This window comes from Gardnerella sp. DNF01189 (genome assembly GCF_049244195.1).
Taxonomy (GTDB): domain Bacteria; phylum Actinomycetota; class Actinomycetes; order Actinomycetales; family Bifidobacteriaceae; genus Bifidobacterium; species Bifidobacterium swidsinskii.
The window spans coordinates 749,730-980,415 of sequence record NZ_CP058385.1; the positions used below are offsets into that span (position 1 = coordinate 749,730).

The 230,686-nt window shown below is 43.9% G+C and carries 140 protein-coding genes, 5 tRNA genes, 3 rRNA genes, 1 pseudogene and 1 riboswitch (1 of these 150 running past the window's edge); of the genes and pseudogenes, 16 read left to right on the plus strand and 133 right to left on the minus strand.

Annotated elements, in window-relative coordinates:
* The 18 genes from murC to HXT41_RS03215 all read right to left on the minus strand — a co-directional run.
* Nucleotides 1-1,215 carry the 5' portion of a UDP-N-acetylmuramate--L-alanine ligase gene (gene murC, locus HXT41_RS03130; RefSeq protein WP_421788813.1) on the minus strand. The gene continues 348 nt to the left of window position 1, outside the view, so only the first 1,215 of its 1,563 coding nucleotides appear in the window; the start codon lies at nucleotides 1,213-1,215; the stop codon falls past the left edge of the window.
* Nucleotides 1,215-2,414: a UDP-N-acetylglucosamine--N-acetylmuramyl-(pentapeptide) pyrophosphoryl-undecaprenol N-acetylglucosamine transferase gene (locus HXT41_RS03135; RefSeq protein ID WP_076003024.1), complete on the minus strand. Its 1,200-nt coding sequence runs from the start codon at nucleotides 2,412-2,414 to the stop codon at nucleotides 1,215-1,217. Before HXT41_RS03135 ends, murC begins: the two co-directional genes overlap by 1 nt.
* Nucleotides 2,415-2,464: 50 nt before the next feature.
* A complete protein-coding gene (locus HXT41_RS03140) occupies nucleotides 2,465-3,676 on the minus strand; it encodes a peptidoglycan glycosyltransferase FtsW (protein ID WP_415691713.1) in 1,212 nt (403 codons plus the stop codon).
* A gap of 433 nt (nucleotides 3,677-4,109) precedes the next feature.
* Nucleotides 4,110-5,711, minus strand: a complete 1,602-nt coding sequence (gene murD / locus HXT41_RS03145; protein WP_116994639.1) for a UDP-N-acetylmuramoyl-L-alanine--D-glutamate ligase — start codon at nucleotides 5,709-5,711, stop codon at nucleotides 4,110-4,112.
* A gap of 24 nt (nucleotides 5,712-5,735) precedes the next feature.
* A complete protein-coding gene (mraY, locus tag HXT41_RS03150) occupies nucleotides 5,736-6,839 on the minus strand; it encodes a phospho-N-acetylmuramoyl-pentapeptide-transferase (protein WP_004108513.1) in 1,104 nt (367 codons plus the stop codon).
* A gap of 78 nt (nucleotides 6,840-6,917) precedes the next feature.
* Nucleotides 6,918-8,507, minus strand: a complete 1,590-nt coding sequence (locus HXT41_RS03155; RefSeq protein WP_033888465.1) for a UDP-N-acetylmuramoyl-tripeptide--D-alanyl-D-alanine ligase — start codon at nucleotides 8,505-8,507, stop codon at nucleotides 6,918-6,920.
* A gap of 91 nt (nucleotides 8,508-8,598) precedes the next feature.
* Nucleotides 8,599-9,624, minus strand: coding sequence for a hypothetical protein (locus HXT41_RS03160; RefSeq protein ID WP_004108517.1), 1,026 nt, complete (start codon nucleotides 9,622-9,624; stop codon nucleotides 8,599-8,601).
* A gap of 42 nt (nucleotides 9,625-9,666) precedes the next feature.
* Entirely contained in the window at nucleotides 9,667-11,508 is a 1,842-nt protein-coding gene (locus HXT41_RS03165; RefSeq protein WP_421788814.1) for a peptidoglycan D,D-transpeptidase FtsI family protein, read from the minus strand.
* On the minus strand, nucleotides 11,508-12,134 hold the full coding sequence (locus tag HXT41_RS03170; protein WP_421788815.1) for a hypothetical protein: 627 nt from the start codon (nucleotides 12,132-12,134) through the stop codon (nucleotides 11,508-11,510). The genes HXT41_RS03165 and HXT41_RS03170 overlap by 1 nt, the downstream gene beginning before the upstream one ends.
* Nucleotide 12,135: 1 nt before the next feature.
* Entirely contained in the window at nucleotides 12,136-13,161 is a 1,026-nt protein-coding gene (gene rsmH / locus HXT41_RS03175; RefSeq protein ID WP_421788816.1) for a 16S rRNA (cytosine(1402)-N(4))-methyltransferase RsmH, read from the minus strand.
* Entirely contained in the window at nucleotides 13,161-13,973 is an 813-nt protein-coding gene (gene mraZ / locus HXT41_RS03180; protein WP_421788817.1) for a division/cell wall cluster transcriptional repressor MraZ, read from the minus strand. Before mraZ ends, rsmH begins: the two co-directional genes overlap by 1 nt.
* 600 nt (nucleotides 13,974-14,573) lie before the next feature.
* Entirely contained in the window at nucleotides 14,574-15,911 is a 1,338-nt protein-coding gene (gene glnA / locus HXT41_RS03185) for a type I glutamate--ammonia ligase (RefSeq protein ID WP_421788818.1), read from the minus strand.
* Nucleotides 15,912-16,109: 198 nt separating this feature from the next.
* Complete coding sequence (locus tag HXT41_RS03190) at nucleotides 16,110-16,832, minus strand: hypothetical protein (protein ID WP_004108527.1); 723 nt, start codon at nucleotides 16,830-16,832, stop codon at nucleotides 16,110-16,112.
* Nucleotides 16,833-16,913: 81 nt separating this feature from the next.
* A complete protein-coding gene (dnaE, locus tag HXT41_RS03195; protein ID WP_012914404.1) occupies nucleotides 16,914-20,480 on the minus strand; it encodes a DNA polymerase III subunit alpha in 3,567 nt (1,188 codons plus the stop codon).
* Between the two features lie 46 nt (nucleotides 20,481-20,526).
* A complete protein-coding gene (locus HXT41_RS03200) occupies nucleotides 20,527-21,465 on the minus strand; it encodes an RluA family pseudouridine synthase (protein ID WP_033888466.1) in 939 nt (312 codons plus the stop codon).
* Entirely contained in the window at nucleotides 21,458-21,952 is a 495-nt protein-coding gene (locus tag HXT41_RS03205; protein WP_033888518.1) for a signal peptidase II, read from the minus strand. Before HXT41_RS03205 ends, HXT41_RS03200 begins: the two co-directional genes overlap by 8 nt.
* 96 nt (nucleotides 21,953-22,048) lie before the next feature.
* Nucleotides 22,049-23,377, minus strand: coding sequence for a DivIVA domain-containing protein (locus tag HXT41_RS03210; RefSeq protein WP_012914407.1), 1,329 nt, complete (start codon nucleotides 23,375-23,377; stop codon nucleotides 22,049-22,051).
* A gap of 152 nt (nucleotides 23,378-23,529) precedes the next feature.
* Nucleotides 23,530-23,808 carry a YggT family protein gene (locus tag HXT41_RS03215; RefSeq protein WP_012914408.1) on the minus strand — a complete coding sequence of 93 codons (279 nt, stop codon included), beginning with the start codon at nucleotides 23,806-23,808 and terminating at the stop codon, nucleotides 23,530-23,532.
* Nucleotides 23,809-23,982: 174 nt separating this feature from the next.
* Between HXT41_RS03215 and galE the strand changes: the two genes are divergently transcribed.
* On the plus strand, nucleotides 23,983-24,993 hold the full coding sequence (gene galE, locus HXT41_RS03220) for a UDP-glucose 4-epimerase GalE (RefSeq protein ID WP_004108540.1): 1,011 nt from the start codon (nucleotides 23,983-23,985) through the stop codon (nucleotides 24,991-24,993).
* A 48-nt stretch (nucleotides 24,994-25,041) separates the two neighbouring features.
* Here galE and HXT41_RS03225 read toward each other — a convergent pair.
* The 6 genes from HXT41_RS03225 to nrdD form a co-directional block, all read right to left on the minus strand.
* Nucleotides 25,042-25,114 (minus strand) — tRNA-Phe (locus tag HXT41_RS03225).
* A 43-nt stretch (nucleotides 25,115-25,157) separates the two neighbouring features.
* Nucleotides 25,158-25,231 (minus strand) — tRNA-Asp (locus HXT41_RS03230).
* A gap of 102 nt (nucleotides 25,232-25,333) precedes the next feature.
* A complete protein-coding gene (locus HXT41_RS03235; protein WP_116440513.1) occupies nucleotides 25,334-27,385 on the minus strand; it encodes an ABC transporter ATP-binding protein in 2,052 nt (683 codons plus the stop codon).
* A gap of 2 nt (nucleotides 27,386-27,387) precedes the next feature.
* Nucleotides 27,388-29,238: an ABC transporter ATP-binding protein gene (locus tag HXT41_RS03240; protein ID WP_116440514.1), complete on the minus strand. Its 1,851-nt coding sequence runs from the start codon at nucleotides 29,236-29,238 to the stop codon at nucleotides 27,388-27,390.
* 859 nt (nucleotides 29,239-30,097) lie between these two features.
* Nucleotides 30,098-30,805 carry an anaerobic ribonucleoside-triphosphate reductase activating protein gene (nrdG, locus tag HXT41_RS03245; protein ID WP_004108545.1) on the minus strand — a complete coding sequence of 236 codons (708 nt, stop codon included), beginning with the start codon at nucleotides 30,803-30,805 and terminating at the stop codon, nucleotides 30,098-30,100.
* A 220-nt stretch (nucleotides 30,806-31,025) separates the two neighbouring features.
* On the minus strand, nucleotides 31,026-33,443 hold the full coding sequence (nrdD, locus tag HXT41_RS03250) for an anaerobic ribonucleoside-triphosphate reductase (RefSeq protein WP_012914410.1): 2,418 nt from the start codon (nucleotides 33,441-33,443) through the stop codon (nucleotides 31,026-31,028).
* 269 nt (nucleotides 33,444-33,712) lie between these two features.
* Between nrdD and HXT41_RS03255 the strand changes: the two genes are divergently transcribed.
* Nucleotides 33,713-34,135 carry a DUF3052 domain-containing protein gene (locus tag HXT41_RS03255; RefSeq protein WP_004108549.1) on the plus strand — a complete coding sequence of 141 codons (423 nt, stop codon included), beginning with the start codon at nucleotides 33,713-33,715 and terminating at the stop codon, nucleotides 34,133-34,135.
* 545 nt (nucleotides 34,136-34,680) lie between these two features.
* Here the strand turns inward: HXT41_RS03255 and HXT41_RS03260 are convergent.
* The 12 genes from HXT41_RS03260 to HXT41_RS03315 form a co-directional block, all read right to left on the minus strand.
* On the minus strand, nucleotides 34,681-36,444 hold the full coding sequence (locus HXT41_RS03260; protein WP_116994632.1) for a DEAD/DEAH box helicase: 1,764 nt from the start codon (nucleotides 36,442-36,444) through the stop codon (nucleotides 34,681-34,683).
* A 294-nt stretch (nucleotides 36,445-36,738) separates the two neighbouring features.
* Nucleotides 36,739-38,415, minus strand: coding sequence for an energy-dependent translational throttle protein EttA (gene ettA / locus HXT41_RS03265; protein ID WP_421788523.1), 1,677 nt, complete (start codon nucleotides 38,413-38,415; stop codon nucleotides 36,739-36,741).
* Between the two features lie 138 nt (nucleotides 38,416-38,553).
* A complete protein-coding gene (locus HXT41_RS03270) occupies nucleotides 38,554-39,054 on the minus strand; it encodes a DUF3180 domain-containing protein (protein WP_033888467.1) in 501 nt (166 codons plus the stop codon).
* Nucleotides 39,054-40,289 (minus strand): dihydroneopterin aldolase, encoded by a 1,236-nt coding sequence (locus HXT41_RS03275; protein ID WP_102703220.1) that lies wholly within the window; start codon nucleotides 40,287-40,289, stop codon nucleotides 39,054-39,056. The genes HXT41_RS03270 and HXT41_RS03275 overlap by 1 nt, the downstream gene beginning before the upstream one ends.
* A 271-nt stretch (nucleotides 40,290-40,560) precedes the next feature.
* A complete protein-coding gene (gene ftsH / locus HXT41_RS03280; RefSeq protein WP_004108568.1) occupies nucleotides 40,561-42,870 on the minus strand; it encodes an ATP-dependent zinc metalloprotease FtsH in 2,310 nt (769 codons plus the stop codon).
* 61 nt (nucleotides 42,871-42,931) lie between these two features.
* Nucleotides 42,932-43,486, minus strand: coding sequence for a hypoxanthine phosphoribosyltransferase (gene hpt / locus HXT41_RS03285; protein ID WP_033888468.1), 555 nt, complete (start codon nucleotides 43,484-43,486; stop codon nucleotides 42,932-42,934).
* Nucleotides 43,461-44,579: a tRNA lysidine(34) synthetase TilS gene (gene tilS / locus HXT41_RS03290; protein ID WP_004108574.1), complete on the minus strand. Its 1,119-nt coding sequence runs from the start codon at nucleotides 44,577-44,579 to the stop codon at nucleotides 43,461-43,463. Before tilS ends, hpt begins: the two co-directional genes overlap by 26 nt.
* Before the next feature lie 46 nt (nucleotides 44,580-44,625).
* Complete coding sequence (locus HXT41_RS03295) at nucleotides 44,626-46,416, minus strand: D-alanyl-D-alanine carboxypeptidase (RefSeq protein ID WP_116994629.1); 1,791 nt, start codon at nucleotides 46,414-46,416, stop codon at nucleotides 44,626-44,628.
* Nucleotides 46,417-46,490: 74 nt separating this feature from the next.
* Entirely contained in the window at nucleotides 46,491-48,143 is a 1,653-nt protein-coding gene (locus tag HXT41_RS03300) for a hypothetical protein (RefSeq protein ID WP_415693076.1), read from the minus strand.
* A 14-nt stretch (nucleotides 48,144-48,157) separates the two neighbouring features.
* A complete protein-coding gene (locus tag HXT41_RS03305) occupies nucleotides 48,158-49,063 on the minus strand; it encodes an ABC transporter ATP-binding protein (protein ID WP_116994628.1) in 906 nt (301 codons plus the stop codon).
* Between the two features lie 301 nt (nucleotides 49,064-49,364).
* Nucleotides 49,365-50,591: a glycosyltransferase family 2 protein gene (locus HXT41_RS03310; RefSeq protein ID WP_033888470.1), complete on the minus strand. Its 1,227-nt coding sequence runs from the start codon at nucleotides 50,589-50,591 to the stop codon at nucleotides 49,365-49,367.
* Nucleotides 50,588-52,168, minus strand: coding sequence for an AI-2E family transporter (locus HXT41_RS03315; protein ID WP_102703225.1), 1,581 nt, complete (start codon nucleotides 52,166-52,168; stop codon nucleotides 50,588-50,590). Before HXT41_RS03315 ends, HXT41_RS03310 begins: the two co-directional genes overlap by 4 nt.
* A 271-nt stretch (nucleotides 52,169-52,439) precedes the next feature.
* Between HXT41_RS03315 and glnA (HXT41_RS03320) the strand changes: the two genes are divergently transcribed.
* Nucleotides 52,440-53,876, plus strand: coding sequence for a type I glutamate--ammonia ligase (gene glnA, locus HXT41_RS03320; RefSeq protein ID WP_004109385.1), 1,437 nt, complete (start codon nucleotides 52,440-52,442; stop codon nucleotides 53,874-53,876).
* A gap of 500 nt (nucleotides 53,877-54,376) precedes the next feature.
* Here the strand turns inward: glnA (HXT41_RS03320) and HXT41_RS03325 are convergent, their stop codons facing one another.
* From HXT41_RS03325 to HXT41_RS03405, 17 genes are all read right to left on the minus strand, one after another.
* Complete coding sequence (locus HXT41_RS03325; protein WP_116994626.1) at nucleotides 54,377-55,018, minus strand: ABC transporter ATP-binding protein; 642 nt, start codon at nucleotides 55,016-55,018, stop codon at nucleotides 54,377-54,379.
* Nucleotides 55,019-55,138: 120 nt separating this feature from the next.
* Nucleotides 55,139-56,458, minus strand: a complete 1,320-nt coding sequence (locus HXT41_RS03330; RefSeq protein ID WP_119504512.1) for an ABC transporter permease — start codon at nucleotides 56,456-56,458, stop codon at nucleotides 55,139-55,141.
* A 74-nt stretch (nucleotides 56,459-56,532) separates the two neighbouring features.
* The gene (locus HXT41_RS03335) at nucleotides 56,533-57,903 is read right to left on the minus strand and encodes an ABC transporter permease (RefSeq protein WP_415693077.1); all 1,371 of its coding nucleotides are present in this window, start codon (nucleotides 57,901-57,903) and stop codon (nucleotides 56,533-56,535) included.
* A 209-nt stretch (nucleotides 57,904-58,112) separates the two neighbouring features.
* On the minus strand, nucleotides 58,113-58,403 hold the full coding sequence (locus HXT41_RS03340; RefSeq protein ID WP_004109367.1) for a hypothetical protein: 291 nt from the start codon (nucleotides 58,401-58,403) through the stop codon (nucleotides 58,113-58,115).
* A 167-nt stretch (nucleotides 58,404-58,570) separates the two neighbouring features.
* Entirely contained in the window at nucleotides 58,571-58,921 is a 351-nt protein-coding gene (locus HXT41_RS03345; protein WP_415693079.1) for a hypothetical protein, read from the minus strand.
* 29 nt (nucleotides 58,922-58,950) lie between these two features.
* Complete coding sequence (locus HXT41_RS03350; protein ID WP_004109342.1) at nucleotides 58,951-59,211, minus strand: zinc-ribbon domain-containing protein; 261 nt, start codon at nucleotides 59,209-59,211, stop codon at nucleotides 58,951-58,953.
* Between the two features lie 183 nt (nucleotides 59,212-59,394).
* Entirely contained in the window at nucleotides 59,395-60,153 is a 759-nt protein-coding gene (locus HXT41_RS03355) for a DUF6574 domain-containing protein (protein WP_421788526.1), read from the minus strand.
* 9 nt (nucleotides 60,154-60,162) lie between these two features.
* A complete protein-coding gene (locus HXT41_RS03360; protein WP_421788528.1) occupies nucleotides 60,163-60,465 on the minus strand; it encodes a hypothetical protein in 303 nt (100 codons plus the stop codon).
* A gap of 130 nt (nucleotides 60,466-60,595) precedes the next feature.
* Nucleotides 60,596-61,249, minus strand: coding sequence for a peptide deformylase (locus tag HXT41_RS03365; RefSeq protein WP_004107289.1), 654 nt, complete (start codon nucleotides 61,247-61,249; stop codon nucleotides 60,596-60,598).
* Between the two features lie 177 nt (nucleotides 61,250-61,426).
* Nucleotides 61,427-62,839 (minus strand): phosphoglucosamine mutase, encoded by a 1,413-nt coding sequence (glmM, locus tag HXT41_RS03370; RefSeq protein ID WP_012914425.1) that lies wholly within the window; start codon nucleotides 62,837-62,839, stop codon nucleotides 61,427-61,429.
* Nucleotides 62,840-63,180: 341 nt separating this feature from the next.
* The gene (pepN, locus tag HXT41_RS03375) at nucleotides 63,181-65,796 is read right to left on the minus strand and encodes an aminopeptidase N (protein WP_116994623.1); all 2,616 of its coding nucleotides are present in this window, start codon (nucleotides 65,794-65,796) and stop codon (nucleotides 63,181-63,183) included.
* A 96-nt stretch (nucleotides 65,797-65,892) separates the two neighbouring features.
* Nucleotides 65,893-67,920: a ribonuclease J gene (locus HXT41_RS03380; protein WP_102703229.1), complete on the minus strand. Its 2,028-nt coding sequence runs from the start codon at nucleotides 67,918-67,920 to the stop codon at nucleotides 65,893-65,895.
* A 154-nt stretch (nucleotides 67,921-68,074) separates the two neighbouring features.
* Nucleotides 68,075-69,469 carry an MFS transporter gene (locus tag HXT41_RS03385; RefSeq protein WP_102703230.1) on the minus strand — a complete coding sequence of 465 codons (1,395 nt, stop codon included), beginning with the start codon at nucleotides 69,467-69,469 and terminating at the stop codon, nucleotides 68,075-68,077.
* A 61-nt stretch (nucleotides 69,470-69,530) separates the two neighbouring features.
* Nucleotides 69,531-70,217: a GNAT family N-acetyltransferase gene (locus tag HXT41_RS03390; RefSeq protein WP_102703231.1), complete on the minus strand. Its 687-nt coding sequence runs from the start codon at nucleotides 70,215-70,217 to the stop codon at nucleotides 69,531-69,533.
* A 181-nt stretch (nucleotides 70,218-70,398) separates the two neighbouring features.
* Nucleotides 70,399-74,592 (minus strand): ATP-dependent DNA helicase, encoded by a 4,194-nt coding sequence (locus HXT41_RS03395; RefSeq protein WP_421788531.1) that lies wholly within the window; start codon nucleotides 74,590-74,592, stop codon nucleotides 70,399-70,401.
* A 2-nt stretch (nucleotides 74,593-74,594) separates the two neighbouring features.
* Nucleotides 74,595-79,202, minus strand: coding sequence for a PD-(D/E)XK nuclease family protein (locus HXT41_RS03400; RefSeq protein ID WP_103013818.1), 4,608 nt, complete (start codon nucleotides 79,200-79,202; stop codon nucleotides 74,595-74,597).
* A gap of 43 nt (nucleotides 79,203-79,245) precedes the next feature.
* Nucleotides 79,246-80,043 (minus strand): hypothetical protein, encoded by a 798-nt coding sequence (locus HXT41_RS03405; protein WP_102703235.1) that lies wholly within the window; start codon nucleotides 80,041-80,043, stop codon nucleotides 79,246-79,248.
* A gap of 296 nt (nucleotides 80,044-80,339) precedes the next feature.
* Nucleotides 80,340-80,449, plus strand: a riboswitch (TPP riboswitch).
* Here HXT41_RS03405 and thiM point away from each other — a divergent pair.
* Nucleotides 80,439-82,016: a hydroxyethylthiazole kinase gene (gene thiM / locus HXT41_RS03410; RefSeq protein ID WP_421788533.1), complete on the plus strand. Its 1,578-nt coding sequence runs from the start codon at nucleotides 80,439-80,441 to the stop codon at nucleotides 82,014-82,016. (Overlaps the previous riboswitch by 11 nt.)
* A gap of 94 nt (nucleotides 82,017-82,110) precedes the next feature.
* Here the strand turns inward: thiM and thiD are convergent, their stop codons facing one another.
* From thiD to HXT41_RS03435, 5 genes are all read right to left on the minus strand, one after another.
* Entirely contained in the window at nucleotides 82,111-83,031 is a 921-nt protein-coding gene (gene thiD / locus HXT41_RS03415) for a bifunctional hydroxymethylpyrimidine kinase/phosphomethylpyrimidine kinase (RefSeq protein WP_421788535.1), read from the minus strand.
* 487 nt (nucleotides 83,032-83,518) lie between these two features.
* Complete coding sequence (locus HXT41_RS03420; RefSeq protein ID WP_421788537.1) at nucleotides 83,519-93,154, minus strand: hypothetical protein; 9,636 nt, start codon at nucleotides 93,152-93,154, stop codon at nucleotides 83,519-83,521.
* Between the two features lie 111 nt (nucleotides 93,155-93,265).
* Nucleotides 93,266-94,438: a class C sortase gene (locus tag HXT41_RS03425; protein ID WP_421788820.1), complete on the minus strand. Its 1,173-nt coding sequence runs from the start codon at nucleotides 94,436-94,438 to the stop codon at nucleotides 93,266-93,268.
* 458 nt (nucleotides 94,439-94,896) lie between these two features.
* The gene (locus HXT41_RS03430; RefSeq protein ID WP_116994622.1) at nucleotides 94,897-95,091 is read right to left on the minus strand and encodes a hypothetical protein; all 195 of its coding nucleotides are present in this window, start codon (nucleotides 95,089-95,091) and stop codon (nucleotides 94,897-94,899) included.
* A gap of 152 nt (nucleotides 95,092-95,243) precedes the next feature.
* The gene (locus tag HXT41_RS03435; protein ID WP_421788539.1) at nucleotides 95,244-97,037 is read right to left on the minus strand and encodes a SpaH/EbpB family LPXTG-anchored major pilin; all 1,794 of its coding nucleotides are present in this window, start codon (nucleotides 97,035-97,037) and stop codon (nucleotides 95,244-95,246) included.
* A 364-nt stretch (nucleotides 97,038-97,401) separates the two neighbouring features.
* On the opposite strand from HXT41_RS03435, the gene HXT41_RS03440 reads away from it, so the two are divergent.
* Nucleotides 97,402-97,539, plus strand: a complete 138-nt coding sequence (locus tag HXT41_RS03440; protein WP_196768816.1) for a hypothetical protein — start codon at nucleotides 97,402-97,404, stop codon at nucleotides 97,537-97,539.
* 331 nt (nucleotides 97,540-97,870) lie between these two features.
* Here the strand turns inward: HXT41_RS03440 and HXT41_RS03445 are convergent, their stop codons facing one another.
* The 5 genes from HXT41_RS03445 to rpoB all read right to left on the minus strand — a co-directional run bounded on the left by HXT41_RS03445 (nucleotide 97,871) and on the right by rpoB (nucleotide 108,325).
* The gene (locus HXT41_RS03445; protein WP_205411954.1) at nucleotides 97,871-98,197 is read right to left on the minus strand and encodes a helix-turn-helix domain-containing protein; all 327 of its coding nucleotides are present in this window, start codon (nucleotides 98,195-98,197) and stop codon (nucleotides 97,871-97,873) included.
* A 149-nt stretch (nucleotides 98,198-98,346) separates the two neighbouring features.
* Nucleotides 98,347-98,703 carry a type II toxin-antitoxin system RelE/ParE family toxin gene (locus tag HXT41_RS03450; RefSeq protein WP_004109288.1) on the minus strand — a complete coding sequence of 119 codons (357 nt, stop codon included), beginning with the start codon at nucleotides 98,701-98,703 and terminating at the stop codon, nucleotides 98,347-98,349.
* Between the two features lie 232 nt (nucleotides 98,704-98,935).
* Nucleotides 98,936-100,018: an ORF6N domain-containing protein gene (locus HXT41_RS03455; protein ID WP_033888475.1), complete on the minus strand. Its 1,083-nt coding sequence runs from the start codon at nucleotides 100,016-100,018 to the stop codon at nucleotides 98,936-98,938.
* Between the two features lie 668 nt (nucleotides 100,019-100,686).
* On the minus strand, nucleotides 100,687-104,706 hold the full coding sequence (locus HXT41_RS03460; protein ID WP_103013812.1) for a DNA-directed RNA polymerase subunit beta': 4,020 nt from the start codon (nucleotides 104,704-104,706) through the stop codon (nucleotides 100,687-100,689).
* A 70-nt stretch (nucleotides 104,707-104,776) separates the two neighbouring features.
* Nucleotides 104,777-108,325 (minus strand): DNA-directed RNA polymerase subunit beta, encoded by a 3,549-nt coding sequence (rpoB, locus tag HXT41_RS03465; RefSeq protein ID WP_033888523.1) that lies wholly within the window; start codon nucleotides 108,323-108,325, stop codon nucleotides 104,777-104,779.
* Between the two features lie 871 nt (nucleotides 108,326-109,196).
* Here rpoB and HXT41_RS03470 point away from each other — a divergent pair.
* The 3 genes from HXT41_RS03470 to HXT41_RS03480 all read left to right on the plus strand — a co-directional run bounded on the left by HXT41_RS03470 (nucleotide 109,197) and on the right by HXT41_RS03480 (nucleotide 111,851).
* Entirely contained in the window at nucleotides 109,197-109,898 is a 702-nt protein-coding gene (locus HXT41_RS03470) for a tRNA (cytidine(34)-2'-O)-methyltransferase (RefSeq protein WP_004109264.1), read from the plus strand.
* A gap of 33 nt (nucleotides 109,899-109,931) precedes the next feature.
* Nucleotides 109,932-110,927 (plus strand): A/G-specific adenine glycosylase, encoded by a 996-nt coding sequence (locus HXT41_RS03475; protein ID WP_103013911.1) that lies wholly within the window; start codon nucleotides 109,932-109,934, stop codon nucleotides 110,925-110,927.
* Between the two features lie 114 nt (nucleotides 110,928-111,041).
* Entirely contained in the window at nucleotides 111,042-111,851 is an 810-nt protein-coding gene (locus tag HXT41_RS03480) for a hypothetical protein (RefSeq protein WP_219705480.1), read from the plus strand.
* A gap of 259 nt (nucleotides 111,852-112,110) precedes the next feature.
* On the opposite strand, the gene HXT41_RS03485 is transcribed toward HXT41_RS03480, so the two are convergent.
* From HXT41_RS03485 to HXT41_RS03500, 4 genes are all read right to left on the minus strand, one after another.
* The gene (locus HXT41_RS03485) at nucleotides 112,111-113,475 is read right to left on the minus strand and encodes a PFL family protein (protein ID WP_103013910.1); all 1,365 of its coding nucleotides are present in this window, start codon (nucleotides 113,473-113,475) and stop codon (nucleotides 112,111-112,113) included.
* A gap of 38 nt (nucleotides 113,476-113,513) precedes the next feature.
* Nucleotides 113,514-113,852: an ACT domain-containing protein gene (locus tag HXT41_RS03490; protein WP_102155642.1), complete on the minus strand. Its 339-nt coding sequence runs from the start codon at nucleotides 113,850-113,852 to the stop codon at nucleotides 113,514-113,516.
* A gap of 131 nt (nucleotides 113,853-113,983) precedes the next feature.
* Nucleotides 113,984-114,997 (minus strand): ribose-phosphate diphosphokinase, encoded by a 1,014-nt coding sequence (locus HXT41_RS03495; protein ID WP_012914450.1) that lies wholly within the window; start codon nucleotides 114,995-114,997, stop codon nucleotides 113,984-113,986.
* A gap of 117 nt (nucleotides 114,998-115,114) precedes the next feature.
* Entirely contained in the window at nucleotides 115,115-116,191 is a 1,077-nt protein-coding gene (locus HXT41_RS03500; RefSeq protein ID WP_012914451.1) for a DMT family transporter, read from the minus strand.
* A 248-nt stretch (nucleotides 116,192-116,439) separates the two neighbouring features.
* On the opposite strand from HXT41_RS03500, the gene rfbB reads away from it, so the two are divergent.
* On the plus strand, nucleotides 116,440-117,531 hold the full coding sequence (rfbB, locus tag HXT41_RS03505; RefSeq protein WP_102155639.1) for a dTDP-glucose 4,6-dehydratase: 1,092 nt from the start codon (nucleotides 116,440-116,442) through the stop codon (nucleotides 117,529-117,531).
* Between the two features lie 133 nt (nucleotides 117,532-117,664).
* Here the strand turns inward: rfbB and HXT41_RS03510 are convergent.
* The 11 genes from HXT41_RS03510 to HXT41_RS03560 form a co-directional block, all read right to left on the minus strand.
* Nucleotides 117,665-117,749, minus strand: a tRNA-Ser gene (locus HXT41_RS03510).
* A 278-nt stretch (nucleotides 117,750-118,027) separates the two neighbouring features.
* On the minus strand, nucleotides 118,028-119,257 hold the full coding sequence (gene glf / locus HXT41_RS03515) for a UDP-galactopyranose mutase (RefSeq protein WP_103013909.1): 1,230 nt from the start codon (nucleotides 119,255-119,257) through the stop codon (nucleotides 118,028-118,030).
* A gap of 98 nt (nucleotides 119,258-119,355) precedes the next feature.
* Nucleotides 119,356-120,324, minus strand: a complete 969-nt coding sequence (locus tag HXT41_RS03520; protein WP_248893508.1) for a glycosyltransferase family 2 protein — start codon at nucleotides 120,322-120,324, stop codon at nucleotides 119,356-119,358.
* On the minus strand, nucleotides 120,324-122,063 hold the full coding sequence (locus tag HXT41_RS03525; RefSeq protein WP_415705366.1) for a glycosyltransferase: 1,740 nt from the start codon (nucleotides 122,061-122,063) through the stop codon (nucleotides 120,324-120,326). Before HXT41_RS03525 ends, HXT41_RS03520 begins: the two co-directional genes overlap by 1 nt.
* Before the next feature lie 57 nt (nucleotides 122,064-122,120).
* Nucleotides 122,121-123,377, minus strand: coding sequence for an ABC transporter ATP-binding protein (locus tag HXT41_RS03530; protein WP_064621480.1), 1,257 nt, complete (start codon nucleotides 123,375-123,377; stop codon nucleotides 122,121-122,123).
* Entirely contained in the window at nucleotides 123,377-124,222 is an 846-nt protein-coding gene (locus HXT41_RS03535) for an ABC transporter permease (protein WP_004109231.1), read from the minus strand. Before HXT41_RS03535 ends, HXT41_RS03530 begins: the two co-directional genes overlap by 1 nt.
* 23 nt (nucleotides 124,223-124,245) lie before the next feature.
* Entirely contained in the window at nucleotides 124,246-125,496 is a 1,251-nt protein-coding gene (locus tag HXT41_RS03540; RefSeq protein WP_004109228.1) for an acyltransferase family protein, read from the minus strand.
* A gap of 82 nt (nucleotides 125,497-125,578) precedes the next feature.
* Nucleotides 125,579-127,882, minus strand: a complete 2,304-nt coding sequence (locus tag HXT41_RS03545) for a hypothetical protein (RefSeq protein WP_421788544.1) — start codon at nucleotides 127,880-127,882, stop codon at nucleotides 125,579-125,581.
* An 84-nt stretch (nucleotides 127,883-127,966) separates the two neighbouring features.
* On the minus strand, nucleotides 127,967-129,121 hold the full coding sequence (locus HXT41_RS03550) for a LicD family protein (RefSeq protein ID WP_116440669.1): 1,155 nt from the start codon (nucleotides 129,119-129,121) through the stop codon (nucleotides 127,967-127,969).
* A 100-nt stretch (nucleotides 129,122-129,221) separates the two neighbouring features.
* On the minus strand, nucleotides 129,222-130,160 hold the full coding sequence (locus tag HXT41_RS03555) for a DMT family transporter (protein ID WP_102155630.1): 939 nt from the start codon (nucleotides 130,158-130,160) through the stop codon (nucleotides 129,222-129,224).
* A gap of 4 nt (nucleotides 130,161-130,164) precedes the next feature.
* A complete protein-coding gene (locus HXT41_RS03560; protein ID WP_421788546.1) occupies nucleotides 130,165-132,024 on the minus strand; it encodes a phosphotransferase in 1,860 nt (619 codons plus the stop codon).
* 405 nt (nucleotides 132,025-132,429) lie between these two features.
* On the opposite strand from HXT41_RS03560, the gene HXT41_RS03565 reads away from it, so the two are divergent.
* Together HXT41_RS03565 and HXT41_RS03570 are read left to right on the plus strand one after the other, a co-directional pair.
* Nucleotides 132,430-133,362, plus strand: a complete 933-nt coding sequence (locus HXT41_RS03565) for a glycosyltransferase family 2 protein (protein ID WP_012914461.1) — start codon at nucleotides 132,430-132,432, stop codon at nucleotides 133,360-133,362.
* Between the two features lie 93 nt (nucleotides 133,363-133,455).
* A complete protein-coding gene (locus HXT41_RS03570; protein WP_231130953.1) occupies nucleotides 133,456-135,552 on the plus strand; it encodes a hypothetical protein in 2,097 nt (698 codons plus the stop codon).
* Here HXT41_RS03570 and HXT41_RS03575 read toward each other — a convergent pair.
* The 3 genes from HXT41_RS03575 to HXT41_RS03585 form a co-directional block, all read right to left on the minus strand.
* Nucleotides 135,538-137,556, minus strand: coding sequence for a GH25 family lysozyme (locus HXT41_RS03575; protein WP_415705361.1), 2,019 nt, complete (start codon nucleotides 137,554-137,556; stop codon nucleotides 135,538-135,540). The genes HXT41_RS03570 and HXT41_RS03575 overlap by 15 nt on opposite strands.
* 137 nt (nucleotides 137,557-137,693) lie before the next feature.
* Nucleotides 137,694-137,767 (minus strand) — tRNA-Gly (locus HXT41_RS03580).
* A 120-nt stretch (nucleotides 137,768-137,887) separates the two neighbouring features.
* Nucleotides 137,888-138,370, minus strand: coding sequence for a holo-ACP synthase (locus HXT41_RS03585; RefSeq protein WP_076003061.1), 483 nt, complete (start codon nucleotides 138,368-138,370; stop codon nucleotides 137,888-137,890).
* A gap of 570 nt (nucleotides 138,371-138,940) precedes the next feature.
* Here HXT41_RS03585 and HXT41_RS03590 point away from each other — a divergent pair.
* Nucleotides 138,941-148,135 (plus strand): Rib/alpha-like domain-containing protein, encoded by a 9,195-nt coding sequence (locus tag HXT41_RS03590; protein ID WP_421788549.1) that lies wholly within the window; start codon nucleotides 138,941-138,943, stop codon nucleotides 148,133-148,135.
* Nucleotides 148,136-148,625: 490 nt separating this feature from the next.
* On the opposite strand, the gene HXT41_RS03595 is transcribed toward HXT41_RS03590, so the two are convergent.
* The 3 genes from HXT41_RS03595 to HXT41_RS03605 all read right to left on the minus strand — a co-directional run bounded on the left by HXT41_RS03595 (nucleotide 148,626) and on the right by HXT41_RS03605 (nucleotide 161,885).
* Nucleotides 148,626-158,192, minus strand: coding sequence for a fatty acid synthase subunit beta domain-containing protein (locus tag HXT41_RS03595; RefSeq protein ID WP_421788551.1), 9,567 nt, complete (start codon nucleotides 158,190-158,192; stop codon nucleotides 148,626-148,628).
* Nucleotides 158,193-158,319: 127 nt separating this feature from the next.
* Nucleotides 158,320-159,966, minus strand: a complete 1,647-nt coding sequence (locus HXT41_RS03600) for an acyl-CoA carboxylase subunit beta (RefSeq protein WP_102703251.1) — start codon at nucleotides 159,964-159,966, stop codon at nucleotides 158,320-158,322.
* Nucleotides 159,963-161,885, minus strand: coding sequence for a biotin carboxylase N-terminal domain-containing protein (locus HXT41_RS03605; protein WP_116994973.1), 1,923 nt, complete (start codon nucleotides 161,883-161,885; stop codon nucleotides 159,963-159,965). Before HXT41_RS03605 ends, HXT41_RS03600 begins: the two co-directional genes overlap by 4 nt.
* 205 nt (nucleotides 161,886-162,090) lie before the next feature.
* Between HXT41_RS03605 and HXT41_RS03610 the strand changes: the two genes are divergently transcribed.
* Nucleotides 162,091-162,741 (plus strand): biotin transporter BioY, encoded by a 651-nt coding sequence (locus HXT41_RS03610; RefSeq protein WP_410309316.1) that lies wholly within the window; start codon nucleotides 162,091-162,093, stop codon nucleotides 162,739-162,741.
* Nucleotides 162,742-162,965: 224 nt separating this feature from the next.
* Here HXT41_RS03610 and HXT41_RS03615 read toward each other — a convergent pair whose 3' ends face one another.
* A complete protein-coding gene (locus HXT41_RS03615; RefSeq protein ID WP_116431538.1) occupies nucleotides 162,966-163,868 on the minus strand; it encodes a biotin--[acetyl-CoA-carboxylase] ligase in 903 nt (300 codons plus the stop codon).
* 102 nt (nucleotides 163,869-163,970) lie between these two features.
* Here HXT41_RS03615 and HXT41_RS03620 point away from each other — a divergent pair, with 102 nt between their 5' ends.
* Both HXT41_RS03620 and HXT41_RS03625 read left to right on the plus strand, forming a co-directional pair.
* Entirely contained in the window at nucleotides 163,971-166,001 is a 2,031-nt protein-coding gene (locus tag HXT41_RS03620) for a DUF6020 family protein (RefSeq protein WP_116994975.1), read from the plus strand.
* A gap of 15 nt (nucleotides 166,002-166,016) precedes the next feature.
* Entirely contained in the window at nucleotides 166,017-167,378 is a 1,362-nt protein-coding gene (locus HXT41_RS03625; RefSeq protein WP_004109186.1) for a PucR family transcriptional regulator, read from the plus strand.
* Between the two features lie 192 nt (nucleotides 167,379-167,570).
* Here the strand turns inward: HXT41_RS03625 and HXT41_RS03630 are convergent, their stop codons facing one another.
* The 21 genes from HXT41_RS03630 to HXT41_RS03730 form a co-directional block, all read right to left on the minus strand.
* Nucleotides 167,571-168,032, minus strand: a complete 462-nt coding sequence (locus HXT41_RS03630) for a Panacea domain-containing protein (RefSeq protein ID WP_421777268.1) — start codon at nucleotides 168,030-168,032, stop codon at nucleotides 167,571-167,573.
* A 116-nt stretch (nucleotides 168,033-168,148) separates the two neighbouring features.
* Entirely contained in the window at nucleotides 168,149-169,039 is an 891-nt protein-coding gene (locus HXT41_RS03635) for an Abi family protein (protein WP_421788553.1), read from the minus strand.
* Nucleotides 169,040-169,664: 625 nt separating this feature from the next.
* A complete protein-coding gene (locus HXT41_RS03640) occupies nucleotides 169,665-170,240 on the minus strand; it encodes a peptidase (protein WP_421788555.1) in 576 nt (191 codons plus the stop codon).
* Between the two features lie 601 nt (nucleotides 170,241-170,841).
* Complete coding sequence (gene rplA / locus HXT41_RS03645; RefSeq protein ID WP_004106273.1) at nucleotides 170,842-171,537, minus strand: 50S ribosomal protein L1; 696 nt, start codon at nucleotides 171,535-171,537, stop codon at nucleotides 170,842-170,844.
* Nucleotides 171,538-171,551: 14 nt separating this feature from the next.
* Nucleotides 171,552-171,983, minus strand: a complete 432-nt coding sequence (gene rplK, locus HXT41_RS03650) for a 50S ribosomal protein L11 (RefSeq protein ID WP_004118588.1) — start codon at nucleotides 171,981-171,983, stop codon at nucleotides 171,552-171,554.
* Nucleotides 171,984-172,398: 415 nt separating this feature from the next.
* Entirely contained in the window at nucleotides 172,399-172,527 is a 129-nt protein-coding gene (locus HXT41_RS03655; RefSeq protein ID WP_004109178.1) for a hypothetical protein, read from the minus strand.
* A gap of 182 nt (nucleotides 172,528-172,709) precedes the next feature.
* On the minus strand, nucleotides 172,710-173,171 hold the full coding sequence (locus tag HXT41_RS03660) for a Panacea domain-containing protein (RefSeq protein WP_421788557.1): 462 nt from the start codon (nucleotides 173,169-173,171) through the stop codon (nucleotides 172,710-172,712).
* Nucleotides 173,172-173,265: 94 nt separating this feature from the next.
* Nucleotides 173,266-174,285 (minus strand): ORF6N domain-containing protein, encoded by a 1,020-nt coding sequence (locus tag HXT41_RS03665; RefSeq protein ID WP_012914476.1) that lies wholly within the window; start codon nucleotides 174,283-174,285, stop codon nucleotides 173,266-173,268.
* 346 nt (nucleotides 174,286-174,631) lie between these two features.
* Entirely contained in the window at nucleotides 174,632-175,999 is a 1,368-nt protein-coding gene (locus HXT41_RS03670) for an ATP-binding protein (RefSeq protein ID WP_033888488.1), read from the minus strand.
* Between the two features lie 186 nt (nucleotides 176,000-176,185).
* The gene (locus tag HXT41_RS03675) at nucleotides 176,186-177,205 is read right to left on the minus strand and encodes a class C sortase (protein ID WP_102703256.1); all 1,020 of its coding nucleotides are present in this window, start codon (nucleotides 177,203-177,205) and stop codon (nucleotides 176,186-176,188) included.
* A 152-nt stretch (nucleotides 177,206-177,357) separates the two neighbouring features.
* Nucleotides 177,358-179,199 (minus strand): SpaH/EbpB family LPXTG-anchored major pilin, encoded by a 1,842-nt coding sequence (locus tag HXT41_RS03680; protein WP_248893522.1) that lies wholly within the window; start codon nucleotides 179,197-179,199, stop codon nucleotides 177,358-177,360.
* A 246-nt stretch (nucleotides 179,200-179,445) separates the two neighbouring features.
* On the minus strand, nucleotides 179,446-181,773 hold the full coding sequence (locus HXT41_RS03685) for a hypothetical protein (protein WP_116994981.1): 2,328 nt from the start codon (nucleotides 181,771-181,773) through the stop codon (nucleotides 179,446-179,448).
* Between the two features lie 382 nt (nucleotides 181,774-182,155).
* On the minus strand, nucleotides 182,156-183,052 hold the full coding sequence (gene nusG / locus HXT41_RS03690; RefSeq protein WP_004109157.1) for a transcription termination/antitermination protein NusG: 897 nt from the start codon (nucleotides 183,050-183,052) through the stop codon (nucleotides 182,156-182,158).
* Between the two features lie 41 nt (nucleotides 183,053-183,093).
* On the minus strand, nucleotides 183,094-183,321 hold the full coding sequence (gene secE / locus HXT41_RS03695) for a preprotein translocase subunit SecE (RefSeq protein WP_004106254.1): 228 nt from the start codon (nucleotides 183,319-183,321) through the stop codon (nucleotides 183,094-183,096).
* A 36-nt stretch (nucleotides 183,322-183,357) separates the two neighbouring features.
* Nucleotides 183,358-183,433: transfer RNA gene (locus HXT41_RS03700), tRNA-Trp, on the minus strand.
* A 158-nt stretch (nucleotides 183,434-183,591) separates the two neighbouring features.
* A complete protein-coding gene (locus HXT41_RS03705) occupies nucleotides 183,592-184,830 on the minus strand; it encodes a pyridoxal phosphate-dependent aminotransferase (protein ID WP_116994982.1) in 1,239 nt (412 codons plus the stop codon).
* Between the two features lie 102 nt (nucleotides 184,831-184,932).
* A complete protein-coding gene (gene proB, locus HXT41_RS03710; RefSeq protein WP_004109151.1) occupies nucleotides 184,933-186,078 on the minus strand; it encodes a glutamate 5-kinase in 1,146 nt (381 codons plus the stop codon).
* A 25-nt stretch (nucleotides 186,079-186,103) separates the two neighbouring features.
* Complete coding sequence (gene obgE, locus HXT41_RS03715; RefSeq protein ID WP_116994983.1) at nucleotides 186,104-187,786, minus strand: GTPase ObgE; 1,683 nt, start codon at nucleotides 187,784-187,786, stop codon at nucleotides 186,104-186,106.
* Between the two features lie 135 nt (nucleotides 187,787-187,921).
* The gene (gene rpmA / locus HXT41_RS03720; protein ID WP_004106248.1) at nucleotides 187,922-188,173 is read right to left on the minus strand and encodes a 50S ribosomal protein L27; all 252 of its coding nucleotides are present in this window, start codon (nucleotides 188,171-188,173) and stop codon (nucleotides 187,922-187,924) included.
* Between the two features lie 33 nt (nucleotides 188,174-188,206).
* Complete coding sequence (rplU, locus tag HXT41_RS03725; protein ID WP_004111933.1) at nucleotides 188,207-188,515, minus strand: 50S ribosomal protein L21; 309 nt, start codon at nucleotides 188,513-188,515, stop codon at nucleotides 188,207-188,209.
* 186 nt (nucleotides 188,516-188,701) lie between these two features.
* Complete coding sequence (locus tag HXT41_RS03730; RefSeq protein WP_116994984.1) at nucleotides 188,702-191,968, minus strand: Rne/Rng family ribonuclease; 3,267 nt, start codon at nucleotides 191,966-191,968, stop codon at nucleotides 188,702-188,704.
* 393 nt (nucleotides 191,969-192,361) lie between these two features.
* Between HXT41_RS03730 and HXT41_RS03735 the strand changes: the two genes are divergently transcribed.
* On the plus strand, nucleotides 192,362-193,303 hold the full coding sequence (locus tag HXT41_RS03735; protein ID WP_421788561.1) for an AEC family transporter: 942 nt from the start codon (nucleotides 192,362-192,364) through the stop codon (nucleotides 193,301-193,303).
* A 47-nt stretch (nucleotides 193,304-193,350) separates the two neighbouring features.
* Here HXT41_RS03735 and HXT41_RS03740 read toward each other — a convergent pair whose 3' ends face one another.
* From HXT41_RS03740 to HXT41_RS03870, 27 genes and pseudogenes are all read right to left on the minus strand, one after another.
* A complete protein-coding gene (locus tag HXT41_RS03740) occupies nucleotides 193,351-193,638 on the minus strand; it encodes a hypothetical protein (RefSeq protein WP_004109139.1) in 288 nt (95 codons plus the stop codon).
* A 12-nt stretch (nucleotides 193,639-193,650) separates the two neighbouring features.
* Nucleotides 193,651-193,944 carry a hypothetical protein gene (locus tag HXT41_RS03745; protein ID WP_041160532.1) on the minus strand — a complete coding sequence of 98 codons (294 nt, stop codon included), beginning with the start codon at nucleotides 193,942-193,944 and terminating at the stop codon, nucleotides 193,651-193,653.
* Between the two features lie 330 nt (nucleotides 193,945-194,274).
* Nucleotides 194,275-195,135: a KilA-N domain-containing protein gene (locus tag HXT41_RS03750; protein WP_102703264.1), complete on the minus strand. Its 861-nt coding sequence runs from the start codon at nucleotides 195,133-195,135 to the stop codon at nucleotides 194,275-194,277.
* A 409-nt stretch (nucleotides 195,136-195,544) separates the two neighbouring features.
* A complete protein-coding gene (locus HXT41_RS03755; RefSeq protein ID WP_421788563.1) occupies nucleotides 195,545-196,972 on the minus strand; it encodes a Maf family nucleotide pyrophosphatase in 1,428 nt (475 codons plus the stop codon).
* A 33-nt stretch (nucleotides 196,973-197,005) separates the two neighbouring features.
* Nucleotides 197,006-198,082: a homoserine kinase gene (thrB, locus tag HXT41_RS03760; RefSeq protein WP_064621517.1), complete on the minus strand. Its 1,077-nt coding sequence runs from the start codon at nucleotides 198,080-198,082 to the stop codon at nucleotides 197,006-197,008.
* Nucleotides 198,083-198,101: 19 nt separating this feature from the next.
* Nucleotides 198,102-199,484, minus strand: a complete 1,383-nt coding sequence (locus HXT41_RS03765) for a homoserine dehydrogenase (protein ID WP_116994986.1) — start codon at nucleotides 199,482-199,484, stop codon at nucleotides 198,102-198,104.
* 65 nt (nucleotides 199,485-199,549) lie between these two features.
* Nucleotides 199,550-200,553: pseudogene (locus HXT41_RS03770) on the minus strand (CPBP family intramembrane glutamic endopeptidase).
* Nucleotides 200,554-200,627: 74 nt separating this feature from the next.
* Nucleotides 200,628-201,770: a D-alanine--D-alanine ligase family protein gene (locus HXT41_RS03775; protein WP_116773625.1), complete on the minus strand. Its 1,143-nt coding sequence runs from the start codon at nucleotides 201,768-201,770 to the stop codon at nucleotides 200,628-200,630.
* Between the two features lie 71 nt (nucleotides 201,771-201,841).
* Nucleotides 201,842-202,837 carry an NAD(P)H-dependent glycerol-3-phosphate dehydrogenase gene (locus HXT41_RS03780; protein WP_116440650.1) on the minus strand — a complete coding sequence of 332 codons (996 nt, stop codon included), beginning with the start codon at nucleotides 202,835-202,837 and terminating at the stop codon, nucleotides 201,842-201,844.
* Nucleotides 202,838-202,978: 141 nt separating this feature from the next.
* Nucleotides 202,979-203,863 carry a lysophospholipid acyltransferase family protein gene (locus tag HXT41_RS03785; RefSeq protein WP_116431517.1) on the minus strand — a complete coding sequence of 295 codons (885 nt, stop codon included), beginning with the start codon at nucleotides 203,861-203,863 and terminating at the stop codon, nucleotides 202,979-202,981.
* Between the two features lie 19 nt (nucleotides 203,864-203,882).
* Nucleotides 203,883-204,746, minus strand: coding sequence for an anchored repeat-type ABC transporter permease subunit (locus HXT41_RS03790; RefSeq protein WP_102703271.1), 864 nt, complete (start codon nucleotides 204,744-204,746; stop codon nucleotides 203,883-203,885).
* Nucleotides 204,746-205,534 (minus strand): anchored repeat-type ABC transporter ATP-binding subunit, encoded by a 789-nt coding sequence (locus HXT41_RS03795; RefSeq protein ID WP_162863108.1) that lies wholly within the window; start codon nucleotides 205,532-205,534, stop codon nucleotides 204,746-204,748. Before HXT41_RS03795 ends, HXT41_RS03790 begins: the two co-directional genes overlap by 1 nt.
* A 20-nt stretch (nucleotides 205,535-205,554) precedes the next feature.
* Entirely contained in the window at nucleotides 205,555-207,270 is a 1,716-nt protein-coding gene (locus tag HXT41_RS03800; protein ID WP_421779470.1) for an anchored repeat ABC transporter, substrate-binding protein, read from the minus strand.
* A 51-nt stretch (nucleotides 207,271-207,321) separates the two neighbouring features.
* Nucleotides 207,322-209,475: a choice-of-anchor M domain-containing protein gene (locus tag HXT41_RS03805; protein ID WP_421788821.1), complete on the minus strand. Its 2,154-nt coding sequence runs from the start codon at nucleotides 209,473-209,475 to the stop codon at nucleotides 207,322-207,324.
* A 13-nt stretch (nucleotides 209,476-209,488) separates the two neighbouring features.
* Nucleotides 209,489-210,688, minus strand: a complete 1,200-nt coding sequence (locus tag HXT41_RS03810) for a choice-of-anchor M domain-containing protein (protein WP_004109103.1) — start codon at nucleotides 210,686-210,688, stop codon at nucleotides 209,489-209,491.
* A gap of 34 nt (nucleotides 210,689-210,722) precedes the next feature.
* Nucleotides 210,723-213,041 carry a choice-of-anchor M domain-containing protein gene (locus HXT41_RS03815; protein WP_116994988.1) on the minus strand — a complete coding sequence of 773 codons (2,319 nt, stop codon included), beginning with the start codon at nucleotides 213,039-213,041 and terminating at the stop codon, nucleotides 210,723-210,725.
* 227 nt (nucleotides 213,042-213,268) lie between these two features.
* Nucleotides 213,269-213,823, minus strand: coding sequence for a cysteine hydrolase family protein (locus HXT41_RS03820; RefSeq protein WP_116994989.1), 555 nt, complete (start codon nucleotides 213,821-213,823; stop codon nucleotides 213,269-213,271).
* A 594-nt stretch (nucleotides 213,824-214,417) separates the two neighbouring features.
* Nucleotides 214,418-214,534 (minus strand): 5S ribosomal RNA (rrf, locus tag HXT41_RS03825).
* Nucleotides 214,535-214,713: 179 nt separating this feature from the next.
* Nucleotides 214,714-217,772 (minus strand): 23S ribosomal RNA (locus HXT41_RS03830).
* A gap of 376 nt (nucleotides 217,773-218,148) precedes the next feature.
* A 16S ribosomal RNA gene (locus tag HXT41_RS03835) occupies nucleotides 218,149-219,675 on the minus strand.
* The 16S, 23S and 5S rRNA genes sit together here, the layout of an rRNA operon.
* Before the next feature lie 192 nt (nucleotides 219,676-219,867).
* Nucleotides 219,868-220,014, minus strand: a complete 147-nt coding sequence (locus tag HXT41_RS03840) for a hypothetical protein (RefSeq protein WP_162861153.1) — start codon at nucleotides 220,012-220,014, stop codon at nucleotides 219,868-219,870.
* Between the two features lie 145 nt (nucleotides 220,015-220,159).
* The gene (locus HXT41_RS03845) at nucleotides 220,160-220,975 is read right to left on the minus strand and encodes an HD domain-containing protein (protein ID WP_004107986.1); all 816 of its coding nucleotides are present in this window, start codon (nucleotides 220,973-220,975) and stop codon (nucleotides 220,160-220,162) included.
* Nucleotides 220,976-220,998: 23 nt separating this feature from the next.
* Nucleotides 220,999-223,632, minus strand: coding sequence for a KUP/HAK/KT family potassium transporter (locus HXT41_RS03850; RefSeq protein ID WP_102155833.1), 2,634 nt, complete (start codon nucleotides 223,630-223,632; stop codon nucleotides 220,999-221,001).
* 164 nt (nucleotides 223,633-223,796) lie between these two features.
* Nucleotides 223,797-224,777 carry a TatD family hydrolase gene (locus tag HXT41_RS03855; protein ID WP_116432088.1) on the minus strand — a complete coding sequence of 327 codons (981 nt, stop codon included), beginning with the start codon at nucleotides 224,775-224,777 and terminating at the stop codon, nucleotides 223,797-223,799.
* Between the two features lie 54 nt (nucleotides 224,778-224,831).
* Complete coding sequence (locus HXT41_RS03860) at nucleotides 224,832-226,628, minus strand: ABC transporter ATP-binding protein (protein ID WP_116432087.1); 1,797 nt, start codon at nucleotides 226,626-226,628, stop codon at nucleotides 224,832-224,834.
* Between the two features lie 2 nt (nucleotides 226,629-226,630).
* A complete protein-coding gene (locus HXT41_RS03865) occupies nucleotides 226,631-228,445 on the minus strand; it encodes an ABC transporter ATP-binding protein (protein ID WP_421788568.1) in 1,815 nt (604 codons plus the stop codon).
* A gap of 179 nt (nucleotides 228,446-228,624) precedes the next feature.
* Nucleotides 228,625-230,367, minus strand: a complete 1,743-nt coding sequence (locus HXT41_RS03870; protein ID WP_165845956.1) for an ABC transporter family substrate-binding protein — start codon at nucleotides 230,365-230,367, stop codon at nucleotides 228,625-228,627.
* Nucleotides 230,368-230,686: the final 319 nt, after the last annotated feature.

Consider the following 230,686-nt stretch of genomic DNA (forward strand, 5'->3'; position numbering starts at 1 on the left):
TCGAGCAGCGCGCAATAATGCAGCTATTTCAGTTGGATGGTGAGCATAATCGTCCACAACTGTCACACCATCAACACATCCACGAATATCAAAACGACGAGACGCACCTCGGAAGCTTTCTGCACTACGAGCCGCATCTTCTGGATTCATACCGAGCAATACTGCAGCAACAATAGCTGCAGAAGCATTAAGCGCATTATGCAAACCTGGTATTAACAAGCTAACTTGCACCTTATTCGAACATTTAGCATGTTCATCCAAAATTTTTTCTGGCAATACAAGCGTAAACATTTCTCGACCACTTACAGCTTGCTCATTTTCATGCTCAATACTTGCGAACACAGCTAATTTTTGTACGCGCGAGCTGACTTTCATGCTCCAAGTATCCAAATTACCGTAAGCAATTGTTTTGTTTAAAATATTATCCGGCATAGCTTCAAGTACTTTTCTAGCACCTTCGTCTTCTGCACAAATTATTACGTTATTAATAGCATGACTTACGTGCTCAACAAATGCTTCTCTGTATCGTTCACTAGAGCCGTAATGATCCAAGTGATCTGCTTCAGCATTTGTTACGATTGCAATACTTGGGCTGTATTTTTCAAAACTTCCGTCAGATTCGTCAGCTTCAGCAACCATAACAATTCCATTGCCAGCATGACCACCGTCTAAAACTGTTCCGTCTGCGGCTTGAATAGATCCGCCGATTGCGTAGCTTGGATCAGCCAAATCGCCTGCTGCAGCCACAGTTAATATATGAGAAAGAAGTGAGCTAGTAGTTGTTTTACCATGCGCTCCAGCAACAGTCACGCCAGTTTTTGCAGATAATAATAACGCAAGAATATCGCTGCGATGAACAAGCTTTATGCCGCGCTCATGTGCTGCCATAATCTCCGGATTGCTCGGTTTAATAGCGCTTGAATACACGAGTACATCTGCATGCTCAACGTGTGAAGCACTTTGTCCAATTTCTACTTCAATACCTAATTCTTCCAAGCGTTGAGTGTGATCATTTGCTTCGCGATCACATCCACTTACGCTTACCCCCTCTTCATGCAACATTTCTGCCAGAACACTCATTCCAGCTCCACCAATACCAATAAAATGCACTCGACCTAATTTTGAAATTGTTTGCGAATCATCAAATGCTGATTTTACTGGGTTTAAATCAATATTATTATGAAATGAAGTTGTATTGCTATTAAGATTAGTCATTACTTTCTGCCTTCTTTTGCGATTTCAAGAATATGCTTCGCCATAACGTCTGCAGCATCACGAATACCATAATTCCAAGATTTAGTACGCATAGCTTGTAATTGCTTTTTGTTTTGCAATAAAGCTAATCCTTCATCTATAAACCACTTTGCATTGAAATCAGCATCATTTACCATTACTGCTCCCCCTGCATTTACTACAGGCTCAGCATTGAAACGCTGCTCGCCGTTGCCAATAGGCAATGGCACGTATACAGCAGGTAAGCCAAGTGCAGAAATTTCTGCAACCGTTCCAGCTCCTGCACGACATATAACTAAATCTGCACAAGCAAAAGCCCAATCAATACGCTCTAGATATTCTGCAATATGATAATCGCCACAGCCAGCATGCTCTGGTTTAATATCGTTTATTTGCGATTCGCCTACTTGCTTTGCAACTATATTTCGCACTTCTTCCGCTTTTGCGCGACCAGTTAAGTGAATTACTTGCGCATGTTTTAAAATATCTCCTGCTGCTGCAGCAACAGCTTGATTTATGCTTTTTGCACCCAAAGATCCGCCAGTAACAAGAATAATTGGACGTTTAGGGTCAACGCCAAGTTTTTGCGCACCTTCAACGCGAGCGGAATCATAATCTTTTTCTAATCTTTCACACAATTGAGAAATAGCAGGTCTAAGAGGTAAACCAACTCTTTCAACTTTGACACCTTTTCGTGTGCGCAAATCAGTATTCCCATAAACTGTTCCAACAGCATCAGCCCAACTTGCGCCCAAGCGATTTGCCATTCCAGATTTAGCATTCTGCTCGTGAATCACAATAGGAATATGCTGCGCATGAGCTTGAGAATATACTGGAGCAGAAGCATAGCCACCGAAGCCCACTACTATATCTGCTTTTCTAGCGGCTAGTATATTTCGCACTTTGCGTTTTTCGCGCATCCATCGAATTGGAAACTTAATTGCATCTAGATTTGGCTTACGCGGGAACGGCACTTTTTCTATAGTGTCAAGTTCGTACCCTGCATTCGGAACAAGACTTTTTTCCAAACCAACTTCTGTGCCAATTACACTAATTAACGCTTCAGGATTGAGCTTTTTAATAGCGTTTGCGACAGAAAGCAAAGGATTGACATGACCTGCAGTGCCCCCGCCTGCAAGAACAATATGCACTTCATGCTCAATAGCATTATCAAATTTCATTTCACTACCCTTGTTATAACTTTCATATTATAAAAAGTTGTAAATACTTACTACTTCGATATAGTAAGTTGCGGATTGGAACGCATAAGACCATCAGCTACGCCAATTGCGACCAAACACATAACAAGCGAAGAACCACCTGCGGACACAAACGGCATAGGCACTCCCATAACCGGAAGTATTTGCACAACAACAAGAATATTAACTAATCCTTGGCCTACAATCCACGTTGCAATACACATTAATGTGATTGAAATAAATTGCGATTTCGCTTTTAATGCTGAAGATAGTATGCACCAACCAATAATTACGTATAGCAAAATCACTGCTGCTGCAACCAAAAAGCCCATCTCTTCGCCAATAATAGCGAAAATAAAGTCATTGTGAGCGTAAGGCAAATAATTCCATTTTTCACGAGAGTTTCCGATGCCAACGCCTAATAGTCCACCAGAAGCCATTGCATATTGAGCGTGAATTGCTTGGAAACAAACGCCTTTAGCTGATTTTGCATCACATCCGTGCAAAGTAGCAAGAATACGTCGCATACGATTTTGGCTTGTTAAAACCAAAAGAGCAACCATTATGCAAGCAATAAATATGCTTCCAACAAGCCATTTTGTTGGGAATCCACCTAAGTAGAAAGCTATAAGTGCAATAAGAATAATAATTAAAGCAGTACCAAGATCCTTACCTGCAATAACAAGCAACAACGATACGCCAAGTCCTGCTGCTACAGGAATATACGCGCGCATTCGCACACGCTCATATGCTTGTTTTGCAGCAATCAAAGCTACTGGAAGCCAAATACATAATGCAAGTTTTGTAATTTCTGCAGGCTGCAAAGTCATAGGGCCGAAAGCAATCCAACCAGCATTACCATTAACTTCACGTCGTAAACCTGGAACAAATGTTAAGAACTGTGCAATAACAGAAATAATGTAAATAACAGCAACGTATCGTCTATAAACTGTAACTGGAAGTCGAGAAGCGAAAATATAGCCAATTAAGCCTAAAACGCAATACATTGTTTGGTTTACGCCTTGACCCCAAGGTGCAATTCCGTAGGTGATCATAGTTACTGAAGAACTAGAAAACACCATAAATAAGCCGAAAATCGACAGTATAACCACTGATACTCTCATGCCGTATAAGCACCACAGTGGGTTAGTTAAACTGCGCAAGCCAACGTATTTCTTTAATTCTGAATCTTGAGTTTTGCGCTCTAACGAGTTTTTTGAGTAGTCTTTTTTCGAGGAAAATATTCCAGATACAGTATGCGCTAATTTTGCGTATTTGATTGACTTTGCCGGCTTTGCTGTATTTGCTGGTTTCGCTAGCTTTGCTGGTTTCGCTGGTTTCGCAGCTTTCGACTTCTTTACATCTTTTACAAATTTTACAGATTCATTTAAAGAAGAACCTACAGATTTGCCAACTTTAGTAACAGAACTACTTACGGACTTACTTACAGACTTTCCTACAGATTTGCCTAATTCCTTACCCGCTTTGCTTGCATACGCTCCTGCTTTGCTTACGGACTCGCCTACTTTACTTGCTGAAGTTCTAATAGATTTTTTAAAAGATTCAAATTTTTGCTTTTGGGAAGAATGAGAAGAATCTGAATCTGTTTCAATATGATCTTCCATAATAACTTCTGAGACTTTGCACGCTAATGAACGCAAAAACTTTTTAGGCTTATTACTGTTGAATACCATGATTATGCACCCATCGTTGAGATTCTTTAGCAAAACGATTGCCGCGATCGGCGTACGAAACAAATTGATCCATAGAGGCACAAGCAGGAGCAAGCAGAACAACATCACCAGGCTTAACATAACGCCCAGCAGCTTCTACAGTTTGACGCATAACAGCCTCACCGAATGAAGAATCAGGATTTACAAGCGAAGTATTCTCAATATACTCACAAACTAAGTCATCAACGCAATCATATGATTTAGCGCAAGAACCATCTTGTGAAACAATAGTTACTGGAATGTGAGGAGCTGAACTGTGAAGAGCTTCAACAATTGGACGTTGATCTATTCCAATAACAACAACTGCTTTAATCACATGAAGTTGGTTTGCAATTAAATCTTCAAAATGACCACCTTTAGCTAAACCGCCAGCAATCCAAACAACCGAATTATTAGCAAAACTAGCTAAAGATGCACAAGCAGCATGAGCATTAGTTGCTTTAGAATCATCTACAAATCTAATACAATGCGAAGGATTTTCATCTTCAGACATCAAAGTCGCAACTGTTTGAATGCGATGACCTCCAGGAGCAAACTCGCGTAAAGCACGAACTGAAGAATCTACGTCACCAGTTAAACCTAAAGCTAACGCTAACGCAGTAAGAGCATCAGCTAATAAATGCGGATACACACTGCCATCAGGCTCGCACAGATGTTTTAGCTCACGCAATTCGACAATAGGTTTTAGAGTGCCTTTAGTTCCTCCAGCAACACCGCTGTTATCTACAATCCAACCATCTTTTACGCCAATTTCACCATCTTTAGGCTCTTCTAACGTAAAACCAATCTTTTTACAGCCATCAGCAACTTGTGCACAATCTGCCAATTTGCTTACACGCTCATCTTGAGCATTGTAAACCAAAGCTTTTTGCACATTATTAAATACTTTTGACTTGTCACGAGCGTACGCTTCCATGCCACCATGCCAATCTAAATGATCAGCAGCAATATTAGTAATAGCAGCACAATCAAGAGCTAAAGAATCAGTGAAATGCAATTGGAAAGAGCTTAATTCAACACATAAGGCATCATGCTCACATTCCAAAGCAGCATGTGACACAGACTTTCCAATATTTCCCACAGCTGGAGCATTTAATCCGCAAGCGGTTAGCATTGCAGAAGTCATTTCTGTAGTAGAAGTCTTACCATTTGTGCCAGTAACGCCAATCCAATAAGCAGGTTTATTCGTGCGCTGAGAAGGTACGCGCAAGCGCCATGCTAATTCAACTTCGCTCATTATTGGAATATTGCGCGATGCAGCTTCTTGCAAAAATGGCGTGCGAGGGTTAAATACTGGAGATGTAACAACAGCATCGATTTTAGACCAGTCTATTGCTGAAAAATCATGTATATCGGCATCAGGCTTATTTTCGTCTGCAGTCACAGGCTCAGATCCAACAGCGCACAAAACCTCAGCTGCGCCACGACCAGAAACTCCAAGACCTGCAACTAATACACGCTTAAAAGCAAATGCTTTATCGCTTGTGCACGACTTACAAGTAGATTCAGACGAAACAGATACGTCATTGCCATCGACAATATTCATATTGAAGCCTTCCAATTTTTGAAATTAAATAAGCAAGCCAGAATGTCCTGCCCAATCGGCGTAGAACATCATAAGTGCAGAAAGCACAAACATAAGCTCAATCATCCAGAATCGCACAACAACCTTAGTTTCCGTCCAGCCGAGCAATTCAAAATGATGATGAATAGGAGCCATTTTGAACACACGCTTATGCGTAGCTTTAAAGAATCCAACTTGAATAACGTCACTTGCAGCTTCCATTACAAATAATCCACCCAAAATCACAGCCAAAAACTCTGTGTGAGTTGCAATAGAAAGAGCTGCAAATAATCCGCCTAAAGCCAACGAACCAGTATCTCCCATAAATACTTGAGCAGGATTCGAATTAAACCACAAGAATCCAAAGCAAGCAACAGCAGCACAAACAGCAATAATAGTTAAATCGAGAGGATCAGAAACAGCGTAAGAGAATCCGAAATGACCGCCTCCGCGCACATGGTAGCTTTCCCAGAAAGCAATCAAAGCGTAACCAGCAAAAGCAATCATAGAAGATCCAGAAGCTAAACCATCAAGTCCATCAGTCAAGTTTACAGCGTTAGACCAAGCAGCAATAAGGAAATTAACCCAAACAATAAATACTACAATTCCTACACCGTTGCCGAGTATAGAAAAATCAAAAAATGGTTTTTCAATAAAACTCATTCCAGGTTGAGCGCTAGCAATACCAGATTGAGTTGGCAATAGCAATGACAAAAGCGCGTAAATACTTGCAAAAATAATTTGACCAGTAAACTTCGCATGTACAGAAAGACCAAGATTCTGCTTTTTACGAACCTTAGCAAAATCATCAATAAAGCCAAGCAAACCCATTGAAAGCATTGCAAACAGCACCAAAACAGCAGACCATGAAGGCGAGCGACCAACAGAAACATATCTATAAAGAGCAGAAGCAGCCCAACCTGCTACTACAGCAAAGTTAATAACAACACCGCCCATAGTTGGCGTGCCGCGCTTTACTAAATGAGATTGTGGTCCATCTTGGCGAATGTACTGACCGTAGTGCAAACGATGCACTAAACGAATAAGCAAAGGCGTGCCAACAATCGTAACTACGAGCGACACCACAATTCCTACAATAAGCGCAATCACCGCTTAACCTCCGTTTACTGTTCCGTTTGCTATAATACTTAATTTATTAATTTCACACTTATATTGAGCATCGAGCAGTTAAATATTTGCCCAATGTTCAGCAAGCACACTCAAGCCTGAAGCATGAGAGCCTTTCAATAACACAACACTACTCGGATGCTCGGCCACAATTTTCCAAACAATATCATCAGCCTCATCCGCACTGTGCACAAAGTAGACTGCATCGTGAGAAGAAAGTAGTTTATTATTCCAAGAAGAACGTGCACCTTGAGCAATACAGTGAGCTAATTTATCTAAGTCAGAGTCCGTTTTTGAACCAACAGCAACAACTGCATCGACACTCGAATTTGCCACATATTCTCCAATATTTGTGTGCAATTCATCTTCGTTGCTGCCAAGCTCCAACATAGAACCAAGAACCGCTATACGGAAAGGTTTCGAAGATGCACTACAAGAATCATTTTCATAGGCGCACAAACCATCGATTCCTGCTTTCATAGAATCAGGATTTGCATTAAAGGAATCATCAATAAGTGTAAATTTCTCGTCATTCTTAGAAACTGTACTCAATTGCATGCGATGCGGGCTAATATGCGAAACTTTAGACAGCACAGAAGCAATATCATCTAAAGTCATTCCCAAATATCTAGCAACATTTGCTGCTGCAAGCGCATTCATAACATTATGCTCGCCTTGTATAGCAAGATGCACTTCAATATGATTCATTAGATCAGAAGAATTACTACGTTCAGTGGTAGTAAAAACTGCTTTACCAAAAGAATCTAACTTTATATTACTAGCTGAAAGTTGGTAGTCATCTTTACTAGCTGATTCCAGCAATCCGTTTTTAACATTTCTACCGAACCAGCGCACATGCTTATTTTCTACAAGACAAGACATTGCAGAAACTCGCTTATCGTCGGAATTTAATACTGCTATGCCATGTGGCAAAAGCCCACGCACAATCTCACTTTTTGCTTGCGCAATGCGCTCAACTGAGCCAAATTCACCTAAATGAGCCACACCAACTTTAAGCACTATTGCGAGATCCGGAGGAGCAATATGAGTTAAATTGGCAATTTCGCCAACATGATTAGCTCCCATTTCTGCTATTAAAAATCGAGTATTACTGCCAACTTGCAAAGCAGTAAGAGGCAAACCAATATTATTATTAAAAGATCCAACAGGAGCAACTGTTTCGCCTAGCGTGCTCAACAAAGCCTTCAACATATCTTTCGTTGTTGTTTTGCCAACGGAACCAGTAATACCAATAATAGTGAAAGGTTTGTTAAGATTGCGGCGAAGTTCCAAATTATGTTTAGCTAGCAAGCCCAGCGCTTCTATAGAATTATTCACAACTATTTGATTGAGATTAGTGCCTTCGACAACATGTTCAACAATAGCTACAACAGCTCCAGATTTTTCAGCATTCTTTACATAATCATGACCGTCAACATGTTCACCAACTATAGCTACGAACACAGAACCGTTACGGATTTGACGAGAATCACTAAAAACGGAATTTGCAACTAAATCTGTGTCACAACTATTAAACTCGTGTATTTCCCCATGAACAGCTTTAGCAATTTCGCTTATGCTCATAGGCATCATATCGGCATGATCTAAACTCTCAGCATTGCTGGCACACGAAGTTTCAACACAACTCATAACATCCTCCAAATTAGCCACATAATTAAAAGCTCTTAAACAAAACTCACGCAATTAATTTATTTGAAAACTCGAATGAAATCAGCATAATTCAGTGCAGTTCATGCGAAACTCGCAGCGCACTTTTAATAGTCCCACGACGAACACCAGCAGCTAACACCATTGCAATAGATAATGAAAGATGCCGCTGCACATCATTGCCACCAATTTGATCCGCTAATTCAGCTAATTCGTCAGACTCAGCCGATCTAGTAACACAATAAGCGTGCTCTCTTCCAGAAAAACCATAACGTTGACGCAACGCATAAAAACTCATGCCGGTTGCATATGCCGGGTAAAGCGGTGAAGAAGATGCCTTTGCACTAACTTTCACATTTGAGGCTGCATCTTTAGATTCAGAATTAGTATCAGAACTATCTTTAGACTTAGCATCAGATTGAGAATCAGACCCTGCGCCAGAATTGCTTTCATTCTGAGTTTGCTCAACGCCAAGAACATCAATACTGACGGATTGTAACGCGTTCTTAGCTAAAGTTGCAGAATTAAGTGCAATAACAACAGCTGCAGCACCATCTTCTGCACACACAGATAAAGCATGCTGTACATCTGCAATATTTAAAGGATATTGCAAAGACAATTCGCGCTGCAATGAAGTAGATCCAGCATCACTAATAACACCAACAGGATTACCTAACATATGCAAAAAATCAGCTAATCGCAAAACATTAGCATGGATCTCATCATCATCGTCACCAGCAATCGCAAATATTGCAACGCATGAAGAAGGATCTGCATTAATATCACAAGCAAGCTTGCCCAAAGCAACTGGATTAGCAGAAGAAACAAGCAAAGGCAGACCTAAATCTGCAGCCTCACCACGAAATTCTGGTGAAACTAATGCAGCATATGCCCCAGCATCACGTGCAGCTTCAAGCTGACGACGATCGATATGACCAATTGGCACAAATAATCCACCAGGACGCACATGACGCACATCATGAGCAATAGAAGTAATAGTTACCTCTGAAGCAAACGCAGGAACAACTTCAAAACCATAATTTTTTGCAGCAAAACCTAGCGTCACTCTAATTCTAGAGTATTCATCAACCGCACTCATTGCACACCCTACTTTATAGATAACAACATTGTAATGCGTACACTACCAATTCACAGGAACAGGATTTGTGCGTGGAGAAGAAGCTGGAACATCGTACTTTTGCATAAGGAATTCGCCGATTGTCTTGAACAATGGGCCTGAAGTCATACCACCGTAAACGCCTTGCGGATCTTTTAGCACAACGGTTACGATGAATCGAGGATTATCCGCCGGAATAGCACCAGACCAGTCGCTAATTGTGGAGCTAAGACGGCCATCAGGTCCCGCAACTTCTGCAGTACCACTCTTTGCAGCAACACGGTAACCATCAACACCTGCGAAACTGTGATAATGCTCACCTGAGTTTTCAAGAGCGTTCATCATTTGAGCTGCAACATTCTCATCAATAACTCGCGTTCCTTGAGCACGCCCAGCTTTAGTTACATGACCATTAGAATCAATAACAGACTTAATCAAAGTTTGACGCAGTTTCACGCCTTTATTCGCAATAGTTGCCATAGCATTAGTAAGCTGCAAAGCGTTCACAGCATAACCTTGGCCGAAGAGAACAGTATCTTTCTTACGACCATCCCAAGATTGCATGCTAGGAAGCAAACCGCGAGATTCACCCTGCAAATTCAATCCCGAGTACTGACCAAGACCAAATTTATAAAGATACTCATAGCGTTTATCTAACGGATACCTTTCGCCAGCCATAACCATACCAATGTTTGAAGATTCAGCAAGAATACCAGCCAAAGTCCAATGTTCAACACCATGATCAACAGCATCATGATATGTTTGACCATTCTTATTAATGCTGTTAGGAACCGCAAACTGATCGCTAAGCTTGTGAGCGCCGGTTTGCAACATACCAGCCATTGCAAAAGCCTTACCAATAGAACCTGGTTCAAAGGTTTGACTTACTGCACGAGACACGTTTACTTTGGATTGTGTGCTACCAGCTTTAATATCGTCAGTATCTTCCAAAGCAAGAATTTCGCCAGTTCGAACATCCTGAACTACTGCAACACCCCATGCTGCACGATATTGTTTCTTTCCGTCAAGAAGAACCTTCTTAACATACCAATCAACATCGCTATCAATCGTAAGCTTAATATCACTGCCGTTTACAGCAGGTTTAGATTCTGTTACAGTTCCTGGAATCTTCTCATTTCCAACATTATTACCTTGATAACGCTGGTAGCCGTCTACACCGTTTAAGGTGGAGTCATGAGTTAGCTCAAGTCCAGAAACACCAACTTCGCCCTTGCGATTCTTTAAGTCTTTACGATTAACTTCATCTGCATTTGAAACTGCGCCAATTACAGAACCAAGAATTGGACCGCTAGAATACACGCGCTCACTACTATTTTCTGCATAAATGCATCCGGAAAGATTAAGATTGTCAATAGCGCGCTTAACTGCAGGAGTTACGTTACGCTTCAACAAAACGTAACGACCAACGCCAGCTAATTTTCCGCCAAGCTCTACAGAACTCATGTGAAGAATCGGAGCTAGCAAACGAGCAACAGCCACAGCGCCCGTGCCCTCTACCGGTTTACCATTTAGCATATGGCAATTATTTTCAGTCTGCTTAGTGCATGGCGTAGGCTTAAAAGCCTGAGCGTTAAGAGGGTCTCCAATAATATTGAATCTCTCAACGCTTTGTGCAAGAACAGCACCATTGGAATCCAAAATTTTGCCACGACGAGCAAGAATTGGGCGCACTCTACTGCGTTCTGCTTGAGCTGCCTGTGCAGTAGAACGTGCGTTAATTAGCTGAATATAGCTAAGCTTTACAACGGCACAAATGCCTATGAAAGCGAAAACTATAGCAATAACAGCGCATTTACGAACAAAGTTTTGTTCTTTGGCGAAACGTTGTTTAAAAATGTGGCGCATCAATGTTTCTCCTGTTTTGTTTGTTGTGACTGTTGTTTTTGTTGCTGTTCTTTAGTTTTGTTTTTAGGTTTATTTTTAGGCTTATTTTTAGGCTTATTTTTAGGCTTATTTTGCGAATTATTATTGTTTGGAACTTCTTTTTTGTTCTTGTGATTATGTTTTCGTTTAGCCGCGTAATCACTTAAATCAATCGCAATAGAACCTTGCTGCGGAATCATACCCATGCGTTGCGCTTTCGAAGGAAGCTCAGCATCCAAAGTATCGAGCTTTGCTTGCTTAGCTTCAACATCTTGATGCAAGCGTGAAATACGAGATTGCGTAGCAGTCTGCTCAAAAGAAAGCTCAGCCATTTGCGTACGAAGCATAAGCGAAGTAGACAAAGTCACAACCATGAAAATCACAATAATCATGAAATTTATGATTGGAACTTTGCGCGCATTACTCCAGTTCATAACTTTCTGCAAGCGATTAAAAACCACGGAAGTTTGACGCTTAGCAGCACCAAATACTGCTGTGGAAGAATTTCGCGAATAATCTTTACGAGTTGACGAATCCTTAACACGACCTGCAGGAGCGGAAGTAGAAGAGGTCGAACGCAATACGCGATTTTTAGTATTCAATACCATTTTATCTACCTCCTTTACGATGCTCTAAGCCATAAGCTTCATCTTGAAGCCTATTAAGCCAACGATTAGGAATAGGACGGCACAATTCAACAGCGCGCAAACGAACTGAAGAAGAGCGAGTATTATGCTCAATCTCCTCTTTAGATGCTTTCATTGCGCCTCTTGTAAGAGACTTAAAGAAAGGCTGAGCATCTTCAGGAATAACAGGCATATTTGCTGGAACGTCAACAGTTAAGCCTTTATTCATAAAGCGCTTAACAGTTGTGTCTTCCAAAGAATGGTAAGACTCAACTACAAGACGGCCATGTTCACGAAGATGCAAAGCAATCTTTGGAAGCGTACGCTGAAGCTTATCTAACTCACCATTTACTTCAATACGCAAAGCCTGGAAAACGCGCTTAGCTGGATTTCCAGTAGCGCGATGAGCCTTAGGAATCACGTCGTCAACTAAACGAACAAGCTGTAAAGAAGTTAAAAGAGGATGGTCTTCGCGAATTTCAACAATTCGACGCGCAATAAGAGACGCAAAACGCTCTTCGCCGTACTCGCGGAAAATTTTAGTTAATGCGCGAGCATCATATGTTGCTAAAATCGTTGCCGCAGTAGTCGATTGCGTAGTATCCATGCGCATATCAAGAGCAGTGTTGCAAGAGTAGGAGAAGCCGCGATCTGCTTCGTCAATTTGCAGACTAGAAAGACCCAAATCCATGAAAGCTGCGTCAATTGAGTCAATATTATGCGCGTTTAAGACTGAGTCAATTTCATCAAAAGCTGCGTGAGCAGGAATAAAACGATTTTCCAAACCTTCGTTACGCATGCGTTCTGTAGCTAAAGACAGCGCCTCAGAATCTCGATCAATTCCAATAAGAGTTGCAAAAGGAGCTGCTTTAAGAAATGCTGTAGCGTGACCTGCAAGACCTAGTGTGCAATCTACTACAACCGCGTCTTTATGCTGCAAAGCTGGAGTTACTAAATCGACGCAATCTTGCAATAAAACCGGAGCGTGTATGGCTGTAATATCTTGCATCACATCACCGCCGGAAGTACATCGTCAGCAATATCGGCATAACCTTGCTCACGATCAGCAAGATAAGTTTCCCAAGCCGACTTATTCCAAATCTCTGCACGCGTACCAACACCAATAACAACAATTTGATCGCCCAAATTGGCGTAATCTCTTAACATTGGCGGCACAACAATGCGTCCCTGCTTATCTGGCTCTTCATCAACAGCACCAGAAAGGAACACACGAAGATAATCGCGAGCTGACTTATTGCTCATAGATGTGCGCTGAATTTGCGTTGCCATACGCTGGAACTCAACCATAGGTAGCACGTAAACACAATGCTCCTGACCGCGAGCCATAACAAAACCAGTTCCGAGCTGAGAACGGAATTTTGCAGGAAGTGCAACACGACCTTTATCGTCAATTTTTGGAGTATAAGTGCCTAACAAAATAGGTGTTGCTGGATGAGTTGACACAGCTTCTTGATATTGAGAAGCATAAAAAGGTGCAACTGGCATAGCTGCAGCTTGTGCAGACGAATCAGCAGCGCCGGACGGAGTGGAGGTGAAAACCGGTGCTGGCATATATTGCTGCATTGCTGGCATAACAGTTGAAGGCATACCATAATAACCCTGAATTGACTGCTTAGACTGTACAGGTTGAACAGGCTGAACGTATTGCTGCTGAGACACTTGTGAATCTTGCATTTGCAGTGGCATCTGCGATTGCTGAGAAACATTTGAATCAGCAGCTTGTTGAGCCTGATTTATGGAATGCGAAGAGGAAGAATTGGCGTTATTGCGCGGTTGCTTATCAGCAGCACGACGTGCCATACTCCACCTCCTTAACTCAACATGTACTATGCCATTTACACGTTGTTCACCATTTTACCCCATTCCTCCCCAAAAATCCCCACTTTTTTACAAAATTTTTGATTTTTTTGAAGCAAACCACCAATAGAAAACAAAAGACCCTAAAGCAGTATGCAATCTGCAGCAATGTCCCAAAACAACAAACAAAAGACCCTCACGCAGCGCGACGACCTGCTTGAGCGCTGCGATTTAGCGCGCGAAGGCAACTCGGAGCGCCGAGCTTGCTCAGAGTTGAAAGCACAGTGTGCTTTCACCGCAAGCGAGGTCTGCCTTCGTCTCGATTGACGAAGGCAGGGCAGAGTTGCGTGGTTGCGCTTTAAAAACTAGGTTGTGGTTAGTGTGCGCTGACGACCTGCCTGAGCGCTGACATTTAGCGCGAAGGCAACTCGGAGCGGAAACTCGCTAAAGTTGGAAGTCCAGTGGACTTCCAACGCGAGTTTCGTAAGCGAGCGCGTAATCCGCGCGAGCGCAATCTGCAGCAGTGTCCCAAAACATCAAACAAAAGACCCTAACGCAGTACAGTTTCTGCGTTAAGGCCTCTAAAGTACAAAGTCGCTCGCGTTACAAACGCGGCAAATACTTCTCAAGCTCAAAAGGCGTAACCTGACGACGGTACTCTTCCCACTCTTGATGCTTATTGCGCAAGAAGTACTCAAAAGCGTGTTCACCTAATACGCTTGCAACGAAGTCCGAGCGCTCCATAATCTTTAGTGCTTCATCCAAGGATTCCGGCAATGGCTGAATACCCATTGCTTGACGCTCAGCATCAGTAAGCTCCCAAACATCGTCGCTAGTTGGATCACACAAAGTCATTTGCTTTTCAATACCATCCAAACCAGCAGCAAGAAGCACAGAGTAAGCAAGATACGGATTCGCCACAGGATCTAGCGCACGGAATTCCATTCGGCAAGAATTGCCTTTACCAGGCTTGTATTGCGGCACACGCAGAAGTGCAGAACGGTTGCTATGACCCCAGCAAACGTAGCTAGGAGCTTCCGCACCACCCCACAAACGCTTGTAAGAGTTCACATATTGATCAGTTACAGCACAAATTTCTGAAGCATGATGCAAAATACCAGCCGCAAATTGACGCGCAATAAGAGACATATTAAATTCTTGACCCGCCTCATAAAAAGCGTTCGTGTCACCTTCGAACAAACTCAAATGCGTATGCATACCCGATCCAGGCTGATCAGTTAGCGGCTTTGGCATAAAGCTTGCATACATTCCGCGCTCAAGAGAAATTTCCTTAACTACAGTGCGGAAAGTCATAATATTGTCCGCGGTAGTAAGAGCATCTGCATAACGCAAGTCAATTTCGTTTTGACCAGGACCGCCCTCGTGATGCGAGTATTCTACAGAAATACCCATTTGCTCAAGCATACTAACTGCACTACGACGGAAATCCATAGCCGAACTTCTAGGAACGTGGTCAAAATAGCCACCCTCATCAATCGGCACAGGAGCTTTGGACCAATCATCTTGAGCTTCAAACAAATAAAACTCAATTTCCGGATGAACGTAGAAAGTAAATCCTTTTTCTTTCGCTTTTGCGAGCGCAGTCTTCAAAACGCGACGAGGGTCTCCCAGTGAAGGCTCTCCGTCTGGAGTTAGCACATCGCAGAACATGCGCGCTGTGCCTTCCGGACCTCCATGCCATGGAAGAATTTGGAACGTCGACGGATCCGGCTTCACAATCATATCGTCTTCTAGGACGCGAGTCATGCCTTCTATTGCTGAGCCGTCGAACCCTATTCCCTCTTCAAAAGCTGCTTCTAATTCAGCAGGGGCAATAGCAACGGATTTAAGCGTGCCTAAGACGTCCGTAAACCAGAGTCGAATAAAACGCACGTCTCGCTCTTCAACAGTACGTAGAGCAAACTCTTGTTGTCGATCCATAATAAACCCCTTGGGTATCATCCGGTTGTATGCATAGCCACGCACATATGCATATTCACGTGCAATTGTAGTGTATTATTTCGTATTGCGCTTCATATGTTGAGCTTATCTGCAATGAATTTACGTAATTGTAATGAAATTTCTACTTTCTAACGCAACTTCTTCAATTTAATATGCCAATTAATTGCTTAATTATTTTTACTTTCTTTTGCCATATTTTTGGAATAGCTCGTACGCGTTCGCATCGCTCAAATCGTCACTATTGAACATTTCTATATTTTGTTTCGAAATAGTTTCAACTGTTTCCATGCCAATAGCTAAATCTTCTACTGTACGCGACCACACAGCTAATGCCATAGGCGCAACTATTTCTTGCGGTTCGCAATTATATTCGTAAACTTTTGCAGTTAATTTATCAGCTCTATTTGTAATGAGCATAACATCCATTCCACGGAAGAAATCAACAAATTTTTGCACTGCTTCTTCCGGCTCATTGCCGTCCAAATTTTTTAATACTGCAACAGCACCTTGCTCTTCATCGAAGCATCGTGCTGAAACACTAGCCATTTTGCAAAAAGCAGCTAGTAACTGAGCAGGCTGCACATACGTAATCATTAACGCAACTTTTGCTTTATTTCCAAGCAAACCTTGCAAATCTTCTTCAAAATTAGCTTCTTCAATATTGCGCATAGCTTGATCAAGAAAATCATTTTCTTGATTATCGTCGCTTTTTTGGTTATTTTCTAAATTTTCGCTATTTAAATTTTCTTGCGACTCTTCTTTAAATTCACGTTCAAATCCAGCGAGCGCATTATCTAATTCCGCATCAGTAAAAGAAGTGCGCACAGAATCGTCATTGTTACGCTCACCATCATTTTTACGCTTATCGTCACTGTTACGCTCGTCACCGTTGTTTAACATATTCGTTATTTCCTCCTCTTTCAATGTAATTCTTAAAGCATACCTAGTTTTATATTTTATCAAACCAGTAGTGCATATTTTCTACGCGCTAGGCAAACAACTAGATCCAAAAACAATTTTCATTTCAGCAAACAAAGAAGTATCTCGTTTTACGCGGAAACGATCTCCAAAAGTAAGAACTTGCGCCTTGCCTGTATCGTCGACAAGAGCCAAGCGCACTTCACAGCAGCCTGGATGTCGGCTCAAAATATTACTTAATTGCGCAACACGACCTTTATCTAGAACTTTACGAGGAATAACAACTGTTAAAGGTCTCTCATCCACTGATTCAAGAGTTGGTATTTCAAACTCTGTAGCACGCATGGAAACAGTTTCATCACGCACTTCAACTTGTCCACGAATACGCACAACTTGATCAATTGCAAGTTCTTGCGCTGAAGCTTCGTACACTTTGCCAAAGAACATGCATTGTATTGAACTTTCCATGTCTTCAACTGTGACAATCGCCCAAGCATTACCTTTTCGAGACACTCGCCTATCTACGCTCGTAACTAGGCCTGCAATAGTTACTTGCTGACCATCGCTCATAGTTCTTGCTCTGTCGATCAGTTGAGCGATTGACATCTCACGTAAATCTGCCAAAACTGCAGACAATCCGCTTAGTGGATGATCAGAAACGTACAATCCAAGCATTTCTCGCTCAAAATTAAGCTTTGTCTTTTTATCCCACTCTTCAACATCAGGTACAGTAATTTGCATATCTCCCATACCGTTGTCGTCATCCGAGTCAGAAGACGAATCAAGATCAGCAAATAAATCAAACTGACCCTCTGCCTGCTTGCGCTTAAGCGCAATCACAGAATCAATTGCAGGATCACAAATTTGAAACAGCGCACGACGATTTGAATCAATAGAATCAAAAGCTCCAGCTTTAATAAGCGACTCTACTAAACGTCGATTAAGTGCACTAATAGGAACACGTTGTACGAAATCCATAAAGTTTACGAAACGTCCGCGCTCACCTTCACGCTCAGTAATAATATCGTTTACTGCTTTGTCTCCAACGTTACGAATAGCACCCAAACCAAAGCGCACAACATCTCCAACTGCAGAATACTCAAGAACAGACTCGTTTACATCAGGTTGCAAAACTTGAATACCCATGCGCCTTGCCTCGCCCAAGTACAGTGCAGTTTTGTCTTTATTCGTACGTTCGTTTTGAAGCAAAGCTGCCATAAATTCCACAGGATAATGCGTTTTTAGGTATGCAGTCCAGTAAGAAATCAAGCCATAAGCTGCAGAGTGAGCTTTATTAAACGCGTAACCAGAGAACGGAACCAAAACATCCCACACAGCTTGTGCAGCTTCTTCAGAATATCCGTGAGCTTTCATACCTTCAAAGAATGGCACCTGTTCTTTTGCCAGCACTTCCGGCTTTTTCTTGCCCATTGCTCGACGTAACACATCTGCTTTACCAAGACTGTATCCTGCTAAAATACGCGCTGCAGACTGCACCTGCTCCTGGTAAACAATTAAACCGTAAGTTTCGTCCAAAACTTCCTTTAACGGCTCAGCAACTTCTGGATGAATAGGGATAATATCTTGCAAACCATTCTTGCGCTTAGCATAATTCGTATGCGAATCCATATCCATAGGACCAGGCCTGTAAAGTGCAATCAAAGCCGAAATATCGTTGAAATTATCCGGTTTCAAAGTACGTAGAAGCGCACGCATACCGTCGGAATCAAGCTGGAAAACGCCTAAAGTATCACCCCTAGAAAGCAGTTGATAAGTAGCTTTATCGTCTAACGGAATCTTAGTATAATCAATCGGATCCTTCCCATTATTTTCGATATTTCGCAAAGTATCGCGAATAACTGTCAAGTTGGAAAGACCCAAAAAGTCCATTTTTACAAGACCGAGCGTTTCACAAGTGTGATACTCAAAAGTTGTAGTAATAGTACCGTCAGTGCGCTCTAAAAGTGGCGAAGTGTTTGTGATTGGCTCCGAGCCCATGATTGTTGCACAAGCATGCACACCTGTTTGACGAATCAAACCTTCAATGCCCTTAGCTTCTTCCGTAATGCGATGAGTATCTGGATCCGTGTCGTACATTTCGCGAAACTCGCGCGCTTCAGCGTAACGCTTTGATTTTTCGTCGAAAATATCGTGCAAGCTCATATCTTTGCCGTTTTTAGCAGGAGGAAGAACTTTCGTAATTTTTTCGCCTACTGAAAACTCGTAGCCCATAATACGCGCAGAATCTTTAAGAGCTTGCTTCGTTTTAATAGTTCCGTAAATAACGCACTGAGCAACTTTATCTCTACCGTATTTTTCGCCCACGTATTCAAGAACTTTGGCCCTGCCATCCGGGTCAAAATCAACATCAATATCAGGCAAGGATACGCGCTCCGGGTTTAAGAAGCGTTCAAAAATCAGACCATGCTTCATAGGATCAAGCTCTGTGATGCCCATTGCGTACGCAACCATAGCGCCTGCAGCAGAACCACGACCAGGACCTACCATTACACCATGCGCTTTAGCCCAATTAATATAATCTGCAACAACTAAAAAGTATCCGCAGAATTGCATTTGGCAAATCACACCGCACTCGTAATCAGCCTGCTTTAAAACTTCCATTGGAATGTTGTTATTGTAACGACGCTCCAAACCTTCCTCGACTTTTTTAAGGAATAGCGAAGTCTCATCCCAACCTTCCGGGCAGTCAAATTGCGGCATAAAAGCGCCATCTTCGCCGTCGTCGAACATAACATTGCATCGACGAGCAATCTCAAGCGTGTTATCGCAAGCTTCTGGAAATTCTTTAAAAAGCTCACGCATTTGCTCAGCGGACTTCAAATAGTATCCTGAACCGTCAAACTTAAAACGGTCAGGATCGTCCAAGCGCGAGCCGGAATTAATGCAAAGCATAGCATCTTGCGCTTCACGATCTTCTTCATGAACGTAATGCAAATCGTTTGTTGCAAGAAGAGGTGCGTTAAGTTTTTTTGCAATTTCAAGCAAGTCTTTAGTTACGCGCGTTTCAATAGAAAGCCCGTGATTCATAAGCTCGATAAAGAAATTGTCACGCCCGAAAATATCTTGAAACTCACCAGCTGCTCGTAAAGCCTCTTTGAACTGACCTAAGCGAAGACGCGTCTGGATAATTCCAGAAGGGCATCCTGAAGACGCAATTACACCTTTTGAGTAGGTTGAAAGCACGTCTTTATCCATACGTGGGTAGCGCATAACTCTACCCTCAAGATTCGCCACAGACGAAGCTTTAAGAAGATTTGTTAAGCCAGTATCGTTTTCCGCCCACAAAGTCATATGCGTAATTAAACCGCCGCCAGAAACGTCATCTGCACGCTGATCTTCCGTGCCCCAATGCACGCGACTTTTGTCTTGTCTTGCTGTTTCAGGAGTAACATACGCTTCTATGCCAATAATTGGCTTAATCCCAGCTTTTACAGCCGTACTCCACATTTCGTACGCGCCGTGCATGTTGCCATGATCCGTAATAGCTACAGCCGGCATACCTAATTCTTTAGCGCGCGCTACTAAATCAGGTATTTTTGACGCACCATCTAGAAGTGAATAATGCGTGTGATTGTGCAAATGTACGAAGTTGGTTTCCGGCTGAGTCATAAAAGATATTCTATAAGCGAAAGTTGACTGAAAAAATGCAAAAACGTTACTTTAATAATGCTCGCATAGCTTCTAACGCGTGTTGCAAATCAAGAGGATAATGCGACTTAACCGTCACTGATTTACCCGTGCGAGGATGTGTAAAAGTAAGTTCCATAGAATGCAACCATTGACGTTGCAACCCAAGTTTTTGAGCCAAAACTGGGTTCGCTCCATACATTGAATCCCCAACCAAAGGGTGACCTATAGACGAAAAATGGACGCGTATTTGATGTGTACGACCAGTTTCCAAATTAACGCTTACTAACGTTGCTTGACTAAAACGCTCAAGCACATCCCAGTGCGTAACAGCAGGCTTGCCGTCAGAAGTAATAGTAAAACGAAAATCAGATACTTTTGCGCGACCTATAGGAGCATCAATAGTAGCTTTATCTTGCGCTAAATCTCCTTGAACAAGCGCATGATACGTTTTTTTAACGATATGCTTTGCAAACTGATTTTTCATTACTTCATAAGCAAAATCTGTTTTACAAACTAGCATTAATCCGCTTGTTCCAACGTCTAATCTGCTTACGATTCCTTTGCGCGATTCGTCGCACAGCGTTGTTTTTATATCTATTCCAACAGCTTCTAGGCATTCTGGAACTGTCGGCCCACTCCATCCCTTTGCTGCGTGAGAGGCAACTCCAACAGGCTTATCTATTACAACAACATCGTCGTCGTTGTAAATAATTGGAATATTACATACAGAAGATTCATTATTTTGCTCTTCTTTTTGTTCTGCACTTTCTTTTTGATCGACAACAATCGTATCGCCATCTTGCAAAATGGAGGATTTTTGCGATTTTCTACCTAAGATTTTCGCTTGGTTACGCTCAATAAGAGATATCGCACTTGCACGCGAAACTCCCATTAGTTTTGATAAGCAAACATCAAATCTGCAGCCGGAAAATTGGCTTGTAACTTTAAAGCAAATATCACTCATCGGCATGCCCGAAAAGAGGAATCCCAATCAAAATAAGGCATACAACTGCGATTCCTGCAAACATAAGCTCAATATCTGCAACGTTCCCAACAGACCAACCGTAGTTTATAAAATCTACGACTTTGCCATTCAAAAAACCTTGAGCATATTGCGCTCTATCAATGAGGTTTCCGAAAGCTCCAGCAAACGCTAGAGCAAACGCAATAGTCCAATACAAAGATTTTGTGTGCTTAATAGCCGCTATCATGGCACCACAAGCAGCACAAGCTAATACGCTAATAACCCATGTAAAAGAAGAACCTAAGCCAAATGATGCTCCAGGATTTCGTACAAGAGTTAAAGAAAGCAAGTGCGGCACAAGCTCAATGTTTTTCCCGTCACTAAGCGTCGCCAAAGCCCAAAGTTTTGTTATGCGATCTAGCACAACACCAATAAAAACAATTAGTGCAAAAACGGCTACGCGAGTACGTAGCCGTTTCACACGCACATCTCTATGCGTCAATATTTATCCGATCTTTAGTAATTCAAATAGTATCGGTGCAGTGCGCAACATTTTAAAATATCAGTCACGCACTGCTAAAAACTACTCTTGCTTACCAGATTCTTCACCCTGCTTGTTGCCTAATGCAGCATAGGTATTTTCATCAGAAACTTGAGCAACCAACTGACCAAGGAAATCAGTCAAGCGAGTACGATATTCAGTCTCAAATTGCTTGAGGCTCTGAATATTTCCTTCAATAACTTGAGTTTGCTTCTCAAGATTCTCACGTACCTGACGAGCATATGCATCAGCAGCTGTACGAGTTGTAGAATCATAGTCTGCAGCACGATGCTGTACTTCAGCTTCATACTGGTCAGCTTGATCATGCGTCTGCTTAGAGTAATCATCAGCAGCTTGACGAACCTTACCAGAGTAAGCATCAGCCTCATTGTGAGCACGAGCAGCATAAGAATCAGCATCGCCGCGAGTACGAGTAGAGTAATCGTCAGCATCAGCATGAGTCTGCTTGCTGTATTCTTCAGCTTCAGAACGAGTGCGTGCAGAATATTCATCTGCCTTAGCAACAGTTTCGTTATAACGAGCTTGGCTTTCTTCAACAATTTGTTGAGCCTTAGCCTTGCCTTTATCTACATATTGATCATGCAATTGCATAGCAAGAGTCAACATTGCAGTTGCACGCTCTGGCTCAGAACCTTGTGCTTCTGCACCAGCACCAGCAATCTTTTGCAAGCTACCAGTTTCAGTATTTGGTTCCATCTTAGCAACCTGCTTTCGAAGCTGCTCTTCACGCTGACGAGACTCTTCCAACTGCTTGGAAAGTTCCTCAATCTTAGTGTTTTCTTGCTGAGTGACAACAAGCTGCTGGCGAACAGTTTCAAGCTCGCGACCCAAGTTTTCGCTGCTTGCACGGAAGTCGTCACGCTCGCGAGTAACAGTTTCAAGCTCTTTTTGAACCTGCTTAGCATTGTCTGCTTGAGCAGTTTGAGCAGTTAACTGATCTACCTGCGCACCCAAACCATCTAACTGTTCCTTCAACTGCTGGTTTTGAGCAGTCAAAGCACGATTACTTTCTTCAGCTTCACGCAACTTAGTTGCAGTAGCTTCAAGTTGAGAAGCAGCTTCATTTGATTCACCCTGCTTCTTAGAAGCATCACGCAATGCCTCATTTTCTTTAGTTAAGGATTCTACCTTAGAAGTTAACTCAGCAATCTTCGTATTCAAACCCGCAACATCACGGCCAAGAGATTGCGTGGAAGCCCCTAGGCCCTGCACTGCCTGCTGACCGAGTGCTTCTATTGTTTCTGTAACCTGATCGAGAAACTCGTCGACCTCGTCAACGTCATAACCTCCCTTAAAACGTACAATTTGGAAGGTATGCTCTCGAATGTCCTTAGGCGTCAACAGAGTCATATGCTTTACACCTCGCTTTTTGGGCATAGCCCTTTGATATATATCTATTCGATGCTATCACGTCCGCAGAAAATTAGTGCGGTTAATACAAAAATTTATGCAACAAAACGCCGCTTTTATAAAAATTACGCGTTAAAAAACCATAAACTCATCTATAACCAAATTTGAAGAACGTATAGAGCAAAATATAAAAGCATATAACTTACGTCAATACTAATATTTCCACAACGAGTTGGCGGAATAAACTTGCGCAATACGCGTAATGGCGGTTCTGTTATGAAATAAATAATCCGTATTAGAAAATTAAAAGCACCTCTAGGACGCATACGAGGAACAAGCACAAATAACCAATCTGCAACCATTCGAATAATCATTATTATCAAATAAGCGCGTATAATCACACGTAATATAGATAACGCAACAAATATCATTCGAACATCACCTTACAAAATAATACAACTAACACATTCAAGTTAAGCATACGCTGCAGAATCAAAATGCGAGAATAACAGATGTTATGGCAACAGATGCATATCATTAAACTTCAGTTTTACGAGATATAATCTCACTGATTGTATTGATATTATTCAAAAGGAAGGTCGACAATGACTGTTCTTGTTACAGGTGGATGCGGATACATTGGAGCACATGTAGTTCACGCTTTACATGAAACAAAGCAAAATGTCGTCGTCGTTGACGATTTAAGCTACGGAAAGCCTACAAGAATTGAAGGCGCACGTCTTTATGGTATGGATATCTCTTCTCCTGATGCAGGAAAGCGACTTGCGCAAATTATGAAAGATGAGCACGTCGATGCTGTAATTCACTTTGCTGCTAGAAAGCAAGTTGGAGAGTCCGTAGAAAAGCCACTTTGGTATTATCAACAGAATATTAACGGCATGCTTAATGTGCTTGAAGGCATGAAAGATAGCGGAGTTAAGAAGCTCGTATTTTCTTCTTCTGCAGCAACTTATGGAGTGCCTCCTGTTGAAGTTGTACCAGAAGATGTTGTGCCAATGTTGCCAATTAACCCTTATGGTCAAACCAAGCTTTTTGGCGAGTGGATGGCACGTGCTTGCGAGCACACATACGGAATTCGCTTCTGCGCACTGCGTTACTTCAACGTAGCTGGATGCGGTCCGGTGGAATTGGAAGATCCTGCGATTTTGAACTTAATTCCTATGCTTCTTGACAGACTACAGCGAGGAAAAGCACCTGCTATTTTTGGCGACGACTATCCTACTGCTGATGGCACTTGCATTCGCGACTATATTCACGTTTCTGATTTAGCAGACGCGCATATTGCGGCACTCACGTATTTGGATCGCGACGAGCGCAAGTACGATGCTTTTAACGTAGGAACTGGTAAGGGCACGTCTGTGCGCGAAATTGTTGACGAAGTGCGCAGAGTTACCGGTTTACCATTTAAAGAAACTGTTCTTGATCGCAGAGCTGGAGATCCTCCACAGCTTATTGGCAGCACGAAGCGAATTAACGAAGAAATGGGATGGCATGCTCGCTACGACGTTAAGGATATCGTAGAATCTGCTTGGGCAGCTTGGCAGGCAAATCCTGAGCATCATATTGATGTTGATTCGTGGAAGCAGCTTGACTAGCGAATAAAACAAAACGCGCGGCACAAATCGTGTCGCGCGTTTTTGTTGTGGCTCCGAGCGGGATCGATCCGCTGACCTAACGATTTTCAGTCGTTCGCTCTACCAACTGAGCTACAGAGCCATGACGAATAAAAAACCCGGCGAACCGGGTATTCTATTAATCGCGACCCCGGCCGGACTTGAACCGGTGACCTCCGCCGTGACAGGGCGGCGCTCTAACCAACTGAGCTACGGGGCCGTGGCTTTGTTCTCTCGAACAGCCGAGTCACTATCTTACAGAATCCTTAGCAAAATGCAAGTGCCGCGCGTGTTCGGCGTGTTGCCGCACAAAATCAAGCTATTATTCAAGCTCAACAGCTCCAGTGCAAAGCTGATAATACTCCCCACGTTTTGCCAATAATTCCTCATGTGAACCGCGCTCAATAATGCGACCGTGATCCAGCACCATAATCACATCAGCATTGCGCACTGTAGACAGTCTGTGAGCGATTACAAACACAGTACGCCTTTCCATCAAAGAATCCATTCCATGCTGAACTAACTCTTCAGTATGCGTGTCAATCGATGAAGTTGCTTCATCGAGAATCAACACAGGCGGATTTTCTACTGCAGCACGAGCAATAGAAATAAGCTGCTTCTGACCTTGAGAAAGCCCTTCACCACCATTGTTAAGCTGCGTATTGTATCCGTCAGGAAGATGAGAAATAAACGCGTCAGCATGAGCTAATTTTGCAGCTTGAATACAATCTTCGTCGCTAGCATCAAGATTTCCATAACGAATATTGTCCATTATTGTGCCTGTAAATAAATTCACATCTTGCAAAACAGTGCCAATAGCGTGGCGCAAATCCGTTTTGCAAATATCGCGCACGTCAATGCCATCATACAAAATTTGCCCATCATCGATGTCGTAAAAACGCGTAAGAAGGTTAGCAATAGTAGTTTTTCCAGCACCTGTAGCTCCAACAAGAGCAACTTTTTGACCAGGTTTTGCAAACCACGTAATATCGTGTAAAACAGGATGATTTTCTTTGTAACCAAACACAACATCCGTAAAACGCACGTCGCCTCGAAGCAAAGTATAGCGGCCATCCTTAGAAGTGCGAGCATCTCGCTTTGCATGGCACACAATCTCTTGAGCCATTTCACTTAAGTTTTGAGCGCGCTTTTTAGCTTTAGTACCATTATCTTGCTTTGATCTTTTCCAAGCCCAATAAATATTGCTTCCTTCAGATTGTTCATCTACTTCTTCAAGCACATCAAATGCTGATTTTTCTCCAAGATCTTCATCAGACTGAAGTACACGCACTTTAACTAATTGCACACTGCCAGAATCAAGTTCTGGCTTTTCATCAAGTAACTCAAAAATACGAGAAGCTCCTGCAAGAGCCATCATAAGTGCGTTAGCTTGCATTGTAATTTCGCCAATAGGGTTAATAAATGCGCGCGAAAGTGCCAGCAAAGATATAAGTGTACCCAATGTAAGAGTACTAGATCCAGCTAATCCCAGCGTTGGCAGACCTGCTGAAGCAGCCCACGCACCGAGTAAAGCAATTAATACATAAAGCAAATAGCTTGCATTACTAATAACAGGCATTACATTATTTGCATAAGAATTTGCACTTGCAGAAATTTTTTGCACTTTTTCTATGCAATTATCTAATTTTTCAATAGAATCTGCCTCATGATTAAAAATTTTAATCACTTTGCTGCCTGTTGCAGATTCTTCAACAAACTCATTTAGCTCACCTAATGCATGCTGGAATTGCTCAAATAGACTGCCAGATTTCTTTAGCATAAAACGCACTAAATAAAGCAATATTGCAGTAAATATAGCTACAAAAACTGCAACCGGAAGCGATAGGCACATAATAGATATAAACGCTGCCAAAATTGACATTAGTGCAGAAAAAGAGTCCGGAAATGCCCACGAAATTGCCTCACGAAGAACCTCAGTATCGTTTGTGTAACGACTCATAATATCGCCGTAACCTTGAGAATCTAAGTAACGCAATGAAAGCTTCTGCTGATGCTTAAACATAGAATCTCGCAAATCACGCATAACACTTTCAGATATATTCGCAACAAGTCTGCTCCAAAGCCAAGAACAAAACACACCAACAGCGTAAACACTTGCCATCAGAATAATCATGCGAACAAGAGGCGTCCAATCCTGATTATGCTTACCAACAAGCGGAAGAATATACGAGTCCACAAGAGATTGCAAAAACACTGCACTTGCAGCTTGCACAATTGCGCTAACTATTATTGATGCAATAATTACGTAAATTTTAACTCGATACACCAGCACATAAGAGGCAAGTCTGCTAAGAGTTTCCCAACTAATAGCTGAATCATTTTTAGAAGAGTGAGCCGTTTTATTCTTAGCCATTGTTATTTAGCTCCTTCTTCTTTAGTTGCGCCAGTTATGCTACTTTTTTCTTGAGAAATCGCCATATTTCTGTAAAATTCACAAGACTTAAATAATTCATCATGCGAACCGTTAGCAACAACACGACCATCTTTAAGAACAACAATAATATCTGCATGTTCGATTGAAGATATGCGCTGAGCAACGATAATTTGCGTAGAATCAGGCATAAACTTTTTCAAGCCATCGCGAATTTTACTATCAGTTTTCATATCAACTGCACTCATCGAGTCGTCAAGGATTAAAATTTTCGGCTTCCTCAAAAGTGCGCGCGCGATACACAAACGCTGTCGTTGACCACCGGAAACATTCTTACCGCCCTGATCAATATGCGTATTGTAGCCATCTGGTAAATCTTTAATAAACTCATCAGCACAAGCAATTTCGCAAGCTTGACGCAAATCATCATCGCTTGCTTCCGCTCTACCCCAGCGAAGATTTTCTGCAATTGTGCCACTAAACAAAATATTTTTTTGTAGGACAACGCCAACTTCTCCACGCAAACTAGAAGAATCATAATCGCGAATATCTTTTCCACCTACAAAAAGAGTGCCAGAAGTTACGTCATAAAGTCTTGCAATTAATTGCACTAAACTTGATTTTCCAGATCCCGTTGCACCAACAACACCAACAGTTGCTCCAGAAGGAATAGATATATTTATATCATGTAAAATTTCCTGTTCTGCTGGAGCAGATTCATCTGTATTATCTGATTGAGGATAGCGTAACGAAACATTTTCAAAACGCACAGAAGCGTCAGAAAGCTTTGTCAGCGGATGCTTGGAAACAACTTCAGTATTTCGAGATTGCAAAACATGTGAAATACGATGCATCGAAGCTCGAGCTGTTAACGACATTACAAAAACTGCAACTAAATTCGCTAAAGCAAACAAAATTTGCAAAGCATACACTACTAATGCAGCAAGATTTCCCGTTGTTAAACCAAAAGCAGGATTATTTCCCGAAGCCACAATTTCGTGCGAAGCCAACCACGCAATAAGTAGCATTCCAGAATAAAAACACAAGTTAAACAAAGGAATACTGCAATTTAACACATACTCAGCTTTAATAAAATAATCATAGATTTTATGTGAAATACGCGTAAAACGACTTATTTCATAATCAGAACGCACATAAGACTTTACGACGCGAATATTATGCAAATTCTCGCCAACTCTATTATTCATCTCGTCAATCATTCGATAAATTCGAGAAAATGCTGGAGCAACTATACTCGCACCAAAAGCGCCAATTGCACCAACAATAGGCACGAATGAAAGAAAAACCCACGAGATAGCAGGGCTAATTGAAAAAGTAAACCACCAAGCAGTGATGATAATCATAACGCTGCGAACACCAGAGCGAATAATCATTTGGTAAGCAAATTGCACATTTGACACATCGCTAGTCATACGCGTAACAACAGTGCCACTAGAGAACTTATCTAAATCAGAAAAACTTAAACCTTGCAAGCGTGAAAACATGTTGTGGCGCAAATTTTTACCAAAACCAGCACTAGAATGCGCGCAACAAATACCAGAAATAATGCCTGTAATCATTGCAATTGCAGCAAAAATGAGCAATTGCAAACCATAATATTGCACAGCTTCTTGAGAACGTGACATAATGCCAAAATCAATAAGATTTGACATTACTGTAGGGATCTCAATTTGCATAGCAGCTTCAACGAGAATAGTAACAACTGTTAAAACGCCAAGAAAACGGTACTTTTTTAAAGATAACAGAATCGTACGCAATGCGCGAGGAGAATTATTGCTAATTTTTCGTGAATTGTTCTTCGGCTTTTCTGCCATTGCATCCCTTCCCCTACATAACGTCATGTGTAGGTTTAATAATATCACTTCTTCAAATACATATTTGAATTATTGCGCATGGCGCATTTCCGTATTGAGTTACTTCATTACCAAATGCATAAATAGATGAATCTTTGACATAGTAGTATACAGACAAATCACATACGAAAAAGTGCTTCTACACATTCAAATTATAAACAACGATTGATTTCATCTTATAAAAAATTATATAATGAAAAAGTGTATATTCGCATGTATAAAGAGGTACTGTCATGAATATAAAAAAGCTATTAATAGAATACTTACTTGCTCAGTAGCATTATCCATGTCTTTTTTACTATCATTGCAAGTTCAAGCCAACACCCAAGAAGAAACTTATGAGTAACACAAAGATAGTTGGCGCTGTAGCACAGCAGAAAGGCATTCGTGTCGACTTGCAGTGAGAATTTCCACATTAATATCAACAATTATGTGAGGAACAATATGAACAGCAAACACATAGTTCTACTGCCAATAACGCTGCTTTGTTATATTTCGTCAGCTATTTATTTCTTTAAACAATTGAAGGACTTAAAAGACGATAACACTTGTATTAATACTGTTAGTCTCACCATTCAAGCATTCGTCCTATTAATATTACTAATCTATCTTTTATATTTATGCAAAGAAAAAACATACCCAACTGTATATCGTTTAGTTACAGTATTTATGAGCATAGTTAGCATAATTCTTTTGACAGTTTGCAATACAGATGTTACTAGGTTAATTATATTTAGCTTAACATGTGTATATGTATGCATTCTTATAATCGTCCACAAACATTGTTAAATATATCGTATGAGTGGCGCATTCAATAGGATTACGAAGCGTCGCCTTCGCCTTGCGCGCGGTCTTTTCCGTAAATCGACGGAATAAAACGCTCCTGATCGTGAAGCTTTTCCCAGATTACAGGAGGATTTTGCGGATTTTCCAGAGACTTTGGCACATCGATAATTCGTTGATTACTAGAGCCACGAAATTGCAAAAGCGAATCGTGCAAATCTTTCATATAACGGCCGTCAACAAGAATATCAATGTAACGCAAAAGCTCAAGCTTATCAGGCGTCTCCCCTGGGCGCATAAGCTCTTCCCAAGTGTATCCAGTCCAACTCCAAATGTCTTTTGTATTGCCAAACTCTTTCCTAATACGCTTGCAAAGAGGCAGCAAAATGCCCGTATTAAGCAACGGCTCGCCGCCAAGAAGCGTTAAACCTTGCACATAAGGCTGCGCTAAATCTTCCATGATTTGATCTTCAAGCTTTTGAGTATAAGGATGCCCAGCGCGAAAATCCCAAATCGACTCGTTATAGCACTCAACGCAATGGAACGGGCAGCCGGAAACGTAAAGCGAGCAACGAATTCCTTCGCCGTCTGTCATCAAAAAACGCTTATAATCGGCGATCATCCCCTGGCTCATGCGCTCACTAGACCACTGTCCTGCGCGAGGATTATTGGAAAGAGAGGTAGGAATCCACGGTCCACGATTCACATCTGCAGGCGCAAAATCGTGCAAACTCATGCGAGCCATATCCAACCCCCTTCCAAACCGAATAAACAACTAAAAAATAAACAACCAAATTTGCGAAAATAAAATAAATCCAGCCGTTAGAAAGTGCAATCACAAAATGCAATACATTTCTAACGGCCAGATTATCACCAAACAACAAACACAAGAAAAGCTATTGATTTAGCTAAATTATCTAGTCATACTTATTTTACTAAGTTTCAACATAGTAAATTAGCTAAGTTTATTTTGTTTCCTCATACCATTCACGAGACTCACCGTTGTTAAGAGTCACATGGCCAGTTTCGCCAGACATGTGCTTTACGCGGTGAGCGATTTCTTCGTGACGACCGTGAACCATTGGACGCTGAACAGGATTGCCCAAGTAACCGCAAGTACGCTTAGTCACATTGCACTTATCTGGGTCGCTGTTGCCGCACTCCGGGCAACGGAAGCCTTCTTTAGTCGGCTCAAAATCACCCTGGAATCCACAAACGAAGCAGTGATCGATTGGCGTATTCGTACCCAAGTAGCCGATGCCAATCTTGTAAGCGTAATCCCAAACAGCTTCCAAAGCCTTAGGATTTGCCTGCAAGCATGGGAACTCGCAGTAGTTAATAAAACCGCCGGAAGCAAGATACGGGAAGTCAACCTCGTAGCGAAGCTTCTCCATAGGAGTTGGCTGCAACCAAACCGGGTAATGGAAGGAATTAGTGTAGAAGTCGTGATCAGTTACGCCTTCAATGCGACCGAACTTCTGGCGATCCATGCGGTTAAAGCGGTCAGTCAAAGACTCAGCAGGAGTTGAGTAAACGGAATAATGGTAGCCTTCCGCCTTTGACCACTGCTGGCAAAGCTTATTCATGCGGCGAACCAAAGAAAGCGCAAATTCCTTGCCTTCCTCATTCCAGCTGTGATCTTGCATCCAATCCTTGCCGAAGAACACGGCCGTAGTTTCGTACAAACCAATGTAGCCAAGAGAAACAGTTGCGCGCTCATTACGGAACAACTGATCCACGCTTTCGTTAGCTTCCAAACGACCAAAAGCACCGTAACGGAACAGCGTTGGAGCATTTACAGGAGTTGCCTGCTTGCAACGCATAATACGGAATCGCAAAGCTTGGTGAGCTACTTCCATACGCTCGTCGAAAAGCTTCCAGAAGCGAGTCACATCGCCGTGAGATTCAAGAGCAATACGTGGCATGTTAACAGTTACAACGCCAAGATTCATACGGCCATCTTCAACGTCCTTGCCGGTCTTTGGATCAATCCAACCCTGAAGGAACGAACGGCAACCCATAGGAGCCTTGAAGGAGCCAGTAATCTTAACAATATTCTCGTAGAACACAACGTCTGGGTACATGCGCTTTGTAGAGCATTCAAGCGCAAGCTGCTTCAAATCGTAGTTCGGGTCGCCAGCGTCTGCGTTTACACCGTGCTTAATAGTAAACACAAGCTTAGGGAAGATTGCAGTATGACGATCTTTGCCGAGACCGCGAATACGGTTAAGCAAAATAGCGCGCTGAATTTCACGAGCAAACCAAGAAGTACCCAAGCCAAATCCAACAGTTACGAACGGAGTCTGACCGTTAGAAACGCGGTTGGAATTAATTTGATATTCCATAGTTTGCATAGCGTCGTAAATAGCCTTACGCGTCATAATCTTTGCGTAAACTTCACGAAGCTGATCAAGCTCGCTCAAATTTTCATCAAAAGGAGTATCAGCAGGCAGTGGATCCCTGTCCAAGCAGTGGAGATTCTTAGGCTCCTGAGCCTTCAAGCCGTCAATCATATCTTTTGCGACTTGAATTGGTGTGGAATCAGGAATCATTGCGTGTGCCATAGCAAGATTCTTGTCGTAATCGCACTTAGCGTAAGGCTCAAGCATTTCGTCAGCGCGATTAACAGTCTGACCACCGTATTGCGCGCCAGCAATATCCTTAATAATTTGCGTAACCTGAGTTGCAGCAGTACCAATAGACTTTGGACTATCCATCATTGCATTACCAAGAGCAAATCCCTTAGCAAGCATATCGCCAAAATCAGGAAGCGAGCAGTTGCTCATGCAAGTAAATGGCGAATAATCAGCGTCATGGAAGTGAATATCACCCTTCATATGAGCGTTAGAAACTGCGTGAGGAAGCATAGAGAACGCAGAAGCTTTAGAAACAGCACCTGCAAGAAGATCACGCTGAGTTGCATAAACATTAGAATCCTTATTTGCGTTTTCACGAACAAGAGACTCATCACGATTTACAAGACGGTTAACAGCCTCGTTGATATCAGTAGCCCTAGCGCGGTCTATATCTCGGTTCAGTCGGTAGCTCGTGTAGCAACGAGCAACCTCATAAAGGTGATTTTCAATAAGACTATGCTCAACCAAGGTCTGAATATCTTCAATCTTCGCCGGACCATTGTAACGATCTTGAATTTCAGCCTCAATATGATCAGAAATATTACGAATCAACTGCTCTTCTTGCGGACCGATTTCCTTGCCCAAATCCTTAAAAGCAGCCTTGATTGCCATAATGATATTCAGCGGATCAAAATCAACTACGCGACCATCGCGCTTTTCGACCTGCACGCGAGAAACTGGAACTTCAACTACATCATCCGTACAATTTTCTGCGCTTGTGACAGCAGTTTCTTCCAAAACCTGCATCGGTACAGACCTTTCTCAAACACTGTTCCTTCTAGCAAAATCTCTCGTTGCAAACATGGGAACTATTTCTAACAACTCGCTCTACTATAACCCAACTCATGCACAATATCTAGGGCAAGACGCAAAGATAACCACCTATATATAGTGATTTATGTCACAATCGCGATTTTTGCGGCGTGTCCTGGTGTGTCGTAATTGATAAACGATAAATTACTGAATACACGCCGTTAAATGTGCGCACTTCGTGACGCTTTGATATATTAAATCACGTGGAACAGATAGCTTTTCAGCATGCACAGGAATTCGGATTCCAACCAGGAGACGTTGTCCAACAATGGCTCTGGGATGACGATGTTGACGAAACAATTTGCGAAAGCATCGAGAAACTTACCGGCGAAGAGTTGGTAGATGAGGATTACGACGCTGCTGTTGATGGTGTGATTATTTGGTGGCGCGACGGCGACGACGAAGATGAGCTCGCAGACACTATTATGGATGCCACAAATATGCTTGACAATGACGCTCCTATGTGGGTTCTTACTCCAAAACCAGGTCGCGAAGGTTCCCCAAGTTCTAGTACCGTTCAATCTGCAGCAAAAACAGCTGGCATGAACGCAGCCACTCCGTTAACCGTAAGCACTGACTGGAACGGCGTTCAACTGCGCGCATTTGGTAAAGGTCAATCTAAATAAGTATTTGCTAATTGGCTTAACTAGTTTAACCGACTGTTGACTTGCTTAACAGGCTGATTAACTGATTACTAAGTTGCTTATTGCTTGCCAACTTGCTACTTACTTTTGTAGTATTGCTGCTGTTTTGTCGAAAACACCAAACCAGTTGATGTTATGTATAAAACATAGGGCAATTCTGTCGAAAACACATAATCATTCGGCGAAATAGACAAAAATACAAGAATAACGTAAATAAAAAGCGCGAGGAGAAAAATATCACAGCCTCGCACCACAACAGACAAGAAAACTAAAGCGAAAACAAAAGCCGGAAAATCACTGGCGAATGTTATCAAAAGTAGTGAAAACGAAAACAAATGCTGTAAAACACACAGCATTTGTTTCTAAAACTCACGACCGAAGCGATGAACACGACTACCACGTTCGCCACGTTTACCGTGCCAACGACGTTCACCACGTTCACCACGTTCACCACGTTCACCACGTTCACCACGTTCACTGCGCTCACCACGTTGCCCACGTACGCGCCCGCGCCCTTTGTTACCGGCTTAAAAGATAGGATTCTTGGGACGTTGCCCACGTACGCGCCCGCGCCCACCGCGTCCACGACCGCGACCTTTACGCTTCTGCTGCTCCGGCTCCGGCATACTCCAGCCTTCTTGAAGCTCGGCAGCTTCACCAACAATCTCATCTAGAACTGATGAAGAAGGACTCACATCCTCAGCTTTCGCATGAATTCCAGCCTTACGAAGCATCATATGAGCAGCGCGCTTCTGATTAGGAAGCACAAGCGTTACGACATCGCCTTCTTCACCAGCTCGAGCAGTGCGACCCGAACGATGCAAGAAAGACTTAGGATCCTCAGGAGGCTCAGTTTGCACAACTAATGCAACGTCGCTAATATCAATACCTCGCGCAGCAACGTCCGTAGCAACCAGCACGCGCACCAAGCCTTCAGCAAACACAGCCAAATGACGATCTCGCTGATTCTGCGACAAATTACCTTGCAAATCAACTGCAGGAATACCTTGCTGCACAAATTTTTTCGCCATATTCTTCGCTTGATATTTTGTGCGCGTAAAGAATATAGAACGTTTCCTTCCGGAAGCAAGCTTTCGCAAAACTTCGTATTTATCCCCTGCAGACACAGCAAAAATATGATGCGTCATAGTGTCAACTTGGCAATCAGCATCATCCACAGCATGGACGACAGCATTTGGAAGGAAACGCTCAACTAATGTAGAAACTTGCTTATCAAGCGTTGCAGAAAACAGCATGCGTTGACCATCTGGCGCAACTTGCTCAAGAAGTCTAGTAACAGCAGGAAGGAATCCCATATCCGCCATTTCATCTGCTTCATCAAGCACGCTAACCATTACTTTTTCAAGCGTAAGTGCTCCTTGACGCAGCAAATCTTCCAAACGTCCAGGGCAAGCAAGCACAATCTGCGCACCCTGCTTAAGTTGCGATACCTGACGCTGGTATCTCACACCTCCATACACTGTCACAGTACGCATGCCATAAGCTGCAGCAAGCGGCGCTATTACGTCATCAATTTGATGCACAAGCTCGCGAGTTGGAGCAAGAATTATTGCTCTAGGAGCAGGAATTTCACTAGACTCGCGTGACTTACGATTTTTATCAGAATGAATTAAATCAACAAAATTCTCAGCTAAACGCGCAACAAGTGGAATAGAAAATGCTAATGTTTTACCACTTCCTGTGCGACCTCGCCCTAGAATATTCGCACCTTGTAATGAATCAGGAAGCGTTGCTTGCTGAATTGGGAATGCAGTAGTTTTCCCATCAGCACGCAACACTTCTACCAAGGGCTCTGGGACTCCAAGTTGCGCAAAAGTGACATCGTCACGGTAATTTTCACAAGATTCAATAGCAGAGTCTGGAATAATTGTTGCGTTATGAGAATCTTGATTTTGCTTTTTTGAAGTAGGACGCAAAGATATTGCAGAATTTTGTTTTGTATTATGAGATTTTGCAATATCATTTTTAACAACATTATTTTTATCAATATTATGCTTAGCAAAATTATTTTTAGCAAAATCTTGTTCAGCATCCGCAATAGCTACTTCTTCATAGCGCAAGGCTTTTTCGCGCGCTTTTTGACGAGCTTTTTCTGCTTTGCGATTTCGCTCCCTGCGCGAATTGAACTCGTGATTAGAACCGTAATTTTTATGACTACCCTGATATTCAAAAGGATTGCGTTTTTCAGCTGATTTCCTAGTATTTTTGACGTTCTTGGTATTCTTCGCGCCTCGCTTTTGGGCGAACGCAGCATGATGAGTATGCGGCACAATAGCCTTTCGTAAAATATGTGTATTCAAAACTTAAATTTCAAAACGTGAACTAATCGAGCCTAGCACACGCCTGGCACAATCACGGCAAATGTTGTCAAAAAGCGCCGAGACGCTCGCACTATAAGCGCTCGCTTCTGAGCTTGCATGGAAAAAGTCCACTGAACTTTCCATGCAAGCTCACGCTCCGAGTTACTTTCGTACACTACGCTCCAAGCGCGAAAGCAGGTCGTCGCGCAAACGCCGGAAAATCACCAGCAAATGTTTCCACCAAGAAATGAAAACAAAACTCAACTAGCGAGTGAGCTTACGGTGCAAGCGATGCGGACGAGCAGCTTCCTCACCCAAGCGCGCAATCTTATTTTCTTCGTAAGCTTGGAAGTTACCTTCGAACCAGTACCAATTTGCAGGATTCTCGTCGTCGCCTTCCCAAGCAAGAATATGCGTTGCAACTCGGTCGAGGAACCAGCGATCGTGCGAAACCACAACAGCGCAGCCTGGGAAATCAAGTAAAGCGTTTTCCAAGCTTTCCAAAGTCTCAACATCCAAATCGTTAGTAGGCTCATCGAGAAGAAGCAAGTTTCCACCCTGCTTAAGAGTCAAAGCCAAGTTCAAACGGTTACGCTCACCGCCGGAAAGCACACCAGTAAGCTTCTGCTGATCCGAACCTTTAAATCCAAAGCTTGCAACATATGCGCGAGTAGGAATCTCAACGCCTGCAACCTCAATAAAATCAAGTCCGCCGGAAACAGCTTCCCACAAGTTCTTATTAGGATCCAATCCTGCACGATTCTGATCCACGTAAGAAATCTTCACAGTATCGCCAACAATAAGCTCTCCGCCAGAAAGAGACTCCAAGCCCACAATCGTCTTGAACAGCGTAGACTTACCAACACCGTTTGGACCAATCACACCAACAATACCATTACGAGGCAGCGTAAACGACAAGTCGTCGATAAGTACACGGTCGCCAAAAGCCTTGTGAATATGCTTTGCTTCCAAAACTTGCGAGCCCAAACGTGGACCTGCTGGAATTTGAATTTCAGAGAAGTCAAGCTTCTTGGAATTACGTGCCTCTTGCTCCATTTGGTCGTAGCGTTCCAAACGAGCCTTGTTCTTAGCTTGGCGAGCTTTCGGCGAGCTACGCACCCAATCAAGCTCATTCTTCAAACGCTTAGCAAGCTTGGCATCCTTGGCACCCTGGATTTCCATACGCTTTGCTTTAGTTTCCAAATACGTTGAGTAATTTCCCTTATATGGATAAAGCTGACCACGGTCAACTTCGCAAATCCACTCTGCTACGTTATCCATAAAGTAGCGGTCGTGCGTAACAGCAATAACAGCACCCTCGTACTTGTGCAAGAACTGTTCAAGCCACAAAATAGATTCCGCATCCAAATGGTTAGTAGGCTCATCCAAAAGCAGCAAATCTGGAGCTTCAAGAAGAAGCTTACACAATGCAACTCGACGCCTTTCACCACCAGAGCACACAGAAACAGGCGAATCCGGATCTGGGCATTGCAAAGCATCCATAGCCTGCTCAAGCTGCGAATCCAAATCCCAACCGTTTGCAGCGTCAATTTCAGTCTGAAGCTTACCCATTTCTTCCATTAACGCATCAAAATCAGCGTCTGGATTAGCCATTTCTTCGCCGATTTGGTTAAAACGCGCCACTTTTTGCGCAATCTCACCAAAAGCCATCTTAATGTTTTCGCCAACCGTCTTAGTGTCATCAAGAGGTGGTTCCTGCTGCAAAATACCTACCGTATAGCCAGGAGTCAAAGAAGCTTCACCGTTGGTCACATTTTCCAAACCGGCCATAATTTTCAGCAGCGTCGACTTACCCATGCCGTTCGGACCCACAACACCAATTTTTGCGCCCGGAAGGAAGCTTAAAGTAACATCGTCGAGAATTACACGATCTCCGTACGATTTACGCGCCTTAATCATCTGATAGATAAATTCAGTCAAAGTAATATACCATCCTTACAAACGTTGAAATTCCAGCGTTTGTTGCAACTTGCGTAAAAAGCGTTTAATACTTTTACCTACTTAATTCAAGCAAGATGCAACTTACATAAAACTACGCAAACTAATAGCTAGCAAATACTAGCACGTTGCTGGCGTACGATTTGACTTATTGACAGACTCAGAATCATCTTCAGGCGGAATCTGGCAGAGCCACTCGCCCAAAATCCCAACGACCATATCAATAAAGCACACCAAGCCAGCAATAGAGCATTCACGCACAACAGAGTTATACAGAATTATTTCACTGTGTGGCAGACTCATTAACAACTGCCCAACGTACCAGCCAGACAAAATAGCACCTGCCATTCCCAATGCCTTAGACAGCATAAGAGCTGCAACAGCAAATTGAGAACTTACACGCTTCTTATTTTTATCTTTGTTAGCAACACTTTGATGAGTTTGCAACGCCATAACAAAAGTTATTAAGCCAGCAATCACCATAATTGCAACAACAACCCACGGAGCTCCTGCTAACGACATAGCACTAGACTCTGTTGACGACACTAGAAATGCGCCCAGCACAAAGCCAAACAGTAACCCTAGTACCAGATACCACCAAGGTGTGCGATACGCTTTCATTAACAACCATCCCCTATAAGCCATTGCTCTGAGTATACCCCAACAGTTTGAGCATCAAAAGCAAACGCTAATGAGTACGAAACTGAGTTGTCATCCAAAGCAGCATCCGACTCTATCTGCAGCCACGGCATAAGTTCAGGCGACTTAGGGTCAACCATCACCATTTCCGCTAGTTGTTGCGGCAATTTTTCTGCATCAACAGTTCTTGTATCAGCAGCAGAAGCACCATATGAACGCGTACCCAACACTCGCACAGTCACCTTATCTTTATACAAAGTAGCAACAGCGCGAAGCAAGCGAAGCAGTTCATACTCGTCACCGCCCGAAGACAGAATAAATACAGCCGCGTAATAATCACCTTCAAGCATATTGGCAACATATAGTGCCGATACGCCATCTACGCGAGATTCTCTATCCTGCTCAAGCATTGCAACTATTCTCAGCATAGCAGAACGCGTGTCTTGTTTCGCGACACCCTTCATAGAAATTACTGCAGTTGTCTGTAACGGAGTCGGACATATACGGAACAAAGGAGACTTAGTTTCTCTTTTAACAAGCTCACTGCCATAATTGACACTTTTAGATTCATCGACACAAGAGCACTCTGAATCTCCATTATTTTCATAATCATCCGCGAAAGAATTTGCGATATCAACGGCAGCTTTAGCAGCTGCAGCAGCGTCCTCGTCTTCTTTGCGCTGCTTTTCTTTTCTATCTTCCTCAATAAGAGAACGATAGTAATCTGCTATTTCGCCTTCCTCAAGATCGTCAACTGATACGCTTCCACTACGAACAGCAACATGCGCAAGAGAATCAGGAATTACACGCCGTTCCGAATAATTTAACTCTTCTCTAGAAACACTATTCAAAGTAACACAAATATCGTCAACAGTGCTTTTCATGCCGTAATATTCGCTTCTTAAAGCAGCATGAACAGTAATATCAGCCTCACTAATTTGCCAAGTGTGCATAGCAGAATTTAAAACAGATTTAGCAATAAGTTCTAAAGCTATAGCAGGATGCTCCTCAATTTCGCTATCTTTTTCGCAACGTTTAAGCATAAAAGCAAGACGCTCAGCAATTTGAGGAATATCTATTGCGTTAGTCTCATCTCCGTCTAATGCATTACTCAAATTAACTTTTAAAACAGCATCTATGTAAATAGAAGAATATAATCCAATGACTATTGAGTCACCGCTTGGGCGAATACCCTTCAAACTTATGGTTGTATTCATAATTTCATCTTCTACTCTCTAATAAAAACAATTTAAAATTCCAATTATTCGTTTATTTATCTTTTACTCTTACCTATAATACGCAAAACTAATATTTCGATACATTGTACTCGATATAAATCAACATGCGTAATTTTTTGCATATAACACTAATTTTTATTATTAAATTCTTAGAAAAATAAAAATAAACGCTGACAGCAATAAATTATATTGTTATCAGCGTTTATTAATGATTGTATTTTATCTGCTTTTTAGCACTGTATTTACACTATTAAGCACCAAATTGAGTGCCGTCATTTTGATTAGTAGACGGATTAACTGGTGGCTTAACAGTTCCAATAACAGTTCGAGGAGCAGGTGCAGTAGTCTGAATAGACGTATCAACAGACATCTGATCAGACTGCTGGTTTTGTGAAGTTGCGTTATTGGAAGATTCAGAAAGTTCAGAAGCTTCACTCTGCTCATTCTTACCTTCAACGTTGCGCTTTAAACTTTCTGGAATTTCAACAGGAGGAAGATCAGAATCTGGTCTTCTATCGTCCGAAAGCCAAAGAGTACGCTCAGGAGCCTTACGAATCTTACTGAAGATTTCCTTAAGTTCCTTCTCGTTAAGAGTTTCCTTAGCGAGCAACTGACGAACCAGCTCATCTAATACGTCACGATTATTGTTAATAATCTCCCACGCTTCAGTATGAGCAGTTTCGATAAGCTTATGAACTTCTTCATCGATTACTTCAGCAGTACGATTCGAGAACTTACGAGGTTGCAAAGAATCGAGTGAACCGGAAGAATCTTCGTCAGTATCCATCCACTTAACAGCTCCAAGCTTCGCTGAGAAACCATATTCAACAACCATCTTACGAGCAATAGCAGTAGCTTTCTCAATGTCGTTAGAAGCACCAGTTGTTGGATCATGGAACACAACTTCCTCTGCTGTGCGTCCGCCCATAGCATATGCCATTTGATCCAGCAATTCGTTGCGAGACTGCGAGTAACGGTCGCTTGTTGGCATCACAGCAGTGTAGCCAAGTGCGTGACCTCGCGGCAAAATCGTTACTTTAGTAACAGGATCCGTGTGGTGCAACGCAGCAGCAACAAGCGCATGACCACCCTCATGGTAAGCAGTGTTACGCAATTCATCCAAAGCCATACCCTTAGACTTACGTCGAGGTCCTGCTTGAACACGATCAATTGCCTCATCAATAGCGCGATTATCGATATATTGAGCACCAGAGCGAGCGCAAAGCAACGCAGCTTCGTTAAGCACGTTAGCTAAGTCTGCACCAGTAAAACCAGGAGTGCGCACAGCAACCATATGAAGATCAACATCCGGCACAAAAGGCTTACCCTTAGCGTGAACCTTCAAAATTGCCTCGCGACCTTCCAAATCAGGAGCCTCAACAGCCACCTGACGGTCAAAACGACCAGGACGAAGAAGTGCGGAATCAAGCACATCTGGACGGTTTGTTGCGGCAATAATAATCAAATTAGTGTCGTTGTCGAAGCCGTCCATCTCAACAAGCAGCTGATTAAGTGTCTGCTCGCGCTCATCATGACCGCCAGTCATGCCACTTCCGCGGCGACGACCAACAGCATCAATCTCATCGATAAAGATGATGGCAGGAGCATTCTTCTTAGCTTCGTCAAAAAGTTCACGAACACGAGACGCGCCCAAGCCTACGAACATTTCCACGAAGTCAGAGCCAGCCATTGCATAGAACGGCACACCAGCTTCGCCTGCAATAGCACGAGCCAACAAAGTCTTACCAGTTCCTGGAGGACCATAAAGCAGCACACCGCGCGGAATGCGAGCACCCAAAGCCTTGTAGCGCGAAGGATCCTTCAAGAAGTCTTTAATCTCTTCAACTTCTTCAACAGCAGCTTGTTCGCCAGCAACGTCAGCAAACTTAGTTTTAGGAGTCTGACCTTCAAGCAGCTTGCCACGGCCACGTCCGCCACCCATGCCAAGCATACTTCCACCGGCACCGCCTATTCTGCTAAACATGAACCAAATCATGCCAAGGAAGAACAATATCGGAGCAAGCGAAGTAATCAAATACGAAATAATGCTAGATGACTGTAAGCTAGCAGTCCAGCCGTTAGAAGGCTTCGCCTTTTCGACTTCTTGTACAATTGACCTACCTTGTGCATACGCGTAGTAGAATTGCACATCCTTGCCAAAGTCACGCTTTTGCTTACTTCGTTTATCGAACTTCTTAAACGGACTATCAAGCGTAAGCTTAACTAACTGTTTATTGTCAATAATTTCCACATAACTTGCTTTATGAGATCGCACTAACTCAATACCATCCTGAGTATCGATAGTTTGCGATCCGTTATGAACAAACATTTGGAATCCGACAACTGAAAGCAACACAAGAAGCACAATCCACGTCCATGGCGACTGCCAGAAGGAACGACGATTGTTATGGTTGTTCTCGTTATTTTTATTATTCTTGCCCTGTTGACCGTTGTTTCGCTGATTCCTAGGGTTGCGTGGATTTAAAAACGGATTATTCCCGTTATTTCCACGCCCAGGACCGCCCATTGGGCCTTGCGGTGTCATAGGAGAAGCGCCCATGTAATAAGGCTCCTTTCAAACTCCTCAATTTATATAAAAATTCTGAATAGAATCTATAAAATCAAGCACCATACACTGATGGCTTTAATACCGCAATACTATTGAGATTGCGGTAGCGTTCGTCGTAGTCCATTCCGAAACCAACGACAAATGCATCAGGAATTTCAAAGCCCGAGTAGTCGATTTGTACGTCTACTTCGCGACGTGCAGGCTTACTGAGCAATGCAAAAACTTTTACACTTGCAGCACCACGACCTTTTAGCTCATCTACAAGCCAAGCTAGCGTGCGACCGGAATCAACAATGTCTTCTACAATAAGCACATCTCGACCACGCACATCAGTACTTAAATCTTCGCGAACAGTGATTTGTCCGCTAGTTTGAGTGCCACTGCCGTAACTAGACAAGCTCATAAAGTCCATTGATGCGTTAATGCTTAATTCTTGCGAAAATACAGCAAGAGTATTTACAGCACCTTTGAGAACTGCAACAAGCAAAACATTACTGTTTTTGTAATCTTCACTTACTTGTTTAGCGACTTCACGAATACGCTTCATAAGGTCTTCGTGGCTAATTAATTCATAGTCGATGTCATCTCGTATATCTGCAATTTGCATGTTCACTATCTTTGCATAAGCGAATGACGATATTGCGCGAGAGCCGAGTCGCTTCGTAATAATTTGGCAGCGAAAAAGGCTTCTGACCATGCCATTTTGTACATAGTTCGTCCACTGCCGATATGTGACTTGACGAGAAACGCAGACCAAGCTCGCTTAACGCACGCACTATAATTCGTTTACGAATTGATGGATGATATTGCGCTAACTTCTCAGCTTTTAACCTAACAGTTTTCGCATTTTTATCAAATTCCATCACTTGTGAACTAGCTTCGTCAACTTGAGAATTAATATAGTCAAGATCGTCTCTAGCTATTTCAGCTCCACGAGAAAGCAAAGTAACCATATTTGCATTAAAAAATCGCGAAATATAAGGCATTAACGTGTGTCTAACTCGAGATCTCAATGGATAATTTTCTGAAAGTTCCTCATTTTTCGAAATATCGTCACCATTTGTAGGATCATCCCACCATGAAATGCCTAAATCCTCGCAAATACCAGTAGTATCTTCTCTACTAAGCTTAATAAGAGGCCTTGCAAAAAGCACGTTTTGACGCAATGTCACTGCTTTCATGCCAGCAACTGCTTCTAAACCTGCAGAATCTTTTAGCCCCATCATTACAGTTTCTGCTTGATCATTTGCAGTATGAGCTAGAAGCACGGCTGCAGCTTGCTGCTTTTTAGCAACCTCAATAATTGCTTGATACCTAGCATTTCTAGCAGCAGACTCTTCGCCTTCTCCCGAATCTTCAACGTTCACAGATTGAATATACACGTACTTTTCATCTATTCCAGATTGCAAACAATGCTTAGCCGCAATATTAGCAATTTCAGTTGAGTGCGGCTGCAAATGGTGATCTACTATTACGACACCGCAACGAATACCCCTACTTGCGCACACAATCACGCTCAATGCTGTAAGTGCAAGAGAATCTCTACCTCCAGAGCACGCAATAAGAACCAAAGGAGCATCAACATCTGTCGCGTGATTGCCATGTTCGGAAAAACGCGCGTCTTGTGCGCATAATGAAAGTTCGTCAAAACAATGCTTGATTGCGCCAATTCCTGCGCGTATGCGAGAAGAATACACCATAACTTCTAGTGTAGCGCGCCAATAACGCTAAATTGCAACTCATAAATCATAGTTTTGGCAATTCTGCCATAAACTTATTAATCGCTACGAACGCTCCCCAAATATCAGCTGGCTGGTTCGCAACAACAGCGAAAGTTAGCACTCCACCATTTTTCCTAGATACATTACCAACCATAGAAGTAACTTCACTTAAAGAACCAGTCTTTACGCGAAGCATGCCGGCAGAAGATTCATCCGCTAAACGCTTTCTTGCTGTTCCAACTAAACCAGGAAGAGACAATCCTTCAGCAGCTGCAGCACCTCCAGAATCGGCTTTAATATTAAGCACTTGTACTTGAGCTAGCATTGTTGCGCGCAACCTTGATTTTGGAGACAAGCCTGAGCAATCAGACATGTGCAAACCACGTATATCGATATTGAGCTTGCGCAATCCCTCTTTTACTGCCTGAACTGCACCCTCCGGAGAGTTGGATTTGTGAGTTGCAAGCGCAGTCAAACGACCAAACTCTTCCGCCAATGTGTTGTCTGAAATACGAAGCGTATATGCCATTATTTCGTTTAATGGTGCAGAAGAAACTTGTGCAATTAAACGCGAATTAGATGATATTAACGATTGAGTTTCGCTTACTGGTATGACAAGATTTTCAGACTGTGCAGATTTATTTTCATTTTCAGAATCTTTATTGTTTTCAGAAGGATCATCTGCAGACGAGCCTGAACCGGATTTTTTTTCATCAGAAGCGGTTTTATTAGAATAATTACTTATAACTATTCCTTGTTTGCTTAATAATTTAGCAAAAACATGACCGACACTTAAAGCAGGATGAGGATCAGAAAGCGGAAAATCTGTCATAGCGTCAGCGTCAACACCTTGCACTGAAAGGTCACGCTGACGAGCATCATCTATAGCCAAAGATGACGTTTGAGCATAAAAGCGACGTTCAACATCTGTTTCATAAATCAAATCAGGAGCACGTTTTGCGCCAAACAATGAGTCATCAACAGCTAAAGAAACTGTGTGAATATTTTCAAGCTTCAACGCGTTGGCTGTTCTTCTCGCTAATGTCGTTAAACCTGCTCTGCCATTAACATGGTGCCAATCGTTTTCTCCAACACCAAGAAGCATGTCACCATTGCCGCGAAGCACAAGCTTTCTAGCATTCGTACTAGAAGCTCGTTCTGGTATACCGCCTGTTTTAGGCAACAAAAATACTTGAGTATCAAGAGTTGAACCCATGTCAAGAGTGCGAGAAGCTACGCTAGCAGTTAAAGTTTTAAGCGTTGACGCTGGCTCTCTTAAAGCATTTGGCTCATGCGAAGCAACTACTCGCCCATTAGCATCCATAATTACTGCTGAAGTGCTGCTACTCATAGAAGCATCGGAAACCAACTCGTTAATAAGTTTTTGAGCTTGCGAATGATTTATTTCTTTACCATAAGTCACGCCTTTAGCTAGTGATTTAACTCGCAAAAGTGATTTAGGAGAAGAAACAGTTACAGCATAATGTTGTTTTCGCAACGTCAAAGGACCAGGAAGAATATCGTATACGTCAAGCAAAAAATAAGTAAAAATAATTGCTGCACTAACTATAACTGCTATAAATGCAATAAGCAATCGCCAACGAGAAGGATATTGGCTTCTTAAAACCATAGCAGCGTATTTACTTTTCTTCTGTGCGCTACTTGGTTTAATCTCACTGCTTGATTTAGATTCACTACTTAGTTTTTGTTCACTGCTTGGTTTAGGCTCGATACTTTTGTTGGGTTCGCCGCTTTGCGCTGGCGTGCTCGCATTAGGAATATTTAAGGCATCGTTTAAGCCTTTATTACTTTCCATGCGAGCACACCTTTAAATCGATTGCAAATACCGCGCTTAACTATACATTGCGCTTGCAACAAAGCGTGCGTAAGTTACGCAGTAATAGACGCGAATCTGCGCAAGTTTTCTACAATGCGAATCATGCGCTTATCCATTACTTTGCCACCAAGAATCACGCCAACAACCAGCACAATCAAGCCGTTTACTATGAACAGAATGCTTGCAATCCACAAAAGATTCGGGTTAAGAATCATAAACGCAATCGCAGCCGCAAACGAAGGAATCATGCAAACTACAGAAAGAAGCATAAAGCCTATAGCTGCAAAACTTCGCCCGCCAGCACTTCCTTGCGGCCTAGAAAATGGCTTTTCGATTGATGCCACAGGGTACATTGCAATGCACGAAGAAATTAAGCCAATGCCTATGGAAGCAAAAGCTATTCCAATTGGCGAAAGAATCTGGAACATAACTGCATTCACATTTTGCTTAACATTTGCTACAAAGAAAAGGAAAACGTAAACCCCTACTCCAATAATCGCAAAATAAACAGCGCAAATCACTGACCAAACTATTGCGTTCGCTAAGCGATCGTGCAAACCTTTTACTCCAATAATCACATGCATAGTAAAAGCTGTGCCATCGTAAGCAATATTGTTTCCAACAACCATGCCCATAAGCAAAGCAGCATACATCATCCATCCAGAAACACCTAAGTTATCTGTTAGAGAATCAAATCCTTTAGCCTTAAAACTACTTCCTCCTGCAACTACCAGCATAAAAAGCGGCGCAATAAGCAAAAATAGCTGACGCATATCTCTTCTCATAACGCTAATAATTCGCGCAATAATCGCACCAACTGTGTTGTCTGGAACTGCTGCAAACAAGCCGATTCCCTTAGTTTTAACAACTGTTTTTTGCTCACCACGAAGCAACTTCGGCTCTAATTTTGCGCAAAATACAGAGATTGCAAAGCAAGCAGCAATCGTTACAACGCAAATAAGGAAGCGAATAGCAAGAGCAAGCCAATTGCCATTAATAGCATCGAGCGGCAAAGCCATAGCTGCACTTAATGGTGTAAAAGCGGACGCAGCACAGAAACTTGTGCCTAGCGCAATTCCATTTGGCGAAGGGCTATGCGTATTCATTGATGAAACAAAAATCATGTACGCTATAAAAATGGCAAAGTAAAAAATGTTTCTTGAACGCTTGTTTATTAAAATAGTATCTAAAAGCTCAATAAGCATTTTGCTTAAAGACACGATTGTTGCAACGTAAAGCGGAGCTGCAATTACGCTGACTAAAACCGGCACAATTCCAAAGCTTCTGTACGCTAAAGACCACAAAGCAAGCGCGATTGTGCAGCTTACTGAAAGCGCTCCAAAAAGAGAGCCAAGAAGCATGCCAGCTTGCTGCTTTACGTAAGGAATGCCGTAAAGCGCAAAACTACGCGATTTTAGTGTTGTGTCGCTGCCAAACATAAACACGTTTATAAACAGCGTAAAAATTGACACAATCGACGCAACCATTATTGGAGCCAATTGGAATTCCTGCCAATTTTTAGTATCTGCAAGCATTCCTGGATTAATGTACTTGCCAGTTTCCCAGCCAGCAAAACCAAGAGCGCATATAAGCGCAAGTCCAAAAACAATTGCTATAGCAAAGCCAATTTTTTGCCAAATTGACTTTCGCATAACAGAAAAAGTAAGCGCCCAGCGAAGGCGAACCATGGTAAAAATCATAGACATTACGGTTTTCCCTTTTAAGCGTTGAGATTGGTGGAAGATGCAGGAGCGTTATCAGATTTGCCGCCGTTAAGCCAGTCGATGCGCGCAGCTGCGTGACGTCCGCCAACAAGCTCCATAAAGCGATCTTCAAGATCTTTGCCCTGAGCCACCTCTTCAAGAGTGCCAGCAGCCGCAACATGACCTTCGTTAATAATCGCCACGTGCGAGCACATTTTTTCAACCAATTCCATAACGTGCGAAGAAATAATCACCGTGCCGCCAGTAGAAACATACTCGGCAAGAATATCCTTCAAATTTGCGCTAGAAACAGGATCCACTGCCTCAAAAGGCTCGTCCAACACAAGTACGCGAGGGCTGTGAATCATAGCTGTTGCAAGGCAAATCTTCTTAGTCATACCAGTTGAATAGTCCGAAACCATAGTGTTTGCAGCTTCTGTTAAGTCGAATGCAGAAAGCAAATCGTTCGCGCGACGAACAGCCTCAGCGCGGCTCATCTCGCGAAGCATGCCAGCGTAAGTTAAAAGCTGAAGGCCAGTAATCGTCTTAAAAATCTCGTCGGCCTGAGGCATTAAACCGATTGCGCGCTTAGCGCGATTTACGTCACTCCAAACATCGTTGCCAAAAATCGAAGCCGAGCCAGCATCTGGCATAAGCAAGCCCGTAAGCATTTTAATCGTAGTAGTTTTGCCAGCACCATTCGGGCCGACTAATCCATAGAAAGAGCCTGCTGGAATGCTCAACGAAAGATTATCTACAGCAACTTTCTTGCCAAAAGTCTTAACAAATCCGCTAATAGAAACCGCTGGAACATCTTCGTTAGTAGCGTCGTAAGTGTTTGCGCCAAAAACTGGAACGCTGCTAGCAAAAGTATTTCCGGACGGATACTCGGACGGATATTCAGACGGAATAGAATCTACCATAGAAACCTCGCAGTATACAGATAAACGCACACATTGCACTACATTAATTGCGCAATCACACGCTTATATCAAGGCTTCTATTATCTCATACCCGCAATTTTTGCGCAATCGCAACGCCAGCAGCAGCCGCACACACCGCCCCAAACGCGAGACAACCATCCCACATTCGGAGCAAAAACCCACCAAAACCCTCCAAACACGAGAAACCTACCCCACATTTGGAGCAAAATGACACAGACAACACTCCAAACGCGAAACAAGTTACCCATACTTGGAGCAATGCACCATATTAAACGAGAGCTTAACGACCGGTATGCTGAATCGGCTTCCACTCGCTCTTTGAGAAAATAGCTTGGAACGCAATAGGCACGTACGAAAGCATAAAAATCGGGAAGCTAAGAGCGTACGCAAATAGTTCCTTATTCGTTGCACCAAGCTTATCGTGTTCAACTAAAATAGTGAGCGACACAAATATCATCATGCCTAAAACACTTGTAACAGTAGTTGTAATGAAGTTAATCATTGAATAGATTTGACTCATCCATGTTACAAATCCAAATGCAGCAAAAATAAACCCAAGTATTATTCTTGCAACAGCCAAAACCATAAATGGGAAAAGCATAAGCGTAAAATCAACCGACGAAAAATCTCTTTCGCGAATACCATGTCGAATAAGAGCTGCTCCATAGTAACGAAATACCTGCAAGAATCCCTTGCTCCAACGAAGACGCTGCCTCCAGCTCTGCCTAAACGACACAGGTTGTTCATCATACAACACTGCAGAACCGCAATATCCAACTTTGTCTCCGTGAAGAATAGCATCCATAGTAAATTCAAGATCCTCAGTAAGAAGATGGAATTTCCATCCGCTATTTCTGTGCATAATCTCACGCGAGAACATGAATCCAGTTCCACCAGCATGGCAACTCGAACCGAATAGCATTCGAGAGTTGTTAGTAAATCGCGATTCTCGAATAAACCAAAGTGCAGAGCCAGACGAAACCCAATTATCTGAAAGATTCACGGAATTACGATAGCTGGTTAAAATTTGATATCCTGCGTGGAAACCTTTATTCATTTCCTCAAAATAATGCGGATCAAGTTTATTGTCTGCATCGAAAACAAAGTACGCGTCATAAACTTTATCCGCACCAATTTTCATAATATGATCGAGAAGATAGCTGAGCGCATAACCTTTACCAATATGCTCTTTATCAAAACGTTCAATTACGTTGCATCCGCAATTGCGGCCAACTTGCGCAGTAGAATCAGTGCAATTATCTGCAACAAGCCAAATATCAATAAAATCTTGTCTATATGTTTGAGTTTGAATGCAATGAATAAGATTACCTATAACAGCTTCCTCATTGCGCGCAGAAATAAGCACAGCATAATGCTTATCCATTGGTGCTTCAGGAAAAACAATAGGCTTAGCGAATAAAGATGCAACAGCACAAACACCTTGATACACAACACCGCTTATGCCAATAAGTATTACTAGTACATCAAATATTGATAGAAGAATCATCGCTTCCATCCGCTCCGTGGATTATTTTTTACGTTACTTTTATTATTTTTTGTATTTTTTACTATTTTAGACTCGCCTACTTGCAATTTTGCTTTAGAAGAATCCTTATTTTCAGAATCTACTTTACGCTTTGCAATATCTTTATTTACGGCATCTAATATTTCGCGCGAAATTGGCATTGTTGCCAATACGTCAGTTTGATCAGAATCGTTAGAAGAAACTTTGCTACCATTCGCATCGTCAGAGTCTGACACATAAGCTTGCTTATACCAATATAGAATATCCTCGTTCAGAGAAATGCGAGAGCTTGTGCCTTTCATTACACGATGAACACTTTCACTCATTGGATTCATGAACTTACGGCCAATCGCTTCAACGCAACGAACAATAATAGAAGTATGATCAGGGTGAGGATCGTTCATAAGCGGAGAAGAAACTAAACTATATTGCTTCGTGCATACTCTAAAAATTGCTTGCAAACTTGCAGTCACAGGCAAAGCCAAAAATGCTCCAAGAGCACCAAATACAGCGCCCATTACAAGAACTGAAATAAAAGCTACTGCAGGATTCAGATCCATAGTCTTCTCGGAAATCTTCGGCGAAATAACCATGTTCTCAATTTGCTGATAAATCGTAATAAAAATTAATGTTGCAACAGCCGCACCAAAACCATTGGAACCCCATGCAACCAAGATAGGCAAAGCTCCACCCAAATAGCCACCAATTGTAGGCACAAACTGCGAAACAATTCCGCAGAATAAGGATAGCGGAAGCCAATACGGTATATTCATTACAATAAGAAAAATTGCGGTACCCACTGCGTTAATCGCTGCCAAAATAATTCGCGAAAATAAGAAGCTCGAAATCTGCTCTTGAACAACTGACCAAATAAATAGGAAACGACGCTGAGATTGCGGATTCATCCAACGGCACATGCTACGACGCATAGCCGGACCTGCTGCAGAAATGTAATACGTAACCATAATAATGGTAAGTAAATCAAGCAGAACAGTCATCAATCCCCATGTTGTGTTAAGTGCTTGGCCAGCAAAATCAACAACCCAAGATGTTTGCACATGCTTCAAAATTTCCATGCCAAGCTGCTCAATATTAGGCATTTTAAAACCGGTATAGTGAAGCACAAAATTTGCAAATTGATTGTATAAATCAGGCAAGCCCATAACCATTGAAACAACCTGCTGAGCAAATAAATTACCAAACAAAGCAAGTAGCAAGCTAATTACAACAAGCAAGCCCGTTAGCGTAAAGCCAGAAGCAACTCCTCGCCTCCAACCATGCTTAATTAACCGAACAACAAGCGGTTCCATTGCGAGCGCAATAAAAATAGAAATCACAACATCGAAAACAATGAATGAAATGCTATTCCAAGCGAACCATAGGAAGATAGACACAAAAGTAATAATTGCAACGTAAATAAGTGCACGACCTAGCCAATCTGGCGGCCTTCTGTCATCGCCTTTAGCTGGGAAAAGTGAAGCTAAATCTAGCTTATTTTCACTTTCCTTAATATGCTCATGCATCTTATATTCATGCATTTCTTGCTCTTGGTAATTCATAGGTACTATTGTAACTGCGCGAACTGATGAATGCGAATTAGCGGCATGTAATGGTAACTATTTTTGTAATACTTAATAGTTACGCTATTTATTACTATTTATTACAATTTTCTACTATTTCCTACTAAACGATTGCAATTATGCGCATCTACGCAACTACACGTAACATTATGTAACACAAACGTAACGAGATATTCGAGTCGCTGAAATCCAAAATGGCATTCATAGTCATAAACTCATTACTGGGTTTTTTAAGAAAGGAATGGTGACCATGACCACTTTGCAAACTAAAGAAGATGCCGCAGCCCTTATTGAAAAGGAAGGCATTGAGTACGTATCCGTACGATTTACTGATTTAATTGGCGTTCAGCAGCACTTTACTGTTCCTGCTGACGAGTTCTTACACAGCGCTTTCACTGATGGAATGGCGTTCGATGGTTCTTCAATGCAAGGCTTCCAGGCTATTAACGAATCAGATATGAAGCTTATTCCAGATGTTGACACTGCTTATATTGACCCATTCCGTAAGCATAAGACTCTGAATGTTGCTTTCTCTATTGTTGACCCTGTAACAGATGAGCCATATTCTAGGGATCCTCGTCAGGTCGCTATTAAAGCAGAATCCTATTTGAAATCAACTGGCATTGCTGACACTGCAAGCTTTGCCCCTGAAGCTGAGTTCTTCATCTTTGACAAGGTGCGTTTTGCTAACGACATGCAGCGCTCCTTCTATGAGGTTGATTCTAACGAAGCTCCTTGGAATTCTGGCATCGACACTGAAGATGACGGTAGCAACAATATTGGTTTTAAGAATCGCGTAAAGCACGGCTACTTCCCTGTGCCACCAGTAGATCACAATCAGGATTTGCGCGATGACATGGTTTACAACTTGCAAAAAGTTGGTTTGATTCTTGAGCGTTCTCACCACGAAGTCGGCGGCGCAGGTCAGCAGGAAATCAACTACCGTTACAATACGCTTGTTCATGCTGGCGATGATTTGATGAAATACAAGTATGTGGTTCATGAAACTGCTGCTTTAGCTGGTAAGGCTGCAACATTTATGCCAAAGCCAATTGCTGGAGATAACGGCACTGGCATGCACTGCCATCAGTCGCTTTGGAAAGATGGCAAGCCATTGTTCTATGCGGAAACTGGCTACGCTCAACTTTCTGATATTGCACGTTGGTACATTGGCGGCTTGATTAAGCACGCTTCTTCTGTGCTTGCATTTACGAATCCTTCGCTTAACTCTTACCATCGCTTGGTTCCAGGATACGAAGCTCCAGTCAACTTGGTTTACTCTGCTCGTAACCGTTCTGCAGCTATTCGTATCCCTCTTGCTGGTACAGAACCTGCTGCTAAGCGTATTGAGTTCCGTGCACCGGATCCTTCATGCAACCCATTCTTAGCATTCTCCGCTCAGCTTATGGCAGGTTTGGATGGTGTTATTAACCATATTGAGCCTCCTGCCCCTGTTGATAAAGATTTGTACGAGCTTCCTCCAGAGGAGCATGACGGCATTAAGCAAGTTCCTTCTTCGCTTGGTGAAGCTTTGCAATCTTTGGAAGAGGATCACGACTTCCTTATGCAAGGCGACGTATTTACTAGCGACTTGATTGAAACTTGGCTGAATTTGAAGCATGAGGAAATGGATATGGCTCGCTTGGCTCCAACTCCACTCGAGTATGAGCTTTACTTCCACATCTGATTTGTAGTTAAGTTATTCTAGCAATAAGCCGGCTCTACGATTTCGCAGAGTCGGCTTTTTGTTTTGCGCGACGACCTGCTTGAGCGCTTATTCCTCACGGCATAGCCGTTCGGCTGATTTGGCATGTGAAGCACACCGTGCTTCACAATTGAGCCAAATCACGCTTTGAAGGAGCTTGAAATCCTGTTGAGTTCAAGCTCCTTCAAAGCGCGCGCGAAAGCAACTCGGAGCGGAAACTCGCTCGCGTTGGAAGTCCAGTGGACTTCCAACGCGAGTTTCGTAAGCGAGCGCTTATAGCGCGAGCGCAATCTGCACGAGTGTCCCATAACGACAGTTTTCAGACACTAACGCAGTAAGCGCGCTGCACGAGTGTCCCAAAACAAGCGAAATCGGACACGCGCGCAGTAACTCAACTGCACTAGTGTCCCAAAATCACCAAACAGAGACACTCGCGCAGTAAGCGTACTGCACTAGTGTCCCAAAATCGCCTGTTTTGGCGCTCAAGCAGATTGTCGCGTTAGCTGTTTATTTTTCAGCACGTATTTTACATCAGCTTGAGAGGCGACCTTCGAATCATGAGTAACAACAATCACACATTTGCCATGCTCTCTAGCAGCATTTTTTAATATTGCAATAACTTCTTTAGTAGTAGCAGGGTCAAGACTTCCAGTAGGCTCATCAGCTAAAATTACCGGAGCAGAAGATACTAAAGCTCGTCCAATTGCAACACGCTGCTGTTGACCACCAGAAAGTTTAGTGACGTTACGATTTGCTTCTTCTTCAGTTAATCCAAGATCTATTAGCACTTGAACATCAGCATGTGAATTTACTAATCGCAAATTTTCTAATGGCGTCAAATAGTCAATAAGATTAAAATTCTGGAAAACAAGTGAAATATGTTTTTTGCGATGCTCAACATATCCTGTTTTTGCAATATTTTCACCATTAAAAAGCACTTCGCCACTATACGGAGTATCTAATCCAGCTAAAAGTGAGAGCATAGTAGACTTTCCGGCTCCAGAAGCTCCCATGATACTGTACATAGTGCCAGCTTCAAACTCAGCATTCACGTCATTTAGTACCGCAATATTTGCAGGTCCGTAAGTGTACTTCACATTTTTTAATTGCAATAAAGCCGACATAATAAGCTCCTTATTTTTACATAATTTAAATATGATTTATAAGATTTGTTTCATTTATACGATTGCGCTGTTTGTGATTGTGTTTTTAGTAGAAAATTCACATACGCAACTACATTTCTGCTAACTCATAGCACTTAGTATTTGCCGAGGCTTCTTTATTAATATTGGCAGCACTGCAACAATCAACGCAACTATTGAAATAAGCAAACCAATAACAAAAGCAGCAAGAGTTTGCAACAATGGCAATACTGGCATACCATCCGCAATAAATGACGAATCAGCACTATGCAAAATCGCAGAACCAATAACGCCAGAAAAAGCAGCACCGAAGCCTAGCGAAATGACGAATGACACAATGTTGAGTATCGTTATTTCAACAAGCAATTGACTAACTATTATTGCTCTAGATAATCCAATAGACATAAGTACGCCAATCTCGTGCATACGTCCTCTAACCCAGAACACTAATACAAGTCCAAGCACTAAAATACCGACAAAACTTAGTGCCACAAAAATCATTCGCACAAGTTGTTGCACAGAGTTAACCGAGCTTATTACATCAGACAATTGCGAAGCATTCTGCTCTACATCCGCCCACTTGCCAGCAATAGTTTTAGCCTGCCGTATTGCATTAGCTAATAAATCAGAACGCTCAACAACACAACGCAAAACACCTCGCTTAGAAGAACCAGCCAAAGACAACGCCGAACTTAAGTCAGTAAATATGCGATTTTCTGACGCATCCGAAGGAAGTGCTCCTTTAGTTTGCAATTTGCCGGCAAAGATGCCAACAACACGAACTTTTACATTAAACCCCTGCTTAAGAATTATAGTAGAACCAATATTAAGATTATTCTTCTTAGCAAAATCACGATGCACTATTGCTCTACCAGAAGAACGATTAGTAATATGCTCACCCTGCTCTAAACGGTATAATCCCTCTTGAAAACCCTGAGACAATCGAGAATCTGTTGTGCCAGTAATTCCAGCAGCATGAGCCAAAACATCATCGTCTAGTCTTGGACCCTGCGCAGGAAGCACAAGTTGCTTTCCAACAGGCGTAGCTAAAACATCGCGCTCTTCCACTACAGTTTTTACGCCCGAAATCGCAGCAAATTTACGAATTTGACTAGAGTCAATTCCTTCATTCGCGGCCAAATCTTGTGGAATTGGAGAATTAGACGTAGCAACAGAATTAGAATTTGTATTACTTTGCTCTGGAAGAGTTTCACCTCGAGTTTTTGCTCGTACAGTAAAACCTAAACCAATACTGGATTGAATACGATCCCTAACACCCTCAACAGAAGCACTGATACCAGCTTGTGAAACTAGCGCACTTAAAACAAGAGTCATAATCAGCACAATTATTGCGTTACGTCGAGGTTTGCGCAATATTGCAAGTTTCGCTCGAGCACATAAAGAAATTACTTCACCATTCATAATGTTACTCACTAACTTTTCAAATAACTTTCATACGACGAATTATGAAAACTATGCCGCCAAACAGCATAGTTTTACTTTTGCAATCCGAGGAGCTCACGAGGAGATTTGCATATAATTGGCAAATAAGACAACACAACTGCAATAACGATTACTGCACCAACAATTGTAGAAACTCCGACAAAACACTGAGCGTCTACTTGTACGCTAAGTGTTTCCAAAGTTTTTGTTGCCAAAGTTGATTCAAGATTTCCACCAGCTTGACCCATATTACTCAATTCACGAGCGGCTGATGATTGCACAGAGCCAAGAGCAACATTAGCCATCAACGGAGCTATAACTTTTGCAAAAAGGTAACCCACAATTAACGAAGGTATTGCAATAAGCACAATCTCAGCAAGATATTGACCAACTATAGATAATTTGCCAGTGCCAATTGCAACAAACACACCAATTTCATTACGTCGCTCATTCATCCACAGCAAAAGCACTAATGCCAAAGCAATAATAGCAAATGATACAACAGCAATTGTTGTAACAGTCATTATTGAGCGCACTCCCTTTGCTGCTTTCAACAAACCAGAAACGAACTGATCGTCACGAGTTAGTTGATAGTTTTGCAAATCAATAGGCAATTTGGCAGCTTGCGCCATAATATTATCCGCATCCTCACCGCGCTTTATTCTAAAACTTGCATCCTGATATATTTCTTTTCCAGGCTCATATTTGTATAATTCGCGAGTAGTTTGCAAATCCGTATACACGGTATTAGCTGTCAATTCCGCCCTAGTTGCGACTTGACGCTTATTTGCTCCGGCATAAATTCCAACAATACGAGTTTTTACTGTTGCTGTTGATTGTTGAATATTGTCAGCATCGTAAGGATTAGCGCGAAGCGTAAGAGTATCTCCTACATGTAATCCGTTAGCTTTAGCGAGATCTTCATGAATCAGTGATGCATGAACGTTATTAGCAATAAGATGCTTGCCTTTAGACATAGTTATTGCTTTTGTTTTAAAAGTATTTAAACCAGTAGAGTCATTCGTCCCTTCAATATTAACGGCATTTCCAAACTGCTGCTCGCGCTTTTGATCATAATCCTGAACGCCTGGAATTCTTGCCGCTTTAGCATTAACTAAATCCGCTGTTACATTTTGTCGAACAACGTAGGAAGCAATTCCATTTAATTTTGCAATTGCCTGTACATCTTTAGGTTTTACAGTTCCAGCTCCTCTAGGAGTTCCAGGGTTTATTTGAGGGTTATTTGCGAGCACAAAACTAGACTCTGCTTGCGCTTCAACTTTTTCTCCTTCTCTACCTGCAGCACTTGAAACTGCAGAAGTAGAAAATAACAATGTCGAAATAAGAAATACAATAATGAAAACTATCGCTGTTTTTATTCGTTTCCTCAGAATGTAGCGTATTGCACGAGAGATAAACGTCATCGACTACCTTTCTTCATTGAAAAATAACTTTATATAGTATGCGAACATACGATATGCCAGTATAGCATATACGCACTTATAATCGACATACGAAAAGCCGACCCTACGATTTTGCGGGGTCGGCTTTTTGTTACTAACACAGCATTCAGGCAGGTCGGAGTGCTGCACGAGTGTCCAAAGCGGCAACGAGTTTTATTTAATACTTATCCTTAGTAATATTGTTCTTGATATGTATTGTTCTCAAACTTAATATTTACGTCGTTGCCTTTGATTTTAAATGATCTGTTGATGTAGAATCTGCTTACAGAATTACCATCATGCCATTCGTCTTCGTTACTAGCCTGACGACGGAACTCTACAGTTTCTTCAAATCCTTCTGTAGAGAAACTTCCACTTTCTGGATCAATGGATGTAAGTTTAGGATATCCGTTAACACTTCTCTTAACATCTGAATATGAATAGTCGTAGGATGTAAAGAATCCTAAGTTCTTCTTACGCAAGGAGGTGCCAAAAACACAAATCTTTGCAGGGACTGCTGATCCATTTGATGCACTAATGCACTGCTTAATTTGCTTTTAACAGCACTGGTAATTTTCTTCTCTAGCTTCTTGCTAGCACGTTAACTTTGATTTTTTAATCCTGTTTGGAATATCTAAATACATAATGTTTACACGAGGATACAGCTTATATGACTTAAATATAAGCCACTCAGTTTTAGGATAAGAGACTTGAAGCGACATTTTATTCTCTTTCCCATAATTCTGTAGGAGACTACACTGGAATCAAAGCTAATGTTGGTAATTACTGGATTTTCAATACGATTTTTAGTTTTGCTGCTAACTTCATTAGTCAAAAGGATGCGAGAACCTTCTTGAATATCGCTAGGAGACCAGTCAACAAGTTTGCTTGCTTCTGTAAAGTTTCCGCTTTCCAAAGCGTTCACGTATTGTTTAATTGTAGCTTCTGGAGAATAAACATAGTTTTGAATTGCATAATATGCAGCACCAAGAGCTACCATTAAAAACTCCAATTATGATAAGGATGATTTTATTCTTTTTTGCTCATCTTTACTGAAGCTATATTAGAGTTATTTGAAAAATTCGCGTTATTTACGTTATTTACGTTATTTGGCAAAACGGTGTTATTAGTTTGCGTCTGATACGTATTTACAGCAAACTGCTGCGCTTGAGATTCATACTGATTAAACTGCGCCATTGGCTGCTGTGCATTATCCTCTACTTTTGCGCCACAATTTGAGCACCACGTTGAGCCACTATCTATAGGGCTTCCACATTGAGTGCAATTCATATTAACTCCTAATATTTCACAAAAGTGCTTAGCATATTATTCATACGCTAAGCACTTTTGAAATAAAATTTTTCCAAGTTATTTTTATTTTTAAGTTATTTTGCTAAACTGACGCAAATTTTACGAAAAACACTCTATTAAAAAGCTTTTATAGAATTATTTAATTAGATTAGCAAAATTCTTTTAGTGCAATAAAGCTCCGTATATTGCGGAAGAAATAGCACTTGTTACGATTCCCATAGTGACGCAGAATACGATAATAAGAATTATCGCAGCTACTAACACGTAAATAACCCACAACCATTCGCGATCTATCTTACGCGTGCATTCAGCGTGAGATACGAAGGAGAATGGAAGAAGCAATGTCAAGAATCCTGCAAAGATTTGCAAGAACACAGACGGAGTCGAAAGAGTAAGAATGCCAAGCAATGCTGCGCAAATCTGAATTGTTACAATCGGAACCATCTTCTGAGCGAACTGAACATGCAACTGGCTGGCAGACATTGGGTCACCAAACATCTTTGCACCAATCAAAGCCACAACGAATGTCATGTAAACGCTAATCATTGCTGCGAAGAAAGCGGCAATGAATACGGAAATAGGCACGGAAACTCGTGGAGCAGAAATAGAACGCTCCCACATTGACGAAAGTAAGTTAGTGCCAACCTTAGTAAAAGAGTTGAAAATGTTGGCACCAGATTGAACCGTGGAATAAGTTTGGATTGCAGATACAAGAGCACTAATTACAAACACAAGCACAGCGTACAAGCTAGATACATGGTAACTCTGAGAAGGCTTCTTAATTGCGCTAAGAAGCCAATGGAAGAAGTCCACCATCTGTTCAGAATTAATCTGATTCATTGGCTGAGTATAGTGAGGAGCACCTTGCATTGCTGGAGCCTGCTGCATCATCGGTTGAGCCGGTTGAGTTGGGTGAGTCATTTGCGGATTCTACTGAACAAACATTGGCTGAGCTGGCTGCTGGTACGCAGGTTGCATTGGCTGAGTTGGCTGCGGTTGAGCCGGTTGAGACGCAAACTGCTGAGCCGGCTGAGAATTTGCAAACATAGGCTGAGCCATATGAACAGGCTGCTGCTGCATTGGTTGAGCCATTGGCTGAGCCTGAGACACAGGTTGTACAGGCTGAGCTACTGGTTGAGCTACTGGTTGAGCGGATTCAACATTATTACCGCAACCCTTACAGAACTTTGCGGAATCGTTGTTTGCTGTACCGCATTGAGAACAAACCTTCATTTGTCTCTCCTTTATTCAATGTAGTAAATACTCGCGTTCAAGTAGTAAATTACAAAAACACACATGAGTATTCTATTACTACTATTGAAATGCACAAAACGACACTGCAATAATTTTTAAAACTTTAAAATCATATTGCAAAACCGAGAGTGCGAGCAGCAGCTACAGGAACTGCTTCATCTGCCCAATAATCTTCAAGATTTTCGTCGGTAGAAAGTGAACGCATTTCCGCACGATCAATATAAAGTTCGCCGCGAAGATGATCAGTTTCGTGCTGGAAAATACGCGCAGGCCAACCATGCAAACGCTCGGAATGTTGTTTGCCGTCCTCATCCTGCCAAGTAGCCTGAATATCAAGCCAACGCTGACGTACAGCCTGATAGCCGGAAACACTTAAGCAACCTTCATAAAAACTACGAGTTTGCGTACCAATAGGCTCATAATGAGGATTAATAATAGCTCTAAACGGAAGCTCTGCAATGTCACGAGGATCATCCTCATCGTCACGAACATGATCTTCAATAACAGCAATCGCAAGACCTAAACCAATCTGTGGAGCAGCCAAACCTACGCCTGGAGCCTCCAGCATTGTGCTGTGCATAAGAGAAATAAGTTTTGTGAGAGTAGCACGTGTAAGCTGGCCGTCATATGCCACAGTGCGCTGGCGAAGAACAGGCTCACCTGCTTGCACAATCGGCAAAATGCCGTCTTCTGTAGCGGAATCAAGCAAGCGCTCAACAGCGCGACTGAGCTTAGTATCAACACTTGCGTGATGCGTAAACATAGGACTCCTTTTCACCGTTTTAAGTAACGCGCACAGTAACGCGAAAACATACAAAATCTACATGCTGCGAGCAGAATTTGAAAGCCGCACTAAAGATATAAGTGTATCAAAATTATTTGCGCACTGCTAGAGCCGACTGAAATGTAAGCAAATAGCAGGCGCAAAAAATAAGTAAGCTTATAGCTTCAGATTATCGACCACAACTTGAGCAAGACGAGCACAAACCTCATCTGCCTGAGTTTGAGTTGCAGCCTCGCACATAACGCGCACAAGCGGCTCTGTGCCACTAGGACGCAAAAGCACGCGACCTGTATCTCTAAGAAGCTTCGATTCTTTCTCAACAGCTGCAAGCACAGCTGCGTTAGTTTTCGAAGCCATTTTATCTACATTTGGCACATTTACAAGAGCTTGCGGAAGCTGCGGGAAGTCTGCAGCCATTTGCGAAAGTTTCTTGCCTGAACGAACAACTTCACGGCACAAAGTCAAAGCAGTAAGCGTACCGTCACCGGTTGTTGCAAATTCGCGATTAATAACGTGACCAGACTGCTCGCCGCCGAGTGAATAATCATGCTTAAGCATTTCTTCAAGAACGTAGCGATCGCCGACGTTTGTTTGCACTGTTGAAATGCCCATATCTTTGAGCGCAAGCTTTAAGCCAAGATTGCTCATTACAGTTACAACGAGCGTATCGTGATTCAGCTTACCTTCAGCCTGCTTTGCGCGAGCAAGAATACCCATAATTTGATCGCCATTAACCATATTGCCGTTCTCGTCAACAGCTAAGCAGCGGTCGGCGTCACCGTCAAAAGCCACGCCTAAATCAGCCTTAGAAGCTTTAACCATGGCTTGCAGCTGCTCAGGATGAGTCGAGCCTGCGTGATCGTTAATATTGTAGCCGTCAGGAGAAGCGTTAATTACGATTACTTCCGCACCAGCGCGACGAAGAGCTTCAGGAGCAACAACAGAAGTAGCACCATTCGCGCAATCTGCTACAACACGCAAGCCTGCAAGAGGCTTTGGACGCGTAGTAGAACCATTGCTTAAAGGCGCAACAGCAGAAACTAAATGATCAATATACAAGTTAGTAGCTGTAGTAGTATCATGGCTGACTCGACCTACACCAGCACCAGTTGGACGCTCCCAATCTTGACCAAGCACAGTCTCAATCTCATCTTCCTTGCTATCTGGAAGCTTAAAACCTCCGCGCGCAAAGAATTTAATACCGTTATCTGGCATAGGATTATGCGACGCAGAAATAACAGCACCCATTTCAACGTTAAGCACGGAAGTGAGGAAAGCAACGCCAGGAGTTGGGATAATTCCAGCATCAATAACATCAAAACCGCCAGCACTCATGCCAGCAGCGAGAGCAGAAGCTAGAAAATCACCAGAAACACGCGTATCTCTGCCAATAAGCGCGCGACGGCGAGCGTGAGAGGAAGTCTCGCTTTCATTAGAGCTAGATGCAACCGGCGCGTGCTTATCCCCTAAAACGCGCACTGCAGCATCACCCAAATCTAACGCAAGTTGCGCTGTTAAATCTCGGTTCGCCAATCCACGCACACCGTCAGTACCAAACATTCTTGGCATAATAAAGCCTCTTTCGCAAAAATCACTTCATCCTGCGCGCAAGCAAACAACATCGCATACTAGCGCGTCACACACTGTTTGCCATCTTACTCGTAACATTACATAACGCGCTATAAAAAATTTCTCCGCACATGGTTGTGGTACAAAAGCCGGAAAAACTCCGGAAAATGTTCCACAAATTGGCCAACGCTCGCGCGGTTAACGCTCTCGCTGCTGAGCTTGCGTGGAAAGTCCACTGGACTTTCCACCTGAGCAAGCTCACGCTCCGAGTTGCTTTCGCGCGCACAATGCTGCGCGAAAGCAGGTCGTCGCGCAAAACTCGCGCCACATTAATTAAGGCACTAGCACAAGGAAGCGTTGTAATGCTGTACCTTAAGCGTGCGGCGAGAAGAATCAAGGCTGCCGAGCACCATGCGACGCAAAGCCTGATCTGCATCAGCATGAGCCTCAAGCCACTTTTCACCGTGCTTAACCAGCTCCTCAACCGGCGCATACACAGGATACAAGCCTTCGATCAAAGCTTCAGCCATGTGGAAGGTGCGGTTCTTCCAAATCCACTCAACTTCAGCAAAGTAGCGATCAACGTAAGGCTTAACCAAATCGCCTTTAGCAGTGCTTGCAAAGCCAGCAACCACAGCGCCCATTTGCATATTCGTCAAATCGAGATTACGCAAAGCCTGTTCAAAAGCCCAATCCTTAGCTTCTGCAGTTGAGCGAGCTGCACGAGCCTGGTAAGCGTATTCGCGATTCTCAGTCGTGTCGCGCTTTTGAAGTTCCGCGTCAATTCCAGCTTCGTCCAAAGCATTCACGCCTGCGAGTGCAATAAGAATGCTCCAGCGCAAGTCGTTGTCGATTCCCAAGCCTTCCAGATTCACGGAACCGTCAAGTAATCCGTTAGCTACGCGCAAGAACTCGGCATCTCCAACTTCGCCGTATCCAAGATAAGCCTTAACGAGCTGGAATTGTTCATCGGAACCAGCCGAAGCTGCCAAAGCCAACTGCCACAATTCGTGAGCAACATGTTTTGCAACTTCTGCTTGACGCTCTGGAACAACGTAGTGGCTTGCAGTTACTTTCACTTGACCAAGAGCATAGCGGAAAGTAGTTGATTCTCGCTCAGTTGCCAAAGCTTTAAGGCTGAGTTCCACAAAGCGTTCTGCTGGGAATTCTGCGTCGCGAGTCATATCCCACAATGCGAGCCAAATAAGCGAGCGAGTCAAAGAATCCTTGAAACGATACAAGTTTTCGGCAGCAAATTCAAGCGACTTTGCGTCAAAACGTAGCTTCGTATAAGTTAAATCGTCGTCGTTTACAAGAATAAGCGCAGGCATTTTCTCGCCGCGCACCTCAACAACTTCCGTCACTTCGCCGTCAACGTCAAGTTCGATTCGCTTTGTGCGCTTAATTTCACCAGTTGCTTCGTCTACATTGTAGAATCCAACAGCCAAACGGTGCGCGCGAAGAACAGGATGCTCAGCTGGCGCGCTCTGATGCAAACGCAAGGAAGCAATAGTGCCGTCACCTGCTTCTTCGACTTCAGTAGAAATCGTATTAATTCCAGCCTTTTCAAGCCATTGAGCACTCCAAGCCTTCAAATCGCGTCCGCTTGTAAGCTCTAACTCGTGCAACAAATCAGCCAAAGTTGCGTTGCTGTATGCATGCTTGCTCAAATAGTTGTGGATTCCTTCAAAGAACTTTTCGCGACCAACATACGCTACGAGTTGCTTCAATACAGAAGCACCCTTTGCATAAGTGATGCCGTCGAAGTTGACGGAAGTGTCATTCAAATCGTTGATTGGAGCCACGATTGGGTGCGTTGTTGGAAGCTGATCTTGATTAAGTGCCCAGCTTTTTTCGCCGGAATTGAAAGTGCTCCAAGCGTCATGCCATTCGGTTGCTTCAGCAGTTGCAAGAGTAGAAGTGAATTCTGCGAAGGATTCGTTAAGCCACAAATCATTCCACCACTTCATGGTCACGTAGTCGCCGAACCACATGTGTGCAAGCTCATGCAAAACTGTTACAACGCGGCGCTCAGCATAAGCGTCCGTGACTTTGGATTCAAACACGTACTGGTCGCGAATCGTGACCATACCAATGTTTTCCATAGCTCCAGCGTTATATTCTGGAACGTAAATCTGATCGTACTTTGCGTACGGATACGGCACTCCCCAAGTCTTAGCGTAGAAAGCAAAACCTTTCTTCGTAATATCGAACAAGTAGTCAACGTCTTTTGCAAAAGCGTCTTTAAGTGCCTGACGGCAGTACATTGCCATTGGAACTACGCGACCGTCTTCATTGTTGTAAGTTGTGTGCCATTCGGCGTAAGAACCTGCGCAAATAGCAGTTAAGTAGGAGCTCATCTTTGGAGTTGACTCGAATACCCAACGCTTCATGCCTTCTACAGCGCCATTTTCCAAAGTGCCTGCTTCAGTTTCGCGGCCTTCCAACGCGGTTTCGCTTTTAACTGGCATATTGGAAGTCACAATCCAACTTTCTGGAGCGTCCACCGTAAAGTCAAAAACAGCCTTTAAATCCGGCTGATCAAACACAGCATAAACGCGGCGAGCATCCGGCACTTCGAACTGAGTATACAAATAAACGTTTCCGTCGGAAGGATCCACGCTTCTGTGCAAACCTTCGCCCGTGTTGGAATACTGGCAGTTTGCTACAACTTCTACGGTATTATGCTCAAGCAAATTTGCAAGCTCAATTCGACTGTCTGCAAAAACTTTAGAAACGTCAAGAGCGGTACCGTTTAACACCACAGATTCTACGCTGTTTGCAATTAAATCGAGGAAGCTTGCGCTACCAGCTTTAGCATCGAACTCAATCTTCGTGCGCGAAGTAAAATCGCGTCCGCCTTTTCCTAAATCGAGCGCAACATCGTAGTGAATTGGCATTTGGATAGCGTCGAAACGCTCTTGAGCTTCTACGCGAGTCAGATTTGCTCCTGGCATATTTTGTACCTTCCTTATATTTTTCTTATTTTTGATTATATTTACGATTATTTTTAGCTATTTACAAATAATTGCGAATATTTTCTTTATTTTTGATTATTCTTGATTATTTTTTGCAATATCCGCAACTACCGGCACGAGCATAGGCTTCCTGCGCAAAGCGCGAGCAACCCAACTACCCAAAGTTCGTCGCATAATCTGCTGCAACTTATGAGTATCGTGCTCACCGCGCATCATCGCATCCTGCAACTGTTCAACAATTTGATGACGAACCTTCTCAAAATCAGCCTCGTCTTCAGCAACAGCATTCAAGAAAATCTTTGGACCAGAAACAACGTCAGCGTGCTCTGTATCAACTACAACAAAGCTCGATACGAAACCTTCCGTGCCCAAAATTCTGCGCTTTTCAAGCTCTTCATCTGTAAGCTCACCAACAGAATCACCATCAACATACACGTAACCGCATGGTACAGAACCAACAACTGCAGCATTGCCATGATACAAATCCACAACATCGCCGTCTTCAGCAAGCACAACGTTATTTGGTTCAACGCCAGTTTTTACTGCAATCAATCCGTTTGCAACCAAGTGACGATGCTCACCATGAATTGGCATGGCGCACTTTGGCTTCACAATGTTGTACAAGTACAGCAACTCGCCTTCATTGCAATGACCAGACACGTGAATTGCAGCGTTATCTTTGTTGATTACACGCGCACCCAACTGCACAAGCTTGTTAATAACCTTATAAACTTCGTGCTCATTTCCTGGAATAAGCGAACTTGCAAGAATAACAGTGTCGAACTCATTAACAGTAATATCTCGGTGATTGCCATCTGCAATACGCCCGAGTGCAGCCATAGGCTCGCCTTGTGAACCAGTGCACATGTATACGAGCTTGTCGTCTTGAACATCCTTGGCCTGCTTTAAGTCCACAACCGTGTTTTCAGGAATATGCAAGTAGCCTAAATCCGCAGCAATTGACATATTGCGAACCATCGAACGGCCAACGAACACAACTTTTCTGCCAAACTTGTGAGCTGCGTCAACCACTTGCTGCACGCGATGCACGTGGCTTGAGAAACTAGCAACAATAATCTTGCGCGTAGCTTCAGCAAAAGCGCGATCCAAAGCCGGACCAATCGAAGTTTCAGGCTTTACAAATCCTGGAACTTCAGCATTAGTGGAATCAGCCATAAGCAAATCTATGCCCTGCTCACCTAAGCGACCAAACTCAACTAAATCAGTAATACGATGGTCAAGAGGAAGCTGATCGAGCTTAATATCGCCAGTATCAATCAAAGTTCCAGCAGGCGTTTTAACACAAACAGCAAGCGCGTCCGGAATCGAGTGCGTCACCGTAATAAACTCAAGATTAAACGGACCTACTTTCATCTTATCGCGGCCTTCAACGCGAGTAAGTTTCGGCTCAATATGATGCTCCTGGCACTTTGCTTCAACAAAAGCCAAAGTAAGCTTAGAACCAATTAACGGAATGTCAGGACGCATTTTAAGAAGGTAAGGCACACCACCGATATGATCTTCGTGACCGTGCGTTAAAACCAATGCCTCAACTTTGTCTAAACGATCCTGAATGTAGTGAAAATCTGGGAGAATCAAATCAACGCCTGGCTGCTCTTCTTCTGGGAATAGCACACCGCAATCGATAAGCAAAATATGACCGTTATATTCAATTACGTTCATATTGCGGCCGATTTCACCCAAACCGCCAAGCGGTACGATTCGCATTGATCCTTTACGATACTTTGGCGGCGCAATAAGAGCACCTTCTCTTTGATCGTTAACTACAGGAGGAAGAACATTTCCTGTTCTACGAGTTGATGACTTTGCATTTTCTGTTTTAGTTTCTTTGTTGAATTTAGCTTTTTTAGTTGATTTAGTTTTAGCAGTTTTTACATCTTTAGTAGATACTGATTTAGTTGAAGTATCAGCAGACATTTTTTTATTCACTTTTTTCACCGACTGTCGAATTTGCTTAGACGACGCAGAAGATTCTTGGTTATTAAGAGAACGCATATTATCAGCGTCAGATTGCAACGCATCGCGTACTACTTCAGCAAGAATTTCCTCAGTACGTTCATCATATTCTATTTTCATATTCATCTCACTACATCTTGCGATATTGCGCACTTCTTTCTAGTGTACCGTTAGGACTCAACTCAGCTTTTGTCACTGAAGCGGCAGAAACTTTACGCAGCTGTAAAATTTCGGTCGGATTAAAGCGAGAAAACGGCAGAAACTTTACACACGTGCGCAGTTAATGTCGCTTTTTAAGCACCATTACAATAAACCAGCCAAGCGTGGCGATAGGTATAGCTGCCATTGTTGAGATCCATGGAACCATCATTCCGGCATGCGAATTCCACGAGTCGATTGCAGCTCCAGCAGCCATCGAGCCTAAAGAACAGCCAACAGCAGACGCAGTTGGTAGCCATGAAAGACCTTCCGTAAGCGATTCTTCAGGAACAGTTGCTTTCACAATAAGATTTCCAGTAGCAAAAATTGGCGAAACGCATAAGCCAGAAAGCACTTCAAAAACGCTCATAAACATAAGTCTGTCAATATTAAGACTCATAAGCATAAATCCGACAGTTAGAACAGTCAAAAATACAATCAGATGTGACCAATCAGAACCACGGAATTTATGCGATCCAAAAATAATCGCTCCCACAAGCGAACCACATGCAAACAATGCCAACTGCATACCAATGAAATGATCAAGCCCCTGAGCTTTCATTGCAGCTGTTACAGACACGTCAAATGCACTAAAACTCATATTAAATACAACAAACATGAGCACAAGCGGGATAATGCCGCGGTAAAGCAGCACGTTTTTACCGCGCTTTTTTGAGCGATGATTATGCAATTGCTTAAGACTAAATTTGTCTACAAATGAGCGTTTCGCTTCTTGCTTTTGAGATGCCACATAATCTTTGGAAATTTCATCTTCTTTTTGAGAAGCGATTAATACATCAACATCTTCAGCTGCAGCAGTTGGAACTTCCACTACTTTGAGCACAGCAGGTTGAGTATTTTTTAGAGAAAAGAACCAAGCTCCGCCCAATCCACTTGCAAATACTGGCACGAATAATTGCGAAACAGGGTGCACAGAAGTTGCTAACCACGCGGCTAAAATAGGTCCTAATATAAACACAATTTCATCGATACCAGATTCCAACGCATAAGCAACGTTTAATAAAGAATCGTCATCTTCTGCACGCAATGTATAAGCCCAACGAGTACGCACCAACGCGCCAAAAGCAAACTGAGTTACACCCATCACAATTGCTAACACAAAAAGCAAAACAAGAGGAACCTTAAATAAAGCTGCAAATGCAAAAGAAATCATAGCGATTACTTGTGCACTTAGCGCAATAACTCCAACTTTACGCTGACCAAAACGGTCAAAAAGCTTAGCATACACAGGAGTTACCGCAGCTTGTGCAAGCACATACGACGCAGACATTGCTCCAGCAATAGTCCAGTTGTTATACAAATGGTTTAATGCAAGAACAATCCCCAACGCAATCATAGACATTGGCAAACGCGCAATCGCGCCTGCTACACAAAACGCTTTAGCTCCATTAAATGAAAATAATCTAGAATATTGAGAAAATACCGATGCTTTCTTAGTTGCCGTTTGGGACGACATATATTTCTTTGCTCCTTTTTGTCAAGCAAGTCACGCAACGTTATACATTTGCATATTTTTATTAACGCGTTTTAGAACGAGCATTTGCTTGCTTTGAACGAACTCTCGGCTCACCTGAGTAAATATACAAGTCATCCACCAAAGATTTCACGTTCTTAGCTTCATAAGGATGATCCGAGCGCATAAAAGAAGCATCTCTTCTAAGCCCGTGATAATCATAAAAGCTTACGTCACACGCTGAATCAGTATGTAAATAGTAACGATTTACTCCGTTATTTCTTAGCATATGCATTGTTCGCTTCCACAAGCCTCCACCAACACCATGCCCACGAGCATCTGGAGAAACAAGGAAAAGCTCCAATTCCGCTTGAGTTAAATTATTGATATGAGATTTCGCTTCAAGTTTAGTTTCCAACGCGCGCATGCCGTACGCTTCTTCTAAAGCGAGAGCATAGTTTTTGTCACAATTTTCTTTCATTGTGGCTTCTTGCTCGCGAAGCATTCTCCCTACTTCTGGAAATAAAACAGGTGCGTCAAAAACTCGCGCCAAAAGCAGACCCATAAACTTACCATCTATTTCAGCAATAGTACCATGCGTTGAAGGTTCTAAGTAATGCAACACACATCTTCGAGAAAGACTTAACGAAGCATCTTTCCCAACTTTTTGCGCAATACCCCAAGTACGTTCATATTCTTTAACCATTGCATCAATATCACTGAGTTTTACAGAACGAAATTCAACAGTCATGATTCTTCCTTACTTCATACTCAAATCGATGTTGTGCGTATGCCCGCCCACACACACTGCACGAGGAATCTGCACGTTTTCGAAGTGATGCACGATGCGTTTCAATCGCGGCGCAAAATACGTTACAGCAAACAAAAATTGCAGCAAATAAATTGCGACAAAATGATTGCAATAGCAACATTTATGCGTCATCATCATCGAGGGAGATTAACGTGTCAGAGTGTAACTCGGCAAGGATCTCATCTTTCGTTTTTTGCTCGGCATGAATTTCCCGTTCACATTCATCCGATATGTTCACATAATAAAGGGTGGCATCGATAGCATCAAGCGGAACCTTAGTCATAAGAGACAAAAGCAGACGATACCAGTCAAGCTGGCCAAGTTTAAGCGCAATATCTTGTGGTTTGGTTGGTTTTCTTCCGGTTTTCCAATCAACTATCGTGTACAATTTGCTTGGATCTTCTGGATTTAAACCACCTGCAAATATTGCGTCGATTTTGCCATTAATAATTTGATCGCCTAATTCTGGAACATGAGCTACAATCGGCTGCTCTGCTGCTATAGGACGGCGATGCGCCCATTTTGATGTTATTAAACGCTGCTTCCATATCAACAATTTGCGCTCCGAAGATTTTGCATTTTGCGAAATATTCTCGCAAGTTTCAGCAACGTTTTCAACAGCAGTCTCATCAACGTCATACTGAATAGAATTTTTATTCACGCAACCAGCTTTTACAAACTGTTCAGCCCAAGCATGAAAACGCGTTCCCAAATCAGAAGCAGGCGAAGAAACGCTAGGAATAGGGCGAATAATTGCCATCCATTCCTTCCGCAAACGCTTAGCATCCGCATCATTAAAATCTTCATTCGCGCGCGAATAATCATTACGAAACATAGCGCGTCTTTGCACAGCAGTCACATTGACATTTTCAACATTAGAAAGCTGCTCTGCTCTGTTTTTTAACTCTTGAATGTTGTGATACCAATCAATTTTCGGCATTAAATCTGCATCTTGTAGCAAAGCTTGAGCTTTGTAAAGCAAAGAATTATCTTTTGAAATACCAGAAATTTGATTACTAATTTTTGAATTTACAACGTCTTGCGCAGATTTTTGCAATACACTACGTATAGCTTCACTAGATGCACTCGGCCAAGATAATTGTTTCTCATTATCTTCAGTTGGAATAGTGCTTTCCTCGCTAAATAATTGCGCAAGTTGCGAAGCTGACTCCCCTACAACATAACCTACTTGATTTGAAGAATCTGAAACCTTAGCTGTGACCTGAACCGGAGATTCTTCAGATCCGCGCATTGAATCATACATTTCCTGCCAAAAAACAGAAGGTTTTTTAACTCTAGAAGTTGAAATATTTGAAGATTCATCTACAGAAGAAGCTGCACTATTGGCAAAATTTTCTTTATTCTCAACAACGCTCATAGCATTAGACTGGCTGCAAGTGAGCAATGCTGCGAATTTAGCACGCGTCAAAGCAACATACATAAGGTGACGCTCGTCAATATGCAAAGCGCGCCCACGCTCTTCGACTTGTGAAAGAGGCAATGTGCCAGTTTTCATCACAGCGTCATACACTTTGCTAGCTTCTGAAGGAATCGCTTCTACTGGAGCCTGCTCATGCTCATGGAATTTTTCTGCCAAATCAAACATTTCTCTAGCTCTTGATCCATAAACTTCTGCGTCGATATCGTCTACAGTTAACATATTTTTCAAAGATTTTTGAGGTTCCATGCTAGTTTCAAGATCAACATCGTGAGGGAATCTTGGCAATATGTTTGCATCCACTCTCATAGAAACAGGCACTTTTGCAGCAACTTCGAGCGTTGCGTATGCCCTTTCCCTGTACACGCCACTTTGTTGCGTTGCTATTACGCGCAAATTATCGCCTTGATTACTTGGGAACGCGCCTTCATTAAGCCCAACTATCGCTACGGCAGGCCATTCCAAACCTTTCGATTGGTGAATAGTCATTAATACGACATCCGCAGCCTCATCCACTGAAGAAGGTTGATCGTTAATTTTGTCTATATTGAAAATCCAAGACATAAACCCATGCAAAGTAGGAGTTGTAAAATCGCTCATTTCTTGCAAATACGCGTCTGCTAGTAAACAAATAGAATCGACAGTAGAATGCATATCGTCAAGAAGCGTTGCATTAGAGGAAGTATCATTCATAAGCGCACGAGATAGCGCAACGTCAATATCAACGTTAAGCGTTTCTACAGCAACGCGCATAATATCTTGCAAAGAGCCAGATTGAGCACGTTGTATTGCATGAATCATTTGCCCTATTCTTAACACTGCTACATAAGCTTTAGAGCTTAAATTATTTTTTAGCTCAAAAAGCAAATTATTGTTATTGTTGTCGTTATTTTTTGCTTCTTCGCTTAGTTGCGTTTCGTATGCTTCAAGCAAAACATCCGCCACAAAAACTCCACCATGAATACTATTGGTTTGCGAAGCTTGAGATTGCTGTTCTCGAACAACTTGCGACCACTTAGAGCGAGGAGTTTCAGCGTTTACTAAACCTGCTTGCACTAAAGCACGAAAAACATATTCGATATTCTTTGATGTTGCAATATTAGCTATAGCAGCCAAATCGTCAGTATTAAGCGCAAAACGAGGAGTTGCAAGCAATCTCATCAAAGCTTGAGTATTTGTGTGATCTGCAACAACAGAAAGAAGAGCTAAAACATCTCGAATTTCTGGTTTTTCAAGCAATGCAGAATACCCAACAGTAAGAGTGCGTAAACCTGCTTTTTGTAATGCTTCTTCATATAACGGAATATTATTTTTGCTACGGAAAAGAACTGCAACTCGAGCAGATGCAGAATTAGTATCGTCGTTTTCAGATAGCGCATTATGTTTTACATATTTTACAAAACGCACAACGGCTTCTACTTCTTGATATTGCGTAGGCATATTTAACACACTAAAAGTACCTTTTGGTGCATTATCTAAGTATTGCAAGTTTTTCACTTCTACTTCTGTAGCAAGTGAACTACTATGGCGAAGCGCAGGCACTCGCAAAGGTTTCGTAATAGAATTTGCAGCTTTTAAAATAAACTGCGAATTGCGTCGCGTTCTAGTAAGAGAAAACTCACTTGACTGGTCGATATTTAGTGCTTGCTCAAGCTTTCTGAAAGCTCCGGAACTAGCACCTCTAAACGAGTAAATAGCTTGGAACGGATCACCTACTGCAGCAATATGCGTTTGTTGAGTAGTTAAAAAGTCTTGATTTTCGCTAGTTTTCGCAGCAACACTAGCTTCTTCCACACCGCTAGTTTTTTTATGAAACAGCGTTGCAATCAGCATTGCTTGAGTTGTAGAAGTATCTTGATATTCATCAAGCAAAACTTGGCTGTATTGGCGGCGATACTGCTCTGCAATAGAAGGAAAATGCGTCACCAAACGGTATGCAGCAATAGTAAAATCGCTAAATTGCGCCATATTTGCGCGCTGCTTTGCTGCGTCAAAAGCCAAAACTAATTCAAGTAATACATTGCGCTTCTCAGCAGCTTCAAGCAAGTTATTACAAGATTCATAACACTTATTTTTTAATGTAATATTCAGGTATTCTACGTATTCTTTTCCGTAATTTTCGCACTTTTCGAAATATTTTTCATCTGAATCGTTTTTTCCGCGACGCAATTTAATAGAGCTAGGCTTTTTTGCAATTATTTCAGTAGTTTCAGCACAATTAATTGCTTTTTGCAAATGCTCAATCCAAGCGTTATTCCACTTTTGAATTTCTAAAACAGCTTTAGACGTGCTATCTATAGACTCTCCCCTGCTATTTATGCCAATCATCGAGCATGAAATATCTGCTGCGAGCGCAAGCACGTCGTCAATAAGCGCATCAAAACTATACCAAGACAGCACTTCCGCATGATTAGTAACATAATCGTTTACTAGCGGTTTTATTAATTCGCGCGCACCTGCATCGCTTAAAGGTTGCGTATTTTGATCAAATCCAACAAGCAAACCATATTGGCGCACAATTGACTGGAAAAAAGCATCGTATGTCATTACTTCTGGCTTCAAAAAGCCACTTGAAGATGCGGAATTTGCATTATTGATAAGCTTATTTATTTCGCTACTATGCTGACTTACAGCTTGAGCAACTCTTGCAAGCAGCTCAGAAGCTGCTTTATTAGTAAAAGTCAAACCCAAAATACTTTCAGGAGCAACTCCGCGCTCAATAAGGTCGATAACTCGACGAGTCATCGTATACGTTTTGCCGCTTCCAGCTCCTGCAACAATAATCATGTTCTTATTTGTTGGCGCTTGAATTGCTGCAGCTTGCTCCGCACTATCGGTGTTCTTGCGAGTAAATTGCTTATTTGTTTTATCAATCATAACTACAACACCTCATATACAGTGTCTATACAACCTGCGCATGCTGGGCATACTTGTTTTCCGTTGCAATACTTCAAGTGTTCAGAAGTTGGGTGCGCAATAATCTTATGCGAACGAACTGCCGCAGCAGCATAGCAAACGCGCGAAATCATAGTAAGAGACCATTTTGCACTTTGGTTTAATGATGTAAACGACTGCCAAGCGCTTTCGCTTACATTTTCTGGACAATTCTTCGCAATATCGTCAAGATGCGGACAATCTAACAATCTTGCCATATTTTTGAATCCAACTCGTAACTCAAGCGGATTATTATTGAAAGCATTTTTTACGCAAAGCGGCGGCTGATACACGTTTTCAGCAACGTTATGATCTTGAGCAGGATAATCGTTCTTAGCAACGTGAAATAGAATACTTCGCGAAATAATCGGCGCATTCGACGCATCAATAAGCGGATTCTCATCAGAAAAAAGTAAAGCAAGCTGGTAACAAACTAGCTGCAAATCGTTAAAAACTCCGCTTGCTGTTAAAGGCTTTCCTGTTTTGTAGTCCAGTAAGCGAATATGCTCGGAACCATCTGAATTGATGCGCTTTTCCATGCGATCAATTCGACCGTGAATATGTACTTGCATATCTTCACTTGCGCCATCCGGCCATCCTCCAACTAAAGCACCCATCAATTCGTAGCAATCATGCGTAGTAACGGTTTGCAAATTTGCATTCTTAAAAGTATTGTTCAATACGCGAGCAATATCATTAAATCCAAAATGCGCGCTTGTTTGCAATTCGCAATACGCTTGTTGCAATCTACCTATGCTACTTTCTAAAGATTTTTCGCTTTTTGTAAGAGATTCTAATATGCCGTTTTCTGACTTTTTTGAGTTAAGCGCATATGTTGATTGATCGTAAGAAGTGACAAAATATTGCGCAATTGCATGTAACGCACGTTTAATATTCTTCTCACGCGCAAGAGCCGAATAATGCTCCTTACTATCTCGAATATCTGCAAGTTCAGGCGCAATACTTAGGTAATACTTTTCCATAAGATTTGCGATTGCGTTACTGCGGCGCACAAGCGGAGAGTAGGGAGAATAGTCGGCTGAATTATTCGCAACTTCGGCTGAATTATTCGCTGTTTCAGTTTCATCAACTTCAGTTTCAGGCATATCGTAATGCTGATTTTCGCTTGCCCATCTTGCAGTTTCGTGAATGAGCGTGCCAAAATACGTTGCTGCACTGCCGGGTTGAGGACCTAAAAGCTGACGATTTAGCAATCCGCACACAGGGCATGCCCACAAACTATCTACAGCTGAAGGAGACAAGCTTACAACAGAACTAGCTTTTTTAGCAGAGCCAGCTTTTTCATTGTTTTTTTCATTGTCTTTTTCAACAGAAGATTTTTTATCAACATAGTCATCGATATCGCTCATAAAATCCCACTCAAAAGGATCAGCGCAAAATACTCCATTTTCTTTAAGTAATTGCAACGTTTGAGCAGCGTCAATAATCGCATTTCTAGACTTACTATTCTCACTATTGGAACTATTTGCAATATCGGGACTACTTGCATTACCTGCATTATCTGCACTACATGCACTATTGCCAAACTCTTCTTTCATAGAAGAAGCACGCAAAATTTGCGAACGAGCAGCACACACTAGTCCACGAGCATCCATATCTAAACCAGCAAAAGGTGTAGTAAATTCCGTAAAAGGCGTGCGCGAATTTTCATTATTGTAGTATCTTTCAGGCAAATAATAATAAAGAAAGTCGCTTGGCACAGCACTATCGCTATATTGCGCGCTTATATATAAACGCTCTGTTGCGCGCGTAATAGCTAACAAAAAACTGCGCTGTTCCGAAGCAAAAACTGCAGATTTATCATTATTCGAAAGAAGTGACGCATTCACAGTCAATTTAGAAGCAGAAATCTTAGAATGCAAAATAATATTCGCTAAACTTTCTGCGCCAAACATAGTGCTACGAGAAGCAAGATTTGGCCACACACGTTGTTGCAAAGTAGGCATCCACACAAGATTCCAATGTTTTCCAACAGAACCAGCAGGAGTAGTAAGCGTTACAGCATCTGGAACAGGTGCTACTTTAGCAAGAGAATCAGCTTCAATTTCCATGCCACGAACTTGAGCTATAAAATCTGCAATACTTACAACATTTTCTTGTCTAAAAGTATCGTCAAACGTATTCATTGAAGAAATATCAGAAGAAACATATGAAGAAACATAATCAAAAAGACGCATTGCAGCATCCAAGCGATCATTAGCTCGATAACCTTCCGAATTATGCTGTAAAGACATACGCTGCCAACGCTCAGCAACATGACAAATATTCCAAGCCTCACCAAGAGCGTATTGAGCATTACTCAAATCAGGATTATTGTGCATACGAGAAGCGAGAATTTGCACGTTTTTCCACAGTTTTACAAAAGCTGCAACGTGCGGATTTCGAGGAGCCATATTCTGCAATATTTGCAATACAGTAGAATCATCATCTATAGAACGTGCAACATCTGCTACACAAAGCAAATAGCACGCATCGAGAGATAATGGCATAAGATCATTTGAACTGCCATCAATACGACTATTATCAACCAAAATTTGAGATTCAACGTACGCTTTGCTTTGCGCATCATGAAGCGAATTTTGCAACAAATCCCAGTTATGAACAAGATTTTGCAAAGGAGCATTAGACTCAAAGTTCTTGTTCTTTTCACCATTTTGCTCAATTAAAACAGCCGAAAGAGAAGAAAGAGAACGCATAAGCGAATCTACAGAATATAACTTCGCAGGTATTTCAACGTCTAAATCACCGTAAAATCCAGAATCACTTTTAGTAATCGCGGAAAGCGGACTATCCATAATATTCTGAACTCGCAAACGCACCCACGAAGCCAAATTTTGCAAACTTCTACCATGTTTTACTTGCTCAACAATTCCAGAAAAACCGTGCTGCGCAAATTGAGCAAGTTCAATAAGCGCAAATAAACCTTGCACAAACGGCTCATCTTTTAATGGGCGAGTCACTGACGAGTATCGCACAGGAACCCCAGAAGCGCGAAGCTGCTCGCCAAAAAGACGAACAGTAGAATTGTCGTGCGCAATTAACGCCATATCGCTCCACTTGCGCTTATTATTTACGTGAGATTGCTTCATTTGCCAAATAACAGCATCTAATTCCTCGCGCTGTGAACGATATAACGCTGTAAAAACAGTGTCGTCTGAATTGAGATGAGAATTTTGGAGGGTTTCTATAGGCTCAATCGGTAAGGAGCCTACAAATTTTGGCATTTTCCAAGGGCGATTTGGGAGCGCAACATCTGTTTTATATTGCGAAGTAAGCGAAAGAGAAACGCGTGAAGCGAGCAATTCACGCATCGAAGGTGCTTGAGTATGATTTGCAAAAGTTAGATCTGCAGAATAATTTTTAGAAGAATCGGCAGAATCGTCGGAAGAATTTTCGCAAGAATCAGCAAGACCCGTATATTCTAAAGTTTGCTCAGCAGCATTCAACTCATCCAAAGCTGCAGAAATTGCATAATCCGGGTACGCTCCTCTAAACGATTGCACAGATTCATCCGGATTCGCAAGCAAAACTAAACGCGTGCCAATCTTCGACAAAGTCTCAATAAAACTCAAACCAGCCAAAGTAATATCTTGATAATCATCGACTACAAGAAGAGCTGGAATTTCAGAAGAATTTACTAAACCATGCTCTCCTAATTCGCGCGCAGATTTTGCACCCTCAACCAACAGTTGCGAAGCGTCAAGTCGGAAAGAAGACTTATAAGTGTCGGCAATTATTTTTCGATATTCAGCACGCAAAGCAAACGCCAAACGCCATTGAGTTAATCTACGTTTAATAAGCACAGACGTTTGTAAAATATCACTATTATTGGCGTAAGATTGCTCGTCACTAAGAGCGCGAAGAACTGAATTTTCGCTTTCAAAATCGCTAATACCAAGCTCATCTAAACGAGCGAGCATATCGCGCAATTGATGCATAAAAGCGTTGTTAATATCGAATCTATCTGCCAAAAATTCTGGAGACGAAGAAGCTGCTTGAGCAACCGGAGTTGCGGAAGGCGCAGAAGGCACTGAAGCGGCGGAAACTGCGCAAGTTAATGGAACAACCCATTGAGACGTTTCAAAATAATCCTTAAAAAGCGCACATATATTGCAATCACCATTATCTCCACGCATAACATGCTCAATGTGTGCGCGCAAAACTTTACGAAGCAAAGAATCCTGCTCAGCACCATTTAGCAGCTTAGGCGAAGGATTATTCTTTAACTTACAGCAAGCAGAAATGATAGTAAAAGCCAAAGAAGCCAAAGTGCCAACTGGACGAGACTGCTTACTTACACCAATTTGGCGAATAATAATATTGTCAATTTTTGAAGCAAGAACACGATTTTGCACAGCCATCGCAGTAACATTATGCGACCAACGCTTATAGCCGGAAATTGCTGCGCGCACAGCAAACTGCGTTTTACCAGTATTCGGCGCACCATACACAAGCAACGCATTAGTCACATTGCCAGAAGAATTGCGTAACGTACCGTCAAATAATGCTTGTAATGCAGTATCCTCACTCATACGTTTAATTCTAGCAATTAGGCAATAGTGGCGCGCAACAATACTATTCTTTTAATATTGCACGAGCGCGAGCATCCTTAAGCGCAAGAAATACACTGCCGACACCAATAAAAATAAGAGTAAACACAATTAACAAATACGCAACTCCAACGCCCAAAGTAGTGGCATTAAAAGTTTGCGGTGCGAAGCCGAACCAGCCAGCAGGAGCACCATAATTGAGGAAATTATAAGGCGCGCGCATTGCATGAACACCCCAACGAACACCAGCAAACTCGCTAAGCATAGCAGCATAAGCAACATAAGCAAGAGGCGGAACAGTAGAAACATACAAATGTGCGCGAGTAGAGCGGAAACGATAATCAAAAAGCACAAAATCAGCGATTGCAAGAAGCGGCGCAACTGCGTGAACGCAAAGGCTGCTGCATCCGTTATTCATGTAAGCGCCAACGAAACCAAGCTTATTGGTAGGTGCTAAGAAACACAGGTACAAAGTGAATGTGACAGCAATTGAGATAGTCATCATGAATTTGAAAATGTACCAAGCGTTGGATTTTGAGTCGAACCATGCGCAAGATGCTGCGGAATCTTGCTGCGCTGCTGAATCTACAGAATTACGAGCACGCATAAACGCAGCTGTATCAAGCAAAAGCGATCCAGCAAGAGCTACGCAAATCATCAGGTTAGAAAGATTCGTAAAATAAGTAAAGGTCATCAAGCCTTCCCACGAAGCAGCCATACCATAAACAGATGCGATGATTGCAATCGTGCGTATTGCTGTGCGCGTCGCGTATTCGCGCGCTGTGAGCGGAGTCTTTTGTTCTAGCATGGAATCGTTTGCCATGTTATCTCGCTTTCGTAACTTCTATAATCTACTTATTGTTTACTTATATTTATGTTTACCATACTTATGGTTACACAGTTGCAAGCGAAAATATGTAGAAGAAGTTGCAAAAATGCGGCGCGATTTTTGTAGATTCCTGCAAGTGCTGCGAAACGTCGAGAATTTTCCAGCAAATGCTCCACGAAACTACCAACCAGAGACACGAACGCAGAACACAAACTGCACCAGTGTCCCAAAACAAGCAAAATCAGACACTCACGCAGAAGAAAGTAAGTCACGAACAAAAGATATAGTCGAAGGATGGTTCGGAGTGCGCATTTGCCGCAAAATCGCGGGCGGCGCTGAGATTACATCCGTAAAACCTGATCTAGATAGTGCTAGCGAAGGGAAACATTATGACAACATGCAACACTGAAAAAACAACTAACTGCAACGAAGCAAACGAATACTGCACAAGCTCAACAACGCAAGTCGACACATGCTTCTCTGTACGCGCACGCCGCCACATGTTTCTTAACGACGTGCGTCAATGCATCGAACGCGTGCGCACACAGCAGCCACTCACCCATTGCATCACGAACGTAATCGTGCAAGACATTACAGCCAACGCACTACTCGCTGCAGGAGCGTCGCCGATCATGGTAACCGACCCAGAAGAAGCGCATGCACTTGCGCAAATTGCCACAGGCGTGCTCATAAACGTTGGCACATTCCATCAGCCAGAAACTTCCGAATACATGCGCGCAGCTGTTGAAGGATGCGAAAAAGCCGATACTCCGTGGGTGCTTGACCCGGTTGGAATCGGCGTTCCAGCACTTGCTCCACGCGCGCGCTTTATACACGAAATTATTAAGCACCACCCTACCGTAATTCGCGCAAATGCTTCCGAAATAATGGCGCTTGCAGGCAAAGAAAGCAACGGCAAAGGTGTGGATTCTCACGATAACGTGAACGATGCTCTTCAAGCCGCGCGCGAATTAGCAAAAAAGTACGGCTCAGTAGTGGCAATTTCTGGCGAAAAAGACGCGATTTACGCTCACGGTTGCTTAGCTCGCGTAACCGGCGGACATAAAACTATGACTAAGGTAGTTGGAACCGGTTGCGCTTTGGGAGCGTTGGTTGCAGCATACGTTGGCGCAAACCCGGAACGTCCGCTCGCAGCAACTGTTGCAGCACACGTGCACGCAGCAGCGGCTGGAACTTGGGCAGCTCGCCAAACCACAGCTCCCGGCACTTTCCGCACACTGTGGATGGATGCGCTTTCAACTCTTAGCGTAAACGACATGTTTAGTTTGACAAATATTGAGTTTACGGTGGAACCTGTTGATTGGACACTGTATTTGGTAACGGATCCGCGCATGGGAAATCGCCCGGAAGAAGAAGTTGCAGTAGAGTCAGTTGAAGGCGGAGTTACAGTTGTGCAATTGCGCGATAAGTATTCCGACGACGCTGAAATTTCGGCCAAGGCGAAGAAGTTGCGTCATGCGCTTATTGATTCCGGACACGGCGATGTGCCTGTATTCATAGACGATCATGTTGATTGCGCGGCTCATCTTGGTTTCAACTTGCACGTTGGGCAAAAGGATACGCCGTTTGTTGAGGCTCGAAAAGCGATGCCGGCAGAGTGGATGGTTGGGCTTTCTTGCGCTCGACCGGATTTGATGGAGAAAGCTTACCGCGAGTGCAAAGAAAATGACGTTCCGCTGCCGGATATGATTGGCATTGGTGCAGCTTTTGAAACGCATACGAAAGCGCACGACGTGCCGCCGCTGGGAGTTGACGGAGTGAACGAAGTGGCGAAAGTTGCGCACTCTATGGGCGTAAAAACGTTAGCAATTGGCGGAATTCACGAGAACACAGTGTTCCCTATTCGAGGTCTTGAGCTTGACGGAGTTTGCACAGTGTCGGCGCTTATGTGCGCTGAGGATGCTGGGAAAGTTGCGCGCGAGCTTAAAAGCGTGATTACTGAGTAAATCGGACACTCCGAGTTGCTTTCGCGCGCACTGTGCTGCGCTCAAGCATGTCGTCGCGCCAACGCGAGACAACGCTCGCACTATAAGCGCGCGCTCACGCAGTTTGCCGCAAGATTCGTACGGAGTGGTTTACAGGTCCATGACCGCGCTCGCCGCCGCGCCCAACATGTAATTCACTTCCAGCCGCAATCGCCTCTCGAAGCCACGCCGTTGACCATTCAAGTGCGCAAAGTACAGTATCGCGATCGCTCAAATTCTTTTCCTCGCGCAAAGCAAGCCCAATTTTCGTAGCAAGCGCAGAAGAAAGCGAGCAACCAGTTCCGTGAGTTGTGCTTGTTTCAACTCGTTCGCTTGGTACGTGCCGCGCGTCACCATCCGGGAAAACCGCAGTATTTCCAACGTCTTCGCTAGTTAAGTGCCCACCTTTTACGATTACAACAACACTGTTTTTTGCAGCCAACTTGCGCGCCTGGTTGCAAGCTTCCTCAAAGTTTTCCGCAACGCGCGATTCGCACAAAGCCGCCAATTCCGGCACGTTTGGCGTCACTACATCAACGCAGCTTATAAAGTTTCGCATCGCATTTTCAGCACTCGCCTCAAGCAAGCGCTTCCCGGAAGTTGATATCATCACCGGGTCTAGAACACTTACAGGAACCGGGTTATCGCACATCCAGTCTCGCATTGCTTCAATATATTCTGTGCATCCAAGCATGCCGATTTTTAGTGCATCAACTGTAACGTCGTCGTACACGCATGAAAGTTGAGTGCGGAAAAAGCTTACTGGCGGCGTGAATACTTCGCGCACTTCGCACGTGTTTTGCGCAACCAAATTAGTTGGTATGCACATGCCATAACCGCCTGCCGCCATAATTGACTTGAGATCTGCCTGTATTCCGGCTCCACCTGTTGGGTCTGTGCCAGCTATGCTTAGCACGCGCGGAATGATTGGGTCTGATTGCTGCATAGGCGATTGCGCATGCTGCAAGTCATGCTGTTTGCTTGATACTAGCGTCATAACTTTTATTATATTGCGTCGCAGGCGAATATAGTTTCATGAGAAAGTATAGTTTATATTACATTTTGTTTAACGTGGCGCGAGTTTCGGGGGATTTCTCTCCTCGCACGTCCCGTCCTTCGTGCGCTCTGGCTGCTAAAAGAGTTTAGTGTGTTCGCCTATCTTTAAAGAATGTAGCTTCTCAGTCCTCTTTTAGTGCTCGTAGAGAAATCCCCCAAACTCTGCGTGCTTAATGTTTAATAACCGTGCCTTATCGCAGAGATTTTTCAATTTTTCTTCTTCACTCGATGAATCAGCAGCCTGCGGCTCTGACGTTCACCTCGTTCAGTGCGAAAAATCTCAAATCTCTACCACACTAATATCCACGCGACTGAATAACGCGCAATTAAGATGTATATAACCTATTGCGTCGCAGGCAAATATGTTTCGCGGGTGAGTTTGGACTTACGCAAACGCTATAAGTCCAAACTCATACGCATTTTACGCGTCAGCGTCGAAGCCACTTGAACTTGAACTTTGACTTGAGTTTGAAGAACGGCTTGCCACTTCGAAGCACTTCTGCAGAAGCGTCGCAATGCTTGCTGTCAGTGAGTGCGCCGAATCCGTGACCACTAAGAACCAACCCAAGCCATCCGCGCCTACCGAACGCGCCGGATGCCAAGAACAACGCCAACAGCACGCCAAATATGAAGCTGAACCATATTGCAGCTTGACCGCCGCTGTAAGGCAGAGCAACCGGACGAACCAGGTAACCAAAGCTGAAGTATCCGACTAAGTGGCCTCTGTTACCGTTATCACCAAAGCCGTCGCTTTCATTGCTGGACTTATCTTTTGCGTGTCCATACAAAGCGTACTCAACTCCGTCACCGTCAGTCTTTAACTTCTTGAACGCCGCAGTATCCACGGAGCCATCTTTGCCCATTATTGACTTGCAGCTGTCAAAATCAGTTGCGCCGCCAGCCTTCTTGACTTTGCATGCAACTAGGCTAAAGTTGCTGAGATCACCGAAACTGTCGTAATCGTCGTGGACATCCGCAAACAGAGTCTTTCCACTCTCCTTGCTTTGAGACTTCGAAACTTTTCCGTCCTTGTATTCTACAGGATTACCCTTAACCGTGAGCTTAGCGTAGTCCTTCTCCTCCATCGTTACAACGTAAGGATTATTAGCATCCGCGTGACCACTGAGAAGCGATCCTGCAGTTGCAGCAAAAGTTGGCTTAACGTTATCAACAGGCACCAGGTACACAGGCATTACGAATTCGTAGTTGGCATCGTTATTCCAGCCGCCTTCTTTGCCTCGCGTTTTATGAGTATCTCCAACCCAGCTATCGCCATATGTCATAATAACCGACAAACCATTATCTGGATTCTTAAGAACCTTATGACCAATTAAGTCAGATCCAATACTGCCAGACCTACCCCATGCGCCAATATTAGCGAAGTCGGTAAGCGAAAGACCAGTATTACTACTTTCAGACGTTACGCCAGAGCTATTAGGAATAGAATATCCACCGCCGGTACCACCCTTTGAAATCATATCTATGACGTTTACATACCAAGTTTCTTCAGTAGTACCACCATTGTCGTTATCAGCGCCGTTAGCAGCAGAAGCAGCACCAGACCTATGGTCTTCAGACGGATTATACGTATAGAAGTGCGTATTCCAATCAAAGCTGAAGCCGTTTCGACCTTTCTCACCATCAACCTTATCGCTACCTCTTACTTCTGGCAGCAAGGATGGCTGACAATCAGCAAACGCCCATTGACTTCCATCAACATAGTTTCCACACTCGTTTGCTGGGTGCAAAGTACTGTTACGCTTAAGCTTCAACGCATATTGCAAATCATTAAGCGTAAAGTTGCGCTTAGTTGAAGCATTATACAGATACAGAAGAGACTTCTTATCTTTCGAAAGAACGAATCCTGGATCATACGAACGCCCAGCTACGCGCAGAGCCTTACTATTATCTTTAGTTTCTTCGAAGCTGGTAGGCGCATCAGCTAAGTAGTCTGCAGCACCCTTACTATCGCCACCATGCTCACTATCTACGTTTTCAGGCGCGCGCAATCGCACAAATCGCGTAATCTTATTTTCTCGCGGATTTGGCACAAGCACGCGACTTCTCCAGCCTCGAGTCATAACAGCTACGTCTTGTATATTCCCTACTTGGCGGCCACTATAGGTAGGCGGATTCAAAGGCTTATGCTCATCGTCCATAGCACTATAGTCATACTTCCTAAAAGTCACCATAGTTTTACCAGGCTCAAGCCTTGGATCCTCATTCGTAACGATTTCGCTATCGTTTTGAAGCCAAATTCCCTTCTTTGGTTCGCCCGCAAAGTTGTTTTCACTGTGCAAATCCATTCGTATTGCGCGCTCCTCGTGACCGCTTAGCAGCATTGGGTGTATTTGCACTATTTGACGCTTCATAGTAACACCGAAGTACACACAGTCGGACGGCTTCTTCAAACCAGACCAGTTGTCTGCGCTCCAGTAATCCGGACGGCATACTTCGCTAGGCTTTTCTTTTGCGTAAGCCATTGGCAGCACGTCAAGAGTATCTTCTGAACTAGCGTCGTCTTTGTAAGAGTTTTTACCTTTTGCAGTGCGACCTTTTGCAGCACGCGTATTTCCGCCGTTTCTGCTATTTCCGCCGCTTCGATTACTTCCACCGCTTCTTGCAGTCTTATTTCCGTCTCTATTAAGCGAATCATCGGAAAGATCTTCAGGGCTTCTAACACCAGGCATATACGTCCATGGACCAACTTCAAGACGACTGCGTGCTCGAACCACGCTTCCTGGAGCTAAGAAACCACTAGGGAATGTTATAACAGCATTACCATCATTATCGTGATTAAGCGTTACTTCATTCGGCTTGAAAGTACCAGCGCATACACTCCACGATCCATTCCAGCATACGGAAATTGTTTTACCAATGCTGGTTTCCAAGTTAGTCTCATTTGAGTTTGCAGCAGAACCAAAAAGACCATTACTAGTAACAGGTTTCTCAAGCTCTGAAGCAGGGTGATAGTAAACTACCATTCTTTTAGCTCCATAGCCTGATTTAACGACAACTTTATAATCGCGGTTTTGTGAAGAACCATCTTTGCTGAGCCAGTCATCATACTTTGCAAATTCATTGCTTTTACCATCGTACGCAACAACAGATGGTTTCACCATGTCTGTCCACGTAGCCTTAAAGCATCCAACAACAGTTTTTGCACTTTGCTTTCCAGCACTATCCGTAGTTTCAGCATACATTGTAAATACAGTTTGCTTATTTACACTTGGATTTTCTAAATCTGTGCTTCTGTATTTTTCAACAAACCTTCTAAGCAAATGTTTATTTGTAACGCCGTTACTAACAAACTTCACCATCGGACTAGAAGTTTTACCACTAGAATCCTGAATATTATTCGCTTGAATATACACATTCAGATTATTAACCAGCACTTTACTGTTTATACTATTCGGGCACAAAGTGACGTATTGCTTATTAAATATACCGCCATGTTTCCACTCTCTTGTGCATTTGCCAGATTCGTAAGCATTGAAATCATCGTCTAGTTTTAATGCTGCAGGTAAATTAATCGTGGCATTATCAGCCTCATACCAAGCTTTATTACCTACATAAATTTTCTTATCAAGAGTAATAACATCATCATCAACTGTATTGCAGTTATTCACATCGCCGTTAAGCATGCATCTTCCGTGAATATCCCACGGCTTACCGTCCCACTCCTGATAACTCTTCGCACTAATCGTCGGCTTCTCATTATCAACCGGCATAAACCACACGTTTATCACGTTCGTTGTGTTATCTGGCGTCTTACCAGGCTCACGAAGCAGAAGATCGTTCGTAACCTGACCATTATTCACATAAAGTTGCGCATGCATAAACGGCCTGTTATTTGCGTATCCCTCAGGCTTCGAAGTACCCTCACCGTACGCGTCATAGTCGTTCATAGTGTCAACATCAATATTCTTAGTTATAATGTCGCCAATATTTTCGCCGTCTGCTTGACCGTTCAAATCTTCACCGCCAGGCATCAGGAAGTCCTTGTGAATAGCATATTCACTAACATACTTATCTTCGCCAGCATGCTGACTACCCTTATTTTCAATAAGCTTATCTGTAATATGTACTTCACTTCCGTTTTTCATATTTACAGAAGCATTGTAAGAGAATGAAGAAGAATCCATAATAAATTCTTTAGGCGTGTACTTCACTAAATTAAGCTTATTTCGCCACTGACACTTACCTTCTTGCGCAACACCGTTATGAGCAGCAATAGACGCAGCGCATGTATTGTCACGCACAGCGTAACCTAATCCACCAGCAACAGCCATAGGGTACGAACCATTCCATGCATCAAATTGCTTATTATCCGCCGCACTCATAGGAGTTAGCGAAGGCTGCGGCTTACTTTCTTCTTCTTGCTTATTGATATTCGGCGTACCTTTTACAAGCTTTAGCACATCCTGAAGGTTTAACGCCTTACCATTGCCGCCCTTACGGTATGAGTTTATGTTCCACTTGTACACAAAGTATTGCGTGCCAAACTTCTGATTTCCATGCAAGCCGTTTTGCAGCCCGTCAAATCCAGGATCGTTTCGCCCGTCAACACTCTTCTTGCTGTTATCTACTAATCCCCACGTATAGTCCTTACGCATATCAACGAAGCGCGTCACCTTATGCTCAATCGGGTTAAGCGTAGTCTCGTCATCAGCTTCCAACTTTTGGAAAGAAAGAGTCTTTATAGCGTACAGCATTTCGCTAAGTTTATGTTTCTCATCTAGCTTGCCAATACCAGTAACGCCATCTAAGCACAGCTTCCACTGCCAATCCGTCTTCGACTCGCATGAATATTGAGGCTTATCGTCACCATAAGCATACTTTGCTTGAGTAGTTTTCGGCTTAAAGCCACTGTCGTACTGGTCGTAAGTATCGTACTTCTTTTGCCCTTTAACGCCAATTTCTTCCTTGCGGTAACCGAAAATTCGCTCGTTACGCTTATCGTGTCTCATCCAAGAAAGCATTGCCACGATTTCGTTATTATTAAGCTCAAACGGGTTCACTTGCACTAAGCCGTTTGGCCACGCAATATCGAGCGGAAGCGGGTCAGATTCTTCGTAATCCTGAAGATTGCCTGGCTCCATAAGCTTCCAAAGTTTATCTTGACGCCAATCTGGATTATTTTCCGGCACAGAGTAAGTGTCTACGTAAATTCTCGAACCAATTTCTGCAAAGTATTCCGGAATCGTAATATTTCCAGTTACAGGATCAAAAGTAATTTCGCACCTGTCGCCGCCGTTAGCAGTGCAACCCTTGATATGATCTCCAAGCTTTGCTGTAAGAATGCGCTTACTAAATTCTTTACGCCAATCATCGTTACTTTTCGCAGTTTTTTTAGCAGAACGATCTTCTCCTTCAGCATCTCGATCCTGACCCTTAGATTCTTCTGACTTAGCATCTTCAGAATCCTTGACGTTCTTAGAGTCCTTGCTATCGTTACTGACTTTATTATCTTTGCTTGCGCTACCGTTTTCTGCAGTATTATCAGCATCACTCTGCTTGTTACCATTACTTACTTCAGATTTCTGAGTATTCGCATTCTTAGAAGAATCACCTTCGTTTAGCACAGCAAATCTTACTTTACTGCGCTTTCCAGGAGCATTGCGCTTTTTAGAATTCTTCTTAGAACTATTCTTAGCTGTCTTATTCTTAGAATTCTTCTTAGTATCCTTCTTGGTTGCTTTTGAAATCTTCAAAGAAGCAGGCTTGTTGCTAGTTTGAGGCTTATTAGCTTGCTCATCCTGCTCATCCTGCTGATTTTGGGTAGAGTTCTCCCTTGGTTTGGCATTATCAGTTTTTTCGCTATCAGCTTTAGCTTTATTGTCAACTTTCGCCTTACCGTCAGCCGACTTGCCGTCAGCCGACTTGCCGTCAGCTGCCTTGTCATCAACTGCATCTCTGTCCTCTAAAGCAGCTCTATCCTCAGCAGCTCTAGACCCATCCGGGCTTGCAGCATCATTATTGTGATTAAAAGTATTAACCTGATGCCAAAGATCAGTCTTCTTATTACCGTCTCGCTGAATAACAATGCCGTAGCAACTGCCATCATTTGGACACAGCTTATCGTAGTTATGATCCTTCCTAGGCTTTTCCTTACCGCGCGCCCAAATCCTAACCATAATCGAGCGCACGCGCTTATCTTCATCCCAAGGATTCACTCGCCCAACATAATGTCCATTCGGCTTCTTATCCCACCAAACGTTTGGCAAACCATAACCAGGAGATACATAAATCAGCTTAATTTTCTTTATTACGGAATTACCTGCAGCATCCCAACCATGGAATATCAAATCATGCACACCGTGATTTCTATTCTGATCGCCCACTAATACTGTAGGAGAACCATCATCTTTAGAATTTTTGCTGTTAGTAACCCAGCCAACTTGATCCGTCTTACTATCAGATTCACCATTTTTATGAATGAATTGATCGTAGCTTATTGTAGTAAAATCGCCGCAACCGCGAGTATCGCAATCATTCTTTTTGTCACGCGGAGTGGTAATCATATCGAAATCATTGCGCACAACAACTTTTTTACTATCAAAGAATCTCTTATTTTTATCGTTAGTAAAGTAGTCGGTAGCTTCCTGCGGCTTTACGCCAAGCAAAATCCTCTTATCGTCATGACCTTTAACCCAGAACTTAATTTTGCTATTAACAGGAATCTTCAAACCATCAGCTGGAGCATCAACAGGATTTCCATTATTCACGCTCACTTTTACATCCAACGTTGGCTTCTCGTAATCAACATACGGGAATACAACAGGTATAACAGTAGTCGAGTTATCCCAGAACGTAATCTTTACGTACTTTACAAACACGTAATTTGGCAAAACTTTAGGATTCTTGCCATCTTGCAGCTGAGCACTATACTTGTTGCGCATCCAAGTTCTGTAAATACGCTTGATTTTAGCCAAGACTTTGTCTTGCAAGTCTTTCTTTACAGGATCTCCAGGCTTCAACTCCTTACCGTCATCGCCCGTCTTAGGAGCATCTTTTACAAACCAAACATTACGCTTAGTAGCATTTTGCGCTTTAGGCCAGCATTCAGGCATGCTGTCTTCACGATCCTCACCCATAGCTGCACGATCGTTGTTTGCAGCGGAATTATCGTCACTATCTATGGATCTAAATGAAATAGAAGACCTAGACTGACCGTTAATTTTATCCTTGTATTCGTCAAGAATCTTAGAATGACCGCAAGGATTTACAACGCTAACAATAGGCACTTTAGCAGCAACGCTTAAATCAGCATCCTGAAGAGTGTTCGAGCGAGGCTCATCACCCCACTTATTCGTCCACTCAGCTTTATAAACAGCAAGATTCTTAAGCGGAGTATTAGAATCTCCATCCGGATTATTAGTCAAATAGTTAGCATCAAGCGGATAATCGTTTGTCTTAGAGCCCTTCTTCTGCTTTATGGAACCATACCTATGCCTTGAACCATACTCATCTTTATTAACAGGCGGGAACAAGTTAGGATCGAAAGCCATTACCTGCCTATACAAATCAGAACGCTTGCCAACAAAATTCACAAACCCAGCATTATTATCACGATTATCAATAATAAGAGGATTAGGAAGCGGCTGATCGTAAGAATAATACTTAGGAGTCTTGTTATTTTCGTCATATTCCTCAGTTTGCAAAGGCTTAAACACGTCTGCTTGCGTAATAACCCTATACCACAAATCCTGAGTTTCACTCATATGATACGTTCTATCGTTATATCTAAGCTCAAGCTTATGCCTACCAGGCTCTGAATCCTTCGTATTATGGTCGTTCATACCTGGATTACGGAACCACTGATTGCCTCGAGCATAGCCGTTATTCGGGGAATAATAATCAGGCAATAAGCGTATATCTTGGTTCTCGTTCATAAGATATGAAGTTCCCAAAGGCTGATTTACTATTCCAAGCAACACACTAGAGAATGAAATATGCCTGTGCTCAAGATAATTACCACTGTCACTGTTGTACGGTCCTAAACCAGTACCCTTAAGGAAGTGGTATCTAGGAGCCTGAATATCCATAATTCGCGGCGCACCATACCACTGCTGATGCATTACAGTGTACATGTAGAAGTTAGCGTCACGACCAAAATTAGTCATGGAATATTTACTGGCTTTAGTAACACCAAACGGGTCAGTAGCACCATAAAAACCTTTGCTCTGTCTCTTACCATAGTAAGATCCTGCAGCGTAGAAGAATGAAAAGTTTTCGCAACCCGTGCCATCACCCACGTTATTAGAAGAGCAATATGAGTTGTTTTTAGTCGTAGAAGTTGTAGTAGTGAAGTGAATCTTATACGTATAAGCAATCTCGCCAGACTTAATATTGTTCACAAAACTAAATACGCGCTGCGTGTCATCTTTTATAGATCTATAAAGATTTTGCACGAGAGCAACATAAGCAGGACTATAGCCTCTGTTATAGCTTCCTTCAACTTTAGGAACAACTTTAAGATCGCCTTCATCCAAAGCACCATAGCTACTGGATCTAATGCAGTCCAAACCTTGACCATCACGGCACCAACCAATAGCGTCAGAACTACCCAAATCCTCAGTTGTTACAGCATCCGGAAGGATCCTAGAATAATTGCCATTCTTACTGTCGTCAGTGCCGCGCATCTTATTCCAAGCTGCGACTAAGTCATCTCCAGAATCAAAATCGTTACCGTCAGTTTTAATGCTGCATAAACCGTTAGGATTATCCCACGAGAATGAGCAGGTTTCGCGAGGAGGATTATTATTGCCTTGATTCTTCTTATACAAAGCAGTAGCTTCCCTGCCACTGTAAAGAACACGCTGAATATACTGCCTTCCGCCTTCGCTACCCTTGTCTAGAATCTGACCTTTTGGAATCGTAAAGTAATCAAGAGCAGCACCAGCGCCTTGAGTGCGGCCGCCAGCGTTAAAAATAATATCCCACACGAAGCCGCCACCGGAAAGCTTAGGGGTGCGCTTTACAAACACGAAATCTGCAGTGTCATCTATAGGCAAGTTAATTCTGTCGACGCCGGAACCCTTATGGTTAAAGGCCATGTTGCGTAAACGGCCCATAATAAAAGTGCCCTTAGGATACGGAGTGAAGTAAGTTGCGCCGTAATGATCCGTGCCAGAAGGATCTTCAGGTACAGAACCGTTTTCGTAGTGGCCGCGAGGTCTCGTTGCTGCACTAGCAAATTGGTCGCTAGATTCCAAGTTGTATCCAAGGCTATTAACATCCAAATCGTGACCGTTCGTAGCGCGCAAACCAGCACCATCGCCGTCAGTAGTAATGCATGCGCCTAAAGCGTAATCCTTGTTACATCCAGGGCGATACACTTCGTAAGATTCACGAGCTGAGTAATTCTTAGCGTCGCGGTTTTGCGCTTTTGCTCTTTCTTCTTCTGCAGCGCGCTCAAAAAGTGACTTTGGTTGAGATCCGAACGGAGAACCAAATGGAGAATCAAATTGAGAGTCAAACGGAGAAGCAAACGGAGAAGCAAACGGAGAAGCAAACGGCACGCCTGCGCCAGAGCCTGCAGAAGGATTAAAAGATTGAGAGAGTAGATTCCCTGAATCTACAGATTCTTGTGAATTGTCGAAACTCTGTAACGCAGAAGATTGAGATGATGCAGATAAGCCTGAATTAGAGTCTGGATTATTAGAATTAGAGTTAGAATCAGACTTTGGATCAGACTTTGTGGAATTATTTGCGGAATTATTAGCACTATCCAAAGCAACTGCGGTTTCAGCAGTAATGCAAATAGGTAGCAACATTGCTACCGAAAGAGAACAAACAAGAACAGTTTTAAGAGCAGAGGCAAAAGAGCTACTGAACGCACGATATGCAAAAACAGACTCGCGTTTAGATGAGCGTTTATTCACGCAATTAGCTATACGATTATCCAAACGATTAGACACACGACTAGCTAAACGCTCAGCCGCGCTCTTAGCCACACGGCACATATTCTGAGTCGTACGTTTAGCTACACGAGTTGCCCATTGAGTCAATTGACCTATACGAACAAGAACGTTTAGCATAATCGTCCAAATACTCTTCATTGTTTCCACCTGTTTTGCATTGTTTTAAACTGCTTTGCGTCGCCCCCACGGCACCACAAGTTTGTTATTAAGTTTTTCTATTAAGTTTTGTTATTGCCTATAAGCAATCGCTCATAAACCAAGGATGCTTATAAGCCAGTCGAAAGTCTTTTCGCTGTGACTGCCCCTCTTACGTTTCTTACGCGAGCTAGACTTTTTGACCTTCGGCCTCTTTTTTGACCGATTCGCAATCGCCCTAGCTTCCTCACGCGCAAGATCTTCTCTGCGTACAGCGCTATCTTTCGCGCTACTTAACTCTCTATCTTCTTCGCTACTTGCAGCACTACTTGCAGCACTACTTGACTCGCTATCTTTCGCACTATCTTTCGCACTATCTTTCGCACTATCTTCTTCGTCTTCCTTCTTTTTCTTCTTAACCGGCAGACCAGCCCACCAAACGTAGCCACCCACAACGCACAAGCTACCAAAGCAGCCCAAAACCCACCACGGGAATCGCGGAACATCCGGCTTCTTGCCACGAAGCGCCTTATCCGCCGCAGGCGTTGGCACAACTCGCTCACCAGTCACCAAAATGCGCTGCGTGTTAATGCCGAGCGGCGTGCAAGTAATAAGTGTCACCAAATCCTTGCCAGGAACAGCTGCAATCTTCTTCGTCTCATCAGGGTTCACAACGATTTTGTCAACTACCTTGTAGGTGAGAATCTCGTCGAAAACCTCAATTGTAAAAGTGTCACCTTTTCCAACTTCGTCCAGCCTTGTGAACATTTCCGCACTTGCCAAACCGCGATGCCCCGTAATCACAGAGCGCGTGCCCTTGCCGCCAACCGGAAGCGAAGTTCCACGCAAATGACCAAGACCTTTCAGAAGAGTGGCATCTTCTGTGCCGTGATACACAGGCAAATCAAGATCAATTTTTTTGATTCGCAAACGAGCCATCAACCCGTCGTCGTTCACTTTCAACTGATCCCAATAATCCTGACTCGCATCGGAAGTAACTCCGTGAGAAGTCGGTATGTTAGTATTTGCTTCGTAAATAGCACCCGACGAAAGCTGACTGTTATACTCACGAGCGCGGCGGAGCTGCTCATGCGGAGCAGGAACAGCATGAGTTATAAGCTTCGCGTACTCAGCAGCAACTTCCGACATGTGGTATTGGCTTAGCCACATGGCGGCGTGCGGATAAATAAGCGACGCAAACGATGCAAGCAACAGCAAAGCAGGGACTATGCAGGATTTAGAGAAGTGCCAGTTTTTGTCGTTGTTGCACGAGTTTATTTTCGATATTCTTGGGTATCGTCTATGAGTTTTGGCTGATGTTCTTGTTCTTTGGGCTTGATGAGGCTGGAAAATTTGTGTTTGCGCAAGCTCCCGTCCTTCGTCGCTTTGGCTGTTAAAGGCTTTACTGTCTGCTTTGTTCTTAAAAGAACGTAGCTTCCTCAGTCCTCTTTTATTGCTGAACACAATTTTTCCAGCCTCTCAACATACTAAATGCCAACACAAAACTCATAGACTCGTGCAAAAGTTACGCAACTGCGTGGTTTACTAAGTGCAACTAGAGTCGCGCAATTAAGCTGCGGATGGGTTGATGGTGAGTGTGTTTGATGTGATGTGCGCAGTAGCAATGACGCTAGTGTTCTTTAAGCAATAAATACTCAACGTCCGCAGAGCATTAATGCTAAAGTTCGCTAATCAATAAATAATCGACGTTTGCAAAGCATTGGCGCAAAGCTACAGAAGCAACTTCAGCAGAGCAAAACTGCAAAGCTACAAAACCACTTTTCGCAGAAGCATTGGCGCAAAGCTTCAGAATCTTCGTTTGCAAAGCAATGATGCAAAGCTACAGAAGCAACTTCAGCAGAGCACTGATGCAAAGCTTCGGAAACATTTGCTGAGGAATTTCCGGCGTTTGTTGTCGTTTTTGCGTTGTTTGGGAACATTTGCCGGAGAATTTCTTGCGTTTGCGTTACACCTGACCGCGCAGCTAATCCGCTCAAACCGGCTGCACAGCTTGTTTCGAAACCAAACTGCGCAACCGGCAGAGCAAATCAGCTGGAACAACCATCCAAGCAACTCAGCCAACGAGCGAGTTTTACTCTTGCTCCTGCTCCTTGCGACGCTTCATCACAACGTAGAAGAGCGTGCCAGCGATGCCAACAATGCCGCAAACTGTCAAAATCACCAAGCCGCGAGCACCGGTCATAGGCAAGTTGGCAAGAATCTTGTCGAGTTCGGTTGCCTGGGAGTTGACAATCTCGTGAGCGTTGTCATTATTAAGACCTGCTGCTGCCTGTTCTTTGGTTTCTACTTTAACCTCGTAGCAAGTTGGGGTTTCATTCAGTTTGAAGCCAGCAGGAGCCTTGGTCTCAACAACGCAGTAAATCTTGGAAGCAACATCGTTAGTACCAATGAACAAGTTTGCAGTGGTTACACCATTATCATCAGTTGCTTTAAGCTTGATAGCGTTGGCATCGTTTGTACCTTTATCAAGCTTTCCATCGATAGTTTCCTTAGTTACATTTTTACTTGAAACATCGGTAAACTTTGTACCTTCTTTAACTGGGTAAACAGTGAACTCTGCACCCTTTAATGGCTTCTTGCCCTTAGCTTTATCAGCAGCATCATTAACCTTGGTGATCTTCAAGGTAGCAAAATGCGAAGTACCGTGAGGGTTCTTATCGCACTTCTTCGGATCTTCCTTAGTTGGAACACATGGATGCTCCGGATCACCGTTATCACCAATCTTGCTGTCATCAATCCAGCCGTTAATCGAGTTGGTAACGTTCTTGGTATCCTTAGCAACCTTCGTCTTTAAAGTAACTTTCAGAACATAAGTACTTCTACTGAAATCTTCAGAGAGCGTCTTCAGCCTAGAGACAGAAAGACTAAACGTTACTTTTTTCTTATCGGTACCAGTCTCAACCTTGTAGTCAGTATTTTCGGTAAGAGATACATCACTTGCTGTAGAACCAGTCGCTTTCCCCTTCTTAACAAGCTTAACTTCAGCTAAGCTATCATACGTCAAACCTTCAGGAAGAGAATCGACGAATCCAATCTTCTTATAAGCTTTATTGTCAGAAGGAGGAGTCAAAGGCATAGAAATATCCCATGGGATAATAGCGTCTCCATCATCAGTATAAAGCTTGGTTGGAGTCTTTGGCGTCTTACGAGCAACGTCGTCACTGGTGTCGTTCTTTGGATACACATTGACGTCGTACAACCATTCCCATGTATTTGCAGTCTTGTGAGGCAAAGGCGTTGTGATGAAGAATGGATCAACCTTACCGGTAACAGTTACAGGCTTCCACGCTCCCTGAGCATCCTTAATTTGAGCACCCTTTGTGTCAGATTCTTCAACGTAGTAAAGCGATTCGGCAAGCTTATCAAACTTTGTGGAACCATCTTCACCAGTTGTTTGTTTTTTGCAATCAGTATCGACCGTTACGAATTTAGCATTATCACCTTTGAGGAATGAAGCTGCATTCTTCGTAGCAGAAGAAGGGTCAAGCTCCTGGATGTCTTTGATTTTCTTCCAGCCTTCAGCTGTAGACAAATCAATCTTCTTGGCATCAGCATCTTTGCCTTCCTTAAGAGTGACCTTGCAAACTTTGAACTCAACACCCTTAACTGGCTTCTTATCCTTAACAAGATTACTCTGATTAGATCCATCAGATCTAGTATCAGTTGCAGGACTTTGGTACTTGTGAATGGTTATAGAAGTACCATTGTCTTTTTTAGTATCATCGATGTTTCCAACATTTGCACCATCTTTACCCTGTTCACCATTCGCCCACGCTATGGATCCAGCGATGCAGCAGGTACCGAGCGTGCAGGAGGCAGCTACGAGTGCCACGGCGCGTTTTAACTTTGAAGTCTGTAGACGCATATTTCCTCTCTTCAATAAGTAAACTAATCGTCTTACATCTTTATTTAGGCTCAACAGCAGGTTACAAGCTAAACAAAAGGTTATGACATATTAACAATTGTGTCGTTATGACATACTGACAATTGCATTGACGACAGCATCAGTGCAAACACACAGATGCGAACGCAGAAATACAACTGCAAACTTTCATCATTTAGCTATTCTTCGCAAATTGTGCGATAACGCTCAACCGTGAGTACATATAATATTAATCGATATTTAGACGAAAAATGAGATGTAGTATAACACAGTCAAATGTTTATGTTTCTGAGCATCTACCCCCCCCCCCCGGTACAAAAATCGTTGAAAAACAACGGATTTGGGGGTGACAAATAACCAGCTCTTTTTGTTTTTTGCGTTTTTTATTTTTTCTCAAAACCCAAACCATCGGCGTGTCGCATTGCCCTTGCTTGAAGCTGCATTGCGTGCTTCAAGCAAGCTCAATGCGGTAGCGCTTGCATAATGCGGAAAGCCCACTGGGCTTTCCACGCGCGACGACCTGCTTGAGCGCAGCGATTTAGCGCGCGAAAGCAACTCGGAACGCCGAGCTTGCTCAGAGTTGAAAGCACGGTGTGCTTTCAACGCAAGCGAGGTCTACCTTCGTCTCGATTGACGAAGGCAGGACAGGTTCGTGTGGCTGTGCTTTAGAAATTATGTTGTGCTTTCCACGCAAGCGCGTACACGATTGTGCTTTCTTTATATTCCTAACGAAAAGTCAACCTGTCGGAATTTCCAACAAGTTCGTTTGGAAAGTACAAGGCAAGTTGAGCGCTAAATCGCAGCGCTAAAACACGTCAACGCGCATTCGGCACAAACTCAATCCTACAAGTCGCGTTCAAAGCATTTGCAATACGATTCAAAAGCGCAATAGTCGGATTCCTCGAACCATTTTCCAACCTGCTAATATCCGACTGACTTATACCCGTCTTCTCCGACAGCTCAGCCTGAGTCAAACCAGCCCTTTTTCTCGCCATCACAAGCGACATAGTCAAGTCTCTTTCCGGCTGAAGCGCATCATACTCTTTCTTGAACTCGGGATCCTTCATAAGCTCGTCCGTGAGTTCATGCAAATCATTCATTCGCGTTTCCTGCACTGCACGCGCTCCCTGCACTGCGCGCATTCGCCGCAACTCTTGCTTTCTCTGCATTACTCGTGTTCCCCGCACTACGTGCATTTCCTGCACTGCGCACGTTCGCAGCAACTCTTGCTTTCTCTGCATTACTCGCGTTCCTCGCACTACGCACGTTCCCTGCAACTCTTGCTTTTCCATCACAAGCCCATCTTTCTATTAAAATATTCAGCCCTTCTCTGCATAGCGACCAATATTTCACTACGCGGAGTTTTCTGCTGCTTTTTAACGAATCCGTTGGTGGCAACAATGATCTTATCCGCATCAAAAAAGTATAAAATACGCACTATGTTGCTACCTAAAATAGTGCGAAGCTCAAAAATATGGTTGCCAACATGCTTACTAAGCGGCTCCCTCGCATCGTTTCCCAACATCTCCAAGCGATGCAAATCAGAAACCACCTTCGCGCGCAACTTGACATCTAAACTTTTAATAAACTCGCGTACTGGCTTATCACCATCCTTATCACTGTAAAAAATCACATCAAACAATTCCACAACCCCCTGCTTATGTTATATATAGCATAATCGCTTGTATACATCTTGTCAAAACAAGCAACCAGCAACCCTAACGCAGAAACAGTACTGCGCCAGTGTCCCAAAACAAGCAAAATCAGACACTAACGCAGAAAACACGCGCTCTCTAATTTGCAGTAATTAAAAAGACGATAGATTTTCGCTTCTACCGCCTTTTAAAGTTCATACAACTTCCTACTTTGCTCTTTGTGTATTAAATTTTCAAATTCTTATTGTTTAACATTCCAGCAAACATTGTATGATACATATCCTTAGATGATTCTTCTATTTGAGTAATACTTGATATTTTATTTCCCGCATCCTTTGATGATGCTCCACAAAGATAAAAGACTTCATTTTCTGTCCCAAAATCTAGTGCAATATATTTATCGTGGTATTTTTTATCGGATACCTTCAGATTCAGGTCTATATTAGGATAATCTTTTCTAAAATCATCTAAAATATTTTTTGTAAGCATATCTTTATTTCTTACATTATCGCTAAAAACTATGATTTGTATGTTATCTCTTGCAGCCCTTAAAAGTTCCAAAGTTTTAAGCCCTATATAGTTATCTATAACATAAATGCTTTTCTTTGCTGACTTATATATTTTTGTATAGGCAACATCTGCTTCTATCTTATCTCCATTCAGCAAAAGAAAATGCTTGTAGGTGTTACTATCTATAAAATTATCCATTACCTTTTTCAAATCTTCTTTTGTTGCCAAAGTGCTAATTTTATCGTTTATATTTGCTATTTCTTTTGAATGCTGCATTATATCATTTGTATTTTGGCTTGTTTGCAATAACAGTTGCGTCATTTCTTTTGAACTAAGAAAGTCTCTATTTTCAACAATGAAGTCTTTCATCTGCTTGAACATTCGTATTAAAGCCTTGCTCTGTTTAACTGCCAGTTCTCCCCTTAATACAGTCATAAGCATATAGATGCCCTGTTCTGTGAAAACATATGGCTTGTATTTAATGTTACTGCCTCTGCCTTGCGCTTTGTTCAAGGTCGCAAAATGCGACCTTGAAAGTTCATATACTTGCCCATCGTTCAAGGTGCCAAAACGGTACCTTGAAAGTTCATATACTTCTTCACCGGTTAATTGAAACATAAAATCGTCATCAAATTTTTCAATATTCCTTTTAACCTGTTCGTTAAATCTTTTTGTAGAGTATCCATAAATTTCAGCTAAATCCGAATCAAGCATAACTTTTTGATTTCTTATATAGTGAATCTTACTTTTAATCGTAGTTTCATCTATTATCACAATCTCTTTCTTCTCTTCTGCCATAATGCCCCCAACATTATCTAAATATCTTTCCCAATACGCCACGTACTGCGTAACTTTTACTGCGTAACTTTTTTAAATCAACTGCGCCAGCAACAAATAAACAACATCGTGCGTAGATTTATTAGTTTTTGAGCTGAATTAATAGGTAGGATGCATCTATGCTCTATTTCAGCGTCTCTTATCATACGTATCATTTCGTTGTTAGTTTTAGGCATACTACTGAAGTTATTTGAGAATACGATGAATAGACAATAAATTTATAACATTGTGGTTAAAAGGTGTTGTAGTACGATTCATGTGTTACTCATGCAGTAAGCCGACTGCGCCAGTGTCCGAAAGTAGGCAAAATCAGACACGCACGCAGAAACAGTACTGCACTAGTGTCCCAAAACAAGCAAAATCAGACACGCACGCAGTTAATGCTCGCGCAGATTGCGCGCTCGCTTGCGAAACTCGCGTTGAAAGCACACTGTGCTTTCAACTTAAGCGAGTTTCCGCTCCGAATTGCTTTCGCGCGCTACGCTCTATGCGCGAAAGCAGGTCGTCACGCTGCCCAGTAACGAAAAAACGGCATTATACGTTATTAACGCAGAAAGCATACTGTGCCAGTAACAAAAAGGAGCTTCAAGCCCGAAAGCTTGAAGCCCCATTTTTATATCAGACTAGCGTCACTCAGCTTCGTCGCCATAATCACCCTGACCACCCTGATCATCAAGGTAATCATCTGGATTAAAGTCGTCGCCGAGCTTCATGTCGCCAAAATCAATGTTGGAGAAGTCAACATCGCCCATATCGCTCTCACCGAAGTTCGAAGGCGTGCTATCTGCACCACCCAAACCAAAGTTCGGATAAATAGAGTCACGCACCTGAGGATCCGGCTCCACGTTAGCGTTGCGGTAACGCGCCAAACCGGTACCAGCTGGGATGAGCTTACCGATAATCACGTTCTCCTTCAAGCCCTTGAGGTCATCTTCCTTCTGGCTTAAGGCGGCCTCAGTAAGCACGCGCGTAGTCTCCTGGAACGATGCTGCAGAAAGCCAAGAATCCGTAGCCAAAGAAGCCTTGGTAATACCCATAAGCTCTGGTCGACCAGCAGCAGGCTTGCCACCGTTCTTAACGGCAGCCAAGTTTGCCTCACGGAACTTTGCCTGATCCACAAGCTCACCTGGAAGAAGATCCGTATCGCCAGAATCGATCACCGTAATACGGCGAAGCATCTGGTGCACAATAACTTCAATGTGCTTGTCGTGAATATCAACGCCCTGAGAACGGTAAACGTTGTGAACTTCTTCCACAATATTCACCTGAGCTGCGCGCGGACCAAGGATTCGCAAAATCTTCTTAGGATCCACAGAACCCTCAATCAGCTGCGTACCAACGTCAACATGCTCGCCATCCTTTACCAGCATTGGCGCACGACGCGTCACAGGGTAAACGATTGGCTCAACCGTAGTGTCGTCTGGAGTCAAAGTCACCTGACGACCATGGTCAGTATCCTCAACCTTCACAACGCCTGGGAACTCAGCGATTGGAGCCTCACCCTTAGGAGTACGAGCCTCGAAAAGCTCCGTAACACGAGGAAGACCCTGAGTAATATCAGAAGCCGAAGCGACGCCACCAGAGTGGAAGGAACGAAGCGTAAGCTGCGTACCAGGCTCACCAATGGACTGTGCTGCAACAATACCAACAGCCTCGCCAACATCCACGAGTCGGCTCGTAGCCAAGGACCATCCGTAGCACTTTGCGCAAACGCCGCGCTTAGATTCGCAAGTAAGCACAGAACGCGCCTTAACTTCCTCAACGCCGTGCGCAACCAAATCGCGCAAAACGTCCATAGAAAGCGCATCTCCGCACTTTGCCAAAACTGTAGTGCCGTCAGCAGGATCGAGCACGTCTGCAGCAAGCAAGCGCGAGTATGGACCGCCATCAGCAGCCTTAACAAGCGTCAAATTGCCGTTTTCGTCGCGATCAGCAATCTTCATCATAAGACCGCGCTTAGTGCCACAATCTTCTTCGCGAACGATTACTTCCTGCGAAACGTCCACAAGACGACGAGTCAAGTAGCCAGATTCTGCCGTACGAAGTGCGGTATCTGCCAGGCCCTTACGAGCGCCGTGCTGGGAGATGAAGTACTCCAACACAGACAAGCCGTCGCGGTAGTTTGACTTAACAGGTCGAGGAATAATCTCGCCCTTAGGGTTTGCCACGAGGCCTCGCATACCAGCAATCTGGCGAATCTGCATCCAGTTACCACGTGCGCCTGACTGAACCATGATGTTCACGTTGTTGTCGTCGTGGAAGTTTTCGCGCATTGCGTCTGCAACCTTGTCGGTGCATTCAGTCCACAAGTTAATCAACTCTTGACGACGTTCTTCGTCGGTAAGAAGACCCATATCGTACTGGGAGTTGATTTTTGCAGCCTGATCCTCGTAATCTTGCGCGATTTGTTCGCGATTTGGAGGAAGCACAATGTCGGAGAATGCCATCGTTACGCCAGACCAAGGAGCGCGAGTAAAGCCGAGATCCTTCAAAGCGTCGAGTGTTGCTGCAACTTGAGCTGTAGAATAGCGGGTTGCAATTTCGTCGACGATCTTAGAAAGTACGCCCTTTGGCACCTGCTCGTTTACGAACGGATAGTCGACTGGCAAAGTTCCGTTGAACAAAATGCGTCCGCAAGAAGTTGCAAACAGTACAGTTCCGTCCTTAAAACGCTCTTCGCGCACAACGTCCGGGCTGCCTGGCTCAGGGTCGACAACCTTAAGCTCAGCAGGCTCCCAATTCTTTGGCAATACGAAGTCTGCAGGAACTCGAATCAGCACCTTAGCTTGCATGTCAATCTCATGCTTGTCGAGAGCCATTTCAGCTTCAGCAAGCGAGGAGAAAATACGACCCTGACCCTTTGCTCCGTCAATTACGGTAGACAAGTAGTAAAGACCCAGAATCATATCCTGAGAAGGCATTGTAACGGTGTGACCGTCTGCTGGCTTCAAGATATTGTCGGAAGCCATCATCAAAGTGCGTGCTTCGGCTTGAGCTTCTGCAGAAAGCGGAAGATGCACTGCCATCTGGTCACCATCGAAGTCTGCGTTGAATGCTGCGCAGGCAAGTGGTGGCAGGTGGATTGCTTTACCTTCAACCAAAATTGGCTCAAATGCTTGAATACCCAAGCGGTGAAGTGTAGGTGCGCGGTTAAGAAGCACAGGATGCTCGGAAATAACTTCCTCCAAGACGCCCCAAACTTCGGAGTCGCCGCGGTCAACCAAACGCTTTGCGCTCTTCATATTCTGAGCAAAGCCCTGATCTACCAAACGCTTAATAACGAACGGCTTAAACAGCTCCAATGCCATTGGCTTTGGCAAACCGCACTGATGCATGCGAAGACTTGGACCAACGACGATTACGGAACGGCCGGAGTAATCAACACGCTTACCGAGCAAGTTCTGACGGAATCGACCTTGCTTACCCTTAAGCATGTCGGAAAGCGACTTTAATGGTCGGTTGGATGCGCCGGTTACTGGGCGTCCGCGGCGACCGTTGTCGAAGAGCGAATCGACTGCTTCCTGAAGCATGCGCTTTTCGTTATTAAGCATGATTTCAGGAGCGCCGAGCTCAATAAGTCGCTTCAAACGGTTGTTACGGTTGATTACGCGACGGTACAAATCGTTCAAATCGGAAGTTGCAAAACGACCACCATCGAGCTGAACCATTGGTCGCAAATCTGGTGGGATTACTGGAATTACGTCCAAAACCATAGCTTCTGGCTTGTTTCCAGTAGTCAAGAATGCGTTTACAACCTTCAGTCGCTTCAAAGCGCGAGCCTTGCGCTGACCGGTTCCGTTGTCGATTTCTGCGCGAAGCTCCTCTGCGGCAGACTTCAAATCGAAGTCCTGCAAACGCTTCTTAATAGCTTCAGCACCCATGCAGCCTTCGAAGTAGTCACCGTAGCGATCTTCCATCTCGCGCCACAAGTCAACGTCGCCTTCCATGTCTCCGGCACGCAAGCCCTTGAAGCGGTCGAACACGGCATTCAAACGCTGAATCTGCTCGTCGTAACGGGTGCGAATAGCAGACATTTCGCGTTCTGCACTAGCGCGCAGCTTAGATTTTGCAGCACCTTTGCTTTCGCCAGATTCTTCCAGCTCGTGCAAGTCTTCTTCAACTTTCTTTGCGCGCGCTTCAATTTCGTTATCGCGGCGCTTGCGAAGGTTGCCGATTTCGGTATCGAATTCGTCTTGCAAATCTGGAAGATCTTGATGACGCTGTTCTTCGTCGACTTTCGTAACCATGTAGGCTGCGAAGTAGATTACTTTTTCAAGATCCTTAGGTGCAATGTCGAGCAAGTAGCCCAAACGGCTTGGCACACCCTTGAAGAACCAAATGTGCGTTACCGGAGCTGCAAGCTCAATATGACCCATGCGTTCGCGGCGAACGCGGCTGCGGGTAACTTCCACGCCGCATCGCTCGCACACGATTCCCTTAAAGCGCACGCGCTTATACTTACCACACGCGCACTCCCAATCGCGAGTTGGACCGAAGATCTGCTCACCGAACAGACCGTCCTTCTCTGGCTTTAGGGTACGGTAATTAATGGTTTCTGGCTTCTTTACTTCGCCGTGGCTCCAGCTACGGATATCTTCGGCGGTGGCCAGTCCAATCCTCAGTTTGTCAAATGCGTTGACGTCCAGCACTCTTATCGTCCTGTCTCATGAAATTGTTTTCTAATGTTTCTTAATTTCTTAAAGTGTGTTCGTTACCGAATCACTGGTATTCAGGTTCAACAGCAATCTGATCTTCCTTGGCGGACGAATCTGGTCGAGCGCCAATATTGAAGCCAAGATCGTCGGAAGATGAAACTGGGTCGTCCTCTTCATCCTTCATGTCGATTGCAACGCCTTCAGCGTTCAACACTTCAACATTAAGGGAAAGCGACTGCATTTCCTTAAGCAACACCTTGAAGGATTCAGGAATGCCAGCTGGTGGCAGGTTATCGCCCTTGACGATAGCACCATACACGCGCACGCGACCGTCGACGTCATCAGACTTCGTAGTCATCATTTCGTGCAATGTGTAAGCAGCACCATAAGCCTCGAGCGCCCACACTTCCATTTCGCCGAAGCGCTGACCGCCGAACTGAGCCTTACCACCCAACGGCTGCTGGGTAATCATGGAGTAAGGACCAGTGGAACGTGCATGAATCTTATCATCAACCAAGTGATGCAGCTTCAAAATGTACATGTAGCCCACAGAAATTGGCTTCGGGAATGGCTCACCAGTACGACCGTCGAATAAGGTTGCCTTACCGTCGGAGCCAACAAGCTTGTCACCATCGCGATTTGCGAGTGTTGTAGAAAGCAAGCCCTTCAAAGTTTCTGGGCGCACGCCGTCGAATACTGGTGTTGCAACTGGAGTGCATGGATCGCCATGCTCAGCACCTTGCGGCACGTACTTCTTCCAAGCTGCTTCCAAATCTGGATCCAAGTTAATATCCCAGCCAGCGTGAGCAATCCAGCCCAAGTGAAGCTCGAGCACCTGACCCAAGTTCATTCGAGAAGGCACGCCCAACGGGTTAAGCATGATGTCAACTGGAGTACCATCAGCCAAGAATGGCATATCTTCTTCTGGCAAAATGCGGGAAATAACACCCTTGTTGCCGTGACGACCGGAAAGCTTATCGCCTTGCGTAATCTTACGATGCTGAGCAATGTAAACGCGAATCATTTGGTTCACGCCGTTTGGAAGCTCGTCACCGTCGTCTTCAGCGTCTTCACGAGTGATTTCCTTAACTGCAATCACAGTACCAGTCTCACCGTGTGGCACGCGCAAAGAAGTATCGCGCACTTCGCGGCTCTTTTCACCGAAGATTGCACGAAGCAAACGCTCTTCTGGAGTAAGCTCGGTTTCGCCCTTAGGAGTTACCTTACCAACCAAAATATCGCCGGCTTCGACTTCAGCGCCGATGCGAATAATGCCGCGCTCGTCAAGATTTGCAATCGCATCTTCACCAACGTTTGGCAAGTCACGAGTAATCTCTTCGGAACCAAGCTTGGTTTCACGAGCGTCGATTTCGTATTCTTCAATGTGAATAGAAGAAAGCGTATCGTCTTGCACAAGACGCTGGGAAATAATCACAGCATCCTCGTAGTTGTAACCGTTCCAAGGCATGAATGCAACGAGCAAGTTCTTACCCAATGCAAGTTCGCCCTTTTCGGTTGCAGGACCGTCTGCCAAAACAGTACCAGCTTCAACACGCTCGCCATCTTTAATAAGCGGCACTTGGTTGTAGCAAGTAGTCTGGTTAGAACGCTGGAACTTTGAAAGCTTGTAGCTGGACTGAGTTCCATCGTCGTTCATAACGCGAATAATATCTGCAGAAACGTAAGTTACTACGCCCGGCTTTTCAGCCAAGATTACGTCGCCAGAATCAACTGCTGCACGCCATTCAGAACCGGTACCAACAAGTGGTCGCTCCGACTTAATAAGCGGCACAGCCTGACGCTGCATGTTCGTACCCATCAATGCACGGTGACCTTCATCGTGCTCCAAGAATGGAATCAAGGAAGCACCAAGGGAAACCATCTGACGTGGGGAAACATCCATGTAATCTACAGTGCTTACAGGCACATCGACTGCTTCTTCTTCGTCCACGCGAGCAAGTGCTTGAGTGCCAACGAAGTTGCCGTTTTCGTCGAGTTCCTGGTTTGCTTGAGCAATAACGTGCTCGGCTTCGCGGTCTGCAGTCATGTATTCAACTTCGTTAGTTACGTGACCATTCACAACCTTGCGGTATGGGGTTTCGATGAAGCCGAATGGGTTGATGCGTCCGAAGGTTGCCAAAGAACCGATAAGACCGATGTTTGGACCTTCTGGGGATTCGATTGGGCACATACGTCCGAAGTGGGATGGGTGCACGTCTCGAACTTCCATAGAAGCGCGATCGCGAGAAAGACCACCAGGACCAAGTGCGGAAAGACGACGCTTGTTCGTAACTCCTGCCAAAGGATTGTTTTGATCCATAAACTGGCTGAGCTGGGAAGTTCCGAAGAATTCCTTAATAGTTGCGTTTACTGGACGAATGTTAATCAAGGACTGAGGAGTAATTGCCTCTGCATCCTGAGTTGTCATACGTTCGCGCACAACGCGCTCCATGCGGCTTAAGCCGGTACGAAGCTGATTCTGCACAAGCTCGCCAACCTGACGAATACGACGGTTGCCGAAATGATCGATATCGTCAACGTCAACGCGCAACTGCACGTCTTGACCGTCGCGCTTACCTGGGAAGGTTTTTTCGCCGGAATGCAACGTTACCAAGTACTTAATAGTTGCGATAATATCTTCGCGGTTCAAGCTACGATCGCTGTAATCTGCTTCAATACCGAGCTTGCGGTTGATCTTATAGCGACCAACGCGAGCCAAATCGTAACGCTTTGTGTTGAAGTAGAAGGAATCGAGAAGGTTGCGACCAGCTTCTGGAGTTGCAGTATCTGCAGGGCGAATCTTACGGTACAAATCGGTAAGTGCATCGTCTTGCGTTTCGATAGGCTCTTTTGCGAGCGCATCCAAAACAAGTGGGTATCCTTGGAAAGCATCGGCAATTTCGTCTTTCGTCATGCCAATAGCCATAAGGAATACGATTGCAGACTGCTTACGCTTGCGGTCAACGCGAACGCCTAAAACGTCACGCTTGTCGATCTCAAATTCCAGCCATGCACCGCGGCTTGGAATAATCTTCGCACCGAAAACATCCTTGTCGGAAGTGCGATCCTGCGTGCGATCAAAATACACGCCTGGAGAGCGCACAAGCTGCGAAACAATTACTCGCTCGGTGCCGCCAATAATAAAAGTACCGTGTGGAGTTTGAAGTGGGAAATCACCCATGAAAACAGTTTGGCTCTTAATTTCACCAGTTTCGCCGTTTTCAAACTCAGCATTCACATAAAGTGGAGCAGAATAGGTGTAATCCTTTTCCTTGCACTCGAGCACAGTGTGGCGTGGCTCTTCAAAGTATGGATCAGAGAATGTGAGACTCATTGTCTCAGCAAAGTTCTCAATTGGGGAAATCTCCTGGAAGACTTCATCGAGACCAGAAACATGAGGCACGGTGTGAGTTCCGTTTGCTTCATCTTCTGCAACGCGCTTCTTCCAGCGTTCAGAGCCGATCAACCAATCAAAGCTGTCGGTTTGCACGCCGAGGAGGTATGGCACATCAATAGGCTCACAAATGGAGCCAAAATTCACACGATCTGACGCTTTATGCAACTTAATATCATGTTCGTCAGCACGTGCGATGACTTTCGTGGTGCTCGTCATAGCTTGTTCAGCAGCCAATGGACGTTCCTTTATCACTCGCTAGTTAACTATTTAATCTTTGAAAAACTAAAGAAAATCGCGGCAAACGAAACTGCCAAATAAGCAAGTTGCGATGCGCGGGCGCCTTCTTCGGTTCCATGAGCATGCCCGCTATATGACACACCTTACACAGAACCTCTACTTTACCAAAAACTAAAGACTTCCTTATTAATAAAAAAAGTCCGCTCTAGCGCTTGCAATTTCTGGGATGCTTAATATTCTCTACTTCAGTGGAACGAATATTCGTGTGGTGAGATTTGAGATTTTTCGCACTGAGCGAGGCGAACGTCAGAGCCGCAGGCTGCTGATTCGCCAAGCGAAGAAGAAAAATCGAAAAATCTCTGCGATAAGGCACGGTTATTAACGATTAAACACGCAGAGTTTGGGGGATTTCTTTACGAGCACTAAAAGAGGACTGCGCATTGACTTGCCGGAGCGCTTAAAGCCGTAGTGCGCAGAGGCACTTCAATGCGGAAACTCGCTAAAGTTGGAAGTCCAGTGGACTTCCAACGCGAGTTTCGCAAGCGAGCGTAATAAAACGCGAGCGTATCGTTAAAAAACGTTTAAGAATAAAGCGCACGAAAGAACGCTCACGCGCACAGCGCGCTCGCTACTGAGCTTGCGTTGAAAGCACACCGTGCTTTCAACTTGAGCAAGCTCACGCTCCGAGTTGCTTTCGCGCGCACAATGCTGCGCTCAAGCAGGTCGTAGCACATGCGAGGAGAGAAATCCCCCAAAACTCGCGCCACGGCAAACGATACAAGTTGCGAGTAAACTAAATACGTTACGATTACGAAGTTACGTAAAGATACTTAAAAAGCTAAGGAATAGCATGAATAACAGCGAGAATACGCAAGAAGCAGCAGCCAAAACCAAAAAGCAAACCGAAGCACAAACCGAAGCACACAAAGCAGCAGCAAGCCGCGTAGAGCAAATGTACGAGTACGGCTACCGCAAATCAAATTATGGCCCAGACGAGCTTGTAACCGATGCTCACGGAAATCCAATTAGCGTTATGGACGCAATGCTCAGTGCCGACGATGCCGCGCGCGCAGAAACGCACACTCCTCACCTTTGCTTCTACTCCCCTCGTATTCCAGGAAATACAGGTTCCGCAATTCGACTTTGCGCTGTAACTGGCACTATTTTGCATTTGGTTGAGCCGCTTGGTTTTAATTTGCACGATACTAAATTACGTCGCGCAGGCTTGGATTATCACGATATGGCTCACGTTGTTTTGCACCCGAATTTTGAGAATTTAGTTGAGTCAATGCCAAATTCGCGAATTATTGCGTTTACTGCGAATGCTACGAAACTTTACACTGAAATTGAATATAAGCCGAACGATATTCTGCTTTTTGGACCAGAACCAGGAGATATTCCTGATCCAATGGATGTTATGGCAGGCCCGCACGTGGCAGAGCAGGTGCGTCTTCCTATGCGCCCGTCACTTCGTAGTTTGAATCTTACAAATTGCGCTTCTATTGCAGTGTATGAAGCGTGGAGGCAACTCGGTTTTACAGGCGGAAAGTAATCACAAAAGTATACGACGTTTACATAATTAAGCATGCAACAAGATTCACAATCTCTCCCCGAAGAACATCTCACCGAAGAAACTTCTCAGCCATTGCGCGAATTGGCAACACTTACGCGCGATAATGTTGCACTTTTTTGGCATAGTTGCGCACGCGATTTGCCTTGGAGGTTTGGGCACACTACCCCTTGGGGTGTGCTTGTGTGTGAAGTAATGAGCCAGCAAACGCAAATGAGCCGTGTTGTACCCTATTGGCTCACTTGGATGCAAACTTGGCCAGATGCACAATCACTAGCTCACGCTACGAGTGCTGAAATTATTACAGCTTGGGGTCGCCTCGGCTACCCTCGACGCGCGTTACGTTTACAATCTTGTGCTCAAGTTGTAGCAACAAGATATCGCAATAAGCTGCCATGCACCTATGAAGAACTTATTGCCTTGCCAGGTGTAGGCGATTACACAGCAAGTGCAATACTCAGCTTTGCTTATGGCAAGCACATTGCGGTGATTGATACAAATATTCGCCGCGTACTTATGCGCGCTTTTACTGGAACTGAATCGCATGGTGGCAGCACAACGCAATCTGACCGCGAGCTTGCTGCCGCAGTATTGCCAGAAGATAATCATGTTACTACTGCCACTGCTAACGCTACTAACACCACCAACACTACCTGCACTTCATCCGTTTGGAATCAGGCAATTATGGAAATTGGTGCTACCATTTGCACAGCACGATCTCCGCAATGCACTGCATGTCCTTTGCAAACATGGTGCCGTTTCAAAGCTGCTGGATTTCCAGGTCTTGGCCGCCATACCCGCCCCCAGCAGCATTTTGCCGGCACTAATCGGCAAGTGCGCGGCATTATTTTGCAGGCATTGCGTGAAGCACATAAAAAACAGCAGGTATTGCAACGTTGCGAGATCAACAATTTATGGTCGAATCAAACACAACTTGGCGAATGCATTGCTTCGCTCGATCATGACAGTCTTATCACTATATTGCCAGATGGCACTTTAACATTACCTTAAGTAACTAACTCATTACGCTGCTTTTGTAACTCTTTAATTAACAGCTTAATTACTTTGTATGAGAGTCTACCTTGTGTAGTGAGTACAGTTCATCTCATCGACTTATGTATTACAATGGTAAATATGTCAATGCCAACTACGTCACCACGTGAGCCGCATCGCAATGCGAGTGCAACATCGGTTCGCAACCCGATGCGCAAACCCGTGCGTAAGACCGTACGTAACATGAGCGCAGCAAAACGAAGAATGTATCGTCGTCGCAGAATTGTTGTCGGTATTGCTTTGTTGCTTTTGATTATGTTGGCAATATTTTGTGTTATTAGCTTGAGCAAGGGTATTGCCGCTATTAGTAAAGCGATTGCTGGTCATGAAGTTACCATTGTTCGTCATTCAGTGCCAGACCCCCGTCCTGTTGGATTAACACCTCATTGCACTGATAAAGATATTCGTCTTGAGCTTTCTACTAAGTCACAAACTGTTCCTATGGGCGGTAGTGTTGAGTTGACAGAACGATTTGTGCACGAAGGAAACTCTTCTTGCCTTATTGACGCATCGGATATGAATGCTGTTCTAACTATTAATAGTAGTGAAGAAGTTACGCAAGGTAAGCAAGAAACTAAAGATAATAAAAAGAAAGATAATAAAGACAACAAAGACTTTAAAGACGCAAGTAAGAGCGTTGACTACTTATCACATGCAGTATGGCGTTCTGATAGTTGTGACACTGCATTAAAGCCGCTGCTTATGGCGAAGGGTGATCATTTCGAAAAGAAAATCACTTGGAATACCAATACTACCGTCGGAAAAGGCTGTGTTGCAGATGACGATTTACCGAAGGTGGATCGCGGCACATACGTTGCGCGGCTTGAGCATAAGCGCGTGCCAGGGCTTCACAGCGAGCCAGTGATCATTAATGTGCAGTAGGATTTATGCGTGCGACGACCTGCCGAAGCGCTGCGCTCGTTTTTGTGGACTTATGTGGGGTGTAAGTCCCCAATTGCGCGCATGTTCTCCGGCATTTGCGCTGACGACTGCACCAGTAACGAAAAAACGGTGACGCTCGCGCGGGTAACGCGCTCGCTACGAAACTCGCGTTGGAAGTCCCCCGGACTTCCAACTTAAGCGAGTTTCCGCTTTGAAGGAGCTTGAAATCCTGTGATTTCAAGCTCGGTCAAAGCGCACGCTAATTCTTGAAGCTGTGTACTGGAGCAGGAATACGTCCACCGCGAGTTACGAAAGCTTCGCAGCTTGTTTGGTTTACTGGCATAATCGGCGCATATCCCATTAATCCGCCGAAGTTCGCCATTTCGCCTACACCTTTTCCAATTACTGGAATAATTCGCACAGCGGTAGTTTTTTGATTAATCATGCCGATTGCAGATTCATCCGCAATCATGCCAGAAATCGTTGCAGCGGAAGTGTTTCCAGGAATTGCAATCATGTCAAGACCGACTGAGCAAACGCAAGTCATTGCTTCAAGCTTTTCAATAGTCAAGCAGCCAGACTTCGCAGCAGCAATCATATTTGCATCTTCCGAAACGGGTATAAACGCTCCAGAAAGACCGCCAACATAGCTACTTGCCATAATGCCGCCCTTCTTAACTTGATCGTTCAGCATAGCGAGCGCTGCAGTTGTGCCGGGAGCACCAACCTGATCCAAACCGATTTTCTCAAGCACTTCGCCAACAGAATCGCCAACTGCAGGAGTTGGAGCAAGCGACAAGTCTATAATTCCAAACGGCACACCAAGCCTGCGAGAAGCCTCTTGCGCAACCAACTGACCTACGCGAGTAATTTTAAACGCAGTGCGTTTAATAGTTTCGCACAGAAAAGCAAAGTCTTTTCCTCTAGCAGCATCGAGTGCACTCGAAACAACGCCAGGACCAGACACGCCAACATTGATCACAGCATCGCCTTCAGTTACACCATGGAAGCCGCCTGCCATGAACGGATTGTCGTCCGGAGCATTGCAAAAAGCCACGAATTTAACGCAACCGTAAGAATCGTTTCCAGCTGTAGCTTCAGCAATCTTTTTAATCGTACGTCCGAGCAGCTCTACGCAATCCATGTCTATACCGGTTCGTGTTGAGCCAACATTCACAGACGAGCACACAATTTCCGTCTCGCTTAAGGCTTGCGGAAGCGACTCAATAAGCATGCGGTCTGCTGCAGTCATCGACTTTGCAGGAAGCGCAGAATACCCACCAATTAAATCAACTCCAACAGTGTGTGCTGCTCTGTCTAATGCGTGCGCAATTTGCACAAAATCTTCAGACTTTTTACAAGATGACGCTCCAACAAGCGAAATCGGAGTTACAGTAATTCGCTTGTTTACAATTGGAATTCCGTAGTCGCGCGAAATATCGTTACCGGTTTTTACTAAATCTTTCGCAAGACGTGTGATTTTTGCTTCAACTTTACAACAAACGTCCTGCACGTTTTCGCAAGCGCAATCTAGTAGGTTGATTCCCATGGTGATTGTGCGAACGTCGAGCTGTTCTTGCTCAATCATCGAATTAGTTTCGCTTACTTCCATCAGGTTGAGCATTATGTACTTCCTTACGTTTACTTAGATTGCTGCGGATTTTAGATTCTGTGCATTGCAGTGAAAATATTGCTACGCTGGCAGCGAATACGCACGCCAATTTCGTCTCCTAGCGTTTCTAATCCTGCAGCAAAATTGCCAAATTCGCAATCAACAGTAGACACGTCAACAATCATCATCATGTTGAAGAATCCGTCGACAATTGTTTGAGAAATATTCAAAATATTTACATTATGCTCGGCAGCATGTGAAGTAACTTTTGCAATAATACCAACGGTATCGCAGCCGACAACGGTAATAATCGCCCTGAAAGCATCAGATTGCAACGCTTCTTGCGATTCATTATTCTCTGCAACTGCTGTTGTGTTATTGGCGACCATATTTGCCTCCTGCCGTTTTGAACCCGCATGTTAATGCATAAAGTTTATGCATTAACGCAAATTATGCGGTTATTTGTTTCAATTTTACACATCATACGTTTTTATGCGCTTTATGCGCTTTTATACATTTTTTATGCGTAAATATTATGCTGCTTCATATCTTCCGGAAGTGCATTGCGAAGCGACACAAGCGATCCAGAGCGGAACACGGAACGAATGCCAGCAGCAAGAAGCGGCGCAATCGAAAGAACCGTCATATTATCAAGACGCTTCTCTTCAGGCACAGGAACTGTATCCGTCACAATAATCTCGCGAACTCCAGCAGCTTTCAAACGCTCAACAGCAGGTCCAGAAAGCAAAGCATGCGTTGCAACCAAAGTAACAGATTTTGCTCCAGCCTCACGCAAAGTACGTACAGCTTCGCAAATAGTGCCAGCAGTATCGATCATATCGTCTACAACAATGCAATCGCGTCCTTTAATCTCACCAATGATGCCGTGAGCTTCAGCATGGTTAGGGCGCGTAATATCGCGCGTTTTATGAATAAAAGCAAGAGGTAAATCTCCGAGTTTTGCAGCCCATTGCTCAGAGACTTTGATGCGACCAGCATCAGGAGACACAATAGTTGCATTATCGAGCTTCATAGAGTTTCGCACATAATCAATAAGCACAGGCATCGCAGTCAAATGGTCAACAGGCCCGTCAAAGAAACCCTGCTCCTGAGTTGCGTGCATGTCAACAGTCAAAATGCGCGTGGCACCAGCAGCGCGGAATAAGTCAAACATGAGTCGAGCAGTAATAGGCTCACGTCCCTGATGCTTCTTATCTTGGCGAGAATATCCAAAGAACGGTGCAACCACGTTAATACTGCGAGCAGATGCGCGTCGCAAAGAATCGACCATAAGCAGCTGTTCCATAATCCAATTGTTAATAGGATTCGTGTGTGCCTGAAGCACAAACACATCCGAACCACGAACAGGCTGAGTAAAGCGCACATACATTTCGCCATTCGCAAAATCGTAGGCAGTAGTCTCAAGCACATCAATACCAAGATACTGTGCAGTCTCATTAGCAAGTTCTGGGTATGCGCGACCCGTAACTAACATCATCTGCTTTTTTGGATTGCCTTCAAGAATTGTTGACATAATTGCCTTCCCGTTTGCAAACTGGTGTTGCGCGACATAGTCGCTTTCTATTTTAGCAGCTTGTGCGCCTCGTACGACACAACAAGCGTTTTATTTTAGCGCGTTACTTTAAAATCATTAAGAACTACGCTTGCAAAGCAAAATCATCATTACGAAAATAAGCCCGAATCCCACAAAATCTGCCCATGAAAAAACAGCTCCAGTAAACATAACAGCAGTAATTGCAGCAGTAACAGGCTCGCTAGCTCCAAGCAAAGTGCCACGAACAGAGCCTACTCGCATAATGCCCTCTAAGAACAGCCAATATGCTCCAAAAGTTCCAGCAATAACAGTAAAAGTAAAAAGCAGCATAGCGCGCAAATCTAATGCAGGCATCGTTTCCCACGGTCGCACAAACGGGAGCATAATACAACCAGAAATAATAAACGTAATGCCATTAACAGTCAGATTTCCCCATTTTGCAATCAATTTCACAGGCATAATAGCAAGCGCCGCTGTAGACGCAGCATCTGCAAGACCCCAAAGCAAACCCATAACAGGCAAAGACAGTGAAGAAAGATTACCACCTGTAGCCATTAAAGCAGTTCCTGCAAAAGCTAGCACAACTCCAATAGTTTCGCGCATAGTTGGCACGCGGCGCGTGTGCAAGCATGCGTAAACCAGCACGAACAGAAGATTAAGGCTCTGAAGCACAGTTGCAGTGCCGGAATTAGTCCAGTCGATTGTGCACAAGTACGAAACTTGCGTAAGAAGCACGCAAACTACGCCTGTAACCGCCATCGAAATCCACGTGCGACCAGTTTTCACAGCACCACTTAACTGCTTAGGAGTGCAAGCTGCAGCAGTAATGACAAATAACATGCCAGCAGCAATTTGACGAACGCAAGCGATTTGCAAAGGAGATACGCGATACGTCGACATGAGGATTTTCGAAACTGTTGCGTTTGCACCCCAAAATGCGCCACCTAAAAGAGTTAAAAATATTCCTACAAGAATAGCGTTTGTAGAATGATTTAACGCTGGATTAGGTTTATTTGGAGTACCTTCGATTGCTTTTGTTGCAGATTTTGATGTGTCAAAAGTCTTTGAACCTGTTGATTGCAATTTTGAAGATTGTTGCTTTTTTGTTGAAGAGGAATCAATATTTGATGAATCCAAATCATGCGCACTGCTACGCCAAGAAAACTTAACCATTATTAGATTCACCTCGCATCCCCAAAACAAGCAAACATGCAGTAATTATTGCACATCTACTCAACTAATTTGCTGGTAAACAACACTTTAGAAAAACATACTCTACTTGCACACACGAAAGAAATGTATAGTATTAAAAAATTACAATTCAAAACGCGCGCATTAAACAATAAAATCAACGAAATAAACCAAAATAACAACGTGACTTAAGCCATAAACCAACGCACTAGTCATATGAAGGCGGAAACATGCACAACTACGCATCAAACAGTAATATTTTTCAACCACACCACATTTTAGTTACTGGCGGCGCAGGTTTTATTGGATCTAATTTTGTGCATTACATAGCTAAATATCATGTAACGGTTGCTGTTACGGTACTTGATTTGCTTACTTACGCTGGGAATATGGCAAATCTTTACGACTTACCTCAAGATTTTGCAAACAACCGATACGCTTTTATTCGCGGAGATATTCGAGACGAAAATATAGTTGATCAGCTATTAGATCCGCATAATCCAATTAAAACTGCAGAAGGAACAACACTTCCTGCTATAGACGCAATCGTAAATTTTGCTGCAGAATCACACAACGATAATGCAATCGAGTTTTCTGACCCGTTTATAAGCACAAATATTTTAGGAACGCATACACTCATTAAATTCGCACACAAATATAATATTCGCTTCCATCAAGTAAGCACCGATGAAATTTACGGAGATTTTCCTATTGACAGCGTGCTTAAATTCGACGAGTCAAGTCCATATTGTCCATCTAGTCCATATTCTGCAAGCAAAGCTGCAGGCGATCTCTTGGTAAAAGCATGGTGTAGAACTTACGGTTTGCGCGCAACTATTTCGAATAGCAGCAATAATTACGGGCCACGACAGCATATTGAAAAGTTTATTCCTCGCCAAATTACAAACATTATGTGCAATATGCCAGCAAAATTGTACGGCGTAGGAGATTCGATACGCGATTGGATCCACGTTGAAGATAATTGCGACGCAATATGGCATGTTCTAACGCGTGGAACAATCGGTGAAACATATAATATTGGCGCTAACTGTGAAATTAACAACATAAATATTTTGCGGATTTTGATGCAACTCATGGGCGTGCCAGAATCAAATATAACGTATGTAAATCCCAGAATAGGCGAGGATAGGCGTTACGCACTAGATACTACGAAAATTCGAACACAATTAAAATGGGAGCCTAAACACGATAATTTGAAGCAAGAATTGCAAGAAACAATATCATGGTACGACTCTCACGCCGATTTATGGAAGCCTATTAAAGCGCAAGTCGAGCAGCATTACGCTGAATTAGGGCACTGAATTTGGGTGACGAAATTGCGCTCGACGACCTGCCTGAGTGATTAGAGTGTAACATGCGCGACGTCGGGTAAGCGGCAATCGGGTTTTCGGCATGAAAAAAGGGCTTCTAGCGATTGGCTAGAAACCCTAGGAGCGGAGAATACGAGATTCGAACTCGTGAGGCTGTTACACCAACACGCTTTCCAAGCGTGCGCCATAGACCACTAGGCGAATTCTCCAAACTGCTAACTTAGCAATCAAACTGCTTGCCAAGCAAACAACTTAAATAGAATACCACGAATCGCGGATATTGCAAACTCGCGCGCGCCGACAACCTTTTTGGGGACACTCGCGCAGATTGCGTTCTGCATTAGGGTCGAATTTTGCTTGTTTTGGGACACTCGCGCAGTCAGCAAACTGCATCCGTGTCCCTGATTGCCGTTTTAGCGCGCGCTCAGGTTACATGCTTTCAGGTTACGCGCGCGGCGGCTAATCGCAAGAACGCCCACCAAACCACCTAAGCCAGCAACGGCACCACTTGAGATTCGTAAGCGCGCAAAGCCATGTCGATTACGTTGTGCATATCGTAATAGCTGTAAGTTCCCAAGCGACCGCCGAAAACTGTGCGAGACTCAGCCGCAGCAAGCTCCGCATAGCGCGCGTACAAGGCTTTATCTGCATCAGTATTCACAGGATAGTAAGGCTCATCGTCGCGAGTTGCAGCGCGAGAATACTCCTGCCACACTACAGTTTCCCCAGCTTTCACGCTTTTTCCAGGCACAAAATCAGCCTCGCCACTAGCCTCTCCGCCAACTTCTTCACGCTCTGGATTAAAGTTCTTAAACTCAATCGCGCGCGTAAATGGCACATCAGCATCCGAATAGTTCATAACTGGGCAGCCAAAATGGTCGCTCTCCTCGTAACGCACTTCCTTAAAGTCTACAGTGCGCCACTTCAACTCGCCGAGCGCGTAGTCAAAATACCTATCAACCGGACCGGTATAAACAACCGGCACTCCAGCTTCCGCCAGCGCGCGCTTATTAAACGGCTGAGATTCGTCGAAGAAGTCTACACCAAGCGAAACGTGAATACGCGGATCGTCAATCATGCGCTGCATCCAAGCCGTGTAGCCGTCCGTAGGCAAGCCTTCCCAAGTGTCCTTAAAGTAGCGATTATTATAGTTAAATCTCACAGGCAAGCGCTTAATAATTCCAGCAGGAAGCTCGGAAGGATCCGTCTGCCACTGCTTTGCCGTGTAGTTTTTAATAAACGCTTCATAAAGCGGACGACCAATTAAGCTAATGCCCTTATCGTTCAAATTTTGCGGATCTTTGCCAGCCAACTCCCCCGCTTGGCTTGCAATCAAAGCCTTTGCTTCCTCTGGCGTGTAGTGCGCGTGGAAGAACTGGTTAATTGTACCCAAGTTGATTGGCAGCGGATACACTTCGCCGTCGTGCGTTGCGTACACGCGATGTACGTAGTTAGTAAACGACGTAAAACGATTCACATAATCCCACACGCGCTTGTTGCTTGTGTGGAAAAGATGCGCTCCGTACTTGTGAATTTCGATTCCTGTGCGCTCGTCAAAATACGAGTAAGCGTTTCCACCGATGTGATTTCGAACGTCAATAATTTCAACGCGAGCGCCCGTATGCTCCACTGCTTGCTGAGCTACAGTTAAGCCGAACAATCCTGCTCCAACAACTACTAAATCTGGGTAAGTTGCTGATTTTGCTTTTTCGTACATTTTATTCCTTTATAAGATACGTCTATTTTGAAATTATGCTTTATATATTCCCGTTATTAAGCTATTCCAGTTATTAACCTAGCATTTCGCTTGTTGCGCTACTTATTTTTAGGAAAATCAACTTTTGGATTAAATCTAATCGCTTTTAGCATTTGACCAATCATTTTGCGGCGCAACTTTCTCTCAACATGCCCTCTTCGCATTTGACGAACTACATTTGCGCAGAAAAGCAAGTATTTTGCTTTACCTTCGTGATGCAAACGGTAAGATGCTTGATTACGCACGCCGTATGCGAATTTCCAAGCATTCTTTTTGTCAATCATTGTAAAGTTCACACCCTTGTTTGCTCCCATGTCATGCATAATTACACTATCGAGAACCTGCACGCCCGGGCATACACGCGTAATACGAAGTGTATATTCGGCATCATCGAACCAAATAAAGTATTCTTTAAATGGCAATCCGTACTTTTCTATAACCCAACGAGGAATAAGCACCGACACAAACGAACAGCTTGTAACCATAACGAGATTGTTAAATCCTTTAGCAATAAGCCTTCCCCAATCCCACGTTGGTACTGGATTGTTCATTTCGCATATTGATCCATCAACAAACTTAACCATTGAGCAAGCATACGGAACATCCGCACCAAGCTCACCTACGGCAGCATTAAATCCATCTAGAAGCTTTTCCAAAGCTTGTGGCTGAGGGTAGCCATCGTCGTCAAAAATCCACACGAAATCTGCGCCAAGCTCGTACCCTTTACGCATACCAGCACTAAAGCCACCTGCACCGCCAACGTTTTCTGGCAAATTTACAACAGTAAGATTTACTCGATTCCCCAAATGACCATTCGCAAAATCGCGAGTGTACTCTTCCAAATATTTATCTGTGCCATCAGTTGAAGCATTGTTAACAATGATTAGTTGATTTGGAAGTCGCGTTTGAGATTCTAACGAAGCCAATACGGTTTTTAGTTTCTCTAACCTGTTAAAAGTTACTACAACAGCCGCAACATTAACGCTATCTTTTGATTTATTAGCATTCACTACTTGAGCATTTGACATTACTTGCTCCATTCTTCAAATAACTTAGTAAATAACGTTTCTGCAGATTCGAGTTTTGCAAAATTGCGCAATTTTTCAACTTCTTCTTTTAACAATAATGAACGATATGAATCATTCTCCATAATCTTAAACAATTCCTTTACAGACGCTTTAACAAAACTAGAAGTCATTCTTGGCAATAACGCACTTTTTGCTATAACAGTTTTTTGCGATCCAACATCCGATGAAATTACTGGAACTCCATTAGAAAGCGCTTCAATAGTTGTAAGCGTAATACCCTCGTTTACAGAGCTAATAAGTAGCACGTCCGCATCATCATACGTTTTTTGAGCTGGAATTTTCATAGATCTGCGCTCAATAACGTTTTCAAGACCATACCTAGATATAAGTTCTGAAACAAATGTGTCTAATTCGCCATCTCCATGCAAAATAAAGTGGAATTTCCCTGGATATTTTTTGTTTAAAGCTTTTGCAACAAGAACAAACGCTTCTGGACGTTTTTGTCTTGCAATCCTTCCAACAAAAGCAACATTCAGAACATTTTTATTTTTTCTCGGCGATACGCAATCGTTTCCAATTCCAGCAGTAAGACCAATAAGTGGAGCATCAACAATCTTGGAAGATTCAATACCATGCACATTATGTAACCAATTTTCAAGTTGTGGAGAAATAACATGGTGCAAATCAATCCACTTATCGTGTGTTACAGCTTCATGCGGATATCCTCCACAATTTATGTATTCAACAATATGCAGCGAATCAATAATATGTGTTTCTGGGAAGAATTGTTTAACCCACCAAATATGGTCGTAAAGCCATTGGCAATGGTGTATTGCTATTGCTTTAATGTCAAATTGCTCAAACAAAGATCTTAAAAGTGGAACATCCGCCCAATATTCTCTAATTGGTGGAGTAAGTGGTAACACAAGAGCATCATCACAGAAATCTTTCGTGATCCACGGCTGGTGACCGTCTCTATCTGTGATAACAATTGGCACAAAACCAGCTTTTTTGGCAAGTTTTATTGTTTCTACAGCCCATCTTTCTGCACCACCAGCTTGCAGCCAATGCAAACCTATAATAATAGCTTTTTTAGCTCCTTCAACTCTTTTAGCAGGAGAAACACAGTCCAATCTAGCATCTTTTATATTTGATAAATCCCAATTTTCTTGTTTTGCAATTTCTCTTTGGTGAGCATTTGCAACATAATCAAACTTCTTTTTATTCCAAGGACAATACGCTTCAACAAGTTTCTTCGAATCACACTCGCGTTTTTTGCGCATTACTTCCCTAACAACATCAAACATAGAAGGTGCGTGTAATTCACACTCTTTGTAAATGTGCTGCTTTAACGTATCAGAAGCCCAGTGAGACATCACATCATCGTCGGTTGCATCATCTGGTGTCAGCAACAAATACCTAACGCCATTATCATTAAATAACTTGCCTTCATTCCAAAATTCTTTTGTGTATTCGCTATTAGTTTTAACAGTTGATTGTGCACTAAAAGTTGCGATTGGTTTCAATCCTTCGTTTTTTGTACAAGCACCGTCAAAAACTGAAAAATCAGCCAATCGCGGATACTGCCATTTTTGACCCATGTAAACTTGATATTGCAAAGTTCTAGATGGAGCTGTTAGGGAATGATAATTTATAGCACCCACAATAAGCCTGCGTTGACGCTCGCTTAAAGAGTCTATATAAGCTTTTGCATTAACATCTAGATTAAAGAAATTCATTACTAAAATACCCTTATTTTTAGCCTTTAACACATATAAAACCAGCAATAAATAAAGCTAGCATTTATAATGCTTTAAGCAAGTAAAAGTCATTGCATTGTCATTTAAGAGCGCATACTCACGGTTTCGACTATCTCTTACAGCAAACATGCATGAATTACTGTCGTTAGTAAACGCAACCATATCTGTTAATTCAGGATCAGTTTTGCTTCTAGTACGAAGAGAGGCAACAAGCTTAAATTCGCCATTATTTAAGATTTTAAGAGGCACTTCAAATTCAACTTTTTGTCTTCCTGTTCCTTCGAGCTCAATTTTATCTGCTCCAGAATCATACGTGATTCCTCCACGTTTTATGTCGTGCATTGCTACAGCTATAAAATATTTTCCAGGCTCATTGAATTCATATTCAATAGCAAAACGGAATTTTTCTTTACAATTAAGCAACTGCTTACTCAAAGGAACAATGCGCATAAATGGCACTCGCTCATTCAAGCCAACAGCATAACTATCTTCACTTTCTCCGCCATTTTGGCTAGAAAGATTTTCTAGAGTATAACGATTTGCAACATCGTCTTTATCTCCGTTAACAATCACTTCGCCATTCTTAATAAGAACAGCTTTATTGCAATAACGCTTTACTGCGTTCATATCGTGCGTAACGAGAATAACTGTTTTGTTAGCATCTTTTTTGACTTTTGCAAAATATTCATCGCATTTTCTTTGAAAAGCTTCATCTCCAACTGCAAGAACTTCATCAAGTACTAGAATATCTCCCTGAGCTTGAATTGCAACTGAAAATGCAAGACGCACTTGCATACCAGAAGAGTAGTTTTTAAGTTTTTGATCCATAAACTCTTCAAGTTCTGCAAAATGCACTATATCGTCATACATGTTTTCAATTTGCGAGCGCGTAAAACCTAATAGTGCTCCATTTAAAAACACGTTTTCGCGACCGGTTAGTTCTGGGTTGAAGCCTACGCCAAGCTCAATGAATGGCACGAGTTTTCCGTTGACGTGTATGCGTCCGGAGTCTGGTACGTAGATTCCAGAGATGAGTTTGAGTAGGGTTGATTTGCCGCTTCCGTTGCGTCCTACGATGCCGAAGAAGTCGCCTTTGCGTACTTCAAAGTTGATATCACGCAGAACGTGCTGTTCTTTGTAGCCTTTGATACCACGCGTCCAATTAATAAACGCCTGTTTCAAACCGCTTGCTTGCTCAGTTGGTAGCTTAAAGTATTTGCCTACGTGTTCTACTGAAAGTACGACTGGTTGCAACTCTTCTTTTTCAGTATTTGTCAACTCAATCTCGCTCATTACATCACCTCAGCAAACTTACGATTGCACTTGCGGAACACTGCGACGCCGAGCACACACAAGATTACGGTTAATACTACCGGAACCATCATCAGCAAAGGAGACCCTACTAAATTCCACACAGTAGGCTGAGTAAGAGGTGCTACAAGATTGTGGCGCAAATCTTGAATACATTGTGCAATAGGGTTAAGTAACTGCACTTTTGCAATAACCGTTCCCCATCTTCCTAAAGAATTATTACCAATCACCATGCTTAGAGGGTAAATGATTGGCATTGCGTAAAACAGTACTTGTTGCGCCACGTCCCACAAGTGCGCAATGTCGCGAAAATACACGTACATAGTTGCTAGCAGCAGCGTTACGCCTAATGCTAATGCGTACAACTGTATACAATTCAAAGGAACTAATAGCACCCACCACGTAAATTGCACGCCTGAGCAGATGGCGAAAATGATTACTACCACAAGATTTATTGCAAAACTGATTAACGCGCCAACAGTTGCCGAAACCACCACAATATAGTTAGGAAAATGGATTTTACGCAGCAAATCTCCACGGTCTACCACCGCACGTAAACCAATCGAAGTAGCCTCGCCAAAGAACTGCCATGCGCTAATGCCAAGCAAAAGCACAACTGGATAGGTGGGCGTGCCATCCGACATTCGCAAAAACTTTGCAAACACTGCATACATTACGCAAAACAGCATAAGCGGTCGTAAAACCGACCACGCAACTCCCAAGAAAGACCCTTGGTAGCGCAATTTGAAATCAGTTTTCACCAGCTCTTTAAGAACCACCCACGAATAGTGGTATCTTGCGCGCAACTTATCTACAATGTTTTTCACAAGATATATAGTTTACCAGTTACTTACTCCATTTTGGATTGCGAATCCGTTTTGTGCACAGAACATACGCAATTGGCAACATGCTCCAAAGTTAGCGCAATTCGGTTGGAAATTGGTTTGATAACGAGATCTATTACAACTGCAACAACTGAAAGTGCTGCGTACGTACAAATTAAAGTAATTGCGTAAAGTAGCACTATGAGTGCGCTTGAGGAAGTTGTAGGAAGCATCCACGCCACGAACGTCCACAACGCTATGAAAATAAACATGTGCTCGTGAAGAAGGTACACTCCGAAAGTTGCTTTGGAAACGCGCAAAATTACGGTTCTTGCTAGTCCTTTAATTCGCAGCATATTTATTCGGTGTACGAGAATGAAAATACACATTGCAATAATCATTGGCAGTATTCCAATGCCGCTGTGGACCTGCTGATCCCACGTAAGAACTCGCACAAACTTATTCCCGGACGAAGCAACATAGTCGAAAGCGAGCATAAGAACAGTAGATATTGCTACGCACGCACAAAGTCGCTTCGTAGTAAGTTTTTTTATTCCGCTACCGTACTGCGCAATAAAAGCTCCGGCTAAATATCCAAAAATTGCGTAAATAATATCGTTCCAAGTATAATTTTTGCCAAAATATAGCGGAATAAGTGAGATTGACGCAAGAAGTACCAGTAGCATAGCATGATTGCGCTGAGTCATGTGACTTATAAGAATGTTGATAAAAGGCATGAACATGAGCATGATTAAGTACGCGCTCATGAACCAATAGCTTCGGTAAGTAAATGGCGTCACATTCCACAACAGCGTGTAGACAAGTTCTTTTCCGTGAAGTAAGTTGCTCAAATTTTCCGGAAGTAAGCCAAAGCAGTCTGCTACGAAGGTTACTGCCAGCACGATAATGCAGTAGAAGAACATTTGCGCCCACGCTGCAAAAACGCGTCGGTAGCGGAAGGTTTTGCGACATAAAAAGTAGCCGGAAATAATAAAGAAGGTTGAGACACCAACTTGACCGTATTGTACGACTAAGAATTTAAGTGCTGAACGCAAGCCTGGAGCCGGCAAAAGTTCCATATTGAAACTGTGCTCGCGAATGTTCAAATGTATGATCATGTGGCAGGCCACAATCATAAGCATTGCAATAATTCGCAAGACTTCAACTTGCAGGTCTTTTTGTGTGCCATTTTGCAGGTCTTTGGTCGATTGTAATACCGCTTGAGCTTGTGCAGAAGACGCTACTTTTTGCGCTGATTGTTTCTGTTCTACTACCATATTTTCTTCTTCAAAATTTTTTTATTCAAATTATCTGAATTGTAATTTACTAATAGTAACCAAATTGCAACTGATTCGTCTGTTACGTAAGTGGCGAGAACCAGGATTCGATACTTCTGTATATACTCGGCCTAGTGCCTTGAAGGTCTGAGTATCGTCCGTTGGCAAGGAGGTTTAAGGAACACAAGCCCACGCTGGAAATCACCAGAATAATCAAAACTTTGTGCATTAACTTAAAGTTGGCTTTAGAAGGCGGCTCCTCGCCTGTTTCGTTGACGCAACCAGAAGGAACGTCAACCGTGTGCACGCAAGACGAGACTTTGTCTACAAGACTTGCAATCACCATAATTGCACACAACGCTAGCAGCCAGCCGAAATCACTAAAGTACCTGCTGGAAATTCCTACTACTTCCGCGTCTAATACCATAAGCAGTATCGACAATGTTAAGCCGAGCGTAAAGAATCCAGCAAGCTGCTTTTTGCGTAATTGTTGCTTTACTACCGGGTACAGTACTACGGCTGCGCATACAGGAGAGTAAGCGAGTAGGCCGCCAAAGAATGGCTCCATAATGATTTGCCCGTGGAACATTGACGGCAGCACGGATTGTTCCATAAACGGAAAAACTGGCGTAATAGTAATAGGCTGGAACAAGTACATCCATACTCCCCATGGGATTCGCGCCCAAGAGTAGGAGCGGTGAACCATGTCAAAACCGGTGAGATTGTAGGTTGCACCAAAATCGAGTGGAGAACCGAAACGCGCGTAGTTGTACCAGCAGGCAGCTAAGCCTATAAGAATCATTGGTGCGATTACGCATATAGTATTGATTATGCTGCTTCGTTTGAAGGCAAAAAATAGACGGTACTTTACGATTTCTTCCTTAAAAATTACGAAAGCAAACAGTGACGCCAGAATAAATTGCGGTCTACACCATAGGTTTAGTGCAATACATACTGCTCCCAGAATGAGTAGCGACTTCCGTAAGTACGGGGTTTCAGAAAGAGCATCTTGAGTAGTTCGCGCTTGTAGCCACAATCCCAGTCCTAAGCAGGTGAAACACAATGATGACAGCATAGGAAGCGAGTAGATTTGCGGCAGATACACCTGAATTAGCACTCCGCTGGACATGAGCATAACGAGATGCGACAGCACAAGGAAGCCGAAGGATCGCTTTGGGAAGAAGCGTCGAAGTAATTGCACCATAAGATAGATAGAAGCAATTGCGAAAGCGACAGCAAAGAAGGCGACGGCGTAATCTGTACGCAAATCGTGGCCGGTAAGTACTTTGAACGGCACAAAAAGTAACAGTGCAGGAAGTGCGCCGAAGTAAGTAAAGTAGTGGCTTCCGTGGAACGCATAATCCCAGTAAGTTGGTTGACCAGTTTTTATCGACATGGCGTAGCGCGCGCCTGCATCGTAAGGGTTGCTCATATTCGGCAGCCAGTCAGGAACCGGCAGATCCAAGTACAGGTGACCTTTGAGCAGACTGTTGGCGAGGTGATTGTACTGGTTGGCGTCACATATAAAGCCGCCGTTATTACACACACCAGCTGTAAACATGTGTTGAGTACCAGTAACTTTCGTTACTCCAATAAGTATTGCGCACTGCACTAGCATTAACGCAACAAGCCACAACTGCTGCTTGCGCACACGCAAATCAAGTGCTTCTTTATAAATGCGCGAACGCGGAGCCAACGCGTATATCGCGTAAGCAATCAGCAACAACATCACGACACGAATAAGTGAAATATGTAACGGTCTACGCTGGTTCAACGCAAGATTAGCAATTGTAAAAGAATCGCCTTTCTGAAGCTTCGTACTCAAACGCAAGCCCGCAACTTTATCAACCGCATGCACGCGCACATACTTCGTATCGTTCACATTCGACGTAACTGGCTGAGACGCAACTTGAATATAGGAAGTACTATTGCCGCCATCCAACACATACACAGCAATATCGAGTGTGCGAGTGTGAGGCGAGCGCGTATCGACGTAAATGTTATTTATTTGAGAAGGCTGAGCGTAATGCAATTGTATGTATTGATCGTTTTTGCCGGTAACTGTGTACACGTCGCCGTGACGCGTCAAACCTGCACCGGTTGAAACTCTCTGAACAGGAGTTAGCTTGAATCCTGACGATTCGATTGCCGGAAAGTTGAACCATACAAGTTCCAGCAGAAGCACAATAATAAGCGGCATAATTAGCGATATGCGTCGTAAAACAGAACGCATAGCGCGAGCACAATCGCGACTGCACTGTATCGCACTGCTTATTGCACCACTTATTGTGCTACTTACTGCACTACCCGCCATCGTTACGTTTCTTTCTGCCGCCACATCATTTACAGCAGTCGCATTACCGTTACTATTGCTCGTATCGCCCATATGCACACCTGTTAATTCCTTCGTACTATTGCCATTCTTAACGTTACTGTTTTGTAGAGTTACCGTTTTGTAGCGTTACATAACTCACTCAAGTCTGCCACAATCGATCGCATACGGATTTGAACGAATATCCTGCTCGATTACATCGTCAGTATGACTGCTATGCAAGGATTCGCAGTCAACATGACGGAAGTGCGTAATAATATCCGACGGCAGCTGATAAATATCACCATACACGCGTTCCAAAATATCTTCCGATAACTGCGGTATAGCAACAGAAAAATCTTCAAAAGTTGCCATTTTTACTGGAAACATTTCGGCACATCGTGCAATATACAAATTCTCAGCATCAACATTATCCAAACCGTACACCACGTTGCGCGCGCAAGACTTACTCACCACAAGCCCCTGGTTTACAGCCTTCTTTTGGAAACTCTGAAAAATCTGTTCAATATCAGCAGTGTATTCGCCGCCCTGCTCAACATAACCGCGGTCAAGCCATGTGTTGAAAAAAGTCTGCGAACGCAACTCTTGCTGCAAATCCTTACGCAAAGACACAAAACTCTGCTGCTGTTCAGACGTCAAATCAGGCGCGTAATCGTAGAAGAAAATATCCAAAAAACAAGGATTACTATTATTCGCGTAGCGGAACCGCAACTGACGGCAGCACACGTACGGATCGTACACGAGCACCGCACGGTAGCGCGCGCACAACGCGGCATCCTCACGCAACATCGTTAACAGCTTATCGATATCCTCTCGCATCATACCCAAGTCAACATCGTCATCCCAAGGAATAAACCCACGATGACGCACGCAACCGAGCAGCGTACCAAAATCAGCCCAATACTGAAGATTATGCTGCTGCGCAATCTGCGTAAACTCGCTCAGCAGCGACGCGCAACCACGTTGTATAACGCGCATAGAACCTGTAGCTTTCGGCAAACTAAGGAAGAAACGCTTATGTGCATCCACGCTACTTTCGCCATCTTTCCTATAGTTTGACCAAGCCATAATCGAAGACTGCTCGCGATTCGTCAAAATCTCCGCACGCAACGACTTCTCAACGTTATACTGCCCAACCTCAAGATGAGCGCAGCGAGCGTCGACACATTCTTGCAATCGAGAAATTTGCGTTTGAATAGTGCTCAGCTGCTCGCGCACTTCCACAATAGAGCGTTTTGACGAAGGGAGTCTGCCTATTATCCAACTCACTATGCGACGTAACTGCGAAACCATAAGTTCATTACTCCCTCATTATTTAAAAACATACTTGCTATAGCGTACTGCTATAAACTGTTGCCACAATGCAATACAGGTTTATCATACTCCGTTGCGATTATTTTTCGGAAGCCACCACTACCGTCCCCGCAATTATCACCACGCAACAAACCCACGCAATAAGCGGCGGAATCGTTTGAGAAAGTAACGCTGCTGCAATCATGCTCCACACCGCGTACGTAATATTTCCAGCCATAGCGCGCGTCGCACCAACCTGAGCAATACCGCGGTAGTAGCACAAGTAGGAAGCAGTACCAAGTAACGCTATAAATATAGCTAACGCAATAAAGCCGGCTGATTGCATAATCTTTACACTAAAAACCGGCAGTATCGTACACAACGGCACAATGAGTAAGGCGTACGACAGTGCGGAAACAGTTTCGCGCACGTGCAGCATTACTTCGTCGTCCACGCTTTGCTTTCTGGTAGCCCACGCGCAAGCAACGGCTTCACTTCCCCAACCAATAACACTGAAAATAGCCGCAATCAAACCTAAGACTATGCTACCCGGAGAGAAGACAGTTGCGGTTGAAGATTCCACGCAAGAACAGTAGCCAAGCACTCCTACCGCAATAAGCGTTACAGCAAAAGCACAATATTTCAACGCACTTAAGCGTTCGCGCAACACAATAGAAGAAAGTACTATGCCAAAGGCCGGGTACAGTGCGGAAATCGCAGCAGCGTAACCGGCACCAATATTGCTTGCCGCAATAGCGTAACCGGTCATACCAATTGGGCCTCCAAGAAGCGAACTCAACACAATAGGCACAATCAATTTCGTACGTTTGCAAAGAGCAACAGTTTCGCGCAACTTTGAACGACAAGCCATATAAATCCACAATATTACAGCGCACACAACGTCGTGAACGCAAGCACCCACAACGCCCACATACCATACTGCAGAAGGTGTTAAACCATGAACAGATAACGCAACCAATACCGCAAGCAAAGCAGTGTCGACTCCCCAAAAAAGGCCGCTTATTAAGGAATATTTCATAAAATCACACTTTTGCTACAGAGCCTGCAGACCCGTCACAACCAGCAGATTCAGAGGATTCAGCGGATACGGCACCATATTCGCTCGAAGCGCGGTCGACATAACGTTTCGCATAACGGTAATACAAATAACGACAGTCACCTACAGGCTCCCCCTCAGCCTCTTTTACCAACGACCACAAATACCAACACCACCCCGCAAAACCAACGTACGCCATGCAATGACGACGCTCAGCACAAGTAGGATTGCGCTCAAAATACTCCGCTAGAACCGCATCAAATTCCTGCTCATTAAGCGCGTCAGACACGCACAACGTACCCAAATCCTGCGCATAATCCAACATCCCCGCATACTCCCAATCAATCAGATGGTAGCGTCCAGCGACATCCACAAGCACATTCGCACCCAATATATCGTTGTGCGCCAAGCAAATTTTTTGACAAGCATCTTTACTCACGCACTCATGCAAACAATCAACCTTATGAAGCAAAGCGTCAGCGCCCTCAGGCAACGCAACACGGCGGGCGCGCAAATCGCGCAAATAACGCTGAGATTCCTCATAAAAATCGAAGCACCTACTCACCGTAGCACCACTGTTGTGAAGCTTACGAATCAGACGCATACCTTCGCGCAAATCGCAAGAATCGTGAAAATCAGCGGTACGACAACCTTTCAAAAAATGCGAAATTTTCCAGCCATACTTCGGATCATCCGCAACCAACGTACCGTCCAAGCCAAGGTGCTGCGCCGCACGCAAAGCCTCATCCTCAGCCTGGCGATTCACCAACACATCCGTGCCAACCCCCGGATGACGGTACACATACTCGTTAGAACCAACCATAAAATGGCAAGAAAGATTCGTCAAACCATTTTTCAACGGGTAAACGTCGCAAATATCCGACTTTTTGCAACCAAGCACCTTAACGATGCGGTCAAAAACTTCACTGTCAACATTTTCCAAAAACAGCGGATCAAACTCGCGAAGCTCATCTAACGAATCAAACTCGTGAATAATCGGCGGATCGTAGCGGCGCATGCGCATATCAAGCTCATCTAAATGCTCAATCAAAATATCTTCCCACAGCTTGCCAGCAGTCTGCGGCCAATCATATTCAGCATGCAAAATTCGCACAAACTTAGCCGAAAATTCGCTGTCAAAATATACGTGACCAATCATGTACCACGCATCACTGCCACCAATAGTTACCGAAGTAATGCGATTGTGCGCACCTACACTCATACACCACTCTTTAGTGCGGCCCTGCTGATATTGCGCAGAATAGTAAGCCTTCCACACGTATGGTTCAAAAGGATTTTCGTCGAAATAATTGTCAGAAGAACAAATATACGTGTTACTTAAAAGGTGAGCAACAGCCATGATTGAACTGTTGTTGTTGCGCTCACGATATTCCTTATTTGGCACGATTTTTACGCAAAAATCGCCTTTAGTAAACTTGTCTTCCAAATAGAAGAAACGTTCCTGCTTGTATCCAACTACTACGCTAATATCGTTAATTCCTGCCGCTTGTAATTGACGAATTTGTCGTTCAATAAGCACTTCGCCGCGCACAGTGAGTAAACCTTTTGGCAATTCGTAAGAAATCGGGGAAAAGCGGGAGGAAAGGCCAGCTGCCATAATCACCGCATTGTGGACGCGATGCGGTTCGAGTGCGGTAAGACCTTTTGATGTAACTTCACCATTAACAACAAACCCATGCTGAATAGCATCGCGTAACGCACTATTTACTGTGCCTAATGAAAGCTTCGTATGCTCAGCTATAGTACGTTGATTACTTCCTGGCAAACGTTGCAATGCTGATATTACAGCAAATTCGTTATGAGTTAATGCTGAATATGCTTCCATAACAGTGTCTCCATGCACTAGCCGAGGTGCATAATGATGACTCTATACATTTTGTTGCATTAGTATAGTATGCACAAAGGTGTTCAAAAATAATTATTATTAGTTTATTTTGAACATTTGACACTGTTTGCAGCATACACTTTTATACGTATTGCATGGCACCATAACTATTCTTAATACTCACATTCATTACATAACTTGAAAAAATTACATAACACTTGCCACGCAGTATAGCAGACTATATGCGCAAGTACTACGCACAGTACTGCACACTGCCACATAAACGCAAATAGATTGTTGCACTACAATCCACAACAATAGGTAAGATAACAGTGATATGCACATAGTATAAGAACATTACTGCTCATTCCATGCGCACCATTCGCCATTATGAAGGGACATATTATGACTTCTGTCGCAGTGCTGCTGCCGTGCTATAACGAGGCAATCACCATTGAAAAAGTTGTTAAAGACTTTAAGGCGGCACTTCCAGAAGCAACAATATACGTGTACGACAACAACTCAACGGACAATACTGCAAAAATAGCCAAAGAAGCAGGTGCTGTAGTTCGCAAAGAACCTAGACAAGGCAAAGGCAATGTGATTCGTGCAATGTTCCAAGACATAGACGCAGATGTTTACGTAATGGCAGACGGCGACGACACATACCCCGCTGAAGCGGCACCAAACATGGTCGCCAAAGTTATTGAAGGCTACGACATGGTTATTGGCGACCGTCTAAGTTCTACGTATTTCCAAGAGAATAAGCGACCATTCCACAATTTTGGAAATCGTTTAGTTAGAGGCGCAATCAACACGCTTTTCCACGCAAAAGTAACTGATATTATGACAGGCTATCGCGCTTTTTCTTTTTCATTCGTAAAGACTTATCCTGTACTTTCGCGCGGATTTGAAGTTGAAACAGAAATGACTATTCATTCACTCAACAACAATATAAAACTGTACGAAATGCCAATTCAGTATCGTGACCGTCCAGAAGGATCAGTTAGCAAGCTAGACACAGTTGGAGACGGTATTCGAGTGCTTTCAACCATTTTTCACATGATTCGCGAATACAAACCAATGCCTTTCTTTGGAACACTTGGCGTAATAATAACACTGTGCGGAGTAGGAGCATGCATGCTTCCATTCATAGAATTTTGGCGCACACACCTAGTAACACGCTTCCCTACTCTAATTGGTGCTGTAATGCTAATTATTACAGGATTACTATTCTTTATTTCCGGAATTATTCTTGAGATTTTAGCCAAAAATGAGCGCAAACGTTTTATAGAACAAGTAAACCTTTTTGATTACATAAAAAGAAATAGAAAGTAGCAACCTGTGCGAGCCGTCATAAAAAACAATCTTAAACTAAAAACTTATTTGCCATATATAGTGTGCTTTGTTATAAGCGGACTAATAACACTAATGTTTTTTAGTAACTTATTTCAAGCATCCGAATTAGGATTTAAAACACAAAGCATAAATTTAAGCACAGTAAAAGAAGTAAAAGCTGAACAAGCAGAAGACTCTACAAACGCAAGCCGTGATGAAATATATGCAAAATACAAAAATGACGGCGTACATATATCTAAAAATGGCGCAGATGTAGAATTCACAAACTTAAACACGTACAGCAAAACATTAGAGATTTCGCTACAACAAACAAAACCAGTTTATTACGTAACTGGAAGCGTAGAATTAGAAGACTTTGGTGTAGCTCCTGGATACGCTTTAGCTAGCCAATTTAAAATAACAACAGGAAAATTTAATACGACTAAAGTACGTTTAGAAAGTCACGGAAAACTAAACAAAATAAAATTACACTTTAATGAAACGCCAAACGGAATCGTTGTTAAAAATATAACAATTAATCCAAAATACAAGTTGCACATAAACTATGGAAAATGGGCTATATTATTCGTTTTTGGATCCGCGATTATAACTATACGTAAGAAAAAATGGCACAAAATAGCCTATATTCAAGGAGATCGAGCTCAAACCATAATTTTTTGGGCTTTGTGCGCAATAGTAACCGGATTCTCACTGTATATTTGGCTCCGATTAAACACTTATAATCGAATACGCGTTCCACTCTCCTACGATAAATACGATTTTATAGACGGAAACCCATATACAGAGCAGTTAAAAGCCTGGAAACAAGGATCGCTATCTTTGCTACAAGACCCACCAAATGGCTTATTGCATTCAACAAACCCATTTAGCATTGGCAAAAGAATGCAATTAGTGCGCGAGGGAACTCCTGCAATATGGGATGTTGTGCTGCATAATGGCAAATATTATTGCTACTTTGGAATAGTACCGTTTATTTTAACTTATTTGCCGTTTAACGCTTTGTTCCCAGCTTGGATGCCGAGCGCAATAATGGTCACAACATTATTTGCAGCAATTACAATACCAGCATTATTTGCATTGTGGAAAGAAATAATAACATTCTTTGAAATACGAATAAACTACTGCTCAATGCTGCTTATAGGAGCAGCCTTACCATTTGGATGCCTTGTTTTTTATCTGCAAGCATCTGCATCGATTTACTACATTCCTATGGTAAGCGCTATATTTTTCGGAACATTATTTGTTTACGCATCACTGAAAGCCGTAAGGCTTAAGACTAAATTTACTCAGTATGCATTATTTGCTTTAGCTGGATTAAGCTTAGCTTTGCAATGCGGTTGTAGACCAAATTCTTGCATTTCCACAGTTGCGTTTATAGCTCCACTGTTTATTGCTTTACTGCTTAACAACTCCAGAAGCGTAGTAAATAAAGTATCTGCAGCTTTAAGCTTCCTAACTCCTGCAATAGCTGGGTTTGCCGGAATCTTAGTATATAACTACTTGCGTTTTGGTTCATTCTTTAACTTTGGTAACGAAGAACAATTAACAAATTTTGACTTGCGATTTAATCGTATAGCATTTGACCCTCTAAAAATCAAAGACTTGTTAATAAACTTCTTTATAAAGCCACCAAGCATAGATACGGAATTCCCGTATATTACAATAACCAGCTCAAACATTTCGGATTATGGAAATAGTTTCTTTAATCACATGACATTTGGTCTGCTATCAATACCACTTATTTGGGGCATTTTCTTAATAAGACGCAAGTACATGCAAAAAATCGAATACATAATGTGCTTAAGCGGAATAACATTCTCGATTATGTTAATCTACGTAAACTACTGCTTAGGCGGCAGCCTTTACCGTTATTATTGCGATTCAATAATAATTCTTATGATTATTGCATCTATTGGTTTTGCTAGAAGAAATTGCTCAGCTAATCAAGATGCGCAGTTGCAATTAGATAAAGAAAATGCATGCAACAATATCGAATTGAATAGGAACCAAATGTCTACTCAAACTCTAATCGTTGCATGCACTACATTAACGATAGTATTAGGATTCTTGCTTGTATTTGCAAATCACACAGAAGCTGCGAATGAAATACAATACACAAATCCAGATGCTTTTATTGCATGGAGCCAAATGCTATCAGTGGGCTTCTAACACAACATTCTGGCACTTTTGATGCCATAAGCCATTGCCATCATTGTGTTCATCTTCAATAGGCGCGCCGAGCTTCTTAAAGTCACCGCGCGCATAATAATCCTTGCGAAGATTGAACATGATAACGAACTTCTTATCCTTACCATGCGTCCAAACATCACCATTCTGGCAACGCTGACGCCACCAGCCAGCACCCATATTCTCCTCATCAGCAACAGGAGCACCAAGCCAACCAGCACCACGATGCCTATAGTAAGAATCACGAAGAGCAAACATGATAACAAACTTCTTATCCTTACCATGCGTCCAAACATCACCATTCTGGCAACACTGACGCCACCAGCCGCCGCCCATGTTTTCCTCTTCGGCAACAGGAGCGCCAAGCCAAGCAGCACCGCGATGTCCTTGGTAAGAGTCGCGTAACTCAAACTGAATCACGTACTTAATGTCTCTGCCATGCGTCCAGACGTCGCCGTGCTTGCAGTGCTGACGCCACCAGCCGCCACCCATGTTTTCCTCGTCGGAAATAGGCGAGCCAAGTCGCGAATAGCTTCCGTGCTTGTAGTAGGAGTCGCGCAATTCGTACTGGATTACGTACTTCTTATCTCGGCCTTGCGTAAACACATCGCCGTGCTGGCAGTGCTGACGCCACCAGCCAGCACCCAAATTCTCCTCATCAGCAACAGGAGCACCAAGACGACCATAACCACCATGCTTGTAGTAGGAGTCACGCAATTCGTACTGGATTACGTACTTCTTATCTCGACCCTGCGTAAACACATCGCCGTGCTGGCAACGCTGACGCCACCAGCCAGCACCCATATTCTCCTCATCAGCAACAGGAGCACCAAGACGACCAGGGCCGCCATGAGCATAATATGAATCGCGAAGCTCGTACTGGAGCACAAACTTCTTGTCTCCATTAGTCCATACTTCACGACGACCAGAACTCTTTACAGTCCAGCTACCATAGTTGCGCGTTTCTCCAGAAGGCTTAGAAGAATTAGGCTTAGTAATAGTGCTACCAAACTCAGAAACACCATTGATTTCGCCGCCACCAGCCATGCCGAATGCGTTCAAATCGACGCGACCATCAATTCCGTCAACGCTGCCGTCGGAAGTGTACTGCCATCCGCGCAATGCTGTAGAAATAGGGAAGCCTACGCGAGAACCGTAGCTAGCAACCCAGCTTGTACGCTCGTGAATATACTGAGAATTTAATGGTCCTCTCAAATAATTTGCATAAGAGTAAACGCCGAGCTTATGGTAGCCTGCAGAAACTAACTGATTCCACCAGGAAGCAACAATATCCTGGTAAACGTATGGTGATGTTGGTGGTTTATGACCACTCCAGCTCCACTTTTCCAAATCGTAATAAACAGGATACGTTAAATCTTGAGGACTTACTCCAGCACCCTGCAAAAGATTTACAATGTCGGCACCTTCAGCAGCACCATCTTCAGCTTTTTCAGCATAGGAATACATGTAAATGCCGAATGGAATACCAAGACGCTTGCATTCGCTAATATTGCGCAAAGCTTGCTTGTCATATCCATTATCCCAGCCATAGCTAATACGAATAATCGCACCATCTACTCCAGAAGCTTTTACAGCATCCCAATCAATTTCTTTTTGATGCTCAGAAACATCAATAACCGCCTTAGCGTTATTAACGAACACATCATCATTTCCATCAATAAAAGCCGTAGTGCCATCAGCATCACTCCAATGCGCACCATACTCATTATCAATAAACGAGCTTTGATACACAGTGCCAGAATGTGATTGAATAATAGGCTTAACAACACTTTTGGTATGCACATTGGTATGCACATTAGCACGCACATTTGCATGCACATGTTCAATCGATGAAGATTTTTGCGGCGCAACGACATTCATAGTGAAAGCAGTAGCAGCCGACACTAATCCAGCTAATACACGTACGATAATCTGTCCCACGAGTCCTCCAGACATGTTTTTTACGTGTCTCTCCGCTATTACCATAGCAATAGCACCCTAATAGCAAGCATAAATTCAATGAAAATGTGAAAATAATATGCAAAACATGTGATTTTCACAAAAAACTGAAATAAATAAACCATTAAAAAGAAAATTGCAAAACGTAAAGCAAAAATAAAAAATGGAGCGGACGACGGGAATCGGACCCGCGTAATCAGTTTGGAAGACTGAGACTCTACCATTGAGCTACGTCCGCAATTACGCACCATATTTGCACGAAATATTCACGCACAAATATCGACTCGTTCAAGTATACAGATGCTTGTGACATCGACACAAGTGCACAAAACATATTTTTCTTATAATGTAGCTTTTCTTATAAGACTTCAAGCATTACAACAGCTGATGCAAAAGCTGAATTATCGTCTAATAATCCGTCATGACTAAGCGAAATATGCCAACGAATATTATCTATGTGCTCACTACTATCTACACACTCGCTGGACGCACTGAAAAACGATTTTACAAGTTGCGAATGCACATCTGAGCTGAGAATAATGCGTGGGCAACCATGGGAATCGTTAAGAATCTCAATACTCGCCCACGGCATGTTATCCAGAGTATATGGATAAGGGTTATTTATTGTGCATAACGCCTCGGACCACGCTTTAATCACAGCTTCTTTGCCAGCCCAGCGTGCTGCAATATGTAAAGCTCTCTCATCATTCTTCACTTGCGCACGAAGATCACATTGTCGAAGCTCTCGCACAGAAAACAGCGCACGCCAACCATTGCCATCCTGCATCTGCTCAGCAAACTGCGCAACGTTTACCAAGTCGTGCCCTATTCCTGCAATCATACGCACCTACTTTTAACACACATACCTACTTTTTTATGTTCTACGCAAAAATACTATATAAAATCTTGTATAAAATATATTTAAATCAACAATCACTTACGCGCTTTTACTGCAGTAGCAAACGCCGAAAAAGTCACCGGCAAATGTTTTCCAAAACTACAAAACAGCAACAAACACCAGAAAATTACGCACGCGACAAATTGCTTAAGCATGTGCACAAGAAACGTTACAAGCGTGATTAATTCATATACGAATAAATTACTATAAAACGATAAACTTTTAGATAATTTTAAATAATTCGTCGTTATGACAATATTTTATACATAGAGCACCCCCCCCCGGCAGGAAATTTTACAGTTATGGAATACTTAACAATAAAAAAATTACGACAAAATAGCAAAAATACGATATAATATTATGCAGCATGTGTATAAGCGTACTTATTGTCTATCGTTGCTTTATGCAAACACAGAATTAGTGTTTGAAGAAGAACTAGACACACGTTTATATACGACGCACATTAGGGAACGCTAAATTAAGAAGCACAAGAATAAAGGATTACGGATTATTATGGCAAATAACAACCGCAAAAAGCATGCACGCGAGCAAGTTGAGAGCTCGTTTAAAAACGTTGATTCATCTTCTGCGTATGCAACCATGCGCAAGGTGTCATTGAGCACACTTGCCACAGTTCTCACTGCAGCAACCTGCTTGGGTGGTCAGCCAATCCTCGCATCCTCTAATATTCTTCTTCCTCCAACTACTGCGGCATTTGCGGAAGAAGTGCGTAAGAACGACCCTACTCCTTGGCTGCATACACCAAACATTCTTGAGTTCCAAAGGTATCGCTTTGCTAACAGCAATGGAACAATCGGTCAAATAGGATCCGACGGTTTGGGTGATTACAGTAATGTTACTAAAAAGTCGGATATGTATGCACACCTTGAAAAGAACGGAAACGACCAGTACCTAATCTTCGATGTGTTCTTTAACAACGATGGTAAAGATATGACTGGCGCTTCCAAGCAACAACAGTATGTTTGGCAAATTCCTTTTACAGTTGCTGACTTAAATAATGGTTATTACAAGCCAGGCAACACATTAAGTGATTTAAGTTTTAATTTTTATAAACGAAATAGCACTAGTCCACAAACAAAAAACGCTGTTCTTTCACGCGATTTTTCATTATTCACTAAAGAAAATAGCCAGTCAAAAAATCTTAATAACCCCTTGCAAGATGACCAGCACCTTGGAAACTCTTTATACAAAATAACCTTAGGCATAAGAGGAGGAAACAGCAACAAGCAAGATTTGAGTGATACTTTCCACAATAATGCAGGCGACGGGGTTATTAGCAATGCTACACAACTGAGAGGCGTATATAGCGGCAAGAGCTACGGCATCGGCTTAAGAACTACAAACGTCGACTATGCAGTGCACATGCATTGCAAAGTAAAGTTACGTCAAGGAGTCACTCTTGACGACATCCAAGATGCTTATACATGGGCAAATACAAGTACTTATGGTAGAACGACTAACTCAGCATACACCTTTATTTCTGGTCGCGAGCGCTGGACTGAACAAAATCTTAAGCGCACAAAAAGCGATAACACTGCTCCAAAGCTGTATTTTAATGGCAAAGAGATTAGCGATTCCAACAACAGCATTGACGTGTATCAGGGTGAGTCACCAAAGATTACTTTCGGCACGTCTGACAATAGCGAAAAGGTGACGAAGTTCTCTGTAAGCGGTTTCCCAGACTTTGCTAAAAATGGCAATGTTGACGAGAAAAACGATAATGGCATTAACGCTAGCGAAAGCAATCCTCATACCAAGGTTGTTGAAAACGTTAAGTTTGAGCACAAGAACGGCAATACGCCAGTAAACTCCGACTACACGATTACTGTTTCTGCAACCGACGCTTCCGGCAACAAAGCAGAAAAGAAAGTCACTGTACATCTTAAGAACCTGAACAAGAAGTATCCTTCCCCAACCGCCAATGCACTCACTGTTGATTGGGGGCATAAGCTTACTGAAGAAGAACTCAAGAAGCAGATTCAGGGCAATGATGGAAAAGGTAAGAACGGCAACGGTACAATAACCTTTATTGAATCACCTTTGCCAAGTACAAATCTGACTGAAGATTATTACAAGTATCCTAACGCCAATAAAGTAAACGTAACTGCAAAAATTACTTACAGTGACGGCTCTTATCATTTAGTAACAATACCTGTGACGGTCAATAAGCCACTTTCTTTGCAACATAAGCTTAATGGAAATACCGTTAATACTACTGTTGGAGACCCTCTTACTAAAGCAGGAAACAAGGTTGACGCTAAGGAATATCTTGGTATAACCGATAAGAAGGTTAAAGATAACATCAAGAGTGCAGAGTGGGTTAATGGCGAGCCTTCCACAGCTGTTGCAGGAAAAAGAGAGTACACTGCTAAAGTCACGTTTAATGACGGCAGCACAGCGGAAGAAAAGGTTACTTTCACAGTTCGTCCTAAGAAACCTACAATTGAAACTGATTTGACTGGTGTTGCAGGCGTAAAGGGCAAAGAAGTTAAAGTTAATGCAGGCCCTGGCACAGCTGGAAGCACTGTAACGCTTAAGGATAACGGTAAGAATACGATCGGCACGGGAACCGTTGGAGCTGATGGCAAAGTTACAATTAAGGTTGATGGCGTCATTCCTGAAGGAAATGTAACTGCCGTAACGTCTACAAATCCTGCAGACCCAACTAAGGAGCAGTCGGTTCAGTCGCCAGTAAGCGACCCTAAGAATGCTACTAAAGACGACAAAGCACCAACATTAACTACTGATAAAGATAATGTTGAAGTCGAAGTTGGCAAAGATTTGAAGATTCAGCTTACTGCAAAAGATGATGTAAAGATTGAGTCTATTGACACAGCAACAGCAACTACAGCATTTTCTGGAACTGATTTCAGCAAAATTATTGCCAACATGTCGCGTGCAAAAACTGCTTACACGAAGGATACTGCTACAGAAAAAGAGCTTACTTATACATTCTCCGGCTTTAAGCCTGAAGAAGTTGGCACATACAATCTTACGTTCTCCGCAACTGATGCTGCTGGTAACAAAGTAGAAAAAACTGTAAAGGTAACAGTTAAGAAGAAAGAAGACATTAAGTCAAAGAATATTACTGTTGACTTACATCACCAGCTAGACGACAAAGATGCAAAGAAAGCTATTGCCAATAGTCGCAAGCTTCCAAAAGGGACTACGTTTACTTGGGCAAAGGATGGTAAGCCAGACACTTCCACTGTTGGCAAGGAAAAGACTGGAAAAGTTATTGTAACTATTCCTACTAACGATCCAAAGAATCCGCGCGTTGAAACTGTTGACGTTAAGGTAACTGTTAAGGATCATAAAGAGCCTGAAGTTACGATTAAGCAAAAAGGCAATGATGGCAACTATAACAATGTTCCGATTACTGTTGATAGTTCACAAAAAGTCGTTACTAAAACAGCAACTATTACTACATACCGCGGTGATAAGAACGATATTAAGATTACTGCAACAGACAACAGTGGCAACGTTACAACTCTTACTTTAACGCCTAAAACTCCAGGAGAAACAGAAAAAGCTCCTACCGGAACTGGCACAACTACAGATCCTAAGACTTTGACGCTTGATGGCACTACTCCGCTCAACACTAAGCCTGGCGAGTATACGCGTACCTTAAAAGCGGTGGATCCTTCGGGCAATACTAATGAAGTAACTGTTAAGTTTATTGTTAAACCGCAATCCGACAAATATGGTGATGTTAAAGGCACGCCTGTTACGTACAACATGGGCAGCGGCACAAAGCATCCAGATCCTAAGAGCGGTATTAATGCAGATGATCTAAAGAAACTACCTAGCGACGTTACCTACTCTTGGGCTAAGGAGCCAGATTGGAATAAGCCTGGCGAGCAGAAAGATGCTAAAGTTCGCATAACATTTAAGGACGGTTCAACTAAAGACGTTACTACAACTGTTACTGTTAAAGACAATATCGCGCCTGTTATTAACACACCTAGTACCAATAAGGCAAAGAGAGCAGATACCGATAAAACACCTGAGTACTACCAGTTCAAGGTACATAATGGCAAACCGTTCAGCATTGATATCAACGCTTATGACAACAGCGGAAAGATTAAGAGTGCAACAATAGCAACATTCCCAGGTCATGACGGAAAAATCACTATTGACAATCAAAACGGGAATTCTGCAGAAAAGCCTGCGACTATTCATATTAAAGGCACTGCTCAGCGAGATGCGAATATAACCAATTCGTCAGACAATAAGTGGTCTCGTGAGCTTGTTGTTACAGACGAAGCTGGCAACGAGTCTAAGCTTAAGGTTCAGATTTCCGTATACACGGATGCTGAAGAGCATAATGCTGCTCCTAATGCTACACCAAAGAATCCTGACCAAAACGCAATTACCAACGCAATTACTATTACCAAGAAGGATGACCCGAAGAAGACCCCAATTGATAAGAAAGATTTGACTTTCACAGTTGGAAATATTCCTCAAGATGATGGTGTTCACACTGTTCCTGTAACAATTACATACCCGGATCATTCAACTACAATAGTTAATGTTCCTGTGTTGATTCATAAGGATGCTAAGGATTATGATCCAAAGGGTCAAACAGTTGAAGTTCCATGGAACACTAAGCCAGAAGAATTGACTAAGAAAATTAAGTCGTTTGGCAGTGGCAATGGCTTGAAGTGGAACGGCAACTCTCCAAAGCAAGATCCAACAGTAGAAATCGTCAACACGAAAGACGTTCCAAGTACCGATAAGCCTGGCGAGAGACAAGTGCAGGTTAAGGTTACGTATAAGGATGGCTCTAGTGACGTTGCAACAGTAACTGTTAAAGTGCTGAAGCCACAAAGCGAAACTTATACGCCAGAAGGTCAAACAATTAACATTGACTACAATAAGACGCCGAATACTACCATTGAAAGCAAGATTACTGGAATTGGAAACGGCAATGGCATTAAGCTAAAGCAGGGAGATAAAGAACTTACTTCTCTTCCAGAAGGCGCAAGTATTGCTATTGACGACAAAGCTAAGACTGTTCCAGATGGCACTCAGCCTGGTACTTTCGATATTCCTGTAACCATTACATATAAGGATGGTTCTAAAGATCACGCAACAGTAAAGGTTACTGTAGGAAAGCCTCAGAGTGAAACTCATACGCCAAAGGTTGACGGCGGAATCACTAAGAAGTATGGAGAAAGTGGTCCTTCTGACAGTGACATCATTACTAAAGTCACTGTTCCAAACCAACCAGACGGTACAACAATTACGGTTGATAAAGGTCAAACACCTATCGACACTAAGACTCCTGGAACCGTAAACGTTAAGGTTACTGTTAAGTATCCTGACGGTTCTGAGGATCACGTGGAAGTTCCTGTAACAGTTGGCAATCCAGATAACGAGACCTACAAGCCAGGCGCAGAAGCTATCAACAAGAAGCGTAATGAGAAAGCTCCTGATGCTGATGAAATCAAGAAGGCTGTAAAGACTTCTACAGTTAAGGATAAGCCTGCTCCAAAGGAAACAACAGTAGAGCTTGTAGATCCAAAAACTCCTCTACCAACTACAGATAAGACTGGCACAACTAACGTACCTGTTAAGGTCACATATCCAGATGGTTCCAGCACTGTTGTGCAAGTGCCTGTAGTAGTTACAGACACTGATGCCACTGCGAACACTCCTGCAGTTGACCCTGTGGAAGAGCCGTATGGCACTGATAAAGAAAAGACCAAGGAAGCTGTTAAGAAGGCTGTAACTGTTCCTGATTTTAAGCCAAAGAAGGACGGCGATAAGCCAACAGTCGCCATTACAAGCGACGATAAGGATATTCCAGACGGCAATACCCCTGGCACCTATCATGTTAAGGTTAAAGTCACATACCCAGATAACACAACTGATGAAGTTACTGTTGATGTGACTATTAAGAACAAGCAGTCGGATACTTTCGAGCCAAAAGCAAAGCCTGTTGTTAAGCCGTTTGGCAAGCAGGTTACATCTAATGATGTAACAGGCAATGTAACTGTTCCTAATTGGTCAAAAGATTCAAAGGAACAACCAAAGATTGAGTTGAACGAGCCTAACACAAAGCTTCCAGATGGTAAGACTCCTGGAAACTCTACTGTTAAGGTTAAAGTCACCTACCCAGATGGCACGACTGACATTGTTGATGTGCCAGTAACTATTAGCGATAAGCAGTCTGAACTTTACCCACCTAAGGCAGATAATCTTGAAAAAGATAATGGTCAAAAGCCTTCGGACGACGAAATTATCGGCAAAGTAAGTGTTCCTACCTGGCCAACGAACGAAGCAAATAAGCCAACTTACTCTATTGCTGAGGGAGATAAGTCTAAGATCCCTAATGGAGATAAGGCTGGCAAGTTTGAAGTGCCTGTAACAGTTACGTATCCGGATGGATCAACAACTGTTATTAACGTACCTGTAACTATTAAGGCTCCAACTGCTACGACTAAAGTTGTAACTGTGCCAAAGGGTGTGGAGCCTAAGCCAGAGGACAGCATTGCCAATAAGGATAAGTTCCCTAATGGCACTAAGTTCGAGTGGGATAACAACGGAAAACCAGACACATCTAAGGAAGGTAACAGCGTAAAAGGCAAAGTAAAGATTACTATTCCTGGATCTGATACTCCTCAAGAAGTGTCAGTAGAGGTTAACGTTGTTGACCCAAGTGCATCTGAAGTCAACGTGCCGCAGGGCAAGGATTTGCCAGAAGCTAAGGATGTTATTAAGGATTCTAGCGATAAGAGTAAGTTCCCTGAGGGCACTAAGTTCGAGTGGAAACCTGAAGATAAACCAGATACTAACAATCCTGGCGCAAAGAATGGCAAGATTATTGTTACCCTCCCAGGTCAATCCCCTGTAGAAGTGCCTGTAACAGTGAACGTTTTGCCAAAGCCAGAAGCGAATGTTGTGAACGTTCCACTAAATGGCACACTGCCAGAAGCTAAGGATGTTATTAAGGATTCTACCGATAAGAATAAGTTCCCTAATGGCACTACGTTCGAGTGGGAAGACAGTGACAAACCAACTACAGATACCGTTGGAGAAAAGACAGGCGGTAAAGTAAAAGTCACCATTCCAGGCGTAAATGGCAAGTCTGGTTATACGATTGATGTTCCTGTAACAGTGAACGTAAACCCTGTGCCTATCGCGAAGGAAACCACCGTCCCACAGAACAGCAATCCTGATCCTAAGAACAGCATTGATAACAACAACAAACTCCCTAAGGGAACCACATTCGAGTGGAAGAAAGATGCTGCTCCAAAGACCGACAAGCCAGGCACTGCTAGTGGAACAGTGATTGTCAAGATTCCAGGGCAAGCACCTCAAGAAGTGCCAGTAACAATTACTGTGACACCAGCACCTGTTGCAAACGACGTAACTGTGTTGCAAAAGAAGAATGGTGACACAACTGACACTACCCCTAAGCCAGAGGATGTTATTAAGAATCATAAGGATCTACCTAAGGATGCTAGTATTTCTTGGAAGAAGAAGCCTGATACCTCAAAGACTGGCAACCAACCAGGCGTTGTGACCGTTAAGGTGCCAGGCGAGCCAGATATTGACATTCCAGTCAACGTGCTCGTTGTGCCAAATCCAGCCGGTAAAACGGTGAGCGTACATGTTGGTGATTCTCCAAGCGCAGAAAACAGCATTGCCAATAAGGATGAGTTACCTAACGGAACCAAGTTTGCTTGGGCAACTAACGGTACGCCAGATACCAAGACAGCTGGAAACAATAAGAGCGGCACTGTCGTGGTAACTATTCCGGGTATCGCAAATCCTGTGAACGTACCAGTAACAGTAAACGTTGTGGCACAGAACAAGCCATTTATTAATGGTAGCAAAGCAGAAAACACACCAGATAAGTCTGATAAGACAACTATTACTGGTAAAACTCAGCCAGGAAACACAGTAACTGTCAAAGACAATGACGGTAATACTGTTGGTACTGGAGATGCCAACAAAGACGGAAACTTCACTATCGAAATCGATAAGAAGGATCCTGGCACAACACTCAAGCTTGTTCCAAGCAAGGGTGGAGTTGATGGTGACGCAACTACTGTAACCGTCACAGCTAAGCCACAAAAGCCAACGATTACGGTACCAACCGACAACCAGAAGAACGACGGAAACGTAACTGTAACTCCGCCAACTGATGACACAACGGTTGTGAAAATTGAAATCAATGCTAAGCCAAATTCAATCAATGGTCCAGAACAGCCAGTTCGCACAATTATTGCTAAGAAGGATAACAATGGTAAGTGGAAGATTGACGGAGACGCTCCAGAAGGCGTAATCGTTAATCCAGATACTGGCGTTGTTACTATTCCAACAAAGAATTTGGAAGACGGCAGCACTATTACTGCAGTATCTAAGAACAAGACGGACAAACCATCTGATCCCGCTACTGCTGTAACTGGCTTTAAGACTCCACAGATTAGTGAGCAAACGCTAAAAGACAATCCAGATGATTCTACTAAACAAATCATCACTGGAAAGACTCTTCCGGGCGCAACAGTAACTGTTACCGATAACAATGGCAATCAAATCGGAACTGGTACCGCAGATAAAGATGGCAACTTCACTATTACTATCGACAAGCAAAAGCCTGGTGCCATCGTCACCCTCACACCAACCAACGGTAAGGGTGATGGTGCAAAGACAGGCGATAGCGTAAATATTACTGTCAACGGAAATATAACTAAGCCAAAGATTGACACTCCAGCCGAGGGTGGTGCTAGCGTGACGCCTGATCTCACGGATACGCGCGTGAACAAGGTTGTAGTTACTTACACTCCAGAAGGCAGTGAAACAACCGCAACGATTACTGTTGTTGCTGAAGGCGACAAGCATGAGTGGAAGATTGACGGAGACGCTCCAGAAGGCGTAACCGTTAATCCGCAAACTGGCGTTGTTACGATTCCAGCAAACAAGATTAAGCACGGTAGCACTATTACTGCGCAATCAGAAGACAGTAGCGATAAGACTGGCAAGAGCAAGTCAGAAGTGGTAACTGCTAAAGTTGGCGAAAAGGAGAAGCCTGCACCAGAACCAACGCCAACGCCTGCGGGTGAGCCGACTATACTCACGCCACAAGATGGTGTTGAGCAAGGTTCCGCAACTGTTACCCCACCAGCAGACGCTGATACTCTCGAAATCACGTATACTCCAGAAGGCGATACAACGACTCCTGTAACAATTACCGTGAAGAAAGATAAGAATGGTAACTGGACTATTGACGGTAACACTCCAACCGGCGTGACTGTTGATCCTAAGACTGGTAAAGTCACCATCCCTGCAACCCAAATCAAGGATGGTAGTACGATTACCGCGCAAGCCAAGAAGAATGGTCAACCATCCAACACGGCAAACGGTAAAGTCGGAAACAACCCAACCAAGAAACCAGAACCAACACCTGCACCGACCCCTGCTCCAACCCCAGAACATGAATCTGGTTCTCATGATTCTGATGAACACACTGGCAACAGTGAAAACAACAGGAATAAGAGCAATAACACTCAGTTACAAGCTCCTAAGTCTCCTGCACGTCACTCCTCCGGCCAGGTTGCGCAATCAAAGTTAACCAACACAGGCTCTGCAATTGCTGCAGCAGGTGCTGTTGCTGCACTCGCAGCCGCAATAGGTGCTGCACTCGCAGTCATTATTCGCAGGAAGAAGCGCGACTAAACGTTGGTGTTGCAACAAATATTAAAATTGAATAAATAATATACATATGCTCCGTGATAAAAGGGTTCGCGAAATTTACGACAACCCTTCAACCACGGAGCATTGTTATATCTGTAGTAAATCTGTAGAGCTATAGGCCATAGAGGTATAGGTGCGATACATAGATGCCATTAAATGATCTGGGTACTGGTAGCGAGATAGCACACCACTGCGATAATGACAGCGTACTTGACATTAAGTAATATCAGGCGACATACGCAATGCTACACGTACTAAATATGGCATACTGAACTACAGAGCTACTTACGTGATTGTTAACGCAACTCCAATCGCCTTACATTTTTCCTGCAAATGTGGTCAAATAAAGCCAGAGCGAAAACAAATGCCGGGAATATTCACAGCAAATGTTTCCGCTCTGGTTTCGCACTTATTTCAATGCGTCAATACATCCGCAATTAAGCATCGATACATTAGCAGCTAAAGCAGCGACTCAGCAGTAGTATCCGTTCGCATTAAGGCGAGCTTCAGGATTAAGTAACATCGCCTTTTCTGCTTCGTGACCATCGTAGCGAGTGCCATCCGGAAGGCGCGTGCCATCCTTCAGCAAGTGACGATTCTCAACAGGCTCGAACAGTACAGATCGACCCATCATGCCTTCCTCAAATCGCCTCTGACCCGCAGCCAAACGCGCATTCGCCTTGGTACGCCAATTCTTAAGCACATTAACACCTGCGCTAGCAGCTACAGCAGCCTCAAAAGCACCAGGATGAACCAATGCCACAAATCCGCTAACATGACCGAAGCCGAGCGAAGTTGCGAGAGCAGCCTTCACTGCACAAGAACCTGCACCATCGCCAATGCGCATCGACTCACGCAACCAAACCATGTGGTCGTCGCGCGCAAGCTTAGGATCCACGCAGTCAAGTGATGCGTTTCCAGGGATTACGCCACTTCTAAACAGTTGAGTCAAACCGTTGATTTGGAAGATGCACGCGCCGCCCTTTGCATGTCCAGTCAGCGTCTTTTGGCTGATTACGAACAGCGGATTTCCGTCCGTGCGTCCGATTGCGTGCGCAAGAGTATTGTGCAGCTCAGATTCGTTCGGATCGTTTGCATTCGTAGACGTATCATGCTTAGAAACCACAGCAATATCGTCCGGAGTAACGCCGAGAGCTGCCAAATCACGCACGAGCTTAGACTTAGCTCCACCCATGCCCGCAGCCAAAGCACCCAAGCCCGGAGCAGGAATAGAAGTGTGAATGCCATCAGCGTAGGAGTGAATGAAACCAACCACACCAGCAACAGGCAAGCCAAGCTTCAAAGCAATATCGCCGCGCGTAACCAAAATCGTACCGCCGCCTTGTGCTTCAAGGAAGCCTCCACGTCTGCGATCGTTTGCGCGAGAGAAGAATCGTGGATTGATGCCCTTCGCATACATTTCTTCGCTATTGGCAGTTGCGTTCATATTGCCGAAGCCAACTACGGATTCCACGCCGATATCGTCAATTGCGCCAGTTACTACGAAATCAGCTTTGCCGAGAGCAATCTTGTCGACGCCTTCTTCGAGCGAAACCGCCGCAGTTGCGCATGCCGACACCGGCTGAACCATATTTCCGTAGCCGCCGATATAGGTTTGCATTACGTGAGCTGCAACAACGTTTGGAAGCGCCTCTTGCAATACGTCCGTAGGAATTTCGTGGTTAAGGAAGCGATCCAAATACAGTTTTCGCATTGAACTCATGCCGCCGAAACCGGTTCCTTGCGTGGAAGCAACCATTGACGGATGCACAGATTGCAAAATCTCCGAAGGCGTGAAACCAGCAGAAATATAAGCGTCTACAGTTGTGACAATATTCCACAGCGCAATCGTGTCAACACTTCCAACCATTGAAGCTGGAATACCCCACTTCAGCGGATCGAAGCCCTTAGGGAATTGTCCACCGACGGTTCTGGTCATTGCAGCCCTACGCGGCACGCGAATCATAGAACCTGCCTTGCGCGTAACAGTCCATTCGCCAGATTCTGCATCGCGAGCAATCTCAGTATGCGATTCGTCAAGTGCCACGTATTCGCGCGCAATTGTTTCTGTTGGAACGCTGAAACTCACGTCGTGATCGAGGAAGATTTCTGCTTCTTCTTCGTTTGCTCCATCCTTGTAATCGCCGCCCATACCGGTTTCGAATGGTCGAATACCGGAACGTGCTACTACTTCATCGCGATATTTCTCTGCAATATCTTCTTCTGGAACAAGCGTGCCGTCCGCATCATACCAGCCTGGCTTTGGCGAATCCTGCCAAGTAAGCAAGCCCATATTCCAAGCCAATTCCAGTACTGCTCCTGCAGAAAGCTCCACGGAACCGTCTTCGCGAATTCCAAGTTCTGCTTCGAAACGAGTACGTCCGGAACCCCATGGTCCAAGCTCGCCAACGGAGACGATCACAATTTCGTCTTCTGGACGCGCTGTTACGTTCTTCCAATCAGCCAAGTTGACTCGCGGCTGAGTTGGCACGTAAGGAGTTGGAAGTGCTTTGTTGGTTGATTTAGCAGAAGATTCTGCAGCTTCTTCTACAGCTTCCACCGCTTCTTCCGCAACTTCAGCACGCTTCTGATCTTCCAGCGCTTCTGCACGAAGCGCGTTCAAATCAAGAGGCTCCTTGCCTAATCCGCCCGTAAAATCAACATCCAAAGGCGCAATTGCTGCCTGCTCTCGCGCTTCCTTCGTGCACAAATCGAGCAAACGATCTGCCATTTCTTGCGTAGAGTAGGTAGTTAATCCGTGACGCTCAACTACAGCCACAAGCGGATCATTTCCGCCCATTAAGCCGGTTCCACGCACCCATCCAATCTTAGGATGCGCGAAAGTCACGCGATCCGACCACACGCTTTCCGCATGCGCACGGTTCACAATCGCGTCGAAAGCACTCTTGACTTCGCCGTAAGCACCGTCGCCGCCGAACATACCGCGGTTTGGAGAGCCAGGTAACACAACGTGCATACGATGTTGTACATCTGTATCTGCTCCAATCTGCGCAAATCCAGCGATTGCACGCTCCACTCCCCACAGCATTAAGCGCGATTGCGATTCAAAAAGCGAACCAGAATCAGACAAAGTACCGTGAACTGGAGGAGCTGCAAACGGGAAGAACATGCTCGGCTCATAAGCAGGCTTCAAAATAGTAGTAGTTGCGCCACTTACTTTCTTTGAAACCGTGCCAACCCACTTTACAAGCGCATCGACATCGCGATAACTAGACAAGTTTGCTGGCACAAGCCACAACTTTGCGCCCATTTGAGCGTTTTCGCGATACGCTTTCTTCGCCCAAGACTTAACGCTCGGCTTGAAACTGTGCGAAGTTGCAATAACCGTAGCTCCACCCTTAAGCAAACCCGTTACTACGCGAGCAGCAATCGAGTTAGGAGCAACGCCTGTAACTACTGCAACTTCTCCTGCAAAACGAGTTGCTTGAGCAGTATCGGCGTTGTTTTGTGCAAGTTTAGTGCGAGAATCGCGAGCAATACCATTAAATATTGTTGCAAGATTGTTTAATTCGCGAGATTTAGAAAGACTTGCAAACCACTCAGCTTCCGAAGCTACTGCTTCCCCGGCACCGAGGAAACTACCAAAATCATTTAAGATTTCAGAAACTTCATTTACCTGAATATCAACATTCTTTCCGGCATACTTGTAGTACAAGCGAGCAACGTCTTCGCGAGCCGAAGCCCAGCGGTCGTCGAAAAGAATCGCTTTTCGCTCATCAAATCGAGGAGCCACTTGCTTTGGCCAATCCGCACCTAATTCTGCTTCAACAGCAGCTACAACAGCAGCATTTTCGTCACTTTCAGTTTCTGCTTTAGGAGCTTCAACACCAAGCTTTGCTAGCACAAACTTAGCAGTTGCAGCAAGTACGCCGTCTGCGCCAACAACTTGCTGCGCAAAAGCGTCAAGAGCTGCAGAATCAACAACAGCACCACCGGCTGCGCCAGCAGCACCAGGCTGAGAAACGCTAACGCCGTGAGCTTGTGCAACTTGCTGAATTGCTGCGTCGATTAAAGCGTCAGCTGCAGCAGTATTCTTTGCAGGATCAGTTGAAAGTTGCGCAAGATTTTCACCGCGCACGCTAGCACCTTCACGCGTTTGCAAAACCAAAGCCGCAAGCACGTGCGCACGCCAGCCTTCGCCAAGCTGCCAGACTTCCGAAATACGCTTGTCAATTTGCGCTGGTTTCACACCGGCTGCACCGAAAAGTGCACGCAAACGTTCGCGCACAATATCGGAAAGCACTGCACCAAAAGCCTTGTAGCGTGGAGCAACCGAATCAACTAACTTTTTAAGCGCACTCATTGGAGCTTCTGCAGCACCGTCCACGCTAGCCACGCCAAGCTCGGAACTAATATCCATAAGAAGCTGATTTCTGCGCGAAGATACGCCGTTTGTAAGCGTATCAGTTGTGTCAGTGTCGCCGATTTGGTCAAGACGGATTTTTGCACTATACGCAATCAGCATTGAGATTGCGTCGGATGCTTTGAACGGCAAGTCTGCTACAGGTCCGCTTGCTGCTGCGTTAGCAACTTGAGCAGAAGGAGCAGCCGCAGGAGCAGCAGAGACAACATTTGCGGCAGGAGCTGCAGGAGCAGCAGCTGCATCAGCAGTGCTACTTACTTCTTGACTATCTTCCTCAGTAAACACTTCAGGCACAAGCGAATCCGTGTCAGTCATATAAACGCGACCTTCGTCACGACCAACGTTGTAAACAGTCACTTTTTCGCCACTAAACTCCGGCAAAGCAAGAGTTTTAGCGCCAAGATTTGCCAAAGTTGGCGCGTTTCCTAAACCAACTTCAACGTACTCTTCAACGCCAAGACCGCCGCGAGCGCGATCGGCAAACATAAGAGCCTGCGTTTCAATCCAACGAACTGGAGAAGCGAACTGCCATGAAAGAAGCTCCGTAAGAAGCAATCTACCGAGCTTCTGCTCATCCTCTGCATAAGATTTCCACGTAGTTTCATCTTCCAAAGCTGCTTCAATGCGCTCAGATGGCACAACATCCAAAATCTTTTGTGCAAATTCTCGCGTAAGCTCAAACGGGCAAGCCACGAGGTTTGGAATGTAACGGTCTACAAGCACAGAGTAATCAATATGCTTCGGCAGCAGCGAATCGAGCTTGTCGCGGAATTCCGGCACACCCTTTCGAAGAATTCGAGAGTGGAACGGCACGTCAATTCCTGGAACAAACATGAATGGAGGCTTACCACCATACTCCTTAGCGCGCTTAGAAGCGTCTGCAGCCAATGCCTTCAAGCCTTTAATAGTTCCAGCAATTGCGTACTGCTGACCTGCCAAGTTGTAGTTTACAATTTGCAAGAATTCGCCAGTAGCCTTGGAAATGCCATTAACGTAAGCGTTCACACCTTCGTCTGACACTCCAAACTGGTTTGGTCGAAGCGCACCCATGCGGTAGTTCGAGCGACCTTGCGCATCGCGTTCAATCAAGTGATGCATTGTAGATCCGCGGTGGAACACCAATTCAAGCACAGTTTCGAGTGGAATAATTTGCGCGAAGGAGCTCAAAGCATTGTATTCTCCAAGCGAGTGTCCTGCAAAGTAAGCAGGCCAAATATCGCATCCTGCTTCACGCAAACGCGCGGTTTGCGCAAAGGCAACTGTTGCGAGCGCAACTTGCGTAAATTGTGTTAAATTAAGCAATCCTTCAGGATGATGATAAGTTACGCCGTGAGCAGTAAGCTCCTTTGGATTATCGCGCACGACTGCGAGGATTGAGAATCCAAGCTTTTCGCGAGTAAGCTTGTCTGCTCGCTCCCAAGTATCGCGCACAGCAGGCGACTTTGCGCGCTCATCCAGCGACATTCCTTGTTTTTGGATACCCTGACCTGGGTATACGAATGCTGCACGTGGAGCGCGAGTAAGCGCGCTTGCTTTAGACACGATTTGCCCATCAACTCTGCACGTAACTTCCAAAGCAAGTCCGCCGCGACGAACTTTTCCAACGCGCTCAACTGTGATTTCTACTTCGTCATCAAGTTGAACCATGCCGTACATGTTGTATGACCAGCCAATGAGCTCGTAGCGAGCACCTTTTTCATCAACTGCTTGAGCCACATGTTGAGCTGTTGCAGAAAGCCACATACCGTGTACCAAAGGAGCAGAAAGACCGGAAATTGCAGCACCTCGCTTAGAAGTGTGAATTGGGTTGAAATCTCCAGAAGTACGCGCAAAAGCGGTCATATCGTGAGGAGCGCGAACGACTACTCTGCGCAAAGCTCTGCGAGGCGTGTCTTCAATTTCGTATCCGTGCAATCCTGCAGCTTCGCCATATTGCGCAGCTGGAGCAGGAAGCGCATTGCTGAAGCTTCGTCCACGAATAGCAAAACGCTCAGTTTCGTGAGCAAGTCGCGTGCCGTCAGCTGCAGTATGCACTACGTGAATAGTTACCACGCGTCCAGAAGCGGATTCTGCATACGGCTCAGCCCAGCCTAGTAAATTAATTCGCTTGTCGACATACTTTTTAAAGGCTTCAGCATCGACGTCAAGCTCTACTAAATGATCTAGGTGAACAGCGTTAAGCAGACCCTCAATAATCGGGTAGCCATCAACCATTACGGAACCCAAAGCTGAGTAAATAGTTGGCCAAGCAGGACCTACTAACGCGTCTGGCACAATGCGAGAAGCAAGCAATCCATCTGGAAGTCTTCCAGCAGTAGCAGACTCGTGGTCAATTCCAAGATTTCTTGAGAAAGTATAGGAAGAATGAACCAATCCAAACGGGAAATCTCTATAACCTTCTGCAAGCAAATCTTCCGGCAATTTTGCCAAACTGCCATCTTCTTTTACTGTTTCAACCTTAGGCATAGCATCAAGCACATCGCCAGTAATCGCTGTATTTCCAATACCTGCGGTTGCTGCAAGCATTTCGTACACGTGCTTTGGCAAGCGCTCGCGGTCAACTACTGGTATGCTTCCAGCTTGACTTGCATCAACAGTTAGCGGAATTACAATATCTCGTACCGCGTGCTTGCGTTTTAGCGAGTTTGCAGCGTTTTTTGTAGAGTGTTTTGCTTCCTGATTTTCTTGATTATCCCAGAATGTATCTAGCTTAATATCTAAATCAAGCGAAATTACGTCATTATTACTAGAAGTTACTGTAATTACGTAATTTTCGTCTCCTAAAGATGTTCCGTAAGCAGGGTTTGCAGTTACATGACCAACCCAAGAAATATTCGGGCATGCGCGCACGTAAGCTTCAACGTTTTTAGCATCAGCAATCTGACTAAAAGCAGATTTTGAAGACTTGCTCGCCGCATTTTCCTTATTTTCTGCTTCTACTCCAGTTTCCGAGCCAGATTCTGCACGATTGAGCATAGCTGCTTCAAAACGTCCCAGAATATCGGCAATCGGCTCATCCATAGTCGTAATTCCAGCCACGGAAATCGGTCCTGGAATTACACGCACAGCGTCTGCCGAGTAACGCGAATCTTCCGACTGCCAAAGCTGATCTTGACCCCACCAACGCAACAAATCGTTGTCAATAACTGGCACGAATGGCATTGGCTTAGGGTATTCGCGCACCAAAGTTGGGAACCAAGCGGCATCCATTGGCACAACGTTCATCTCGCGAGCTTGAGGCAACGCGTCAATCAGCGTATATAAAGCAGCTTGAGGGTGCTTAGAAACTTCTTCGATAGAAGGCAGAATAGAAGTAAATTCGCCTGAATCTTGATTAATTAAACGCGCTTCAATACGCTGCAACAAATGCATGTAGCGATCTACGTAAGTCGGATCCACCCAAGGGTATGCCAAATCTAGGAAACGTTGAGCAAATTGTGCGTAAGTCATGCTTTCTACGTCACCAAAATATGGTTTTGCAGTAGAGTTAAGTGCTTCGATTACTTCATCGCGACGCGCTTCAAGCTCTTCAGGATGTTTCATCATACGAACGAGCAATCGACCGCAGCGAGCAGAAGCGTTTTCTAACTCGTAAATATCTGCGTGCAAATGGCTTAAACCACTCGTCACACCGCCAATCACTTTGCCAGAAGGCACCCAACGCTCACCCAAAGGTGCGAACGAATCCTCATCAAAACCTTCAATGCTAGAAGATTTCGGCATCGCAATACCCGGAGTTTCCACAAGCATACGCTTTACTTCAGGACTTGTATGTGCTTCCTTAGCTGTCATTGCAGCTGTGCCAATCATTACAGCATCAACTGGCATATTTGGCAAACCGTATTCATTCGCCCATTCGCCAGAAATGTAGTCTGCAGCACGCTCAGGAGTGCCAATACCACCGCCTGCAACAAGCACCAAATTTTCGCACTCGCGCACTTGCGCGTAAGTTGTCATAAGCAAATCGTCAAGAGATTCCCACGAATGGTGACCACCTGCAGCACCGCCCTCAACCTGTACAATAATCGTGGCTGGAGCAACAGCCTTAGCAATTCGCACAACTTGACGAATTTGGTCAACTGTTCCAGGCTTAAACGTTACGTAAGGGAATCCATCAGCTTGTAAAGATGCTACTAATTCCTTGGCTTCGTCAAGTTCTGGAATGCCAGCAGAAATAACTACACCATCAATAGGAGCTCCCGACTGCCTCTTTTTTGGCACGATTCGCTTCGAACCAAATTGCAAATTCCACAGATAGCGATCCATAAACATGGCGTTAAATTCGATAGTTGCGCCTTCGCGAAGCTGATTTTCAAGCGACTTCATATGACGATCGAAAACTTCTGCAGTTACTTGACCGCCGCCAGCAAGCTCAGCCCAGTAGCCTGCATTTGCTGCTGCAGCAACGATTTCCGGCTCTACTGTCGTTGGTGTCATTCCTGCAAGAAGCACAGGAGCTTTGCCTGTAAGCTTGCTAAATTTGGTAAGCACTTTGCGTCCTGCAGGCGTGTTGATTACTCGAGGCGCAAAATCAGCCCAGCAGCCTGTACGCTCTGGTTCAGAAGCTGAGTCAGCTGTTGAAAGCTCAGCGCGAGAGCGCAATGTAGCAGCCTCTACGATTCCAGCGCCGGTTCCTTGCACAAGCACTCCAGTAAGCTTTCCGAGCACCTCGCTAGGACCCATGTCTAAAATCCAAAGCGAGCGCGCGTCGTTCTGCTCCAAAACTTCGCCAATTTGCGCAGCCCAATCAACAGGAGTTACAAGCACAGCATCAGCCAATTCGCGCGCAACTGTAGTGTTCAAACCAGCCTCACTAGCCCACTCTACTACCTGCTCAACTGCAGATTGAAGCATTGGCGAATGGAATGGCACTGTAACATCCAAATATTCAGCAACTGGCGCAAATACAGCTCCACCGCGAACTTTCATTTCGCGCAATTTTTTCGAACGCTTTGTTTCTTTTTGCGCTTCGTTTGCAACAGCTTCCATATCTTCCGGGTATCCTGCAATAACCACGTGATTGTAAGCGTTTTTAACAGCAATTGACACTTCACCGCGCGTGCGCTCTACGCGTGAAATTAACGCTTCTGCCTGCTTTTTAGTAACTCCTTTAAGTGACAGCATTGGCGTGTGCTCGCCGTCACCAGTAATTTCAAGCATTCGAGATTCACGATCTCCTGCAGCTCCAATTAAGTAGGCAATTGCAAGTAATTCTTCGATTTGCGCGCGAGCTTTTTGCCAAGACTTTGCTTTTATGCGAGCTTTTACCATTTCTGCTGCGATTACGCCTTGAGAATGACCCAAAACTGCGCACGGCTTGTTTACTTCAAAGTTGTATCCAAGATTTGTTAAGTCGCGCACTGCACCGAATTGTGCAAGCGTAATTCCAGGCACACTAAGAAGCGCGTTTGCAGCGTTAATATGCTTATTTTCTAGCGCGTCAAACACGTTTATGTCGCCGCCTGCATTTGCTAAAAGCTCAGAATAAATTGGCGATAGCAAAGCTTTTGCGCCTGCTTCGTACTCATGAAGTTCTGCGTTTAATTCTTCGTCTGAACCAAGCTCACGCAAAGCTTCAACCCACGGAGTCGACTGACCTGCAAACACGAGTGCGTGCGGATTATTAGCGAGTTGGTCGAAAAAGTATGTTGTCATGATGTTTCCTTCTCGTTGATTTGGATAAGTTTTATAAATTCTGTAAGTTTTGTAAGGTTTATAAGTTTTGTAAGTTCTATAGTTTTTAGTTATAAGTTTGATAACCCCTATAATTTTTATAAATCACTTACATTGGCTGATTTCCGTGATGCTTTCCAGTTCTGGAAACCCGCTTTTTACTGCGCAAAAGCTTCAATGAGCCGGCAATCATATCGCGAGTCTGCTCCGGGTCAATCATTGCGTCAATCTGACCAGTTTCCAACGAAAGATTTGCGTTCACAGTAGTCGCCTCATACTCGTCAACCAGCTGCTTTCTAAGAGCTGCAACGTCTTGCCCACGCTCTTTAGCTTTTTGCAAATCCTTGCGGTGAATAATATTTACGGCACCTTGCGCACCCAAAACTGCAATCTGGCTGGTTGGCCACGCGTAATTTACGTCCGCACCCATCGACTTGGAACCCATAACGATATAAGCTCCACCGAAAGCTTTGCGCAAAATAACTGTAACCAGCGGAACTTGCGCATTCGCGTACGCATAAATCACTTTCGCACCTCGGCGAATAATTCCTGCGTGCTCTTGATCTGAACCAGGCTTATAACCAGGAGTATCTACTAGAGTCACCACAGGCAAATTAAACGCGTCGCACAATCGCACAAATCGCGCGACTTTTTCGGAAGAATTTACATCCAAAATACCAGCGTTCACCTTCGGCTGATTTGCCACGATTCCAACAGGATGACCCTCAATGCAAGCAAAACCAACCACTGCAGAAGCAGCATACAATTCCTGCACTTGCACGAACTCACCGTAGTCAACTATTCTGCGAATCACGTCAAGCACATCGTAAGGCTGACGGTCGTTATCCGGCACAATATTCACCAACTCGCGCGCAGTTTCGCGATCCGCGCGCGTTGCAGCGTAGGCAAAAGTTGGAGGCTCTACCTCACAGCTAGATGGCAAATAAGCCAAAACTGTGCGCGCGTAGTCGATTGCGTCAGCTTCATCCTCTCCCAAATAGTGAGCGACACCGGAAGTTGCGTTATGCACAAGACCGCCGCCCAAATCGTCCATGCTAATAGCCTCGCCGGTTGCAGCTTTAACAACATCCGGACCAGTTACGAACATATTTGAGTGCTCGCGAGTCATAATAATCAAATCTGTCAATGCAGGGCAATAAACTGCACCACCAGCGCAAGGACCTAGAATAATTGAGATTTGCGGAATCAAGCCGCTCGCTTCGCAAGTTTTTTTGAAGATACGCCCGTATTGCATAAGCGCGCTCACGCCTTCTTGAATGCGAGCGCCGCCGGAATCAATTACGGCAACAACTGGCACGCGAAGTTCAACAGCCATATCTAAAAGATGGCAGATTTTCTCGCCCTCAGCTTTGCCTAAAGTTCCACCGCGCACAGAAAAGTCTTGTGCGTAAACTGCAACTTTTCTGCCATAAACTTCGCCAAAGCCGGTGATTACAGCGCATCCGGCAACGTCGTTATTTATGTCACCGCCGTTAAAACGTCCGATTTCCACGAATGAGCCGGTGTCAAAAAGCAAGTCAAGACGCTCGCGAGCAGTGCTTTTACCTTTTGCGTGCTGACGCTCTAAAGCTTTTTGTTCTGCGTCACGAGCAAGTTGTGCTGCGTGCTGAACTGCAGCTTTCCCGCGACGAGGCTGCAAGTTTGTATCGTCAGCAGAGCTATTAACAGAAGAGTTATTAACTGTTTTCGCTGAAGTTTCAGAGATTTCAGACTTTTCTTTTGCTAAAGTACTCATTTCTGCTCTCCTTCCGGCTTTTCAGAAGACTTTTCAGAAGATTCAGAAGATTCAGAAGACTTATCTGCGCTCTTATCCGCGCTTTTATCTCCAGCAAGATCAATCGTCACAAGCTTTGCACCCGATTCCACGCCGTCACCAGGACCCACAAAAATTCCAGTAACAGTACCAGCTGCAGGAGCGTAAACGTAATTTTCCATTTTCATAGACTCAAGCACCACAAGCAAATCACCCTTGGCAACCTGCTGACCTTCAGCCACATTCACGCGCGTAATAACAGCTTGCATAGGCGCTGCGATTACGCCAGGAATCTGCTTTTGTTCTTCAGATTTGTGAGTACTTCCGCGAAGCGAACGTCCACGCAAAGGCTGCGAAGCTCTAGAAACGCTACGAACTCGCGCAGAGCCGGTCAAATTGTCAACAATATCTTGCGGAATCGTAAGCTTTACGCGCTTATTATCAACCTCAATAATGAAGGATTCCATTGCAGGCTGCTTATTTTCGGATTCATCCGCAGACTTTCCAGAAACAAGCGAAGCCGGCTGACCACCCAAAGAAGCTGCAGGAACGCGGTTCAAATACTTGCGTTCCATCCACTTAGTAGACACGTCAAAACTGTGATTTTCTGCCGTAAACTCAGGGTCGTTAAAAATCTGCTCAAAAAGTTTCGCAGGAGTTGGCACGCCCTCAATACAAAGTTCCTTCAAAGCGCGACGCACACGAGCGACAGCAGTTTCACGACTTTGCGCAGTAATAATAAGTTTGCCCATCATCGAATCGAATTTTGGCGAAATATTATCGCCAACTTCAACACCAAAATCGACGCGAATACCAGGACCGGAAGGCCACTTTATTTTCGTCAAAGTGCCGGAACTTGGAGTCAAATTCGTAGCAGGATCTTCCGAAGTAATGCGAAGCTCGAAGCTGTGTCCGCGAGGCTCTGGATCCTTAATCAACTCGCCGCCGTCAGCAATATTGAGCTGTTCTCGCACTAAATCAAGTCCACTAACTTCCTCACTAACCGTGTGCTCAACTTGCAATCGCGGATTAACTTCCAAGAAGTAGACTTTATGCTGAGAAGTCACCATATATTCGCACGTGCCAAGACCAACGTAATCAACAGCTTCAAATAGGTTACGAGAATATCGGTAAAGCTGATCCTTTTCATCGTCAGTCAAGAACGGTGCAGGAGCTTCCTCAACCAACTTTTGGTTTCGGCGCTGCACCGAGCAATCGCGCGTGGAATATACGGTGAAATTTCCGTGAGCGTCGCGGCCGCACTGCGTTTCTACGTGGCGAGCTTTGTCAATAAAACGCTCAATAAAATATTCATCTAAGTCGCCGCCTTGAAGAGCGTCGTGATTCATATAAAAGCCTCGCAACTCGTCATCGTTACGAACGACTGTAATGCCGCGTCCGCCGCCGCCATCCGTGCGCTTCATCATCACTGGATAGCCGTGAGTTTGCGCAAAAGTTAAAAGTTCTCGAATATCTTTCACAGGCTCCGAAATTCCTGGAACTGGCGGCACTTTCGCGCGAACTGCCACGCGACGAGCCGTAATCTTATCTCCCAAATCAATAAGCGCTTCCGGACGAGGACCAATCCAAATAACTCCAGCATCGTTAACTTTTTTCGCAAAAGACGCAACTTCCGAAAGGAAACCGTAACCCGGATGCACAGCATCCGTGCCGCTTCTTTTAATAATGTCAAGAATCGCATCTTCGTTTAAATAAGTATCGCGATATGTGTCTCCGGAAAGTGCGTACGCTTCGTCTGCCATTTCTACAAACTGCGCGTTGCGATCAGTCGGTGCGTAAATAGCAACGGTAGAAATGCCCATTTCGTGAGCCGTGCGAATAACTCGCAAGGCAATTTCACCGCGGTTTGCGATGAGGATTTTTTTGATATTCGTAACCATACGTTACAAGATATTAGAAAAGTTGCGTTTACGGATGAGTCGACATACACAAAAGCTAGAGCAAAATTTTGTACACTTCTCCAATGCACATGATTTTTATAACACGTAATGTGATTAGCGAAACGGAAAACAACCGGCAAAACCGTTTAATTGACAACCTATTAGCTGCAAACGGCAAACCGGAAATAACCAAAAGAAGGTTTTCATGACCAACATAGATCAAAATAATGCAGCAACAGCATCAGCAAATTCAAACGTTGCAAATAAGTTGAAAGTAGCTGCAGCATGGCTTGCAAAGCCAGCGCTTCTCACTGTGCTTTTGGCTCTTTCTACCATGGCAGGCGCAATTTATCTTCCTATTACTCCTGTGCCTATTACGTTGCAAACTCTTGTTTTGTGCATTATTGGTTTAACGTTGAGCTGGCGCGAAGGCGTAGCTTCTGTAGTTATGTACCTTGCTGTTGGCGCAGCAGGTTTGCCTGTGTTTGCTGGCTTTAAGGGCGGCTGGGCTGTTTTTGTTGGCCCTACTGCAGGATTCTTAGCCGGTTTCATATTTGGTGTTGCTGCAACTGCAGCTTTGAAGCGCGTATTTGACGTAGCTCTTGACGCAATGATGCAAGAAAACTCCTTCAAGAAGACTTTCGCACGCTTCTGCACTTACTCTGTAGCTTCTATAATCGGCACGATCGTGATTTACGCATTCGGTATTTTCGGTCAAAGCTACCTAACTGGCATGCCACTTTCAACTGCCGCCGCAACCTTGATTATCTTCATGATTGGCGATTTGATTAAGGCTTTTGTTGCGAGCGCGGCTTGCTCCGGCTTGTACAACGCACTTAACAAAAAGCGTGCATAACAGAAACGTTATATTGCAGAAAAACGGCATTTCCTTTACACGACTGTAAAGGAAATGCCGTTTTGTATAAGATTGCCGCGCACTTGCTCTTTGACTGAGATAACTAGCAAACAGCTGACGCTTGCGCTTTAAGCGCTCGCTGTTGAGCTTGCACGGAAAGTCCACTGGACTTTCCGTCTGAGCAAGCTCGGCGCTCCGAGTTGCTTTCGCGCGCTGTGCTGCGCTCAAGCATGTCGTCGCGCTTCATACGCAACTGCGTGCACATCGCCACTTTTTACCACAATTTCCTCGCCAGATGCCTCACGAATTGTAAGCGACGCATCTTCTCCAAGCCGCACAGCAGTTCCTGTCACCACGCTTCCGTCAATTGGATGCACGTTAACTTCGCGTCCAAGAGTCCAACACACACCATTTACCTCTTTAAGCAAATCGGCAGCGTTACTTGGATAATCACGCATAAAATCGCACAATCTCGTCCTCAATCCAGTAACTATTTTTGCAGCAATCGTATCACGCAATTCTTTAGATTCCGGCAAATCAGTCATATGCATTTGCAACGAAGTTGCCATCTTAATTGGCAGCACTTCTTGCGGCACGCACAAATTCAATCCGATTCCAAAAATTACTCCAACAACATTGTCTTTGCTTGGATCGGCTACAATTTCTGTTAAGATTCCGCCTTCTTTACAATCGTGCAAAAACACGTCGTTAGGCCATTTAAGTTTTATCGCGCAAGCATCACCGTGTATCGGCGAACTTCCGCACTCTTTAAACGTTTCTAGAAGTGCGTCACGAGCTGCAAGCCCTGCAATAATAGGCAGCCAGCCATTGTGACTTGCGTCCATAACAATTGACTTCGGCAGCAACGTTACGAATGAAACTAAAAAGCTTTCTCCCGGCCGACTTACCCACGCACGCCCTAATCGTCCTCTTCCTGCTGTTTGCTCGTATGCCACAATCGCAACTATTGTTGGCTTTCCGTCATCTCGCGCGATTATTTCGCCTTTTTGTATCATTTCTCGCGCAATATTTTGCGTAGAATCTGTAATTGCGAAATATTTTACCAAATCTGCTACTTCTGATGTCTGCGGCATCAATGCCACACTTTGCGAAGAAAAAATAGTCATATGTATAATTTACATCAGATTATATTTTTGCGCGCGTCATTGCATGTTTTGCGCGCAATAGCAAACAAAGTAGCTGAGCATCAATTAAGCAGGTGTTAACACATGGAGCGCATACGTCGCAAAACGCAGTACAAGAAGCCGCGCAAATTGCGTGCTGTTGTAGCACGTTTTTTAGATTACACTCTTGCTGCTTTGTTATGCTTTGTACTTGCTTTTTGCACTAGCTTGGGACCAATTTTCCGCAGTCAAGATATTAAAGTTCATTTAGGATCAATCGCTGATTTTTCGTTGGTTAATGCTTTTATTTTCGTTGCTGCCTTCATAATATACGCATTAATACTGACTGCGCTTATTTACTATGGTAAAAATAAAAAGTTTTTGCCTAAATATCAACGTTTTACGAAATTAATAAAGTCAATTGCGTTAAGAAAAAATAGTGAAAATAAAAAACATTCAAAATTACAAATTTTTACTACTAAACACACTATTTTCCGCAATATTTCGCATTTTCTTTTAAAATCTGCAAAACTATTTTTTAATTGCGCTAAATGGTTCATTAACCACTCCACTCGCAACAGAAGAAACCTACTTCTTACTTTTTTCGTGGGCTGGATTTGGGTTCCAGTTACGTTACTTGCCGCATACGGTGCAGATATATGCTCGCAAATTCGCGAGTACAGTTGGACTTGGAATAAAATTACAGGCTTAGATCAGCCTTATATCGGCTTCTTTAGCTTTGTCCCAATGGATATTTACCCAACTGCGCACTACTTGTGGCCAACTTATCCAACTTATTTAACAAATCAGCACAACATTGTTCTAACTGTTATTTATGGCGCAACAACAGCAGTCTCCAGATACTTTACCGACTCAAACGACGCTGGAATTGTAGTTCTTGCCTTTGCACAATTTGTATTTGCAGCATGGTGCGTTTCTGCAACAGCACACCGCTTCTTAAACAAACCTTGGCTTGATGCAGAATCTAGCTCAACAAATTGCAGCACAACAACTTTTGCAAGATTCGTTATTCTGCTTATGTTTTTACTTAATCCGCTTGTGTTGTGCTCAACTATTGCGCTTACAAAATCTCCGCTTTTTGCATTCGCTTTTGTTTGGTGGTTTGGTATAAATTACGAGTTAACTAATTGCTATCATGCGAAGGACACTAAAAATACACCTAGCACAAAGCCAAATGCGCAAAAGCCTAGACTTCACACTGTTTTGGAATTAATTGTTTCAGTGTGCGTAATGCTTATTGCTGCAAAATACGCTTGGTATATTCTGGTTGTTCAATTCGTGCTTTTGATTATTTTTGAGCGCAAACGCTGGCGTTTGTGGGTTTGCGGAATTTTGCTTCCAATCGTTGTGATTCACGGCTCGTTAATTATGCTTATTTCGAGCGGTGCTATTATTAGCGGCGATCCTATTGAGAGTCGCGGCATTCAGTTACAACAAATTGCACGTATAGCTAAGCTCGATCCGCATAGCATACCGCGTAGCGCAAAGCGCATTATTGCACCAATTTTTAATCTGGATCAAACTGCAGAAGCATACAAACCTTATGACGCAGATCCTGTGAAATCTTCCGGATTGCAGTCTAAAAAAGTGAGTTATCGTTGGCGATACGTTACTAAAGATAATATTCGTAAATTAGATTTCGCTTGGTGGCAAATGATTACGCATAGTCCACTCGTTGCAACTGACGCTTTTCTTGCGAAGACTTACGGATACTTTGATATTTTTGACCGCCCGTATGTTGGGCCAGAATATTACATAGACACTGACAGCATACACAAATCTGATTGGATTAAATATTGGAATCCTAAGTGGCGAACTAAATTTGCAGAAGACATTAGCACGTTTAGTGATATTCCTGTTTTAAGTTGGCCAATTCACGGAAATACTTTCGTTATTTTTACACTACTTATTGGAGTTGCAGAAATTATTCTTCGCCGTTGGCGCACATTGTTATGGCACATTCCACTTGCCTTGCTAGTTGGAGTTATGATTCTTGCTCCAGCTAATAATTTTGAGCGACACATGCTACCGTTAGCTTTTGTTTTCTGCTTTGTAGCACTTACTTTTTGGCGAGATACTTTTACTCAATCGCGCTATAATAGTAGAGAAGGTTAGGATTAAAGGCATAAGATGGACGAGAAGAATACACCTCAGTTTGCGCAAGATAGCAGCGCTGCTTCTTCTGTTATGTCCGAAGAAAATTATGAAGATAAACTTGCAGGAAACAGCTTACTTAGTAACGATTTTCTTTCGATACTAGCAAGCGTACAGGCAGCAGAAAAGCACGCGGAGGATTCTAATATTGCCAATTCTCTTGAAAATCAACAGTTAAACAAAACGCAAGTAAACGCTGTATCAAATGATCAAGAAAGCTCTTCTACAGCAAAGCAATCTAAAGCAGAGCAAGAAAACGAAGAAAAGCACAAACACCACTTGTGGCATCGTCTTTCATCAAATCAAAGTCGTTCGAGTCATTCAAGTCAATCTTCTGAAAATACTAAAGGTAATAATTCACCGAGTTTTACTCCATTGCCCAGCGCGCAAAAATCAACTAGCTCGGAACCGCTTAGAATTTTCGACAATCGTGATGGCCAAGTTTTTGACGCGGCGATGCGCTTGCAATTACACTCGATTATTGCCACGTGTTTAATGAATGGTATTGCAGACGCTCGTATTGACGCTTTCATGCATTTACTTCAATGGTCAGATTCGCCAAAAGTTATTGTTATTGCAGGAACTTTCGGCACTGCAATTAAGCCAGATGACGGACCAAATCGCAAGCCAGCACCAGATATTCCACCTGATAACACTGACACTTTGCGTCGAAATATTTGGCCACAGCTTGGTAGTTGCAATGCGTATGATGCAATAGTTGAGCGCACACAAAGTAGTGCTTTGCAGCGCATTACGGGAGCTTGGCAAAAAACGCAAGCACTGATATCAGCATCTACGAAAAATTCTTCTACTTTTGCAGCGCCTTCTCATATTATTCTGCTTGCTGTGCGCGAAAATCCTAGCGATCAGGCTTTAGAGAAGCTGTGCAAAGTTTTTGAGAATTCTCATAAGACGATTTGTGTTAGCAGCATGGTTGAAGGCGTTGAGCAGATTTCTTCCGCTCTTACTGCTACTCTTGCCGCGATTGCTGTTGCTCCAGCAGTAAAGCATTTGCCGCAAATCATTCACACAGATGATTTGCTTCCAGAACGAGCGCTTATTGGCGATGCCACAGCTTTTGATACTCTTTACAACAAGGTGTATCAAAGTTTGGCTCCTTACAATCATGACGATCCGACTCTGGAAACTATTGACATGTTCTTACGCTTTGGTGGAGCTCTTGACCAAACAGCACACGAACTTAATGTGCATCCAAATACTGTTCGTTACCGTTTACGTAAAGTTGCGCAAACTACAGGATGGGATGCTACGGATCCGCGCGCCGCTTATGTGCTGCAAACAGCTATAACAATTGGCAGAATTCGTGATTCGCACTAAGACGAAGTGCACGACAATAAAGACGCGCGGCCTAAACTACTCGCGCGCGTGATGTTTAGACCGGATTTTCTTGCGTAGGCGACCTAAACTACTCACGCACGTGCTGTTTTGGTCGCTTAGACAACGCATAAGTAGAAGTGTATTACATATCGAAAATGCAGCTCTTACTGCACATCTCCTACTACGCAGCGCTTACCGCAAAAAATTATGAGTTGAATAGTAATCTTTCAAAGAATCTTTAGTAATTTTTTGAACGCATATTGCCGAACTATTAGTAGCATCATAAGCATTCTTCCATGGATCCTCACGATGTGTCATAGCACTCAAATCACTACCAGAACACTCAGCAAACTTTTTGCACACTTTTTCCACAAGAAGCTTTTGGCCATCTGTTAAAGAATCATCATTCAACTTATCAGTGCTAGGAAGCACAAGCTCCCCTTTACGAATCAAAAACTTACCGCGATGCAATGCGAATAATTCTGGGCAAACAGGACCATTTCTCCATGCCTGAAAATCCTCGTTAAATAATGGATATCCAGTAGTAGCCAAAGAATACGCTTGCGAATAGTAAGCTAACTTCTGACGCTTCATAGTAGTAATAGTTCCAGCAATATCAAGGATGTACGATGCCACATTAAAGATTGTTGTCATACGCACCTCCAGCAAAAATACCACTAACTAATTCAGATGTAATCAGAAAAAAATCGGGCGACGCATAAATGCATCGCCCGCAAAACTTTCGTTTTCAAATCGTATTTAATAAATTACTATGATGGCTGTACATTATGTACAATCTCTTTACAAAAAATATACATCTGCTGCAATGACGTAGACGACTTGTACAAATCCTTATTCCTAACCATCCTACCGTCAAACAATTCCTTGATTTCCTGTAAACAATGACTCTTTAAATCCTCACTCTTTATAACATCATCCACCGCAATAAGCAGCGAAATAAAATCTTGCACGCATTTATTTTTCAACCTGTCTTGAATAGTTCTCTTTTTCACACCTGCCAACAACTTAACAACTCGAGAAACTAAATAATTATTGTAAAACCCAGCTTTATTTGTTAAATCATGAATAACACAATTGCTATGAGCTGCAGCATTCCGTATATTTCTTATATTGTCCAGCAATGTACAATTAAATCCATCATATTCATACTTTGCACAGTAATACTTATAAAAATTAACGAATTCTCCAAATGGAATCACTTCTAGAAAAACATATATAGGATAATTAGGGTGATTATACTTACCCAATAGGGTTTTCACATACGCAGTAGATCGTCTATTATCAAGCTCTGTTATAATACGAGGATATTTTGCAATATATTCACTTACTATATTGAATTCATCAATATTTTTTTCTTGTATATCTTTTAATATATTGACTTTTAAAGAATGTTCCACGCTAAGACTTGCACTAATAATCCAACGTCGTAAATACATATCAATAGTAGATAAATCTTTTAGAGCCATAAAATCAAGACCCACATATTTACCATTATGCTTATGAAAATTTGCCTTATAGGCAGTAACTTTAACATAATAATTATGCTCATTCAAAAATGAAACAGCATCCTCAACTGTACATTCTTGAAAAGCAACACCCTTACTTTTTAGTTTATCTATAAGTTGCTCTGTCTTTAACATAAAACACCCCCATCCACAACCAAAATAGCCCAACACAAATTTAACAAAACTATTTATTTTTTATTTAATGATTCAAGTATAAAAAAGAACATGAGAAGCAGGAAGAGTAAATATGCTTGTTGGAGGATGGTTAATTATATAAGTAGATAGATGTGTAGATTAGTGAGCAGATGAGTAAGCAAGTGAACCGCTAGACAAGTTGGTCACTAAAAGCGCAGGCGACATAAACTACTCACAGCTGAGTCGTTTTGGTCGCATCGCAACAACAACATCTAGCAATAGTACAGTCAGCAAGCAGACACATACGAAGAAAGGACTTGGAGACTGATGCCCCTAGTAGCACCAAACCCAAGCCCTTTAACAAAACCGACTCGTTTCCCTAACAAACAAGCCAGCCAAACACTCAACAGTCACGCCCCCGAAAACCAGCGCACAACACTACCGTGAAGAAAGAGATTTGGCAAAACAGTAGAATCATGCAAAAGCCCGAAAGCAAACCCGCCACAAAACACTAAACAGCATTCGCAGCACGTTGAGTGAAAGATTTAACAAGTGAGCGCACCATACTCACGTACGGCACGCTCACAAATCATTAAACAATCAACACACTTAATGTGCTAAAAGCTTAGTGACGGATCTTGCGAAGAGCAGCACCCATGCCAGCAAGAACAGAAGCAGCAACAGCAGCCAAAGCTACAGCAGCACCGGTCTTAGCCAATGGAGCAGACTTCTTATCAGACTTCTTGTCAGACTTCTTGTCAGACTTCTTGTCAGACTTCTTGTCGTTAGCCTTGTCATCAACCTTCTGACCATGACGCTTGAGGTAGTCAGCGACAGCTTTGCACTCGAGAGAATCTTCACCGTAAAGCTTCACACACTTCTTGTAATCCGTGTCCATATTGCCAAATGGAGTATGCTCATACTTATCTTTCTCGTCAGCCGCAACCTTAGCAGCCTTCTCAGCATTCAAACGATCAGCAAGAGCACCAGGGTCCTCAGTCTCATATTGCCAATTATCATCCTTCTCATCCTGAGCAGCAGGCTTATTCTCTGCAGGCTTATTCTCTGCAGGCTTATTCTCTGCAGGAGGGTTCTGTGCACCAGCACCTGGTTCTTCTGCCATTGCTGGGGCGGCGAAAGCCAAGCCGGAAACGAGGGTGGCGCCAGCAGCGAGTGCGGCGATAGCCTTCTTATTCAACATAATATTTTCCTTTCTTCTTCTCCTTCACGCCAAACGCGCGAAGAAAAAATTAACATTCACAACTTAAGTTTTGTGAATAACTACCAGCGCAGAATATCCAGCCGGAAGCTGTTATTAACATACCCCCCCCCCGTTCGAAAAAGTCAAGAGCAGACGCACAACTCATTAACAGAAAACATTTATATTTTTACGGAAATATTTCAGTCAAACTATTTTTAAAAGTAAAAAATACAGTATTACGCATTATTTTTCGTAAAAATGTCAATTTCAAGGTTTTTAAAGATTTTTCTCAGAAAACTCTCAGAAAACTCCTGAATACTCCCCCAACCAGCCGCAAAACCGTTGCAATATAGCCACTCTTGCGCGACACGCCGCGCACGACCACGCGCCCTCAACCTCTCCAGTCACCTATTCATTACCAACACAGTTTGCGTACTGCACCAGCAACGCTAATCGCAATTACTCGTTACTAACGCAGAAACGCAGTAACAAAAAACGCTGAAAACATGACTCAAAAGAGCACATTTTCAGCGTTTATAAGTTTTAAACTTAATTTACTACGTACCAGCCATGCTTTCGCATAAGCTACGCAAGCAATAAATCAGGCAGCAATGCTGGCGATATCAACTGGAACACCAGGAGCCATCGTAGAAGTCACAGTTACCTTAGTAATGTAACGACCCTTGATGGTGCTTGGCTTCAAGCGGCGGATTTCGTCTGCGACAGCCTTGAAGTTCTCTTCAAGAGCCTTAGCATCGAAGGAGAGCTTGCCGAAGAGGAAGGACAGGTTGCCCTGGCGATCCACGCGGAACTCAATCTTACCGCCCTTAATGTCAGCAACAGCCTTGGCTACATCCATAGTCACGGTGCCAGTCTTTGGGTTTGGCATCAAGCTACGAGGACCGAGAACACGACCCAAGCGGCCAACCTTACCCATCATGTCTGGGGTTGCAACAACTGCATCGAAGTCAAGGAAGCCACCGGCAACCTTTTCGATCAATTCGTCATCACCAACGATGTCGGCGCCAGCTTCCTGAGCCTCAGTAGCCTTTGGGCCACGAGCAAACACCAAAACCTTAGCGGTTTTACCGGTGCCGTTTGGCAAGTTCACAACGCCACGAACCAACTGATCAGCCTTGCGAGGATCCACATTAAGGCGCATAACAGCCTCAACGGACTCGTCGAAAGCGTGCTTTGGCATGCTCTGCAACAAAGCAATTGCTTCAGCTGGGGTGTACAGGTTATTGCGGTCGATCTTCTCAGCCGCTTCACGATACTTCTTAGAACGCTTAGCCATTTCTACACTCCCTTTCAGTCGGTAACGGTAATACCCATCGAGCGAGCGGTGCCCGCGATGATCTTCATACCGGCCTCGACGTCACGTGCGGAGAGGTCAGGCATCTTAATTTCGGCGATTTCGCGCACCTGAGCCTTGGTCACAGAACCAACCTTGTGAGTCAATGGATTCTCGGTGCCCTTCTGAATGCCAGCAGCCTTAAGCAACAAAGCAGCGGCTGGTGGGGTCTTCAAAATGAAGGTGAAGGAACGATCTTCATAAACGGTGATCTCTACTGGGACAATCTGCCCCATCTTGTCCTTCGTCTGGTCGTTATAGGCCTTGCAGAAGTCCATGATGTTCACGCCGTGGGAGCCTAATGCTGGACCCAGTGGTGGGGCTGGATTTGCCTTACCAGCCTGAATCTCGAGCTTAATAAGCGCGGAGACTTTCTTTTTCGGAGCCATAATATGGTTCTTCTTTCTTGTACAAGCGGTTCAAACGGTTGTTGCAAACGCTGATATAGTCGCTTCTTACAGAAGTAAAGCACTTACGAAACGTTGCTATAAAGCTGTTTTGCAGCTTCCTCCCGCATCTTGTATTGCTGTGCTGTGCTAGCGGATTCCTCCTCCAGTCACAAGCCTTCCTATTATGCCACATCTTCGCGACACGCTGCATTACGAAATCTGCAACTATTTTTACGCAGCTACTTTTGCGCAACTATCTTTGCGCAGCTATCTCAGTAGACAATTCGTTAAGTATAGCGTTTCTAGTCCACGCACTCACAGTCATTTTTCTGCGCTTTGCATCGGCTTCGATTAAATGCCAAACGGTATCACTTAACCTAACAGTACGCGGTTTCAACGGCTGAGTTTCATCTTCCTAAGCTCTTCCAGCAAACTCTGTAATAGTGGCACCAGGAAAATTATCTTCTGCCTCCTCAGCCCACTTATCAACAATATCGTCAGTAATAACGAACCCATTTTCCGCAGTATACGTATTCTTACTCATCTCGCATCCCTTATCTCTTGTAAAAATCCCTTTGTAAGACGATTCGCATGAATTATAAGTATTGCGTTGTTTTCAAGCTACCATATCATGCTTTACTTCTATGCTCTTAATACAAACTCCACAAATCTCGAGCAACGCTATAACTAACTCAGAGCAAATAAGAGAACAAGAGAATATCACATTTACTTAAGCAAATTATGAGTTGAATAGTAATCTTTCAAAGAATCTTTAGTAATTTTTTGAACGCATATTGCCGAACTATTAGTAGCATCATAAGCATTCTTCCATGGATCCTCACGATGTGTCATAGCACTCAAATCACTACCAGAACACTCAGCAAACTTTTTGCACACTTTTTCCACAAGAAGCTTTTGGCCATCTGTTAAAGAATCATCATTCAACTTATCAGTGCTAGGAAGCACAAACTCCCCTTTACGAATCAAAAACTTACCGCGATGCAATGCGAATAATTCTGGGCAAACAGGACCATTTCTCCATGCCTGAAAATCCTCGTTAAATAATGGATATCCAGTAGTAGCCAAAGAATACGCTTGCGAATAGTAAGCTAACTTCTGACGCTTCATAGTAGTAATAGTTCCAGCAATATCAAGGATGTACGATGCCACGTTAAAGATTGTTGTCATACGCACCTCCCTTTGCGCAACTACATTTGCGCAACAGCAAAAGTTGGAAGTCTACTTCCAAGTTGAGCGCAAAACACTAGAACATTATAAAATGTTAAAACTCTAACTCAGGATTCTTTAACAACTCATCAAACATCGCATGATACAAGCGCAAATTCAAAGACTCTATTCGCGTAATAGTCGAAATTTTGCCGCCAGCATCTTTCGACGAAGCGCCACAAACGTAAACAGCCTCATCATCCGTTCCATAATCTATAACCACATACCTATCGTGATACTTTCTGCCAGCAGTCTTAAACTTCAAATCAACACCAGGACAATCGCTTACAAAATCACCCAACATGCTTTCCGTAAGCATATTCTTGCTCCTAGCGTTATCACTAAAAACTACGATTTCAACCCCTTCACCAGCAAACCGTAATAGTTCCAATGTTTTAAGACCAATATAATTATCAACAACGTAAATGCTTTTCTTAGCTGATTTATATATTTTGCAATACGCAAGATCCGCTTCTATTTTATTGCCGTCCATAAGAAGAAAATGTTTATACGAATCTGGATTAATAAAATTATCCATTACCTTATTAAAATCTTCCTTCGTTGCCATTTGAGATTTTATTTCCGCTATATCATTAGTATTCTGATTCGTTTGAATCGCAAGCTTAGCTAATTCCTTCGCGCCAATAAAATCCTTATTTTCAACAATATAATCCTTCATTTGCTTAAAGGTTCTAATAAGCGCTTTCGACTGAATTATGGCAAGTTCGCCTCTTAACACAGTCATGAGCATATAAATACCTTGCTCCGTAAAAGCATATGGAAGCTTTCTGCGACCACCCCAACTTGATGTAGAATTTTTCGACATCAAGTTTTTGAACTCATCAGCAGTTAGCTGAAACATAAAGTCATCATCAAACTTTTCTATGTTATTTTTTACCTGCTCGTTGAATCTTGCCGTAGTATACCCATATATTTCAGCAAGCTCAAAATCAAGCATGACTTTTTGATTACGAATGTTGTAGATTTTCTCTTTTATTGTTTCAGCGTCTATTATCATTCCAACAGACGCGTTTTTAGAGTCAGCGATAATTAGATTTTTATTCCCCTCTACCATAAGATCACTCCTAAAAAATGTGCGTAAAACCTAGCGCTGTACAACAAAAACTACATTTCTAACACAAAACCCATGAATCGCAAGCAATCAGGGTTATTCCCAAAAATCAATCACAAGCCATAAAACATCTAACAACTAGCAAAACTAGCATGCATCAGCGCATAAATATAATTCTATAAGATTCCACAAATAAAAAGCAACAAAAAAATCGGTTTTAATACAAACGCACAGCACATTTATGTAGTGCGCTTGTACCTGATTTACGGCATGTCATGCCAAATCAGCCAAACGGCTAAGCCGTGAGGAATAAGTGCACTACATAGCAGCGCGAAGGCAGGTCGGAACGCTACACCAATCCACACATATAAAGTGGTAATATTACGAGATTCAAATCTTTTCTAACGCTAAGCTGTTTAGGAGCAAATACATAACTAGTTCCAATTCTTTTTGAAAACTTGTTCTTAAATTTATCAAGAGAAACTGTTTTAAACACATTCCCAGATTTAACTTCAATAGGAGATATACGCATTTTGCCAGCAGAATCCTGAAAAGCTTTAGAAATCAAAAAATCTATTTCCATAGTATTTTCCGAATTTTCTTTGTCTCTATTTGAATAGAAGAATAGGCGATGTCCAGATGCTATTAGCTGTTGCGCAACAACGTTTTCAACTAGCATTCCTTCATTAATTGAGATTTTTCCAAATAAAATTTCTTTATACAGATCATTAGACGCAATACTACTATCTGAAAGTATCATAGAAGTCAACAAACCGGTATCAGCCATATAACATTTTACTAACGCATCATCTGCATTAAGATTCAATCCCACATTTGGATCTGTAGATTTGTAGCAATTATTTGTAATACTCGCATCCGAAAGCCAAAAAAACGCATCCTTATAGTCACGCATACGAGCATTCTTACCTAAGGAAGTAATCCTATATCTTTTTTCATGTCTGGAAAGCTGTGCTGGTATTCCATCAAACACAGACATAACTTTCATTTCATAACCTTTTGCAAACTTTGCAGCATCCTGCCTATAGAGCGAAAGAATACGACGCTTAACCCTATCTACTCGAGCAAAATCTCTCGAATCAACATATTCATTTACAGACTGCGGCATGCCACCAACTAGCATATATTCTCTAAAAAGTCGCATCGCTTTTTTATGTAAAACATCTGGCAAAGGATTTAACTCATCAAATGAATCTTTAATAACTTTCGATAGATTTTCTTCTCCAAAAGCCCACAAAAATTCTTCAAAATCAAGAGGATACATGCGTTCTTCTTGTTCTTCAGATGGAATCAATATTGTTTCAACATTGTGTTTAATAGACAATAACGAGCCAGTCTCTATATAGTCGTATCTGCCATCTGCAACTAGTTGTTTTACAAATTCTCTAGCCTGTGGGAAAAATTGCACTTCGTCAAAAACCATTACCGATTCACGGTTATAAAGTTTCACACCATATAGTGCAGATATGTATGTAAAGAAAGTGCTTAAATCTGAACGATAATCTTCAAATAGCCGAAGCGCATCTTTTGATGCTTGCGAAAAATCAATAAGAATATAAGACTTGTATTCGTTTCTTGCAAACTCTTCAACTATAGTACTTTTCCCAACTCTTCGAGCACCTGTTACTAAAAGCGCTGTTGAACCGCGATCAGCATTCTTCCAATCGAGCATTTTTTGATAAAATTTTCGCCTTAACATATAACACCACTCTTAATTACCACAAAACCGTTGAAAATACTATTGTTTTATAGTATATATTTCACGAAAATCAATGTCAATTTATGCTAAATTTTCACGAAATCAGGGGTAAATATATGCCGAATTTTCACGAAAATCAAGGTGTTATTTCTCTAAATCTTCGCGACACGCTGCATTACAGCAATTCTAAGCAGTTATATGTTTGGCATGAGCAAGTGAAGCAGCACGGCGGTGGCGCTTGCGAACCGCGGCAATAATCATCGTCGTAAGAATCACAGCGCAACCAATAAGCGCGAGCACAAACATCGTCATCCAAAGCGGCCACTGCAACTTATCGCCCGGCGCGGAAACAGGATCCGGCAGCACGCGATAGCCTGTCACCAGCAATCTCTGCGTATTAACACCATACGGCGTACACGTAAGCAGCGTCGCCAGATCACGCCCATTCTCGCGTTGAAGCAACCTAATATCATGCGGATCGACCACGCTAATGCGGAATACCCTGTAACGCAGCGTCTCCCCCTGCACGTCAAAGTAGAAGAAATCACCCTTCTTCAACTCCACTAAATCATCAAACATGGTCGCATTTGGCAAACCCGTATGCGCCGTCACAACAGCGTGACGCGTTTTACCCCCAACCGGCAAATCTGTGCCATACAAGTGTCCAGCGCCATACGCCAAAACCTCCTGCGAACTACCGTGGTAAATCGGCAGCTTAACGCCAATCTTCGGGATTTTCACAATACCCATAATCCCCATCGGCTCATCCAGCTGCTTCGCATACTCCTTATACTCCGGCGTCTTCATATAATCCGTCGTGCCATCGTACGGATCAGCCGTAATAATCGACTTGTGGCGCGCATTATAACGACGAGCCGCGTTCAAAATCTTCTCTCTAGCGCTCGCAGTCTGCTTACGACTCAGCCGATCATAAGCTACAGAAATCTCCTTCGACACCTTGTTATTCCACAACGTTGACGCAATCGGGTACGTGAAGCACAGAATCGCTGCAAGCGCGAGAACGATTGGCTCTAAAATACGGCGGAGTTTGGATTTGGGTTTTTTAGCGGGTTTTGTTGCAGTTGCGGAGGCTGCGGTTTGCGTTGCTGTGGAGGCTGGTGTTGTTTCGGTTGCAGAAGCGACGGGTTTTGCTTTGAGTTGCTTGAAGAAAGCATATACTTTAACAACAGCGTCGTTTAATTTCATGCTTCTTCCTTGTAACGTTTATACACGTAAATTTTGTTTCAAATTACGCGTGAAAACACACGTTTTTAGAGCAAGTGAGTCTAGGATTTAGTTCAGTAAACCCTAGACTCACACTTTGCTATTAGACTACAAGACCAGCTTTAGAAAGCGGATCAAGCGTTCTGCTGCTGTTCCTCTTCTTTGCGATTGCGCATGTAGAGGAACACGCTTGCTGCAATCAAGCCCATGCCAGCAAGCGCAAACAGAATCACGCCAGCAGCACCAGTTGCAGGAAGATTGAACCAGAACTTGTTACCGCCTTTTTCACCATGCAATGGAATGTTAGGGAATTTCAAAGTATCAGGATTATCGTTGGTAGTTGTATCCTTAACAGTTATTTCCTTAACCACAGGAGACAAAGCAAATCCTTCAGGAGCCTTAACCTCAACAACGTACAGCGTTGAACCAGCTTCAGCCTTGTAAGGATTAGAGAATTTACCGCCTTCAACAGTAGTTTCATCAAATGCAGAAGCGGCCTTGCAAGGACTATCTTTCGCATCTACTGCTGTATTTTCCTTAAGAGACTTGGTGCACAAATCTGCTTTACCTTTGTCGGTAAATATCTTGAATTCAGCACCAGAAAGCTTTTTACTCTCATCTTCAGAATTGTACTTATCAACCTGCAAATAACCAAACTTGACTGTAGGCTTACTGCCATCAACATTAGGAATTATAGGATTCGGTGCAGTAGTACCCTCATCATGAGCTGGGAAGAAGCCAGACTTATTAGTAATAGTCTTATCTGTAGTAGAATCCTTGAAGGCTTTACTTATGTCAAACGCAAGCTCAACCTCAACTTGAGGAGCCTCAGATCCAGCAGCAACGTTATTCAACTTAGAAGCAATTTTCTTCAAACCTGCTTCAGTGAACTTCACAAGAATGCGAGTGTGACCAGCAGCAAGACCTTTAGTATCTCCAGCTGTAGCAATCTCAGCATTATCAGAATTAGCCTTTGCAGTAACGGTGTAGTCGTTGTTCTCACCCTTAGTAAGGGTAGAATCACTACCTGTACCGAACTTTACAGACTGCACAGCAGCATCAAGTCCCTTATTAGGTTCTGTAAACGCTGAGGTTGGAGCATCGTCGAACACAGCGTAATCCTTGAGATTCTTCTCAGTCAAATCCTTGTCAATCTTAGTCTTGTTCACCTTTGCGGTAATTGTGTAGTAAATTTTATCTTTTACACCAGCAAAAATGTGAGATTTATCAACATTCTTCTTAATTGCAGAAGAAAGATCAATATTCTTTGGCTTAACTACAGGATTATACTCATACACAGTTGTGGTCTTGCCATTATCAGTCTTCTGTTCAATCAAAGGCAAAGTCATGTAGAAACTACTGAAATCGTAAGCACCATAACCATCAGGAACCTTCTCAACAATCTTATACAAACCAACAGAAAGATTATTAAGTGTAGACTTACCATCCTTGTCTGTAGCAGTCATATTGTGCACATCAGTTCCAGTTCCAAGAGTTACAACTCCAGCTTCTTCCGGATGAGCGTTTAGCTTAGAAACAATACCAGCAATCTTCTGCCAAGAATCATACTGAGCAAGATTCAAAGTAACATCATTAGTTCCTTCCTTAATGGATGCAACTTTAGTTACAGTGAAACTAACATCTTTAAGAGGTTCAAAACCAGCAGGGCAAGATGTATCTTGCGTTTTGCCTGTCTCATTAGATGCGGACGCATTAGCAGTACTAGACGAAGCAACGGTAGTAGTAGTTGTAGAGACATCCTTTTTCTTGCACTTAACAATAGTTAAACTACCGCTTTCCGGAGCACCAGTCTCCCACGGAGCCTTAGAACCCTTTTTAACAGAAGGTTGTGGAAGAACCGGCTTACCACCAGCCCACGCAACTCCAGCCACAGTTACAGCGCCGGCGACGCACAGCGTGCCAGCCATCGCAAGCGACGCAACTGCCGCCACGAATTTATTAGTGAACTTTTTCATGTTCACTCCTTTCGTAATGCCGTTTTACGGCAAGTAGAGAATTAGTTTGCATTGATAATGCTCTTGACGAGTAAAGTTTTAAAATTTTTGGCATTTACCTTGTGTTATCACGCTCCCGAATCCCGAAAGACTGCGCAATAAAACAATACGCAATAAAACAATGCGCGAAACAGGAAGGCTTGATACGCAAATGCGTACGTAGTCGCCTTATGCGAAGCACAGCGAGTAAATGCATATACAACTGCTTCATACGTGATTGCATAAGCCTCGCCGCCTTCCAAAAATTAATTTGCGAGCGCACTCACTTTGACTTACCACGAAGCCAGCCGCCAGCAGATTTACCAACAGAGCGGCAAGAATACCAAACTGCAAATTCCAACTCTGACCGCCCGTATTCGGCAAAGTAAAATTACTCGCCAAGTGAATATTGAACGTAAAAGCAGCAAAATCCTTCTTTTCTTTAAAAGACGCTGGAGTAGCAGTTAGCGCAGAGCTTATTGAATCAGGCGTTAAGCTGCCTTTTAGACCATCAAACTTAGTAAGAGCATCAGGCTTCAGCGCAAACACAACGCACTGGTAATCGCCAACCTTAGTCGGCTTTATGCTCACTTCCATAGAAGCTTGAGACGCAATCTTATCCGCAGTACATTCGTTATCGCCTTTTCCTGCTTTATTGCATCTAGTTTGATCCTTATCCCCAGGCACACTCAACCCAAGCTCGTCAAGATTTCTGCTCCAAGTATTGTATTCAAGAGACTTATTCTTCTTCTCGCCCTTCGAGCACAGCACGCGCAACGTAATCTTATTCGTGCTATCCGCCGCAGAAGTAGCATCAACAAACGGCTTAAAACTCATGCCGAGTATCGCAGAAATATTGTTATTGCTGCTAGACAATGCCGCCGGCAACGAACCATCGCTGGTTTTAAACGGATACACTTTCAGCGTAAGATCATTATCACTAATTTTTGGCTTTGGCTTATCTCCAAACTGGATTATTACAGTCTTATAATCCCAGTCAACGCCTTTCGCAATAGATGTTTTATTGTCCCACTTATCTTCAACAATGTTTCGTTCTGGATTATCGAACAATAACTTCATATCTTTATTAGTTTTGACTCTTTTGCCAAACTCTTTTGCCAATTTAGACGATTGTGGCTCTTTATGAGTTGATAAGTCTTGTTTTAAGTCAACATCCTTAATAGCAAACACTTTGCACTCAAAAGTGCCAGCCTTCGTAGGCGTGCCACTAATCCAGCTTTGAGAGCGCTCAGTATAATCATCATTCTCATACACAGCAGAATTCTCTGCATTTTCATCAGGTCGATTCTGATTTTCCATATGCTTGAACTGCTGCGTACTAAAGCTCAAACCATTAACACTGTCTGACGTATAACTATCAGCATTATCACCACTACCCTCTTTATGGCAAATCATATGGTGATAGATAGAACCAGGCTTAGCTTCCGACTGCGAATCAATAAAAAGCTTATTATTAATAGAATCGTAAGTATCTTTCTTATCAGTACTGTCAGTAGTACTGCCGTCAGTACCTCCGCTAGGAGCTGAACCTTTAGACTTTGGTTTTATAATAATTTTATTACCACTTACCGCAACACCATCCTGCGCATTCCCAAAATCGTATAAGCTAGGCGACAAATCACCGGGATGAGCCTTAGGTAAATCCTTTTCATCAAGTTTCTCCCTAATGCTCTTAGATCTGGATTTAGAACCATCTGGATAATGTATTACAAACTTAAACTTATACGTCTTAGCTGCCATCCATTTGCTTACAAAAAAACGTATAGAACCATCGCTATTAGACACACCATACGTAGATTTAACAGTATAACTGCCACTGTTATCCTTGAAAAAAGCATACTTCACAGAATCATCACTTTTAACATACTCTTCCAACCCAAGCCAAACGCCATCAGGTAATGTTTGCTGCACTTTACCTGCAACTTTTATTTTTGGAGTAAGAATCTGAGGAACCCTATTATAAGGCTCACTATCAGTACCTTTAATAATTAACTCACTATTATAAGTAATGCTGTAGCATTTTTCAGGAGTCTTATACCTTTTATTATTCTTACACGCTTCCGGAAGTTCAGGCTTTTCATTCACACTTCTGTCAGTGCCTTTAACAGCTTCCGCAGAATCAGCAGCTTTATTTTTAGCATCTTTAACGTTTTTCTTTACAGCAGTCTCAGCTAACTTAGGCTTATCGACACCATTGTTGTTAGCATTATGCTGCTTCTCAAAAAGCTTCGATTCCTTATTATCTTTATTTAAAGTACTTGAAGTATCAGTATTTTTCTTATTAGGCTCAGTAGTATTATTAGATTCACTCTGCTTAGTCTGCTTATTCGATTCACCATCGTTTTTAGTAGAACCAGCCTTCGCACCCTCAGCCTTCTCAGTAGAAGTAGCACTTTCGCCAGCACTCAACGCATAAGTTGGAGCAATCACAAAAGTAGCAAGCAACATTGTAATTGCCACGAAAAAAGCAAATAACGAACGGCGAATTGAGCGCACTAGTCGAAGGAAACGGCTAAATATATGCGAATTAAACATATACACCTACCTTCTAATTCGCCCTCTTATATCATAATGTCGTTATTACAACGGCACTGAAAAACTCGAATTCTCGCTAAAATTCTCTGCTAAAAACGCTCTTCTCAAACACTCAGCACTATACCCCCCCCCCACGCCTATTTGCAAGCCAAACTAAATATTTGGAAATATTTATTATTTACATTGATAAAAGCACTGTAATTGCAAGAAAATTTAGGATTATTTCCCTATTTTACGGCGTGTCGCGGTAAATAAACAAAACTAAGCAAAAGCAAGCAAAGCAAAAAACAAAAAATAAACAAAACAAAAAAAACCGGAGTGCAATACGCACCCCGGTCTATAAAATCTACAAAAGCTAGCTACAAAAGCCTAGGCTTTCAGCTCAAACAATCGGCTCCACTTGGTTGAATCCAAGCTCCACAGGAGTTTCACGTCCAAAGATGGAAACCAACACCGTAAGCTTCTGAGTTGTAGGCTCCACATCCGAAACCACAGCTGCCATCGTTGAGAATGGACCGTCGGTAACTGTTACCTGATCGCCAACCTTGTAAGCAACCTCAACCTTACGCTTACGTGCTGCAGCCGGCTTATCGCCAGCATTCTTCAAAGCTTCAGAAGCAATCATCGGAGCCATCATTGACACAACTTCTTTGCGGCTCAATGGTGCAGGCTCTCTAGAAGGACCAACGAAACCAGTCACGCCCTCAGTCTCGCGCACAATACGGCGAGCGTTCTCATCCGGCCACATGCGAATCAACACATAGCCTGGCACACGCACGCGAGTAATAACCTTCTTACCCTTTTCCGTATGCTTCTCGACTTCTTCCATAGGAACTTCAATCTGGAAAATCTTATCTTCCAAACCAAAGTTCTGCACGCGGGATTCGACGTTAGTTTTCACGCGCTTTTCGTAACCAGAATACGTGTGAAGAACGTACCACTTGCCTTCCAAAGTGCGAAGTTTCTTAGAAAATTCTGCTACAGCGATTGCGCCGGCATCAGTTGGGTCAGCTTCGTTCGCATCGTCAGCATCAGTAGTTTCATCAGCATCGCTAGTTTCGTCAGTTTCGTTAGAAACATCAGCAACACTGTCAGCAGCAGCGCCATCAGCTACATCAGCTGCAACATCAGCAGATTCCTCATCCACATCAGCTTCAACAGACTCGCTAGAAGCAGCAGCTTCATCATTCACAGCTGACTCGTTTGCTTCGTCAGCATCATGAGAAGCAAAAGCCTCATCAGCTTCACTCGCTTCTTCGAAATTGAATTCATCAGTCATCTTGCATACACCTTCAAAATTTCAACTCAGCCAATTTCAACTCAGCCGAACAGCCACATTACGGACTTACCCAAACCGAAGTCCATGCAGGTGACGAAAGCCATCAAAAATACAACAAATATGAAAACTGCAGACGACCAAGCAAACAACTCTTTGCCATGAGGTGCAATAACCTTGCGCGTCTCGTCAATGGTTTGCTTAACGAACATGCCAATACGCACGAACAAGTTATGCTTTACTGCTTTCTTAGTACTGCGTGCCTGCGCCATGCTTGAATCCTTCGTGTAAAAACTTGAACAAAAAACTGGCAGGGACGGCGGGACTCGAACCCACAACCTACGGTTTTGGAGACCGTTGCGCTACCAATTGCGCCACATCCCTAAGGTGAACTCGCTCATCATACCCCAAAAGGAACGAAATAGCAAACCGCCAGATAGACATACTATCTCATGGGCATGATTTCGTTATATCATCGCACAAAAAGCGAGTGTCGCATTGTGCAACGGCAAGCAAGTTCTTATTTTGCAATACATACTTGCTTAAGCTTCAACCCACTTCTTCATGCGACGCATGCCCTCAGCAAGCTGGTCGTCAGCAAGAGCGCAAGAGAATCGCAAATAGCCAGGAGCACCAAAAGCTTCTCCCGGAACCGCAGCAACATGCGCTTCGTCAAGCAACATTTCAGCAAATCGAGAAGAAGTATGCGGCAGTTCGCGCTTCCCGCCAAGCGGACGCTCAAGCAACGCCTCAATGTTAGCAAACGCGTAAAAAGCGCCGTGAGGAAGAGGACAAGTAACGCCGTCAATATTGTTCAACGCTTCCACAATTGCTTTGCGTCTAGCATCAAAAGCCTCACGCATAGTGGCGACCACATCCAGCGAACCGCCGACTGCAGCAATTGCTGCGCGCTGTGAAATATTAGAAACATTAGAAGTCATATGGCTTTGAAGCTTAATTGCAGCTTTAGCAACATCTTCCGGCGCCACCATCCAGCCAACACGCCAGCCAGGCATTGCGTAAGTTTTAGCAACACCATTCAAAATCAGCAGCTGCTCGCGAATTTCCGGCACCTCGACGCCAATATACGAAGTCGAAATGCCGTCGTAATGCAAGTGCTCGTAAATCTCATCAGAAATAACCCAAATATGGTGTTTTACAGCCCACTCGCCGATTGCGCGAATAGTTTGCGCGCTCCAAATAGCACCTGTAGGATTCGAAGGCGAAGTTACGATAATTGCGCGCGTGCGTGAAGTGCGAGCGGACTCAACTGTCTCAACATCTGGCTCAAAACCGCGATCTGCACCTGCCAAAACCGGCACAGGCACGCCGCCTGCAAGCTTTACTGCTTCCGGATAACTCGTCCAATACGGAGCTGGAATAATAACTTCGTCGCCATCATTTAAAAGAATTTGGCAAGCTTCGTACACAGCTTGCTTTCCGCCGTTTGTAACTACGACTTGATTTGAGGAAACTTCGTATCCGGAATCTCGCTGCACTTTACGAGCAATTGCTTCTCTAAGCTCAGATAAACCTGCAGTAGCAGTATAACGATAGTTGCGCGGATCTTTACACGCTTGTGTTGCAGCATCAACAATGTAAGAAGGAGTAGGAAAATCTGGCTCTCCTGCACCAAAGCTTACGACGTCAATTCCGTCAGCTTTCATAGCTTTTGCCTTGCCGTCTACTGCCAAAGTTGCGCTCGGAGCGACTCGGTTAATACGCTCGCTTAATACGCGCCAATTTTCTGAGGATGAAGTTTCTGCAATATTCTCTGCCATGATTTACAGTGTAACCTTAAGCCGCGAAACGGGCGAAACAAGCGAAACTGTCGAAAACACCAAACCAACCGATGAAATCGACAAAACACAAGCCGCTAGCAATTACACAAGCACGAGATTATCGCGATGAACCACCGGATGCGCATACTGACGGCCGAGTGATTCTTCAAGCTCATCGCTCGTACGCCCCATAATCTCCGGAATTTCCTCCGCGTCAAAAGCCACTAAACCCTTAGCCAAATGGTTACCCTGCTCATCGTCAATCCACACAGGATCCGTCGCCGAAAACTCGCCGCGCACACCAACAATACCAGCCGCAAGAAGGCTCGCACGTCCGCCGCGCACAGCTTTAGCAGCACCAGAATCAACCACCAAAGTTCCGTGCGGATTAGACGCAAACCCAATCCAAAGTCGCCTAGAAGAATCGCGCGTATGCACCGGCGCAAACACAGTGCCAACAGCATCTCCAGCCAGTGCCGGACCAGCATTTCCAGCGCAAGTAAGCACGGTTGGAATACCCGAAACTGCCGCCACATGCGCGGCTTCCAGCTTCGTCACCATACCCCCAGTACCTACACCCGAAACGCTTGCGCCAACTTTCACTTCTTCTAAAGCACGCGTCACATCTGGCACAAAGCTCACTCGTTTTGCGCCAGGTTCGCTAGGCGGCGCAGTATAAAGCGAATCCACATCTGTAAGCAGCACAAGCGCTTCTGCACGCACAATATTCGCAACTAATGCTGCAAGTCTGTCGTTGTCACCGAATCGAATTTCGTTGCTAGAAAGCGCATCATTTTCGTTTACGATTGGAATTACGCCAAGTTCAAGAAGCCGCAGCATTGTGCGCTGAGCGTTACGGTAGCGAGACGGCGAAATAGTAACGTCCGCAGTAAGAAGCATTTGCCCGACTCTGAAACCAAATTGCGAAAATGCTGCTTCGTATTGAGCCATAAGCAATCCTTGACCAACTGAAGCTGTTGCCTGCTGAGTTGGCACATCTTTAGGACGCTCATTAAAGCCGAGCAAACCAAATCCAGCTGCAATTGCACCAGAAGACACAAGCACAATGCGAGCACCTTGCATTTGCGCGTGACTTATTGCAGTCACAAGAGCGCGCAACTTTTGCACATCCAGCTGCCCAGACGCGCTCGTAAGTGAGCTTGAGCCAACTTTTACAACGATTGTGCGCGCCTCACGAATTGAACACCGAACCCCATCTTCGGTAAGCTCAATTTCTGGATTATTCATAAGATTCCCCTTGACCTTGATTCTTCTAGTTTTCTTGCTCTTCGCCACGGCCAAACAAGCTATTTTCATCATGGCGATCGTCATCCACAGAAGGATCCGCCCAGTGACCCGACTTTCGCTCAGCCATCATCGCGTCTCGAACTGCGCTCTTTGCATCCATCATGCTGTGATAATCTCGTCTACGCTCAGCATTCGTGCGCCTTGCTCCGCGAGGATCGTTCGCTTCGATTCGCAAATCCTTGCCACGCGCACCCAAGTTAGCGCCGTCCAATCCTTCTGCACCGGCAGCGATACTTGGATCCCAGTCGAAGCAAACCATATGATTCCCAGTGCCAATACGAATTTCGTCTCCTGGACGCGCGCCCTTCTTGCGCAATTCATCCTCAACGCCAAGCTTTGCCAAGCGATCCGCCAAATAACCAACGGCTTCGTCGTTGTCGAAATTCGTTTGTATAACCCAGCGCTCAGGTTTTGCGCCAGTAACAGTGAACCAAAAATCACCATTCCTGTCTTCCTCGCGCTTAATTTCAAAGTCTGCACTATTTCCACGTCCATCATCGCGGCGACGACGCAAAGCTGAAGTCTGCTGCTCAAGAGGCTGAATGACAACACGCTCTTCTTCACGCGCTGCTTCCTCGGCAGCGAGCTTCTCGCGCATCTTTTCAACCAATCGTCCAAGCGCAAAACCGAGCTCTTTCAAGCCTTCGTGAGACGCGGTAGAAATCTCAAATACAGTCAATCCCATTTTCTCAAATTCACCGCGTACAAAATCAGCCAATTCTTTAGCTTCAGGCACATCGACCTTATTTAGCACAATAATGCGCGGACGCTCAGGAATTGGAATCGCACCCAACGGAAGCTCAAGCTTATCAGCGTATTGCGCAAGCTCATGCTCAAGAGCGTGGTAATCGCTAATTGGATCGCGATTTGGCTCCAGCGTTGCGCAATCAATTACGTGCGCAATAATCTCTGTGCGCTCAATATGACGCAAAAACTCAAGACCTAAGCCTTTTCCTTCGGAAGCTCCTGGAATTAAGCCTGGAACGTCTGCAATTGTGTAGCGATAGTTGCCGAAGCTTACAACACCTAGGTTTGGCACCAAAGTAGTAAACGGATAGTCAGCAATTTTCGGCTTAGCTGCACTAATTGAAGCAACTAAGCTTGATTTTCCTGCAGAAGGGAATCCAACTAAAGCTACGTCTGCAATAGACTTGAGTTCCAAAATTACGTCGCGTTCTTCACCAGGCTCGCCTAAAAGCGCGAATCCTGGGGCACGACGAGTTTTGTTTGCGAGTGCTGCGTTGCCAAGACCGCCAGCACCCCCCTGCGCCACAACGAATTTGTCTCCAACATGTTGCAAATCCGCCAAAACTTCGCCTGGTCGCTTTTGAGAGTCTACAGCACCGCGTGCAGTAAAAACAACAGTTCCAACAGGCACAGGAAGTACTAAGTCTGCACCTTTTGAACCGTCTTTAGTGTCACCTAAGCCCATCGTACCGTTTTCTGCAGTGCGGTGAGGCATGAAGCGGTAGTCAAGTAAGCTGTTTGCGTTACGATCAGCTACAAAAATAACGGAACCACCGTCACCGCCATTACCGCCATTTGGACCTGCTAATGGCTTGTACTTTTCGCGACGAACTCCGGCAGATCCGTTTCCACCATCTCCGCCTTTTACATGCACTGTTACTCGGTCTACAAAATCACTCATACTGCTACCTTACTCGAAGATAAACACTTAAATTCTCGGGAACATGCGAGAACAAAAAAGCCGCACCGAACGGGGGTGCGGCTTAAACGTTTTATTGTCGACTTATTGTCGAATCTGTTTAGGCTTAGCTAAGATTCAGGCGGTAACAACGTCAACAACCTTGCGGTCGCGACGAATACCGAACTTCACATTGCCGTCCACCAAAGCGTACAGCGTGTGATCCTTGCCCAAAGCAACGTTCTGACCTGCGTGGAACTTAGTGCCGCGCTGACGAACGATAATGTTGCCAGCCACTACAGCTTCACCGCCAAACTTCTTAACACCAAGATATTGCGCTTGTGAGTCGCGACCGTTGCGCGAGCTAGACGCACCCTTCTTATGTGCCATCTCACTGTCCTTTCAGGTTTATAACACCGTCAATCAGGCGATGGCCGTGATCTTGACGAGAGTCAACTTCTGACGATGACCCTTGCGACGAGCCACACCAGTCTTGTTCTTATACTTCATAATGCTAATCTTTGGACCTTTGGCTTCGTCGTTCAAGACTTCTGCCTTCACCGTGATCTTAGCAAGATCCTTGGCACTCAAGGTTACCTTAGCACCGTCAACAACGAGCGCGACCGGGAATTCCACGGTATCGCCCTTCTTTGCATCGAGACGGTTCACGAGAATGGCGTCGCCAACCTCGACCTTCTCTTGATGGCCACCGGCCTTCACAATCGCGTACATAATTCGTTCCTTAGCTCAATTGAAAGCTTACTTTTGCCTTGCGCACAGCAAAACACGCGCGGCAAGACACCGACTATCAAAAATACACCTACCCATGTACTAACGTCAAGTCGCTAGATTCATGAGTCAATGCAGACAATATTCAATATTGTACTCAAGGCATATACTTAGTCACTATTCAGAGGCTCAATCATCACTTTCTGTAGTTTCTTGCATAATTTCCTGCATAGTTTCTTGCGTAGGTTGCTCCGCAGTATACTCAGCAATCTCTTGCGTAGTATCCTCTAAATTATTTTCAACTAATTCTTCAGAAGTTTTATCCACTTCACTAGTTTTCGCGGTTTCGCCAGCATCCGCAACTTCGCTAGTTTCATCCGCCTTAGAAGATACAGACTCTTCATCAGAATTCAAAAAATTGCTATACTGCGTTTCTTCTTCAGATTTATGAGCTGCGTCAGTAATTACAGACGCGGCAGCTATACGCGCTAACTTAGCTCTCACTTCCGCACTAGAACCCTGCTGCTTAACAGGCGCAGGCTGTTCCGTTGCGCTTCCGTGACCATACTTGTTTGTTTTAACAAAAGGATCTCCGCCCTTAAGCGCGTAAGGATCTGCATATTCCGAAGAAACAGTAGGCTCATCGTGCAAAATAAACCCACGTCCCTTGCACGTTGGACACTCTTCAGAGAACGCTTCAACTAAGCCTTGACCAACGCGTTTACGCGTCATTTGCACAAGACCAAGAGACGTAACTTCAGCAACTTGATGCTTCGTGCGATCCCTAGCCAAGCATTCCAAAAGCCTACGCAAAACTAAATCGCGGTTCGCTGGCATAACCATATCGACATAATCGATCATGACCATGCCACCAATATCGCGCAAACGAAGCTGGCGCGCAATCTCTTCAGAAGCCTCCAAATTACAACGAGTAACCGTTTCTTCCAAAGACTTACCACGCCCAATAAATCGTCCAGTATTCACATCGATCGTAGTCATTGCTTCCGTACGGTCAATCACAATAGAGCCACCAGCCGGCAAATAAACCTGACGCTCCATACCCTTACGAAGCTGACTATCAATCTGCCACTTATCGAAAACGTCCTTGCCTTCATGCTCAGCAGGATCCCAATATTCAACCTTGCTGCGCAAATCTGGAGCCATCATCTCAAGATATTCATCAATTCGCTGACGCACTCCCTCGCCTTCAACAATAAGCTTTTGGAAGTCATCGTTGAAAATATCGCGCACAACACGAATTGCCACATCAGGCTCACCCTGTAACAGTTTAGGGCGCTTTCCATGCAAGTATTCTTCGCGCTTAGCTTCAATGCGCTCCCACTGCTTAACAAGCGAATCTAAATCTTTTTCAATCGACTCCTCGCTTGCGCCGTCAGCAGCAGTACGAATAATAACGCCCATATCTTTTGGTGCAATCTTCGACACAATAGCACGCAAACGCGAGCGCTCTCGATCCGAAAGCTTGCGACTCACACCGGTCATGCCGCCAGATGGCACAAGCACTAAGAAACGCCCTGCAAGAGTTACTTGCGAAGTCAATCGAGCACCCTTATGCCCAATTGGATCCTTAGTAACCTGCACAAGCACAGGATCACCAGACTTAAACGCAAGCTCAATCCTACGAGGCTGACCTTCAAGACGAGCCATATCCCAATTAACTTCGCCTGCATAAAGCACGCCATTCCTGGCTTGACCAATATCTACGAATGCCGCTTCCATGCTTGGAAGCACGTTTTGAATGCGCCCAAGATAAATATTTCCAACAGTAGCAACTTCTTGAATATCAGAAACATAATGTTCTACAAGAATATTGTCTTCAATAACAGAAATTTGCGTGTGGCGATCGCGCTCACGAACAACCATTAATCGTTCAACATTTTCGCGACGAGCAAGGAAATCTTGCTCCATAAGAAGGTTTTGACGGCTACGCTCACGCCTATTATCTCTACGGCGTTGGCGCTTTGCTTCAAGTCGCGTAGAGCCTTCAATATCCGTAATTTCGTCTATATACTGCTGCTTGCGCGAGCGGCGAGAAGTCAAGTCGTCTTCGTTCGCATTAGTGTAGTCGGATGACTCTTCCTGAGAAGACGCGGAATTTGCGTCATCGGAGGATTTAGAACGGCGGCGACGACGGCGACGCGTATAAAGAGTTTCTTCCTCATCTTGCTCACGAAGTTCTTCTGGATCTGGAATTAAATCGCGATCTTCTTGAGAAACTTCATCTATTCTCGTGCGTTTTGTGCGAGAATTTGCGTCATCGTCAAGATCGTTAGAAATATCGATGTCAAAATCGCGACTTTCGTTGCGACTTTCATTTCGATCAGTGCGAGAGCTACGACGGCGACGACGGCGACGCGTAATCATTATTTCATCGTCATCGTTGCCATTATTTGCATTATAATCGTCGTTTATACCTCTGTTATCGCCTTCGTCACTGCTATTGCGGCTATCTCTGTTATCTCTGCTATTGCTACCGCCTCTGCTGTCTACTGCACCATTTTCATTTCGAACGTCATCATCATTAGAAATGTTATTCGACATATTGCGACGATTAGAACGCCTATTTGAAGTATTTTCCGCAGATAAAATATCGCTAACATCAAGAGTTTCATCGATGCGCGTATCAATGGGAGCATAAACAATATTGTCGTATGCAAGATCCTCTTCAATTTGCTCAACTTCAGCTGCAGCACGTCGCTCAACAGCATTCAATCTGCGAGAACGGCGAGAACGCTGGCTTTTGCGAGTTTTTTCATCGCGATCATCTTGCGAATCCTGAAAATTCTTAGCGTACTCAGAATCTTGAGAATACATAGAATGACTTGTTTCACGCGATGTTTCACGACTATTCCCTCTGCCACTATCACGCTTTATTTCGCTTGAATTCTCACGTCTTTCAGAACGTGACTTGCGTTCGCTACTATCACGGCTATCATGACTATCGCGACTATCGCGACTATCACGGCTATCGCGGCCGTTGCGGCTGTTGCGCCTTCCGCGAGAAATATCACGTAAATCATCACGCAAATCATCATTCAAGACATCACGCGAGTTGTCACGCAAGTCATTACGAGAACTGCTGCTTTCTTCACTACGATTGTTCACTACCTTAGGAAGAACTGGCTCCTGGAATAGGAGCGAAGTTATCGGGCGCGATTTAACAACATGCGGCTCAGAATCCTTCGTACTAGAATCCTCAACTTTTAGTTCCATTGCTTCTCCAGCCGCACCGGCACCACGAGTAACTCGTCGACCGCGACGGCGACGCGTAACGCCAGAGCTTTGCTGCAAAGTATCGCCGGCAGCTATATTACTTTTCGCAAAATCTGTAGATTGCATTATTCCGGACATTTCCGCAGAAGTAGCGGTTTTAGACACAGTTCTACTATTTTCAGCTTCAAATTCATTGAAGCGTTCTCTTATTATTCTGGGCACTATGCTCCTCACGAGACGCTGCATCGTCTCGCATCCCTGGCTTTAAGTTGAGCACGCACGTGCGCGAGCCACCCCAAAGCTCTTTACAAAGTCTAGCTGCGCGACAGCGGACGCCAGCCTCGGAAAACGCTCACGAGGGGATCGACGCCATCGATTGCCTGGCGGCTTGCAGTGCCACCGCTCTCTAGTATGCCATATTGCCGAGTCAAATATATGACTCGTTGAATATTAAAATTTGCATCGCTGTTTTAAGCCAATTAGCAGTTACTAAAAATTCCAATAATTTCAAACTCATCCATAACGCACATAAAAGTTGCGTATCTCTCCTATAGTTACAACATAGGTTCGCACGCATGCAATTTGCGTGCAATTAACGAATTTTGGAGGCAAGAAATGGGCTTAATCAGCGCAATGCAAGGCTTTTGCGTAATTGGCATTGTTATTGCTGCAGGCTACGTTACTGCTCGCATGCACGTTGGCGGTTCACAGGCTCAAATGGTCCTAAATCGCGTAAGTTTTTTCGTTTCCAGCCCTTGCTTAATGTTTGCAATACTTTCTAAAGAGCCTATTTTTGAGATTTTTCACTCTTCGATTTTTGTTGCATTCTTTTCTGCAATGATTGTTGGAGTTGCGTTCGTGCTGCTTAATCGCTTTTGCTTCCACCTTCCTGCAGCCGACTGCACTGTAGGTGCTCTCAATTCTCTTTATTTAAATTCCAACAATATTGGCTTGCCGGTTGCGACTTATATTTTGGGAAATCCTGCGCTTGTTGCTCCGATTTTAGTTATGCAACAGGCTGTATTTACTCCTGTTGGTTTGACGGTTCTCGACATTACAACTACTGGAAAATGTTCGCTTAAACGCATCGCTCAGCAGCCTTTAAAACAGCCACTTTTAATTGGTTCGCTTGGTGGAATTATTATTTCTGCAATTTCCGCAAAAGTTGGCTACTTCCCTGTTCCTAATTTTCTTTACGATCCAATTAAGATGATTGGCGATTCTGCAGTTCCAATGATTTTAATGGCTTTTGGAATGTCGCTTTACGGAAGCAAACCTTTACGAAAAGATTCCAATCGCGCTGCTATTGCCACTGTTGCTGTGCTAAAAAATCTTATTATGCCTGCAATTGCATTTTTGCTAGCTTATTTTGTTATGGGTTTTCGCGGGGCGACTTTGTATGCGTGCGTTGTGCTGGCGGCACTTCCAACCGGTCAAAACGTTTACAATTATGCTGCGCGCTACAACGTCGGCTTAAGTTTTGCGCGCGACGGCATACTGTTTTCTACTGTCACTAGCCCAATTTGCATAGCAGTAATCGCCGCTATTTTGGGGTGATTAATCCGCGCGCAATCGTAGAACTTTGCAATCACAACACTTTGTAATCATCTTGCTTTTTGAGCAAGAAGCAGTTTGCATGCTTCGCGCACAACATCCCCAATCTTCACACCCTGCTTATCCGCAGAAGCTTTTAGAGCATCAGCATCTTCAGCAGATATACGAAAAGTTATAGGCAACATAGCTTCTTTGTAAAGAGGCGGTCTGCCGAGCGGCTTTTTAATACGCAAATTACCAGCTTTACCGTGATATTTGCCTTTTTCAGCATCACTTTCCCATTTATCAAGCATTTCATCAGTGACATCAACGCCACCTTCACCACGAAAATTAGCCATAATCACTCCTACCTATCTTCTACCAAAAATTTGTCTAATTTCTTCTTGACTAAATCCCATTTCAGCAAGAAACTTTTTAGTTGCAGGCACTACATGAAAAATAATCCATTCCCCATCTTCGCCCTTATATGCAATAAGTTCCGTAATAACTCCGCGAGAATCCCAAGCAAGTGAAAGCATCTGACTAGGCTCATATTCACCTTGCCTGGGAAGCTCTCTACAAGATGAGTTCCACATATTTATTACTTCAGTTTCGCTGAACCAAGGTCGTTTTCGAATAACTCTAGGATGCACTAAAACCTTCATAAATATTATCTCCCAACTCTCAATACTTTCGTATACGAAATATTATCACATTGTGCCAGAGATTATCAAAATATGGCTAATCGAACTAATAAAAGCATGCAAAAAGCCTAATGCAAATTGGCAAAAGTTGGAAGTCTGCTCTCAGATTCCGCAAAACTAACTCATACTTGGAAGTCTACTTCCAAATTGAAGCTAACTTTGCGCAACTACCTTTGCACAGCTAACGAGTCGAGGCAAGAGAATCAAGACACGCGCGGAAACTGTACTGCACACGTACCAGAAGACGAGGTAAATATCAGCATTAAGTGCAGAATTAAAAAGTGATTAGACTCAATTTTTTAGCACGGAATCCAAACTCTTTATTCCAGGATTATTCAAATTCTCAAGAGATAAAATCTGCGTTCGCGCCAAATTTCTAAGTTCCGCCATTCGATCAGCCTGTGGCAAACCCTTAGAGATCAAAACAGCGTTATAGCTTTCCATATTCGCCAATACCAGAAGTTCATTAATACTCGCCTCGTCTCGAATGTTTCCTTTTGACTTAGGATTTGCGTCTCTCCATTGCTTAGCAGTCTTATTAAACAATGCAACATTTAACAAATCTGCTTCATTTGCATACTTATACATCAACTGCTCAGAAGTCAAATCCTTCAACAAATATTCTTTAATAGCATCCGTATGAATCTTGTAATTAATCTTCGAAATCTCACGGTTCAAATTCCAATTCAACGAAAGCCTGGAACCCTCATCAGATTTAAGTCTTTGATAATCTTTGATAATATATAGTTCAAATTCTGCTGAGATCCAAGCCGCAAACTTAAATGCTATATCTTTATGAGCGTAAGTTCCGCCATTCTTACCAGATTTGGAAACTATGCCAATAGCATTTGTTGATTCTACCCATCTTTTAGGAGATAAAGTAAAAGCATTAGAACCAGCCTCATTCTTAAAGGAATCGAATTCGACCCCTTTAAAATTCGGATTGTTAATACTCTCCCACAATCCCAAGAATTCAATAGTATTCTTTACTCTCAGCCAGTTTTTAACAACATCTTTAGGCTCTTCTTTGTTTTTATATCTCGCAATATCGGTTAAACTAACGTAATCATTCCTAAAATCTTCCGTATAAACCTGAATTGTAAAGCCTTTTGCCGTAATAATATCTTTTTTAATATTTGATGCATTAGACATAATTGCCCCCTAATATTTACGCAAATTTACGCAATTAGTTGCTTTATTTGATTTGTTTACTTTATTTCTATGCGCTTGACACAAAACCCATGAATCACAAGCAAAATTACAAAATCAAGCACAAGCCACAAAACATCTAACAACTAGCAGAAAACTAGCATGCATCAGCGCATAAGTAGTATTTTATAAGATTTCATAGATTAAAAGCAACGCAAACACGTAGATAAAATAAAAAAGTTAATTCCCAAAACAATACTCTAAATAAAATTTCGCAAGTTGGAAGTCTACTTCCAAGTTTAGTGCAAAATGGCAAAAGTTGGAAGTCTACTTCCAAATTCCGCAAAACTAACTCATACTTGGAAGTCTACTTCCAAATTGAAGCTAACTTTGCGCAACTACCTTTGCTCAACTAGCGAATCGAGGCAAGAGAATCGAGACGAGCGCGGAATGACGGCCAATCCGTGCGCATTGCCGTAAGCAGCTTCAGCTTAGGCACGTCGTCAATCGGCACCCACTTAATTTCCATACTCTCGTCGTCGTGCGCGCAAGGATTCACACTATGCCCCAGCTTTTCAAACGCAAAAACCGTTGTATAACACCAATTTCCATGATCTTCGCGGTAAGCTCCAACAACTTCAATATCTCCCGAAGTGATATTTGCTTCCTCGAAAGACTCACGCAGCGCGCCCTCAATCGCGCTTTCTCCGTCGGAAATTGCGCCACCAGGGATGCCCCAAGTGCCACCTTCAGCGCTCCAAAGAGCACGATGTTGCATCACAACGTGCGTCACGCGACCAGTTTCAGCATCTCGCCTAGCAAGCAGCACTCCAGCAGCTCCGTTATGACCCCAATGTCTGCGGCCACAATCGCAATGCACCCAGCCATCTCCCGGCTGATGCACATTTTCTTTAGGCACTTCCGTGAAAGTCGGATCATTCTTTTCGCCAGTTTCTTCCAAGCTTTCCTTATTCCACAAATCCGGCCAAGCGTATCCAAGCTCCGAAACCATTTGTCTCAGCAGCGGCAAGCTGATTCCAAGAACACCGTGAGGATCTCCATTAATGCTTTCAATAAAAGCTCCGCCAAAACCTTCTAGCGTAAAGGATCCTGCCACTTCCAGAGGCTCACCAGTTGCTACATACGCGCGAATTTCCGCGTCATTCATTTGCGCAAAAGTTACGCTTGCATGACTTGTTTTGCAAATAGTTTTGCCGGTTTTTGCGTCGATTAAGCAGTGACCAGTCCACAATTGTCCTGTTTTTCCGCTCATCTGCTTGATTCTCTCAAATGCCACTTCAGGAGTATGCGGCTTTCCGTAGCACTCACCATCGAGTAAGAACATGGAATCGCAGCCAACAATCAGCACACCGCTACAATCATGAGAAGATTTATTTGTATATGCAAAATCGTGAATATCGAAAGTTTTTGTAGGAACAGTAACGCCTGAAAAATCGCGAGTTTGCGCCGTATCTACGTTATGCGTTACGTCTGATTGCGAATCGCTTGCTAAAGCATTATCAGCAGATTCAGAAGATTCAGATCCCGCAGGTTCAGCTTCCAGCGGATACCCCACAACTAAATCGCCACTAGCCGAAGCAGCCGCATCCGCCACACACTTCCACGCATGGTACACAGCTTGAGCTTTTGCGCGAGCCAAAATAGAAACTCGCTGCTCAACGTTCAACTGCTCAACGCTCGTACCTCGCTCACTAGCGGCATCACGCAAAGCCGCCGGCTCATCCACTTCGCTTACGTGAATTACCGGAATCACGCCAGCTGCCGCCAAAACCGCTCTACGCGAAGGAGACTGCGAGGCCAAAATCAACGAAACTGTCATACCTTACCCTTCCCTTTTACAACTTCACATAGGTTATTCGCGAGTTATTGCAACGCCAATAGAATCAACCTGCACATGCAAAACACGCCAGCCAGCCCGCGAAAGCCACGGCTCAGCAATTGAGTCGATTTTTTGAGCTGCACTCTTGTTGCACTCAGCGTCTCCTGCATAAAATACAGCAACGCACGATCCTGCTCCCGAAATCGCTGCAGCAAAACCATGCTCGCGCAACGTTTCCACTAGCTTCCATGAATCTTTCATAAGATTTGCACGATACGGTTGATGAAGAGCATCTTGAGTTGCTGCAAAAAGTAACGCATTTCTCGAAATATCAGATTTTACTGTGCCTAATTCATTTTCAGAATCGCTATTTAACTCACCAAAAGCAACCGGTAGCATTGCAACTCGCGACACGTTAAATATTGCGTCACCATACGGCACTTTTGCTGGAAGCGCGCGCCTAGCAAGCTCTGTAGAAAGCTCGAAATCAGGAACGAATACAGACACGGAAATATCTTGCGAAACTTTGTATCGTACAGTATGAAAACCGGTAGAAAGCGGAGCTTCGCAATCTCCAGCCACGCGCACAGAGCCTTTGCCTTCCCCAGCATCAAGCTTCCAGCTCATCGTCAAACCGCCAAAAACTGCAGGAGCAACATTGTCTGGATGACCTTCAATTGCGGCCGCGATTTCGAAAATTGCTTCGCGGTTAAGATCACCTTCGTGCGCAAAAGCCCAAGCAGCAGCAACTGCAGCAACAATCGCTTCTGCAGAAGAGCCCATACCGCGCGCTTGCGGAATCCGATTATGCGCTTCTAACGTAAATCGCAAGTTTGGCAGACCAAATATTTTACAAGCTTTGCGAAAAGTCGCTACAACTAGATGCGTTTCATCTTTTGGAAGCGTATCCTCGCCTTCGCCGTGAATAATTACGCGCACGTTTCCAGCATAATCGAGCGAATCAAGCGAATTTTTAGAATGATTATCATCCAGAGTAAAAACTAAAGAATCCGCATAATCAAGCGCAATACCGGCTGTATCAAAACCAGAACCAAGATTTGCGCTAGTCGCTGGCACGCGCACGGAAACACTGTTACACACTGGCTTCATACGATCACCTGCAGCTTCTCTACTTTATAACGCGCAAAACTAGCGGCTTTCCACACACAACATCCAACTTCTGCAAATCCTCACAAATAGCTTGAACTGCAGCTTCCGAACATTCGCGCACAAGCACGCGCACACTGCCAGGTCCACCAAGACCGCACTGTGGGCAATCCGAATCAGCTTCAGTTTGCGCATACTTAGCTTGGCACGCCGAAGCCAAACGCTCAGCCGCAACACCATGACCTGCAAAAACATCCATAACTTCGCCGCGCAAAGCCAAAGAAGTATCTTCCATATTGCAACGAATCACAAAATCTGCCCTAGTCTGCTCACTAGAAGCTGGCACATACTTGTTGTACATTGGCACGCCAAAACCGGAGCATCCGCGCACAAGATTTCGAGCCGCACTAACAACATCTCCAACAACAGCGCTTGCTGTTGGAGCGCCGCCGGCACCGCGTCCGTAGAACATTAAGTCGTCTGCAGCTTGAGCCTTAACAAATACAGCGTTAAAACTGCCGTGAACCGATGCCAAAGGATGTTCCGCACCAACAAGCGCAGGATACACACTAACGCTTACTCCTCCATACGAGTTTGGCTCGCCGTCGCCATCGTCGTCGCAGTGCCTCTCAACTGCCGCAAGAAGCTTAATCACGCGCTTTTCCGCGCTCGCTGCCGCAATATCTTCAGCCGTAATCGCGCTAATTCCCTCAACGGAAACATCGTCAATACTTACCGGCATTTGGAATGCAAGAGTTGCAAGAATAGCAGCCTTATTTGCAGCGTCGAATCCTTCAACATCTCCGGTTGGATCCGCTTCCGCGTAGCCTTTTTCTTGAGCTGCGCGCAAAGCCGAATCAAAATCAAGTCCTCGCACTGTCATTTCGTCAAGAATATAGTTTGTAGTGCCGTTTGCTATGCCAAAAATTTGCGTAATTTCGTCACCAATAAGAGACTCTCGAAGCGGACGAAGAATAGGAATCGCTCCTGCAACAGACGCTTCAAAGTACAAGTCAACTCCGTGACTTTCTGCACACTCGTATAATTCCGGACCGAACTTTGCAAGAAGTGCTTTGTTAGCTGTTACAACGGATTTTCCGTGGCTCAGCGCGCTTTTTACAAAGGTATGTGCCGGCTCAAGTCCGCCAATAAGCTCGACTATAACATCAATGTCTTCGCGAGTACATAAAGAGGCGGTGTCTGTAGTTAGCAAATCGCGCTTAATCCAAGGCACATTAACTTCCGCTGGGCGTAAGCACGCAACTGCTGCGAGCTCAATCTCAGCACCAGTTCGCTTCTTAAGCTCATTGAACTGTTCAACTATTAGTCGCGCTGTTTGAGACCCAACAGTTCCAGCCCCAAGTAGACCTACGCGAATAGTTTTAGTCGATTGATTGCTTTGCATAACTTTCGCCTCCTTCGTTGATTTATTTTATATTTTATTTTTATGCGATTATTTTTTATTCGCTTTTACGCAAATAACATTAGCAAATTAAGAAGTATTGAAATAATCAAAAACGCTATTACTCCAACAGTTCCGTACAATGCTTTGTTTCCAACTTTATTTGGAAGTTCTTGCGGAGCATCGAAGAATACGAGATACTTGCGGCGACGAACCAGCAAAACCACGCCTACTATAAGCATGGCAATCATAAACATCCCATAAATTCCAGCTAGAATAAAACCGGTTGGTAGGCTAGCTAATTCCTGACGCGACATCTTTTCTACGTCAACCATATTTCCGCTTGCATCAACCAGCTGCTTTTCCAGCCACAGGGCAATTATGCTTCCTTGGAAATTCACAATCATATGAAGGAATATGCTGTAGCTCAACTTGGACGTGCGAATATAAATGTAGCCAAAAACAAGTCCAAGTCCAAATGCGTAGAAGAATTGGAACACGTTCATGTGGAAAAGCGCGAAAGCAAGTGCGGAAAATACAATAGCTCGCTTTTCTCCATACACGCGCAAACGAGAAAGCAACTGTTTTCTAAAAAGCCATTCTTCCACAATTGGCGCAAGAATTACCACAAATATGAAGGTTTCCCACATATTTCCCGCTGCAATAGTGTCTGAGACGCGATTTTCTGCTTTTCCGCCGCTAAGAACTGTTGCTAGGAAAATGCCAACTATATTACCAATGTACATAATCGGTATGCACACAGCAAAGAAGCCGCCAAATTGGCTAAATTTCATAGAGAATTGTCGAGTTTTTGCAGCAGGAACAGTGCGCATAATAAGCATTGCGATTGGTAGAGCGACTAAATACTGCGAAATATCCGACACAAGTAATGTGTTAAGAGAGTCGCTTAGCATGCTCTTAGGCACAAACTGTGAATAAAGAACTCCAAGAATATACGAAACAGCAATCCAAACTACGAGGAATACACATAAAGACATGCCGATAGTTCCTTGACGTTTTGCGCGCTAGCAAATAAGTGTCGTCGCGCCATGAATTTTTGCAAATCTTGCATACTTATTCCTTTTTGTTTCTGCTTTTGTTGCTGTTTTTGTTTCTGCTTTTGTTGCTGTTTTACAGTTGATTAAATTATTTCAGAACGCCTTCAATAAGCTTTGTGATTAAATCGCTATAGCTTATTCCGGTTGCTTCCCAGGCTTTTGGATACATGGAAATTGGCGTAAATCCAGGCATTGTGTTGATCTCGTTAAGAATTACGCGGCCATCTTTAGTTACGAAAGAATCCACGCGACTTAGTCCCCGCCCATCTGCCGCTTTGAACGCTGCAAGCGCCGTTTTGCGAACGCGCTCTAAAGTTTCCGCTGGCAAGTTTGCTGGAACTTCAACGTGCGAAGCTGCGGAATCCATGTATTTGCTGTCAAAATCGTAGAACTGGTCTTCACCAGCCTCGCGCTTGTCTAGCACAACTTCTCCAGGCCAGCTTGCTTTCGGTTCTTCGCCGTCGCGAGCTGCAAGAACCGCGCACTCAATTTCTCGTGCATCAATTCCCTGCTCTACCAACACTCGCCAATCGTGCTCTGAAGCCTCAAAAATAGCTTCTGCTAAGGCTTTAGCATCGCGCGATTCAACTTTTGTAACTCCAAAACTGGAACCTGCGCGGCTTGGCTTTACAAAAAGCGGATACTCGAGTTTTGCTGCTTCAACTTGAGTAAGAATTTCTTCTGCGTATGCATCAAAGCGATTTTCCGCGTCGCTTGCAAACTTGCGCGCATCAAGTGCAATTCCAGGAGCAACATTAATTCCGGCAGCTTTAAACAGTTGCTTTGCATAGTATTTATCCATGCACGCAGCCGAAGCCAATACTCCACAACCAACGTATGGAACTTGCATCATTTCTAGCAAGCCTTGCAAAGTGCCATCTTCACCGTTCGGACCGTGAAGAACTGGGAAAACAGCGTCAATATGACCCAAACTTGTAAGTGTACCGTCATTTTCGCGGGCTAAAAATCCGTCTGCGCCTTTGGCAGGGTCTAGCACAACATCGCGCGTTCCAGCAGTTTTTGTTATTACCGGAAGCTCTCCTTCTTCCATACGGAAGTTTCGCGGATCTTCGCCGCCAACAATCCATTCGCCTTGTTTTGTGATTGCGATCCGCACAATGTCAAAACGATTTTCGTCTACAGCACTGAGCACTCCAGCAGCAGATATGCAAGAAATCGAATGTTCGTCTGCCTTACCGCCATACAAGAACACTACACGCTTTTTCGTCATTTTTTTCCTTTATATATTTTGAATTATTCTAATTATTTTGGACTAGTTTTGATTATTTTCGCAAACGCTACTTACTCTTCGCAAACGTCGTCGTCGAAAAGCATTGCGAGCATTTCTTGGCAGGAAATTCCTTCTTCAAGCACGCGAGCCATTGCACTTGCAAGCGGAGTTGCAACACCCAAACGCTTGCCCATTGCAACTACTGCGCTTGTGGTTGGCACGCCTTCTGCAACACCATTGCTCACGGCAGTTGCTTCTTCAACGCTCATGCCTTTTCCAAGATTTGCACCGAAAGTATAGTTGCGGCTTAGAGGAGATCCACAAGTTGCAACTAAATCACCAAAGCCAGCAAGACCTGCAAAAGTGCGCGAATCCGCGCCTTCTGCTACGCCCAATGCCGTCAATTCTGCCAAACCGCGCGTTTCAATCATAGCCGCCGTGTTTTCGCCATATCCTGCACCTCGAGCCATACCAACTGCGAGCGCAACCACGTTTTTAAGCGAGCCACACATTTCTACGCCGATTACGTCTGTTGACACAAATGCTTTAAAGTAGCTGTTTGAGCATGCTTTTGCAACTACTTCTGCCTGAGATTTTTCTGCGCAAGCAACTACTGCTGCAGCCGGGTGGCGAGATGCAACTTCCTTGCTCAAGTTTGGTCCGGAAAGTGCAGCAAAACGGTTACGCGGTAAGTTCAAAGCTTCGCACACAACTTCATCCATACGTTTGCCGGTTGTGCGCTCAATGCCTTTCATCAGCGAAACAACGATCGCATTTTGTGGAATCAAACCCACAAAACCTTCCAACGCAACGCGAGCAAACTGTGCCGCAATCGCCACGACTACAATATCCGCATTTGCAACAGCCTCTGCTCGGTCCCCAGTTGCAGTCATGTTTTCTGGAAGTTTTTCTACGCTAGGCAGACGCACGCCATTATGATGATGATCGCGAATTCCTTCAACAATTTCTGGCTCTATTGCCCACATTGTCACTTGATTTCCTGCATCCGCAAGTACTTGTCCAAACGCAGTTCCCCAAGCACCAGCACCCAACACCGTAATGTTCATGTTTTACGTCCTGCCTTTCGGTTGTGAGTTTTATAAGCTACTGTATAGCTATTTATTTGTAATCACACTATTACATAATTCTACACATGCCGCTTTACGGGATTTTTAAAAGATACTTTATTTTATTCTTCTGTATATTTTTTATTCTTCCGTAACGCGTTTCATCTGCCTGTAATCAAAGTATCCTGCAGGAGATTTTTCTCCACGAATTTCTTCCATAATCTGCGTCATACGCACACGCACGCGACGAGCCAACTCTTCAGCAGATTCAAGAGGAGGTAGCTCTCCCCAATTTTCACTCCCCTTTAGCAAGTCAGCATAATCAAGTTGAGTATCGTAGCACATTACAACATTTTTCTTTGGCCATGGCCACCAGTGGTTAATGCTTGCCGCGCCCCATGTAACCGCGCAAAATAGCGGAATCTGATGTCCGAGTCTGCGCGATGCTTCGAGAGCAATTATACCAATTCCGGGCTTCATGCTCATAGGCCATTTTTTAGGATCGCGCGTAACTGTTCCTTCAGGCCATACACTTAAAGGTCTGCCATTGGTGAGGATTTTAATAGATTCTTCTTCTATTTCTCGCGCTTTTCCGCTTCTGCGAGGAACCGGCTGCATGCCTACAAGCTGGAACCATTTGCCTAAGATTGGCCAGTGAGCGAGTTCCGCTTTTGCCATGTAGCGCGGACGACGACCTTGGTGGAATAGTGCAGTCATAGGTATGAAAACATCAAACATCGTCACGTGTGTGCAAGCGGTAATAAACACGCCTTCTTCTGGCACGTTTTCTAATCCCCACGCCTTTACTTTGCAACGCGAACGCAATACGCGCGACGTTCCTTCGAGCAACCTTTCTGCGGCTTTAGGATTTTGCGCGTCAATTTCTGCCTGGTTTGGCTTACGTTTTCCTGTTGGATAGTAATACGTTGGATCAACTAAATTGTGTTTACTTGCTAAAAGCTTTACTTGCTCATCACTGAGTGGTTTTACTGCACTTCTTGGCGAAGGTTTTCCTTTTGATACCATACGTCTATTGTGCCGCACGCTATAAACCTACGCTACGACCCACTTTTGCAATCAACCCATGTTTAGGAGAGCACGCCCAAGCGAGCACGAATAAAGCGGTTGCTACGAGCACAATTGTTCCGCCTGTTGCTGTATCAAAGCTCCACGAAATATACATTCCAACAATCGAAGAAACGCACCCAATAACAGGAGCTAAAATCATCATTCTTGGCAGCCTATCCGTAAGCAGTCGCGCAGTTGCAGCAGGAGTCACAAGCAGAGCAAGCACAAGCACGTTTCCAATAATTTGCACGGAAACAACTACAGCGATAGCCACTAACACGTACAACATTCCATCTAACCATGCAACTGGCAATCCCATTGCGCGCGAAGTTTCTCGATCCATCGATACGCACACAAGCTCTTTGTGGAACATGCATAATATAGCCAAAATAATCAAACCAGTAAAAGCAACAACAGCAATATCTGAATCAGGAATACCTGTAATCGAGCCAAACAAGAAGGATTCCAAAGAGCCGGCGTAGCCAGATGCTTTAGAAATAATCACAATTCCAAGAGCAAAAGCAGATACGAAAAATACGCCAATAAATGAGTCTTCGCGAAGCCTGCGATTTTGGCTAAAAATAGATACGATTAGCGCGGTTGCAACTCCTGCGAGCGCTCCTCCAAATAGCAGATTTCCTTGCAATACGAAGGCTATAGCAAGTCCTGGGAATACTGAGTGAGCTACAGCATCTCCAATAAACGCCATTCCTCTAAGTACTACGTAGCATCCAACTACACCGCAAATTACGCTAGAAAGGCACGCTACAATAAGCGCTTTTAGCAAAAACCAAAGGTCTGGATTTGTTAAATCTTGTATAAATTCTATTGGAGATAACATTACTCTTTCACCACACTTTCCTTACCAATTACGCGCTCAACTGCTTTAATAAGCGGATTTTGCGGAGCTACGTGGAAGGTTCGTACCCACTGTTTTGTTTGCAAATGTTGCGGCTCATCGTCACCCACAATAGTGCCATCAAATAGCATTATTCTCGAGCATGAGTTAATTGAACCAATAATATCGTGCGAGCTCATGAGAATTGCTTCACCAGAAGCAGACAATTTTAAGAACAAATCGGTAAGCAGCTCCTGAGTAGGCATATCAAGTCCAGTAAACGGTTCGTCTAGCAAAAGTAAACGCGGCTCTCCAGCCAATGCTCGCGCAACAAGAACGCGTTGCCGCTGACCTCCAGAAAGTTCACCAATCGTGCGATCTTGGAAATCAGCCATTCCTGTGCGTTCAAGCGAGTTTAATGCGATCTCGTAATCTTCTTTTTTAGCGCGACGAACGTAACCAATATGACGAATCCTACCCATCATCACTACATCTAAAACAGAAAGTGGGAAATCCCACGCAATATCGTGACGTTGAGGCACATACCCAACGTAAGATACGCGAGAATTAAGTTTTGCACCTTCCATATGAGGAGCACGCACTTCGAGTTTTCCAGTATGTGGAATCAAACCCATAATTGCACGAAATAGCGTCGTTTTACCAGCACCGTTTGCGCCAAGTAATCCCACGAATTCGCCACTATTAATGGTAAAAGAAACGTCTTTTACTACAGCGCGATTCCCGTACGAAATATTCAAATTGTGTGCGCAAATTACTGCATTTTCTTCCATATTTACTACCTTTAACACTTTCACTTCAAACATTTCGCTAAAGAATTCGCGTTAGCTCGCATCATATCCGCGTAAGTTCGCACATTCACGTCGAAAGCGTCACCATAAATTGGGCAAACTTTCACATGCGCTTCAGACGCAAGCTCTTTAAGCACAGACGAGCGAGAAATTAAATTCGGCTCTAAAAACACTGCAGGGATTTCCAAGTCGCGCAAAATTTGCGAAAGTCTGCGCCTATCTTGCACGCTCGGCTCACTTGAAGGGTTGATTGTTACAAATCCTGCGATATTTACGCCATAAGCTTTACCTAAGTATGCAAAAGCGTCATGCGTTGTAACCAAGTTGCGACGCTCTTTTGGAATTGACGCCACTTTCTGCCTCATATACGCGTCTACATCTAACAGCTTGTTAATGTATCGGTCCGCATTTGCGCGATATTTGCGAGCATTTTTAGGGTCGACTTCGCACAAGCGGTCAGCTATTGTGCGCACATAAGCAATTCCGTTTTTCACTGACTGCCATAAATGCGGATCAATATCTCCGTGAACATGTTTTCCAAGAACAGCTTGTGGAAGTTGATAGATTTTCTGCCGCGCAAATCCAAGGAATCTATAGCCTTGTTCAGCTGGAATTTCTTTTAAAGCATTAGTCGGCACTTCTACTACTACATCTCGCGGCTCATAATACACGCGCTTTGGCGCAACCGACCGCTTTTCTTGCAAAGTGTCAACTCTGTACAAAAATCCGCGTTTAGCTAAATCGTAAGCCAAATCTGCATGGCCTTGATTCAAAACTACGCTAGCTCCACGCTTTTTCGCTAATTTCTGCGCGTTAATGCCGACAGCAAAACGCATAGTTGCGTTTCCTAAACTTGCAACTCTTTCGTTTTGAGCATTGAGCATATCTGCATGAAAGTCGAGAGTGTATTCTCCTGGCTTACTAAAAGCCCAACTTAAATGCGTGTGCGCGTCCGCAGGCAAATCTACATGATCTTCATCGTTAATTCCGTTTGCTGAATTAACGTAAGTTTCTACACTTCCAAAAGTGCCAGTAAGGTAAGCGAAAAGCGAACCAGGACCAGTTACTTTAGTTGCAGTTAAGCGGATCCTGTCCGAACGCTTCATGTTGTATGCTTTTGGCTTTATTACAGTAGCGCGTCCTTCTTTCGTTACAGTGGAAGGCGCGTTTGATTGCGAAGATTGAGAAACCTGAGAAGACTGCGACTTATCAGGTTTCTCTTGAGATTTTTGTTGCTCTTTAGCATCTTTAGCTTCCTCAACCGTCTGCGAAGTTTGGCGTTCTGTAGCAAGACCAAGCCAAATAGTGTCCAACGACACATCTTCGACCATTGGAATAATATCCGCCGCATGTTTCACGCTTTCTTCAGCAAGTTGCACATTTGGCACGCCTTTTCGCAAATTTGCGTCTAAAGCAGTAATAACACCATGCTCCTCAAGCATCATGTAATTACTAAAAGCCACATCCGCATACACAACGTCTCGAATTGAACGCAATCGTGGCTCGTAAGAGTGCGGATCTGCATTATCAGGTACGATTGAACTCACATTTGCAGCATCCCCTGCTACATTCGCCACCATATCACGCAAAACGCCTGTAGTTGTAACTACATTAATGCGACCATCGCGATGTCCTGCACGATTCCCGTTAACACTACCACAAGCAGAAAGCGGCAAAATAAGCGCGACGACTGCAATTGCACCAATCGAAGAAAACAAAGTTTGCTTTACTCTTCTGGGCCTATGAATCACCCTCACACACTCCTACTACTAATAGCGCAACAGCCAGTTGAAGTTAATAAGTCCGCGATTGTAGAGATACCAAATCCCTGCACCCAAAACGCCAAGCACAGCAATAATTCCACCAGCAAGAAGCGAATAAGCAAGTAAAGGATTTCGCTTAAATAATCCTGTTACACCTTTTGCTTCAGACTTCGCAACATCGTCATTATCGTTCAATTTCTGTCGGTACAAACTTTTAGCGAGCCTCTTGTTACTAATTTTTGAAACAAGACCTTTATGCTTTTTAGCTTTTCTTGGCAATTGTTTTCCAGAGTGTGAATTGTTCAATCCTAAACCACGACCAACAAAAGGATTTCCGCCACCAACGGCACCGTTTCCATGACCGCCATTATTTCCGCCTAAACGAGGCAAATCAGTAGGTTTTGCTGGATTCTGAGGTGTAGAAGAACCATCCTTTTTTCCAGTACTTTCGCCGCCGTCAGCATACCCCATTGGTGTTTCTTGTGGATCTACACCAACAGCAACATGAATATTGCGAGTTACTGTAGAATTTCCGTCGGAAGCTTGGAATTGCAATGTGTAATATCCCGGTTCGTCGAAATCCCAATTCGCATGAGCATGCGTATTTGCAGGTATCGTATAATCTGTTGCTCCTTGAGTGGAGAAAATCTCTTGATCTCCACCGCCCAAACCGCCAAACATCCAAACGCGTACGTTTCCAGGACCTTCAACTCCTGTTAGGCTCAATTGAGTTGGCTTATGCGGATTCATAGACTGATTATTCCAACCCATCCATGGCACACCATCAATTTGTGTTTGCGGTATACGATACACGCCGTTAGTTTTACCAGCATCACCAACTGCGAATACAACTGTATCCGGGTCTCTAAAGACGTGGCTTCCTGTCACATCTTCTTGCACAGCCATATCAACTTTATTTGAATCGCCAGTATATACAGCAATATCAACGTGACCGTGGTCTATAACAAGCTTGTCGCCCTTGATGTCTTTGAACTTTGTCACAGCAGATTGCTGACTTTGAGAAACTTGCTTTCCGCTTTTAGCGTTATGTTCCCCATGAATAAGACCACCATTATTACTTCCAAAAAGTCCTTGTTGTTGCATTTTTGCTCCAGGCCATGGAGTCACATACACAGTGTTGTTGTTACCGTTAATGAAGAAAGATCCGTTACTTTGTTGCACATTAATGCTGTGATCCTCACTTTGAGAATCGTCATCATCATCTGAATCTTCTTCGTCGTCTTCACCATCTTCATCACCATCAAAAGATGCGCCATCATAATCAGCAAAATCGCCAGCTGTTACATCATGATTAGTTACATGGAATGTATAAGTCTGCTCAGAACTTTGCTCCTCGTCACCAACGGTAGCAGTAGCCTTCATTTTTAACTTATACACACCAGGACGGTTAAAAGACCAATACATGTGCGAATGCTTGCCACCAGTCTCAGTAATGTCAACATCTTTCGGCCAGTTTTCAGCAGAGCCGAGCATTTTCTCATAATCGTCACCGCTGCGACTGTACATAAAAACTTCGCCGTTGTGGGGGGCTTCGATACCAGTTAATGACAGTTTGACTGTTGGATTAACTTTTGTAGAACCAGCTCCCTCATATAACGGTCTAGTATCTAAACCAGGCCATAATGCACCAGTATTTCCAGCTCCAGATTGATCAAAGAACCAGACTACACCTTCGCGAGTTGTTGCGTAGATTTCTTTTATTATCGGATCGTTCTCATCTTTGGAAAACTGCATGATATTTTTAGAGCCGACTTCAAAAATAAGCCGATTCGTATCGTAACGAGTGCCATTATGATCTTCATTTTCAAACGCATCACCCAAGGTACCTAATACCATGCGGTTATTTGTAGTATCAAAGAAAGTTGCAAAAACGTCAGTATGACCTTTATACGCATGGCACATTGCAACTTTACTATCAGCCGCAGGTTGTGAAGCAGTTTTATCTAAGCGAGCAGCTGCACACGCTTTAAAATTGGCTTGCTTTATTGCGTCAAAATCTTTAGAAGATTTCTTTCCGCTTACAACAGTTGCGTCACTGCCATTGTCAGCAAAAGCCGTGGGAGTTCCCATCATCATGCCACACAAGCACACGCCCACCAACAAAGCGCGAGATAATTTCTTTATACTATTACGAACCATTTTCGTCACACCATTATTTCCACTGAGTGCCATCAGATTGCACATTGTCTGATTGAGAATATTGAGAATTATTAATTGGTGACATTACTGTCGTTTCTTGATCACGCACTAGATTTGGCAAGGTATTGTCACCATTTGCATTATTCACAGAATTTGCATTGTTTGCATACTGTTGATTAGCTTGTGCAGAAACTTGCTTAGCAAGCGCAAGATTTCGTGCTTTCTTGCTTTTAACTACAGCTATTAGTACAAAAATCACAATAATTACGGCAATAATAGCCACAAAAATACCTACAATTTGAAGAACTAAAGCTGTATCGTCACTTTTTTCAGATACTTTGTGAGAATGCTTATGCTTGTTGTGAAGGAGTTCGTGATGATGATTAGCTTCATCTTTTTCGGATTCATCGTTATCTTCTTCATCTTGACCCTCTTCGTCGCCCTCGTTGCCACTTGCTCCAGCAGCACCCGCACCTAAAGCAGCATTAGGATCGGTATTATCTCCAACCGCAAAATTAAGAACACGCGTATCGCTTACTGCGCGTCCATTTTTAAGCTTTCCTGAAAAAGTAAGCTTTACATGATAAATTCCAGGCTTAGAAAACACCCAATTCACGTGAGTATGAGCGTTGGCTTCAATCCAGCTGTTTTGCGGATATCCTTTAGTACTATCCCAAAGTTGCTGTGGATTGTTGTTGCCATTTTCTAAGTAAACATGCAGTTTACCCGGGCCGCTTACTCCTTCAAGAGAAAGGTTTGCACCGCGATCGAGCTCGTTAAGCACGCCACCTTCCTGCGTATTCCAACCAAGCCACGGCACATCAGGATTTTGAGTTTGTGGAATTACGTAAAGCTTGGTTCCAGGCTTTTCGCCAATAAAACTGTAGGCAGCATCATCAGGCATAGGAATTATTGAATTGCCACCTAATTTAAATACCACATTTTCTGGGTCTCGCCACACTGGTTCGTCACCAGTATCATCGCGAATCTTCAATTTCCATTTGCCGTCGATTAGCGTTGGTCCAAAATCAGCATGACCTGCTTGAATCATAACTGGCTGATTGCCTTCATTAGCATAAGCAGTTTCCTGCATTGGATTTGGTGCGCATAAAGATGCAACCAAAGTTACTAAAGAAAATATGAGCGCAAGCAACGCAGTAGAATATACATGCTTTCGTTTTACTTGCAATGTTTCATTTTGTTTGTAATTCATTATTTAAACTTTCTAGTAATAATACGAATATTATTTACAACAATTTCAATTTAGAACGTATCAATGCTCCGCATGCGCCAGTTATTGTGCATAAGCCGACGCTCGCACCTGAAGCTGCAACCGCAACCCACTTAGTCGAGGAACCATCACCTTTTGTATCATCTGAATCATCTTCATACGCTTCATCAGATTCTTCGTTGTATTGCCTTGCACCTTGCAAAGCATGACGTTCAGTATTCTTAACAAAATCAGAGTTATTGACAGAACTATTTTTAGACTTATTGCCAGAATTATTATCTGTTCTTACGAAATTACGAATAGTCTGTCCACTTTTCTTAGAGCTCTTGTTCTTAGTATGAGTTCCGCCAGAAGTTCGTCGCGATGAATTATGTAACGATGTTCCGCTTGAATTTTCTGTTCTTGTAAAAGAACTAGAACCAGAACTAGCACCACTTTGCGTATTATTTTTAGAATTATTCTTACGATTAGTGCGGTTAGTCTTATTGCGATTCTTCTTTGTGCGCTTGAATTTTCTGTTGGATTTCTTAAAGAAATTAGATTCGAATTGGAATCCACCATTAGAACTAGATCCAAATAGTCCCGAATTTGCAGTGCCGCCGAATACACCTTTCAAAAAGTTCTTTCCACCAACAAAATGCTTAGTCTTATTTTTGCGCTTATTACGACGCTTCTCATGGTGCTTTTTCCCGTGAGAGTTCTCATCATCTTCAGAATCAGAACCACTTTGATCATCATCGCCATCATGGTTATGAGAGTGAGGAACACCTTTCATCTCAATAACATAATCGCAAAACTCATCAAACATTTTATTACGGTAAAGTTCACCGTTCTTTAAAACTAAGGAAGGACGAATCGTTGCACCTTGCATTGACGCATCAAGTTTTAGCTCCAACTTGCTGTTCACGGCACCAGGAATGCGCTTAAATTCGCTTTCTCCTTCCTTTTTTATCAACCAAACATAATCTTTGACTATGGAAGTTACTGGACTTGTCGGATCGTCAATTGGCACACCGGTAACACCGTCGGTTGCAACATGAGGGTTAAGCAATACTGTTTTCGCGTGTAAAGTATCCCCTGGTTTGAAACGCTTATAAGGAGCAATTGCTTTTACTACAGGATGTCCGTCAGCACCGTGATCTTCAACGGCGATGGTTGCAGACGCAGTATCTTTGCCAACTTGCGTTTCACCTTCAGTTGCGTGAGCATACACTTTCATCTTGTTCATTGCAGGCTCAGCTGGAAGCTGCAATCTCTCAGCAAAAAGAGTGGTTCCATACGCGTCAGAACCTTCGTCAGCACGCACATATCTCCACTCAATACGAGCGCCCTTTGGTTTGTTAACTACTTTTAAGTCTAAACCACCATAACCTTCGTATGAATGATAATGCGGATGAGGTCCGGAATCACGAATATTGCCGATGCGCATATCGCCGCCATCGTCTTTATCCGTGTCTTTATGATCTTTGGAAGCTTCGTGCGCTTCTTCATCATCGTCAGGATTAATAAAATCACCGCGACGGTGCAAATCAAGCGTTTCCGTAATGCCAGAAGCAGGTACTTCGCCTGAATATGTATCTTCTACTTCAAAAGTGTATTCTGCAGGTTCGGTTGTGATCTGCTTCTTAGTGTTCTTATTTGTAATAGTTGCTGCTACTTTTAGTTTGTAAACGCCAGGCTGCGTAAATCCCCAGTTTGCATGCACGTGGCCAGCAGTATGCTGGTGAATTACGCCAGGTAGCATAAATCGACTGCCATCAGTATCAGGTTCGTCGTCTAAATCGTTCTCTTCAAATGATACTTTCTTCGTATTTTTACCAATGCCACCGGTAGTCCAAAGCAAAATGCGACCGTTCATTGGTCCAGTAACTTGCTGGATTGCAATATCTGCTGTTGCGTCATCTGCGTGAGATGCGCCAACTAAAGTTGCAGCATAACCTGTGTCCCAACCCGGGAAGAGAGGATTTCCTTTTTGCTTACCGGAACTATCGAGATAGTAGTATTCAGTAGCTAGAGCAGGAAGTTGCGATTTTGTAGTGTATGTGCTTTTTGCTACGCGCAAAGTAGTGTTTTCAGGCTTTAAGAAAGTTTCAGAGTCTTTTTCGACGGCCATAATGAATTTACCATTGTATTGAATTGGGTAAAATACGTCTGTATGTCCGTGACTTAGCACTTCTTTTTTTGTAGGATCGTATTTTTCACCAGGATTACTATTTTCTAATGCAACTGCTGGTAAAGCTGCACTAAATCCTGATGCAAGCACAGCAAACGCAAGTATTGCAACACTTGCCATTGCAAAAGCACGTTTTCCAATATTCCTAATGACCTGAGTCATAATTATTATTTCGCTCTCTACACTTCGTCTTCTTACCTTTATATGCGCTCTTCTTTTCGCAAATAATTATGGAAGATTTTAACAACGTCTACTAATAATAATAATGATTCTCATTAATAGCAAGTCGACACTCCGAATAAACAACAACGCTGGTAGCTTAAAGCAACCAGCGTCTATTATTCTCAATAACTATTGAATACTTATTTAAATATTTTTAGCTAAAATTCTCAGCCTTCTACAATATCCGCATTAAGGCAAGTCTTAAAGTGGCGCAAAGCCCATTCGTGACCTTGCGGATCAAAGCTTGCGACTGCATCTTTGTGAACTACGATTTTGAAGCCAAGATTATACGCATCAACAGCAGTGTGAAGCACGCAAATATCCGTGCAAACACCCACCAAGTGCAACTCCTCAATATGACGTTCGCGCAGCTTAATCAGCAAATCCGTGCCATTAAACGACGAGTAGCGAGTTTTATGAATGTGATACACATTGCTTTTATCTTTATTTTCCTCGTAAAAATCACCAAGCGCGCCGTACAGCTTCTGACCGTGAGTTCCGGCGATATTGTGAGGTGGGAAAAGTTTAGTTTCAGGATGATACGGATCGTTCAAATGATGCGTATCAATCGCAAAAACCACGAACTCTCCAGCGTCAAGAAATTCCTGCGAAATCTCAGTAATACGCTTCTCAAGCTTTTGCGCAGGCTCACCTACAGTCAGAGAGCCATCGCTTGCCACAAAATCATTCGTATAATCAATGTTAATAAGGGCTTTATTCATACCTACTCCTTGTATGAAATTTACAGAATAATCGCAAATAGCATTACTGCTAACAGCATTATTGCAAATAGCTCTACTGCAATAGTATAATCGCTTTAGTTACAATATTCCGCATTCTTAATTGCTTGATTTTATTTCAATTGATAGCCCAATTATCAACTCAATTGCTGGCCCAATTGCAATCGGCGCAATACCTTAATATTCAAAGAATACTCAAAGCTCACTTGCTTCTGCACCGACTATCATCATTTAATCACTACCTTGCGGCAAATGATGCTACAAAACGTTTGCCGGGGATTTTTCGTTACTGGTGCAGTACGGTTTCTGCGCGCATGTCTCTGTTGTCTGTTTTTAACTACATTTGCCGTAAGTTTTCCTCGCGTTTGCGCGACGACCTGCTTGAGCGCAGCATTGCGCGCGCGAAAGCAATTCGGAGCGTGAGCTTGCTCAGACGGAAAGTCCAGTGGACTTTCCTTGCAAGCTCAGCAGTGAGCGCTTATAGCGCGAGCGTTGTCCAGAGTTTGGAGGATTACAAAAACAGTAGTATACGAAAATAAAAAAAGCGGGGAGTGAAAACTCCCCGCTAGAAAAATAATGCGGCAGCGTGCTAGTCTCCCACACCCTATCGAGTGCAGTACCCTCGCCGTGTCAGGCCTTAGCTTCCGGGTTCGGAATGGGACCGGGCGTCTCACCTGAGCCATGACCACCGCAAAACTAGATTATACACTCAAAACCATTGAGTGGCAACACGTGGCGGTTTGGGAACCGGACATGAACGCGAATAAAAACTCTCTTACCAACTGATCGTTAAGCAAAACATTCAGTACTCATTAACGCTAGAAGAATAATACTCATGAGAAACTCACCCTCCCCACTCACAAAAGTGAGGAAGAATGTCACCATCGCCCGTTAGTACTAGTCAGCTCCACCCCTTACAGGGCTTCCACATCTAGCCTATCAACCACGTGTTCTACATGGGGGCTCACACACTAAAGTGCAAGGAATGCTTATCTTGGAGCAGGCTTCCCGCTTAGATGCTTTCAGCGGTTATCCCTTCCGAACGTAGCTAACCGGCAGCGCCACTGGCGTGACGACCGGCATACCAGAGGTTCGTCCACCCAGGTCCTCTCGTACTATGGGCAGGTCTCCTCAACATTCCAACGAGCGCAGAGGATAGAGACCAAACTGTCTCACGACGTTCTGAACCCAGCTCGCGTGCCGCTTTAATCGGCGAACAGCCGAACCCTTGGGACCTGCTCCAGCCCCAGGATGCGACGAGCCGACATCGAGGTGCCAAACCATCCCGTCGATATGGACTCTTGGGAATGATCAGCCTGTTATCCCCGGGGTACCTTTTATCCGTTGAGCGATGCCACGTCCGTACGCCGGCACCGGATCACTATCTCCGACTTTCGTCCCTGCTCGACCCGTCAGTCTCACAGTCAAGCCCGCTTGTGCGATTACACTCAACACCCGATTGCCAACCGGGCTGAGCGGACCATTGAGCGCCTCCGTTACTCTTTAGGAGGCAACCGCCCCAGTTAAACTACCCGCCAGGCACTGTCCCTGACACGGATAACGTGTCGAGGTTAGACGCCAGATATGGAAAGAGCGGTATTTCACCTGTCGACTCCACGCAAGCTAGCGCCCACGCTTCACAGCCTCCCGCCTATGCTACACGATCCACACCTAACGACAATACCAAGGTATAGTAAAGGTCCCGGGGTCTTTTCGTCCTTCTGCGCTTAACGAGCATCTTTACTCGTACTGCAATTTCGCCGGGCTCCTGGCCGAGACAGTGGGGAAGTCGTTACGCCATTCGTGCAGGTCGGAACTTACCCGACAAGGAATTTCGCTACCTTAGGATGGTTATAGTTACCACCGCCGTTTACCGGGGCTTAAATTCACCGCTTCACCGAAGCTAACGGATCCTCTTAACCTTCCGGCACCGGGCAGGCGTCAGAGCGTATACAGCGGCTTACGCCTTCGCACGCTCCTGTGTTTTTGGTAAACAGTCGCTACCCCCTAGCTTGTGCCACCCCCAACAGCTCCGCTTGTAAAAAACATCACCATCAGGGGTCTCCCTTATGCCGAAGGCACGGGAGTAATTTGCCGAGTTCCTTGGCCAGGATTCGCCCGATCGCTTCGGTATACTCTACCAGACCACCAGTGTCGGTTTAGGGTACGAGCGGAATCACACCTCACGTTGAAGCTTTTCTTGGCAAGCAGGATCACCGGAATCAGCCTTACAGCCTACCCATCACGCCTCAGCTTTAACATCCCCCGGATTTACCTAGGAGACAGCCCACACGCTTAGCCACGGAAAACCACCTCCGCAGCCGGCTACCTACCCGCGTCACTCCCACGCTAACCTACTACCGATACAGTCCCAACACAAACCAGCCAACAACCCCGAAAGGCAATCAACCAGCAAATGAAGGTTAGTACTCTCAGATTCAGTTCGAACGGTGTAACACCGGTACGGGAATATCAACCCGTTCATCCATTCGACTACGCCTGTCGGCCTCGCCTTAGGACTCGACTCACCCGGGGACGACGAACGTGGCCCCGGAACCCTTAGTCATTCAGCGGACGGGATTCACACCCGTCTCTCGCTACTCATGTCTGCATTCTCACTCCTGTAAAGTCCACGACAAGTTCACACTGCCGCTTCACCCCATACAGGACGCTCTCCTACCCCGCATGAAACAAATCATGCAGCCGCGTCTTCGGTGGCGTGCTTAAGCCCCGCTACATTGTCGGCGCGGAACCACTAGACCAGTGAGCTGTTACGCACTCTTTCAAGGATGGCTGCTTCTGAGCCAACCTCCTGGCTGTCTATGCGACTCCACATCCTTTCCCACTTAGCACGCGCTTCGGGACCTTAGACGACGATCAGGGCTGTTTCCCTTTTGACGACGGAGCTTATCCCCCGCCGACTCACTGCCGTGATAAACCTAACAGGTATTCGGAGTTTGGCTGCTATTGGTACCCGGTATGGGCCCGCAAGCATCCAGTAGCTCTACCCCCTGTAAGCAATAACACGACGCTGCACCTAAATGCATTTCGGAGAGAACCAGCTATCACGGAATTTGATTGGCCTTTCACCCCTAACCCCAAGTCATCCCCCAGTTTTCAACCTAGGTGGGTTCGGTCCTCCACACGGTCTTACCCGCGCTTCAACCTGCTCAGGGCTAGATCATCCCGCTTCGGGTCCAGGACATGCGACTCAAACGCCTTTTAAAACTCGCTTTCGCTACGGCTCCCCCACCCGGGTTAGCCTCGCCACATACCACTGACTCGCAGACTCATTTTTCGATAGGCACGCCGTCACCCCACAAAGAAGGCTCCGACGGATTGTAAGCGCACGGTTTCAGGAACTATTTCACTCCCCTCCCGGGGTGCTTTTCACCTTTCCCTCACGGTACTAGTACACTATCGGTCAGACAGGAATACTTAGGCTTACCCAACGGTCTGGGCAGATTCACGCGGGATTCCACGAGTCCCGCGCTACTTGGGAATAAACATAAAGAGACATCGCACGACAAGCTACGGGGCCATCACCCTCTACGGCTGGGAATTCAATCCCATTCACCTAGCACGACATTTTATCACTCTCCTCAACCCCGTCAGAGGCTGAACAGTCCATCCCACGACCCCGAATGCGCAACACCTGACGGCTATCACACGCACCCGGTTTAGCCTGATCCGCTTTCGCTCGCCACTACTCACGGAGTATCCTTTCCTGCAGGTACTGAGATGTTTCACTTCCCTGCGTACCCCCCACAAAAACTGTGGTGACCACTCATAACAGTGGCCGGGTCTCCCCATTCGGAAATCCTCGGATCAAAGCCCACTCGGCAGCTCCCCGAGGCATATCGCAGCCCGTCACGTCCTTCATCGGTCCTGTCTACCAAGGCATCCACCATACGCCCTTACCAGTGACAAACACTAAAGTAAGAACCCATCAGCAAAATTCTCTAGACAAAAAATCATCACACTAAACGATCACAAAACGATCAAGCGACTCCAACAAAAGGAGCCGGTTGAAATTGATAAAAGCAAAAAAATCGAAACAAAAAAGTTTCGCATTTTACTCGCGTCCACTATCCAGTTCTCAAACCACCACAACACCACAAAACCCAAGCCAAACACTCAAAAGCATCAACCTGAAATCCTGTGAGTCAAGGACCGCAACCCCAAACAAAGGGGGGTGGCAATCCGGGAACCCAAAAGCATGCCCAACAAACTCATCTAAAAACGTCAACTATTGTTTTCCACACCAGTAACCACACTCAAACCGAGCGTGCACAAAAACTCCGTAGAAAGGAGGTGATCCAGCCGCACCTTCCGGTACGGCTACCTTGTTACGACTTAGTCCCAATCACGAGCCTCACCTTAGACGGCTCCATCCCAAAAGGGTTAGGCCACCGGCTTCGGGTGCTGCCCACTTTCATGACTTGACGGGCGGTGTGTACAAGGCCCGGGAACGCATTCACCGCGACGTTGCTGATTCGCGATTACTAGCGACTCCGCCTTCACGTAGTCGAGTTGCAGACTACGATCCGAACTGAGACCGGTTTTAAGGGATCCGCTCCATGTCACCATGTCGCATCCCGTTGTACCGGCCATTGTAGCATGCGTGAAGCCCTGGACGTAAGGGGCATGATGATCTGACGTCATCCCCACCTTCCTCCGAGTTAACCCCGGCGGTCCCCCGTGAGTTCCCGGCATAACCCGCTGGCAACACAGGGCGAGGGTTGCGCTCGTTGCGGGACTTAACCCAACATCTCACGACACGAGCTGACGACGACCATGCACCACCTGTGAACCTGCCCCGAAGGGAAACCACATCTCTGCAGTCGACAGGCACATGTCAAGCCCAGGTAAGGTTCTTCGCGTTGCATCGAATTAATCCGCATGCTCCGCCGCTTGTGCGGGCCCCCGTCAATTTCTTTGAGTTTTAGCCTTGCGGCCGTACTCCCCAGGCGGGACGCTTAACGCGTTAGCTCCGACACGGAACCCGTGGAATGGGCCCCACATCCAGCGTCCACCGTTTACGGCGTGGACTACCAGGGTATCTAATCCTGTTCGCTCCCCACGCTTTCGCTTCTCAGCGTCAGTAACAGCCCAGAGACCTGCCTTCGCCATTGGTGTTCTTCCCGATATCTACACATTCCACCGTTACACCGGGAATTCCAGTCTCCCCTACTGCACTCTAGCCCGCCCGTACCCGGCGCAGACCCACCGTTAAGCGATGGGCTTTCACACCAGACGCGACGAACCGCCTACAAGCTCTTTACGCCCAATAATTCCGGATAACGCTTGCGCCCTACGTATTACCGCGGCTGCTGGCACGTAGTTAGCCGGCGCTTATTCGAAAGGTACACTCACCCGAAGGCTTGCTCCCAATCAAAAGCGGTTTACAACCCGAAGGCCTTCATCCCGCACGCGGCGTCGCTGCGTCAGGGTTTCCCCCATTGCGCAATATTCCCCACTGCTGCCTCCCGTAGGAGTCTGGGCCGTATCTCAGTCCCAATGTGGCCGTCCGCCCTCTCAGGCCGGCTACCCGTCGAAGCCTAGGTGGGCCATTACCCCGCCTACAAGCTGATAGGACGCGACCCCATCCCATGCCACTAAACACTTTCCCAACAAGACATGCGTCAAGTTGGAGCATCCAGCATTACCACCCGTTTCCAAGAGCTATTCTGGAGCATGGGGCAGGTTGGTCACGCATTACTCACCCGTTCGCCACTCTCACCAACCAGCAAGCTGGTCAGATCCCGTTCGACTTGCATGTGTTAAGCACGCCGCCAGCGTTCATCCTGAGCCAGAATCGAACCCTCCACGAAAAAACTTCAATGAAGAGCCAACAAAAGGCTCCAATATTAAAAAGAAAAAGACGAGACATTCTTTAAGGAAAGAACATCCCAACAAAAACCTCACCACCATTTAACCATCTCTCAGGCACCCTGCAATCTGCAAGGCAGGCAATGAACTGGCAATAATTAACTAATAAGTAGTACAGACACGCTCTTGAGTTCTCAAACCACCACCACACCAGCCGGCTCATCAACCTCAACCGAGGAGAACCAGCCGCGCTGAGCAGCAAGAGATAAACTTACACCAACCCACGCTAAAACGCAAACCCACCAAAAACAAACACCCCAAAACCATTGAAAACAAGCCAAAACACCGGCGTGTCGAAAATCGCGAAAAAACACCAAAAAAGCATGCTATCTGATATTGAATCTATAAAAACTTTTTAAAAAATAATAGATTTCTTAAAAAAAATACACAAAAATAGGATAAAAATACGCAAAAAATCAATAACGCTCACGCATCAACACGCATATTAAAGATTTCTGCCAGACCTGCAATATCTGGCTCACCATATTTCGCAACCAATTGCATCCAACGATTAGCATTGTCTTCGCCAAATCGCGCAGCCTTGCGACGATAAGAATCGACTGTCAAAAAACGAGGAGGTATCGATTTGCTGTTATATTTATCCGCAACCATAACAATTTCTTGCTCAACTGTTTGCGGAATATAGTCTTCAGCAGGAAGAGACAAATTTTGCGCAATAACTTGCTCTCGAGTTAAGCCAACTCCAGTATGATTGCGCGCAAATTGCGCAGCATCCTCACTAAAACCATTATCAATTAAATATTTATATCCGCGCAAGCCATGCAAAATATAATTCGGACCATCAAAGCGCAATATACCACCAGCGTTGCTACTGCCATCACTTTCAAGCACAAAATACGTGCCAATATCGTGCAACAATCCACCTATTAAAGCTGCGTATTCATCAATATACTGTTTTGGAGCTAAGCCACCACTAAGCGCAGGTAATATTGCATAACTATCTCCGACAAGCTCCTGAAGGCAATTTTTTGCTATTTCAGCACGCTTACGCAAAGTTTCACTCATTTGAGCAGCACGATTTTCAGCGGACAAAAGCATATTGCAATGATGAGCAATTTGCCAAGCAATTGTTGAGATTACAACACAATGACCGTGAATAAGCTCATAAGCAGCAGAAGATGGTGCAGTTGCACTATGCAATTTCTCTACTTCACCAAAATCAGGTAAATCAGCGAGTTTTATCGAGTTGCAATTAAGTATACTTTCTGCACCATTTTCCATTTTAAGGCTCTTCCTTAAGATTCTTACTTAAGATTATTTTTTGCACTCTTTTCAGTTGCTGCACTCTTTTCAGATTTCACACTATTCGCATCATTGGCACGAGCAGCATCCTCCACAGCCTGCACAACAGCATGCGTTACATTCGCTGCATCGATATTTGCTCCATCTTTATTAGGCTTCTTCACGCTAACTTTTTTTGTCTCTTTAATTGGAACTGGGCTAATTTTCCCAGTATTGGCAAGTTTTTCGTTAGCAAACATCACATTAGCAGCAGCAATATCTCGTGCGTTCATAACAGCAGTCTGCTCCGCATCAGTAGGTCTGATATCTTTCACAACGTGAATATTAGTTTCAAGCGCTGAGGCACCTTGCAAAGATTGAACTGCTCGCTGAGAACAGTCTTCACGCTTCAAACGCGGAGGTCTGCGAGTAGAAATAAACAACGGCTGCACTTCAACAACTGGATTGTAAGGAGCCAAACCAAACCATTTAACAGGCGTACCAGCAACATGTCTAATTGCATATTTCATCTTTAAAGATAACGCTCCACGCACAGAAATATTAGATTCCGGCATCAACGCTTTGTGCAACAGAACATATCGAATTGGTCCAATATCTGGATCTGCATCAACCTTCGGATACACGGATTTTTGCTGAGGAAGTTCGCCCGTGTGCGACAAGTCATGCATAATTTGGTGAAGATACGCTGGTATAGAAGGCGACACTTTAAATCCGAGTTTAATTTTTACGCGGAATAAGTAGTCCGTACCGAAATTCTCTACACAATACTCACGAGTAAACGGAGCGTCATCTGTTTCTACAGAAACAGCCCACCAAGCTCTAGCACGCTTTGGATGGTCGGCAAAAATAGAGAAGAAGATTCCAGTATCGAGACGCTTCATTTCACAATCGGAAGTCAAATACACAATATTGTCAGCGAAATACGGAATACGGAAATCTCCGTGCAACTTATCTAGCACAGGTAGGAAATCTTTCGGTTTCATGTGCAAACGTTGCGAACGCTCAATTTTAGTTCCATCTTTCCAAGTGACCATAATGATCAAAATTGAAACACCGAGCAGCATAGTAAACCAGCCACCGTGCATGAATTTCGCCATGGAAGCCACAAAGAACATCATCTCAATCATGAGGAATACGATTGCAAATATGAAGGCACCAAATCGCTTCTTCTGATACCACATGTGCACTGTAAGCAAAATAGTCGTAGCAAGCATAGTTAGAGTTAAAGCTAAACCGTATGCGCCAGAGATATGTTCAGAATCGCGGAATACTGCAAGAACCGTAATAGTGGCAACACACAGCACAACATTCACAACTGGAATATACAGCTGTCCACGAGTTCTAGCAGGATATCGCACTTGCAAATGTGGCATCCAATTTAGGCTTGTTGCCTCAGAAACCATTGTGTATGCGCCTGTAATCAGTGCTTGAGAAGCAATAATGCCAGCAGTAACCGAAAGAATAACGGCAACATATCGCACATTCGGTTCAAGCATTTGGAAGAACGGGTTCAAACCTTCTATTGACCATAATGCTTTATCGTTTTGATTTTTCAACATCCAAGCGCCTTGCCCAAAGTAATTCAGCAGCAAAGCAATTTTAATAAACGGCCAGGTTGCGTACACATTGCCTCTACCAACATGACCCATATCAGAATATAACGCTTCAGCACCGGTAGTAGAAAGGAAGATCACACCCATAACCGCTAATCCCTGCACATTATGCGTGCTAAACAGGAATTTTATGCCATAAATCGGGTTAAGTGCTTCAAAAATAGTCCAATCTTGGCCAATGTTCATGACACCAACCAGCGCAAGGAAAGCAAACCAAAGCATCACAACAATGCCAAATACTTTGCCAATTCGCTCGGTTCCGCGTTGCTGTACAGAGAAAAGTATGACGATTATAATAACCGTAATCATCATCGACAAATTCTCATTTTCTAAGAATATTGGCTTAAACACTGCAATAGTGCGCAAACCTTCAACTGCTGAAGAGATGGAAACTGCAGGAGTCAGCACAGAATCTGCCAAAAACGCGGCTCCACCAATCATTGCCGGTATTGCAAGCCACGCGCCTTTTTTACGTAGAAGCGAATATAAAGCAAAAATGCCACCTTCGCCTTTGTTGTCTGTTCTCATTGCAACAAATACGTATTTTACGGTTGTAATTAATGTGATTGACCAGAACAGTAGCGAAAGCATTCCGTAGATAGTCGCGCGATTTATGTTTTGCAAGCCGCCTTGACCTGCTAAAAATGTTTGCGCAGTATAAAGCGGAGAAGTACCAATATCGCCATAAACAACGCCAAGAGCAACAATTGCCATTCCCAATGTAAAACGATCGGAACTGGTTTGCAATTTTGCCCACCATCTACCTAACGGACCTCGTACTGCACTAGCAACAAGCTTTTCTGCTTCTTTTACCTCTTGCGCTTGCTGCTGAGCTATTACTTTGCGCTCTTCGCGTGTTGTCGTTTTTTTTGACACCTGAGGAGCCTTAGTAAACGAGGCAGCTCGCAATATAGCATCCTTAGTACCTTTTAAGGATTTAGTGCTTTTCTCGGAATCTTTCGCGCCGTTGCGAGGATCCTTTGTACTATCGTTTGATGGTACAGCAGTGCGTGACTTAGTCATGCTTAATTGTTCCTCCATATATGAGGTTTCTTCTTGATGCCAACAAGAAGTCGCATAAACCTCACACCTCACAGTTTTATTTCCGTACTTGGATATTGTATACAACAATAGTGCATCGCGCAAAAAATATTAAAAAATCCTTGAAAATTAAGGATTTTATATTCCTAAAATTCGTAAATTTTTCGCGTATTTTCGCGTGTAACTTTCGCTGCTTGCAATAACGATATATTTAGAACTTCAGAAAGTGTTTCTAGCGTATAAGGAACCATATAAGGCGCGTTTGGCCGTCCACGATACGGCATTGGCGTTAAATAAGGCGCATCCGTTTCAACAGTTATATGGTCTTCGCCAATAATTCGCGCAGATTCGCGTAATTCATCATTGCCTTTGTAACTTATCGTTCCAGAAAAACTTGCGTACCAACCGTGCTCTTTCAATATTTCGGCTAAATCCACACCACCAGCATAACTGTGAAATACTGTTCGCTCAGGAGCGCCATCTTTTAGTAAGACTTTTACTACGTCTTCATGCGCATCACGATCGTGAATTTGTAAAGGTAAATTCAGCTCTTTTGCGAGCGCAATATGGTCGCGGAAAGCTTCTATTTGCGTAAGTCGCGCAGGCTCTCCCGTACGAAAGTAGTCTAAGCCAGTTTCGCCTATTGCCACTACTTCTTTTGGATGAGCAATTACTAGCGAGCGCAAATGTTGCATAGCTTCGTCAAATGGAATATCGTGATACGGCTTGTAAACTATCGGCAGTCCGTCAGGGCCTTTAGCTCCTTTGTGACCATGTAATACTGCTTCGTTTGGGTGTATTGCTATTGCTGCGCGAACTGAATTTTCATGCGTTTGAGCAAACTTAATCGTCGGCTCCCAATCTGGATATTCACATCCGACTTCTAGCATGTGCGAAACGCCTGATGATTTTGCTTGAACAACTAAATCGTCTGCAGTAGGTTCCGCTATTACATCGCGGCCTTTTTCTGCTAATTCTTGATTCAAATTATGTGCAAAATCCACAACGCTAATCATGTGCGTGTGATCGTCTGCAATTGTTATGCCTTCTTGTAGCAGATTTTCCCATACTGCAGATTGCGTTGCTAAAGCCGGCGCCCAATTATGTTCGCGATGATGTTTACTCATATTTTTAAGTCTACTCGCAAACTCAACTGTCAATTTTTATTGAATGATAAGTATTTATAAAACTGCTTTGCGAATTGCATCATATTGCGATTTTACAAGACGATAATACGCTCCTCTTGCCTCCATAAGCTCGTTATGAGTGCCTTTTTCAACAATTTCTCCATGATCGATTACACAAATCAAATCCGCATTCTCAATCGTCGAAAGCCTATGCGCTATTACAAAAGATGTGCGATTTTTAAGTAATTGAGCTAATCCTGCTTGTAATGCTTCTTCTGTACGAGTATCAATATTACTTGTTGCCTCATCTAGAATAAGAATTCGCGGATTCGCAAGCAATACTCGCGCAAACGATATAAGCTGACGCTGACCTGCAGAAAGAGTGGCTCCGCGCTCTTCAATTTCAGTATCGTATCCGTTCGGTAATCCTTCAATAAATTCGTGAGCATGAACTGCGCGCGCTGCATTCTCAATTTCTTCATCAGTGGCATTGAGCTTCCCATAACGGATGTTCTCGCGTACGGTTCCACTGAAAATAAAGCTATCTTGCAACATTACGCCCATTTGTTTTCTAAGAGATGTGAGCGTTACTGAACGTACATCGTACCCGTCTATAGTAATCGAGCCTTCTGAAACGTCGTAGAATCTAGAAAGAAGACTTACAAGAGTTGTTTTTCCTGCACCAGTAGGTCCCACAAGAGCTACAGTAGTGCCAGGATTAACATGCAAATCAACCAAGTTTAATATTGGCCTTCCATCTTCTTCGTAACGGAAAACAACGTCGTTTACGTCTACTTTTCCTTCGATTTGAGGCAATTGAATAGCATCTGGCTTATCTACAATATTTGGCTTAATTCGTAGAGTTTCAAAAATTCGTTCCAAATAAACTGAGCACGTTACAAGTTGCGTATAGAAGTTTCCAATATTTACTACTGGATCCCAGAAAGTAGTCGAATACCAAACAAATGCTATAAGTGTTCCCGTGCTCACGTTCATTGCACCTAAGTTTGCTATGCCAGCGTAATACAAAAGCGCTATTGCTGCAGTCTCAATAATTGAAGCACCAGGCCAAAGTAACATTTGCACTCTAACGTTTCGCATCCAAGCACTTCTTACTTCTGCTTGTTGCTCTTGGAAAGTAGCGTATGCTGTAGCTTCTCGCGCAAAAGTTTGCGTTGTTTTTACTCCTGCGATTGATTCGTGCAAATACGCATTTAAATTACTTTGTTTATTTGATAACTTTTTAGACGCTTTTCTTTGCAAAATTTGTAAAGTTCGCGTCCAAATTATAAATATTGGGAATAGCACCAAGCTCCACAAAGCCATTCGCCAATCTATAATAAACATTGTTATTAATGTAATAATAAGCACAAAAACGTCAGAAAATACGTTAATTAAACCGGATGAAAGCGTGTCAGAAAGCGTATTGATGTAGTTTACGATGCGAATCAGAATTTTCCCATGCGGACGCGAATCAAAATAGTCAAAAGATAATGATTGCACGTGCGTAAAGATATCGCGGCGCATGTCTTTGATTATCATCTGGCCGATGCGTGTAATTGCTAAAGTTCTGTACGCTAAACCAAGCTCATACAATATAATGAGCAGTGCGAATACGGCAATAATTGTATATAAATAATTGACATTTTTCTGAGGCAATACAACGTCGATTAGCGTTTTCGTAATCATTGGCATCGCTGTCATAATTATGCTGCCGCTAATAACTACCATAATTACGAATAGAAGTTTAGTAGCATACGGCTTCATATATTTTCTAACGCGCATAAGTTCGTGCACGTTTATGTGTTCTTCTTGACCTTCGTCTTCACGATAAGTATTACGTTGTGCCATTTCTACTCCCCCTTCGTTTCGAATCCTGCAGACCTGCCAGTTTTAAAGCCAAGTTGCTTTCTATAGATCTCCCAATACCTCCCGTGCGCTGCAACAAGCTGAGCATGCGTGCCGCGTTCAATAATTTTCCCGTGATCTAGCACAACAATCATGTCTGCATCTTTAACGGATGAGATTCTGTGCGCAATAGTGATTATTGTGCGCGTGCCATCAAGCTTTTTCAGCTCCTGCTGAATATGCTCTTCCGTTTCCATATCTACAGCAGAAGTTGTATCGTCCATAATCAAGATTGCAGGATTATTTGCCAACGCTCTAGCTAAGCTCAAACGCTGCTTTTGCCCACCAGAAAGACCTACCCCACGCTCGCCTACTACTGTTTCATAGCCTTCTGGCATATCCATAATAAAATCGTCTGCTGCAGCAATTGTTGCCATCGTGCGAATGGTATTATCTAATTCCTTACAATTTTCTTTAGTTTGAGGTAATCCAAAACTAATATTTCCTGCAATAGTGTCCGAAAATAGGAATGTTTCCTGCGCAACTATGCTAACTTGGTTACGAACAGTTTCTAACGGCCATTCGCGCACGTCTTTTCCGTCAATTAAAACACGACCACGCGTAGGATCATAGAATCTTGCTATAAGACTTACGAGAGTTGATTTGCCGGAACCAGTTTCACCAAGAATACCCAGTTTGCTTCCAGCAGGAACGTCTAAATCAATATCTTTTAAGATTGGAGAGTCTTGATCGTCTGGGAATGAAAAATCAACATGCTCAAAAGTAATTTTACCTCTAATTTTAACGGTTTCGTCCGCTTCTTTTGGATGTCTAATATGCGATTCTTGCGTAAGAAGTTTGCGAATATTCACGCATCCTGCGTTAAAACGCTGCCAATCATTAATAAGCCAGCCCACCATTCGTACAGGCATGTGTAGCATCCAAAGGAAGCTATTAAAAGTGACGAATGCACCTAAAGTCATGTTGCCATTCAAAACAAGCCATCCGCCGAAACCAACTGTTATAAGCTCAAGCACAAAACCCATGCCATCGAGCCAAGGCATGTATTTTTGAGTATTTTTTGCAAGCGTAATATTGCAATTAAAGTAGTCTTCGTTGCACTTATCGAATTTCTTAGTTTCGTAATCCTCACGCACGAAAGCTTTTACTACGCGATTCTCCTCGATATTTTCTTCCACCATTGAATTCATGCGCGCAAAGGATTCACGAATTGCAAGGAATTTCGGTCTAGCTTTTTTGCCCATAATTTTTGCGAGCAGAAACAAAAATGGCGTAATTGACATAAGTGCTAAAGCGAGCTTCCACTGAATTGAAAACATTATAACCAGCGCTAGCACGAACATTACTACACAATCTAACGCCATATACGAAACCCAACTTAAAATATGACGAATCGCGTCAGTATCCGATGTCATACGACTCATAATGTCGCCTGTGCGCGTGTGATTAAAGTACGTAAAATCGAGAGAATGAAGCTTTTCGTACTCGTCGCTCACCAGGCGATACACGGCATTTTGACCAAACTTTTCCATTAAAAGCTGGTAAATATACCTTGAGCCAACGCGAACAATCATCATTGCTACCATCAAAACGCATACGCTTATAAGCAAATTATGCTGTTTGCCAATAATGATTTTGTCTACAATAAAGCCCGAAAGCAACGGCATTGTCATTGCCATCGTGTCATTGATAATAAATAGAAAAATAGCAAGCCAAACTTTCCACATGTCCGGCTTACAGTATTGCAATACCCAGCGCACGTTACTCGCATCTTTGCGTTTATTCGGATTGACGTACATGCGCCAGCTTCTCCTTTGTTTCCGATTTTGCTTTTTGAGACTTAATTTTAAATTTATACTATTTTCTCACATTAGCATACACAAAAAGATGTGGCGTGTAGCCAAAAGACTACACGCCACATGCTATAAGTTAAGCAATCAGCTTAGTAAACTTGCGCGAATTATCGCTACAAATTTACTTACTTCTGCCAGCCCATATCCTCTGGGTAGGTGCTTGCGTAACCAGCAGGGCCGTTGTTAGCAAAGCCCTTCTTGAACACCTGGTAAATAGGAGGAGCAGAAACTGGAAGAGTTCCGTAGAGTGCGAGAGCTGCAGACTCTGCCTTGTTTGCATAATCAGTCTGTTCCTTGTAATCGTAGGTCTTGCCAATCTTGTTGAGCATAGCATCAATCTTCTTATTGCCAACGAGACCGAGGTTGGAATCGCTATCAGACTTGTAAACCTGGCTTGCTGCAGACAAGAAGCTCAATGGAGATGTGGACTGCCATGCCAATGGAAGCACCTGGTACTCGTGCGAAGCAACAACCTCGGAGAACTTAGCAACAGCATGGTTCACAGTCTTGCACTTAATTCCAGCCTTCTTCATCATGGCCTGGAATGCGTTAGCAAGAGCTGCCTGAGTAGAATCATCGCCGAAGAAGGTGAAGGAAATCTCAAGAGTCTTGCCATTCTTGGCGTAGTAGCCATCCTTGCCCATCTTGTAACCAGCAGCTTCAAGGGTCTTCTTAGCGTTTTCGGTGTTGTACTTGCCGTCAGCAGGAAGATTGTTCTTGTAGCCAGCCTGGAACATGGAGAGAAGCTCAGAACCTGGCTGCTCGCTCTTCCAGTTCATGCCCTGGAACTGAATCTTGTTGTAGGTAGCAACGTCGAATGCCTGAACAACAGCCTTACGAACTGCAAGCTCGTTAAGTGGCTTGGACTTAGCGTTGAAGTTAAGCACGCGAACCTTGGTGCTGTAGCCGTAACGCAGCTGAGCACCCTTAACGCTACGAGCAGACTTGATTGCGTCCTTAGAAGAAATGGTATCGGTTACAGCATCGATTTCACCGTTCTGGAAAGCGTTCAAAGCTGCAGTATCTTCCATACGCTTTACAACGACCTTATCGAGCTTTGCCTTCTTACCCCACCACTTTGGATTGCGGGTGAAAACAACCTGATTTTCGGTTGCGGATTCAATCTGGAATGGACCTGCACCCCACTCGTTGTGAGGATTGTTTACCCAACCCTGGTTGAAGGTCTTAACGTCACCGGCCTTTGGATGAACCAGTGGAGCGAAAAGCATTTCCCATGTTGCGCATGGCTTCTCATAAGTCACTATAACCTGCTTTGGAGTGGAACCTTGTTCAACACTCTTGATGCAGTCATAGCCTTCAGTACTTGGGACGGAGTAATCCTTGTTCTTTCCGTTCAAAGCCTGCCAAGTAGCCTTAAATGCGGTGTAATCAATATCAGTGCCGTCATTCCACTTGGCCTTTGGGTTCAAGTTGTACTGAACAACGAGTGGCTTATCGCTAACCTTCTTGACGGAAGTGATGTAGTCAGGGTTGTACTTAAGCTTTTCACCCTTAACGGTGTCATAAGCCATAAGATCTGGCTGGTAGAAGCCCCACAAAGTATTCATGTAACCAGAGTTACCGTCGTTAGAAGCGTAATTCCAGTTTGGACCGAGAACAGGAAGAGCAACGGTGTAAGTGCCGCCGTCCTTAACGTTGTCACGTGACTGTGGATTATCGTAACGCTTGTTGACATCTGGCATTGGAAGTTCGCCAGTGTAAGAAGTGTCAACACCAGCAGCTGGCTCTTCAGTCATACCTGCTTTACCAGCATTGTTAGTAGCACCGCCGCAAGCGCCGAGCAGCATTGCAACAGAAAGTGCAGCTGCGGCAAATACAGTCAGTTTACCTGCATTTGTATTTTTCATGATTCCTCTCATTCCCCGGATGATGTCCGTCTTCCGGTATGTTGTATGAGTATATACAACTCTATGACATTCGACAAATCGTTTTCACAAAATATTGATTTTTTTCTTTTCAACTTTATGAAAATTAGGCAAAAAAGAATAATTTATTATCTATAATGAGCAAAACAGAAAATTTTTTAGTTTATTTTGGCTAAAAAACAAAATATATTACGTTTTTTAAATTTATGTTACACAATAAAAAATCGCGCATGTTGTAATAAACATGCGCGACTAAGTAATTTATTCAGATTGATGAAGATTAACTAAAATCAACAAGTCA

Bases quoted from the DNA above. Each gene is read 5' to 3' on its own strand.
- HXT41_RS03640 (WP_421788555.1), bottom strand. From the start codon at position 170,240: ATGTTGAATAAGAAGGCTATCGCCGCACTCGCTGCTGGCGCCACCCTC.
- HXT41_RS03470 (WP_004109264.1), top strand. From the start codon at position 109,197: ATGAATAACAGCGAGAATACGCAAGAAGCAGCAGCCAAAACCAAAAAG.
- rplK (WP_004118588.1), bottom strand. From the start codon at position 171,983: ATGGCTCCGAAAAAGAAAGTCTCCGCGCTTATTAAGCTCGAGATTCAG.
- HXT41_RS03605 (WP_116994973.1), bottom strand. From the start codon at position 161,885: ATGGTTACGAATATCAAAAAAATCCTCATCGCAAACCGCGGTGAAATT.
- HXT41_RS03610 (WP_410309316.1), top strand. From the start codon at position 162,091: ATGACCAACATAGATCAAAATAATGCAGCAACAGCATCAGCAAATTCA.
- HXT41_RS03570 (WP_231130953.1), top strand. From the start codon at position 133,456: ATGTTTTTTAGTAACTTATTTCAAGCATCCGAATTAGGATTTAAAACA.
- HXT41_RS03445 (WP_205411954.1), bottom strand. From the start codon at position 98,197: ATGCGCGCAGTGCAGGGAGCGCGTGCAGTGCAGGAAACGCGAATGAAT.
- ftsH (WP_004108568.1), bottom strand. From the start codon at position 42,870: ATGGGCGCTTCTCCTATGACACCGCAAGGCCCAATGGGCGGTCCTGGG.
- HXT41_RS03860 (WP_116432087.1), bottom strand. From the start codon at position 226,628: ATGGCACAACGTAATACTTATCGTGAAGACGAAGGTCAAGAAGAACAC.
- HXT41_RS03740 (WP_004109139.1), bottom strand. From the start codon at position 193,638: ATGGCTAATTTTCGTGGTGAAGGTGGCGTTGATGTCACTGATGAAATG.
- HXT41_RS03545 (WP_421788544.1), bottom strand. From the start codon at position 127,882: ATGGGCGATACGAGCAATAGTAACGGTAATGCGACTGCTGTAAATGAT.
- HXT41_RS03390 (WP_102703231.1), bottom strand. From the start codon at position 70,217: ATGACTGTTGAATTTCGTTCTGTAAAACTCAGTGATATTGATGCAATG.
- dnaE (WP_012914404.1), bottom strand. From the start codon at position 20,480: ATGACTCAGCCGGAAACCAACTTCGTACATTTGCACAATCACACGCAT.
- HXT41_RS03380 (WP_102703229.1), bottom strand. From the start codon at position 67,920: ATGAATATGAAAATAGAATATGATGAACGTACTGAGGAAATTCTTGCT.
- nrdG (WP_004108545.1), bottom strand. From the start codon at position 30,805: ATGGCTCGCATGAGTTTGCACGATTTTGCGCCTGCAGATGTGAATCGT.
- HXT41_RS03785 (WP_116431517.1), bottom strand. From the start codon at position 203,863: ATGGTATCAAAAGGAAAACCTTCGCCAAGAAGTGCAGTAAAACCACTC.
- HXT41_RS03850 (WP_102155833.1), bottom strand. From the start codon at position 223,632: ATGACTAAGTCACGCACTGCTGTACCATCAAACGATAGTACAAAGGAT.
- HXT41_RS03845 (WP_004107986.1), bottom strand. From the start codon at position 220,975: ATGGAAAATGGTGCAGAAAGTATACTTAATTGCAACTCGATAAAACTC.
- HXT41_RS03345 (WP_415693079.1), bottom strand. From the start codon at position 58,921: ATGGTAGCTCTTGGTGCTGCATATTATGCAATTCAAAACTATGTTTAT.
- HXT41_RS03755 (WP_421788563.1), bottom strand. From the start codon at position 196,972: ATGACAGTTTCGTTGATTTTGGCCTCGCAGTCTCCTTCGCGTAGAGCG.
- pepN (WP_116994623.1), bottom strand. From the start codon at position 65,796: ATGCCAGGAGCAAATCTGACTCGCGTAGAAGCTCAAGAGCGTTTCGAC.
- HXT41_RS03135 (WP_076003024.1), bottom strand. From the start codon at position 2,414: ATGAAATTTGATAATGCTATTGAGCATGAAGTGCATATTGTTCTTGCA.
- HXT41_RS03575 (WP_415705361.1), bottom strand. From the start codon at position 137,556: ATGGTAATAGCGGAGAGACACGTAAAAAACATGTCTGGAGGACTCGTG.
- thrB (WP_064621517.1), bottom strand. From the start codon at position 198,082: ATGAAGCCAGTGTGTAACAGTGTTTCCGTGCGCGTGCCAGCGACTAGC.
- HXT41_RS03750 (WP_102703264.1), bottom strand. From the start codon at position 195,135: ATGTCTAATGCATCAAATATTAAAAAAGATATTATTACGGCAAAAGGC.
- HXT41_RS03480 (WP_219705480.1), top strand. From the start codon at position 111,042: ATGGTAAATATGTCAATGCCAACTACGTCACCACGTGAGCCGCATCGC.
- HXT41_RS03660 (WP_421788557.1), bottom strand. From the start codon at position 173,171: ATGACAACAATCTTTAACGTGGCATCGTACATCCTTGATATTGCTGGA.
- HXT41_RS03810 (WP_004109103.1), bottom strand. From the start codon at position 210,688: ATGAATTACAAACAAAATGAAACATTGCAAGTAAAACGAAAGCATGTA.
- HXT41_RS03270 (WP_033888467.1), bottom strand. From the start codon at position 39,054: ATGAAAGCGTATCGCACACCTTGGTGGTATCTGGTACTAGGGTTACTG.
- HXT41_RS03295 (WP_116994629.1), bottom strand. From the start codon at position 46,416: ATGGAAAGTAATAAAGGCTTAAACGATGCCTTAAATATTCCTAATGCG.
- nrdD (WP_012914410.1), bottom strand. From the start codon at position 33,443: ATGCAGGTTTTGGAAGAAACTGCTGTCACAAGCGCAGAAAATTGTACG.
- HXT41_RS03350 (WP_004109342.1), bottom strand. From the start codon at position 59,211: ATGAATTGCACTCAATGTGGAAGCCCTATAGATAGTGGCTCAACGTGG.
- HXT41_RS03190 (WP_004108527.1), bottom strand. From the start codon at position 16,832: ATGTTAAACAACGGTGACGAGCGTAACAGTGACGATAAGCGTAAAAAT.
- HXT41_RS03555 (WP_102155630.1), bottom strand. From the start codon at position 130,160: ATGAAATATTCCTTAATAAGCGGCCTTTTTTGGGGAGTCGACACTGCT.
- HXT41_RS03735 (WP_421788561.1), top strand. From the start codon at position 192,362: ATGGGCTTAATCAGCGCAATGCAAGGCTTTTGCGTAATTGGCATTGTT.
- HXT41_RS03215 (WP_012914408.1), bottom strand. From the start codon at position 23,808: ATGATATTTGTTGCGTTATCTATATTACGTGTGATTATACGCGCTTAT.
- HXT41_RS03675 (WP_102703256.1), bottom strand. From the start codon at position 177,205: ATGAAATTAAACGACGCTGTTGTTAAAGTATATGCTTTCTTCAAGCAA.
- HXT41_RS03170 (WP_421788815.1), bottom strand. From the start codon at position 12,134: ATGGTATTGAATACTAAAAATCGCGTATTGCGTTCGACCTCTTCTACT.
- HXT41_RS03665 (WP_012914476.1), bottom strand. From the start codon at position 174,285: ATGGTAGAGGGGAATAAAAATCTAATTATCGCTGACTCTAAAAACGCG.
- HXT41_RS03600 (WP_102703251.1), bottom strand. From the start codon at position 159,966: ATGAGTACTTTAGCAAAAGAAAAGTCTGAAATCTCTGAAACTTCAGCG.
- HXT41_RS03475 (WP_103013911.1), top strand. From the start codon at position 109,932: ATGCAACAAGATTCACAATCTCTCCCCGAAGAACATCTCACCGAAGAA.
- HXT41_RS03795 (WP_162863108.1), bottom strand. From the start codon at position 205,534: ATGGAAGAAAATGCAGTAATTTGCGCACACAATTTGAATATTTCGTAC.
- HXT41_RS03865 (WP_421788568.1), bottom strand. From the start codon at position 228,445: ATGTACGTCAATCCGAATAAACGCAAAGATGCGAGTAACGTGCGCTGG.
- glmM (WP_012914425.1), bottom strand. From the start codon at position 62,839: ATGCCAAGAATGTTTGGTACTGACGGTGTGCGTGGATTGGCGAACCGA.
- HXT41_RS03155 (WP_033888465.1), bottom strand. From the start codon at position 8,507: ATGAGTTGTGTTGAAACTTCGTGTGCCAGCAATGCTGAGAGTTTAGAT.
- HXT41_RS03550 (WP_116440669.1), bottom strand. From the start codon at position 129,121: ATGGTTTCGCAGTTACGTCGCATAGTGAGTTGGATAATAGGCAGACTC.
- HXT41_RS03310 (WP_033888470.1), bottom strand. From the start codon at position 50,591: ATGATTCTTCTATCAATATTTGATGTACTAGTAATACTTATTGGCATA.
- HXT41_RS03405 (WP_102703235.1), bottom strand. From the start codon at position 80,043: ATGGCAAACGATTCCATGCTAGAACAAAAGACTCCGCTCACAGCGCGC.
- obgE (WP_116994983.1), bottom strand. From the start codon at position 187,786: ATGAGTGATTTTGTAGACCGAGTAACAGTGCATGTAAAAGGCGGAGAT.
- HXT41_RS03455 (WP_033888475.1), bottom strand. From the start codon at position 100,018: ATGGCAGAAGAGAAGAAAGAGATTGTGATAATAGATGAAACTACGATT.
- hpt (WP_033888468.1), bottom strand. From the start codon at position 43,486: ATGCAAATTGCAGATATACGAGATGACATCGACTATGAATTAATTAGC.
- mraZ (WP_421788817.1), bottom strand. From the start codon at position 13,973: ATGGCACGTCGTGCTGCTGATAAGCAACCGCGCAATAACGCCAATTCT.
- HXT41_RS03395 (WP_421788531.1), bottom strand. From the start codon at position 74,592: ATGATTGATAAAACAAATAAGCAATTTACTCGCAAGAACACCGATAGT.
- HXT41_RS03685 (WP_116994981.1), bottom strand. From the start codon at position 181,773: ATGTTTAATTCGCATATATTTAGCCGTTTCCTTCGACTAGTGCGCTCA.
- glnA (WP_421788818.1), bottom strand. From the start codon at position 15,911: ATGGATCGACAACAAGAGTTTGCTCTACGTACTGTTGAAGAGCGAGAC.
- HXT41_RS03160 (WP_004108517.1), bottom strand. From the start codon at position 9,624: ATGAGTGCGGTTGATGAATACTCTAGAATTAGAGTGACGCTAGGTTTT.
- HXT41_RS03400 (WP_103013818.1), bottom strand. From the start codon at position 79,202: ATGAGTGAGGATACTGCATTACAAGCATTATTTGACGGTACGTTACGC.
- HXT41_RS03705 (WP_116994982.1), bottom strand. From the start codon at position 184,830: ATGGCAGAGAATATTGCAGAAACTTCATCCTCAGAAAATTGGCGCGTA.
- murD (WP_116994639.1), bottom strand. From the start codon at position 5,711: ATGAATATTGTCGATGGCAATGACGTATCTGTTTCGTCTGAATCTACT.
- HXT41_RS03525 (WP_415705366.1), bottom strand. From the start codon at position 122,063: ATGAATTTCTTTAATCTAGATGTTAATGCAAAAGCTTATATAGACTCT.
- HXT41_RS03210 (WP_012914407.1), bottom strand. From the start codon at position 23,377: ATGACTCTGTTGACGCCTAAGGACATTCGAGAGCATACCTTCCAAATT.
- HXT41_RS03680 (WP_248893522.1), bottom strand. From the start codon at position 179,199: ATGAAAAAGTTCACTAATAAATTCGTGGCGGCAGTTGCGTCGCTTGCG.
- HXT41_RS03420 (WP_421788537.1), bottom strand. From the start codon at position 93,154: ATGAAGAGTATTTGGACGATTATGCTAAACGTTCTTGTTCGTATAGGT.
- HXT41_RS03335 (WP_415693077.1), bottom strand. From the start codon at position 57,903: ATGACGTTTATCTCTCGTGCAATACGCTACATTCTGAGGAAACGAATA.
- glf (WP_103013909.1), bottom strand. From the start codon at position 119,257: ATGTACGAAAAAGCAAAATCAGCAACTTACCCAGATTTAGTAGTTGTT.
- rfbB (WP_102155639.1), top strand. From the start codon at position 116,440: ATGCACAACTACGCATCAAACAGTAATATTTTTCAACCACACCACATT.
- HXT41_RS03495 (WP_012914450.1), bottom strand. From the start codon at position 114,997: ATGTCAACAATTCTTGAAGGCAATCCAAAAAAGCAGATGATGTTAGTT.
- HXT41_RS03385 (WP_102703230.1), bottom strand. From the start codon at position 69,469: ATGTCGTCCCAAACGGCAACTAAGAAAGCATCGGTATTTTCTCAATAT.
- HXT41_RS03620 (WP_116994975.1), top strand. From the start codon at position 163,971: ATGGAGCGCATACGTCGCAAAACGCAGTACAAGAAGCCGCGCAAATTG.
- rpmA (WP_004106248.1), bottom strand. From the start codon at position 188,173: ATGGCACATAAGAAGGGTGCGTCTAGCTCGCGCAACGGTCGCGACTCA.
- HXT41_RS03765 (WP_116994986.1), bottom strand. From the start codon at position 199,484: ATGCAAAGCAATCAATCGACTAAAACTATTCGCGTAGGTCTACTTGGG.
- HXT41_RS03200 (WP_033888466.1), bottom strand. From the start codon at position 21,465: ATGAGTGATATTTGCTTTAAAGTTACAAGCCAATTTTCCGGCTGCAGA.
- nusG (WP_004109157.1), bottom strand. From the start codon at position 183,052: ATGACTGATGAATTCAATTTCGAAGAAGCGAGTGAAGCTGATGAGGCT.
- galE (WP_004108540.1), top strand. From the start codon at position 23,983: ATGACTGTTCTTGTTACAGGTGGATGCGGATACATTGGAGCACATGTA.
- HXT41_RS03775 (WP_116773625.1), bottom strand. From the start codon at position 201,770: ATGACGAAAAAGCGTGTAGTGTTCTTGTATGGCGGTAAGGCAGACGAA.
- HXT41_RS03240 (WP_116440514.1), bottom strand. From the start codon at position 29,238: ATGGCAGAAAAGCCGAAGAACAATTCACGAAAAATTAGCAATAATTCT.
- HXT41_RS03355 (WP_421788526.1), bottom strand. From the start codon at position 60,153: ATGACTCACCCAACTCAACCGGCTCAACCGATGATGCAGCAGGCTCCA.
- HXT41_RS03565 (WP_012914461.1), top strand. From the start codon at position 132,430: ATGACTTCTGTCGCAGTGCTGCTGCCGTGCTATAACGAGGCAATCACC.
- HXT41_RS03165 (WP_421788814.1), bottom strand. From the start codon at position 11,508: ATGCGCCACATTTTTAAACAACGTTTCGCCAAAGAACAAAACTTTGTT.
- HXT41_RS03615 (WP_116431538.1), bottom strand. From the start codon at position 163,868: ATGACTATTTTTTCTTCGCAAAGTGTGGCATTGATGCCGCAGACATCA.
- thiD (WP_421788535.1), bottom strand. From the start codon at position 83,031: ATGACGCTAGTATCAAGCAAACAGCATGACTTGCAGCATGCGCAATCG.
- rpoB (WP_033888523.1), bottom strand. From the start codon at position 108,325: ATGACGAGCACCACGAAAGTCATCGCACGTGCTGACGAACATGATATT.
- HXT41_RS03430 (WP_116994622.1), bottom strand. From the start codon at position 95,091: ATGTTCCCAAACAACGCAAAAACGACAACAAACGCCGGAAATTCCTCA.
- HXT41_RS03590 (WP_421788549.1), top strand. From the start codon at position 138,941: ATGGCAAATAACAACCGCAAAAAGCATGCACGCGAGCAAGTTGAGAGC.
- glnA (WP_004109385.1), top strand. From the start codon at position 52,440: ATGACCACTTTGCAAACTAAAGAAGATGCCGCAGCCCTTATTGAAAAG.
- HXT41_RS03670 (WP_033888488.1), bottom strand. From the start codon at position 175,999: ATGTTAAGGCGAAAATTTTATCAAAAAATGCTCGATTGGAAGAATGCT.
- HXT41_RS03305 (WP_116994628.1), bottom strand. From the start codon at position 49,063: ATGGTAGATTCTATTCCGTCTGAATATCCGTCCGAGTATCCGTCCGGA.
- HXT41_RS03315 (WP_102703225.1), bottom strand. From the start codon at position 52,168: ATGAATTACCAAGAGCAAGAAATGCATGAATATAAGATGCATGAGCAT.
- rplU (WP_004111933.1), bottom strand. From the start codon at position 188,515: ATGTACGCGATTGTGAAGGCCGGTGGCCATCAAGAGAAGGTCGAGGTT.
- HXT41_RS03855 (WP_116432088.1), bottom strand. From the start codon at position 224,777: ATGAGTAAACATCATCGCGAACATAATTGGGCGCCGGCTTTAGCAACG.
- HXT41_RS03275 (WP_102703220.1), bottom strand. From the start codon at position 40,289: ATGAATACAACCATAAGTTTGAAGGGTATTCGCCCAAGCGGTGACTCA.
- HXT41_RS03635 (WP_421788553.1), bottom strand. From the start codon at position 169,039: ATGTTAAAGACAGAGCAACTTATAGATAAACTAAAAAGTAAGGGTGTT.
- thiM (WP_421788533.1), top strand. From the start codon at position 80,439: ATGACAACATGCAACACTGAAAAAACAACTAACTGCAACGAAGCAAAC.
- HXT41_RS03520 (WP_248893508.1), bottom strand. From the start codon at position 120,324: ATGTCAAATGCTCAAGTAGTGAATGCTAATAAATCAAAAGATAGCGTT.
- HXT41_RS03630 (WP_421777268.1), bottom strand. From the start codon at position 168,032: ATGACAACAATCTTTAATGTGGCATCGTACATCCTTGATATTGCTGGA.
- HXT41_RS03435 (WP_421788539.1), bottom strand. From the start codon at position 97,037: ATGCGTCTACAGACTTCAAAGTTAAAACGCGCCGTGGCACTCGTAGCT.
- HXT41_RS03540 (WP_004109228.1), bottom strand. From the start codon at position 125,496: ATGGTAGTAGAACAGAAACAATCAGCGCAAAAAGTAGCGTCTTCTGCA.
- HXT41_RS03585 (WP_076003061.1), bottom strand. From the start codon at position 138,370: ATGATTGCAGGAATAGGGCACGACTTGGTAAACGTTGCGCAGTTTGCT.
- HXT41_RS03235 (WP_116440513.1), bottom strand. From the start codon at position 27,385: ATGGCTAAGAATAAAACGGCTCACTCTTCTAAAAATGATTCAGCTATT.
- HXT41_RS03365 (WP_004107289.1), bottom strand. From the start codon at position 61,249: ATGTTTACGCATCACGCAAGTGTTGATACTAAGCTCAGTCGCGCTGTT.
- HXT41_RS03490 (WP_102155642.1), bottom strand. From the start codon at position 113,852: ATGGTCGCCAATAACACAACAGCAGTTGCAGAGAATAATGAATCGCAA.
- HXT41_RS03530 (WP_064621480.1), bottom strand. From the start codon at position 123,377: ATGAGCGAGATTGAGTTGACAAATACTGAAAAAGAAGAGTTGCAACCA.
- HXT41_RS03625 (WP_004109186.1), top strand. From the start codon at position 166,017: ATGGACGAGAAGAATACACCTCAGTTTGCGCAAGATAGCAGCGCTGCT.
- HXT41_RS03360 (WP_421788528.1), bottom strand. From the start codon at position 60,465: ATGAAGGTTTGTTCTCAATGCGGTACAGCAAACAACGATTCCGCAAAG.
- HXT41_RS03300 (WP_415693076.1), bottom strand. From the start codon at position 48,143: ATGTCTATGATTTTTACCATGGTTCGCCTTCGCTGGGCGCTTACTTTT.
- rsmH (WP_421788816.1), bottom strand. From the start codon at position 13,161: ATGCAAGATATTACAGCCATACACGCTCCGGTTTTATTGCAAGATTGC.
- HXT41_RS03330 (WP_119504512.1), bottom strand. From the start codon at position 56,458: ATGAATGGTGAAGTAATTTCTTTATGTGCTCGAGCGAAACTTGCAATA.
- HXT41_RS03815 (WP_116994988.1), bottom strand. From the start codon at position 213,041: ATGACTCAGGTCATTAGGAATATTGGAAAACGTGCTTTTGCAATGGCA.
- HXT41_RS03595 (WP_421788551.1), bottom strand. From the start codon at position 158,192: ATGACAACATACTTTTTCGACCAACTCGCTAATAATCCGCACGCACTC.
- HXT41_RS03485 (WP_103013910.1), bottom strand. From the start codon at position 113,475: ATGCTCAACCTGATGGAAGTAAGCGAAACTAATTCGATGATTGAGCAA.
- rplA (WP_004106273.1), bottom strand. From the start codon at position 171,537: ATGGCTAAGCGTTCTAAGAAGTATCGTGAAGCGGCTGAGAAGATCGAC.
- HXT41_RS03325 (WP_116994626.1), bottom strand. From the start codon at position 55,018: ATGTCGGCTTTATTGCAATTAAAAAATGTGAAGTACACTTACGGACCT.
- HXT41_RS03500 (WP_012914451.1), bottom strand. From the start codon at position 116,191: ATGGTTAAGTTTTCTTGGCGTAGCAGTGCGCATGATTTGGATTCATCA.
- HXT41_RS03820 (WP_116994989.1), bottom strand. From the start codon at position 213,823: ATGAATAAAGCCCTTATTAACATTGATTATACGAATGATTTTGTGGCA.
- HXT41_RS03560 (WP_421788546.1), bottom strand. From the start codon at position 132,024: ATGGAAGCATATTCAGCATTAACTCATAACGAATTTGCTGTAATATCA.
- tilS (WP_004108574.1), bottom strand. From the start codon at position 44,579: ATGGTGTATTCTTCTCGCATACGCGCAGGAATTGGCGCAATCAAGCAT.
- proB (WP_004109151.1), bottom strand. From the start codon at position 186,078: ATGAATAATCCAGAAATTGAGCTTACCGAAGATGGGGTTCGGTGTTCA.
- HXT41_RS03870 (WP_165845956.1), bottom strand. From the start codon at position 230,367: ATGAAAAATACAAATGCAGGTAAACTGACTGTATTTGCCGCAGCTGCA.
- HXT41_RS03780 (WP_116440650.1), bottom strand. From the start codon at position 202,837: ATGAACATTACGGTGTTGGGTGCTGGTGCTTGGGGAACTGCGTTTGGA.
- HXT41_RS03655 (WP_004109178.1), bottom strand. From the start codon at position 172,527: ATGAGTAAGAATACGTATACTGCGGAAAATGGGTTCGTTATTACTGAC.
- HXT41_RS03745 (WP_041160532.1), bottom strand. From the start codon at position 193,944: ATGAAGGTTTTAGTGCATCCTAGAGTTATTCGAAAACGACCTTGGTTC.
- secE (WP_004106254.1), bottom strand. From the start codon at position 183,321: ATGGCGCAGGCACGCAGTACTAAGAAAGCAGTAAAGCATAACTTGTTC.
- HXT41_RS03805 (WP_421788821.1), bottom strand. From the start codon at position 209,475: ATGGTTCGTAATAGTATAAAGAAATTATCTCGCGCTTTGTTGGTGGGC.
- HXT41_RS03790 (WP_102703271.1), bottom strand. From the start codon at position 204,746: ATGTTATCTCCAATAGAATTTATACAAGATTTAACAAATCCAGACCTT.